This is a genomic window from Enterococcus infantis, from assembly GCF_049166715.1.
GTDB lineage: Bacteria > Bacillota > Bacilli > Lactobacillales > Enterococcaceae > Enterococcus_C > Enterococcus_C leclercqii.
This window is the reverse complement of sequence record NZ_JBMHFB010000001.1, coordinates 288,357-519,042: the sequence shown is the minus strand read 5'-3', so window position 1 is coordinate 519,042 and position 230,686 is coordinate 288,357. Positions and strand designations below refer to the sequence as shown.

Genomic DNA, 230,686 nt, shown 5'->3' with positions numbered 1-230,686 from the left:
ATGAAGGTCTGTAAAGTAAAAGGGACAACCGTGATAGGCAACGTGATGACAAATTGAGATAGGATCCCAATGATGGCGGCAAAAACGGCAGCCAATATTTGTTCTCGTAATGAAATGCGCATAATAATTCCTTCTTTCGTAAACTCTTATTTTTATTTTGGTTAACGTCTGTATGGTAGAATTATATCGTTTGGTTAACTGTATGTAAACAATAAGTTTACGAATGTGCAAAAAAGAGAAGCCCCTGGATATTTCTCAACGGGATTGAACTATCTTAATTTGCATATAAAGTGATTTTAATCGTCTATTTTAGATTTTTCTGATATCATTTTATTAAATGTTGGTATTTTTTACGTTGAAATTTCATTTAATGGCTATTGGTTGAAGCGGATAATTGTAGTTAGTGATTTGGGAGGGATTGGGTGCTGTTAATGATGTACCGGGTGATTCTAGTGATGAATTTAGCGGTCAGTACAGGTTTTACTTTCGGTGATGCCCAGGCAGACTTTTTTGGATTGTACCCCTGGGCTTATTATTTGAAGCTGTTTTTACTGCCTTTCTTTTTACTCCTCCTGTTGTTGAATACGATTCGGCATCGGACCTTAACCAGTCGCTTTTTATTTGCGGCGGCCTACTGTGTGGCCTGTCTCTTGTCCACTGAAATTATGGTTCATCCAGAACGGTATCCGGATTTTTTTCTTGGAGAAGGCGGCGTTCAGATTGGATGTTATATCGCTGAAGTCATTTTGGCGGCCGTCCTTTTGAAGAATGAATTTCATACGGAGTTTGCGCTGACGCCGGCTATCAAAAAACAGACTTCCGGTAAACTACCGGTTGAAATCGATAAAAAATAAAGATCCAGTGCTTTTGCGAGTGGCTTGCGACCATTGCGAAATCACTGGATCTTTCATTTTTGGACTACAGGTGTCTGATTACTGAGCGGTGATAATGTCGGTCAGGAGTTGACCGAATTCACCAGTGGAAACTTCTGTTGCATCAGTCATGGAATGGGCAAAGTCAGCAGTGACCTTTTTGGCTGTCAGGGCTTCTTCGATTGCGGATTCTATCAATTGGGCAGCTTTTGTCCAACCCAGATACGTCAACATCATGCTTGCTGATAGCAGCAGTGAACAAGGGTTGGCCTTTCCTTGACCGGCAATGTCCGGGGCGGTGCCGTGAGTTGCTTCAAAAATGGCGTGACCGGTTTGGTAATTGATGTTGGCACCTGGGGCGATCCCAATGCCCCCCACTTGAGCGGCCAACGCGTCGGAAATGTAGTCGCCGTTTAGATTGCAGGTAGCAATTACATCGTATTTTTCTGGATACAGCAGGATTTGCTGCAACATATTGTCGGCGATGACGTCATTGATGATGATTTTTCCGGCAACTTTGGCATCTGCTAAAGCTTGGTCGGCGACTGCCTGACCTTTCTCGGCAACCAGTATATGGTAGTCATGCATAGTGAAAGTCTGCTGTGCATAAGCACTCTCAGCCAACTCATAGCCCCACTTTTTGAAGCCCCCTTCAGTAAACTTCATGATATTGCCTTTATGGACTAAGGTCACAGTGGAACGGTCGTTTGCCAAGGCGTAATCAATCGCAGCACCAACCAAACGCTGGCTGCCTTCTTTTGAGATGGGTTTGATCCCGATAGCGCTCGTTTTTGGGAAACGAATCTTTTTGACAGCAAATTGCTCTTGCAACATTTGGATGAGTTGATTGACCTCTGGGCTATCCTTTTCAAATTCGATACCGGCATAGACGTCTTCAGTGTTTTCACGGAAAATCACCATATCGGTTTTTTCAGGTTCCTTTAAAGGGGAGGGAACGCCGGTAAAATAACGTACGGGACGGACACAGGCGAATAAATCTAAATCTTGGCGCAAAGCAACATTCAAGGAACGAATGCCGCCGCCAATGGGTGTGGTCAATGGCCCTTTTAGCGCTACTTTGGCTTCTGTGATGGCAGCTAATGTTTCTTTTGGTAACCAAGCACCGGTTTCTTTGAAGGCTTTTTCTCCGGCCAGCACTTCCCGCCACTGGATTTTTTTCTCCCCTTGATAGGCTTTGGCTACTGCGGCGTCGATGACTGCTTGTGAGGCTTCCCAGATTTCAGGGCCGATACCATCGCCGGCGATAAAAGGAATTGTCGGCTGCTTTGGAACTAAGAGTGTTTCGTTTTGAATCGTAATATAAGTCAAATGGGCTCCTCCGTTCAGGAAAGTAGTGTAAGGAAAGGACTTGCTGCAGATCTTTCGGCAAGTCCTTTCGTGTCATGCTTCGATAGAGCTGTGGGCATTGCTAAGCTGCTGATTTAAGCGCCAAATTTTTTCCGAATGACCATCGGCAGGATTCCTTGGTTTTTCCAGTAGCGGATATCTGCCGGTGCATCAAAACGCAGCTTGGCTTGAAAATCTTTGCGGGTACCATCTGGGCCAGTCGCTGTCACAGCTACGAATTGCCCGACTTGTGGGTCTTCCGGCAGGTGGATGTCGAAGGTTTCAGCGCCGGTCAGCCCCAACGTTTCAGCAGTTTCTCCAGGGAGATATTGCAGTGGAATGATTCCCATCATGGCCAAGTTTGAGCGATGAATTCGCTCGAAGCTTTCAGCTAAGACAGCTTTGACACCTAAAAGTTGAGTGCCTTTTGCCGCCCAGTCGCGAGAAGAACCCATGCCGTAGTCTTTACCTGCCAAAACAATGGCGCTCTTACCAGCGGCCTGGTAGCGCATCGCCGCGTCAAAAATCGACAAGGTTTCGCCGGTAGGGTGGTATTTGGTAACTCCGCCGGAAGAACCGGGAACCAGTTGGTTTTGCAGGCGAATATTGGCGAAGGTTCCCCGCATCATAATGTCATGATTGCCTCGGCGGGAACCATAAGAGTTGAAATCCTTTGGTGCGACTCCCCGCTCTTTCAAAAAACGACCGGCAGGCGAGTCAATGGCGATATTTCCTGCCGGAGAGATGTGATCAGTTGTCACTGAATCTGCTAATTTTGCCAGCACAGTCAAGCCTTCCAACGCCCCTTGTTTCGGAAGCTCACGGGTCAATCCGGTAAAGAAAGGCGGATTGGCAATATAGGTAGAGGCCTCGTCCCAGCCAAAGCAAGCCCCGGTAGTTGTTTCAATTTCATTCCAACGCTGATTGGCATCAAAGACGTGGGCATAAGTTTCTTTATAAGCTTCAGGACCTACATAGCGGTCGATCACAGCGTTAACTTCGTCAGCAGTCGGCCAGAGATCTTGTAAATAGACCTTGCTGCCGTCTTTAGCCACCCCAATTACGTCTCTGGTCAGATCAGTCAAGATACTTCCGGCCAAAGCATAAGCAACAACCAACGGCGGCGAAGCCAAGTAATTGGCCTTGATTAAAGGATGAATGCGCCCTTCAAAGTTGCGGTTTCCGGAAAGCACAGAAGCCACCAGCAGATTTTCCTTTTCAATCGCTTCGGTGATTGGATCTGCCAATGGTCCGGAGTTACCGATACAAGTAGTGCAGCCGTAGCCGACATTGTAAAAGCCTAATTTTTCCATATAGGGCAAAAGGCCGCTGTCTTCCAGATAAGTCGTCACAATCCGCGAGCCTGGGGACAATGAGGTTTTGACGTAGGCAGGAACTTTTAAGCCTTTTTCAACAGCTTTTTTGGCCAATAAACCAGCGCTGATCATGACGAAAGGGTTGCTGGTGTTGGTACAGCTGGTGATGGCCGCTAGTGCGATGTCTCCAGTCTTAATCTGATCAGGATAAGTCAGATCAGGATTTTTTGCTTGCCAGAGGATGTCCGCCTTTTTGGAAAATTCCGTTTCCGGTAAACAAAAGCCTTTTGGACCCACCGGCGCGGTAACGGATGCGGTGAAATCCTCTGGAACGTTGGCTAAGGAAATACGATCTTGTGGACGTTTTGGGCCAGCCAATGCCGGGAGCACGGTGGCAAGATCCAGTTGAATCACCTTTGTATAGGTAGGAATTTGCTGGGCGTCGTAAAACAAGCCGTTCGCTTTGGTATAGGCGGCGACGGTTTCGATGAGTTGGGGGTCACGGCCGGTGATGCGCAGGTAGTTCAGTGTTTCTTCATCAATGGGACAAAAGCCACAAGTCGCACCATATTCAGGAGCCATATTGGCAATCGTTGCTCGATCAGACAAGCTCAATTTTTGGTAACCGGTGCCGAAGTACTCCACAAATTTACCCACGACTTTTTCTTGCCGCAAAAGCTCCGTCACTGCCAATGCCAGATCGGTGGCAGTCGTACCCGTGGGTAGTTCCCCAAGAAATTCAACCCCGATGACTTCGGGCGTTGGGAAATAAGAAGCTTCACCTAAAATTGCTGCTTCGGCTTCGATGCCGCCAACCCCCCAGCCGAGAACCCCCAGACCATTGATCATAGTGGTGTGGGAATCAGTCCCTTGCAGCGTGTCGGGAAAGATGACTGTTTCACCGGTAGCTGCTACTTTTTTAGTGAGAATCACATTGGAAAGTTTTTCGATATTTACTTGGTGAATGATGCCGGTTTCTGGCGGGACGACTTCAAAATCATTGAAGGACTGTTGAGCCCACTTCAAAAACTGATAGCGCTCGTGATTGCGCTCAAATTCACGCTGCGTATTGAAAGCCAATGCGCCCGGATTACCAGAGCAATCCACTTGGACGGAATGATCCACCACCAATGTTACCGGAATCTCCGGATTGATTGCTTCAGCGGTTCCACCCAAAGAAACCATGGCATCCCGCATAGCCGCTAGATCCACCACGGCAGGAACCCCGGTAAAGTCTTGCAAAATCACCCGTGCCGGTTTGAAGGGAACGACACCCGTGGGCGCTTGCGCTTGCCAATTGGCCAATTCGCTGATGATCTCGTCAGTAATTTCTTCGTCTCTATTACGAGCGACAGACTCAAGAAGTACCCGAATAGAATAAGGTAAAGCGTTCAAATCGGCAGAAAAATCGGCGCTGACCTGTTTCAAATCACAGTAAAGTAAATCGGTTGCAGCTAATGTATTTTGCCATTTCATGAGCGTAGACTCCTTTCATTGTTGGCAGAGGGAGAATCTATGAAAGAAAGCTTCCATAGAAAAGTTACTATTCTTTCAAGGATCATTTTTTGACACCTGCAGTCGTGCCGCAAAATATCGAACAATCCGTGCCCCAAAGCCAAACTCCCCAAATATGTCAGTTGGAATAATTATACATTCTCGTTGTATAAAAGTAAATAGTCAAAATATTATTTCTTTTCAGTAAAAATGGTGATATAATTACCAGTAATACAATTCGCTAACAGAATAAAAGTTGTTTTGGATAAAGAGGGGTGTTTTACGTGAGCTTGATGGAAAAAAATCTGCTGGACTACCCGAGTCTGGCTGCACGATGTGAAGAAGTTGATTGGATAGATGTGAATAATTATACAAAATATAACGTCAAGCGAGGACTGCGCGACAGCAATGGTAAGGGCGTTCTCGCTGGTTTAACAACAATCTCAACAATCTATCCCCAAAAAATCGTCGATGGTAAACCAATCCCTGGTGTAGGAGAATTGCGGTATCGCGGCATTGACATCAACGAGCTGGTGAAGGGATTTGTTGGAGAAGGCCGTTTTGGTTTTGAAGAAGTTGCATTTTTACTCCTTTTTGGTGAGCTGCCAACGCCGGCAGAATTAGCTGACTTTCGCAAGCTATTAGCGGAGAAACGTACGCTTCCTACCAATTTTGTGCGAGACGTGATTATGAAGGCGCCATCAGCTGACATTATGAATAATCTTTCCCGTAGTCTTTTGACATTGGCATGTTACGATGACCGACGGGATGATGTGAGCATTGAAAACGTCCTGGAACAGAGCTTGATGCTGGTTGCCGTTTTTCCGATGTTGGCCGTCTATGCTTACCATGCCTACAATCATTATGAGATGGACGAAAGTATGTACATTCACCGACCTGATCCTTCCTTGAGTACCGCAGAAGCCATCTTGACCATGTTGCGCCCAGACAAGAGCTACACCAAACAAGAAGCTCAAACATTGGATATGTCCTTAGTTCTCCATATGGAACACGGCGGCGGGAACAATTCGACCTTTACCACTCGAGTTGTGACTTCCAGTGGAACCGATACGTATTCTACAATCAGTGCCGCACTAGGTTCGTTGAAAGGACCTAAACACGGTGGGGCCAACATCAAAGTCACCCAGATGATGGAAGATTTGAAAGCCAACGTAACGGATACGACAGATGAGACTCAAGTGCGACAATATCTGGAAGACATTCTGGATAAAAAGGCTTTTGATGGCAAAGGTCTGATTTATGGCATGGGCCACGCTGTGTATAGTGACAATGATCCGCGGGCAGCAATCTTTAAAGCCTATGTCTCCAAATTAGCTGAGGAAAAAGGGCCGGAAGAACAAGCGGAGTTCCAGCTATACACACTAGTAGAAGAGCTGGCACCGAAGATTATCGGTGAAAAGCGCAAGATCTTCAAAGGAGTTAGCGCCAATATCGACTTTTTCAGCGGCTTTGTTTATGCGATGCTGGGATTGCCTCGTGAATTGTATACCCCCATGTTCGCCATCGCCCGTATCGTGGGTTGGTCGGCCCACCGAATTGAGGAATTGATCAACACACAAAAAATTATTCGACCGGCGTATATGGAAGTTTCTGACGATCGAGAGTATGTCGCTTTGGGAGAACGAACAGACAGTTGTGATGAAGCCTCTTGTGCCGGATAAGCTTCTTAAAAAGCGATTACCAATCCAAAAAAGTCTGCCGCAGTGAATCAATTGCGACAGGCTTTTTTTATAAGAGTTAGCGTCACTGGCAGCTGCACCAAGTTACAGGTTGGATTCTTTGTATTGTTCGTCTGACTTCGATACAATTCAGAAAAAGGCTTCTTTTTCCGAAAATTGGTTTGGAAGAGAAGGTATCGTAGTCAGAAAGGTGGAAATAATATGACAATCTATGATTTTAAAGTAAAAGATGCAAAAGGGAACGAAGTCGAGCTGTCGGATTACAAAGACAAGGTGCTGCTAGTAGTGAATACAGCGACTGGCTGCGGCTTTACACCACAATACGAAGGGCTGGAAAAACTCTACCGTGACTATCAGAAGCTGGGGTTTGAAATCTTGGACTTCCCCTGCAATCAATTCGGTCATCAAGCCCCTGGAACCAACGAAGAAATCCAGGAATTTTGTCAACTAAAATACCAAACCAGCTTTAAAACATTCGCTAAAATTGATGTCAATGGCGAAAATGCCAGCCCTTTGTATCGCTTTTTGAAGGGCGAAAAAGGGGGCATCATCGGCAGTGCCATTAAATGGAACTTCACGAAGTTCTTAGTAGACAAAGACGGCAATGTAGTCGATCGGTTCGCCCCACAAAAAACGCCGGAAGATTTGCGTCCGGCGATTGAAGCGCTACTGGAAAAGTAGTTTAACGACTGGCAATTTCAGTCTGCCTTTTGCTGGAAAATAGTCAGCGCTTTGGTAATTGCAAATGCTAAAATGGTATACTGGAGTAAAGGAAATGGGGGAGACAAATGATGACAGAGAAAAAGTGGCGGCGTTTGTTTATAAGTCTGGCGATAGGGTTGGTGCTGATTTTGATACTAGCCGTGGGAAATCAAGTAACTGGACACGGGGATTCCAACAAGGCAGTCTTCATTTCGGCGTTTGTCGCCAGCGGGTTGCTCAACTGGTACCTAATCAAAGAACTGCGGATTAAGAGGTAGGCGGTAAAGTAGCAAGCACGAAGGAGTGGTGCTTCGCTAAACAAGACCAGCATGCAGACTACTCACCGAGCTTGGTGGGTAGTCTTTTTGAATGTGGAGTGGATTATATATTAATCAGGAACTAAGACAATTAAAATAAACTAACAATCTATAGATATAAATAACATGCCTGCTTATAAATGCTTTTGAAGCAGGCATATTTATATTTCGGAACTTCTTGCAAGAAGAGGTCTTTTAAAATCCGTAGCTAAGGACATCGCCTGCCTAGAGTACGCTAGCTTTTTATACTATTTTTTAGTTTGCCTGGAAAAAGCCAAAAAAAATAATAGTATAAACAACATGATGGCTTTTCCGACTGTCAGACCAGACCGATAAATTTGAATAATTGTACCGGTTGTAAAGCAGATTAAGAAGAATAAGTAAAAAGCATCGTTCGCATTTTTGGGCTTGTATTTAAGAATATAGTTCAGCAATTTAATCACCTCGTTAGACTAGGGCAACTCTCAATTCAAACCTGTCACTAAATTCATTCATTTTAGCCAGACTTCAGGCGAGTCCTTTAATAGGTGAGACAATACCTGATGTAGTTGAAAAATAGTTGGGGTCAAACTAGAAGTCGCTTGAATCATTTCCGAAATATTGAGGGCGCATAGAAAATTGTTAGTCTTTTATTAATAGGGTTAGCGTTAAAGGTAGGTTTGCTAGTGCGAATTCTAGCATAGTTTCAATGGGTTCTGATAGTGTTTACTGTCCTCAATACAGTAAGTGGGAATATCGATACGTTTTTACAGCCGAACAGGCAGGAAAGAAGTGTAAATGTGAGGGGAATCTTCGTGTTGAAATTGAGACTAACTACCTATAAGCAGGTTGATGAAAATATATCTTAGAACACAGTGAAGGACTCTCTACCTTATAATCAAGTGATTATTTGGAATCGTGTTTAAGGTATTTTCTAAGGTAGTTTCGCCTTAATTAGATCTATGAGAAACAAAAAAAGCCCAAACCCTTGATATACAAGAGCTTAGGCTTAGTGTGATGAGATTACATTAATTTGTTGTAGAATTCAACGATGAATGATTCGTCTACATCTGGAGTCATTTCGTCGCGTTCTGGCAAGCGAGTCAGTGAACCTTCCAGTTTTTCGTCGTCGAAGCTTACGAACGCTGGGCGGCCGATTGTTGCTTCGATTGCTTCTTTGATGATGATCAAGTTTTTAGATTTTTCGCGAACGGAGATCACTTGACCCACTTCAACGTGGTATGAAGGGATATCAACGCGTTTGCCGTCTACTAAGATATGACCGTGGTTAACCAATTGACGAGCTTGACGACGAGTAGTTGCCAAACCAAGACGGTAAACCATGTTGTCCAAACGTTGTTCCAACAAGACCATGAAGTTAACACCGTGTTTACCTTCTTTGATCTTGCTTGCTTTTACAAACAAGTTACGGAATTGACGTTCGTTCAAACCGAACATATGACGCAGTTTTTGTTTTTCAGTTAATTGCAAGCCGTATTCAGATTTTTTGCCACGGCTGTTTGGTCCGTGTTGACCTGGTGGGAATGGGCGACGTGCCAATTCTTTACCAGTGCCGGACAGAGATACGCCCAAGCGGCGAGATTGTTTCCAAGATGGTCCAGTATAACGAGACATTTAAGATTCCTCCAAGTAATTTAGTTGGAGTAAAATAATCCGATGAAAAATTCATATCCGTGCAGTTCATTCTTCAACGTTCACCTTTTCGCAGCCGCGGGTACTGGTTGAACTGAACAAGTCAGCGATGAACTGGTGACGAGCTATTACTTTTCTGCTGCATTATTTTACACAAAGAGTAGTATACGACAACAAAGGGGTGTCCGTCAAGTTGGCGATAGCGAAAAGGGCAACGTCATTTCATATTTTCAAGTGCCAGTTTCTGAAGAACTTGACGACTATTGCGGGCTTCAATTAGTCGAAAGTTGTCTTGTGATTCTGCCAGTATGCTAGCGACGTTTTTTCCTTGTTTTGCAGGGAAATGCCAAATGTATGTTAAAAATTCTAGATCCAACACATCCGGATTGGCGCCGGGAGCTGTTTTTCCGCGAAAGGTAAGGTAGCGTTTGATGACTCGATAGATGGCAGTTAGGCGGGAGACTTTCAGGTAAATGACCAAATCAGCCCGCTGCAGTCGTTGCGCTAACAAGGAGTCGTAGTTGCCGTCAATCAGCCAGGATTCTTCGGCCAAGATGGGAATCAACTTTTCTTGCAGTTGCGAAATTGTAATCGTCGTTTTGTCATCTTGCCAAAAGAGTTGGTCTAAGCGAATCAGAGGCAGCTGCCAGCGCTGGGCTAATTTTGTCGCCAAGGTTGACTTGCCAGCTCCCGGAGAACCGATGATCAGAACCCGTTGATAATGATGAGACATGGAATCAGCCTGCTTTCTTTCATTTTATATAGTGTAAAGGTGAAGCGATTAAGAAGAGAACTTTTCCAGTTTAAAGAATTCAGCTGCCAATCGGGTAAGAAAGACTTAAGACTTTCATAACAATTGTCACAGGGAAAAAGGGGTTGATGAATGAGAAATGATGAAGGAGAGCCTTTTGGTTATCGGATTTTGTAAAAGTTGTCGGTGATTGTTCCTTTCAGAAAAAGGATGACAATTGTTGCGTGTTTTCATTCATTTTCAAAAATCACTTTACAAAACAAGGATCCCTCATTACAATAATGAAGTATTATGGACTTTTTTTGGATTGCAGTTGAATACATATCAAAAGGAGAAGAGAGAAGATGAATCCGGTATCACCATTATTTGAAAAAATCGATACGTCCATCGAAAAGAAGGTCGACCTGATCCAAGGTAGTTATCTTCGTTATGCTGTGCGGGCAATGCTGGCCTGCTTGTTTTTGACGTTGGGCACGGCTGTGGCTTTTGCAATTGCGATGAAAGGGGAGCACATCACTCCCGGATTAGGTAAAATGCTCTATGCCTTCATGTTCAGCTGGTCGCTGGTCATGATTTTGTATCTGAATGCTGAGTTGGGCACTTCCAACATGCTTTATATGACAGTTGGTGTCTATCGCAAACGGTTGAGTGTTCCGTTGGCTGCGAAGATTTTGTTTACCTGTATTCTCTTCAACCTGATTGGCGGGGTACTTTTTGCTGCCTTGGTGGCACAAACGACACCTTTCCAAGGCTTGGAGCCGGATAACTTCTTCTTTACTTCTATTCAGGCAAAATTAGCCAAATCGACATTGCAAATCCTAGTAGAAGGGATGTTTGCCAATATCGTCGTTAACACCGCTGTTTTGGTGTCCATGCGGATGAAAGACGATGCTGGTAAAGTAGCGGCAATCATCTTTATCATCTTTATTTTCGCTTTTCTTGGTTACGAACACGTTATCGCCAACTTCCCAGCTTTCACATTGGCGTTTATTGCCTCTGGTGGTTCTTTGGACGGAATGACGGTTGCCAGTGTCCTCCACAATCTGTTCTTTGCACTGATTGGTAACTATATTGGTGGTGGCTTGGTCATGGGCTTGGGCTACGCTTGGCTCAACAATTCAAAATCAACATATGTAGATTAATCAAAGTAAGCGGCGGTGGGTCATCGTCGCTTCTTTTTCGTATTGAAGAGGGATGAAAAAATGACAGAAGAGTGGCAGCGTTTTTTACCTTTTGAGCCGGAACAAGCAGCGGCGATGGCGGCTTATATGAAAAATCGCTTTCCTTTTTGCGGCGTGCAGGCTCCAGAACGGCGGCGCTTGGCTCGACCGTTATTACAGGCTTCTCGCCAGTGGGAGTTTGACCAATTGCAGCGAGGCATCGAGTATTTTTATGGGCAACCGGAGCGGGAGTACCATTATATTGCTATTGAATTGGCAGAAAAAAACAGCGGGCGCCTGACACGTCAGGAGTTGCAGGAGCTGTTGCCATTGGTGGCACAAAATCAATGGTGGGACAGTATCGACACCTGGCGCAAAGTATACGGCGACTGGTGCAGCCGACACTTAGAAGAACTGCCGGAAATCTGGAATTGGTTTTTTGATCACCAAGATTTTTGGCTGCGGCGTATCGGCATCACCTTGCAATTGAAGTTCAAAGGGCAAACAGACACGCATTTATTGACACGAGCAGTGGAAGCTGACCTGGCTACGGAGGAATTTTTTATCCAAAAGGCAATCGGTTGGGCGCTGCGGGAATACAGTAAAACAGATGCCCAATGGGTCGTAGATTTTATTGCAGCCCACCCGCAAATGAGCAGTCTGGCCCGCCGTGAAGCCGGCAAGCACTTGCTGTAATGGGTGAAGCAGCTGTGTTTTACGATGCTGACGACTTTGAATAAGTAGGATTTTACCGGTGGCGGTGGTCATCGGATTTCACAATAAAAAATGAGAGAAAGCGAGTTATCACGACAACCATGAGACGCAAACTGATCGCATTTGACATTGACGGAACGTTACTAGGAACAGACAAGAAACCTTTGAAGAGCACCATCAAGGCTTTACGAGAGTTAAAAAAGGCCGGCCATCTGGTGACGATTGCTACGGGACGCAGCCGATTTTTGGCACGGGAAATTATCCGTGAACTGGATTTTGAAAATTATATCGTCTGCAACGGCTCGGCGGCCTTTTTGAACCACAATCAGATTTTTAAGCAGCTGTTGGATCAAACAGAGCTGGATCGGCTGGTTTTGGAAGCCAATGAAGCGGGCATCGATACGGCATTCATCGAAATGGATCGGGCTCGCCGAATGACTTCTAACAACGTAGGAACGATGGCTTCAGCGATGATGTCTTTTGGAGCGGATTTGCCAGAATTGGATGACCAATTTCCGGAAGAACAGGAAATCTATCAGGCGCTGGCTTTCTTCACGGAAAGCTACGATCAGCAGTTTGCTACGGCGTTTCCCCGTTTCCGTTTTGTTCGCTGGCACGAAAACTGTGTGGATGTGCTGCCGCAAAATGGTTCAAAGGCTGCAACAATCCAATTTTTAGCAGAGCGGGTGGGGATTCCACCTCAGGATATCATTGCTTTTGGTGATGGGAACAACGACATCGAAATGCTGAGTCAGGCTGGTGTCGGCGTGGCTATGGGAAATGCGACGCCGCAGGTTCAGCAATGGGCGGACTTGGTGACGGATGATTGTGACAGTGACGGGATCTGGAAAGCACTGAAAGTATTGAAATTAGTATAATAAAAATGGTCCGCTGCTTTCTATTTGAAATCGGCGGATTTTTCTTTGACCCCATTGCTTTACATGGTATCTTTTAACAAGAAGGCCCCTGTGAAAGCAAGAATTTGCGGCAGGGAAGAGGAGGTAAAAAAATGAAAATTGCATTGATTGCCCATGACCGAAAAAAAGATTTGATGGTTCAGATGACCACAGCCTACAAGGAAATTCTGACGGAACATCAGTTGTACGCTACCGGAACTACTGGACTACGGATTCAGGAAGAAACTGGGTTACCGGTTCATCGCTACAAATCCGGCCCACTGGGAGGTGACCAGCAGATTGGGGCGATGATTTCTGAAGATGACCTGGATATGGTGATTTTTTTGCGAGATCCTTTGGCCGCACAGCCCCATGAGCCGGACGTGACAGCGTTGATTCGCTTGTGTGATGTCTATGAAATTCCACTGGCTACCAATATCGGCACTGCTGAAATTTTGATTCGTGGCCTGCAAGCGGGGTTTGCAGATTTCCGTGAGATTGTCCATGAAATGGAGCATAAACCGTTATCTTTTTAAAAAAATATCAGGGCTGTGAGATCAGTCATTGCTAAGTGATAAATGCCGAAGAATTCATTAAGTAAGAAAGTGCTAACAGCTGATTGCGACAATTATGCGCCAGAATCCGCAGCAGAAACCTGACCTTACGGATAAGAAAAGTCAGCCTTCGAAATGTTTAACGGTGAAAAGCCAAGGTGCTTCTGTTTTTTTATGGAAATGACTTGGCTTTTGCAGCTCCCTTTTGGTATTGGCTGCTTCAGAAGGCGGTGACAGGGAGACGGCGAAGTTGCTGTAAGGGATGTCTCTTAGTCGAACTTATATTTCAGATCAAGAGCCTAGGACCCGACAGGCTTTTTTTTATGCAAAAAAACGTCTATAATAGGAAAAGACAGTTTTAAGAGAGAAGGAAAAAGTGTGCGGTTATTGTTTATCGGAGATGTAGTGGGTTCATTGGGTAGGGAAACGGTGACAGAGTATCTGCCTCGTTTGAAAAAGAAATATCGGCCGCAAGTGACTATTTTAAATGGCGAAAATGCAGCCAGTGGTCGGGGAATCACCGGTAAAATCTACAAGAAGTTCTTGCAAGATGGTGTCGATGTGGTGACGATGGGAAACCATACGTGGGACAACCGCGATATTTTTGAGTTCATCGATGACGCCAAAAAAATGGTTCGCCCCGCGAATTTTCCTGAAGGCACACCGGGTCAAGGAATGGTGTTCGTCAAAGTGAATGCCATTGAGCTGGCGGTAATCAATCTGCAAGCGCGGGCCTTTATGGCTGATTTGGACGATCCTTTCCGCAAAGCCGAAGCCTTGGTGGCCGAAGCACGGGCACGGACGCCCTTCATTTTCGTTGATTTTCACGGCGAAACTACCAGTGAAAAACAAGCGATGGGATGGTTTTTGGATGGTCAAGTGTCAGCAGTCGTCGGGACACACACCCATGTACAGACCAACGATGCTCGCATTTTGCCGCAAGGAACGGCTTACCTTTCTGATGCCGGGATGACTGGTCCATATGATGGTATCTTGGGGATGAAACGCGAGGCGGTTTTGGAGAAGTTCTGGACAGCGCTACCTCAGCGTTTTGAAGTAGTAGAAAAAGGACGCAGCATCATGTGTGGCTGTGTTATTGATATTGATGAAAAGACGGGCCGTGCCAAAATGATTGAGACGATCCAGATTTCTGAGGATCGGCCGTTTACGGAGTAGTGACCATGAAAGACTTATTGGAACAAGATCAAGACGTGAGGCAGGCGGTTGAGGAGTTGAGCCGGCTGCTTTCAGATTTGCCTCAAGTAAAAGAATTTCAGGCGTTGTCTGAAAAAGTCGCCGCCAATGAAAAATTGACTCGGCTGGAAGAAGCCATTAAAGCAGCGCAAAAAGACGCGGTGCAATTCGAATATTACGGCAAGCCGCAAGCCAAGCAAGCCGCCTTATCCGAAGCCGACCGATTGACAGCAGAGTACGACAGTCTGCCGCTGGTGATTGCTTATCGAGAGAAACTGTTGGAAGTCAACGATCTTCTGCAGTACGTGACAGACGGGATTCAAAGAGGGGTGGAGACACTTCTGGAGTCAGAACCAAAGAAGGATATAGACAAGTGATTATGGTTTAACAGGAGGAAAGGCTCGAATGAAGCTCTCAAAACAAGTGATACTTGATGAAAGCTATTGAGTAAGTCGCCCTGTAGGACCTTATCTTTAGGTAACTGCCCAACGTAATCATCACCGTCTATTTCAACAATGTTATCGCCACGATTTGGTGGAACCACTAATCATCGTAGAAAATGCCGAACGCAGTAAATTTATCACATATCTATCAGTTGTTAGTTTAGAAAGGAACACAATCATGCCTCAAAAAACCAAGCACACCCCTATGATGGAACAATACCTCAACATCAAATCCCAGTATCAGGATGCTTTTTTGTTCTACCGTCTGGGGGATTTCTATGAGATGTTTTACGAGGATGCCATCAAAGCTTCTCAGATTCTAGAATTGACGTTGACCAGCCGCAACCGCAATGCTGACGATCCGATTCCGATGTGTGGGGTGCCTTATCATGCGGCACAAGGGTACATTGATACGCTGATTGAGCAAGGCTACAAGGTAGCAATCTGTGAACAGGTAGAAGATCCGAAAACGGCTAAAGGAATGGTAAAACGGGAAGTGGTCCAACTGGTGACACCAGGGACAGTGATGGATTCAAAAGGACTTTCCGCCAAAGAAAACAACTTTTTGACGGCAGTAGGCTATGATCAAAAGCGCTACGGATTTGCTTATGCTGATCTTAGTACCGGTGAATTCAAAACGGCACTCTTAGAAGATGAAGATGCCATCATCAATGAATGTTCCGCGTTGCAGACCAAAGAAATCGTCTTTGTTTCTGACGTGCCGGACACTGTTAAAACAGCCTTAAAAGAACGTTTAGGACTCGTCTTTTCAAAGCAGGAAGAGCTGTTAGAGACAGCGGAATGTCAATTTTTGACTAGCGAACTCAACGATGCACTGGAAAAAGAAGTAGCAGGAAAACTGTTGAGTTATCTGTCGATTACGCAAAAGCGCAGCTTGGGACATATTCAAAAGGCGGAAGAATATCAGCCAGATCACTTTTTGAAGATGGACCATTACTCCAAATTTAACCTGGAATTGGCCCGCTCGATTCGTACGGGGAAAAAACAAGGGACGCTTCTGTGGTTATTAGACGAAACGAAGACCGCTATGGGGGGCCGTCTGCTGAAACAGTGGCTGGATCGGCCATTGATCCAGGAAAAACAGATTGTCGCTCGACAAGAGATGGTTCAGTCCTTACTAGATAGTTATTTTGAGCGAATGGATCTGCAAGAAACACTGACTAAGGTTTATGACCTGGAACGTTTGGCAGGACGGGTAGCTTTTGGCAATGTCAATGGCCGAGATTTGTTGCAGCTAAAGACCTCACTTATGCAGGTTCCTCAAATTCGAAAATTATTGGAAGGTATCAATCAAGGACAATGGAATCAGCTGCTGCTTGCGATTGAACCTTTAGAAGATCTGGTAGCATTGATCGAAGCTGCCATCAGTGAAGATGCACCGCTTGCTGTCACCGAGGGCAACGTCATCAAAGACGGTTTCAATTCCCAACTGGATCAATACCGTAGTGCCATGAGAAATGGGAAGCAATGGTTGGCCGAGCTGGAAGCCTCCGAGCGGGCAGCAACAGGAATCAAAACATTGAAAGTCGGCTTTAACCGAGTCTTTGGCTACTATATTGAAGTCACCAAAGCCAACTTGGCCAATCTGGAAGAAGGGCGCTATGAGCGTAAACAGACTTTGGCTAATGCGGAGCGTTTCATCACCCCTGAGTTAAAAGAGCTGGAAACACAGATCTTGGAAGCAGAAGAAAAATCCGTCGACTTGGAGTACCAACTGTTTTTAGCTGTAAGAGAAGAGGTCAAAGCTGCAATCGACCGGTTGCAAAAGCTGGCGAAGTCTCTCAGTGCAGTGGATGTTTTGCAGAGCTTTGCGACGATTTCCGAGCGCTACCAGTACGTTCGTCCAGTATTAAATAAAAACCGCAACTTGAAGATTGTCGAAGGTCGCCATCCAGTGGTGGAAAAAGTGTTGGGTCATCAAGAATATATCCCCAACTCCATAACGATGGATCCCAAAACCTTGATTTTATTGATTACTGGGCCTAATATGTCCGGGAAAAGCACGTATATGCGGCAACTGGCATTGACTGTAATCATGGCACAGATGGGCTGTTTTGTCCCGGCACAAGCAGCAGAGATGCCGGTTTTCGATCGTATCTTTACTCGAATTGGGGCCAGTGATGATCTGATTGCCGGTCAGTCGACTTTCATGGTGGAAATGATGGAAGCCAATCAGGCGCTGCGTCATGCAACACCGGACAGTCTGGTGTTGTTTGACGAGCTGGGACGGGGAACCGCGACGTATGATGGCATGGCTTTGGCACAGTCCATCATCGAGTATATTCACGATAATGTGAAGGCTAAGACGCTGTTTTCTACCCATTACCACGAATTGACGGTGTTGGATGAGGCTTTGCCGAAGTTGCGCAACGTGCATGTAGGAGCAGTAGAAAAAGATGGTGAAGTCGTATTTCTTCACAAGATGATGGAAGGGCCGGCCGACAAGAGTTACGGTATCCACGTAGCCAAAATTGCAGGCTTGCCGACGCCGCTATTGGAACGAGCAGCGACTATCTTAAAAGCGCTGGAGGCCGAACCGAAAACGCTGGAAAGCAATGAATTCCGCTCTGTCTCAGAGGATGATCCCCAGCAGATGTCTTTGTTCAGTGAAGTTTCGACAGAAGAGCTTTCTGTGATTGAAGCGCTGAAGAAGATTGATCTTTTGGATACAACGCCGCGAGACGCGCTGAATATTTTATATGATCTGCAAAAGCGGATCTGAGGATTGTTTGTTTTGGGGAATGAGGTACAATCGGCCCCACTCCCCTGATTATTTTTGAAAAGGAAGGCATCCATATGGGAAAGATCCAAGAACTATCGGAACGCTTAGCCAACCAAATTGCGGCTGGTGAAGTGGTGGAACGACCTGCCTCGGTAGTCAAAGAGCTGATAGAAAATGCTATTGATGCAGGGGCGGATCAAATCGATATTTTCATTGAAGAAGCCGGTCTGCGAAAAATCCAAATTACCGATAATGGTGAAGGAATTGCAGATGATGACGTGGAAAATGCCTTCAAGCGTCATGCAACCAGTAAAATCCATAACAGAGACGACCTGTTTCGCATTCGGACTTTGGGGTTTCGTGGGGAAGCACTGCCAAGTATCGCCTCAGTTTCTCAAGTCACGTTGGAGACGGCAGTCGCTGGGACTACTCAAGGAACGCTGCTGCGGCTTAAAGGTGGAAAAGTTGAAGCCCATGAGCCAGCTCCTCTGCGTCAGGGCACGAAGATTACAGTAGAAAACTTGTTCTTCAATACCCCGGCTCGGCTGAAATACGTCAAGACATTACAAACGGAGTTGGCCAATATCGGGGACATCGTTAATCGCTTGGCACTGAGCCATCCGAAAATCGCTTTTCGTCTTGTCCACGAAGGCAATAAGATGCTCGCTACGGCCGGCAATGGTGATTTACGGCAGACGATTGCCGGTATCTTTGGCTTGGCAACCGCCAAGAAAATGTTACCCATCCAGGCAGAGGATCTGGATTTCAAAATCAGCGGCTTTGTCTCACTGCCAGAAGTTACCCGGGCCAGCCGCAACTACCTTTCCACCATCATCAACGGCCGTTACATCAAAAACTATGCCCTGAACAAAGCAATTGTCAATGGCTACGGCTCTAAGCTAATGATTGGCCGCTTTCCGATTGCCGTCATCGAGATCAGCATGGATCCTTTGTTAGTAGATGTCAATGTTCACCCGACAAAACAAGAAGTTCGCCTTTCAAAAGAAAAGGAACTGACGGGACTGTTGTCCAAAGCGATTGAGGATGCGCTGCGGGAAGAAAACCTGATTCCAAATGCTGCCGACAATCTGGGGTTCAAAAAGAAACTGCCCCGTCAAGCGCCTGAAGAACGGCCGGAACAATTGGCCATGTATCTACCAAATGCTGACGGCGGCATCGGGGCTAAAACGGGTTTGGCTTTTGATGCCCGAACCGGCAGTTTCTATGTGCGGGAGACTTCTCCACAACCTGTGGATGGATCTGTGGACAACAGTGTGGAAAAGACTGGGGATAACCCAAATTTCTCTTCACAAACCAACGAGAAGGCGGCGGATGATTTCGATGTCATTCCCGTAGAAACAAAGGATTTTGTGGATAATTCGCATGTGAAAGAACCATCATTGCCAGCTTTTGATAGTTATCCACAGGAAACCGCTGCTGAAAAGGAAAATTATTGTGAAGCGGAAGAAAAAGCCCATCCAGAGTTTGATTTTGGGAAAAAAGATGGCGAAAAGATGTTGGAACGGGCTCTTCAAGAAGAAGAAAAGCCCCATAAAGAACGTTTTCCACAGTTGGAGTATTTTGGGCAGATGCACGGGACCTATCTTTTTGCACAGAGTCAAGAAGGGTTGTACATCATTGATCAGCACGCCGCACAGGAGCGAATCAAATACGAATATTTCCGTGAGAAAATCGGGGAAGTATCAGAGGATTTACAGGAGTTATTAGTACCGATTGTGTTGGATTATCCAAACAGCGACGCCTTAAAGCTGAAGGAAAAGCTGGAGCTATTGCAGGAAGTGGGTATTCATCTGGAAGAATTTGGTGCCAACAGCTTCATTGTTCGAGCGCATCCTACTTGGTATCCTGCTGGGGAAGAAGAAAGCATCATTCGAGAAATGATTGATATGTTGCTGACTACCGGCTCGGTCAGTGTGAAAAAGTTCCGGGAAGCCACCGCCATTATGATGAGCTGCAAGCGGTCCATCAAGGCCAATCATTATTTAAATGAGCTGCAGGCACGGGTGCTGTTAGAGGATCTTGCCAAATGCGAAAATCCTTTCAACTGTCCCCATGGCCGCCCCGTATTGATTCAATTTACCAACAGCGATATGGAAAAAATGTTCAAGCGAATTCAAGATCCTCACCGTACCAAAGACAGTATTTGATGAAGTAAGCTGACAAAGAGACAAGAAATAAAGCGGGCGGATTCAGCTCAAAAAAAGGAGAATCAACGATGGCAATCATTTTAGCTTCCCAATCGCCACGGCGCAAAGAATTATTGGCACATCTGATTGCTGATTTCAAAGTGGAACCAGCAGACGTAGATGAGACTGTTCACGAAGGCGATCAACCGGAAGAGTATGTCATGAGTATGGCGAAAGCCAAGGCAAAAAAAGTGGCAGAGGCTCATCCCGATGATTTGGTGATTGCTTGTGACACGATTGTAGTAAACCATGGCCAGATTTTGGGAAAACCCTCGGATCGAGAGGATGCTTATCGCATGCTGGCGGGAATGAGCGGCGGCATGCATCATGTCTATACAGCTGTCGTAATCAGAAGGGGACATCGAATCGCTCAGGCCCTTGTTCCGGCAAAAGTGCTGTTTTTTGAGCTGACTGAAGCAGAAATCAATGATTACTTGGATAGCGGGGAATACACAGATAAAGCCGGTGCTTACGGTATTCAAGGCCGAGCGGGACTCTTCGTCAAAAAAGTCGACGGCGATTATTACAGTATTGTCGGCTTTCCGGTAGGTGTCGTCAACCAGATGCTAAAACAGTTTAACTAAGCGCAGTGCTGCAGATTGTTGGCTTTTGCCCACTGGTGAAATTCGTTCTATTTTGATAAGGTAAAACGATAGGACTGTTTATGAAAGGACTTCAGGTGCTTTCATAAACAGTCTTTTTCAACTTTTTTCACTGTTTGAAACAGTTGCCAATAGGAAAGCCGCTGTGAGGATGCTGTGCTTATTTTTCTGTTGAGATGTTGGGTATTTTAGTGCCAAGCAGAGAATGTGCTACTGGAGGATAGACCTCGTATAATGAACTCAGAAAGGTCGTGAGTACATGAAGGATAAAGAAGAATTGCGGCAACGTTTGACACCGGAAGAATTTGCCGTGACCCAGGAAAATGCCACAGAGGCTCCTTTTACCGGTAAATACGATGATTTTTACGAAAAAGGGATTTATGTGGATGTTGTTAGTGGGGAGCCATTGTTTGCCTCAGCGGATAAATATGATGCAGGCTGTGGTTGGCCGGCCTTCACTAAACCAATTTCCCGCAAAGACATCCAAGAAAAAGCTGATTTCTCCCATGGCATGCATCGGGTAGAAGTTCGCAGCAAGGCAGCTGATTCTCATTTGGGACATGTCTTTTCAGACGGACCGGCTGATCAAGGGGGATTGCGCTATTGTATCAATTCTGCCGCTTTGCGTTTTGTGCCACTGGCTGAGATGAAAGCTGCTGGCTATGACGAGTACCGCAACTTGGTAGAGTAGGAAAAATTTAGCCGCTCAAAAAAGCAGTGTCCAATGGTGGACGCTGTTTTTTTAGTGAAGGAGAAACAGAATGAAGTGTGGCTAGGTAACGGCGGATAACTAGGTAAGCTTGACAGGTATCATCGGAATCGGAAACCAACGACGATTTGGTAGCCAATCAGAATTTGTGGTACAATATGGGGAACGTATGTACAGGAAGGAACGTCTATGTTTGAGTATATTATCGGTCGGCTAGTGGAAATCACACCGGCATATATTGTTTTAGAAAATAACGGAATTGGCTATCAAATTGCTATGGGTAATCCCTATCGCCTCAGCAGTAAGCTGGAAGAAGAGGTCAAGATTTACGTTCAGCAAGTGATTCGAGATGATGCCCATCTTCTCTACGGGTTTCGCCGCCCAGAAGAGAAATTACTCTTTTTACGCTTAATCAGCGTATCAGGGATTGGTCCTAAAAGTGGTCTGGCAATTATGGCAAATGAAGACCACACCGGCATGGTTCATGCCATCGAGTCTGGCAATGTCAATTACTTGGTGAAGTTTCCAGGAGTCGGTAAGAAGACGGCCCAGCAGATGATTTTGGACCTACAAGGAAAATTGGGTGAGTTCGCCGGTGAAGAGATGATGGTGGCAGGTGTGATGCTGCCTCGGGGAACGGAACCCGCCGATACCCCAATGGCTGAAGCATTGGCGGCATTGGAAGCGTTGGGTTATTCTGCCAAAGAAGTTAAACGAGTGGAAAAAGAATTGCAAAGCCAGCCGAAAGCCACCACTGACGAGTATTTGCGGGAAGCATTGAAGCTGATGATGAAATAACGAGAGACGTTGTATAAACTGTTATCTATTGAAAGGGGACCCTTATGACAGAAGAGCGGATCCTGTCGCCGGAAAACGCTGACGACAATGAACTTAATCTTGAAAAATCGTTGCGGCCCCAATACTTGGCCCAGTATATCGGCCAAGACAAGGCAAAAAATGAACTGACCATTTACATTGAAGCTGCCAAAAACCGAGAAGAAGCCTTAGACCATGTACTTTTATATGGGCCACCAGGTTTAGGGAAAACGACGATGGCAATGGTGATTGCCAACGAAATGCAGGTGGATATCCGCACGACAAGTGGTCCGGCAATCGAAAAACCTGGTGATTTGGTGGCAATCCTCAATGAGCTGCAACCGGGAGATGTGCTGTTTATCGACGAGATTCATCGCTTGCCGCGAGTAGCAGAAGAAATGTTGTATTCGGCGATGGAGGATTTTTATGTGGACATCATGGTGGGGACCGGCCCTACTGCCCATCCGGTTCATTTTCCGCTGCCGCCTTTTACACTGGTGGGGGCAACGACACGGGCGGGGATGCTATCCGCTCCTTTAAGGGATCGTTTTGGCATCGTGAGCCACCTGGAGTATTACGGTGACAAGGATTTACAGGAGATTGTTTTGCGTTCTGCTGATATTTTCAAAACTGAAATCGTAGAAGACGGGGCGCTGGAAATTGCGCGGCGCTCTCGTGGTACCCCGCGGATTGCCAATCGTCTATTAAAGCGGGTGCGGGATTTTGCTCAAGTTCGTTCTGATGGCGTGATTGATGGGCAGATTGCCGACCAAGCGCTAAAAATGCTGCAAGTGGATCAGGCGGGACTGGATTATGTGGACCAAAAGCTGATTCGCACGATGATCGAGCTATATGGTGGCGGACCGGTGGGCTTGTCCACGCTATCGGTAAATATTAGTGAAGAAACCGAAACTGTAGAGGATATGTACGAACCCTACTTGATCCAAAAGGGCTTTTTAAAACGAACGCCCCGCGGACGGATTGCCACGCAACTGGCATATGATCATTTTGGCTATCCTTACAGTCAAAGCTGACAAAACAAATCAATCAAATTCGAGGTGAAACCCATGGCAGAAGCAGGTCGAACAAAATCTGAGATTGCCAATGCATTTTTGACATTGGCGCAAACCAAGCCTGTCAACAAGATCTCTGTTCAGGAAATCGCCCATCAAGCAGGCATCAATCGACAGACCTTTTACTATCATTTTTCCGACAAAAGTGAGTTGCTGCGATGGTTTTATCAAGTCGATTCTCTCTGCTATTTGACGGCAGATGAACTCAGCCTGGAAAACTGGGAAGAGCAGGCCCGTAAAATGCTTGAAGCGATGAAAAATAAGGGCAGTTTTTATCAGGAAACAGTTGAAGCGCAACGGGACACCTTGACAGAAGAATTTGACAAGATACTAATCCGTCTTTTTCGCAAGCTCTTTGAAGACGTGGATCAAGAGGAGCTGTTATCTGACAGCGACAAAGAATTTTACAGCCGCTTTTTTACACACGGCTGCAGCGGAGTATTACTGGGCTGGATTCGTGGCGGGTACCAAGAAACGCCACTTGAAATCGCCACCCAATTGTTCCGGTTGGCTAAAGATATTGAATTCTTCGGGTCACGATTGTATCAGCAGGAAATGGAGGAATGAGTCCATGACAGTCAAGGTATTGTTCGTCTGTTTAGGCAACATCTGCCGTTCTCCAATGGCTGAAGGGCTGATGCGGCAATACGCTGACCGACATGGTCTGGAGCTGTTGGTTGACTCAGCTGCCACCAGTCGTTGGGAAGTTGGCAACCCGCCTCACCTTGGCACACAAAAGGTTTTGCGAGAAGCCGGTGTTGATTTCAGTCAGATGCGTGGGCGACAAATTACTAGTACTGATTTTTATAATTTTGATTTTATTATCGCTATGGATCATGACAATCTGGAGGATTTAAAGGCACTGGCTCCCACAGATGCAAAGGCAGTAATCGCAACTTATATGAGTGTCGTCCCAAAAATGCAGACACAACCGATTCCCGATCCCTGGTATACCGGTGATTTTGAAGAGACTCACCGCTTGATTGAGGCAGGACTGCCGTTTTGGGTCAAACGTTTTCAAAAGGCAGCGAAGTAGTTGCAGCTTTTCAAACAGATAATTATCAAAATATCTAAAAAATAAGTTGTTGAATGGCTAAAAATCGGATAAACTAACGAAAAAGGACGGTGGCAAATGGCCGATATTGAAGAGGAGCGTGGGCAGGTGAAGGAGAAAAAGAATCGACTGGCTCCTTTAGGGGAATTTTTTCTCAACACTTCCAATGCGTTATGGCACGGCCTTTTGAATGAACCGGATCAAAAGACACAACAAGATCGCATCTCAGAAGAAATGATCGAAAAACTACAGGTTGCCGCCGAAGAAAAAAGTATCGTTGTTCTCTTGGTGGAAAAGGCTTATGATCCCGCCCATTATGAGACCATCACTGGTTGGATCTCTTCAAAGGAAATCAATGGTCCGCTGATTCCGGTTAAACTACCGGCAGAATCAGCACCGATCCAGATGGTCCCTTTGGAACGGGTGAGGAAGATCAGCATTTTGGCTAAAAACGGTGTGAAGATCAGTGTCACCCGCGGTTAGTCTACGAAACCTTGTGTAAGTGCCGACAATCGTTCTGTTATCACCATCAAAAGCGAATACTTTCAAATGTGTTCAACAATGAAAAGACAAGTAACCTCTGGCACGTTGCCGTTAACGAACCGAAGTTACTTGTCTTTTGTGCGTGAAAATTTTTTATCAAGTGAACTGAGCGTCCTTCACTGTTTTCTTGGTATATTAGTTTGGACTGTTCAGGTGGTAATGAGGAGCTCAAGCTTTAAAAAAAGAGAAAGCCCGTCGATGGTCAGTCGACGGGCGGAGGAGAAAAATGAAAAAGTGTTAGGGTTGTTTGTTGGTATGTCTATATATTACCGAGAAGATTTGAAGAAACTATGATGGAAATGTTCAAAAAAGTCGAGGAAATCACTAAGGAAATCTTATTGTTCATTTGTAGCGCCTGCAGGTGTAAAAGAACAATATAGATAAGCCAAACAATGCTGGAAAGCAAAAAGAGGCCCGTCGATGGTCGGTCGACGGGCGGAGGAGAAAAATGAAAAAGTGTTAGGGTTGTTTGTTGGTATGTATATAATATAACCGGAAAATGTGAAGGAAATATGATTCAAATCATGTGAAAGTGTAAAGAATTCCTACGAAAGTATAAAGAGCTGGTGAGGCAGTTGTTTACGCGAGTATGAAGAGAAGCTGAAATAGCCGATATGAGAAACCAGTACAAAAAAACACCCACCAGTTGGAGGCTGGCGGGCTAAGGAGTTAAAAATGAAAAAGTGTTAGTTAGGGTTGTTTGTTGGTATACCTGTATAATAGACTACAAATGTGAATAATTTGTGAAAAACATTACTTAAGTTTTTAATTATTTTTAAAGCCGACTAATCAGCAGGAATCTGGGATTTTTGCTGATTAGTCGGCCTTTTAAGTAACACTTAGTTCAAGTCAAGAGAAGCTTCGGAAAAGGTATCGCCATGTTCCAAATCACCGTATTGGTAGCCTCGTTGGAACCAAGCCACCCGCTGAGATGAAGTGCCATGGGTGAAACTGTCGGGAACAACATACCCTTGGGCTTGTTTTTGCAATGTATCATCACCGATTTGATTGGCGGCGTAAATGGCTTCCTCAATATCACCAGCTTCCAAGATAGGCTTGCCGTTGTAGGTTTCGTTTGCCAAATACTTTGCAAAACAGCCTGCCAAATAGTCAGCTTGCAACTCGAGGCGAACGCTGTATTGATTGTATTCTTTTTCTGAAACACGCTGGCGAATGCGCGCCATCTGGTCGGAAATCCCCAACTCATATTGCACATGATGACCAACTTCGTGGGCGATTACATAGGCCATCGCAAAATCACCGGTGGCGCCGAAATTTTGCGCCAACTCCTCTTGAAAACTTAAATCGAGATAGACTTTTTGATCACCGGGACAATAGAAGGGACCAACAGCAGAATTGGCGGTTCCACAAGCTGAGCTGACACTGCCACTGTACAGGACTAAAGTTGGGTCTTGATAGGATTTGTCATAATCATCAAAGGTCTGATTCCAGTAATCCTCCAGGTGGGCAAAAACAACAGCAGCAAATTCCTTTTGCTCATCCGTTCCAGTCACCCGTTCAGTGGAGGGAGTTTGCTCAGTAAGCCTGCCATCTTCTGTACCATTCAGGAGAGAACCTAAATCACCGCCGGAAAAGACCAGGGACAAAATGACTAGCAAAATTAACCCGAGCCCGCCGCCACCAACTGCACCACCAGGAAACCTTGAGGGGCCACCGGAGCCACCGCTACCGGCAGATGCTCCCCGGCGGTCCTCTACATTTGAACTTTGACGTTCACCTTTCCAACGCATCCTTTGTCCCCCTTCTCTTTAGCGATTTTTCTCGGTAAAAAGCTTTCTGAGACGTTTGTATAGTGCCACCATTTGGGCTTCGTCTCCGGCGTGATCCCACAAAAATACTTCTTGATTGGGAAAACGCTTCTTCAGTAACAGCGAAGAGCTGATAGTTAAATCGTACTCGGTGCTCTTGTTGCTGTCAAAAGGTTCGGCTTGTACAAAGCGCAAATCTGACAAATAGCGGTAGAGATTTTTGACCAATAAGTAGTTATGTTCTAAAGCGACACCCACTTTGACTTTATCCGCATCTTTGGCCCAATCAAAATAAGGGATTAAGACCTGAGTAAATGAACGGGCCAGCAGCTGAATGGTGGTAGCATTGACAAAGCCGCTGAATTCGCTGCGTTGGCCAGCGTTAGTAAACCAGGCCTCGCTTTTTTCTTCAATCTGTTTCAAATTACGGACGCTCTCTCCAGGACTGGTTACCATCTGCTGAATTGTTGGATATGGATGGTGCAGTACATAATAGCCAAAACTGATATTGATCAGATTTCCCAAAATCATCGGATGATCCAGAATTTCAGGATTTTCAGAAAAGAATTCTTGTTTGGCAAAGGCCAAGTATTCCTTAGCCAGCAGATAAACAGAATTCGGCCGATCAGCAAAGTCGTAGTAGTCATTGTCTCTCATTAAAAAATCATAGGCTTTGTCGTATTTTACGAAGTTGTCTTTTTTGATGCGCATGTAAAAAATGGCAGCGAAGAATTTTAGTTCGTGACGACCCACATAGGTGCGAGACAGTGGGAAATAAGCAGAAAAACCTTCAACTAAGTCGTCTGCAATTTTTTCATCCATGGCAAAAGGCCATTCGATTCCGCGAACTCCCAGCCATACAATATTGAACAGTGCCAAGCGGGCGACCCGTTCATCTCCTACCAGGCCGGCTTCTGTATAAGTAAAGCGCAGGCCAAATTGTTTCAGGTACCGTTTTAGTTTGTCAATCTTACGGGAGACAGTCGAGCGGCTGGAGAAGAATTTGACACAGAAGTCATCGATTGTCGGTTTCTCTTCATTCAAAAAGTAGAGGATGAATTGAAATGGAACGGAAGACTGCAACAGCTGGTAGCGATATTCGTCGATGGTGCAGGAAAGATTTTGAGAATCAATTTTACCGGCCCCCACTAAAATTGACTGATGGTCAGGGTTCATAGCAGCCATTTCTTTATCGATTTCTGTCAAATCGATGACGGTCTGTTGGTAATTCAGATCCATGTCAGTAGCAATTTGGGCGATGGGGTAAGCAGCACTTCCCAGAAACATGATTTTTTTAAACAGTTTGAACTTCAGCAACGTGGATGAATCCATCAATAATTCTTCGTATAACATAAAAAAATACCCTCCATTCGATTACTCTCTGGCCACATTGTAATCATTTTTCTATAAATTGTCAGTTGAAAACAGAATTTTGACAAAAAGAGACAGCCCTCAATATGCTGATTTAACGCATAAAGAACGGCTGTCGTCATATTTTAGGTCGGTTTTTCGAAAAAAATGACAATTAAATTTTTTTATTTTTTGACCATTTTAGCGAAATCGGTAAACAAGGCCACGGCGACGGTGAGCAGTCGCCGTAAAAGGGATTAATCACGGGAAGGTTTCACTACAAACGTCCAGATGATTCCCACCACAAAACCGATACCAGCCGGCAGAACCCAACCCATGCCAATATCAAATAAAGGCAAGAAGCGAGCGGCGGTTTCAATAATGGTATCAACTGCTGTTGTATTCCGCAAGGCAGCAGGCGCAGCATTGAGACCATCACAGACAGCGGCAATCAACGTAAAGTAGGTGGTCATACGATAGACCCCCGCCCGATGTTTAAACAACGGACTCAGCAAGGCTAAGAGAATCAGGGTGATTGCCAACGGATAGATGAACATCAGAACCGGGGTGGAAAATTCGATGATTCGCGTCAATCCTACATTGGCAAATAGGCAAGGCAGGATGCTGGCAATCGCAACAAAGAGCTGGTAGCTGCGCTCGGGAAACAGCTCCACGAAGGTTTCCGCAAAGGCGCTGATCAATCCGATGGCAGTCTTCAGACAGGCGATAATCACGATCAAAGCTAATAAAATGCTGCCGCCAGTCCCCAAATAATAGCGAGCGATTTGAGCCAGTGCAACCCCACCGTTTTCGCTGATGGGAAATTTGCCGAGACTCATTGCCCCCATATAAGAGAGCAAGGTGTAGATGATTCCCATCAAAACAATGCTGACAGAACCGGATTTTATGGTATCCATGGCGATGGCGCTGGGCTTAGTGACTCCCATATTTTTGATGGTAGTGACAATGATAATTCCAAAAGCCAATGAAGCCAGCGCATCCAGCGTATTGTACCCCTGCGTGAAGCCGGTGATAAAGGTATCTTGCTGATAGGCCGGTTGGATAGCGGCTTGAGAAACGGTACCCAGCGGTTTGAAAAAGGCAAAAGCCAGCAAGATCCCCAGCAATATCAAAAAGACCGGATTCAGAAATTTCCCGACATAAGCCAATAGCTTTGTCGGTTTACGAGATAAGCCCCATGCACATAAAAAGAAGGCGAAGCTGAACAGTGCTAGCCACAGGGGATGATCTTCTTGGGGTAAAAAGGGTGCTAAGCCGATTTCAAAGGACGTGGTCGCCAGCCGTGGCAAGGCAAAAAAAGGACCAATCACCAGATAAAGCAGAATGGTAAAAATAAAAGCATAGGATTTGTTCACCCGAGTCGCCAGGTCATACAAACCATTGCTGCGGGAAACACCGATTGCGACGACGCCGAGAAACGGCAGGCCAATTCCTGTGACGAGAAAGCCGAGGTTGGCCATGAAAATATTGCTGCCAGCTTCTTGACCCATATGAACTGGGAAAATTAGATTTCCGGCACCGAAAAATAAGCCGAAGAGCATCGAACCGATAAATAAGTAGTCTTTGAATTGTAATTTCTTTTCCATAGTGTTTTCTCCTGAGATCGTAGAATACAGGTATAAAAATAACAGAAAATTTAAACAAATACAACGATTTTCGAAGGGAGGGCAGCGATTTTGTCGGTAAGACAGCGATAAGTCTGCCTGCTTACGACGAGGAAACACAAAAACACCGCAAAAATCGTGAGACGGATGATTTTGCGGTGCCTGTTTTTAGTTGGTGAAATGACTGCATTTGGAAAAAAAGTTAATGGTGATGATCTGTCTCCATATCTGCCCCTCTGAGAAGGCCCAGAGCATGGGGGAGCTGATCCAACAGGTATTCAAGGGATTCACGAACTGCTTTGGGGCTCCCGGGCAGATTGATAATCAGCGTTTGGTTGCGAATCACACTGACACCACGGCTGAGCATCCCTCGTTTAGTAATCTGCAGACTGTTGTAACGCAATGCTTCGGCAATTCCCGGCACGAGGCGCTGAGCGATACTCAAGGTTGCTTCGGGCATTTGATCACGAGGGGCCAGGCCGGTACCGCCAGTAGTGAGGATGAGATCAACAGCAAATCGATCAGCTAAACTGGCCATTTCTGCTGCTAAAACGGCTTGATCATCGGGCAAAATATTTTGATAAGTGACGGAAAACTCTGGCGCAGCGGCTAAGATTTCAACGATAGCGGGCCCGCTGAGATCAGGCCGACTGCCAGCTGCACTGCGGTCACTGGCGGTCAAGACGGCGACGCGATAAGGATTAGTCATGATTCTTGCCTCCTGGAAAAATTGTCTTGTGGATCACTTTGCAACAGTTGAACAGCGGCTGTTGGCACATGGAGAACACCTGAAAAAGCAGTGCGCTTTTTCTCCTTTGGTAATTTCCACCACAGGGGTACTTCACCATCATTTGGCTGGCAGAGGATTCGCCATTCAAAAGGAGTCTCGGTTTGATCCAAAATCTTAGCTTTAAAGCAGTTTTCAGCATTTAAATCAAAAGCTTCTTCAAAAAAATGGGCACGAATACCGACATAGCGAATAGCCGATGTCACGGGTTGGGGAACAGTCAAGGAAAAATCCCAATCCAGAGCCAGTAAATGGTGGTCGTCTAATCGTTCCACGCGGGAAAAATTTTTGCAGCCGGTAAGCTTAGAAGTAGCTAAATAGCGGGGATGATCAAAAATCTGTTTGAGCTTGCCATGTTCGATGCTGCGCCCGCGATTTAAGATTACCAAGTCCTCACACAGACGATATGCTTCGTTGCGGTTGTGGGTCACGAGGATTGCTTCACCTGGGTAATCCTGCAGGAAAGACTTCATCTCCAGTTCGACTTTTTCTTTCAAAAAGGTATCCAGTGCTGAAAAAGGCTCATCTAGTAATAGAATTTCGGGATCAGAAGCCAGTAAGCGCGCCAGTGCCACCCGCTGCTGTTGCCCGCCAGACAACTGCTCACCATATTGTTCTGCAATCTCCGTCAATTCAAATTTGTGCAGCAGTGCCTCGACTCGCTGCCGGTCTTTTTTCTGCAACACGCAAGCAATATTTTGGCGTACGGTGAAGTTGGGAAATAACGCATAGTTTTGGAATAGATAACCCACCCGCCGTTTTTGGGGTGGCAGATTGATTTTTTTCTGCTTATCAAAAAGGGTACGGCCATTGACCCGAATGTAACCTTCGTCAGGTGTTTCAATACCAGCAATGCATTTTAAAATCATGCTTTTTCCGGATCCGGATGCCCCTAAAAGCGCTGTCTGCTGAGAAACAGAAGTGAAAGAAAAATCCAGCGTGTATTCTTTGAGTTTTTTCTTGATGGCAATCTCAATCGTCATCCTCGCACCCCCTTTCCAGAGCGTTTAGTAAAGTAGTTCATAAGAACCACCACAACAAATGAGAAGACAACGATAATCGCTACTTCCCGATAGGCATCCTCCATCCGTCCGGCAGCAACCGCTGAGTAGATGGACAATGGCAAGGTTCGGGTCTTACCGGCGATATTCCCGGCAATCATGGCAGTGGCACCGAACTCTCCCAGTCCGCGGGCAAAGGCCAAAATACCTCCTGACAAGATTCCCGGAGCCGCTAAAGGCAATTGAACGCGAAAGAAGATGTACCACTCGGATAGTCCCAAAGTTCGTCCGGCATCGAGATAATCTCTGTCTACTTGCTCCAACGCGCCACGAGCAGAGCGGTACATCAAAGGAAATGAAACCACGGTAGCCGCTAAGACAGTAGCTCCCCAAGAAAAAGCAATCTTCCATGAAAAAAAGTCCAGAAAAAAGCGGCCAACGGGACGATTGACTCCGAAAATGTACAGCAAAAAGAAGCCGGCAACAGTTGGCGGCAAGACCAGGGGCAATGTCAACAGACCGTCAAAAATCATGCGGACACCGGGGCGTTTGATGGAATTGACTCCTTTGGCTGCCAAAAGACCCAGAAAAAAGGTAAGAATCCCGGCGACAGCCGCCGTTTTCATGGATAAAAGCAGTGGTGACATATCCGAACCTCCCGTTACAATAAGCCGCCGCAGCCAAGCTCGGCGATGTCTTCTTTGGTCACTGTGATATCTGCCATGATCCGAGGTAAAATCAAATCAAAAACAGTCTGCGGTGCAAAAATCACGGCGCCAGGCAACCCCATAATCGCCGCACCGGTTTTGCCGTAAGCCAGTGCAAACATCGCTCCCGGTAAAACCGGTGTTCCATAAGAGACCAGCTGTGCTGCTGCGTCTTTGATGGCACCTGGTGTCAAATCATCGGCATCTACGCTCATTCCGCCAGTGCACAAGATGATATCGGCACCGGCAGCTTCGGCGTCTTTGATGGCTGCCACAATCGCTGCTTTTTGGTCATCGACAAGCTTATGGAAGATGATTTCAGTGGGGAAGTCAGCCAATTTCTGCCGTAAAACAGGTTCAAATCCGTCTTTAATTCGACCGGAAAAGACTTCACTACCGGTAGTGACGATGGCGACTTTTTTCGGGGTGAAAGGATGCAACGTCAATAGCGGAGGTTGACTGCCAACTGCAGCTGTCAGAGCAGTCATCTGCGCTTCTTCAATGTACAGGGGAATCACCCGCATGCCGGCAGCTGTCTCACCTGCGTGTAATCGAGAAAAATCAGCTTTCGTGGCAATCATCATCGCACCGAAGCGGTTGACTTGAAACAGTCGTTTACGATCGACGGTTAATAAGCCCTCCTTTTGGGCAACGGCTTCAATCTTCCCTTCTTTAATCTCGCTGGGTGCCAGATAATCGTTTGCACACAAGGCATACAACAGGCGGGCAGCCTCTTCTTCATGAAGCATCCCCGGCTGTGCTTCTTCGACATAAAGATGGACTTTTCCCATGGACAGCAAGACCGGAATATCTTCTTTGGTTACCAGGTGTCCTTTGCGAAAACGGGGGCCTTTTTTTTCGCCGGGAATGATTTGGGTCAGATCCTGGCACAGCCGGGAGCCAACCGCGTCTTCAACGTTTACGATTTTCACTTTTATCATCTGCTTTCCTGTTTTGCGCCCATTAAATCATCGATCTAAAGGACAGTTTTCTTCTTTTAAGAGTAGCACGTTATCTAAAAAAAAGACAGCGCTTCCTTATAAAAAATCTGGTTAACTGAAAAAATGTCAGGTGCAGGAAAAGTCCCAATTTGGCTGAATAAAAAACGCTGATACAGCTAGTAAAAAGGAGGCTGAGAACGAGTGGAACGAATCGCCGCTGTGGTGAAATCTAATTGATTTTGCTAAACTGTGTTACAAAGTCATATTGGGAAACACCCCCGCCGAATTGATCAAAAAGGAGCGATCCGCTGATGCACCACAATCTACTTTTTTCTATCAATGATAATTTTTCTACGCAACTGGTGACGACCCTGTATTCTATCCGTGAAAATTCTTCGTTTTCTGAGCTGTCCGTCTACGTGATGCAGCAGCAGCCGTTGAAACAAAACGACAAAATCGCTGAAGCTTGTCATCAACTGGGGATAAACTATCATCCGGTAGTGGTGGGCCCTCAGTTATTTAAGGACAGCCCCACGACGGATCGTTACCCGGAAACCATTTATTATCGTCTGCTGGCTCAAGAATTTTTGCCGGCGGAGTTGGAACGAATCTTGTATCTGGATGCGGATATTTTGTGTATCAATGATCTGCGGCCGCTGTTGGAGCTAAAGATGGGGGAGGCACCTTATGCGGCAGCTAGCCATTCTCAACTGACGGAAATGGCGAATGTCATCAATAAGGTGCGACTACAAAACTATGAAGCGGAAAGCTACTTTAATTCCGGTGTGTTGCTGATGAATCTACCCCAGATTCGCCCTTTGGTTTCACGGCAGGCCATCTTTGAATTCATCGAAAAGAATCGTTTTCAGCTGTTTTTGCCAGATCAGGACGTGTTGAACGGATTGTACGGCGAGCGGATTTTACCCTTGCCAGATCAGCTGTATAATTTTGATGTCCGCAAAAAGATGGTGTATGAGACGATCAGTCGGGGACAATGGGATCTGGATTGGGTTGTCGCTCATACGGTATTGTTGCATTTTTGTGGTCGAGATAAGCCGTGGCAGTCGGATTACAGTGGCCGCTTCGGTGCACTGTACAAACACTACCAACATCGCAGCCCAAAATAGCTTTTACGAGTGAAAAGCTCAAAAAATGCGAATATTTTTCGAAAATTCTGCGAAAACCTTATGGAAGCTATTTACAAGGGAACCTCGTCATGATATAACCCTCAAAAAGGAAACAAAGAGGTGGACAGCTTATGGAAAAATCAGAGCTGCAAAAAGGGATTACTTACGAGGCAAAAGTAGTAGGGGGCACAGCCAAGGAAAAGGTCAAGATTGTGACCATCCTGGAGAAGACCTGCACAGTAGAGCTGGAGGCAAGTGGCGAGATTGCATTAGCAAAAATTTGCGATATCAGTGACTGCTGACAATTGGCGTGAAAAAGCAATTGATGAAAATTGAATAGCAATAGCAGACAAAGGGTCTGTGACAATAGTTGAGTCACCGTCCTGTGAAGCGAACAATACCAAACGTGAGCCACAATGAAAAGAGAAGTCACTTCCATTAAAAATAGTGGAAGTGACTTCTCTTTTCATTTCGTTGTTAAAAATTTCAAAGGCTCACTAATCTTTTTTAGCGGCTATTTTGAGTAAAAGCGGCTTAGGGTTTGATATAAGCATACCCTCGATGCTGGAGTTTGACGAGATCCAAGACACCGGCAGGAACAATTTCAACATTTGCCGGTAAATCTTCCGGGGAAATTCCAAAAGCCTGCATGGCATTGTGGCAGGCGTGAAACTCCACTTGATCTTCTCCTAGCAAGGCGGCATTGGCTGGATCTAAATAACCTTTGATGGCCGCACCATTTACTAAAAGGATAATTTTGATGTTTTCAGCGGCGGCTCTTAAATTGCGGATATTTTTACCGGCTTCGGACCATTTGTTTTCTTCATCGACATGAAAAACGACTTTCATAGGCTCACTCCTCTTAATAGAGCTGCTCAAAAATAGATGAGTAGCAGTTTATCAGTAATCTTTTTCGGTAAATTCGGTGTTACGGTATTTGCCATCGTCTCCGAAAAAATGGTTGTAGCGTTGCTTGAATTTTCGGAAACAGAAGACGACAGCGATTTTGACGAGGCTATAGATAGGAATCCCGAAGACCACACCGACAAAACCCAGCAGATCTCCCATCACCAACAAGACCACCAAAATGGTGATTGGATGAATCTTCAAACGATCCCCTAGTACACGAGGGACTACCAAATCGCCGTGGAGCAGCTGAACAGCAAACCAGACGATGACGAATTTAATCAGCATAAATCCGGAATCCTGAAAAGCGACAAATAGTGCCGGAATAAAAGCCACAAAGGCCCCGATATAAGGAACGATATTCAAGATTCCAGCGGCTAAAGCAATCACTGTAGCAAAAGGTAGGCCAATCAAAAGGAAACAAATCCAATAGATTACGCCTAACAAGATTGAGGCGATGACTTGCCCTTTTAGGAAGGCGCCAATCTGCTGATCAGCGGTTTTGATTAGTTCATGAGTATCTCGGCGAAATCGTGGGGGCACGATATTCATGACGTTGCGGTAAAACTTATTGGGACTCTTGATTAAAAAGAAGGCGATGATCGGCCCAGTGAACAGTGTTACGCCTACCGTGGAAATAGTAGAAAAAATATTTCCCAAACTTTTAGCGCCGTCTTGCCAGTTGTCACTGATAAAGCCAAAAAGGTTGTCAGTGATGGAATCCAACGAATCCATTAGCTGCTGAAACTGGTCTGCCAAAGGAGTATTGTTAATAAAACTCTCCAAGCTGTTTTGAAAACCTTTGGCATACTCCGGTAGTTTGTCCACCAAATCCAGAGTCTGTTGTTGAATCACTGGAAATAGCTGGAAGCCGCCAAAGACCAGTAATCCGACGAGCAGGATATAGGTTACTGCCAGGCTGATGGTACGAGGCACCCCTTTTTCAGCTGCAAAGTCCACTACCGGTCGCAGCATATAATATAAAATCATGGCAAATACTACAGGTGGCAGTGCAGTCCCAATAATTACAGCCAGCGGACGGAAAATAAAGGAAACTTCCCGCAGCAAGAGAATAGTGATGGCTGTCAATGAGATCAGACCCAAGACAAAATAGGACGTTTTACCGCCGAAAAAAGCGATTAGTCGGTTCGATCCTCTTTCTTTCATATGATCCTTCCTTTCGGTAAAGCGATAGCTAATCGTTGTTAGTTACACGTAAGCGACTGAAAAGCAGTCTTTATACCAGTATAACGAAAGAAAAAAATCAGCACAAACCTAAGCGCTGCAAAAGGCAGAAGAGAGCTATTACTTGCAAGAAGAGTCCGTCAAATATTTCACTGGGTGTTTTGCAATACTTTAATGAGCATACCAGTCAGTGCTTGAGCTGGCACCGGCGAGCCATCTTCTAACCATTGGAGGATGGTTCCGATAGTCCCTTTGACAAAGTAAGCAAAATAATACTCCAAAAGCTGCGGATCTTCTTCTTGAAAGCGTTGACGGAATTCACTGATGGCTAAATCATGGACCTCATTGAAAGTGATAGCCAAAAGGCGACTGTCCTGATAGTCTTTCAAAATCAGCCGACCGACCACGGCATTTTCCTGTAAGACTTCGATGAAACGATTGAGCCAGGCTTCAAGATGATCTTTGGGCCGCATTGCCAAAATTGGTAAAATCTTATCCAAGAGATCTTGTTCGATTTGTGAAAAGAGGTCAGCGGGATCACGAAAATGTTGGTAAAAGGTCCCGCGGTTAATGTCTGCCTGTTGACAAATCTCTGTGACGGTAATCTTCGAAGGGTCTTTTTCTGCTAAGAGCTGGAGAAAGCTGTCTTTGATCGCTTGGCGTGTATAACGTGTGCGGCGATTATTTTTAGTACCGGCCATGTAGAAGCCTCCTATCAAGTATAAATGAGAGGGAAAAGATGAATGGTTGAACAATTTCCTAAAAAGTGTTGGTTTTATGACACAAGAAAAATAATTGCATATTGCCGCTGTTTTTCGAATTCATTATACTGACAGTGTGATATGTTTTCAACAGCGTGTTGAAAGAATGGAGGAAACAACGTGGCATTCATCGAAGTAAAACATGAATACAAACGCTATCAGATGGGGGAAACTGAAATCCTAGCCAACAATGATATGAGTTTTGAAGTTGCAAAAGGAGAGTTGGCAGTAATATTGGGGCCTAGTGGAGCTGGCAAGTCTACGGTTTTGAACATACTTGGCGGTATGGACAAACCCTCAGAAGGAGAAATTATCGTTGACGGTGTCCATATCGAACACATGAGTGACAAACAATTGACGGCTTATCGCCGCAAAGATGTCGGTTTTGTCTTTCAATTTTACAATTTGGTTCCTAATCTGACAGCCAAAGAAAATGTCGAGTTGGCAACGGCAGTGGCACCCGACGCTTTGCCGGTGGATGAGGTGCTAGATCAAGTGGGATTAGGTGAACGCAAGCAGAATTTTCCGGCACAATTGTCTGGCGGAGAGCAACAGCGAGTGGCGATTGCGCGAGCGTTAGCCAAAAATCCTAAACTTTTGTTGTGCGATGAACCGACTGGGGCGTTGGATTTTGAGACTGGTAAGCAAGTCTTGAAACTTTTGCAAAATGCCAGTCGCAAACAAGGCCAGACAGTTTTAATTATCACCCACAACTCGGCGTTAGCACCAATGGCTGATCGGGTGATCCGAATCAACGATGCCCGTGTGCGCTCGATGACAGTCAACCCGCAGCCGATATCAGTAGATGAGATCGTTTGGTAAGCTTTTAGTTACCGAATATTTTTTGTAACGCGGCGACTGAAATTGCCGTCATGGGAAAGGAAGTACAATGAAAACTAATTTGTATCTCAAAACAGTATGGCGGGACATCCGGAATTCCTTTGGTCGTTTTGCTGCCATCGTGATTATCATTTTTATGAGTGTTCTTTTATTTGTCGGAATCAAATCAATCGGCCCCGACCTGAATCGCACCGCAGACCAGCTGATAAAAACACAAAAGGTATCGGATCTTCAGGTGGTTTCGACTGGCGGCTTGACTGAAAATGATCTAGAAGCTGTTACAGCCGTGGCGGGAGTTACTGCCGAGTTGGGCCAACGACTGCCGATACATGAAGAAAAGCAGCAGCTAAATCTCCAGGTTTATTCCTATGCCGGTACCGATGGGCAAAATCACCCCATCATCACTAAGGGCCGTTTGCCAAAAGCAGCTGACGAGATCTTGATTGATCGGGTATTAGCAGACCGCTATCCACTGGAGACGACAATTACCTTGAAAGATGAGCAGCTAAAGAACACTACCTTTACAGTCGTAGGCTTCGCGGATTCCCCTATCTATGTGGATGATCGGGAACGAGGCGTCACCAATATCGGCGACGGCCAGGTGAGCGGCTTTGCTTACGTGCCCCAAGCAGCTTTCAAAAATGAGAACTATAGCATTTTGTATGTTTCTTTTAACGAGTTGGCAAAGCTTGCTCCTACTTCTGAAACCTATAAAGAAGACTTAGCTAAAGAAGAAGCTAAGGTGGAGCAGGCGCTGGCTGCACGAAAAGCGCCCCGCTTGAAAGAAATTAAAACGCTGGCTGAGGAAAAATTGGCCCCAGAAGCCAAAAAGTTAGCCGAGGCACAGCAAAAGTTGCAAGACGGACAAGCGCAACTGGATCAAGCAAAAGCGGAGACTGCAGCTGCTCGTCAGCAATTGGAGGCCACTAAAACGCAGTTGCAAGCTGCTGAAGCTATCGGTCAAGGAAATCCTGCCGCAGAGCAACAGTTAGCAGGAACCGAGAAAAATTTGTCAGCCGCCGAGGCGCAGTTAAAAGAAAAGCAACAAGAACTAGATGACAATCAGGAAAAAATCAAAAAAGGGCAACAGGAACTGGATCAAGCCCAGCAGGAAATCGATGAACTGAAAGAACCCAACTATCTGCTTACTGAAAGACAGGACAATCCTGGTTTCAATGAGTTTCAAAGTTTGGCTGTGCGAATCGATGCTATCGCTAATGTCTTTCCGGTGTTCTTTTTTCTGATTGCAATCTTGATTATCTTTACCTCCATGACCCGTATGATTGAAGAAAATCGCCGGGAAATCGGTACCTTGAAAGCGTTGGGCTATCGCAATGGCGAGATTGCTTCAAAGTATCTTCTTTATGCCTTTGCGGCGACTGTGATTGGCGTGGTACTAGGTGTAGTGGCAGGAAAAAATCTGTTGCCGCGGATTGTCTTTGATATGCTCAGTGATCAATATATCTATCAAAGCTATGCAAACGAATATTTTGTCCTGCCGATTTTGATTGCAGTGGCGGCAGCAGCTTTTTCAACATTGGTTTCTTCAGCGGTGGTATTGATCAAAGACTTGCGGGAAAAACCTACCACCTTGTTGAATGCCAGAGCACCACGTTCAGGACAGCGGGTGTTGTTAGAAAAGGTGAAACCCATTTGGAACCGCCTGAATTTCAATCAGAAAGTTGCTTATCGCAATATTTTCCGCTATAAAGCTCGCGGCTTGTTGACAGTTTGCGGTATCGCCGGTTGTGCCGGTCTGATGGTGGCGGGTTTTGGCTTGCGGGATTCGATTCCGGCACCGACAGCGATTCAGTTCAGCCAGTTGGTCCATTATGATGGTGTTGTTTCGCTGGATGAAGACCTCAATCACGATGAAACTGACTCCGTGGCGCAATTATTGACACAGCAATCAGAAATTACAGAGACATTCCGGCTTGAAACACAGCAGGTGACCTTCAAAAAAGCCGGTGTCACTAAGCAAAGTGCGACATTGAATGTAATTAATCCTTCTGAAAAGCAGTTGACAGATTTCGTAACTTTGCAATCAGGAAAAAATCAGCTACTGAAACTGACGGATACCGGGGCACTGGTAAGCCGGCAATTGGCCAAGCTCTTTGATGTCAAAAAAGGCGATACCTTGAGGATGACTAATGCTGCCGGTGAAAACTATTCGCTGAAGGTGGCGGGAATCTTTGACAATTATCTGGGGCACAGTCTCTATTTGACCCCAACCTATTATCAACAGGTCACCGGAGAAACCTCGCAGGACAATGCGTATTGGATCACTACTAAAGATTTATCGAGTAAAAAACGTCAAGCCTTAGCCAAGACACTATACAAGTCAGAGGACATTTTGAATGTGACCTATATGGCAGATCAACTGAAAAAGCAGGATTCCATGACGGAAAGTATCGGCCCTATCGTCTTTATTTTCATTTTGTTGTCAGCAGTGTTGGCCTTTGTGGTTTTGTACAATCTCACAAATATCAATATCAGCGAGCGACAGCGGGAGATGGCGACCATCAAAGTGCTGGGCTTTTACGATGGTGAGGTGACCATGTATCTCTTGCGGGAAACGGTGGTATTTACCGTGATTGGTATTCTTTTAGGCTTTGGCGTGGGTCGTCTGTTGACTTGGTTTATATTGACGATGGCGTCTTCGGATACGATTGTCTTCCCAATGGTGATTCACTGGCAAGGCTATGCAGTTTCGGCGGCCTTAACCATCCTCTTTACCGGAATTGTAACGGTGGTGACTCACTTCAAGTTAAAACATATCCACATGATTGAAGCGTTGAAATCCAACGAATAATCCGGCAAAAGACAGCGGTGAAAAATAGAGTCTGGGCTGTTCTGAGAGAGTCAGCTTCATATAGTTGTTGCGTCTCAGCTTTAGTTTTTGTTTACTGGGTGGGCTTTTACACAGGAGCTGTCCGCTGTGCTAAAATGGAAAGAAAATGGCAGCAGGAGAAGCTGGCCACAGATCCATGTCAGGGGTGAGTAGATGACAAAGTCGAGATTAGAAGCTTTTACAGATGGTGTCGTGGCCATCGTAATCACTGTGTTGGTGTTGGAAGTTCGCTTTCCCACAGAGCCTACGTTGTCTTCAATCTACGCTTTAAAGGATGTCCTGACAGCCTACATCGTCAGCTTCATCTTTGTGGCAGTCATTTGGGTCACTCATCACCGCTTGTTCCGGATGACAGAGAAGGTCAATGACAAGGTTATATGGGCGAATATTTTTTGGCTGTTCTGGTTGACGCTTTGTCCGGCGGCGACACAATGGGTAGGACAAAATCCTGGTGAATTCTGGCCGGAATTGTTGTATGTGGTGGTGTATACCATGTGGAGTCTTTCTTTTGGCATATTGACGCGCCAAGTGATTGCAGCAAACGATCCGACTTCTCGGGTCAATCAGGTCTTAAAAGGCGACAGACGCAGCCAATTATCCATGATTATCAATCTGGTACTAATCGCTGGTGTCTTTTTTGTCCCACAGGTCGGACTATTTGGCCGCTTTTTAGTCTCCGCTTTGTGGGTACCTTCCTATGAGGCAGCCGGAAAACTCCAACGAACTGTCTTTGGAAAGTAGTTGCCGGCAAGGATTGCCCCTTATCCGTAGAAAGAAAAGTCTGTGTTTGAAATTTTTAGCAATAAAGGGGCCGTGACAATAATTGAGTCACCCTCCTGCGAACCGAACACTACCAAACGCGAGCCGCAATGAAAAGAGAAGTCACTTCCATTAAAAATAGTGGAGGTGACTTCTCTTTATACGTATGGTATTGTTCTCTCTTCGGACTAAAACATGAATAGGGTCACAAATTTTCCTCATCCGTATACTTTTTACTAATTATGGTTAAACATCTGCTGTTTAGCACTTGGAAATTACTTGTGTCATCCTTCCTTTTTGCTTGTGATTCACGTTTGGTAGTATTTGCTTTGCAGGAGAATTGTCAGCTTCCTTTTTGCTTTCGCTGAAATTTTAGATAGTAGATTCCTCGTAAAAGTAAAAACCAAACTGGAGTAACCAAAGCCGCCAGTCGAGTTTCGGGAGTATACAGTAACACACCGGAAACAAACAGCAAAAAGGCGAAGATCAGATAGTTGCTCAGCGGATAAAAAGGCATCTTGAAGGCATGGCTTTGCTTGCCGCGAATGCTGCGGCGATATTTTAAGTGGGTGTAAGTTAAGATCCCCCAGACAAACAAAAAGCAGGTGGTAGCAATACTCGTTACCACGGTGAAGACTTGACTAGGCATTACGAAATTCATAATTACGGCACTGAAAATCACCAATGCGGAAAAAAAGATGGCGTTGGCCGGGACTTGGTGTTTCGTCAGTTTAACGAAGGGCTTCGGAGCACTGCCTTCTTGGGCCAGCGAACGAATCATGCGTCCAGTACTGTAGATGGCACTATTACAAGCAGAAGCTGCAGCACTGAGGACGACAATATTAATGACAGTCGCAGCGACAGTGATGCCAATTTCAGAAAAGACTTCCACGAAGGGACTTTCACTGGTGCCTAGACTATTCCATGGATAGATAGCCATAATTACAAAGAGGGAGCCAAGGTAAAACAAGATGATTCGAATCGGAATATTGTTGATGGCTTCTGGCAAGACCTTTTCCGGATCTTTGGTTTCCCCAGCCACCAGACCCACCAGCTCAATCCCTACAAAGGCAAAGGTTACCATCTGAAAGGATTGTAAAAAGCCCTTGAGACCTTTAGGAAACCAGCCGCCGTGAGACCAGATATTGGCAAGTTTTACCGGACCGGCTGAGGTGGGATAATGGGTGAAAATCATATAAGCGCCAATACCGATTAGCGCCAGAATTGCCACCACTTTAATCAAAGCAAACCAGAACTCCAACTCACCAAACAAAGAAACGGCAATAAGATTCAGCGCCACTAAAATCAACAGCGCGCAGATTTCCGGCAACCACTGGGGGATGTTAGGAAACCAGTAGCGAACATACAGTCCGGTGGCAGTCAAATCCGCCATCGCAATGGCAATCCAGCAAAACCAATACGTCCAGCCAGTTATAAAAGCCCATTTTTTACCGAGATATTCGGCTACGAAATCCAAAAAAGAATGGTTATTCGTGTTGGAAAGCAACAGTTCCCCTAATGCTCGCATAATCAAAAAGCAGATGCCGCCGGTAATCATATAAGCAAACAAAATGGAAGGACCCGTCTGCTGGATGGACTTTCCCGATCCGAGAAATAACCCGGTACCAATGGCGCCACCGATGGAAATCAGTTGGACGTGACGATTTTTAAGACTGCGGGAAAGCTCCTGCTCTTGCTGTGCCATGAAAATTCCTCCTGGAAAAGCTGCTCTGTCGAAACTTCGATACTGAAGATAGCGAGACTGGGGACAATAGTTATTACGAACGAGACCAAAGTCGCTGATTTATAATCGTTAGGACAGAAACGAATTTTTTCAATAATGGGTCATTTTACCTCGATTCATGAAAATTTTCAATAGTGTCTTTACAATCCGTGAAAAAACCGCCTCCGCAAACAGTGTAAAAAACACTGTAGCGAAGGCGGTATTCCTGTTTGTAAAAATGTTATTCTTCTTTTTCCAATACCCGCTGAAGGAATTCTTTTGTGCGGGCCTCTTTGGGGTTACCAAAAATGTCTTCAGGGGTTCCTTCTTCAGCAATGACTCCTTGATCCATAAAGATGACACGATCGGAGACGTCTCGGGCAAAGGCCATTTCATGAGTTACGATAACCATGGTTAGACCAGTATGGGCCAAGCTTTTCATGGTTTTCAACACTTCTCCTACCATCTCTGGATCAAGGGCTGAGGTAGGTTCGTCAAAAAGCATGACATCTGGATTCATGGACAAAGCACGAGCAATCGCTACCCGTTGTTTTTGACCGCCGGAAAGCTGGGCTGGCATCGCTTTTTGATAGCTGGCCATTCCGACTTTTTCCAGATTGGCAACGGCTGTTTTCGTAGCTTCAGCTCGGCCACGCTTCAAAACGGTAACCTGACCGGTAATACAGTTTTCCAGCACATTCAGGTTGTTGAAGAGATTGAAAGATTGGAAGACCATTCCCAGATGGGTGCGGTATTTTGTCAGGCTATAGCCTTTTTGCAATACATCTTGACCCTGATAATGGATTTCGCCGCTGGTAGGGGTCTCCAAGAGGTTGATACAGCGCAACAGGGTAGATTTCCCTGATCCGGAAGAACCGATGATACTGACCACTTCACCTTTGTTGACGGTAAAGTCGATATCTTTCAAGACTTCGTTGTCCCCGAAGCTTTTTTTCAAGTGTTTGATTTCAATAATGGATTCTGTCATGGTCTTCTCCTATTCTTCCAGTTCATTCTGAATGGTGGCAGTATCGGTTTTTTCATAAGAGGATGGGCCGTCAATTTTGGTTTCAATCAAGCGCAGTGTTCGGGAAACAGCCAATGTCATAACCAGATATATTAGACCAATGATGGTAAAGGTTTGGAAATACTGATAGTTAGTGCCGGCTGCCGAATTTCCTTGGAAGAAGAGATCGGCTACCGAAATCACGCTCAATACGGCGGTATCTTTGATGTTAATGACGAATTCATTACCAGTCGCTGGCAGGATATTGCGCAAGACTTGAGGCAATACGATTTTTTTCATGGTTTGTCCATGGGTCATCCCGATAGCTTGCGCCGCTTCAAACTGTCCTTGGTCAACCGCATAGATCCCACCGCGGACGATTTCAGACATATAGGCACCGGTGTTGACAGAAACGATCAGCAGCGCGGCAAAAGTTCGATCTAGGTTGATCCCGAAAGCCATACCCAAGCCATAGAAGATAACCATCGCTTGTACCATCATAGGCGTTCCACGAAAGACTTCGATGTAGACGGTCAATAGGCCATTGAAAAGTTTTTGGAAAAAGCGACCCGCCAAGCTGGCAGCTTTCGGCAATGTCCGGTAAACCCCAATCAATAGGCCAATTCCCATCCCGATGACTGTTGAGGTCAATGCAATGAATAAAGTTAGTCCAGCGCCTCGTAAAAAGAGACCGCCATAATTTTTCCAGATGTTTTTGAAATCAGTGAGAAGACCAGGCTTTTCTTGAGCAGTCGCTTCTTTATCTGCAGCGATTGGCTGCTCTTTGATTGCTTGATCCATCAGTTTCAAACGCTGGTCTTGAGAAATACCAGCCAAAATTTCATTGACCTTGGCGATATTAGGATCACCTTTGCGCATCCCGATAGCTACCTGGACATCTTCCGGATTGGTTTTGAAGCCTTTGCCCTCAGCGAATTCTACCATTTTGTACTGGTTGCTGGCAGTTTCAGCAGTAACTCCTTCTGGACGTTCACTGACATAGCCGTCGATATCGCCGGACAATAGGGAAGCGCGCATTTGTGAGAATCCTTTTGCGGCCTGTCGTTTTTCAACTCCGGGAATCTGATCAATCACTGTGTAGTGGAAAGTAGACTGTTGTGCGGTGATTTTAGCACCCTTAAAGTCTGCTAAGGAGGTGGCATCGGCGTATTTGCTGTTAGCACGGGTCACGATGACCAAGTCGGACTCGTAATAAGGATCGGTAAAGTCGATTTCTTTTTTACGTTCAGCGGTGGGGGACATCCCGGCGATCACCGCGTCGAGATTGTTAGACTGCAGTGCGACTGGCAGAGCGTCCCATTCAGTTTTGACAATGACCAGCTTTTTGCCTAGGCCTTCAGCAACCTTTTTGGCAATCTGAACATCGTATCCACCGGCCCAACTCGATTTGTCGATGGGAACCGCTCCGTGGGCATCGGTGGTTTGGGTCCAGTTGAAAGGGGCGTAGCCGGCTTCCATTCCTACGCGAAATTCGTCATTTGGAGTTGTTTCATCGGCGTAGGCTTGGGGTACCAAGCCAATCAGCGATAACAACAAAGTCAACAAGGTGATCAGGGCAGCTCTTTTTTTCATAATTCTCTCCTTTTGAGATAGTGGACTTATTGGGAACACAGTGTCTTTCAAAAACAAAAAACAGCCGTCCCTATGCTTAGGAACGGCTGTGAACAAGCAATATTGTTTACGAACCTCTCACAAAACATAGCGCACCTTGGCAATAGCCAAGACAGTCTGCAAATTGTTCATTTGCAGCCCAACGGATAAGGAGCAGCATCTCCTTTGCCGTTTCGGCGAAAGCCCCTAGGCCCGCTTCGTCGCAATGCTCTGCTCGACGGGGTTAATGGCGTTCGCAACCTCTACATGGTGAAGTCATTCTCTCGATTTTAGTGGTGTACTTTAATAATTATAGATAGGAGTTTAAAGGATAGCCAGCGGATTGTCAATGGATAAGGGTGATTTTTCAGAAAATCAAATGGCAGCTTTCAGCAGAGAAGGGCTATCCTCCCAGGCAATCCGCCAGGTGAAGTTGGCGAAATACCAACAAAAAAAGATCGACACGTCATGAGACGCGCCAATCTTTTTGTTAGGCGATCTTTTCTTTTGGCTCGCGGCCTAAAACGGCTTGTACCAGTGTCAAAGCAACCAGTACGCCCAAAATCACGTAGATTAGGCTTGAGTATTGAGTGATGCCCCAACCCCATGTGCGGTAGACTGCCAAAGTGATAGCCAAAACGATAGCAGCGATCACATTGAAGAAAGCAAAGGCCCACAGGTTTCCGTTTTCTTTCTTAGCCAGATAAAAGACTGAAAAGAAGACGCTCAACGCCAACCAGGCGATACAAACAAGAATAATGCCCCAGTAAATGATAAATGGTACCATGGATTTTCACCTCGCAATAATTGTGTGCTGCAGACAGAAGACTTTTCCAGTGACACGGATGGGCATCGGCGATACAGCTGTTGCTTTTTAGTGTGCACTTTCTCACAATCAGGACTACAGCCACTGATTCCATCTGCCATTTTAGCATGTTTTTTTTGTGCTGTCATGAAATGAAGGTTTTCTAGCAGAAAAAAAAGAAAAATATTTGACGGTGAAAAAAGATTAAGCTAACTTTAAGAAGATAATCGGTTAAATTTTTAGGAAATGGATGTGTTGGGAATGTGGTTTGCGTCTGCACTGATCACGATTTTGGCTTGGGGGACAGCCGATCTCTTCTATAAAAAAGGAAATAACGCCGCTGACCCTCACAGTGCCATGAAAACTACTATCATGGTAGGGCTGGTTATGGGGCTGCATGCAGTGTTATATTATGGCGTCTATGAAGGCATCAATTACGATTGGAAAAATCTGATCGTCTATTTGCCGGTTTCGGCGATGTATATTTTGTCGATGGCGATTGGCTACTTTGGGTTACGCTATATCGAAGTCTCCATTTCCTCGCCAATCAGTAATTCTTCGGGCGCTGTGACGGCACTTTTGGGCTTTATGATTATGGGCAACTCATTGAATGGCTTACAGTTTTTAGCAATCAGCATGATCTTGATTGGTATTTTGTTGCTGTCCATCTTTGAAAAAGAAGCCGATGATGCCGAACTAGCCGCGGAAGGGGTCCAAGTTGATCCGAAGTACCGTTTTGGAGCTATCGCCATTTTGTTTCCCATTTTGTACATGATCATTGATGGTATGGGGACCTTTTTAGACAGCTATTATCTAGAGTACAAAAAGATCCTTCCAGAAGACCAAGCCAATATGAGTTATGAACTGACTTTCTTGCTTGTGGCATTGCTGCTATGGGGGTACTTGGCACTGATCAAAAAAGAAAAATTCGCAGTCTTTGAAGAGCGGGACAAAGGTCTGGCAGCCATCTTTGAGACGCTGGGTCAATTCTTTTATATCGGTGCGATTTCCAGCAAAGAAGCGGTCATCACTGCGCCACTGATCTCTGCTTACGCCATTGTTTCAGTCTTGTTGGGAAGAATTTTTTTGAAGGAACGGTTGAGAGCCAAACACTATCTAGTGATTGCCGCCATCATGATTGGGATTGCTATCCTGGGCTTTTATGACGGTTAAAAAAGCAAAAATCCGGGTCGCCGGTCATCCAAAGGTCGCTGGTTTCAGCGAATAGAAGATGACGGCATCCGGATTTTTTTCTCGTATTAGCTGAAACACGCCCCTAGTGCTGTCCGTTGCGCAATTAAAGTGTCAAAGGCGTGCTAGTTCTAGTTAATGTCAGCAGAATCTGAACTTCTTGAAGGACAGGGGATAGTAGATTGTTTGCGATAGTAAAATAGCAGGCCATAAGCTGCTGCCATAGTCAAAAACTCTGTGATAGGCAAACTGCTCCAGACCCCGGTCATGCCGGCTAAACGACTTGCTATCAGCAAGATTGGAATAATCAGCAGATACCCTCGCAATAAAGCGATGGTAAAGGCTTGTTTGGCTTTGCCCACAGCTGAAAAAAAGATAGACAGCAGAATATTACTGCTGGAAGCAAAGAAAGCCAGAAAATAGATTGAAATGCCAGTGACTGCTAAATTAGTCAAGACAGGATCGTTGTCACTATTGAAAAAGCCGGTGATTGGGTATTTGAAGATGATTAATAGTGTATAGAGAATAGCGGCTAATCCCAAACTGACTTTAAGTCCAAATTTCAAATAATCATCGACTGCTTTTTGATCACCTCTACCGGCAGCCCGACTAATCAGCGGCTGCACCCCTTGAGCTACCCCGGTGAACATCGCTAAGCCCACTAGGACGATATTGGCCAGAACTCCATAGGCGGCAACTGCGACATCACCTCGCAGTGACAACAATACCTGGTTGAAGATTAAGATGCTGACGCCGGTACTCATTTCTGTCAAAAAAGAAGACAGCCCCAGTTGAACGGAGCGGCTGATAGTTTCCAGGCGAGGAATCGCTAAGGACAATGTCAGTTTTCGCTGCGGTTTCTTACGGTGAAGACTCAGGATAGCTAAACTTAAAACGGGCGATAAAACGGTGGCCAATGCTGCGCCAGCCATCCCCATATCCATTGGAAAGACGAAAATATAATCAAAAATGATGTTGAAAAGGCTGGAAGCGAGCATGGCCATCATTGCCAGCTGTGGGTTGCTGTCATTGCGGACAAAGGCCAGAACCAGATTGTTCAAAATGAAAAACGGTGCCATAATCAGGATGAAACGCAGATACATAACCGTCAAATCCAACGTTGCCGCGCTGGCTCCCAAAGCAGTAGCAATCGGATTCACAAAGAAAATGCCCAATAGCGTAAACCCGCCGCCGAGAATCAGTGCGGTGACGATCAACTGAGAAAAGTAATTATTTTTGCCAGCCTGCAAGCTGAATAAGGTGGCACCACCCATACCTAAAAGTAGCCCCAGGCCGTTCAAAAGATTGAACAATGGCAAGGCAATATTTAGTGCGGTCAGTCCCAAATTACCGACGCCGTTTGCAATAAACAGGGTATCGGCCAAGATGTAGACGGACAAAGCTAATGTACTAAGGACACTTCTGGTAACGTAACTTCTGACTTCTTTCATAAAAACTCCCTCTCTTTTGGCTTTGCAATAGCCGCTTAAAATTGCGAATGACGCATAAAAAGGAACGGTGCGTCATCCTCCTCATGGCCTATCAGATGACGTCCGTTCCCGACTGCAAGTCGGCAAAACCCGGCGATTTTGCATATATTCAATTCCGCAAACAGCCAGCAAATGGTACATTTACGGCGATTTTCGGTAAAATTTCATGATTCTCAGACATTTTAGCACCGGATTTTTTCAAAGGCAATGAAGATGGGCAGATTCTCATTGCTTTTTGACAAAGTACTCATTGAGGTCATTGCCGTCGATAGGAGATCTAAATAAGTGATCGGCCAATAATAAAAAAACAAGCAGCTGCCACTTTCTTTCAGTGGCAGCTGCTTGTCTTGCGCGATTGGTAGTATTCAATTCATTTTTTGAAGCTCGATTATAGTACTTTGCGCAAAAAGTCTTGGGTTCGAGGATTCTTGGGCGCGCCGAAGATCTCTTCCGGGGTTCCTTGTTCTTGAATAATTCCTTGATCCATGAAAATCACTCGATCGGCAACTTCTCGGGCAAAGCCCATTTCGTGGGTGACAACTACCATGGTCATGCCTTTTTCTGCCAAGGCTTGCATAACTGCCAGCACTTCGCCGACCATTTCCGGATCCAAGGCAGAAGTCGGTTCGTCAAATAGCATAACGTCAGGATTCATAGCCAATGCACGGGCAATCGCTACCCGTTGTTGTTGCCCGCCGGAAAGACTGGCAGGGTAAGCCGCAGCTTTATCAGCCAAACCTACTTGTTGCAACAAGGCCAGTGCGGCACCGTTTGCTTCTTCAGCAGATTCTTTTTTGACTTTCACAGGGCTGATGGTCAAATTCTCTAAGACGGTCATGTGAGGAAAGAGGTTGAAGCTTTGGAAAACCATGCCCATTTTCTGACGTAATTGGTCAATCTGAACCCCTTTAGCCAAAATATTTTGGCCTTCAAATTCAATCACTCCGCTGGTGGGTTGCTCCAATAAGTTCAGACAACGGAGAAAAGTAGATTTCCCACTGCCGGAAGGGCCGATGATTACTACGACTTCACCGGCAGCTACCTGTAGATCAATCCCTTTTAATACTTCGTTTTCATCATATGCTTTATGCAGGTCTTTGACATCAATCATTGGCCATTCTCCTTTCAGCTACACCTAAGAGACGGGAAATTGTAAAGGTTAAAACAAAATAGATTAGTGAGACAATCACGTAAGGAATAAACGGTTTGAAACTAGCCCCTTGTACCACACCGGTTTGGAAGATCAATTCGGAAACCCCAATGACGGAAACGACTGAGGATTCTTTGATGACAGTCACGAACTCGTTGCCCAAAGCAGGCAGGATATTTTTGATAGCTTGCGGGAAGATGATAAAGCGCATCGCTTGTGCCTGATTCATCCCTAAAGAACGGGCCGCTTCTAGTTGACCTTTATTGACAGCGTTGATTCCGGCACGAATAATTTCGGCTACATAGGCCCCACTATTCAGCGCCAGCGCGATACAACCGGCAGCCAGCTTGGACATGTCAAAGCCTAAGACACCAGTCCCAAAATAAACGATAAAGATTTGCACCAAAAGTGGAGTGCCGCGAACATATTCAATATAAATAGTAGCAAGCAGCTTCACAAGCTTGCTTTTAGACAGCTTCATTAATGCCAAGATTGCGCCAAGGACAGCACCAAACAAAACGCCGATAAAGGCTAGAAAGACAGTATAACCTGCTCCGGAAATATAATAGGGCAAGTATTTTTTCAAAAAGCCCTGGTCGCCTTCTCCCAGCATCAATTCATTGGCTTCCTTCTGATAGCCTTCTAGCAAGTTCTGGGCTTTAATATCCGCGATAGAAGCGTTGATTTTTTCCAAAAGATAAGGGGCATTCTTAGCAACCGCGGCAGCCATTTCTTTACTGCCGTCTTTGAAGTGCACTTGATCTGCGACAGCGAGGCTCTTGTTGACTTGGGCATAGGCGTCAGCTACGGGCCCTTCGATAATGACAGCGTCAATTTTTTCATTGGTCAAGTTGGTAATCAAATCGGGTACTTTTTGTAAGGATGTGATATCGGAGTTTGGCAGTTCAGCTTTTGCCAGTGTCTCCTGGTCACTTTGTTTTTGGACACCGACAGCGACACCATTCAAGACGTCCAATGAAGTAAATTTGTCGGCATCCGCTTTTCTGACCACGACTTTTTGTGTGACGGTCATGTAGCCATCAGTGAAATTGACTTCTTTTTCCCGCTCGGGTGTCGGATTCATTCCGGAAATAACTATGTCGATTTTCCCAGTCTGTAAAGCACCTAATAGCGCGTCAAAGCCCAGTTCTTCGACTTTTAGTTTAACACCTAAGTCTTCGGCAATTTTTCCGGCGATAGCGACGTCAAAGCCGACTACTTTGTCTTCGCCGTCTACCGTTGCGTGAAATTCGAAGGGGGCATAGTCGGCAGAGAGTCCCACCACCAACTCACCGCTTTGCTGAATCCGCTGGTAGATGGGATCGGTGGTTTCTTCGGCATGAACAGGGGTCTGAAACGCGAACAAACTCAGTAAGAGTCCCAGTACCGGGATGAGCAGCAGTGGTTTCAACTGTTTTTTCATAAGCATAAATAAATTCCTTTCTTGCAGCAAAGAGGAGCAACTCTTTGCGAATATACATAATTTTATTTTTTTTGTATAAAAATTCACTCGAACGTGCTAAATAGTATCATATAATTATTAAAAAGAAAAGGGGATGCCCGCAATTTTTTCGTGAATCAGCAAGAAGGCTCGCTGATTGGAGGCTTGGTAATCCACAGCCAAAACGGGTATACTGAATCTGCGAGGTGAAGAGTCATGACATTGACCGCTAAACAGGCAGCAGACAAGATTCGTGATGCCCAAAAAGTTACATTTTTGACGGGGGCAGGAGTCTCAACATCGTCTGGAATTCCAGATTACCGCTCGTTGCAGGGAGTCTATCAAGGAATCGAAGCGCCGGAATATCTGTTGAGTAGAGAATGTATGACAGCAGAACCGGAAAAATTCTACAACTTTATCAACTGCCTCTATCATCCCACGGCAATGCCCAATGTGATTCATGAAAAAATCGTTGCCTTAGAACAGCAGTCGAACCGAATCGTTTGGACAGTGTCACAAAATATTGACGGTCTCCATGCCAAAGCCGGCAGTCGTCAGCTGGTGAATTTTCATGGATCGCTATACGAATGCAGTTGTCGCCGATGTGGCAGTTTGGTACCTTGGCAGGACTATCTGAAAAGTGATCGACATCAGGGCTGTGGCGGGCAATTGCGACCAGATATTGTGTTGTATGGCGAAGGTTTTACTGATGAAGTGTTAGATCGCAGTATCCGAGCTGTCAGACAAGCCGACTTGCTGGTGGTGGTTGGCACCACTTTTCAAGTCCATCCTTTTTGTGATTTGATCCGCTACGCCAGTGTAGGGGCGCAGATTATCGCCATCAATCAGACACCGGTGTCTATGCCCGCTGAATTTGAGATGGTACAATGTTTGGGAGAAGATGTTTTTGCTTTGATTTAAATGAACGACGCAGAAATTGACGGGCAACTTGCAGAAATGCTCGTAAAAATGCCATTGGAGGGAACTATGAGAACTGAAAAAGAAAAGATGATTGCCGGTGAACTGTATTTTTCAGCAGATCCGGAATTGATTGCCGACCGCAAAGAGGCCCGAATCCGCATGAGTCAAATCAACGAAGAAGCAGACGGCCGAATGCGCAGTGTATTGTTAGCTGAAACTTTTGGGGCATCAGATGGCAAACCTTACCTTGAGCCCAATGTCCGCTTTGACTATGGTTATAATATTTTTGTAGGCAAGAACTTTTATGCCAATTTTGACTGCACGTTTTTGGATGTCTGTCCCATCGAATTTGGCGACAACTGTATGTTGGGACCTGGCTGTCAGGTATTGACGCCTACCCATCCGCTGCATCCGGTGAAGCGCAACAGCGGCCTAGAAGGTGGCAAGCCTATCAAAATTGGCGACAATGCTTGGTTTGGCGGCAATGTCACTATTCTTCCCGGGGTAACGTTAGGTGACAATGTCGTCGTTGCTGCTGGGGCAGTGGTTACCAAATCTTTTGGTGACAATGTTGTACTGGGAGGTAATCCGGCTCGCATCATCAAAGCCATCGATTTAGATGATAGACAAGCGGACCAGAGTGAGGCCTCCGCTGACCCATTAGCAAAACCGCGGAAAAAAATCGACGAAATCGACAAAGAACTGACACGATTGTTGGAAGCGCGAATGACCGCTGTTAGTGACGTTGTGCGGATCAAAAAAGAGCAGGATATTTCTGTATTAGATACGAGTCGCGAGACAGCGGTGATTGATGGCATCCGCAGTCAGGTTCAAAATAAAGCCTATGAAGATGCCATCGCAACAGTCTTTGCCGATATCATGAAACGTTCTCGGGAGTTCCAAGCCGATCAATTGAAAAAATAGACCACTGCTTGATTGCCGAAGCACTCGGTAGTGACTGTATGGTCATTTTATTATCCGCAATCAGGAGGGAATTATGATGATAGAAGGAACAAAACGCCGCCAAGAAATTTTGCAGCGCTTGCAGTCGACGGAAAAACCAATCAGTGCGAGTCGCTTTGCTCAAGAGTTAGGAGTTAGTCGCCAAATCATTGTCGGTGATGTAGCCTTGCTGCGAGCTGCCGGCGAAGAAGTCATCGCTACTGCTCGAGGCTACAAACTGAATCAGGCGGAAGACCATCTGGGTTATACGAAAAAAATTGCCGTGCAACACGATGCCTCCAAAACGCAAGAAGAGCTGGAGACGATTGTAGCTAACGGTGGAGAAATAATAGACGTGATTGTCGAACACGAACTCTACGGAGAGTTGACCGGCGGCTTGCATATAAAAACGCCTAAAGACGTCACCGCATTTATGGAAGCTTACCGCAAATCCAATGTCGGCTTGTTGTCTGATCTTACCAATGGCATTCACCTGCACACCATTCGTTATCAAAATGACGCCGACCTTGAAAAAATCACCCAAGCATTAGCCGCTAAGGGAATCTTATACCAACAGTAATTGATTTTTCCTATGACACAGAGCAACATCTTAGACAAATAAACAGCGACAGCTCCCTCATGTCTTGAGAGTAGCTGTCGCTGTTTTTTTTCTTGAGTTTACCTAGCAGTGGTCAGATTGCTGCCTTTTTTGAGGTTGCTAGGATAGAAATCGTAGCTGAAAATTACTCGATAACTAAAACGCCTTCTTTAAGTGCAAAAGGATTGGCTTCGTTAATATGATCATAGAACATGACACCATTCAAGTGATCAATCTCATGTTGCACAACGATGGCCTCGTAATTTTTCAACCGGACCTTTTGTTTTTTGCCGGCTGCATCATAATAAGTCACAGTCACTCGCGCGTGGCGGACGACATAACCAGGAACTTCTCGGTCGACGGACAGACAGCCTTCTCCTTCACCTAGACAAGCATCTTGTACAGAATGGCTGAGAATTTTGGGATTGTACATGACAGCACTCAAAATCGGCTCTGGTTTTTCTGGGTCAGCAGAAGGAACATGCACTGCAATAATTCGTTTTGAAATGTCTAATTGTGGCGCCGCCAGACCGACACCGCCCCGCAGTTGCATTTCTTCAGCTTTTACAGGGTCTTGACTGTTCTTCAAAAATTCCAACATGTCTTCGCCTAATTTAATATCTTCGTCACCGAGCGGGAAGCTGACTTCAGCAGCAACTTGACGCAGTGTGGGGTTTCCTTCGCGGATGATGTCATCCATCGTGATCATAATGTCTTCACCTCAGTTAATGTTTTCATTTTCATAGTTTACCACAAAAAAATGAGTGATGGCGGGATTCCTGCGCATTCTTTAAGGGCCTTTAAAAGATGATGAGCAAAAAAAACACATCCTACCATAAAAACACAAACAGATCTTCGCGGCAGCAGCAGGGAGTTGTCGTATAATGGCAACAACTAAATGAAAACGCATTCTGTTGCGGAGATGTGGCAGAGCTTTTGAAAAAACTGGAATGGAGCAGATACAAATGACAAGTCATGAGAAAAAATTAGTCGCAGTAGATATCGGCGGTACCGGTGTAAAAACCGGCCTGTTGACAGAAACGGGAACAAATCTGGCTAGTGGTCATTTTCCCACGCCGCGTCATGATTATCGCTTGATGACGGAGATGTTGATGAACCACATTGATGAAAACTATGCCACGGGCTTTGATGGGGTTGCGATCAGCAGTACGGGACTGGTGGATCCTGGGACACAGGAAATCGGCATGAGTTCGCCGATTTATGAACCATTCGGCAAAGAACTGGTACGTCAGCTGCAAGCCCGTTATCGAGTGCCTGTCAGTGCAGAAAACGACGGGAATTGTGCTCTTTTGGCAGAAAAATGGCAAGGGGCAGGTCAAGATTGCCATGATCTGGCAATGATTGTTTTAGGGACTTCTGTTGGCGGGGCTGTAATGATAGAGGAAAAGCTGGTTCGGGGTTCCCACTTGTTGGGGGGCGAATTTGGCTACATGTTGATGCCGGTTAAGCAAGGGGCCAAACGTTGGGAAATCTGGAGTATCACTGGTGCCACCCGAAGCTTGGTATTGGATACAGCTTTGAAAAAAGGTGTAGACCCTGCTGATTTAGATGGTCGTCAAGTGACTGAACTTTTGGCCGCGAACGACAAAGAAGCTCAAGAAGCAGTCGCCGATTTTATCGAACAATTGGCGGTGGGCTGTTACAATCTGCAATATGTGCTGGATCCACAAAAAATACTGATTGGCGGTGGTATCTCCAAAGCTGACTTTTTATTGCCAATGCTGCAGGAAAAAATTGCGGAAATCTCAAGCCATATCCCCAGCAACGTGCTTTTGCCGGAGATTGCTATCTGTCGCTTTGGCAATGAATCCAATCTTTTGGGGGCAGTTTATGATTGGCGTAACAAATTCGGTTGCGGGCAAGTTGTTGCTATTAACGACGAGCATCAGTTATAAAATATGGGTTGATTTTAGAATAAGAAAGACAGGAAAGTCCCAAAAAGCGACTTTCTTTCTTTTTTACGATAAATATCACTGGCGTTCTGTTATTCGCTTTCAATGCCTTAAAATATCCTAAAAATTCCCTTAGTAATGTTCTTTTAATATCGAAATAACCTAAATTATGTGTTAAGTTTACAATCGGACACATCGTGACAAGCCAGTGATGGACAGTTGTTACGATATGTATTTTTTTCAAAGATTGTGGGAAGCGTTTTATTTCTTGCTCGTTACATAGTTGTTTGGAGCAGCAGGTAACTTTGTCCGCTGCAAAGAAAAGATGGAGGAGAAAATGAAAAAAATCATTGGTCAGATTAAGCAAGCCTGTTTTTCAGGGTTAGGTCGTTCGGTAGGTTCTTACTTACTCGTCTTTTTAGTACCTTTTTTGATTGTTTCAGGTATCTGGTTTAAAACTTCAAAAGACAGCATCAATCAGCAACTGGAATTGTCAGCACGAAATCACTTGTTGCAGTTGCAGTCTTCTTTTGAGAATAACTTGATGCAGCTAAATGATCTTTCCCACCAAATTCCCCATGATAACAAGTTGTCACTGAAAATGATTAGTCATCCTTATTATACACTGGAAGGACAGCAATCTTTGCGAAAGAACCGACTAGAAGGTAGTATCGTGGATGAAGTATTCCTAATGTACTATGAAAAGCCGGATATGCTTTTTTCTACAAGCGGGTGGTTGAACACTGAGTTGCTTTTGAAGTCTTCCGGCAAGAATAATTTTAGTGCTGGAGAGATTGCGCAGCTTTTGACTACTGATGTACCAAAGTTAATTAATCTAGAAGACGAATACACAGAGAGTCATAATCGAATGTACTATCTGGTACCATTACAAAACGCTGACCAAGTATCCTACGGGACGGCAGTTTATGCTATCAAGGAATCAAGTATCCAGAAACTTTTGGATCAGTCTTCTTATGGTGAAGAAAGTACGAATTATTTGGTCAATGAACAAAATCAGGTGTTGTCCAGCACCGGCAATCGCGAGTTGCTCAGCTACATGAATAATCCTGACAATGTTGCACAAGCAAAACAGGAGAAAACCTTAACTATTAGTGGGCATCGCTTTATGACGCAGCAATTGGAGAATACTGGCCTGGGACTTTCCTACATTGGGGTGGTCAATCCAGATAAGGCACTGGCGACTATCAATCGAGTGCAGCAAAAATTTCTTTACTTTATTTTAGGAACACTTCTTTTGGGCAGTGTTCTGGTCTTTGTATTGGGCCGATACAATTATCGTCCGATTCAACGCTTGGAACAACTGATGGAAGAATACGATGATGAAAATGCGGAAACGCATGTGTCTGGTGAGCGGTCGGGCATCCAAGTTCACGAACGGGTTTCGCGCTTTTTAAATGAGAACAAAGAACTCCATGAAGAAATCCAACGCCAAACGCCACACGCCAGAGAGCAAGTCTTACGTAAATTAATCGGTGGTCGGATCAAAGATGAAGAACAACTGGTGGTCTTGCTGGATTCCGTACATGTGCAGTTGAAGGGGAAATACTACTTCACGATGACCATCAGTACGAGAGAAAAAGGCCTCAATGAGTTCTCCCAACAGCATGACGTTTTGATGGAATATCTGCAAATGGTTCGAGGCACCGGTTTTGTAGGCTATGCTACCGAAGTGTTGTCTACTCAAGTTATCGCAATTTTGGTAGCTTATGAAGAAGAAACCGAAATGAAACGGATCTCCGAAGCTCTTTACAATGACATTTTTGATCTGGTGGGTTTGCGGCCAACAATCGCTGCAGGTAATCCTGTCAAACATTTAGCAGAAATCAATCGTTCATTTATTGAAAGTTTGGCGGCATTGGAGCACTCCTTTACAATGAAAGAACAAGCCATCGTCTACTATGACGAGTTGAAAGAAGAGCCGGTTACCGGAGGAATTTCATACCCTGATTCCCAAAAGATGAAATTGATCCAGAGTTTGACACAAGGCGATTTTGATGTTGCTGGTGAAACCATTCATCGTTTGATAGAAAATGGCTTGAATCAGCAGCTTACTGCGGGTGCGCAAAAGATTTACGGCTTTTATCTGCTAAATATTCTCACGAAGTTTGCCTCTGATATTCAGAGCTGTCCCGCATTGACCACGGCGGAAGAAGCGGCCGATTTCCACAGTTTGTATGATCTGGAACCGCAACTTTTAGAAATTGCCAAAGTGTTGTGTGCGTTGGTACAATCCAAACCGCAAAACCAGGAATCGCAGTTGAAACAGGAATTGTTTGCCTTCATTCAGGACAATTATGCCTCGTCGCAACTCTCGCTGGAAATGGTGGCTGAAGAGTTTCAACTGTCGGTATCTTATCTCAGTCGTTTTATCAAAAAAGAAAGCGGCATGACTTTCTCCAAATATATCCAAGAACTGCGGATGGAAAAAATCAAGCAAGCTTTGATTGATTCAGATCGACCAATCAAAGACATCATTCGAGAAGCAGGGTATTATGATGTGTCCAACTATACCCGCAAATTCCGCACCCTTGTAGGGGTTACTCCCGGACAGTTCCGCACGTTAAACAAATAGTAAAAAAGTTATTTAGTGATCAAAAAGAAAGCAAAGTAGACAAGGCAGTGACAATAGTTGAGTCATCGTCCTCTGACGCAAACAATATGAAAGATGAACCGCAAAAGACAAGTTACTTCCATTAAAAATAGTGGAAGTGACTTGTTTTTTCATTGTTAAACCTTTCAAGGGCGGATTCACTTTTATCGGTCCGAATATTCCTTTTGCCGATTTAGATACAAGGATTGTCGCAATTAGTTATTAATAGATAGTTTCTTATCTAAGTGATGTGAGCGTCGCCTGTTTTTTGTGGCAGAGTTTGAAAAACGGTGCGACTGTTCATGACAAAGAAATGCTACACTGGAAAAAGTGATCCCTGCACCAAAGCGGGGCGGTTTGCTGCTAGTTTTTTGATTGGGGGCAGTATCCACACAGCCGGGGTAGGCTACATAGTGGTGTATCATCGAGGAGGGCAACAGCTCACCGTCAGAAGAAAAAACCACACATTGTAGTGAATGCGCTGTCATTGTAGGATGAAAAAGCAAGTTAGATAAAGTAACAAGTTAAATGAGCTAGTAAGGAGTGAACATGAATTGATAACAATGAATGAAAAAGGCCTGATCGTGACTTATGACGAGCAGTTGGCCGAAAGCGCAAAACGATTTTTGAATTTTTGTGAAGAGATACCGGGAGCGACAGCAAGTCTGCCGCAAATTACACTGAGGCTGGATGTCGATTTGGCAGGTGATTTTGAAATTCATCAACAAGATCAGCAGGTCACGATTACCGGTCGTGACGAGAGCCAAGTGTTTTATGGTGCTGCCAAGGCACTGCAAGGGCAGTTGCTTCAACAGCCGGTCAGCGGTCTGTTTTACGGTGGAATCCAAGAGCGTTGCTTTATGATCGATATGGGACGTAAGTTTTTTTCATTAGCGAGTTTAAAACAGCTGGTTCGTAGCTTGGCTTTGTTCCAATTTACGCATCTGCAACTGCATTTTTCCGAGAATGAAGGATTTCGGATTGAATCTGAAGCCCATCCAGAAGTGGTATCACCAGAATTTCTGACAAAAGCCGAAGTTCGCGAACTGATTGCATATGCCAACCGTCATTTTATCCAAGTGATTCCAGATTTCGACAGCCCAGGACATTTGAAGCAGATTTTGAAGAATTATCCTCAGTTCCAATTGACGACCATTGATGAAGAAGGTAATTTCACCAAAGATGCAAAAGCGTTGGATTTGTTGAATCCAGAAGCTGTAGAGTTGGTTCGGGACTTTTACCGAGAGTACGGGGAGCTGTTTTCTGAAAGCTGTTACTTCCATATCGGTGCCGATGAATTTGTTGATTTCGACCAAATTGACAAATATCCGACACTGGCGGCCTATGCCAAAGAAAAATTTGGCGAAGAAGCAAGCGGAATCGAGGTCTTTATCGAATACGTCAATCAGACCATCGACTTTGTACGTCAACTGGGCTTTATTCCACGGGTTTGGAACGATGGCTTTTTCCGACTCAATCGGCAGGAAAAACTGTCATTGTCCCCTGATTGTGAAGTCTCTTATTGGACCCGTTGGAATCAAAATATGGCGCCAGTGGAAACCTTCTTTGAAAAAGGCTACAACGTCATCAACCACAACGACAATTTCTTCTATTTTGTACTAGGAGAAGCAGCTAGCTACACCTACCCGACATATGAAAAAATCGCCGAAGACTTTACTTTGACCACTTATGCTAACAATCAAGTGGTAGAGGCGGCTTATCTGGCTCAGACGCCAGCTATCGCATTGGCGGTTTGGTCTGATATTCCTGATGCACTCACAGAAAAGCAAGTGATTGAAGCGGTCTTTTGGTTGCAAGCGGCATTGAGCCAAAAAGTTTATCGGCAAGAGTTGTTGGCAAAGGCAGACTTCCAATCACTGTTTACAGCATGGCAAAATACTAAAAAGACGGAGGCAACAAAATGAAACCCATCAACGAACAAGAATTAAGAGCAATGATCTGTGATGTCTGTAACAAAATGTGGCAGCTGGGCTGGGTGGCGGCTAATGACGGTAACGTGTCAGCTAAATTGGATGACAATACGATTATCTGCACCCCAACAGGCATCTCTAAAAGCTTTATCACTGCCGATAAGCTTATCAAAATTGACTTAAAAGGCAATGTTTTAGAAGCACAAGCAGACTACAAGCCTTCTTCTGAAATCAAAATGCATTTGCGCTGTTATGAAGAACGTGACGATGTACAAGCCGTTGTTCACGCACATCCACCGGTAGCCACTGGTTTTGCTTTGGCCCACATCCCTTTGGATAATTATTCTTTGATCGAAAGTTCATTGACCATCGGGGCTGTTCCGATCACGCCGTTTGGAATGCCTTCCACTGAAGAAGTGCCGAATGCCATCACGCCATATCTGAATGAACACGATGTCGTTTTGTTGGAAAATCACGGGGCTTTAGCGATGGGTTCAGACATCGTGACGGCTTATTACCGGATGGAGTCACTGGAATTGTGTGCTAAGACCCAATACTATGCCCGCACATTGTTGAACACGCAGGCAGAACCGGAAATTTCTGCTGACCGGATGGGGGATTTGATTGCTATGCGGGAACGCTACGGCATCACAGGCCGCCATCCCGGCTACAAAAAATACAATACCGAGGAGACTCGTTATGAACAACCGCAAACCTCAAGCCCTGCTGGCGTTTGATTTAGGCGCTTCCAGCGGTCGTGGGATCATCGGCCGCTTTCAAACAGGTCAACTGACTATGGCCGAAATCCATCGGTTTGACAATCGCCCCATCACAGAAAATGGCCACCTGTGTTGGGATCTGCCGACACTAGTGACGCAGATTAAACTGGGAATCAAAAAAGCCTCGGAATCTTATGAGCTGCTCAGTATTGCCATTGATACTTGGGGAGTGGATTACGGTTTGCTGGATCATCAGGGGCAGCTGTTGCGGTTACCTGTCCACTACCGAGATTCCTCTAGTCAACAAAGTTATGAGAAGCTGCAGGATACTTTTGACGCTGAAAAATTATTTGCGGCCACCGGCAATCAGGTGATGGCAATCAATTCACTGTTTCGATTGGCCTGCGAAGAGTCAAAAGAACAAGCGGCACAGCTGCTGTTGATGCCGGACTTACTCGGCTATTTGTTGACTGGAAAGGTGCTGGGAGAAAAGACGATTGCTTCTACCACGCAACTCCTAGATCCAATCACCGGTGACTGGCACCAAGCGCTGGCAGCTCAATTTGGTATCAGGGAAAGTCTGTTGCCGAATCTGGGGCAGGCGGGAGATTTTGTCGGTGTGTTGCAAGACCCTGAGCTTCCCGAAATTCCTGTCTACAAAAGCTACGGCCACGATACCGCTTGCGCTGTTGCCAGTGTACCGACTGCTAAAGAAGACTTTTTATTTATTTCTTTAGGTACGTGGGCTTTGGCGGGAACTGAAACCGCAGCACCTGTTTTAGAGCCAGCCGCGCAACAGCTGGGCTTTTCCAATGAAGGAGGCCGACCTGGCCGCAATCGTTTCCTGAAAAACCTCACGGGACTTTGGCTAATCCAAGAATTGCAACGTTCTTTGGAACAGACAGGGACACACATGAGTTTTCAAGAGATGATGGAATTGGCCCGATCATCTGCGGATACGGTCTTAATCGATACGCAGCAACCTCAGCTGGCTCAACCTGAGCACATGTTAGAAAAATTAACGAAACTGATGCAGGCAAAAGGGTGTCTTCAGCCGACTGTTGGTGAAGTCATCCGCTGTGTCTATCGCAGCTTGGCGACAGCCTTTGCTCAGACTTTTGCAGAAATCCATCGTTTGACAGGGAAAACATACGAAGAAATCCACGTTATCGGTGGCGGTGCCAGAGCAGATTTTCTTTGCCAATGTATCGCTGAAACCTGCCACAAACCGGTCATCGCCGGACCAGTAGAAGCAACGGCCATGGGCAATCTCGCCGCCCAAGGCATTGGCTTGGGCTACTTGACCTCCATTCACGCTTTTCGCCGGCAATTGACGGCACTGCCGGAGCTGAAGTGTTATCAGCCGACAAGAGTACAAGTGTATTGACCAACAATTGAAAAGAGGAAATCATATGAACAATCCGAAAATCGGGATTCGTCCGACGATCGACGGCCGTCGCCGCGGAGTACGGGAATCACTGGAAACACAAACTATGAATATGGCCCAAAGTGTCAAAGAATTTTTGGAAGGCAGCCTGTGTTATCCAAATGGTGAAGCGGTTGCCTGTGTCATTGCCGACTCAACCATCGGCGGGGTTAAAGAATCATTAGATTGCCAGCAAAAATTTCGACAAGAAAACGTCGGTCTCACCATTACTGTGACTCCTTGCTGGTGTTATGGGACTGAAACCATGGACATGGATCCGACACTGCCTCACGCGGTATGGGGATTCAATGGCACGGAACGTCCGGGTGCGGTATATCTGGCAGCTGTTTTGGCAGGGTATGCTCAAAAAGGGATCCCGGCTTTTGGCATCTACGGTCGCGACGTCCAAAATTCTGACGATACTGCCATCCCCAAAGATGTGCAAGAAAAACTGTTGACCTTTGCCAAGTCCGGATTGGCGGCAGCTCAGATGAAAAATACCGCCTATCTTTCAATGGGCTCAGTTTCGATGGGAATCGCTGGTTCAGTTGTCAAAGATGATTTCTTCCAAGAATACTTGGGCATGCGCAATGAATATATTGATATGTCAGAGTTCACTCGCCGTATTGAAGAAGAAATCTATGACAAAGAAGAATACCAACAGGCTTTGGCTTGGGTCAAAGAAAACTGTCAAGAAGGGTCTGACAACAATCCTGAAGGCAACAAGTGGGAAAAAGACGAGTTGGCGCAGCAATGGGAATTTGTTGTGAAAATGGCCCTCATCGCCCGCGACTTGATGATTGGGAATCCTCGCTTGGCGGAATTGGGCTTTGGGGAAGAAGCGCAAGGGCATAGCGCCTCAGTGGCTGGTTTCCAAGGACAACGGCAGTGGACCGACCATTTCCCAAATGGGGATTTCTTGGAAACATTCCTGAACTCCAGTTTCGACTGGAATGGTCCTCGCAGGCCGTATATCATGGCGACAGAAAACGACAGCTTGAACGGCGTGACGATGCTTTTCAACTACCTGCTGACCAATACAGCACAGATTTTTGCCGATGTACGGACATACTGGTCACCGGATTCAGTTGAAAGAGTGACGGGTTACCGCCTTTCTGGAGCAGCTGAAGACGGCTTGCTGCATTTAATCAATTCCGGTTCTGCCTGCCTGGATGGTACTGGCCAGCAATCAATCGATGGCAAGCCTGTCATCAAACCTTACTGGGAAGTAACCGATGAGGAACGTCAGCACATGTTGGAAAGCACCCAATTTCGCCCAGCTACGAAAGAATATTTCCGAGGCGGCGGTTTTTCTACCAACTACCTCACCCGTGGCGGAATGCCGATGACGATGGCTCGTTTGAATCTGGTGAAAGGTCTCGGCCCGGTTTTGCAGATTGCAGAAGGCTACTCGGTAGAACTGCCGGCAGATGTCCACGAAAAATTAGACGACCGGACAGATCCAACTTGGCCGACTACTTGGTTTGCACCGGTAATCACCGGAGAAGGCGCATTTACAGATACCTATACGGTGATGAATAATTGGGGGGCCAACCACGGTGCTATCAGTTATGGACACATCGGTCATGAGCTGATTGCGCTAGCCAGCATCCTGCGTATTCCTGTCAATATGCACAACGTAGCTGAGGAACGGATTTTCCGTCCAAAAGCTTGGGGACTTTTTGGTACAGCTGACACAGAAGGCGCAGACTACCGAGCTTGTCAAGCATACGGACCATTGTACAAATAAATGGATCGTCTTAAAAAAGACACTACAGGCTGAAAAGCTTGTTTAAATTTAAAATAGCAGCGCTGATTTGTCGTTCACTAGATAAGTCAGTGCTGCTTTTTTTATTTTGTGAAATTTAGTTGACGAGAGCTTGAATTCGTTTTACAATTTTAAAGGAGTACGAATTCGGATTGTTCTTTGCTGTGAGAGAGGACAGCCGGCAATAAATGATCCGTGCTGGTTAAAAAAATTAGCGGATTCAATGCAGAAAAAGTTGAGGTGGACAAGATGGAGGAGCTGCAGGAACAAATACGGCGCCTAGTGTTGGCGGTAAACGTAATCGACGGAGTCTACTCGAAGCAGTGTAAAGCAATTGGCATCAAAGAAAATACTCTGACGTTACTTTACGCACTCGATGATGGGGCCGCATATTCCCAAAAAGAGCTCAGCGAAAAATGGTTAATCCCCAAGACTACTTTGAATACTATCGTCAAAGAATGTGTGGCAAAAGGCTATCTCCGCTTGGAACCGGCGGCGCACAACAATGAAAAGACGCTGCGCTTAACAAAGCGTGGCCGACAATATGCCCAAGAAGTCCTAGCCCCGGTTTATCAGACTGAGCAGCGGGCATTGGCCAAGACATTGACCGAATTTTCGCCGGAGTTCATTACTGCTTTGGAAGCATTTACTGATACCCTGCAAAAAGAAAATGAAACCTTCAAAGGCAAGAGCCGACATCTGTAGCGACGAAAAAACAGCCACAGATCGATGGCTATTTTCAATGGTCCAGTGACCATTTATTTATTTTTTGGAGGAATACACATGTTAAAAAACATTAACCCCCGCTCACTGATACTAGTGCTGTTGGGAAGTATGGTATTGTCTTTTGGATTGTTCAATATTCACTCGTTTAGCGGCGTGACAGAAGGCGGCGGCTTAGGTTTGACGCTGTTGTTGGATCATTGGTTTCACATTTCGCCGGCAGTTTCCGGCTTTGTCTTCAACATGGCATGTTACGCCGCAGGGTGGCGTATCTTAGGACGGGTGTTTATCGTCTATTCGATCTTAGCGTCGGTAGGCTTTTCTTTGAGTTACAGTTGGTTTGAGAGCATGGGACCTTTGTGGCCGCATATCGGAGAAACCCCGCTGTTCGCAGCAATTTTGGGGGCATTGTTCGTAGGCGTGGGTTGTGGCTTGTGCGTGCGAGCTGGCGGAGCACCCGGAGGAGATGATGCGATGGCCATGAGTCTCGCCAAACTTTTAAAAGTAAAAATCCAATGGGCGTATCTGGCCAGTGATTTAATGGTCCTTTTATTGTCCATGAGTTACATTCCGCTGAATCGCATCGGCTTTTCACTGCTGACGGTGCTTTTGTCTGGCCAACTCATCGGAATCGTTCAAGAATTCAAGCTGCCGCGCTGGCTCCGAGGAACTAAAGGTTCTGCAATCAATTCTTGAGTGAAATCGTAATTCTGCCGTCACCTCGTTGTGACGGTTTTTTGTCTTGAAAAGGACCGATGATAAGTTGACAGACCTTGTCATGTTTTCCGTGCTAGACTATAAGTATAACGACGCTGGCAGGTTTATAACGGCACAAACTGCCGGTAGCCTGCACCATAAGGAGGAGAACAAATGGCCAAGCCGAAGACGAAAGAGCAGCTGCTCACAGCAGGAAATGAAACTTTTGCACAACTGCAAGAATTGATTGGGAAAATGTCAGTCCCAGAACAAACCGCAACCTTTCTATTTGAAGATCGGGACAAAAATTTGCGGGACGTCTTGATTCACTTGTATGAATGGCATCAGATGATGTTGGAATGGTATGAGGTCGGCTGTCTGAACCAGGGCACACCTCAGACGCCTGCCCAGGAATATAAGTGGAACCAGCTGCCACTGCTAAATCATGAAATCTGGCTAAAATACCAAGCAACTTCGCTGGCTGCGGCTAAAGAGCTGCTTTTAGGAAGCCATCGAAAAGTCATGGCGATAATAGAAGAGCTCAGCGACGAAGAACTTTTTGAAAAAGGGTATTATCCCTGGACGAAGACGACGAATCTGGCGGCCTATTTCATCCCTAATACGTCTGGACATTACAACTGGGCCATGACCAAACTGAAGAAGCATTTACGGGGATATCGAGGGGTTTCTCGACTGTAAAAAAATCTCTATGCGGCAGCTGGTGTAAAAGATATATTCTGTGTGGGCTGTGATGTGACTTGGCAAGTCGGGAGTAAGGAGTATTTTTATCAGCAGTTGGATCGGCTTTTTCTGGGTATGGAGGAAAGATATAGCCATGCTTTCAAATTGTGCTCTGGTTGCTATGATTGTCGCAGTTTGTAAGATTTAGAGCTGACTACTTTGCTTCATGCACATTGTGAAATCTCTGGAGAAGTGAAATTTTTTTTGTGATGAAAAGACGAGCAGTTTCGATTAGAAAACCGAAATTGCTCGTCTTTTACATATGGTTTATCAGTCTTTTAATAGAATCTCTACCACGGGAACTAGAACAGCCGGTTTTTCAATCGGCAGTGTGATGACGATATCTTCTGGGGCAATCACTGCTTCAGTAGAGGTGATGACCTCTTCGGGATCAAAGCCGCGATACTGGATTTCTGAGCCGTCGTTTAACAGGCGAATGAATTTCACTTTATCAGCAATTCCTTTTAAATGTAAGTTGCGGTAAGGATAAGAGAAAATGTGCAGGTACAGTTTATTGCCCCGCTGGGTGTAACGACAATCAGCCGGAGCTTCGTAATCGCCACAGTAACCGGCGCCAAGAATGGCTTCTTTATGCAGACGCATCCACTCGCCAATTTCGCGAGTCCGTTCCAAAGTCTTGGTATCGATCTCTCCACGAGGATTCGGCCCGATATTCATCAAAAAGTTACCATTTTTGGCGACAGTGTCGATGAGCATCTTCAAAAGCATCTCGCTGGATTTCCATTCAAGATTGTCTCGATCATAGCCCCAAGTGCCATACATGGTTTGACAAGCTTCCCATAAAACTGGTTTGCCGTCTTTTTCAAAAGGTTTATCCGGTTGGAACTGTTCGGGGGTCGTCACCCCGTGGCCTAAATCCAAGCGATCATTGATGAGCATGTCGGGTTGCAGGCGCAAGCAGAGCTGCTCCAGTCGCTGGCTGTCCCAATCTTTGGCACCTTTGCCCACAGACCAGCCCCAGTCTCTATGAGCGTAGGAGAAGTCAAACCACATGTAATCAATCTTGCCATAGTTGGTTAGAAGCTCTTCCACTTGTCCGGCCAAATAGTCCTGATATTTTTTTAAATCCCGCGTCTGATTGCTCTCACGATAGCTGGCAACCTCGCGCTGGGGATGCAGGCCATCGACTGGGAAATCTGGATGCTTCCAGTCAATCAATGAGTGGTACAAACCAATTTTGATGCCAGCTTTCCGCATTGCCGGCAACAGCTCTGCTAAAAGGTCACGCCCAAAAGTGGTATTGGTAATCTTGAAATCAGTTAGTTGAGAATCCCATAATGCAAAGCCTTCATGATGTTTTGTAGTGAAGACCATGTATTGGACGCCGCATTGCTTCAGCTCGGCGGCCCAGACATCGGCATCGAAGAGATCAGGATTAAAGTTTTCAAAGTATTTTTCAGCATAGACTTCAGGATCAATTTGTTCGGTGGTCATTAGCCATTCGTGGCGAGAGGCCACACTGAAAAGACCGAAGTGGATAAACATCCCGAAGCGATCTTTGATGAACCAACTAGGGTCCGGGTAATAGTCAGGCCAATTGGCAAAAGTTGTCATGATTGTATACACTCCTTGTCGCTTTACTGCAGTTTAGGGCAGGTTAGCCAACTTAACAGCAGATTAGTCGATGAATTCAGTATTGGTCATATTGGTTTCTTTGATTTTCCATGTGCCGTCTTCTTTAATAAAGGTATGATGCGCTTGTGTGAGATGGTTGCGATACTTTTGCTTGCCGCGATTGACAGTTTTCTGCTGCGCTTCCACCAACATGGAAGCTTGTTCTTGTTTGACTACTTTGAAACTTTCTAGCTCATGAGAAAGATCGTATTCCGCAAAAAAATCATCCATTTCTTTTTGTGTCGCCTGCCGCGCAGAGGCTACCAAGGTATCGACGTAAGCGGTGGTATCTTCGTTGTTGGCGGCAGCTAAATTGGCTTTAAGCACTTCCAGGCAGGCAGTTGCTTCTGCTTTATTGTTAACCTCACCGGTAATTTCGACGGTTGTTTTCTCAGTGGTGGGTTCAATGACAGCTTCTGCTGGACCTTTACTGTTGTAGTTGATGTAAAGCAGGATACCAGCCAGTAAGACTGCTGCCAAACCAAAGCGCAGTAAAAATGATTTCAATTTCATAGGAATCTTCCTTTCTTTTAATCAGGACCCATTTTAGCTAGAATGGTTTTTTCAATATAGTAGTTTTCTGCTCCGAATGAATATCAGACGTCTGAGAGTTTGCTGGCAGAATAGATGCCGTGGAACAAGTTGCGTCCCACCATATCGTCTCCCAGCAGCCAAGGACCTTCAAATACTAGTCGAGGCGCTTCCAATTCCGGCAGCTCATTCAAAGCACCTTTTAGGTATTGATCCAAACGCCACGCTGAGGTTTCACTACGTTTGATTAAACCACCATAGCGCAGCTCCAAAATCTCCCAGCCAAAGGGTTTATTCCACTGGAACCAAACTTCACGATGGCGTTCATGGAGCATTTCTAAGGCTGGTTTGAGCCGGTGGATGTCTTCTAAAACGGCTGCTAGGCTGTCACGGTCATGGGCCTGATAGGCAGTCCAGGCTTTTTTACCAAGAGCGGCCTTATGGGACAAAACTTCAGCCAGTTGCTGATAAAAAGCAAAGAGGGGATAAGTCACCGCTGTTGGCTGAACCGTAGCCAGCTCTTGTGCCAACTGTTGGTACCAGTCTTCCAAATCATATTGGTTCAGTGTGCCATCGTAAATGCCAAAGAGTAAGTCTTCATAAAGAGCTAACTTACTGACATTAGAGCCGCCGGGATTGTCTTTAGCGACACCAGGGGTCTGATCAAAGCGATCCAACAACAAGAAATCTGCTGCCGGCTGCCCATGAAACATTTCAAAACGTTCGCTGATGAGGCCGAGTGTGGGCGCATCTCCATATTGCTCCTCTGCAAACTGCTGCAGCCCTAAAAGTGCTGCAATATGCGGAGTTTCCTGACCGTCATCCCCCCACAAGGTCGCATAAACTTCCCGAACACCTTCTTTTTTAGCTGCCGCTAAACCTGCAGCAGTCGTAGCAAGGGACTTGCCATAATTTGGAGCCAAGCCGTTCCAAGTCCAAACCCCGCCGGCAAAAATAATTGGCCGTTGCAGCTTCTTGTGGTTGGCAAAACTGGAAATATACTGTTTTTCGTCATGGTGGTAATAATCCCAATACACCATATCGACATTTGGCATATCGTCGATCAGATTTTGGGGGAATTCCACTTCGGGATCGTAATAATCTCCGGACTTGGTGCCGATTCTAAAGAACATATCACTCCACATCATTGCCTTCATACCGTATTTTTCACACAGAGGTACGACTCGATTCAAGTGTTTGGTCATGATGGAAAAGCGATTTTCTAATCCGTGTTTACCTAAATAATGCCCCAAGCCCAGATCGTGAGCCTCATCCATTCCGATATGAATCTGTCGAGATCGGAAACAACTGGAAACCGAACGAATCATTGCTTCGATAAAGGTATAAGTTTTCTCCTCATCGACTAGTAAAATATCGTGGGTATCTTTCATACCGATAGCAAAGTTCCAGCGAAGCGGTGTCCGCAAATGTCCCAACGTCTGGATGGAAGGAATCAATTCAACTCCTAGCTCATCCGCAAAATCATCCAATTCTCGCATTTCCTGCTGGCTGTAACGCCCCCGCATATGACCGAAGTAGGGATATTCCGGAATCTCATAGGTATCTTCCATATAAAGCATCACACTGTTGAGGCCCATTTTGGCGGACAAAGTGATGTATTCTTTCATAGCAGCTACTGTCAAAACCGCGTTTCGAGAGAGGTCAATCATCGGACCGATCTTGTCGAAGCGAGGTGTTTCTTCGCAACTGAAAACAGGCTCTTGTTTTTGGCGAGCTTGCCACAAAGTCAATGCACGGAAAAGCTGAGGCTTGCTGCCATAGGTAATGACAGTTTTTTCCGGAGTGGTCGCGATACGAATCCGGTCGCCTTTTTGCAGCTCGATCATTTGTCCCCCTGATTCAATAGTAAAACCTAATTGTCGGCTGACAACAGCAAGAAATTCTTCCAGCGGTTCTTGAGTGATAAATTCGATTTGCATAAAACCCTTCCTTTTTCTTAGTAATCGGTTACAATGTTCAGTATACGGCTCATTATGGGAAAAGAAAGGGCTGTCACGAAACTACACAACGGCTGAGAAAAACACATACTCCCCCGCTGAAAGATACAGCATCAGCCTCAGTTCCACACATTGAAGCGTTTGCATAATTCGTTAAACTAAAAGTAAAGAAAAAATCCAACGAGGTGCAAATTTATGGAAAATCAGCAATGGGTGACAGAGGCTTTAGCAAAAGTTCAAGAGAAAATGACGGTGGTAAATAAACGCAACTTAGGCAAGATTCCTTATTCAGCCACAGACGGTGCTTACGATGATTTATCGGAAAGTTTTGTTGCCTGGTGGACCAACGGCTTTTTTGCCGGCAGTCTTTGGCAGATGTATCAGTATGCTAATGAAGAAGCTTATCGCGAAAATGCCGAGAAGATCGAAGAACTGTTGGACAATGCGCTGGAAGAGTACATGGGGCTGCATCATGATGTTGGGTTTATGTGGTTGCACACCGCCGTGGCCGATTATCGAATCACGGGCAATCAGCGCTCCCGAGAACGGGGCTTGCATGCAGCGAGTCTACTGTTGTCTCGCTTCAATCTGGCTGGCCGCTTTTTGTCAGCATGGAATTGCAACGTTCCCGGATGGGCAATTATTGATAGTTTGATGAATATCCCGATTCTTTATTGGGCAACAAAAGAGCTGAAAGATCCCCGCTTCAAACAAGTAGCGATGGCTCATGCTGATACTTTAGACCGTTATTTGATCAGAGAAGATGGCTCTGCGGGGCACATTGCCAGTTTTGATCCGGAAAGTGGCGAATTTTTGGAAATGGTCACAGGTCAGGGGTTCTCGCCGGATTCTGCATGGACGCGAGGACAAAGCTGGGGGATTTATGGCTTTGCCTTGAGTGCGCGGCACACAGGGGAAAAACGCTACCTGGATACTGCCAAGAAACTAGCCAATTATTTTATCGGCAATGTCGCCCAAACCGGCTATGTTTCGCTGATTGATTTTCGAGCACCGCTAGGGACTACGAAATTGGACACTTCGGCTACCGCCTGTGCTGCGTGTGGGTTGTTGGAGATTGCCGATCAGTTGACTGGTATGGAAGCCGAGTATTATCGCCAAGCTGCAGAAAAAATGATACAGGCGCTATTGGCGGAACACTGTGATTGGGATCCGACAACAGACGGTATCTTGCAGCATTCCAGCCATTCTTATCATCAGGAGAAAGAAACAGAGATTCATCTGGTTTATGGGGACTATTTCTTGATTGAAGGCCTGTTGCGTTTGATCAAAAAAGATTGCCATTTATGGTAAAAGGAGAGTAACACATGTCAATTACAAATCGAATTGGATTCTATCAAAATCGTCAGCAGCTGGAAAGTTGTTTACAAGCACCTCAGTTTACTGAAAGTTGGCAAGAAAAGCTGCGACTGGCAGATGCACTTTTGCAAGATACGATTTTCTATGATCAAGAGTGGGACATGGAGCGGGAGTTTCGACCGGTAACGTTTGAAGACGGTCGTTTCGACTGGAACCACGAGCCTTTTGGGGATCCTGAATGGACGTATATGCTCAATCGCCATCGTTTCTTTGTGTTGTTGATGGAAGTCTATCTTTTTACTGGCGACCGCCGCTATGTCGATAAGCTGCTGGCTCTGTGGGAAGACTGGATTCAGCGGGAAACGTTGATAGAAGACCACTTGTGGACTGGTTGGCGAACCATTGAAACAGGTATTCGCTTGAAAAACTGGGTCAAGACGTTAAACCTGTTGGAGCTGTGTCCGGAAATTGAGCTTTCAGAGGCTTTGACCCAACAGATTGCAATATCCATGAATCAGCAGACTGACTACTTGTGCCAGGAAAAATTGATCAATATGTCCATGATTTCTAATTGGAAAGTCTTGGAACAAAACGGGGTTTGGCTAGCCTGTGCTCTTTATCCTGAATGGATTGAAAACGTGGAAGAAAAACTGGCCATCGCTGAAAATGTCCTGACTGTTTCAGCAGAGCTGCAGGTTGTACCAGACGGATTTCATTGGGAGCAGTCCTTTATGTACCACCACGAAGTCTGGATTGGCTTGGCGGAGATGCAACAAATTGCACAGCGTAATCAACTGCTGGTACCGCCGGCAATCACGGATGCACTGGTCCGCATGACGAGTGCCTCGGTGGCTATGACTCGTCCAGATCGCAGCCAATCTCCTTATGGGGACAGTGATGTAGAAGACATGCGGCCAATTTTGCAGTGGATGGCATTGGTAACCGGTGACCCGCAAGCCAACTGGGTGGCAGGCCGCGAATTGTTTTTGAGCACGCTTTTTGATTATGGAGAAAGTGCCATTGACCGTTTGCCTCAATTGGATGCTTTGCGACCACTCGCGTTAGATCAGAACTTTGAAGACAGTGGCTTGTTGTTCATGCGGGACTCGTGGGATAAGGAGGCGAGCTGGACGTTGATTAAAAATGGTTCACAAGGCGGAGGTCACGGCCACAGCGACAATCTGCATTTTGAAGTGTTCCACCGGGAATCGCTTTTGTGTGATAACGGTCGCTTTACCTATGTGGAAGGCAGTCCTGACCGCAAAGCCTTCAAGAATGCTTCTGCTCACAACACAATTCTGGTAGACGGCGAAGAATTCACCAAACAATCCGGCTCTTGGGGATACGAAGGAACAGCACCAGCGCTGCCAAATTACCTGCGCAGCAAAAACGGATATGCGTATGCGGAATGCAGCCACACCGGCTATTTTCGTTATGGAAAAAATGTCCTGCTCACCCGTAAAATCTTGCACATAAAACCAGGAATCTGGATTGTAGCAGACGAGGCGATCACAAATGAAGACCATGAATACACCCAGTTCTTTAATTTTCCTAAAGCGGGGCGCTTAACAGCTACTGAAGATCATGGAGTCTATGAAGGAGATGAGAGTCGCCTGCATATCTATCCGTTAAGCGGACAGAAATTGACTGTTACTAATAGCGAGTATTCTCCCCACTACAATGAGCGATTGACCAGTGAAAAAATTCAGTTGACTACTCAGGGCAAAGGCCGCAGTGTGATGATAACCGTTCTGGCATTGGAACAAACAGCAATCACACGAGTGACGGTTTCTTCTTCTGGAAAAGAGTTGCCACAAGAAGATGCGACGGCTTTGAAACTGGAAAATCAGCAAGGCAGCTACACCATCTTGTTTAATCACTTTGAAGATGCGACAATCATGAGCCGTAAAGCGGATAAATTAGACGGTCAGTTTGTTTATGGCCGAGTTGTAGTAGTGGAAAACCAGCAAGTGACACTGTTACGAAATTAAGAGAGTCACAACAGTTCAATCACTATTTTCCAAAGCAAACACTACCAAAGATGAGATCCAAGCAAAAGCCAAGTCACTTCCATTGAAAAACAGTGGAAGTGGCTTTTTTCATGGTTAAAAATTTCAAAGACTGGTGAACCTTTATTGGCAGGAGCAGCCATTCAAATTGCTAAAAATGTGGTCTTTAGTAGAGGAACTATAAGAAAAACAGCGTGTTGAAGGCGTTTGCATATCCGTGTTACTTTTACACATTGTGGATTTTTGTCGGGTATTTTACAGTGGAAGAGTAGACAATACGGACAGATAATTTTGCTTTTTGATGGGCGGATTTTTCAGTGAGCATCCGCAGAAAGTAAAATAGTTTGGCAGGGTGAAATCAAAGGAGACGACTATGAAGATTCAAACACGCGAGGATCTAAACACGTATTTTCATCAGCTATATGATCCGGTAAAAAAATACCGGCAGATGGGCAATGGGCGCTTAAATCTAGGGACCTCGGTCACTCATTATTCAAAAGATCAAGCCCAGACCGAGGGTTTTTTGCGCATGTTATGGGCAGTAGGACCGATGGCAGGTAGCGCAAGCCTTGATTTGGAGGAGTTTAAGTACTTTATGGAGGGAATCTGCCACAGTACCGACCCTGGTGATCCCGCTTTTTGGGGAGAAGTCCATGATCTGGATCAGATGATTGTGGAGATGGCGGCATTGGCGGTAACGTTGATCGAGACAAAAGCAATCTTTTGGGAGCAATTGTCAACTGCTGAACAAAAAAGAGTATATACCTGGTTGGATCAAATCAACCACGTAGCTGTCCATCACAATAATTGGCGCTTTTTCCGCATTCTGGTAAATGTTGCTTTTTGCCGTTTGGGACAACCCTTTTCTAAAAAGCAACTGACTGAGGATCTGGCGGTAATCGAATCTTTTTATGTAGGTGAAGGCTGGTATGTTGATGGTAATCCCCGTCAGCAAGATTACTACATTGCTTGGGCATTTCATTATTACGGATTGTTGTACGCCCATTACATGAAAACTGAAGATCCTGAGACTTGTGAGAAATTCATTGAGCGAGCCAAAAAATTCGCTGAAGACTTTGTTTATTGGTTCTCTCATGAAGGGGGCGCAGTGGCTTTTGGGCGCAGTCTGACCTATCGTTTTGCGCAAGGGGCATTCTGGGCAGCCGCTGCTTTTACAGGTATCGAAGTGTTGCCGATGGCGCAGGTTAAGTATTTATTGTTGCAGCACTTTGATTATTGGTCAAAACAAGCAATTCAAAAAAGTGATGGCATCTTGAGTATCGGGTACGGGTATGAAAACTTTTATATGTCGGAACGTTACAATGGACCGGGATCGCCATACTGGTGTTTCAAATCATTTATTGTGTTGGGGCTGGAGGCGACAGCTGATTTTTGGCAGTTAGTTCCCCAATCGCCTGAGCGAACATCTCGCAGATTCATCCCAGCGGCTAACATGTTGGTGACCAATACCGCAAACAAAAATGTTCAACTCTACCCCACTGGCCAATGGGCAATGTTGGGGCATGCTGCTGAAAAATACAGTAAACTAGTCTATTCCGAAAAATTTGGTTACAGCGTTTCTCGAGGAAATCGGGGATTAGCAGAAGGCGCCTTTGATAATTGTTTGGCAGTAGCAGAAAAAAATGATCCTCATTTTATCAGTAAAGAGGAAACATTATCTAGTGTAGTCACTGAAAAAATGACGAAACAAAGCTGGTCACCGCTGCCAAAAACTAAAATCGTGACCACAGTTGTTCCCTTTGGAGAATGGCATGTGCGGATTCATGAGATTACTACGGAACGAGAGCTGGAAGTAGCCGATGGTGGGTTTTCCAATCTGACTTTCAACAGCCATCCCAAAGATTATGTGATTGACTCGCTAACCTCAGGCAAAGCGTTTACCAGTGAAATCGGAACGACGGCAACTGTGATGTTGGCAGGGTATCGCGGGGTCGAGGCAGTTTTTGCCGAACCTAATACCAATCTGTTGTTTCCCAACTCCCTATTTCTGACCGCTCGCCAGACAGTAACAGCAGGTACACATTTACTGATTAGTGGGCACTATGGGGGAGAAACTGCTCCTAATGAACTGCCACTTCTCTCATCAGAGGAAACAGGACAGCTGATAATTCGTTGCGGAAACCAACACTATCGACACCAGTTTGAAAAAGATAAGATAAAAGTTTAAAAGTCCCGCAGCGTTAATGAATATTCTTTAAAGCAATTCTGAATTAAAAAACCTGCAAATAAAGTCCGCTGTTGTCATGTTGACAAGAAAGACGACTTTATTTGCAGGTTTTTTTGCGATTATGATCAAGAGACTTAGAAAGGATTACTCTTTGCTTTGTGCCAAGTTGTTCTTTTCAATCTTGCGCATGGCTTGTAAAGAAAACCAGCTGATAGGAAAGAGAAACAGTGGAATCAGTGCTACCAAAATCAAGACGGGAAAGAAAGTCGATAACGCCGTCACAAGCACGATACCAATCACCATTGCCAATGTTTCTACAAAGCTTGAGATGACGATAAAAAAGGATTGTTTAAAGTAGTTAACGGTTTTCAACTCGTAACGTAAAAATGCTGGAAATAAGAACAAGCCCACCAGCAGTGCAAAAACGAAAAAGAGTAGCAGTGCCAAATGAGCAACTTGATTTTTCAGCAGTTGACCGGCTACCCGTACGTCAATCCATAAGACAGCCAGCACCGCGCTTTCAATGTAGCCGAGAATGTTTGTTTGTTTGAAGTTGCGGTTGAATTGCTGATTAAACCAAGGAAACAGCCGTGGTGGCAGCTCATTTTTTTCAAAGAGTAAAAAGAAAGCTTGAATCACCGTTGCAGTCGCCGGGAAAAGGCCAAAAATCAGACCGCCTTTCAACGTGCCAAAGAGCCAGAAAAATTGGAGCTTGATCAGATTTATCAAAAATTCACCAAAAGAATACGTGACTTTTACCATGCCGTTTTGTTTTTTCTCCATTAAAAGAACCTCCATCAATTTGTAATGTTTCATGGAATCGATAGTTGAATGATAACACTTACAATTGTGAAATTCTAGCGGTCTACGGATACTACACACCGGTATTTAATTTCACACATAGGAGTATATAAATAGCCATATATTAACGATTTTAATAGCTGAATGTGCAAAAATACCGAATTTTAGTATCCGCTTACACAGGGGCGGTATTTCTACATATTGTGAACCGAAGAAAGAAAATTTAAAGTGAAGATACGAAATACGAAAGGGGTTACATACAAATGACTGTTATTCGCGGTGATATCGAGACGGCAAAAAATGTCGATATCATAGATGAAACCAGCTACCCTGAAACCGAGATGCTAAAAGAGCGTCTGGAATGGTTTCAAGATCTGAAACTGGGTGTGATCTTCCACTATGGGCTATATGCCGAAGCGGGGATCGTTGAGTCTTGGCAACTGTCTGAAAAAGACGAGTGGGCTCGAGAAGGACGTTCTTGGCGGGAGGATATCAAAGATCTGAAATTGGACTATTGGAATCTGATTTCTAAATTTAATCCAACCCAACTGGATACCAAAAAATGGGCACAAATCTGTAAAGATGCCGGCTTCAAATATTGCATCTTCACCACTAAGCATCATGACGGCTTCAATATGTACAATACGATGGAGTCGGAATACAAAGTCAATGGTAAACTCAGCCCTTGCAAAACAGATATTTTAAAAGAAGTATTTGATGCTTTCCGGGAAGCAGGACTAGCAACTGGGGCTTATTATTCGAAAGCTGACTGGTACTCACCATTTTATTGGTTGGATGACGAGACCGTCAAAGGACGGGGAGCCAGCTACGACACGGCAGAACATCCCGAAATCTGGGAGCGCTACAAACAGTTTGTTCACAATCAAATTTACGAAATTACTCACAATTATGGCAATGTTGATCTGCTTTGGCTGGATGCAGGTTGGTGTGGGCAAGGACGAGAAGATCTGGATATGGACCGTTTGGCAGAAATCGCTCGTGAAGAAAACCCTGAGCTAATTGTAGTTGATCGAATGATGGGGGGGCGGCACGAGAACTATGTCACTCCTGAACGGAAGATTCCTGAGCTGCACGAAATTCCTAAAAAACCGTGGGAATCTAATATTCCTATTGGGAATGACTGGGGCTACGTGCCGACAGACACTTTCAAGAGTAGTCAAGAACTGCTGGAGACATTTGTCGATGTGGTGTCCAAAGGCGGTAACTTGATTCTGGGCGTCGGGCCAACACCAGAAGGAACTTTCACAGAAGAGGAGACAGCAATTTTGTCGGATATCGGCAGCTGGCTTCAAGTTTATGGTGAGGGGATTTACGAAACACGAGCGCAGGCCAAAGAACGAAATGCCGGTTGGAAACTGACCTTCAATAAAGATGGCAACACCCACTATGCGTTTCGCTCCATCCAGAGTCGTGAAGAAGTGGTGTACTTGCAGGACATCGAAGCAAAAATAACAGATGAACTGACAGATATGGCTACTGGCAGACGGCTAAAAGTACACGAATCAGAAGCAGGAAACTATGTGAAAATGGCTGATTTGTCCCTGCCAAACGTTGGTATGATAGGAATTAAGGTTATCACACATCAATAAAGAATCACACATTGCAGAGAAAACGGATACATGACATGATAGTGCATGTGAGGTATGCGCTTTCAAAAGAAAACATGAAGGAGGAATAAAAATGGAATTGTCATCTAAAACAGTCCATTCCGGGACACGCCCGAAAACACGTTGGGAAAAGACAAAGATTAAAATTTTCCGTGGACGTCAGTTATATCTTTTCGTACTACCAGCATTACTTGTAACTTTAATCTTCTCATACATTCCAATGTATGGAGTAATCATTGCGTTTAAGGACTTTATTCCATCGTTAGGCATCTGGGGCAGCCCTTGGGTCGGCTTCAAACATTTTCAACGCTTCTTTGATTCTTATTATTTTTGGGACCTGATCAAAAATACTCTAGGAATTAGTATTTACTCGCTGATCGTTGGTTTTCCGTTGCCAATCATTTTGGCTCTGGCGTTAAATGAGTTGAAAGATGGTCGTTTCAAAAAATTCACGCAAACTGTGACTTATGCACCAAACTTCATTTCTGTTGTAGTTGTCTGCGGGATGGTCATCGCGTTTTTGACACCTTCTACCGGTATTATCAACCACTTGCTTGATTTCCTCGGCTTTGAACGCATTGCCTTTATGACAGATCCGAAATGGTTCAAGACCGTGTATGTTCTTTCCGGTGTTTGGCAAGGAACAGGTTGGGGCTCAGTTATCTACTTGGCAGCCTTGTCTGGTGTCGATACCCAGTTGCATGAAGCAGCTACTGTTGATGGGGCCACTCGCCTGCAACGAATCTGGTACATCAATATCCCGACAATCATTCCAACGATGGTCATTTTGTTGATCATGAACGTGGGTAGCTTGATGTCCATGGGTTATGAAAAGATTCTCTTGATGCAAAATGCACTGAATATGGATTCTTCCAATGTGATTGCTACCTTTGTTTATAAGCAGGGTCTCTTGGATGCACAATACAGCTATGCTTCTGCGGTAGGACTCTTTAATGCTGCGATCAATGCCTTCTTGTTGATTGCCGTTAATAAGATTTCCCGTAAAGTCAGCGAAACCAGTTTATGGTAAGAAAGGAGACGAACCGAAAATGAACGTAAAAACAATCAAACCATCAAAAACCGATCGGATCTTTATGGGCTTTGTCTACCTTTTTGTCGCATTGGCTCTGATCTTGGTTTTATATCCGTTGATCTATGTGATCAGCGCATCAATTTCCAGTCCGACTGCCGTAAACTCCGGTGAGATGTGGCTGTTGCCAAAAGATGTTACTTGGGAAGGCTACAAGACAATCCTGGGATATGATACGATTTGGCAGGGTTACCGCAATACAATCTTCTATACAGCTTTAGGAACCTTCATCAATTTGGCTTTCACGTTGCCTTGTGCGTATGCGATGGGGCGTCCAGAATTTTTTGGTCGCAACGTGTTTATGAAATTCTTGATGGTACCAATGTTTATCGGTGGCGGATTGATTCCCAGCTACTTGTTAATCAAAAACCTGGGTATGATTGATACTGTTTGGGCGATTACAATTCCAGGCGCTGTTTCTGTCTATAACATCGCCATCACACGGACATTCTTCCAAAGTACGATTCCACGGGAAATGGAAGAAGCCGCCCTTATTGATGGATGTACCGATATTCAAATGTTCTTTAAAATCATCTTGCCATTGTCGATGCCGATCATTGCCGTCATGGGCCTGTTCTGCGGTGTCGGTCACTGGAATAGCTACTTCAGTGCATTGATCTACTTTACTGATAAATCCATGTATCCATTGCAATTGGTTTTGCGGGAAATCTTGGTCAATTCCGATATGGCAAAAGGTGGCACGGAAATGAGTGCCGCGGCAGCAGAAGTTGCCTACAGCAAACAGCAGTTGGCAGCTGTTATCAAATATGGTGTCATGATCGTGTCCACCTTGCCGATCATCATCGTATATCCATTCTTACAGCGTTACTTTGTTAAAGGCGTTATGGTTGGTTCTTTGAAGGGCTGATCAAGAAAATATTTATTACACGAAAGAGAGAGGGAAAAGAATGAAAAAGAAATATGTAGCGATTGCATCACTTTTGTTGGCAACATCCTTACTGACTGCTTGTGGTGGCGATACTGGCAAAGCAGACACCAAATCTGATGTCAAAGTTGAAAAGACTGGCATGCCGATTGTCAAAGACACCATCAAAATGACCATGATGGCACCAGGTCTCGGTAAAACCGAATGGGATGATTTGGCTTCTGCTAAAGCATTGGAAGAATTGACCAACATTGATTTTGACTACATCACACCTCCTGATAGTGATTTCCAAACCAAATTAAACTTGGCTTTTGCTTCCGATGAATTGCCAGATGTGATTTTTGGTGCCGGTAGCAAATTGAGTAACTCACAACAAGCAGACTACGGTTCACAAGGCCGTCTGATTGCCTTAGAAGATCTGATTGACGAATACGCACCAAATCTGAAAGCTATTTTAGACGAACACCCAGAATTCAGAAAATCAATCACTGCACCAGATGGACATATCTACTCACTGCCTCGTCTGTACCCAGAAGAAACTTCCAGCCCGCTGTACATCTCACCACTTTGGTATAACGGCGACTGGATGGAAAAATTGGGCGTGAAGGAATTGCCTAAAACAACTGATGAACTATATGATTTGTTAGTTCGTTTCAAAAATGAAGATCCAAACGGCAACGGCAAGCAAGACGAAATTCCATTGTCTGATGGGAATAAATTATTGATTATCCGTACTTGGTTGATGCCGGCATTTGGTATGAAGTCTCAAGGAATTGAAGAAGTTGACGGTAAAGTACGCTTTGCAGCTGCATCTGACAACTACAAAGAATACCTGGAATTCCTGCACAAATGTTACGAAGAAGGTCTCTTGGATAAGGAAGTCTTCTCTCAATCTTCTGACCAATATCAAGGGAACACAGAAACAAATAAAGTCGGCTTGTTCGGCGCTTATGCTTCCTACATGTCAACTGGTAAAAACCCTGAAGATGCTTTGACTGATCCAATGTTCATGCAATTGACATCTGATGTTCAAGAAACACCTTTGGCACCAGGACATCCACGTGTTACCACTGGTGTATTTGCCATCACTAACAAGTGTGCCTCTCCAGAAGCTGCAATGCGTTGGGCAGACTACTTGTACACTGAAGAAGGCAATGCCCTTATGAGCCAAGGTCCTGAAGGCGCATGGTGGGAATATGCTGAAAACTCTGAAGGCGAAAAAGTCCGCGTCTACAAAGGCGAAGACAAACAAAAAATGGAAGAAGACCGCGGGAAAGTCGGTATGGACTACGGCTTAGTAACACCAGGGATTTCCGTTGATAACACAGATGATCCAGTTCGTGCCAATGCAGACGATCCAACAATCAGCGTTTGGAACGAATTCCAATCAAAAGAAAAAGATGAAAAAGTAATGCCTTATACTGAAGTACCATTCCCAATCGTTTATATGACTAAAGATGAAGTAGATAAGATTGCTGAAAACTCTACAGATATCTTAACTTATGTTGAACAAATGGAAGCGAAATTCATCACTGGCGTTGAAAGCTTGGATAAATATGATGACTACGTGAAAACATTGAAGGGCATGGGCTTGGACGACTACGTGAAAGTTTACCAAGGTGCTTATGATCGCTGGGCTTCAGCTGAATAAGCTTACTAAGCACAACCACGTTTAACAAAAAGCAGATATTCATTATCTGGCTGCATCACGGAGACAATAAAACAGGAGGAACCCACCGATTTGCTCGGGGGCTCCTCCTGTTTTTTTGTTTTTGTGATATAAAAGCAAAAGGACAAGTGTCGCGTCTAATTGCCAAACTGTAAATCGCTGACTTTCAGAAACTGGCGGGCGGTACTGGCAATGCCGCCAATCAAGACAGCCTGCTCTGCCAGCCGAGTATTGCGGATTTTTACTTGCTGGGCAAACCGGCTGTTGATTCCTTGTTGGACCTCAGCTATCAGCCAAGGCAATTTGCGGTACACAGAGCTGTTAATTACCACCAACTCTGGATCTTGCAGCATCACCAAATTATTGATCCCAATAGCCAGTAAACGGGCTTTTTCCTTTAATAAAGGAGCGAGAAGCTCGGGGTGTTGCTGCCAAGCTGCGGCTAGTTGCTCTGAATTGTTGATCTCGCCAGCGACTAAAGCCGTGGCTTCCCGATAGATTACTGTATTGGAGACATATTGTTCCAAGCAGCCATGGTTGCCGCAGGGACAAGGGGTTCCGCCGGGGTAAAGAATCGTGTGTCCAATTTCTCCAATCTGACCATGGGCACCGGTATCTAGCTGACCATTGACTACGACGCCGGCACCGACACCGCTGTGGACGCTGATACTGATTAGGTTATCCGAGGCTGAAGCATAGGTGTATTCTCCTAAGGCGGCTAAATTGGCTTCATTTTGTAAAATCACTGGAAAGCCTAACTGCTCTTCCAGCAGGGGTGCAAGAGGCAGCCGCGTCAAATCGTAATAAGGTGCAAAGCCAATCTGCTGCTCATGAACCAAACCATGGACGGCCACTGTCATACCCACGATGCCATGGCGAGTCTGGGGCAGGTGTTGTTTCACTTCAGCAACGATAGCTAAAATCAAAGGGACCGCATTTTCGCTGGTTACCTTCTGGCGTTTTCTTTCCACTGTGGCGATGACCTCGCCGTCCGGATAGCTGAGAAGACCTTCTGCATAGTTTGCTCCTAGATCGACAGCAATTACCACCCCGCAATGAGGAGCAAAGGTCAAAAGAATCGGTTTGCGCCCGCCAGCTTGAGAGGCGTCTCCGATTCCGGTTTCCGTAATCAGTCCATCATCCAGCAACTGCTTAGTAATGGCGGAAACTGAAGCTTTATTCAGGCCGACACGATTTGCCAGATCCGCACGAGAAATTTGTTTCTTGGTAATAATTTCTTGCAGAATACGTGCTTCATTATGTTCACGAATTGTGTATTTAGTAGAGATCACAGGATCCAACTCCTTTTTTGACAATAGTCAAGCAGCTTTATTCTACCCGAAAAGAAAGAGTTTTGCCGCCAAATCGACTGTTGCTGTTAGAAAAAAAATATTTTTTTGAAACCGCTTGACATTCATCGGGATTCTTCGTAAGATTGTCTTGTAAGTTAGTTTATCGTACAAACGAACTAAAAGCAATCAAAATCTGCGCAAGAAAAAAAGGCGCTTTTTAAAACAAGGAGGATCCACCATGACCACTTATTTTCCAAATGTTGACAAGATCCAATACGAAGGCAAGCTGACAGCCAATCCATTTGCCTTCCGCCATTACAATGCTGACGAAATCGTAATGGGCAAATCTATGAAGGAGCATCTGCGCTTTGCAGTAGCTTACTGGCATACCATGACACAAGACGGCTCCGATCCTTTCGGCAACCCGACCAACATCCGTACTTGGGAAGCGGAGACGCCAATGGCAACTGCGAAAAATCGGGTGGAAGCTTTCTTTGAAATTCTGACCAAACTAGGTGTTGAATACTTCTGCTTCCACGACATTGATATCGCGCCAGAAGGGGATTCGTTGGAGGAGTTTTTTGCCAATATCGATGAAATCACAGATCTGATTAAAGAAAAGATGGATGCAACCGGCATCAAATTGTTGTGGAATACTGCCAATATGTTCTCTGATCCACGTTTCAACAATGGGGCGGCTTCCTCTAATAACGCGGAAGTTTTTGCCTATGCAGCCGCTCAAGTCAAAAAAGGATTGGATGTTTCTAAAAAGCTCGGCGGTCAAAACTATGTTTTCTGGGGCGGTCGTGAAGGCTATGAGTCTCTGTTGAATACGGATATGAAATTCGAACAAGACAACATCGCTCGCCTCTTCAAAATGGCGATTGCCTATGGTGAAAAGATTGGTCACAAACCACAATTCCTCATTGAGCCTAAACCAAAAGAGCCTTCTAAACATCAATACGATTTCGATGCGGCAACTACAATGGCTTTCATTCAAAAATACGGTTTAGAAGGCGATTTCAAATTGAACTTGGAAGCCAACCATGCGACTTTGGCGGGTCATACATTTGAACACGAATTGAACGTTGCTCGTTGCTACGATGCCCTGGGTTCCATTGACGCTAACCAAGGGGATACGCTTTTGGGCTGGGACACGGATGAATTTCCAACCAATATCTATGACACGACATTGGCGATGTACGAAATCTTGGAAAACGGCGGCATCGCTCCAGGCGGGATCAACTTTGATTCAAAAGTTCGTCGTTCTTCTTTTGAAATGGACGATCTGCTGCTGGCTCATATCGCCGGAATGGACACCTTTGCCCGGGGCTTGAAAGCTGCTGCGGCTCTGAAAGAAGAGCGGTTCTTCGATGAGTTGAAGGAAAAACGTTACGCTACCTATCAAGAAGGAATCGGCGCCAAAATTGTTGCCGACAAAGAAGATTTGGAAACATTGACAGACTATGCCTTGCAGCATGACGATGTCAAATTGGAATCTAGTCATCTGGAAATGGTGAAATCTCGTCTGAACGATTACTTGGTGTAAAATTTTAAGTCAAGCATACAAGTGAAGCCGGTGCTTAGTTGCGCCGGCTTTTGTAAATTTATCAGCGGCAAAGAAAGCCAGTGCAGCCTGATTGCTGCTAATCACAATGGAGGAAAAAAGATGAGTTATGTATTGGGAATTGATCTGGGCACCAGTTCGCTGAAAGGGCTGCTCATGAATAAAGCCGGTGAAGTAATTGGGCAGGCCAGCAGTGATTACCCATTGCTGCATCCGGCGCCGGGTTTTTCTGAGCAGAATCCGCAGGAATGGCTGACAGCTTGTGAAGGAGTTTTTGCTCAGCTGAAAGAACAGGTGGCAGATTTCACTACAAAACTAGCCGGAATCAGTATCTCCGGTCAGATGCATAGTCTGGTTTTGCTGGATGAAAGAGACGATGTCTTGCGTCCGGCAATCTTGTGGAACGATGTTCGAACCACCAGCCAATGTCGTGAAATTATGTCGCGTTTTGGCGATGAACTGCTGCAAGTGACGAAAAATATCGCTTTGGAAGGCTTCACACTGCCAAAAATTTTATGGGTTCAGGAAGAAGAACCAGAAATCTGGCAACAGGTAAAAAAAATCTTATTACCTAAGGACTATCTGGGATTTTGGCTCACAGGCACTAAACACATGGATTATTCCGATGCGGCAGGAACCCTGATGTTGGATATAGCAGCTGGTCAATGGGCCCAGCCGATATTGGATGAGTTTGCAATTCCTGCGACATACCTGCCGGAATTGATTGATTCTACCGGCGAAATCGGGGAAATACGAAAAGAACTGGCAGAGGCGTTTGGATTTGTTGGCCCAGTGAAAATTTTTGCCGGTGCTGCAGACAATGCCTGTGGAGCAGTGGGTGCCGGAATTTTAGATGACAGCGTGGGTATGGCCAGCATTGGGACTTCCGGGGTCTTTTTGTCATTGGAAAACGCGGCAGATAACGAATATGGCGGCAAACTTCATCTTTTCAACCACGCCGCAGCCGGTAAGTATTATGCAATGGGCGTGACCTTAGCAGCCGGCCACAGCTTCAGTTGGTTCAAAGATACTTTTGCACCAACGCAAGATTTTTCCGAACTGCTGACAGGTGTCGGAGAAATTGCGGCAGGTTCTGGCGGATTGCTGTTTACCCCTTATATCGTGGGGGAACGGACACCTCACGTGGACAGCCAAATCCGAGGCAGCTTTATCGGCATGGATACGACGCATACGCTGACTCATTTTGCACGGGCTGTCTTGGAGGGAATCACTTTTTCCCTGAAGGACTCGCAGGTGTTGATGGAAGACGTGGCGCAAAAGCGTTTCAAGAAGATCGTCTCGATAGGCGGCGGTGCGAAAAATCCTGATTGGTTGCAGATTCAGGCGGATATTTTTGATGCGGAAATTGTTACACTGACAGCCGAACAAGGGCCTGGTTTGGGAGCTGCTATGTTGGCAGCCGTGGGACTGGGCTGGTTTTCTGATCTTCAAAGCGCCAGTGAGGTATTTGTGTCTTACCAAAAAGGGGCCGTGCCGAAATCGGAGAATGTGGCGAAGTATGCAAAATTGTACCGCAGCTATCGAAAAGTCTATCCCGCAACGAAAGAACTCTGCCATGAGCTGGCGGAATTTCGCTGAGTGAAGGCTAAAACCGTCAGTTGTCGATTACAATTTGAAAGCAATGCTCGCTTTGTCGAAATGAACAACTCATTAGTTTTTGTGGTATTTTGCGAAAAAGCGCGAATGTGCTATAATAGTTGATACGCGAAAGATATTATTATTCACAGAAATGTCGAAGTCACTTTTTATGAAATTTGATCCAACTGGCGCAGCTTAAGGGCTGCAAGGGCGTGTTAGAGGTTATGGGAACACGCTGTTTAAATGAGAAATACTTGAAGTTTCAGTAATAGTCTGATCCAACTTAAAAAATAAGAATATTGAGTAGTTAGATGGCCTTCTTCCTTTTGGGAGAGGGCCATCGTCAATTTAAGGTGTACTACGCTATTTGCAGATAAAAAAGACTCCTTCACCCACATCCAAATGAAAACAATTAAAGAAACAAATGAACCGGTTCAAAAATATTGCAAAAACTATTGCATTTCTTGAAATCGTTTGCTATTATCCTTTTGAACCGGTTCAAAAAATATGGAAATGAGGAGCAATACTATGAAATTCGTAGACAAACTGTCTGAGAAATTATTGCCAATTGTGTCAAAAATCAACAATCAACGACATCTGCTGGCAATCCGTGATGCCTTTATCATCACGATGCCTCTGGTAATGGCGGCATCATTTATGGTCTTATTGAATGCTTTAATTTTTTCCAACGCGGCTGTTCAAAAAATCGTTGACTTGAGCTTTTTGTCAGAATTAGCAGTAATTGTCAACAACGGAACAATGAGTATCTTGGCGATCATCGTCTGCTACAACATTGGTGTCAATTTGGCTAATCACTACATCAAGTCAAAAGCCATTGATGACCCGGCGTTCAATGCAGTTCATGCCGGTGTCTTAAGTTTGGCGACCATGTTTATTTTGATGCCGGCAAACACCTCTGTGACTTTGGCAGACGGTACGTTGGCAGAAGTTAGTGGTGTTTTTCCGCAAGCCTTGACTTCCAGTTCGGGTCTGGCAACTGCAATGATCTGTGCCTTGTTGAGTACAGAGCTGTTTGTCCGTTTGGCGAAGTTTAAAAAATTGAAGATCAAAATGCCTGACGGAGTGCCGCCGGCTGTTGCGACTTCTTTTAACTCGTTGGTACCAGAAGTGTTGGTAATTTTAGTATTTGGGATTTTCGTCTTTGTATTGAACAAAACTACCGGACTGAATGTACCGGATTTGATCAATTTGGCGATTCAAACACCGTTGAAAGGTTTTGTCTTGTCGGTACCGGGGATGCTGTTTATCCAATTTTTCTCAGATTTTTTGTGGGTTTTCGGGATGCATGGTTCCAGCATTTTGGCACCAATCAAGCAAGCACCAATGCTGCAATCCATTGAAGAAAATATGACGGCTTTCCAAAATCACCAAGCGATTCCCAACATCATCACCGAACCTTTTGCTAATGCTTTTGGTTTGATCGGTGGCGGGGGCTGTATCTTGCCGCTGGTCATTGCCATTTTGTGGGTGTCGCGCCGCCGTGACCAACGACAGATTGCTAAAATGGGGCTGACGACCTGTTTGTTTAACATTACTGAACCCGTGATGTTTGGGCTGCCAGTAGTGATGAACCCGATCTTTATGATTCCTTGTGCCATCATTCCTTCCATCAATTTAATCATTGCCTATTTTGCAACAAGTGTCGGACTGGTGGGCAAAACCGTGGCAGCTGCACCGTGGATCACACCGCCAGTGATTCAATCTATAATCGCCACCGGTGGGAACCTGATGGCGGGAGTTCTGACGATTTTACTGATTGTTTTAGATGTCTTTTTATTCTTACCTTTTGTGATGGCTTCAAATAAAGCAGCCCAGCTGAGAGGAGACGATTTGATTGGCTGATTACCCTTATCAAAATTCTGACTTAACGATCCGCCAACGGGTCTCAGACTTGTTGAGCCGCATGACCGTGGCCGAAAAAGTCGGTCAGGTAAACCAGCATCTCTATGGCTGGGAGTGTTATGAAAAACAGGCTGACGGCAGTGTTCAGCTGACTGAAAAATTCAAAGAACATGTCAGCTGGGGTGGTGGCCTGGGTGCACTTTACGGGTTGTTTCGTGCCGATCCCTGGTCAAAAGTCGGATTTGATAACGGGATCGCCCCGGAAGCTAGTTGGCAGCTAGTAAATCAGGTTCAAGCCTATGTAATGAGTCAGTCTCGTTGGCAAATTCCGGCACTGATTGTTGAAGAATGTCCTCATGGGCACCAAGGGCTGGGGGGCGTTTCTTATCCGACAAATCTCGGGCGCGGCAATACCTTCAACACGGAATTGATTGAGGCTTCCAGTCGTTTGATGGCACGGGAACTTGCGGCTAAAGGCGTCCATTTAGCGCTAGTCTCGACGCTGGATTTGGCAAAAGATCCCAGATGGGGACGCTCAGAAGAATGTTTTGGAGAAGACCCGATTTTGGCTGCCAAGATGAGCGAAGCGGTGGTTGCCGGATTTCAGGGACAACTGATTAATGAAACCAAGCCGTTTCTAGATCAGACGACAAAAGAAATTGCGAAAACACCTGAACAGATGGGTGTTGTGCTAAAACATTGTATCGCTCAAGGCGAGGCACTTGGGGGGCACAATTCCGGGACAGTGACAATCAGTGGCCGTGAATTTAATGACGTTTATCTGCCGCTTTTAAAGAGCACTCGCAATGCGGTGGGTGTGATGGCTGCTTACAATGATGTTGACGGCGTTCCTTGTCATATTAACGGCGAACTTTTCCGAAAGACGATGCGGGAACAGCTGGGATACCAAGGTTTAGTCATGGCTGACGGGGTAGCGCTGGATCGGTTGGGAGATGTTTTTTCTACAAAGATTGAAGGTGCGAGTGCCGCATTAAAAGCTGGTATCGACTTGAGTTTGTGGGACCAGACTTACCTGGAAATTGCGGATAGTATCACAGCCGGTATCGCTTCTGAAGCTGACCTGGATGAAGCCTGTGGACGCGTTTTGGCGACTAAATTTCTGCTGGGGCTGTTTGAGCAGCCTTTTGTGACAGACCCTAAAGACCGTTTTGCTGAATTGCTTTTAGAATCACAAGAGCTGAATCTGCAAGTGGCAGAAGAATCGTTGACACTGGTGAAAAATGACGGGATTTTACCACTTTCCAAAGCAAAGAAAAAGATTGCAGTTATCGGACCTAGTGGGGATAGTCTGTACCAGCTTTTGGGAGATTACACTGCCCCCCAAGAAGCGACAATGAATGACAAGACGATTTATCGACAGCTGAAGTCAGTGTTCTCCGATTCAGAAGTGGTTTATGCAGAAGGCTGTGAAGTGCGTAACCCAGAAGGTCAGGAAGAAAAAATCAGTGCAGCCGTCGCTTTGGCTGCAACTGCCGATGTGATCGTATTGGTACTAGGCGGCTCTAGCGCTCGCAATTTCGATATGGAATTTTTGAGCAACGGGGCAGTTTCTTCCAAAGGCATCAATATGGATTCTGGCGAAAACGTCGATGTTGCTTCTTTAACACTGGGAGGCAAGCAATTGGATCTGCTTGCAGCTCTCGCCCAACTGGACAAGCCGATTGTTTCAGTCATTATCCAAGGGCGGCCCTATGATCTACGCGAAGTACATGCTGCATCACGAGCTGTTTTAATCGGTTGGTTCCCAGGCCAACAAGGTGGAGCGGCTATTGCAAGAACCCTGGCAGGAAGCAATAATCCCAGTGGTCGTCTAGGAGTAAGCTATCCGCTGAATTCCCAACAATTGCCGGTTTATTATTATCAAAGGGCAGCTTCAAAACAAGACGATTACTATGACGAATCCGGTGCGCCACTGCATGAATTCGGTTATGGGCTGAGCTATACGGAATTTACGTACGACAACTTGCAAGTTACGGCAGATTCTGACACAATAACAGTGAGTGTGACAGTGAGAAATAATGGCCGCTGTGCTGGTAAAGAAAGTGTCTTGTTGTTTGTCCGCCTTCTAGGTGGCTCAGTGATTCAACGACACAAGCTGTTGAAAGATTTTGTCAAAGTTCAGCTGGAACCGGGGCAAGAACAGGAAATCACGCTGCTTTTGACTACAGAGCAGCTAAGCTTCACTGATCTTGATCGGGCAGTCAAAGCGGCGGCTGGTTGCAAGGTAATGGTGGGAAATCTGTCACAAGAGATCTATTTCAAAAAATAATAATCCCTTGCGATATGGCGGTCGGCAGTTTGTCGGCCGCCTTGTCGAGGCTTAAGAGCGGGTGCTGATGCTTGTTTTGAGCCGCAGAAGAAAGGAACCTACGTTATGTCATCCATCCGTGAAGTTGCCAAATTGGCAGGCGTCTCAGTGGGCAGTGTTTCGCGTTATCTCAATGGGCAGCAGTTAAAGGCTGCAAACATGGAGAAAATTGCTGCTGCTATCGAAGCGCTGGACTATAAGGAAAATATCATCGCCAAAGGGCTGAAAAATAATCGCAGTTTTTCGGTGGGGCTCTTGATGAATAGCATCTCCAGTCAGTTTGGTGCAGAGACAGTCAGCGCAATTGAAGGCGTCATGGAAGAAAACGGCTACTCCATTCTTTTGAGCGGGTTCAAAGGCGATGTTTCCATGGTAGATAAAAAGTTGGACTACTTGATGCAGCATGCTGTGGATGGGTTAATCGTATTTATGTCAGAACAGGATTGGGATGGCATGGAGCGCTTGGCGGAGTTGGATATTCCAGTTTTGATGATCAATAGTCCAGCACAAATCGCCGGCGTGGATCGTATCCAGGTAGAAGATTATAAGAGTGTTGAAACAGTAGTGGCCCACTTTGCTATTGCTGGACACCGTCGAATTGGTATCTTAGCCGCACCGCAAAATGATTTCGTGGCTCGAGAACGTCTGGCCGGTGCCGAAGATGCGGCTGCCGCCTATCCGCAAGTTCAGCTAGTGACAGCTATTGGGGATTACTCCCGTTCCAGCGGATATAACGGGGCAAAAGAACTTTTGTCACAAGGAATTACGGCCTTGTTGGTGACCAACTACAATATGGCAATGGGCGCTTTGGAGTACTTGCAGGCTAGCGGTGATCCGCGGGGGAGCCAGTTGTTGTTGGCGCACTATGACTATACTAGTGAGATGGCAGAACTCAGAAATGACCGAATCATCATCAAAGCACCTACCAAAAAGATTGGCCAATTGTCTGCTGAACGGTTGCTGCTGCGCATGAATGACACGTCTTTAACAGAGTCGGCGAGCCTTTCAGTGGCAAATGATATTTTTGGTATCCCTGATAAATAAGTTGCAGCTTGGGAAGCAAAGGACGCTTTTGTTTATCGGTATGGTCGAGTTTTATAACAAGCAGTAAAAACATATTCGATCTTGGGAAACGGGCTGTCAAAAAACGAAAATTAATAGTAAAATGGCAATGTAAACCGTATCCGTAAAATTTTTCACGAAGCGTCGACAGCCGGTTAAAAAAACAGGTTCGCTAAGATATTTGCAAAAGACCTGTTTTGTTGCAAGAAGCACCGGATATGGAAGAAGCGCAGCAATATCATATGCGAGGTCGTCGGCAAGATTCGTTGCAGGACATTATCTAAGGAGGAACAGACATGTATCAATTTCCAAAAGGTTTCTTGTGGGGAGCAGCAACTAGTGCCCCTCAATCAGAAGGCGCAGCAGCTAAAGACGGCAAAAGCCCTTCAACGTGGGATAAATGGTTCGAAATGGAGCCGGAACTCTTCTACGATCAAGTAGGACCGGAAAATACCTCTAACGTTTACGAAATGTATAAAGAAGAAGTTGCCAACATGAAGGCAATGAACTTGAATTCTTACCGGACATCAATTGCCTGGACGCGTCTTTTGCCAGATGGTAAAACATTGAATCCTAAAGCGGTTGCTTTTTATCGCTCTTACTTTCAAGAAATGGTCGACAATGGTGTTGAGCCTATTATCAACTTGTTCCATTTCGATATGCCTTGGTGGCTGATGGAAAAAGGCGGCTGGGAAGCACGGGAATCTGTGGATGCTTTTGCTTATTATGCAAGTGTGGCATTTGAGCAGTTTGGTGATATCGTTAAAAAATGGGCGACATTCAATGAGCCACTGGTTCATATCGAATGCGGTTATTACGGAGACGCTCACTGGCCAAAAGTTCACGATTTCAAACGGGCGTTGCAAGTCGGCTACCATACCATGTTGGCCCATGCCAAAGCAGTAGCTGAATTCCGTAAATCAAAATACAACGACGGCAAGATTTCTATCATTTTGAACTTGTCGCCAGTTTATCCTAAGAGTGATTCACCTGAAGATCTGGAAGCAGCGAAATGGGCAGATCATATCTATATCCGCAGCTTCTTGGATTGCGCGGTGAACGGGGCTTTCTCTGATGAATTTGTCAACATGTTGAAAGAAGCTGACTTGGCACCTGTGACAGAAGCTGGGGATAAAGAAATTTTCTTGAACAATACCGTTGACTTTGTGGGTTGCAATTACTATCAACCACTGCGAGTTCAAGCTGTACCGGCAGACCAAAAAGTATGGCCAATCAGCGAACCTCGGGATCTCTTTAGAGGCTACGACTGGCCGGAAAAACGCATCAATCCTCACCGTGGCTGGGAAATCTATCCACGAGGCATCTATGATATCGCAATGCGCCTAAAAGACAGCTACAAAGATATTCCATGGTATATTTCTGAAAACGGCATGGGTGTTTCTGAAGAAGAGCGCTTTGAAAATGGTGACGGGATTATTGAAGATGACTATCGTATCGAATTTATCGAAGATCATCTGGAAGAGTTGCACCGGGCAATTGAAGAAGGTTCCCCTTGCTTTGGCTACCACCTGTGGACCTTTGCTGACTGCTGGAGCTGGCTGAATGCTTATAAAAACCGTTATGGCTACTATCGAGTAGATCTGAAGGATAACTTCAAGCGGACACCGAAAAAATCCAGCTTCTGGATGGCTGATGTCATTGAGCATAATGGTTTTGATCGGGAACATGTATAACCTTTTTGCAGCTTGGCAAAAAGAACAGATTTGAAAATTGGACACTGTTTCGAAAACGAGGCCTGGCTGCAAGGGTCTGTTTTCGAAACGGTGTTTTTTTGAGGCGTTGTAGCGGGCTGAAGGAAAAAGCATAGGGGATGCGCCGGCTGCCAGCAGTGACAAAAGTAAAAAAACAAAGAGCAGTCAAAAGTTACACATCCCCGGAAGGCTAGCCACTATTGAAAGCGTTTGATAAATAAACTATTATACAGAGGTCTTTTTAAAAGATGGATGGAAAGGAGCAGGAAATCATGAAACATATTCAAATTTTGATCAAGCCGGCTTCTTCTTTATGCAATTTGCGTTGCAGTTATTGTTTTTATGCGGATATCAGCTCCATGCGGCAAGTACGTTCTTTTGGACGGATGAAGCCAGAGGTCACGGGGAAACTGATTGAGAATGTTTTTGCAGATTTGGAAGACGGAGACCGCTTGACCATCGGCTTTCAAGGGGGAGAACCTACCTTGGCCGGCTTGAAGTATTTTAAAAATTTTACTAGCTTGGTGAAAGCACAGTCTAAAAAAGTAATCGTATCCTATGCAATCCAAACCAATGGAACCAAGATCGATGAAGAATGGTGCCGCTTTTTAAAAGAAGAGGATTTTCTAGTGGGGCTTTCGATCGACGGCGGGCTTGAGTTTCATGATCGTCATCGTCCAGATGCTGCCGGCAGAGGGACCTATGGGCGGGTTTTGGCTGCCAAAAAGCTGTTTGATCGTTACGAGATCGAATACAACATACTCTGTGTACTGACGCAGGAGATGACAGAAAATGCTCCTTTGGTTTGGGAGTTTATCCAACAAGAGGCGATTTCCTTTATCCAATTTATTCCTTGTTTGGCAGAACTAGGAGAAGAGGAAAATGAATTTGCGGTAACACCAAGAGGGTTTGCTGCTTTTTATGGTGAACTTTTCACTCTCTGGCAGCAAGGAATGCAGCAGGGACAGTGCGTTTCTGTGAAACTCTTTGACGATATTACAAATCTGCTGGTAAATGGTGTTGTAGGTTCCTGTGGAATGCTGGGCCGCTGCCAGATGCAGTATGTAATCGAAGCCAATGGAAATGTGTATCCTTGTGATTTTTATGTGCTGGATGAGATGTGCGTCGGCAATATCACTCAACAGACGTTGCGGGAGTTGTTTGAACAGCCTTTGACGCAGCGTTTTATCTGTGACAAACGAGACTATCGGACTTGTGCGGGGTGCGAATTTTACAAGATGTGTCGTGGCGGCTGCAAACGTATGAAAGATGCCTGCTATGTCGGAGCTGAAGATGATGGCTATTGCGGCTATCGGGAAGTTTTGAAACAAGTCTTGCAGCCATTATTAGCGATGGCAGCCCCTCCTGTCCATTAATGTGTGAACCGTTTTTAAAGGGGTACCCCTGAAAAATAATGAATGATTGAGAGAAAGAAGGAAATAATGATGAAACTGCAGTATTTTGGGACCGCCGCCGCAGAAGGCGTACCGGCGCTGTACTGTGAATGTCCCCTGTGTCAAAAGGCAAAAGCAAACGGTGGTAAAGATATTCGGACACGTTCCCAATCCCTCGTGGATGATCGCTTATTGATTGATCTGCCAGGAGATACCTATGCCCATTATTTGAAGTACGGGTTTGATTTGTCCAACATTGGTCATCTGTTGGTCACTCACAGCCATTCAGATCATTTTTATGCTGAAGAGCTGGTTTTGCGCCTGAGCGGCTATGTACCACAAGTCCCGCAGACATTGAATGTTTACGGCAATCAACGGGTTTATGATTTCATGAAGCGGGTGTTTGACTTAGAAGGCTACTGGGAGAAAGACCGCATTGATTTTCATCTGGTGACACCGTTTGAGTCCTTCCCTGTGTTGGATTATGAAGTGACACCGCTGGCGGCAGATCATGATCAGCGAGAAACCTGTCTGATGTATGACATCACGGATGGCAATCGTCGCCTGCTTTACGCCCACGATACCGGAGAGTTTCCACAAGAAACATGGGACTATCTGGAAACTGAGCGGCCCTTTTATCATTACGTGTCCATCGACTGTAACCATCAAGCTGACAACAGCGTTCGCAATCACCAGGGCTTTCCCAATAATTTAAAAACACGGGAGCGGTTGTTGGCTTTGGGAATTGTCGATGAAAAAACCGAGTTTGTCTGCAACCACTTTTCTCACAATAGTAAACTGACTCATCAGGAGATGCTGGATCTGGTTACCCCTCATGGATTCGATGTCGCTTATGATGGTCTGATCAAGGAGTTTTAATGGATGACTAATCTGCAAAAATTTATCAGAAAAGAAGGCCCGGCATTGGCAAAAGTCACGTTGGGAACGGCATTGTTGGGGTTTGCCTATGCACAATGGATGAAGCCCAATGCCATCATCAACGGCGGGGTTACCAGCTTGTCGATGATTGCCAATGAATTCACTGGCTGGTCGTTGCTGTGGTTCACCAATGGCATCACTTTACTATTGTTGATTTTGAGCGGCATTTTTTTAGGGCGGGGCAACTTGCTGCGCTCGGTGTATTCCAGTATCTGCTACAACATCTTTTTCAGTTTGTTTTACTTGGCGCCGATTACAGCTCAATTCAATCTGCCGCTGGATTTTCTTTTCGCCAGTTTGTTTATCGCTGCCGGCTATGCCTTGTGTCTGTCTTCAGATACCTCCACAGTCGGACTAGATGTGGTGGCGCTAATTGTTCATAAGTACCGCCCACGATTGGGTGTATCCGTAGTTTTAAAATGGCTGAATTGGAGTGTTCTGGTCTTGGGACTGTTTGCTTATAATTGGCAGGCAGTTGTGATTGGCGTCTTGTTCAGTTACGTGAATAGCTTGCTGTTAGGTCTATTCTTGCGAGAAGCAGACAATCCATTGGAACGTTGGTGGGGTCGTTTTCAATCAGGCGCTTTTCACCTAAGCAATAATAAATAATTTATTTCCCACATATTTGGCAAACAGATTACTGGGACAAAATGAGTTGGAGGAAAAGTCATGCAAATCAACACTATAAAAGCCGGCAATCGGACATTGGCGTGTGCCAAAGCGTTCAATCGGATTTGGCAGCGTTTTTACGACGAGGAACTACTCGTCTCTTCTGAAAAAGGGGAACTGCAGCTGTCAATTGCTCCTGAGTCTCCTAAAAGCAGCATCGAGGTGTTGGCAGACGGCACTGTCAAAATTACCGCTCCCGATGAAAAAGAATTGTTTAAGAGCAGCATGATTTTTCTACAAGAAGATGTTAGCGACAAGCTGCAAATCGGCAAAACCGAGATTGCTACCAGTACACAGGAAAAACTGTTGATGGTAGATATCGGACGCAAATACTTTTCATTGGCAGCTTTGAAAGAACTGGTTGATCTGTTGGCACTCTTTAATTTCGATCAGCTGCAGCTGCATTTTTCAGAGAATGAAGGGTTTCGGATTGAATCTGAGCAATACCCGTGGCTGGCTTCCAAGGAACACTTGAGTAAAGGGGAGGTACGGGAGCTGATCCAGTATGCCCATGCCAAATATATTGAAATTATTCCCGACCTCGATACGCCAGGTCATCTGATGCATGCCTTGGCGGACAAGCCTGAATGGCGTCTGGACAAGCGCATGGCAGATGGCAGTATCCAAAAAGATCCCAAGGCATTGGATATTTTAAATCCGGAAGCAGTTGCTTTTATTCATTCCCTTTACCGAGAATACGGCGAGCTATTTTGTGATTGTCGTTATTTCCATATTGGGGCTGACGAATTCATTCCTTTTGACCAGCTTCACGATTACCCTACTTTGGAAAAATATGCGGCTGAAAAATATGGTTCAGCAGCTAGCGGGATTGAGGTCTTTATCGAATACGTCAATGAGACTATCGAATATGTGCGACAGTTGGGTTTTGTGCCACTGGTTTGGAATGACGGCTTTTATCGAGTGAATCGAACAGAAGGACTGCATCTTTCAAAAGACTGCGTGGTCAGCTACTGGACACGTTGGGATCGTAATATGGCACCGGTGGAAATTTTCTTGGAGCAAGGCTATACAGTAATCAATCACAATGACAATTATTTCTATTATGTTTTGGGGGAACACGCTTCTTATGATTATCCGACTTATGAAAAAATCATGGCGGATTGGCGCCCAGTGAATTTCCCGCAAAAACAAGTAATTCAACCGCAGCAGCTGAAACAATCAGCCGCCAATGCGATTGCGATTTGGAGTAACGTTGCCGCAGCCAAGAGTGAAAAAGAAGTCAACGAAGATATCTTCTACATTGCGGCAGCTTTGATGCAAAAAGCCGACGAGCGTACTCTTGGTGACAAAGAGACAATCACTAAGCTTTATGATAAATTTTTCAACTGACAATCTGATACAGAAGGAAGCTGACAATCGATATGAAGAAAAACGTTCTGTTTTTGCTGGCAGATGACCAGCGTTTTGATACAATCCACGCGCTGGGAAATGACGAAATCCAAACACCAAACCTGGATCGTTTAGTCGAAAACGGGGTAGCATTTGAGAATGCCTATATCCCCGGCGGAACCTCGGGAGCGGTTTGCATGCCTTCACGAGCGATGATGCACACCTCCAAGCACTTGTTTGAGCTGCAAGATTTAGGAGCGGTGATTCCAGATGAGCATGCCATTTTAGGAGAAGAGCTACAAAAAAATGATTATCAAACTGTCGGCATCGGCAAATGGCACAATGGTATCAAAGGGTACGGCCGGGCTTTTACCGATGGCGGAGAGATCTTTTTTGGCGGGATGTGGGACCACTGGAATGTACCGGTGAATGAATTTGATATTCATAAAGAATACCAAGATTGGAAAACCTTCACGCAAGATCCGTTTTCCACCAACCACACGATTCAAATGCCTGCCGATCACGTAACGATGGGCAAGCATTCCACGGATCTATTTGCCGATAAAATTATCGAAAAAATTCATGAAACAGCTGCTAATGATAAACCTTTCTTCATGTTCGGGGCTTTTTTGGCACCTCATGATCCAAGAACAATGCCTAAAGAATATCAAAACATGTATGATGCTGAAAACATCACTTTGCCGGAAAACTTCCTGCCAGAACATCCTTTTGAATTTGACGTGAAGCGAGAGCGAGACGAAAGCTTGGAAGTCTACCCGCGGCCGGCCGCAAAAGTCAAACAACATATCGCTGACTATTATGCCATGATTAGCCACATTGATGCGCGCATCGGCACGATTTTAGATGCACTGGAAGCCACCGGACAATTAGAGGATACCTTGATTATCTTCAGTGGGGACAATGGTCTTTCTATTGGGCAACACGGGCTAATGGGCAAACAAAATCTGTATGAACACAGTATTCATGTGCCCCTGATTATGTCTGGGCCTGGTTTGCCAAAAGGAAAACGAATCACTGAGCGGGCACTGCTATTGGACATCATGCCGACGATCTTGGAATATACAGAAACACCAATTCCTGAAGGGCTATTTGGTCATAGCCTGTTGCCGGTTATTACGGAAAATGCCGGCGGGCGAGACACTATTTTCCTCAGCTTTACAGAAAAAATCCGTGGCCTGCTGCAAGGAAACTACAAACTGATTGAGTATGCGACTGATTTTGGACGCTACACGCAGCTGTTTGATTTGAAAACAGATCCTAAAGAAATGGATAATTTGGCTGAAAAACCAGAGTACGCTGAAAAATTGGCGGATATGCGGGCAGCCCTACTGGAACAAGCAGGCCAATTAGGGGACTTCGAATTTTCTCAAGGAAAAGCATACTGGCAAAAACGAGAGGAGTTAGAGGCAAAATGACCAAGCAACCAAATATTCTTTTCATTCTGACTGATCAGCAGCGAAAAGACACGTTATCAGCTTACGGGAATTTGCCCGTTGAAACACCAAATCTCGATGCGCTGGCTGACAGCAGTTTGACCTTTGACAATGCCTATGCTGTTTGTCCAATCTGCACACCGGCCCGAGCTTCAATGCAGACGGGACTGTATCCGATGCATCACGGCATGTTGACGAATTCTTACAACTACGGCACGATGGTTCAAGAATTGCCGGACACACCGGAGCTTTTGAGTCGCCGCTTGCAAACGGCAGGGTATCAGATTGGCTACACCGGCAAGTGGCATTTGGGTACCGGTGCCGAGGCTGTTCGTAACGATGGGTATATCCAGCAATACATGGGGGATATCCATTTTGCCGAATTGGCATTAGATGCCCGTTCGGTTCCTACGACAGTTGGCTACCAGGGGGATGATTTTCCTGGACATGGTTTTGGCGGCTATATCTATGATGAGTTGAAGGAATATGTTGCCAGTTTGGGCAAAGAAACCAAGATTGAACACATCATTTCCGGCAACTATACGTCCCATCAAGCAGGAGAGATTACTTCGGGCTTGGATACGACCATTGAGCATTTTTTGGTGGAACGCACGAAAAAATGGCTGACAGAGTTCAAGGAGCAGGAGGAGCCCTGGTATTTCCAATTGAATTTCTGGGGGCCACATGAGCCTTACTATGCACCGACGGAGTTTTTGGACCGTTACCGTGACATGCCAATTGAACCGTGGTCAAATTACGCCGGCGACAGCGACAATAAGCCGCGAATCCACGACGTCAAACGAGCCAACAACACGGATTGGGAAGAATTTGTTCCTTACATCCGGCATTATTATGCCAATATGAGCCACATTGATTATCAAATTGGTCGTTTGATCGAATTTTTGAAAGAACAAGATTTGTATGATAATACCCTCATCATTTTCAGCTCAGATCACGGGGAATCGCTAGGCATCCACAATGGTTTGTGTGACAAGGCAATCTTTATGTATGAAGAAATCACCAGTGTGCCGCTATTGCTTAAATTACCGGCGCCAGAAACTGCAGGAACCGCTGAACATCAGCAACCGCAACGGATTGCTGAGTTTGTTCAGACTTGTGATTTGTATTCTACGATTTTGAATGCCGCTGGACTACCGGAAGAAACGGTTTCCCGCGACGGGCGTTCACTGCTGCCGCTGATTAAAGAAGGAGCAGTAGCTACCAAGTGGCGGGACTGTGTCGTAACGGAATGTTCCGGGATTGGCGCGGTCTTATTCTCGCAACGAGCTTTACGCTGGCAAAATTGGAAATACGTCTTCAATGCCGGCGATATTGACGAATTGTACGATTTGGCGGCAGACCCTGGAGAATTGCAAAATTTGATTGATGACATTGATCAAAAAGATACATTGGAAGCATTGCGCCAAAAGTTGGAAGATTGGATGGAAGACCATCGTGACAATCTGATTTTTGAGTATCGCTACCTGCGTCGCCGTTGATTAGTAAACCGTTGCCGGAAATTGGGCAACGGTTTTTACTTGGCGAGAAGTAGGAGTTTGCGGTAGTCTGGAAATAAGGTCAGTAAAGCAGGAGGTAGGGAATGGACCAGCAGATCAGCAGCTTTTTTGATGGGATCTTCAAGGAGATCGTGGCGAATATTAAAGATCCTTCTGAATTTACTGGAAAACTAGCAATGACGTTGATCTTGGCAGTTTTCTGGTTTATCTGCGAGAGGTTGGTCAGTCATCTGGCACTTAAGCAGATGAAAGATATCAAAGCACTAAATGTATTTTTTAGCATTAGTCGCTTTTTGTTGCGACTACTGTTTGTTATAGGAGTCACTTGGATTTGGCTGAATGCACTGGATGCTTTGCTGATTTTGGTGCTGGTGGGGGCAATTTTTCTTGGCTTGTCGGTCAAAGGTTTGATTAGCAATATCGTCGGTTGGCTTTTAATCATAAATCGACACCATTTTCGGGTCTATGACCGCATTGAAATCGACGACCTGAAAGGAGAAGTCTTATCGGTAAATCCGCTTTTTTTTACTCTAATGGAGTTGGGGAACTGGTATACTGCCGAAGCCCCCACTGGGCGTACCGTTAAATTTCCAAACAATATCATTTTGTCGAAAAAAGTGACCAATTATAATGAGCTGACCCCTTTTGTCTGGAAAGAGATTGGCTATCTTGTCACCTTTACCAGCGATTGGCAAAAGGCACATCAAATCATGTTACAAGTGACCGAAGAATATTATGAGGAGTTTCAGCGAACTTATTTCGCCGATCCACGTCAACGAGAAAAGTTTGAGATACAATTCCAACTGTTTGACGGTGAGCCAAGTCCGCAAAAAATCATCGATGTTCAGGAACAAGGAGTGGCATTGAAGATTCGCTATCCTGTTTGCTACACAGAGGGAACCAAAGTTGCCACCCAGCTCCATGAAAAAATTTTGACGGCTTTTGCTGCTGAACGTGATATTGAAATGGCCGGTAACCGCCTATATATCTCAAGTGAAGACTAATTATGGTTTCTACCTCCTCATCGCAGGAGGTTTTTTTGTTTTAAAAGAACGGTTTTGGGGTCTGATTTTTTGGTACATGATAATTATTTCGAGAAAAAGATTAGATAATAAAGAAAATATGACTAGTGTTCTACGTGATTTATATTGCAAGGTATCGTATATTTATTTTGAAGAGATAAAGCGTTTTCTCTTCTTCTAATAAACTATTTGAAGCCGCTGAAGCTAGGAAGGTTTTTTGAAATAGTTATTTAATTATAGAATGTTTGTTTTTTTAATTCCCTGTTTCAGCAATAGATGTGGAGGTGGATAGTAAATAAGTTAGTTTCAAAAGGACCAAGGAAAGATACATCGTAACAAGGTGCGGGGACAGCACTGAAAAAAACACAAGGAGTGAAGTTATGGCAACAATCGATTTGGACAAACTGACGACAGAACGCAGAAATGAAGCCACGTTTGGATTGGATGAAATGTCAGTGGCAGAAGCCTGCCGCAAAATGAACTGGGAAGATCAACGAGTAGCGCTAGCGGTCAATGAAGCGCTGCCAGCTATTCAATGGGTCATTGAAGAAACAATCAAGGCCTTTAATAAAGGCGGCCGCTTAATCTATATGGGTGCAGGAACTAGCGGACGTTTAGGCGTGTTAGATGCTGCTGAATGTGTACCGACTTTTGGTGTCGAACCAGAAATGGTAGTGGGGTTAATTGCCGGTGGAAAATCTGCAATGACTGTGGCTGTTGAAGGGGCTGAAGACTCCTACGAATTGGGACAACAAGACTTAAAAGATCTGCAGCTGAATGCCAATGATTTGGTGGTGGGCATCGCTGCTAGCGGCAGAACGCCGTATGTAATCGGGGGACTGAATTATGCCAATCAAATAGGCGCAGCGACAGCGACAATTTCCTGTAATACAGATGCTGAAATTTCCAAACACGCGCATTTTCCTATCGAAGTTGATTGTGGCGCTGAATTTTTGACAGGTTCAACTCGGCTGAAATCTGGTTCGGCGCAAAAGCTGATTTTGAACATGATCTCAACTATTTCGATGATTGGGATTGGCAAAGTTTACAACAATTTGATGGTAGATGTAAAAGCTACCAATGAGAAGCTGGTGGAACGCAGCAAGCGGATCATCATGCAAGCAACAGAGGCAGACTATGAAACCGCAGCCCGCTATTTTGAAGCAGCAGATCAAAATGTGAAATTGGCGATTGTGATGCTGCTGACAAATTGTGAAAAAGAAACGGCAGCAGCTAAACTGACAGCAGCAGGCGGATTCGTGAAAAAAACCTTAGTAGGCGACTCGATTACAGAAGCAATCATATAAGAGGAGTGAAAGCATGGCGAAAAACGAACTAACAATCGAACAGCTGGCTCAAGAAATCTACCAAGGAGCTGGCGGCATGGCAAACGTGGAGTCGGTAAACCATTGCATGACTCGTGTACGGATGTCCATTAAAAATCATGAGAAGGTCAATAAAGAATATTTGCAAAAAATTCCCGGTGTTTTAGGAGTTGTCGATGACCAGCAGCTGCAGGTGATTATCGGTCCTGGAAAAGTAAATAAGGTTGCTAAAGCAATGGCAGCCCAAGCCGGAGTCGCTTTGGGAGAAGCCATTGTTGTCGGTGATAGTGCTAGCGGCAAAGAAGCGCTGAATGCTAAAGCTGCTGAAATGAAGGCCGCTCAAAAAGCCAAACAAAAACAGTCACCGCTAAAAGCATTGCTAAAAGACATCTCTAATATTTTTGTACCGATGATTCCAGCCTTTGTTGGGGCGGGGCTAGTAGCGGGGATTGGCTCGATTATTGCCAATAATATCACGGCCGGTAATTTAGATGCAGCAACGTGGCAGCAATTTGTGGACTTATCGAATATTTTGAAAAATGGAATGTTCTCCTTTTTAGTGATTTATACTGGAGTGAACGCAGCGCAAGTCTTTGGAGCCACTCCGACATTAGGGGGAGTAATTGGGGGTGTCGTGACCTTGACCGGTATGCGTCCGGATGCGCCACTGACCAACTTATTCACAGGACAACCACTGGCAGCGCAACAAGGTGGAATCCTCGGTGTCATCTTTGCAGTTTGGCTGTTGGCGCAGATTGAGAAACGACTGCATGAAGTGGTGCCAGAAGCGGTGGACATCATTGTGACGCCGACATTGTGTCTGTTAGCAGTGGGACTAGCTGAGATCTTCTTCATTATGCCCCTTGCAGGATTTATCTCCAACGCACTAGTGGGTTCAATCAATTGGGTATTGGGAGTTGGCGGTGCCTTTGCCGGCTTTGTTCTGGGCGCAAGTTTCTTGCCGATGGTGATGTTCGGCTTGCATCAAATTTTAACGCCAATCCATGCGCAGATGATCGAAGCGACGGGTTCTACCCAACTGTTACCGATTTTAGCAATGGCTGGTGCCGGACAAGTGGGTGCCGCATTCGCATTGTGGATTCGTCTGCGTAAAAATAAAGAGTTGACCGAGATGATTAAAGGGGCATTACCGGTAGGAATCTTGGGAATCGGTGAACCATTAATCTATGGTGTGACACTGCCGCTGGGACGTCCCTTCATCACTGCCTGTATCGGTGGCGGGATTGGCGGTGCAATCATTGGCGGATTGGGCAATGTTGGGGCAACGGCTATTGGGCCTTCCGGTGTAGCATTAATTCCGCTGATTGGTGGCGGCCAATGGTGGGGTTACGTGTTGGGTCTTTTAGGTGCCTATGCCGGCGGGTTTGCGGCAACGCTGGCTTTTGGAATTCCAAAAGAATCGCTGGAAGCAGAACAGCAAGAACAAGCAGTAGTGACAACCGCTATTTCCGGTACAGCCGCATTTCATAGTGTGGCTAACGGAATCATCAAACCAGTCACCGAGTGCAGCGATCAGGTATTTGCTGACAAGATGATGGGAGACGGTTACCTGATAATCCCAGAAGACGGGCGAATCTATGCGCCGGTGCGGGGCGTTGTTTCTAACATTTTCCCGACAAAGCATGCAATCGGAATCACCACAGAGAATGGGTTGGAAGTTCTGTTGCATATGGGACTCGATACAGTGGAATTAGCAGGAGAGCCCTTTGACCTGCAAGTAGCACAAGGACAAAGCGTCACCCCCGATACCTTGCTTGCCAAAGTTGATTTGGAGCTGATCCGCTCCAAGGGGAAAGCCACTGATATTTTGGTGCTGGTGACCAATATGGAAAAAGCCAGTCACAAAGGTTTGCACCGCAGCGGTCGTCACGATGCGAAGCAACCGGTGATGGTGTTTGAGACAGAATAAAATAAAAACCGCACCAAACTTCCGCTTTTTTGACGGAGGTTCGGTGCGGTTTTACTGTGTGTAGCTTCGAGCTCGAAGCTTATCACGGTAAGTTTACTGCCATTATTCAGCGATTTTGTTGTAAGAAATTACGATACCAGTGAAAGCTGTCTTTTTTATAGCGAGCGTAAGAGCCATTTCCGACATTATCAGCATCTACATAAATAACACCATAGCGTTTATCCATTTCACAGCTGCCGGCGGATACGATGTCGATGATTCCCCAAGCCATGTACGCGCGCAGGTCGACACCTTCTGCCGCAGCTTGCTTGATAGCAGCGAAATGCTTGGCAAAATAGTCGATACGGTAGTCATCATGGATTTTTCCATCAGCAGTCAGCTGGTCGTGGGCGCCAAAACCATTTTCCGAAATAATCACCGGTTTGTTATAACGATCATAGACTTTATGCAGGGTGGTCTGTAACCCGGTTGGATCAATCTGCCAGCCCCAATCACTAGCTTTCAGGTAAGGATTTTTGTGAGTCGCTACCAAGTTGCCTGCTTGTTGCTGCCCACTTTCCTCTGTAGTTACAATGCTAGAAGAATAATAAGAAAAAGAAACGAAATCACAAGTGTAGGCCGCTAATAGTTCCAAATCTTCCGCCGTTTCAGCCAGATCAACTTGATGTTGAGCAAAAAAACGTTTCATATAATAAGGGTAGTAGCCTTTTGACAAGACATCCATGCAGAACCATTGATTGATCTGCTCGTCCAAAACCAACTTCAGATTATCCTCTGGCTTAGGTGTCAATGGATAGTAACAGAAACAGGCGATCATACTGCCAAATTGTCCTTTGATGCCCAATTGGCGCCCTAGTTGGATTGTCTTTGCGCTGGCGACAAACTGGTGATGGAGGGCGCGGAAAATCTGGTTATAATCGTAACTGCCATCTTCTTTTCGCAACACCCCTAACCCATTGAAGGGGCTGAAATAACCGGCGTTGATTTCATTGAAAGGTAACCAATAATCCACTAGATCACCCCAGTGCTCCAGTACTGTACGGGCAAAACGTAAGTAGTGCAGGATGGTTTTTCGATTTGTCCATCCACCTTGAGACAAGACCAACTCGACTGGCAGTGCGTAGTGATTCATCGTCACAAAAATTTTGATTCCTGCACGGTTCAGGCGGCGAAAAATATGGTCATAATAGGCAATGCCTTCAGGATCCGGTGTTTCTTCGGTGCCAGTTGGAAAGAGGCGGCTCCAACTGATAGATAACCGGTAAATCTGTAATCCCAGTTCTTCCAATAAGTCCAAGTCTTCATCGGTGTGTTCGATTCCTTGGGCGCCTCGACGAAACGGATAGTTACTGTCGTTATCTGGTGTCAAAGCAGATAACACGTTGTCTCTTGTCAATAAACGAGTGGCAGTGGTTGCCACGCTGGTTCGTGGCAAGTAAGGACGCACATCTTGTGTATCCAAGCCTTTACGAGTCCCCCAGCCTTCATATTGACTGGCTGAGGTGGCCCCGCCCCATAAGATATTCTGCATGATTGTTCCCCTCTCTTTTTAAGTATCAATGTTGGCAATATCTTCAAGCCGTAAAAAAGTTTCACTATTACGTGGCGCAGCCTGAAATAAAAAGAGACTGCTGATTCGGTAAGGTATCCCCTTTATATGTATCAATTATAGAGTTATAGAAATAAAAAATCAATTTTATATTTTTACTATTGAAATTTCATTTCATGAAAGCTATAATAGCACTGTAAATGAAAGCGAACCCAAAAAGGGGCGCCTTCGTACAAATCAAACCGGTCAAATTTGTTATCGATAGGGCCGGTCCAACCAAGAGGAGGAAGAAACATGATTAAAAAGATAACGGATTTCGTGGAGCTGCATCTTGCAGGGCCTATGGAAAAACTTGGGAGACAACGTCACTTACGAGCGATCCGAGATGGGATCGTTGCTACTTTGCCATTGATTATTGTCAGTTCATTCTTTATGATCGTTGCATTCCCGCCAATCCCACAAGACTGGGGTTTGTATAAGTTTTTGTCGGCCAATGCTACGACAATCTTGTTGCCTTATCGCATGACCATGTACATCATGAGTCTGTATGCGGCCTTTGGTATCGGTCACAGCTTGGCCCGCTCTTATAAACTGGATGCACTTTCTGGTGGGATCTTAGCTACGATTGCCTTTTTGCTGACGTTTACTCCCGTAAATATCCCAGCAGAAGCAGCGGATGCCGCAGGTGTTTCAGGATTTGTTCTGCCGATGACTTACCTTGGCGGTGGTGGGATGTTTGTTTGTATCATCACTGCGATTTTAGCGGTAGAAATTTTCCGTTTGACAGACAAATCCAAGTTTAAAATCACAATGCCAGAACAGGTTCCACCGTCAGTTGCCCGTTCCTTTGAAGCCCTAACACCAACAATCGTCGTAATCTTAGGTATGGCGACCATCACTTATTTCTTGAAATTTGACTGGCATACCTTTATTGCCAAACTGATTTCTCCAGTAGTCACTGCTGCTGACTCACTGCCTTCTGTCTTGTTGCTGGTATTCTTGATTACCTTCTTCTGGAGCTTCGGGATCCACGGTGTGTCCATTATCGGCTCGATTGCTCGTCCCTTGTGGTTGCAGTTATTAGAAGGCAACACTACCGCTTTGGCAGATGGCAAGGCATTACCAAATATTGCCGCTGAGCCTTTCTTCCAATGGTTTATCTGGGTTGGAGGATCAGGTTGTACGATTGGTTTAGCAATTTTACTGGCGTTTTACTGTAAATCACAATATGCTTCTAAGCTGGGCAAGACTGCATTGGTTCCGTCAATCTTTAATATCAATGAACCTATCATCTTCGGTACACCGATTGTATTGAATCCGGTTTTGATTATTCCATTTATTGTGGCACCAATGATTTCAGCAACGATTGCTTGGTTCTGTACGCAAGCGGGCTTAGTCAATAAAGTAACGGTAACTGCACCTTGGACATTGCCTGGGCCGATTGGTGCATACCTGGCTTGTGGAGGTGACTGGCGAGCAGCTGTTCTGAATGTATTGCTGATCATCTTATCAGTCATCATTTACTTCCCATTTGTGGTAATGTATGACAAAGAGCAATTAGAAAAAGAAAAAGGCGAGATCCCGGCTTAAAAGGTGATCCGTAGCAGCCGGAGACAGCGAGTGCTGTTTTCCGGCTTTTTTTAAAGAAAGAGGTATGTCATGGAACTATTGCTGAAATTCGCATTTGTATTTGCCGGTCTGGCAGTCATCTTGGCCGCCTATTTTGCTGTAGATAAATTCGCTAAAACCGTATTTGCTCGCTGGCATTGGCGGTGGGCACTGGTGGCGCTGTTGGTAATTTTTATTCCTTATGCAATCCCGGGGACGCCTTTTTGGGCACTTTGGCTTAGCTATGGATTGTGCCTGTTTTTTGGGGTGGTCTTTTTTGAACAAAATCGCCGTAAAAAGCAGCAGCGGGAACAAAGAACGACGCAGTCCACTAATGGAGGTTCCAAATGACGGCTTTTATTTTAAGTGGCGATTGCGGCGGGACCAAGTCTACTTTTGTTACTTTGGATGAAGAGACAGGTAGCCTTAGAAAAACGGTGACACTGGGACCAGCTAATGTAATTGCTGATCCTGTTGGGAGCATCGAAGTTATCAAGTCAGGGGTATTGAGGTTGCTGGCAGAAGAAAACCAGCCTTGTGCCGGTATCGTCCTGGGAATTGCCGGTCTGGCAACTGCGGGGATTCAAGAGGCACTAAGCCGAGAATTAGCGGTAGTTGATGGGCCGATTTACCTAATTGATGATGCCTTGTTAGCATTGTATGGCAAACTGGCGGGAAAAGACGGTGTTCTCTTGATCGCAGGAACTGGTTCGATTGCCTACGCCCGCTATCAAGGAAGTTTTACTCGGGCAGGCGGCTTTGGACATCTTTTAGGGGATGAAGGCAGCGGTTATTGGATTGGAAAGCAGGGCTTTTTGCAGGTCTGTAAAGCTGCCGATTCTCCACATAAATTCTTTGGGTTGGCAAATGAGCTGATGGTAAAAGAAAATAGTGCAGACCCTTATGAGGTAATCCGTAAGTTTTACACCTTGAGTAAAGCAGAAATTGCGGCCTACGCTCCTCTTGTAGCAAATTCAGCCACTGCAGAAGCAGAGGCGATTTTGCGCCAAGCAGCAGAATACTTGGTGCAGCTGGTTTTAAATTTGCAAGAAAAGGCGGGTCTTCCAGAGGGATTGCCGTTGGTGTTTTCAGGTTCGGTGTTAACAAAAAATCCCGTTGTGAGACAAAGAGTGGCAGAATTATTAGGTACAACTTTTGATACGTTACCAGTCACAGAAGAGGGTATCTTGCAAGGGGCGTTTCATTATTTTAATGAACAGAAGCTAAAAAAGACGGACTCTGGCAAAAAGGATTTGAAATAGTTTTTGTAAAAACATCGATAAAGATGGAAAGGAAGTCATAGGATGGTATTGGCAGTAGGAATCATGAGTGGCACATCGTTAGACGGGATTGACACCGCATTGGTAGAGATTGACGGCGTTTTGGAAAATATGACAGTAACATTGGTGGATTTTGCTACCATGGATTATCCAGAAGGACTGTTACAAGAGATAAGACGCGGCTTGGAGTCGCAACAGTTGTCTATGCAGCAGGTTTCAAATCTGAATTTTCGCTTGGCTGAGGCCTATAAGGAAGCTGTTTGCCAACTCTGTCAGAAAAACGGAGTAGTACCTGCTGACTTAGCCTATGTTGCTTCTCATGGACAAACGATGTTTCATCAACCAGTGACAGAAGGCGTGTATGGGCCTTCGACACTGCAACTAGGGGATGCAGCGATATTGGCACAGGGCTTAGGCTGCCGGGTTGTCTCAAATTTTCGTGAAGCGGATTTGGCTGTGGGTGGACAAGGGGCACCGATTGTTCCTTTTGCTGATTTTTATTGCTACAGATCTGCCGATAAAGATCGCATCTTGCAAAATATCGGTGGCATTGGCAATTTGACTTGGATCAAAAAAGGCGGAAAGCTGTCTGATTTAGTCGCTTTTGATACTGGTCCCGGCAATATGGTCATCAACGAGCTGACTCGTCATTTTTACAATGAAGCCTACGATCACAATGGCGCCCATGCAGCTCGTGGTCAGGTGAAAGTATCGTTGGTAGAGAAATGGTTGAAACTGCCGTATTTTAGCCTACCCTATCCTAAAACGACTGGTCGAGAGCTTTTTGGAAAGCCGTTTGTGGATCAAATTCTACAAGAAACAGCTGATATTTCCCCAGAAGATGTGATTGCTTCTGCTACGATGCTGACAGCACAATCAATCACAAAAGCAGCTGCCCAGTTGACAAAAAATTCCTGTGAACTAATCGTAGCCGGCGGAGGGGCCTACAATCCGGTTTTGATGGAGATGATCCGGCAAACCGCTTCGAAAAATATGAATGTGTTGACTCAAGAGGAGTTAGGCTTTTCATCAGATGCCAAAGAAGCTGTGGCAATGGTCATCTTGGCCCAACATACCCTGCACCGATTGCCAAACAATGTTCCGAGTGCTACCGGTGCCACCAGAGAAGTAATTTTGGGACGCATCACAGAAATTTGATGACAGAGGTCAGTTGTACGAAAAAATACCAAACGCCAACTATCCCGCCCAGTATTCTCAGCTGAAAGAAGCTGAGGGTGAGTAGCTAGTTTTCGTTTGGTATTCAGCAGTAGTGCAAGATGGAAGCAGCCGACAAAATTTTTAAGTAATTAAAATGTTTGGGCCAATTCACGAGCATTGGCAGAAGCCGCAGACAGGATCATTTCCGCTTGTTCGGGATGATGATCGATGCCTTCGATGAACAGTTGATCCACTTCTTCAATGCCGACAAACTGCAACACTTGTTTGACATACTGAGAAGAAAAGTCTTTGCCGTTGAAGGTTCCGCCGTTGGACTGGATGTGGAGGGCTTTTTTACCCAATGCCATACCTACAGAACCATTTTCGGTGTAACGGAAGGTTTTTCCTGCTACACAGATGGTATCAAACCAGGATTTCAGCCGGCTAGGGATATTCAAGTTCCAAAGCGCATTGGTGATTACGACTTTATCGGCAGCCAAAAATTGTTGCGTCGCCTGATCAAAAGCTGTCAATTTTTCTTGTTGGCTTTCTGACAAGGATTGGAAAGCATCACCTTGTCGCAGTTGCTGCCAGGCCAGCAAAATTTCACCGTCGATTTCAGGAATAGTCTGTTCATAAAGATCGACGCAAGTTATCGTATCTTGGGGATTTGCCCGTTGATAATCTTCCAAAAATTCTTCAAAAATACGGACAGAACGGGAAGATTCTCTGGTCATTGGGTGGGCTTTGATTGCTAAGAGTTGGCTCATGTTCAGTCTCCTTTATGGTTACATATGAATCTGGCAATCATCTTAAAATAACTACTTAAATATGACAAGATTTGTGCTTGTCTACTTTTTCACTTGTTTGTGAAATGTAAATTCATATAAAAGTTTAAAATAAAGAAATTTCGTTGCGAAGAAGTTGCTTTTTTTGTATCATAAATTAAGAAGCTGAAAAAAGCAGAGACTGCGATGAATAATAGGAGGTCCACGATGAAAGCAATCGACTTGGACAAATTAACCACTGAAAGACGCAACAATGACACCTTTGATTTGGATCAAATGACTGTCGCTGAAGCATTGGGAAAAATGAATCGAGAAGACCATAAAGTAGCAGAAGCTGTAAAAAAACAACTACCTGCTATTCAGCCGGTGATTGAAGCCGCTGTTGCTGCCTTTGAAAAAGGAGGACGCCTTATTTATATAGGAGCTGGAACCAGTGGGCGGCTGGGTGTATTGGATGCCGCCGAATGTGTGCCAACATTTGGTGTTGATCCAGGACTAGTCATTGGCTTGATTGCTGGTGGACAAGAAGCGATGACAGTTGCCGTTGAAGGGGCAGAAGATGATCCCGACTTAGGCAAAACTGACCTGCAGAAACTCGCGTTGACTGCAAAAGATCTGGTAATCGGAATTGCTGCCAGCGGTCGAACACCGTATGTCATCGGTGGTTTGGATTATGCCACTCAAATCGGCGCGACCACTGCGTCAATCGCTTGCAATCCAGAAGCTGAGATTTCACAGCACGCCACTTTTCCTGTGGAGGTAGACTGTGGGCCGGAATTTCTTACCGGATCGACACGACTGAAGGCTGGCAGTGCACAAAAGATGATCCTGAACATGATCTCTACAATCGCTATGATTGGAATTGGAAAAGTATACAATAATTTGATGGTAGACGTGCGACCAACGAATGAAAAACTAGTCGAACGCAGCAAGCGAATCATCATGGAAGCTACTGATGCAGACTACGACACAGCGGCTATTTATTTTGAAGCAGCTGATAAAAACGTCAAACTGGCTATCGTTATGCTTTTGACGGGAGCACCAAAAGCAGAAGCAAAACGCCGCCTGCAAGCAGCAAAAGGTTTTGTGCGCAAAGCGACGGAAAACGAGGAAGGGTAGGCAAAAAGCTGCCCAGTAAGTAAGTAAAAAAGCCGCGGCAACCGATTTTACGAGTTGCTGTGGCTTTTTTATTGAAACTATTTTTCATGGGGTGAATTCTACAAGTACGTTTCTCGATAGTCCTGCACACTTTGATAAGAGCGGTGGATCCGTTGGGCATTTTTTTGATCTTTGCCGATGTAGATATAAAACAATAAATCAATGGCCAAAAGATGAGCAATGATTGAGTTGGTGGCGGCACTGCGCAAATCGGATTCCTTGCCGCGGGAAACTTGCAGCGAGACGTCACCTAATTTACTAAGCGGATTGTGACCCAAGCGAGTCAGGGTGATGACTGGGATGCCCAGTTTCTTTGCAGTTTCCCCCAAATGTAAGATTTCGGGAGTAACACCAGTGTTGGAAATCAACCAGAGTAAGGAGTTGTCGCCGGCATTTACCAACTGGGGCAAAAGAGCGTTGTAGTCGTTTTCCACCGTCACGGGCTTTCCTAATCGACTCCACTTCTGGCGGATATCGACAGCCACCAACTCGGAAGCACCGACGCCGGCTACAAATAAGCGTTCTTTGCTGCGTATCAGCTGAATTGCCGCTAGTAATTCTTCTTCTTGCAGGATGTCAGATGTTTCCTTCACGGTAACCTGGGCATTGCGGGAAAACAATCGTTTCAGCTCATCAACAGAAGCTTCTGGATCCAAATCGGCGTAGCCTTTCCCGAGAGCGGGTTGTTGGTTGTCGACTGAAAGCTGCATTTTGAAGTCGGCCAAGCTTTGAAAACCAACTTTTTTCGCAAAACGAACCACGGTGGGGGCACTAATCTTAGCTGCTTGTCCCAACTGTTCAGCAGTCATTGAAGGAACTTTGTCTGCGTGGGTTTTGATGTATGCAAACAGACTAGCCTCTGCCGTGGAAAGTTCACCTCGCATGCTTTCAATGCGACTCAAGACACTCATGTATGTTCTCCCTTTCAAAAACAAGAAATTTTTAAGAAATCCGATCCCTTTGCTGCCAATCCTTTGGGCAACAAGATCACCTACAGTATAACATATTCAAAGCTTTTTCCACCGCCGCTAAATGCCCTGATTCTATTGAAAAACACTTGCCTTTTCGGTAGGTTTCCGGTAAAGTATTAGCTGTGTGCAGAACACACCAACTGCTGCTTGGTTTGACGATTCACCAACGTGATACTCAGCTGCAGGGGACAAACAGAGAAAGAGGTGAAAAAAATGGCAATTTCAAAAGAACGCAAAAACGAAATCATCAAACAATTCGCACGTTCTGAAGGAGATACTGGTTCTCCAGAAGTTCAAATCGCTGTTTTGACTGAAGAGATCAACGAACTGAATGCGCATATCCGTGTTCACAAGAAAGATCACCACTCACAACGTGGTTTGATGAAGAAAGTCGGTCACCGTCGTAACTTGTTGGCATACTTGCGTAACAAAGACGTGGCTCGCTACCGCGAATTGATCCAAGCTTTGGGATTACGTCGTTAATTATGAGAAGAGCGGGGTTCACATTGAATCTCGCTCTTCTTTGTATGGTTTAACAGGCCAAAAGCAGTAAGGTGAAGCTGCAAACGGCCACATCACAGCCTGTGACAGGCGGTGTATTCAACTACTAACCAAAGAAAAGCAGTCAATCCCTGCGAGAGACAAAAAACTCCGGGAACAAGGGCTGAGATTCGCTGTTTTTCTTTGTTTAGTAGCGAAGGCCCGCTAGTCACAGAGAAACGGAGCATAAGATGACGAAACAAGTATTTGAAACGACCTGGGGCGGACGCCCGCTGAAAGTTGAAATCGGCCAAATGGCAAAACAAGCCAATGGCGCAGTTTTGGTTCGTTACGGCGACACTGTCGTATTGAGTGCGGCAGTCGCCTCAAAAGAAGCCAAAGACTTTGACTTCTTCCCTTTGACGATCAACTATGAAGAAAAAATGTATGCTGTCGGTAAGATTCCTGGTGGCTTCATCAAACGAGAAGGCCGTCCATCCACTGATGCGACATTGACTGCTCGTCTGATTGACCGCCCAATCCGCCCAATGTTTGCGGAAGGTTTCCGTAATGAAGTCCAAGTCACTAACATTGTTATGAGCGTGGAACAAGATTGTTCACCAGCGATGGCAGCAATGTTGGGTTCTTCATTGGCATTGTCGATTTCTGACATTCCATTTGACGGGCCAATTGCAGGTGTCGAAGTGGGTCGGGTCAATGGCGAATACGTCTTGAACCCAACTGTTGCCCAAAGTGAAGAAACAGATATCGACTTGACAGTAGCTGGAACCAAACACGCCATCAACATGGTGGAATCCGGCGCGAAAGAAGTTTCTGAAGATGATATGCTAGGCGCATTGCTCTTTGGTTTTGATGCGATCAAAGAACTGGTTGCCTTCCAAGAAGAAATCGTTGCTGCTGTTGGCAAACCCAAGATGGAAATCAAGTTGTTGCAAGTCGATGCAGACTTGAAAAAAGACGTCTATGACCAATATTACTCTGTTATGAAAACAGCCGTCATGACTGAAGAAAAACTTGCTCGTGAAGACGAGATTGAAAAGGTTAAAGAGATTGTTAAAGAGGTTTACGGCGAAAAATTTGCTGAAGATGAAAACAGTGACCAGATTGCCAAAGAGCTGAAACAAATTGCTGAAGATCTGGAAAAAGATGTGGTTCGGGAACTGATCACTATCGACAAAATCCGCCCTGATGGCCGTAAATTGGATGAAATCCGTCCGTTGGCTTCAGAAGTTGGCTTACTGCCACGGGTACACGGTTCCGGCTTGTTCACACGGGGACAAACACAGGCTTTGTCAGCTTGTACATTGGCGCCTTTGGGTGAACACCAGATTATTGACGGGTTGGGTGTGGAAGATTCCAAACGATTCATCCACCACTACAACTTCCCACAATTTTCTGTTGGGTCTACCGGTCGTGCCGGCTCTCCCGGACGTCGTGAAATCGGGCATGGTGCCTTGGGTGAACGGGCATTGTTCCAAGTCATCCCGGATGAAACTGAATTTCCTTACACCATTCGTCTGGTAGCAGAAGTCTTGGAATCAAATGGTTCTTCTTCACAAGCGTCAATCTGTGCTGGTACGTTAGCATTGATGGATGCCGGTGTACCAATCAAAGCGCCAGTCGCCGGGATTGCGATGGGCCTGGTTTCTGATGGGGAAAACTACACCATCTTGACAGATATCCAAGGGCTGGAAGATCACTTGGGCGACATGGACTTTAAAGTAGCTGGTACCCGCGATGGGATCACTGCGTTGCAAATGGACATCAAGATTCAAGGAATCACTGAACAGATTTTGACAGAAGCTTTGGCACAAGCTAAAAAAGCTCGTTTTGAAATCTTGGAACAGTTGCAATCTACATTGGCAGAACCTCGTAAAGAGTTGAGCCCTTACGCACCGAAGATTGAAATGATCCAAATCGACCCTGAGAAGATCAAAGTCGTGATCGGTAAAGGCGGCGAAACTATCAATGGAATCATTGATGAAACTGGCGTGAAGATTGACATCGATCAAGAGGGTAAAGTTTCCATCGCTTCATCTGATGCTGAAGCAATTCAAAAAGCAATCAAGATCATCGAAGAACTCACAAAAGAAATCAAAGTCGGCGAAGTTTACTTAGGTAAAGTTGTCCGGATTGAAAAATTTGGCGCCTTTGTCAACTTGACCAAAGGCAAAGATGGCTTGGTTCATATTTCCCAATTGGCCAACGAACGGGTTAACAAAGTCGAAGATGTTGTAAAATTGGGCGATGAAGTCTTGGTGAAAGTGACTGAGATTGATCGTCAAGGTCGAATCAACTTGTCACGCAAAGTCTTGTTGAAAGATGACACACAAGAAGCACCGAAAGCTTAAATGAGAAACGAGACTGGGACAATCCTCCAGTCGCCGGCCTCCAAAGCTTACACTACCCAATATGAGCCTCAAAAAGCCAAGTCACTTCCATTAAAAATAGTGGAAGCGACTTGGCTTTTTATTGTTCGGCCAAGATAGGCGCTTTTCTCGTGCTACGAATCGGTATTATCCCCCTTTGCTTTTAGGGTAAAAAGGTTTTGGGGAAAACGATTGCTGCGAAATAGAGTACATTTTCAGTGAGGTGAAGAAAATGTATGAACTGCTTTTGGAAAAGGAAGAGAGATTGTTTTTTGCATTGTATCAACAGTTGAAACGGCAGAACTACAGCAACATAGATGACCTTTGCCTACATTTAGGCGTGACGGCGCCGACACTTTTACAAGGTGTGCGCAATTTTCAAATCAAGGGCTATCATTTGAAGTTGGGCATGGATATCGTCAAAGACGGCCGACGCTTATATTTACTGACTCGAAGGGAGTTTAGTGAACGGCGGCTGTTCACCTGCCTATTAGAAAAGAGTATCGGACTGGAATTGTTGCTGGAAATGTGGCGTCATCCCAGCTGCAGCGCTCCAGAACTGGCGAAAAAGACCTACCATAGCTGCCAGACTGTCCGACGGCGGTTACGAGGGCTGGAGGCGTTGTTAGCGTGTTATAATCTGCGCATCGTTTTAGAAAAACGCCCCATGTTGCAAGGTGCCGAGGCTCAGATTCGCTTTTTTTACCTGCATGTACATATTTTGTTAGAAGAACCCCTTTATCGCAGCGAGGTAAGCGAAGTTTGGGGGCGAATTGTTTCATTATCAGAAGAGCGACTCGCACGGCGATTTCGAGTGAAGAAGGCCTGGTTCAATCGCCAATACGTCAATAAAACGTTAGGCTTGGCGGATTATTGTCTGAATGAGCGAGGGTATCGCTTTTTGTGGCAACAGCTATTAGGGTTGGAGCCTATCTGGCTAAAGGAACCATTTTGTGAAGTACTCAGTCAGTATTTCAAATTTGATGATAAGCTGGCTAAAAAGCAAGCGGGGATCAGTAGGGATCTCTATCGTTTGCATTTGATGGCACATCTTTTTCATGGTGATCTAACCGTTTCCTTTACCCGCGAGCAGGTCTTGGATACAGCGGCAAAACGATTGGAGCGATTGTTTCGTGACAAACTCCCGGGTTATCCACAATTGTTGGCTAAGCATCCGGAGCTGCCGCTATGTTATGAGATGATCTTACGACGGTACCGATTGGAAGAAGCGGAGTCTCCGCTGACGATTGTGATTTAAGAATAAGCAAAAAGCCACAGAGCTGTGTCGAATCGTGGGCATCTTGCACAGCTCTTTTTATTTGCAGTAACAGAAAATAACTACTGGTTGTTCAAGACTTTTTTTGGCAGGTAAGGTAGAATAATAAGTATAACAAGTGACAGTCTAAGTGTAACCGTTACCAAAGGAGGGAGTGCCATGGGATTGTTCCAACGGCTGTTCGGTAAAAAGAACACGATGCCGGAAATTTCAGAAGAACAGCCTTCAGTTCTCAAGCAACCAGTGATTGAAGAGGAATTGTCTGGTTGGGTGGAAGTTCCATTTTATGTGGATGCCCCCGACGTGGAAAAAGAGCTGGTGACAGTGATCGCTACAGCGATTGCTGCCGGCGATCAATCGACTAGTGAATTTCGAGTGAAAAAGATTCAAGCAAAGAATCCGGAGGCGCAACTGGTCAGTCTGATTGCTGCGGGAATTGCTGCCGGAGACCAACCGGAAACAAGATTAGCTGTGAAAAAAATTTATAAACGACCGTAGATGGGGGAGACACATATGTTACGAAAATTTAAAATCACGATTGATGGAAAAGAATACCTGGTTGAGATGGAAGAAATCGGTGGCGTACCACAACCTACAGCACCGGCACCCGCAACAGCACCTGTAGCGCCGGCACAACCGGCCCCTGCTGCTGAAGCAACACCCGCGCCGACGCCCGCGCCAGCTGCTGGTGGGACGGATGATGCCATGGGAGCACCGATGCCAGGAACGCTGTTGAAGATTTTGGTAAATGTAGGGGACAGTGTCAAAGAAAATCAGCCGGTGATGATTTTGGAAGCAATGAAGATGGAAAACGAAATCGTTGCCCCACATGATGGCACCGTGACTGGCATTCATGTCAGCCAGGGAGATATAGTCAATCCCGGACAGCCACTGCTGACTATTTCATAGAAAAGGGGCACTCGCGATGACAAAAACGATACGATTTATGGAGACAGTCTTACGAGACGGCCAGCAGAGTCAGATCGCTACTCGGATGCCCACCAGTGACATGCTGCCGATTTTGAAGACGATGGATGAAGCAGGCTTTTATGCGCTGGAAATGTGGGGGGGCGCCACCTTTGATTCCTGCCTGCGCTTTTTGAATGAGGACCCGTGGGAACGTCTACGCAAGATTCGTTCTGAAATCAAAAATGCCAAGCTGCAAATGCTGCTGCGAGGCCAGAATTTATTGGGTTACAAAAATTATGCTGATGATGTGGTACGGGAATTTGTGACTAAATCAATCGCAAACGGCATTGATGTGGTTCGAGTCTTTGATGCATTGAACGACACGCGTAATTTGCGGACTTCCGTTGAAGCCTGTAAGGAAGCGGGAGGCCATTGCCAGACCGCAATTTGTTACACCACCAGTGATTTTCACACAGTGGATTATTTCGTAAAATTGACCAAGGAGATGGCTGCGTTAGGTGCAGATTCTATCTGTATCAAAGACATGGCTGGCGTGCTGACCCCAGAAACGGGATTTGAGTTAGTGAGCCGCATCAAAGAGGCAGTGGATCTGCCACTACAGGTGCATACCCATGCCACTGCCGGAATCAGCGAAATGACCTATCTGAAATGTGTCGAAGCCGGTGCGGACATCATTGATACCTGTATCTCTTCTTTTTCCGGTGGAACCAGTCAGCCGGCAACAGAGTCGGTGGCTATCGCATTGGAGGGAATGGGGTTTGTTACTGGATTAAAGCAAGACAAGCTGGAGACGATTGCAGATCATTTCGACCCAGTACGGGATCGTTTTCGAAAAGAAGGACTGTTGAATCCTAAAGTCAAAGACACGGAGCCAAAGTCTTTGGTGTATCAAGTGCCTGGCGGTATGTTGTCCAATCTCTTGAGCCAGCTGACAGAACAAGGCAATGCTGACAAATATGAACAAGTTTTAAAAGAAGTGCCGAAAGTTCGGGCGGATCTAGGCTATCCGCCACTGGTCACCCCCTTGTCGCAAATGGTAGGGACTCAGGCACTGATGAATGTGTTGTCTGGTGAGCGCTATAAATTGATACCAAAAGAAATCAAAGACTACGTGAAAGGCTTGTACGGCAAACCACCGGTAGCCATTGCGCCGGAGATGGTCAAAAAGATTATCGGGGATGAGCCTGTCCAAACTCTGCGTCCTGCTGATCTTCTACCGCCTGAAATGCCAGGCTTTGAAGCGGCGATAAAAAAATACGCCCGCTCCACTGAAGATGTTTTGAGCTATGCGGTATTCCCACAACAAGCCAAAGACTTTCTTGGCCGTCGGGAAGATCCATTTTACGATGTGCCAGTGCAACAGGTGGCTGTCCATTTAGAAATCTGAAAGCCAAAGAGAATGTGACATAAGTAATTTCCAAGTGCTAAACAGCGGCTGTTTAACCACAATTAATAAAAAGTATACGGATGAGGAAAAAATTGTGACGATCTTGATGTCTTAGTCCGTAGAGAGAACATTACCATACGTGTCAAGAGAAAAAAGTGAATTAGGCTGACTTCCCTTGATGAAATCAAGGGAAGTCAGCCTTTGAAATTTTTAGCAATGAAAAGCCGATTATCTTCCAATGATTCTAATGGAAGATAATCGGCTTTTGCTTGCGGCTCACGTTTGGTAGTATTCGGTTCGTAGGACGGTGGCTCAACTATTGCCACATTTCCTTTTGGATAGTCCGCTTCAACAGATTAATTGGTTTCACTTGGTAGTAAGATTGTTTGCCGGCTACCATCATCATAGGCATAGACTTCTTTGGGAAGATCGGCAGAATAAGGGAATGGCAAATCTATAGCCATTTCTACTTCACTGTCTTCTTGAGAAAAGTGCATCGTGACCTGACCGTTATTGTCAATCAAATCAAAGGTAATCAAATTATTCAATGGGATCACACCTTTTAGATCCAGATCAATAATCACCCAGATACTGTCGATGAGTTCACCCGGCATACTGGAGACGATGCCCACGGAGGCATAACGGCTACGGTGACTGTCAAAAACTTCGTACATAAAAAAAACCTCCCGGATATGATGAAGAGCTGAACGTGGCGCAGGCCCTTTCTCGCTCTTGCAACATCTTTAAATTCACACTTATTAAAAGAAAGCAGGGTTTCTACCAATATGATACTTGAAACCTGCTAAAATGGGAAAGAAATTGTCTTGTTGTTTAAAAATGTACAAAATCATCGCAGGACAAAGCTTTAGCTAGGCTACTTTCCGTCTTCTGATAAATGCTTACGACAATACAGATAAAAAAGCAGGCCAACGACTGTTCCTGATAACTGAAGGGCAGCCACTCCATCAAAACGCCGCTCCACGATTAGACGATAACCCAGCAACAATAAAAAAGCGACTATTAAAATTAAACTAATGCTGATCCAAAAATTCCAAAACTTTTTCATAAAAGCTCCTCCTCAACCTAAGAAACGACACCTGCCAGAAACTTTTCTTTATTTAAGTGTAACCTGTCAGTATGTATCTACAAAGAGATAAATATCGTTATGATTGAAGGCTTTCCTCTCAGCGACGACGTTTTTTTAGGGGACCTTTGATAGGAAAAAATGGGCTTTTCTTGGAAGGATGATTAAATTGGCGACAAGCCAAAATAGGCGACCAGCTTGAGAATTTTCTCAAAAAAGTATCTTCGTAAAAAAAGCCTGCGTCGAAAGGGATTCGACGCAGGACCTGTTTATTGATTTAATTGGTTGCAGAAAAGTTATTCGGTTTCTTTTTCACCGATTACTTCTGGTTGTGGACTTTCACCGGCTTCATCATCTGCTGGTTCTTCAGCTTGTGGTTCCATAATGGCAACGATTTGTTCTTCACCGTCTGTTACGATGGTGTAGTCGGCAGCTTTTGGCAGATCAGCTACTGTCAATGAGTCACCAATTTCCAAATTGGTGATGTCTACTTCTACCCGTTCAGGCAGTTTGTCTGGTGTAGCGGATACCACGACGCTGTACAGGTTTTGGGCAACGACACCGCCGGATTTGGCACCGACAGATTCACCCACCAGCAGAACTTCTGCTTCTACTTCGGTTTCTTCTGTCATGTTTACAGACAAGAATTCTACGTGAGTCAACGCACGAGTAAAGGTATCTGCTTGGGTTTGTTTGATCAGTGTATTGACTTTTTTACCGTCAACATTCATAGTGATTACGGTATTGGCACCATGTTCCCGCAGGATTTTTTCCAAATCAGCTGCTGAAACGGCTATTGGTGTACTTTCTACTTGGTAGCCATTGATAATGGCAGGAACTTTTCCTTCATGACGCAATTGATTGCGTAGGAAACGGGGACGTACGGGTCTCTTTTCAACTGTTAATGATACTGACATAACTAAATTCCTCCTAAATTTGTTTGCCACAGGGGCATTCATTTTTAAAAGCAAATCTCGTTACTCTGCACATCTCAGTGGTGCGTACAAAAAGTACACAAAAAAGGTAGTTGAGGACACAACTACCCAGCTTAAAGTCAAGTTCAACTTCGCCACCAGGCATAACACTGTGTGAGCAAGATGTATTTACTTTACTAATTAACCTTAGGACGATTTTTCAATTAAGTCAAGGAAAGTGCTGTCGGCGCTTTTCAATAATCAAAAATATCAGTGCTTTTTTTCGCAGAGAAAAGCTCTGTCAGCGTGGTCAGCACAGGCTGCAATCCAGATAAGAAGAGGGGAAAAAAATGCGTTTGGACAAATTGATCGAAGCGGAACTGAAAACCAGCCGCAAGACATTAAAGCGACTTTTTTTAACTGGACAAGTGCGAATTGATGGTCAACGAGAACTTCAAGAAAACCGCAACGTGGATTCTCGACTTCATGAGATTGAGGTTGCCGGTCGTCAATTAGTGACCAATGATGTCTATTTTTTGATGAACAAACCGGCAGGAGTCGTCACTGCCAACCGCGATGGCGAACATCAGACAGTGGTGGATTTATTGAATGCTGCTGATCGCCTGGCAGGAATTTATGCTGTTGGTCGGCTGGATCGTGATACCGAAGGACTGTTATTGCTGACCAATAATGGCCAGCTGGGTTTTGAGCTACTGCATCCTTCGCGGAAGGTGAGTAAAACTTACGAAGCAGTCGTGAACGCAAAAGTGACTGAAACCGATGTAGCAGCCTTTGCCAAAGGGATTGTCTTTGACGGTGGTGAAGTCTGCAAGCCGGCGGAACTGAAACCGCTGTGCTATGATGAGAAAAGAGGCTGCAGCCGTGTCCAGCTGACTATCACCGAGGGCAAATTTCATCAAGTGAAGAAGATGTTTTTAGCTTGCGGTAAAAAAGTCATCTATTTACAGCGAAGGAACATGGGGCCGTTGCAGCTGCCCAAAGAGTTGCAAACAGGCAGCTACCGCGAACTTTCTGAAGCAGAACTTCAAAAGTTAAAGCCTTATTTTAGATAAGAAGAGAGTGAACAAGATGAATTATCGTAATCTGCTGTTTGACGTGGACGATACCCTGTTGGATTTTAAAGCAGCGGAAGACCAGGCATTGAAGCAGCTTTTCGCAGAGACGGGAGTTGATTGGTCTCAAGATTTAAAAGAACGTTACCAGGCAGTGAATCATCAACTGTGGCAGGAATTTGAACAAGGACAGCTTTCTCGAGACGAGGTGACCGGCGGACGTTTTGGGCGCTTTTTTGCCACCCTCGACCGAGAAGTAGACAGTCAGGCAATGGATCGCCAGTACCGCTACTATTTAGCTCAAGGCAGCCAACTGTTGGAAAATAGTAAGGAAATCGTTGCTGACTTAGCAAAAAAAGCGGATTTGTACGTAGTAACCAACGGTGTCTCTGAGACACAGTATAGCCGTTTGCGGGCAGCTGGACTCTTGCCTTATTTTAAAGATATTTTTGTTTCTGAAGATACTGGCTATCAAAAACCGATGCGGGAGTATTTTGACTTTGTTTTTAAACGAATCCCTAATTTTGAAAAGCAACAGACTTTGATTATCGGTGATTCATTGACCTCTGATATCAAAGGCGGACAGACGTCGGGCATTGATACTGTGTGGCTCAATCCACACGCACAGCCGTTATTGCCGATGATTCGACCAACCTATGAGATTCGCCACTTGCAGGAACTTTATCAAATCTTATCTTGATTGCTTGCTGCAGGCCCTTGTTGACGACGTTTTCTTGTAAAAGTTCTGTTTCTTTCATGGAAAAACATAGCTTTTTCCCGGCTTTTTATTATAATGTTACGTAGCCTATAATTAAAAAGGAGAAACCACATGCCAGAAACCAAACCCATCCTAATCGGGGTCACCGGCGGCTCCGGGAGCGGTAAGACCAGCGTCAGCCGAGCAATCTTCAACAACTTTCCTGATCATTCCATCATGATGCTTGAACAGGATTCTTATTACAAAGACCAATCAGAGCTCAGTTTTGAGGAGCGGCTGAACACGAACTACGACCATCCTTTTGCCTTTGACACCGATCTGTTGATCGCCCATATTGAAAAACTGATGAGTTATGAAGCGATTGAAAAGCCGGTTTACGATTATGTGGCTCATACCCGTTCGACGGCGACAATCTTGCAAGAGCCCAAAGAAGTCATTATCTTAGAAGGGATTTTGATTTTGGAAGACGAGCGCCTGCGAGATTTGATGGATATTAAGATCTACGTCGATACTGACGATGATATTCGGATTATTCGTCGTATCAAACGAGACATGGAGGAACGAGGCCGCACACTGGATTCGGTCATTGACCAATACTTGTCAGTAGTCAAACCCATGTACCACCAGTTCATCGAGCCGACTAAGCGCTACGCCGATATCATCGTACCGGAAGGCGGCGAAAATCACGTCGCCATTGATCTAATCGCGACAAAGGTTGGAACTTTTTTGAATCATGACTAATCAAGATTAAATTCAGGCGTTGTAAGGAGTTGAAACACTCTTTACAACGCTTTTTTGTAAAATTTCGAAAGCGTTTTTAAAATTTGTTGATAGTATATACCGAATAGTATATACTGAATTTCAAAAGATGAACAAGGAAGGTAACTATGGATAAAGGTGTAGGGCGCAAGTTGTTGGTGGCGCTAGCGTATAGTGTGATCTCGTCAGTGGGCTTGAATATGTTCTGGCTGCCGGGAAACATCTACGCAAATGGGATTACTGGCTTGTCACAACTCTTGGTTCAAGTGCTGGAAGATCAGCTGGGGATTCAATTGACGATTCCGGCGCTGGTATTGGTGTTCAATTTGCCATTATTAGCTATCGCCTGGCAAAAAATTGATCGGAAGTTTACCTTGTACACGGTTTTTGCTGTAGTGGTGACGTCCTTTGTAATGAAGCTGGTACCGGTAATTTCTTTGACTACTGATCCGGTAATTTGTGCGGTATTTGGCGGGGTGCTCCACGGATTTTCAGTGGGGCTGACTTTGAACAGCGACTTTTCTACTGGCGGTTTGGACATTATTGGTATTTTGGTGAAAAAGGCAACGGGTCGAAGTATCGGCAGTTTTTTTATTGCCTTTAACGTGACCTTGCAGTTTTTTGCAGGATTGCTGTATGGGTGGCAATTTGCCTTTTACAGTGCTGCCGCCGTTTTTATCAGCGGACGGGTGGTAGATTATGTGAATGCCAAGCAAAAACGGGTCCAGCTGATGATCGTAACAGAGCATTCCCAGCAGGTAGCCGGCTCGTTGCAAGCGAGCTTGACGCGGGGAATTACGATTATCAATGATGTGGAGGGTGCCTTCGATCATCAAGAGAAAAAGTTGTTGATGATGGTGGTTTCACAGCGGGAGCTCAAAAAAGTCAAAGAGACGATCCATCAGGCAGACCAGCAGGCGTTTATTTCAGTGGCTTCTGGGGTGAGCACGAATCGGGTCTTTTATGAGTGGTAAATGGATACAAAAAAGAAAGGGTGAGGCAAATGAAGAAGTTAACAGCCTTTCAACAAGTAGCGGCAGAATTGCGAGAGAAAATCAATAGCGGAAAGTACCAGCCGGGGCAAAAGCTGCCGTCAGAATACGAATTGGCGGAAATCTTTCAAGTGAGTCGTTTGACAGTACGCAAAGCAGTAGCGGCTTTGATTGATGAGCATCTATTGGCAAAAGAACCCGGTAGAGGCACCTACGTGATGCGGCCAAGTAAGATTTCCAGTGGCTCAGGGGGCTTGCAAGGGTTTACTGAAAAGGCATTAGAAGAAGGTCGTGAGCCCCGGACAAAAGTTTTGAGCTGCGAGTTGGCAACAAGGATTCCTGAAAAGGTGACTGCTTTTTTTGGTGAAGAAAGAGCCAACAATCACTTGGAACCGCTGCTGCATCTCAGCCGTCTTCGATTTTTAGAAAATGAACCGATGACAGTGGAAGATTTATACTTGCCACAGCGCTATTTACCAGTTGTGTCTGATGAATTATTAGAAGGTTCTTTGTTTCGTGAGTTGGAAAAACAAGTGGAGATTGGCTACTCTCATCAAGAGGTAGAAGCAGTTTTGGCAGATGAGCAGTTGGCCCAGTTGCTGCATTTGCCTGAGGGGGCGCCACTGTTGTTGGTTCATTCCCTCACGTATTCACCAGACGGACGACCAATTTTGTATGATACGTCGTTTTATCGTGCAGACAAATATACCTTTCGAAATACATTGCAGAGGAAGCGGTACCGATGAGAAATTATAAAGAACTGACAGAAAAAAATTGGCCGGAATTTCTCGGTGTTTTAAAACAAATGATGCAGATTGCCAGCGTGAAAGGTGAGCCAGCACCGGGAGCACCTTTTGGCAAAGAGCCTCGTCGGGGAATGGACCTGGCAATGGCATTAGGGCAGAGCTGGGGCTTTGAAACTGGAGTTGTAAACAACGCGGTAGGCTATGTCCAATGGTCGGGAAAAAACTCGGCTGACAGGCATCAGAAAAAAGCGGTAGCAGCCAACGACGAACTAGATAGAGAATATATTGGAATCGTTGGGCATCTGGATGTGGTGCCGGCAGGGGAAGATTGGCATTTTCCACCCTTTGATCTGACGGAAAGCGACGAGGTACTTTATGGTCGTGGCATTCTTGACAATAAAGGGCCGATCATGAGCTGCTTTTACGGAATGAAGGTACTTAAAGACGACGGTTTTGTGCCGGATAAAACACTGCGGATTTTATTTGGTACCGACGAAGAGAGTGGAATGTCAGACATTCCTTTGTATCTGGAGCAAGAAGCACCGCCAGTATTTGGCTTCACCCCCGACTGCAAATACCCAGTCGTCTATGGGGAGCGGGGCGTGGTAGGAGTGACGATTACCACAGATTTTGAAGCAGCCGAATTGGCCGAATTGTCAGAAGTAGTAGGGGAGCAAAACCGGGCCAGCGTACCTGATCAACTATCAGTGACATTGACCGGTACTGGAGAAACAATCCAAGTCAATGGCAAGTGCTCCCCCAGCAATGCACCGGAACTAGGTGAAAATGCAATTACCCTTTTGGCAGGCAAGCTATCGACGTGTGAAGCATTGTCCACTCGGTTACGGGCTTACTTTAGTTGGTTGTACGATAGTTTTCATGAAAAACATTACGGTGAAGGGATCAATCTGGCGTTGGCAGATGCAGATTCTGGAAAGCTGATTTTGACACCGGTCACTTTTCAAAAGCTCAATGACACGCAATTGGCATTGTCCCTGTCCTTTCGTTATCCGGTGACGGTAACGGAAGCAGAAGTGATAAGCGGTATGCAACAGGCACTGTTTGAGGGGGCGCATTTAGCAGTGACTCGCAGTATGCCGGGGATCATGAAGGACAAAGAAGGGCCGGAAATTCGCAAGTTGACAGCCATCTATGAAGCAGCAACCGGTGCAGATGGCACGCCAGTAACGACTACCGGTGGGACCTATGCCCGCAAGATGCCCAATATCATTGCCTTTGGTCCATCATTTCCGGGGCAAAAAGGAATCGCCCACAACAAAGATGAATACATGGCAGTGGCGGATCTCAAAAAAAATATGGAAATTTACATGGCAGCAATCGAAGCTTTGACCAGAAACGACTAATCTGTGCCAGAAAGCTACAGTAAGAAATGGGTGCTGATTGTCAAAATTAGAGGTTTTGGCGGCTATGGAGAAATCATCAGATAAGCAAATAGATACTTTAAATCGAACAGAAACGAGGAAACAATCATGTGGGGAATTATTGCAACGTGGCGGATGGCTCACGACGGTGTTTTGGCAGCAAAAAAAATGCTGGAGGCGGAGGCTTTTGCCGGAGATGCGATGGAAACGGCCATCAAATCAGTCGAGGATTATCCGTTTTATAAATCAGTCGGCTATGGCGGACTGCCAAATGAAAACGGCGTATTGGAAATGGATGCAGCCTATATGGACGGCGACACGTTTGCTATCGGTGCTGTAGCGGGAATTACAGACGTAGCCAATCCTATTTCAGTAGCACGAAAATTGAGCCATGACAAATTTAACAGCTTTCGCGTCGGTGACGGAGCTACTCAATATGCGATGTTGGAAGGCTTTGAGCGAAAAAACATGTTAACGGAGCGGGCCAAAAAAATCTGGGAAAAGCGCTGTGAAGAAATCGCTAAGACCAATCTGAGTCCTTATGACGGCCACGATACAGTGGGAATGGTCTGTTTGGACAAGCAGGCACGAATGACGGCGGGAACTTCCAGTTCGGGCTTGTTCATGAAGAAAAAAGGACGAGTTGGAGATTCGCCGTTGTCGGGTTCGGGATTTTATGTGGATGCCGAAGTAGGTGGCGCGGCGGCTACCGGTTTGGGAGAAGACTTGATGAAGGGCTGTCTTTCTTATGAAATCGTCCGCTTGATGGCGGCGGGCCTGACGCCACAGCAAGCGTGTGACAAAGCGGTCTACGAGTTTGCGGATACTTTGACTAGACGCTATGGTAAGGCGGGGGCTTTTTCGCTGGTGGCAATGAACAATGAAGGAGCCTGGGGAGTAGCAACCAATGTAGAATTCACCTTCAGCGTGGCAGTAAAAGACGGAACCTGTGGTATATTTATGGCCAATCCGGGACCAGATCATACCACTTTGATCCAACCAATCACACAGGAGTGGCTGGATGCTTATGAAAAACGGATCAAAGCGCCGGTATAATCTTTTAAAGCGGCTAAAAACAACTGACTCATTGCTAAAGGAGCCCATACAGTAGCTTTTTGGTGAGAAGCAAGGATTGCCAGAATTAATTCGTGAAAAGATTGACAACTGCTGATTTCCTGTTATGATAAACAACATGCGATGAGCCGAAAAGTCGGCTTGATGCCGACGATTCAACCATAGCCGCAATGAGGTTCGCACCTCACCTGCCGGATTTGCAGGGTGGCTGAAGTGAAGGTAGTGGACGACCGACACTTCTATCACCGTTATGGTGGTATTGGACAAAGCGAGCAGCCTTTGGGTTGCTCGCTTTTTTTGACTTCTGTTCGGGACGGTCTCTTTGCTCTTTGATGGAAGGCCCTGTTATACTGAAAAAAACTGAGCTGCTGTTTTATGAAAGTCAGAGCAGTTGGTAAATTTCACGGAGGTGATCCAGATGATCCGTTACGGCATCATCAGTACTGCACAAGTCGTCCCTCGTTTTGTCGCCGGGGTCAAAGAAAGTCAAACAGGGACGGTGGTAGCCATCGCTTCCAGAGGTATTGAAAAAGCGCAGCAAGCCGCAGAAAAACTAGGGATTCCCCAAGCCTATGGCAGTTATGAAGAGCTGTATGCTGACCCTGCTGTTGATATCGTCTATATTGCGACTTACAACAAGGGCCATTATGACGCTGCCAAACAAGCCCTCATCGCCGGTAAGCCGGTGTTGTTGGAAAAGCCCTTCACTTTGAGTGCCGCAGAAGCAAAAGAGCTTTTTGAGTTGGCACAACAGCGGGGACTATTTCTGATGGAAGCCCAAAAGTCCCTATTTTTGCCAGTGACACAGGCGGTTCGACAAGCTCTTCGCGAAGGGCGCATTGGCGCAGTAAAGAAAGTGGCTTCGGTTACGTCTTATCCGCATATCGACCACATCACCTGGTTCCATGATCTTTCAGCCGGTGGCGGGGCACTCCATAGTTCTGGCAGCTATCCGCTACAGTATATGCAATACATCACTGATCGGAAAATTTCCGCAATCAGTGGCAATGCCATTTTGCCGGCAGGTGAAAGTGATCTGCAGACAGAGCTTTCACTAAAGCTGGCGCAAGATGTGCTGGCGGATATTTTTTTGACAGTGGAATTGGATCTGCCTAGCGGGATGACAGTGTACGGGACGAAAGGCGAGATTCATATTCCCAATTTTTGGAAGACCGATACCGCAACAATTCATACGGCCGCCGGAGAAGAAGTCTTATCTTTCCCTTATCAAAGTGAGTTTGTCTATGAAATCACTCATGTGAATGAGTGCCTAGAAAAAGGATTGATTGAAAGTCCGGTAATGACTCATCAGCTGACGCTTGATACGGTAGAAAAAGTAGCCCGTCTCTATCAGCAGTGGCAACAATAAATTGACTATGCTGGAACAAAAAAACGTCTAGTCATCGTCCCCAGAAGCAAACAATAGCAAACGTGAGACTTCAAAAGCCAAGTCGCCTCCACTAAAAAACAGTGGAAGCGCCTTGGCTTTTCCTTTTTCTCTTATTTCGTAGGGAAATGCGCCTGCTACGAACTCTGGCACAACTCCTTTTAGGAATTAGTGACAAAGTGGTCTTTTTGATTGCCGGCAAAAGCTATTTGATTGGCAATTTGATACGGAAGCTCACTCCTTGGGGCTGCCAATCGTGAACGGTGATTTTTCCTTTATGAGCGGTAACAATCTGTTTAGCAATCGCCAGACCCAGACCGTAGCCGCCGGTTTCTTTGCCGCGGGCTGGATCGGTTCGGTGAAAACGTTCGAAGATTTGCTTTTTCTCATCATCCGGGATTGAAGGGCCGGAATTTTTGACTTCCAAAAGCCAGTTATCACCACCAGAGATTTCAGATTGCAAGACGATTCTATCACCGGCCACCGTGTATTTTAGGGCATTGTCCAATAAGATCACCAGCAGTTGATGGATCTTGCCTTCATCGGCTGTTACTGGGACTTTGGCAAAATTTTCCACCAGTAAGTGTTTGTCTTCCAGTTGGGCAATTTCTTCAAAGGGTTTGATTAATTCATGAATGAAAGTTTCCGGCGAGAAAGACTGTTTATCCAGTGTTTCCTCATTGGCATCGCTGCGGGCAATGGTCAAAAGGTCGGTGGTCAAGCCGTTCAGTCGGCGGGTTTCGTTCAGCGCTTGGGCGATGCTTTCAGATTCTTCCAAAATGGTGCGATTTGGCTTGGTGAATAAGCGCTGTAGGGAGTTCTGAATGATGGTCAAGGGTGTTCGCAGCTCATGGGAGGCATTTTCGACGAATTCTTGCTGCTTTTGCCAAGCAGCCAAAACGGGTTTCATGTTCTGTTTGGAGATGAAATAACTGATGGCAATAGACAATAACCAAAAGACCACCATACATAAAATCAGGATTGTGCGAAAAGTACTCATCGATTCGGCGATTTGATCGGTATTTTCCAGAAACTGAACATAAGCCACATCGTCGTGGTCGGCATCTGGTAAGGAAATTGTTATTGAGTGGAAAGTCAACTTGGCCCCAGAGTTCTCGTTGCTGGCAACCTTGATTTCAGTGACAGCATTCAATTTTTCAGTATCCAATTTCAGATTTTGCAGCTCATTGAAGCGGGCACCTAAAACGTCTTTATTCAATACTTTGCCGTCTGCAGACCACAAGACAACTTGAGAGTTGAAACGGTTGTTGGGGCCATTCCCCGATTGAGATTGGGGTGGTCGGGGCATGGTGGTGCCGGGATCTAAAAAAGGGTTGTCTTCTTGATACCGGTCAATTTCAATTTTGATTCGATCAGCATTTTCCGCCATTTGCTTTAAAGATTCATCTGTCTGTCGATAAGCAGAGCTTTGCAGAAGCTGCAAGATGATAAAACCTAATGCCAAGAAGATCGCCGCAAATGCTGCAACATTCAGTAAAAAGAAGTGCAACCGTTGTTTTCGTGACAGTTCATTAGTCAAAAGTGTTCCTCCTCTGATAGGTAGGCTGCAACAAGGACCGAAGGGAAAATTTCATCAAGACACGCGAGTTCGCTGTTACGTGAGACTTTCTAAAATATAGCCGACATTGCGCAGTGTTTTGAACTGCTTGTCCACTCCGCTGGGCTTTAAGTGCTTGCGCAGATGGCTCATATAGACTTCGACAACAGTCAGCGTGGTCTCGGAATCAAAGCCCCAGATTCGGTCAAAAATCTGTTCTTTGGTGATGATGACATCTTTGTTTTGAATGAAGTAGACCAAAAGCTCAAATTCCTTTCCCTGAATGGGCAGTGGTTCATTTTGCCAGGTCACTTCGTTTTTGGATAAATTGCAGGTGAGGGGACCAAAGGCTAAGGTGTTTTCTTCGTACAAGCCCAATGAACGTTTCAGTAAAGCTTTGACTCGCAACGTCAATTCTTCTCGATAAAAGGGTTTGGTGAGATAGTCATCGGCCCCTTTTTGAAAGCCGGTCACCTTGTCTTCCAGTCCATCTTTGGCAGTCAGGATCAAAACAGGTGTCTGGATATTTTGCCCCCGCAGTTCTGCCAAAACTTGGTAGCCATTTTTTTCCGGCAGCATCAAATCTAACAAAATCAGATCATATACACCGGTTTCCGCCTCATATAAACCTTCCTCACCGTCATAAGCTTGGGTGATTTCACCGATGGGAGCCAAGATTTCCTTGATGTCCTCAGAAAGGGTTCGCTCATCTTCCACTACTAATAGTTTGATCATCCTTTTCACCTCGTTTTGCGGTCCCAGAGATCGCCGCTTCTGTTCTGAATCCATTTTACCATTGTTGCCATAAGAACAGCTTAAATGGCTGTTGGCATATTTTTTTGAAGTTAAGTGACGCTTAAGAAAGGCTTATTAAAGTCGTCGGTATCAAAGAGACGCAGGTTTGTGTTAGCTGATGTTATCTTGATGGCTGTTAACAGCAACAGGATGGCTTAAAAAATTTTTTTATGATTTAAGCTAGGCTTAAGTCGCAGAAAATAAAATGATGCTACTAAAGTCAGATAGCGGTGTCACTAAGCGGGGATGTCGACTTGACTGTAAAGGAGAAATGATTATGAACTTTATCAAACGGGCTTTGCAGAGCTTATGGGCCAAAAAAGGCCGCAGCCTGATCTTAATTGGTGTTTTTTCGGCAATTTTGATCTTTGTTTTAGCAGGGTTGACCATCCGCAGTGCGGCTGATTCTGCGACTGATAATGCCAAAAAGAGCGTTGGTGCGACAGTCACCTTGAGCGCCAATCGACAAAATATGTTCAATCGCGACCAAGACAGTGACAGTAGTGAAGATTCGCGGCCAGATCCCAGCAGTTTTCAGATGACGCCGGTAAATCTTGCAGATGCTGAGAAGATTGCCGCACTATCAGGTGTGAAATCTTATTCTTTTGAAGTCAGCACGTCTGCTTCCAAAGGTGACGACATCGAGCCTATCTCCAGTGAAGATGAAGACGACAGTACCGAAGCCTCTGACGATTCCCAAGAAAGCCAACAAATGGGCGGCTTTGGCGGCATGGGGATGGGTGGCGGCAATATGGGGGGCATGGAGATGGGAGACTTCCAAATCACCGGTGTCTCTTCCAGTGCCGACTACAGCTCGTTTTCTGGTGGCACAGCCAAAATGACCGATGGGGAAGCGTTGACCGCAGAAGATGAAGGAACCGATAACGTGTTAGTGGAATCAGCGTTGGCAGAAGCCAATGACTTGTCAGTCGGCGATACGTTCACTTTGAAAGATGCAGATGACAAAGACGTCAAAGTAACCATCAAAGGAATTTATGAAACATCTGATGCCGGGACATCAATGGGAATGATGTTCAACTTTATGAATCCTGCCAATACGATTTTCTCTTCTTACACATTGGCAAATACGTTGAAAGGCGAGGACGCTGATACTGAAACGATTGATTCCGCAGTGTACAACCTGTCAGACCCCAATAAAATGGATTCTTTTGTAGCAGCTGCCGAAAAATTGATTGATACCGATTCCTTCAGCTTGCAAACCAATGACCAAATGTATCAACAAATGTTGTCACCTTTGAACAATGTATCCAGCTTTGCTAAAAATATCATCATCTTAGTGGCGGCTGCCGGAGTTATTATTTTGACATTGATCGTCATGATGTTAATCCGTGAGCGGAAATATGAAATTGGCGTGCTCTTGTCTCTTGGGGAGGCGCGCAGCAAAGTCGTTTTACAATTTTTCACTGAAGTGGTAGTCTGCATGATTTTTGCCCTGGGAATTGCCTCCGCTAGTGGGAACTTAGTAGGGAATGCTGTGGGTCAGCAATTGCTGGATCAACAGACGGAGACTACTACTGCTGATGCCGCCCAACAAGGACCTGGCGGTGGCGAAATGCCAAGTGACGGAGAACGTCCAGCAGGTGGCATGGGTATGGCTGGAGGCAGAGGCGGGGGCATGAACTTTGCCAATGCCTTTAGCCAGACAGAAGAAATCAAAGACTTGGATATTACCGTTTCAGCACAGCAAATTGCCGCTTTGGCGGGAATCGGTATCGGCATCAGCCTAATCTCCATCTTGCTGTCCTCAGCGGGGATCTTACGGTTGAATCCGAAGAAAATCCTGATTTCCTGAGTTTCTGGTTCCCATTGTTGCGTTGACACTGATTCTAAAAAGGAAATGAGGAAGTAACATGACATTAACCACCAAAAATTTGGGCTATTGGTACGGGCCAGAAGCGCCTTTGTTCCAACATATCAATCTGACTTTTGAGCCCGGAAAAATTTATGCCATTTTGGGGTCCAGCGGTTCGGGAAAAACGACTTTTCTGTCTTTGATCGCCGGGCTGGATACGCCAAAAGAAGGAGACATCGAGTATAACGACGCTTCCTTGAAAAAAATCGGGTTACGGGAATATCGCCGCAAAGATGTGTCAATCGTTTTTCAGGCCTACAACTTGCTGCCGTATATGTCGGCACTGGACAATGTCATTTGTGCGATGAAAATTGCCGGTACCCAACAAGCGGATCCTAAAGCTTATGCCTTGGGAAATCTAGAAAAATTAGGGCTCACAGCAGACCTGGCTAAAAAGAAAGTCACTCAGCTTTCCGGTGGACAGCAACAAAGGGTCGCCATCGCTCGGGCCCTGTGCTGTGATCACGAGTTGATTGTAGCGGATGAACCTACTGGAAATCTGGATACAGCGACTTCCGCAGACATCGTGAAGCTGTTTCAAGAAATCGCTCATGAACAGAAAAAATGCATTATCTTGGTCACTCACGAACAAGATGTTGCTGATGCCTGTGACGTAGTTTATGAATTGAAAGATAAAGATTTCCAGATTCGTGCTTCTTGAGAGAGCAAGACCAGGGAAAAGCGGTGAAAATCGCTAGTTAAATCACAAAACCGGTTTGAACAGAGCTTACTAAACAGGCGCTGTTCAAACCGATTTTTTTGGCTTGAAAGAAAGTATCTGACTTGAGAGACAAGCAGGTTGTGCAACTCGCAGCAGTTCTAGCGGCAATTGCTATTTAGACTGGGGCTTACCAGTGAGGCCTTTTTTTAAGTAGAAACAGAAAGCAGAGTGGAAATGTCCGGCTGCAGATTTTTCTGCTAAAATAAAAGACAGCAATTACTTAAAGACAGAATGGGGAAAAACTATGCGATTTATTATCGACGGGGATGGTTCACCGGTGAAAAATGAGGTCATCCAACTGGCGCAAAAATTCCAACTGCCAGTGGTGATCGTCACCAGTGTCGATCATTTCACCAATAAAGAGTATCCGCCTCACGTCAGTTTTATCTACGTGGACAAAGGAGCAGATCGGGCAGATTACCGCATTGTTAAAGAAATCCAACGCGAAGATTGGGTAATTACGCAAGATTACGGACTGGCTTCTTTGGTACTGGGTAAGCAGGCGCGGGTTTTTCACCACAGCGGGAAAGAATATACCGCCGCCAATATAGATGAGCTGCTGACCCAACGATTTATGGGAGCCCAGCTGCGAAAAGCCGGGAAACGCACCAAAGGACCCAAACCTTTTACCCTCCAGGATCGGGTACATTTTACTGAAGTGATGACTGAAAATTTGAAAAAAGCAAAAGCAAATAACTAGCAATCAACGCTGTAACGAGTCTTTTTCAAGTAGATGAAAGTGAAGGACATGGGCTTTTCTCGATACAATCACGAGTAGTCAGCAATTGAAAATTTTGAATTTGAAAAGACGACTACCTGCCATTAAAATGACTGGCAGATAGTCGTTTTTTGGTGTCTCACGTTTGGTATTGTTCGCTTCACAGGACAGTGAACTCAACCATTGTCATCGCCCCTTTTGGTGTCTGAGGTTTAGTATTATTTGCTTTGAAAGGATGACACGCCACTGTCACCGTCGTTTTTTAAGCAGTTACGGCGGTTTTTTTCATGACTTTTACGATACAATCTTGGGGACAGACGGCGATACATTCGCCACAATCGGTGCATTTAGCAAAATCAATGACGGCGACATTGTTCTCAATCGTGATAGCATCAGTGGGACAGGCTTTGACACAGCGGTTGCAAGTGATACAGCCAACTTCGCAAATCTTCCGAACGCTACCTCCTCTATCAAGGTTGAGACAAGCAACTGCTGGTGCACCGGTGATCGGCTTCATGCTGATTAGCTGTTTGGGACAAACGGCAATACATTGCAGACAGCCGACACATTTCAAGGGATCAACTTCAGCCACGCCGTCTACCACATGGATCGCATCATAGGCGCAGGCTGTCACACAATCACCAAAGCCCATACAGCCGTATTGACAGGATTGCTGTCCACCAAAGATTTGATTGGCCGCATAACAAGTGGCAGCTCCTTGATAAGTCATTTTCTGGCTTGTCAGACCGCACCGACCATTACAGGCAACAAAGGCAGCGGTGGGACGCAGTTCTGCTGCTTCGACGCCCAAAAGGCTGCTGATCTGCTGTCGCACCTCAGCTCCTCCGGGGGCACACAGATTGGCCTCCGCTGTGCCGGCTGCAAGTGCCTTGGCATAGCCATCACAACCTGAAAAACCGCAGGCGCCGCAATTGATTCCGGGAAGAAGATTGCGAACCGCAGCTTCTTTTTCATTAACCGGGACTTGAAAAATAATGGTAGCAATCGATAAACCGACACCGGCAATCAGTCCCAGACCGGAGACGATGGCAACGGGAATCAGGATACTTTCAAACATGCTTCAAGCTCCTTTCTATTTGAACAAGCCTTCTGCCAAGCCGGCGAAGCCCAGAAACGACATGGAAACGATAGCAGCGGCGATAAGGGTGATCGGCATTCCTTGCAGGGCTTCGGGAATATCGGCAGTTTCTAAGCGCTGGCGCACGCCGGCAAAGAGAACCATTGCCAATAAAAAGCCCAGACCAGCTGCTAAGGCATTGATGAGACTTTGTCCGTAGCTGTAATCCTTGGTGAAGTTCAAAATGGTCACTCCGAGAACAGCACAGTTGGTGGTGATTAGCGGCAGATAGATTCCTAAAGCATTGTATAAGGGTGGCAGGTATTTTTTGATGATGACTTCTACTAATTGAACCAAAGCGGCAATTGTCAAGATGAAGACGATGGTCTGCAGATAGTCTAAGCCCAGCGGAACCAAAACCCAGGCGTACAGTGGATAGGTCACCAATGTCGCCAAGAACATGACGAAAGTCACAGCCACCGACATTCCCACAGCGGTGTCCAGTTTTTTAGAAACCCCGAGAAATGGGCAGATTCCTAAAAATTGTGACAAGACAAAGTTATCGGTCAAAATTCCGGCAACTAAAATGGTAATCATCATTTGCATGGTGCGTCACCCTCCTTTTTGGCGGCCGGTTCTTCGATTAGCCCGCAAGCATCCGCGATGGGACAAGCACTGCAATCAGGTTCAGCTGCTGGACGATTACTGAGGCGATTGACCAGCATCACCAACATTCCAAAGACGAAAAAGCCGCCAGGAGGCAGTAAAAAGATGGTCATTGGCGTCACGAAATTGGGAGTGATGCTAAAGCCTAGAAAAGTTCCGGCACCGAGGAGTTCCCGAATGCCGCCCATGCACAAAAGAGCTAACGTAAAACCAATGCCCATGCCCAAACCGTCAGCGGCTGAACGCAGCACGGGATTGTCTTTGGCAAAAGCTTCGGCTCGCCCGAGGATGATACAGTTGACCACAATCAAAGGTAAGTAGATTCCCAAAGTAGCATCGAGAGCCGGCGCTTTGGCTTTGATAATCAGTTGAACCACGGTTACAAAGCCGGCAATAATCGTGATAAAGGCGGGAATTCGAACCTTATCGGGAATGATATTGCGCAAGGCAGAGATGACGATGTTGGACCCAATTAAAACGACTGTCGCAGCGATTCCCATACCTAATCCATTCATGGCACTGGTGGTGACAGCCAGTGTCGGACAAGTTCCCAGCATCAGCCGCAGCACTGGATTTTCTTTGATAATTCCTTTTGAAAAAACCGTAGAAAGTTTTTCTTTTTCCATGGTCACTTATCCTCCTTTGCAAAAGCGTCGTACAGTGCCAATGCTTTAGTCACCGCAGCTGCTACAGCATTGGAAGATCTGGTGGCACCAGTCACGGCCTGAATTTCATCAGCTGCGGTCGGTGTATTTTTTGTGACGGCCGGTGCAGCAGTAATCTCCCGAAATTGTTCCGTAAAGTCTTTGCGGGTGACATTTTGACCAAGTCCCGGTGTTTCTTGTGAGGCATCTAAAATCTCGATACCCGCCACCTGACCAGTAGCGGTGATTGCCGTCATCACAGAAACATCGCTACCGTAGCCGTAAGCTGCCGTGACAGCGATATAGCCAGTTACTTTTTGAGCAGTCAGTGCTTGATAAAACTGCCCTTGTTCATCATTTTCTTTTGTCAGCAGTTGATAATCCTCGGCTTTCAACAGTTTGGACATAGTCTTTCGCTGCTGTTCTTGTTCTTGCTGGAGGATTTCATCAGAAAAGGCATAGCGGGTTCCTGCCACAGCACCGGTCACTACCAGACAGATGACTACCAGACACAAGGTGGCACTCAAGATACTTTTGATAGTCTTCATGAGTGACTCACCTCCTTTTTGGTTCCGAAAGCTTTGGGAATCGTGTAGCGATCTATCAGGGGCGTGATGATGTTCATCAATAAGATGGCATAAGAAACGCCCTCTGGTAAGGCCGCGTAAAAGCGAATCAAAACAGTAATCAATCCGCAACCAAACGCATAGATTGCCTGACCGACAGCAGTGGTAGGGGACGTGGTGTAATCAGTGGCCATAAAGACTGCCCCTAAGAGCAGCCCACCGGACATCATTTGAGACAGAGGGTCACCTCCTAAAAATAAGGAAAGAACGCCAACTGTTCCAATAAAAATCAGCGGAATGGTCGGTGTAATGATACGGCGATACAACAGGTAACCAGAGCCCAAAAGCAGCGCCAGTGCTGAAGTTTCCCCTAGACTGCCAGAACGCATCCCAAGAAACATATCCAATAATGATGGCAGTGGGCCGCCAGTTTGCAGCGCTTGAAAATAGCTGGCAGAGGTTACGACATCTTCGCCATGATGCAAATAATAAAAGGGAGAATTCCAGACGCTCATCGCAGAAGAAAAAGACATCAGCAATACGATGCGAGCCGTAATAGCAGGGTTGACGAAGTTTTGTCCAAGCCCGCCAAAGCATTCTTTAACGATGACGATAGCGACGAATCCGCCAATCGCAGCCATCCATAGGGGAATCGATACGGGCAGATTCAATGCCAAAAGAACCCCGGTAATCACTGCAGTCAGATCATAAATGGAATAAGTGCGTTTCAAAAATCGTCGGAATAAGAATTCACTCAGCACACAGCTGGTCACACAGGTCAAAATTACTAACAGCGAACGAGGACCAAAGATTACAGTGGCCGCGAGTACTGCCGGGACTAATGCCAAAAGCACATCTCTCATGATGGTGACACTAGAAGCACCGCTGTGAAGATGAGGAGATGAGGTGACGATAAGTTTTTCTTCGGTCATTTTTCGGCCTCCTTGACGATGACTTTGCCTTCTCGCATGTATTGCACGAGGCGGCGATTGGAGGGGCAAACGAAGGAACAACAACCACATTCCATACATGCAGTTACTTGAAGTTTTTGCAATGATTCGCTGTCCTGATTTTTAAGAGAGCGCTCGATTTCCAATGGCAAAAGATTCATCGGACAGGCACGGGAACAACGACCACAACGGATACAGGCCATTTCTTGCGGTTGTGTGGCCGAGGCTGCGGATAGACAGGTGATCGCATTGGTCTGCTTAGTAATTGGCAACCCCAGATCGAACTGGGCAATTCCCATCATGGGTCCACCCAAAATCAGTTTGGCGTTAGTTTCTTCTTTTAATCCGCCACAAAAGGCCAAGACGTCACTAATTGGCGTTCCCACCGGCACGAGCAGATTTTGCGGCTGGCGGATATTGTCACCTGAGACAGTGACCCGTTTGGTAATCAGGGGGAGCCCGGTATTCAAATAATGTTGAAGCAGTGAAACCGTCGAAATGTTCAAGATCAAACAGCCCACTGCTGCGGGTAAAGCGCCGGGTGGAACTTTACGGCCGGTGCAACCGTAGACCAACATCTTTTCTGCTCCTTGAGGATAACGAGAAGGCAGCGTCATAACTTGAATTTTCTGGGCAATTTCGGGGTCGGGATGCCGCTTGAGAGCCTCAGCCAATGCAGTAATTGCCTGGGGTTTATTGTCTTCTATGCCAATGATGCCCTTGGAAATTGCCAGTTGCGTCATAATAGTTAGCATTCCGGCGATGATCCGATCGGTGGCTTCCATGGCTTCACGGTAATCGGAGGTGATGTAGGGTTCACATTCGGCACCGTTAATTACTAAGGTATCCAGCGGCTCTTTAGCAGCCAATTTGACATGAAGCGGAAAGCCGGCACCACCGATTCCCACCAAACCACTGGCACGAGCAGCTTGCAATAAGTCGTTTTTACTTTGGATGAGAATCGGAGCGGGCTCTTGAAACAAAGTGAATTCCCCATCATTTTCAAGATGCAGTGCGTCAATCATCTGCCCGTTTGCCAAAAGAATGGGTTTAATGCTCTTTATTTTTCCAGAGACCGGCGCATGAAGCGGGGCAGACACGTAAGCATCGGCGTCTGCTAGTAGCTGACCAACTTTTACTGTCTCTTTGGCTTTGACTACCGGTCGCAAAGGGGCACCGATATGCTGTTGCAAAGGCAAAATCAGCAGCTTAGGAGCAGGCAGGGGTATCGTTGCTGATTCAGCGGTAGTTTTTTGATGCGGCACTAGAACACCGCCACAAAATTTTGCGATAGCTTGGGCTAACATAGGTTGTCGTCCCTTCATAAAAATGTATTTTAAAGCGCTGTCTTTATTATAGCTTTCCCATTTGTCAGGAACAACGAGCTTTGTGATGAAAAACGTGTGACTACCCCTTTACGATAGCGTACTAATAGTGATTTTACTGATAATTGAGAATCGTATTCAGTTGCCTTAAGAAACGGATTTTTTCACAGAGTGGAAACGAGATGTAAAAAAACAACCCTTTCCAGGCTGGGAAGGGTTGTTTTTAATCAGTTATTTTATTTTGAAAAAGCAAAGAGTGATTCAGGCTATTTTTTGCGCCATTGTCGCCATAAGTGTCGTGCCACGATTAACAGGATGACGGCTAAGGCGACGATATATCCGAAAATCCCCAAACTGTCGGCGAAAACTGCTCCCCGAGCCGGCTCGGCGCTGACCAGTAGCGAAGAGCCGATAATCACAGCTGCCAAGATGAGACCAACCATCAACCGATTGACCATTGCTTCAATCCGACCCAGCAGATGCTCTTGTTCTTTGAAGCTCAAAGTCAAATGGGTCTTGCCGCGAGTGAAGGTCTCCAATGCCTGCAGTGAACGGTCCGGTAATTTAGGCAGACTTTTCCCGCTTTTAATCAGATCAAGGCCCAATCGTTTGGCGGTTTCTGTCACATCAATCTGTTGTAAATAATATTTTTGCGCATAGGGCTGAGTGACTTCCATTAAAGAAAGCTCTGGATCCAACTCCTCAATGACCCCTTCTAACGTGCTGAAGGCTTTAATCAGCATGGTAATCTCGTGAACCATCTGCAGATTATTTTGGTGGCAAATCTGGATGACTTCCCCCAAAACTCGTTGCAAGTCGATATCTTTGATGGCTAAATTGTAGTAGCGATCCAAAAAAACACCTAACTCAGCATAAAAGCGTTCCTCATCAAAAGGGCCTTCCACTTTGCAAAGCCGGAGGACCGCATCCCCCAACTGCTGGGCGTCTTGTGTGTACAAAGCCAATAAGGCGTCGATTAACCGAGAACGTAGCTGATCTGGCAACTCTCCCATCATCCCAAAATCCAGATAGATAATCTGAAAAGGCGGCAGAGAAGTTGGATCCTGCCATTTCAAATGATAATCCACTCCCGCAAAGACGCCGGCGCGCTCTTTGTTGCGAAAAGCCGGTGCCTGAGTCGTAGTTTTTGCCGGAACATGATGAAAAAAGACATTGCCTGGATGCGGGTCGGCGTGGAAAAAGCCATCTTCAAATACTTGTTTCATAAAACTTTCCACCAGCAGCATACCCAGTTCTTTTTTCAACTCTTTAACACTCGTATCGCCAAAAGCAATCTGCTGCGGGTCAGCCTCCAATAGATAGCGCAAACTGCGACCTTCCATAAATTCTAAAATAAGCACCCGGCTCGTACAATATTCTGCATAAACCTTTGGCACCTTCACTTGCTGCCAACCGTTATTCAGCTGATAGAAGCGTTTGGCATAGGCTGCTTCTTTGGTGAAATCAGTTTCGTCATCCAACGAACGACGGACTTCTGCCAAAACACTTTTGACATCTACCACGTTAGATTCCGGAACATAGCGGATCAGGGGAATCGCCTTTTCAAAAAGGGCAAGATCGACATGGATGTCCGCCACGATTCCCGGATGTTGAACTTTAACTACAACTTTTTGTCCCCCCTTGAGGATGGCTAAATGTGCTTGACCGATAGAAGCCGAGGCAAAGGCCGTCTCCTGAAATTCCTCGAAGATTACATCAAGGGGCAACTCCCATTCTTGCTCCAATAATACTTTTACTTTGCTGAAATCATCAGACTTTACATTGTCTTGCAGTGATTTAAAGGCTTGAATATACTCCGGTGATAAAATATCTGTACGTACGGATAAAAGCTGCCCGATTTTGATGAAGGTGGGGCCCAATTCTTCAAAAGCGTCCCGGACCGCCTGAGGATTCGTCTGCTTGGATAGATTTTGCAGGACCTTGTATTTATGAAAGACTGCGATAATCTCTTTTAAACGTTGTGGTTTGGTTTTTGTTTGATCGGTTCCTGTCATAAGACTTCCTCATTTCTTGGTGGGGAGTGAGTCGCCAATCCAGACCAGATGCTCCTGGATCAACCGGCGCTTAGAAGACTGCCAACGCTTCACGGCTTGTTACTTCAATAGTAGAAGATATCGCTGATAATAACAAGTAATCCCTATCTGACGCGGGTTTTGCCACCTCATAAATTAATTTGTCGCTCTTTAGGCTTTATGCTAAAATGTGGAAGAGTTAAAAGATGGGACTTCACAAAGATTGACAGCAGCAGTGGCTTTCACTGAGCTGACCAACTTTGAGCATAAGCCGAAATGAAATGCGGTGTAGCACAGGGCTTACATCAGCCTTCAGATCGACTGAAATGGGAGGAATATTTTTTGAAAATCGTATTGCTATACGGAGGGCGCAGCGCGGAACATGACGTTTCTATTTTGTCGGCGTATTCCGTCCTACAAGCAGTGTATTATCACTATTATCAAGTGCAATTGCTGTATATCACAAGAAGCGGCGACTGGATCAAAGGACCGCTACTGACGGAAGCACCAAAATCAGAAGAAGTCTTGCATCTGAGCTGGGGGGCAGACGTAAAAGATCCTACGGGGGAACAGATTCAGCCTTCTGCTATCAAAGAAGATGACGCGATTGTTTTTCCGCTTTTGCACGGACCAAATGGGGAAGACGGCACTATTCAGGGCTTTTTGGAAACCATTGATATGCCTTACGTGGGCACCGGTGTATTGACTAGTGCATGTGGCATGGACAAGATTATGACGAAGTATGTCCTGCAAGCAGGCGGCATCCCGCAAGTGCCTTATGTCCCAGTGTTGAAAAATCAATGGAAAGAAAATCCTAAACAGATTTTTGAACAGTGCGAAGGAACCTTGTTGTACCCAATGTTTGTGAAACCTGCCAACATGGGCTCCAGCGTAGGAATTTCCAAAGCTGAGAACCGCGAAGAACTACAAAATGCGCTGCATGAAGCGTATAAATATGACACCCGTGCTATCGTAGAACAAGGAATCGAAGCCCGTGAGATCGAAGTAGCAATCTTAGGTAATGAAGACGTTCGGACGACTGTTCCCGGGGAGATTGTCAAAGATGTGGCATTTTATGATTACAATTCTAAATATATCGACAACAAAATTGTGATGCAGATTCCAGCAGAGATTCCAGAAGATGTGCAACTAAAAGCGCAAGAATATGCCAAAAATGCGTATACAATGTTAGGCGGCAGCGGATTGTCTCGTTGTGATTTCTTCCTGACTAATAAAAATGAGCTTTTCTTAAATGAATTGAACACGATGCCAGGCTTTACTCAATTTTCGATGTATCCTTCTCTGTGGGACAAAATGGGTCTGAAATATGGTGATCTAATCGAAGAATTGATTCAACTTGGTCTAAACCGCTATGCACAGCGCCACGAGTTTTTGACAGAAGTTAATTGAAATAACGGATAAGATCCAAGAACACAAGACAAAGCAACACAACAGCGATCACTTCTAAGGGATAACTGGCGAAATTTTCAATAGATGAACAAGAAAATGGCTGTTAGCAAATAGTCGCAACAGGCCAATGAAAAAAAGTCACTTCCGCTGGTTTTTAATGGAAGTGACTTTTTTGTTTGTGGCTCATCCTTGCTGTGGCTTGCTTTGGAGGAGGGGACTAGACAATTGTCGCAACTCCTTTTAATATACCCGCTTTCCAGAAACAGGATGATAAAGTGCTGTGTGGTGAGCAGCGATTTTCCTGCTGGATAGAAAATCAACTGAATCTATGGTACTATTCAGAAAAAATGATCAGGTTATCAAAGAAATACCTGTCGCTGGTCAGAAAGGAGGAAACGGATGCCTACGATGAATGACGTTGCCAAATTGGCAGGTGTATCACGAGGAACAGTCTCAAACTATATCAATGGCGTCAAAATCAAGGAAGAATCTCAAGTGAAGATTCAAAATGCAATCAATCAACTGAATTATATCCCGAACACAAATGCGCGTCAGTTAAAAACCAGTCGATCAGATATCGTGGTGTTTATCTTACCCACCACTAGAACGCCTTTTTTTGGAGAATTGACTTACGAAATGCAACAAGCCTTACAAAGAGCAGAATATAAAATGATTCTCTGCAATTCAAATAATGATATTCAGCAAGAAATCGAATATATTCACATGGGACAGATGCAAAAGGTGGCGGGAATTATCACCATGTCTTACAGTGATTTGTCGCAACAGCACTTGGAAAACCTGCCGATTGTTTCGATTGAAAATAAGATTTCCAAGCGTATTCCTTGTGTTTCTTCAGACAATTATCAAGGGGGAGTGTTGGCAGCAGAAAAGCTCATTTCTTCAGGAGCGAAGAACTTGTTATTAATCACTAGAACTACGACTCATACCGAAGCCAGCTATGGGCAGCGCAGCAGGGGCTTTATTGATTGTTGTCGAAAACACGGACTGGAATGTGAAGTTTTTTGGGGTGAGCATCATGAGGAGACGTTTTATCCAGCCTTGGCAACGTACTTGAAGGAATCTGGGGAAGTCGAGACAGTTGACGGAATTTTTGCGGTGGCGGATCAGTACGCGGATTTTGCTATGGAGTTATTAACAAAGGCCGGGCGTCGCGTGCCAAAAGATCTCCAGATTATCGGTTTCGACGGGAGTAAGATGTATCCCGAGCAAGAAGAATTTATCTCCACAATTCGTCAGCCGGTGGCACTAATGGCAGAAACTTGTGTCAGCATTCTAGAAGAGCTGTTGAATAAAGAAGGGCCCGCACCTGCTGAAGAAATCGTATTGCCGGTAAAATTTATTCCCGGTGGGACGAGCATATGAAACCGTTTAAAAAAATACTTGTCATAGTGGACAGGATGAGTTATACTCTACTCAACACTTGGTTGGAACGTTCCAAATCAGGAGCGTTCTTTTTTTAAACTATATTTGGAACGTTCCAAAAAGGAGGAGTTACGTTGAAAAAATTTGTTATCGCCTCTCATGGCAAGATGGCAAAGGGAATTAAAAGCACCTTGGAGTTGTTTGTAGGAACCGAGATAGATGTGACTTATATGTCAGCCTATATGGAGGATGAGCCGGCAATTGAAGAGCAGATCAGTGAGTTCTTTTCAAGGTTAGAGTCAGTAGATCAAGCGGTAATCTTTACGGATTTATTTGGAGGCAGCGTCAATCAAAAGTTGACATTAGCTGCTGCGGATAGAAAAAATGTGTTCCTGATTGCCGGATTCAACTTGCCGCTTATTATTGAAATTATTTTTGGTGCAGAGGTTTATACCAAAGAAAACCTCGAAGGCTTCATTACCGGGGCCAGACAAGCAATGCAGTTGGTAGAAAATCTAAGCACGGTGGATCAAGAAGAAGGTAATCAGCTGGCAGCAGAGGACAGAGAAGCACAAGCAGCAAGTGATGAGAGCATTAAAAATAGTTCCGGAATGAAAGCGGTACAAACTGAAAATGTACCCACATTGTCACACACTGAACTGGCTCCTTTAGAAACAACTTTGCGGGTAGATGAACGATTGATCCATGGCCAAATTGCTATGGTATGGTCTCGAGCACTGAATCTGCATGGAATTATTGTTGCCAACGATGAAGCAGCAGCAGATCAAACCCAACAGATGGCCTTAAAAATGGCTGTTCCCTCGGGGGTAAAAGTGCTGATTCGCTCACTAGACAACGTTGCTGAAATCCTGCAAGATCCTAGAATCCATCAAACTCGTGTGCTGGTCTTAGTTAAAACGGTCACCGATGCGTTGAGACTCGCAGAAAAAGTACCTAACCTGAAGTACTTAAATATCGGCAATGTGGGGAAATTAGTGACAGAAGAAAAGCAAACGCTGACACAGTTTGTTATGCTGTCAGCTAAAGAAATGGCTAGTTTGAAAAAGCTGGCTACCCTCTATCCTGAAGCAGCGTTGCAAAACCTGCCTTCGGATAAAAAAGTGTTGGCAACAGAGTTTCTTTGATTCATACCATGTTGGGTTTGACGTAGAGAGAAAAGCGCGCAGCTGACAAATTTATTTTTGCTGCGAAAGCTTGTGAGGAGGAAAAAGAATGTTTTATGAAGCACTTGTTACAGCCTTAGTGGTCTTTTTCACAGTAGGGGGACAGGAATTATTAGGCTTTACCATGATTGGTCGGCCCATCGTCATAGGTCCCTTGCTCGGTCTTTTGCTAGGAGATATACAGACCGGACTTTTAATTGGTGCGGCACTGGAAACCGTCTTTATGGGAGTCATCAATATTGGGGGTGCCAGTTCGGCAGAGCCTGGTTTGGCAACAGCCCTGGCGACGGTTTTTGCCATCAATATGGGTGCCGGTGTTGAAGTAGCCATTCCTATTGCCATTCCTTTGGGGGTCATTGGCTTACAAATCAAAACATTATTGTATGTTGGTGTAGTAGGACCATTTGCGGCAACCTTTGATCGCTACGCAGAAGAAGGCAGAGAAAAGGGAATCAGACGACTTCATTTTGGCTTGTGGGGACTGCAGTGGGCGCTGTATTCATTGATTCCTTTCTTTGCAGTTTTGGTAGGGTCAAAGGCCACACAACGCGTCTTGGAAATGATTCCGGAAAACTTGCTTAACGGGCTCAGTATTGCTGGTAATCTACTGCCGGCAGTGGGGATGGCCATGCTGTTAAAAATGATGTGGGAAAATAAAATTGCTGTGTATTTCTTCTTAGGATTTTTACTGGTAGCGTACTTGAAGATTCCTTTGATTGCTGTGGCGGCCTTTGCGGTCATTATTGCACTGGTGATTGTAAGTCGTGACTTGGATATTCGGCACCTGAAGGAAACCTTCAAACACACTTCTAAGCAGCAGTCGATTAGCGAAAGTACCTCTGTTGACCCTGAACTAGACGATTTTTTGAAATAGGAGGCTGACATGGAAAAGACAGCGAACAACTTATCAGGAAAAGAAAAGAAATTATTGCGGCAGCTCTATTGGCGTTCCTTTACGCTTTATTCTGCGGTAACGCCATCTAAACAAGGTGCGTCTGGGGTTTCTTATGCGATGCAACCGTTCTTGGATGAATTTTACCCCGTAGCAGAAGAACGTTGTCAAGCGATGGTGAGACAGATGGCCTACTTCAATACGAACGTGGCGATGTACCCTTTTATTTTGGGAATTACGGCATCGATGGAAAAAGAAAATCATTTGAAGACAGATTTCAATGTCGATTCAATCAATGCGGTAAAAACGAGTTTAATGGGGCCACTGGCAGGCATTGGTGATTCAGTTTTTTGGGGAGTTTTGCGAACCATTGCAGCAGGAGTCGCAGTGAGTCTTGCGCAATCTGGTAATGTCTTAGCACCGATTGTCTTTTTACTGCTTTTCAACATACCGGTGCAGTTTCTGCGTTGGCAAGGGGGAAAGTTGGGCTACACACTGGGATCTACTTACATTTCCAGTCTCTATGAAAACGGCATGATCAATATTCTGACAAAGGCAGCAGGTGTTGTCGGTTTGATGATGGTCGGGGCGATGAGTTCTCAGATGGTGAAGCTGGATATCAAATGGAACATGATGATGGATGGCGAAGTTGTAATGAAGACGCAAGAAATGCTGGATCAAATCTTTGTCGGCATTTTGCCTCTAAGTGTTACCTTAGTTTGCTTCTATCTCTTGAAAAAGAAAAATGTCTCAATCAATGTGCTGATTGTGGGGCTAATTTTGCTGGGGATTTTGTTATCTGTAACAGGGATTGCTTGAGAAAGTTTGTTTTAGAACAATGTAAACTCGGATATTACGGGAAGGATGTACAGTATGCGCAACGAATGGTGGAAAGATGCCGTTATTTATCAAATCTATCCAAAAAGTTTCAAGGATGCCAATGGTGACGGGATTGGGGACTTGGCAGGGATCCAAGAAAAATTGCCTTATCTTAAAGAGCTGGGAGTAGATGCTCTTTGGTTGAGTCCGGTTTATCTGTCACCTCAAGTCGATAATGGTTATGACATCAGTGATTATTATCAGATTGATCCAATGTTTGGCACCAATGAAGATATGGTACAGCTCATTCGTGAGGCACATAAATTAGACCTGAAAATTATCATGGATTTTGTGGCCAATCATACGTCAGATCAATGCCAGTGGTTTCAAGAAAGCCGTAAATCAAAGGAAAATCCTTATAGTGATTTTTATATTTGGCAAGACGGAAAAGCAGATGGGTCAGAACCGAATAATTGGGGATCAAGTTTTGGCGGATCTGCTTGGACCTGGGATGATTCTCGACAGCAGTACTATCTTCACTATTATGCCAAAGAGCAGCCGGATCTAAATTGGGAAAATCCGCGAGTTCGACAGGCCATTTATGACATGATGATTTATTGGAAAAACCTGGGCGTCGATGGTTGGCGCTTGGATGTCATTACTTCAATCTCAAAGGACTGGGACTTTCCTGATAATCCCCGCCCCTTTGCAAAAAATAATCAGCACAACGGGCCCCGGATGCATGAATTTATTCACGAGATGAATCAAAAGGTGTTAACCCCATTTGATATGATGAGTGTGGGGGAAGCGCCAGCCTCTGGAGCAGAAGATGCCCATCTGCTGGTCGATCCCAAACGACAAGAATTGGACATGGTTTTTACCTTCCAACACATGCACATCGATCGTAAAAAAGGAGACGTCAATGATCGTTGGGCATTACAAGCACCTGATTTTATCCAATTAAAACAGATCATGAGTCAGTGGCAAAAAGAACTCGAAGGAAGAGGCTGGAATGCCCTCTACTTTGAAAATCACGACCGTGCGCGAATCGTTTCCAGATGGGGCGATGATGACGTTTATCGTTATGAGTCAGCTACTGCTTTTGCTACAATCCTCCACGGAATGAAAGGAACACCCTTTGTCTATCAAGGAGAAGAAATCGGGATGACAAATCCGAAATTTCCCCTTGCTGATTATATCGATGTGGAATTGAAAGGAAATTTCCAACATTATGTTGAACAACAACAGACTTTGACAGCCGAGGAATTTTTGGCAGCTGTCCATAAGGTGAGTCGCGACAATGCCCGCACGCCGATGCCTTGGAACGATTCAGCCAATGGCGGCTTTTCCACGGGGGCTCCTTGGTTTCAACTCAATCCAAATTATCCGGATATTAATGTTTTGGCCGATCAAAAAGCTCAAAAATCAGTTTTCCATTATTACCAAAAATTGATTCGTCTTCGTCATGAAGAAGCAATTTTGAAAGAAGGCAGCTACCGTCTGTTACTGCCGGAACATCCGACGATTTTTGCTTATGAGCGCAGCCTTCAAGGAAAAAAATGGTTGGTGGTGGCAAATTTATCCGATTCACCGCAAGAGTTACAGGCTCTTTTGCCGTTAGCTGCGGGGGAAATCCGACTCAGTAATTATCAAGATTCGTTAGCTCAAAGTCGATTGAGACCTTATGAAAGCTTCATCTATGAGAGTGGTACCAAGACTGAGAAACTCTAATTTTGTACAGGTTGAAAAGACACTCCCGCAAGAGATGACATTTTTCGCAACAGCTCGTCTCCGTAAGTTATGGGAGGGTTAGAAAAGAATTCAAAAATAAATAATTGTGACCACAATTCCACCAAACGCATGAAGGAACGAGCAATCGTTAAATTCATGCGTTTTTTGTAAATAGCGTTAGTTAGTTGGGACTCTCGGTGGAACCACAGTTTTCAAAACGAAAAGTGCAGTTCCGATACCCAAAATCCCCATCAAAGCTGGAGTAGCATGACTGAATAAATAGAGTTGACCACCGAGAAGCGGTCCAGCGACTCGCGCCAGTGCTTGGATGCTTTGTGCGCCGCCTAGTAGTTGCCCTTGTTGCGCTTGGTTTGCGGATTTGGACAAAAGACCGTTGTAAGCAGGACCGAAAACAGCATCGCCAAAACTGAACAAAATCATGCCGACAATATAAAGCAGTGGGGATTTACCAGAAATAGAGAGCAGCAGCAACAGATAGCCGCTGATCTCTGACAGCATACCGAGTTTGGTAATCTGTTTGTCGTTAAGCACTCGGAGCAAAGATGGCATGACGAAGGTCTGAACGAGAATGTCCATGATTCCAATCATGGCAAACATCAGACCGATGACTGCCGGTTGCCAAGAAAAGCTATCCAAAGAAAGCTGTGCGAAAATTGCTTGTAGCGAACCATTGGGAAGCCAAAGGAGAAAACCCGCCAGTAATAATCTTTTGACATTCGGCAGTAAAAAAAGACCATGTAATTGGCTAAACGGATTCAAGTGGCTTAGGCGGATTGCAAAAGAGCGCTTAGCGGGTTCTAACGTCTCCGGCATAAAGAAGAAACCATAGACAGCGTTTAATAGACTGATGGCAGCACCGACAAAAAAAGGAACGCTATTGCCAAATGCTGCCAAAAATCCACCAATCACCGGCCCTAAAGCAGTACCGATTCCAACGACGGCACTGATCCAACCAAAGTAGCGGGTTCGCTGCTGGGGAGGTGTGATATCAGCAAAATAGGCAAAAAGAGCAGCGATTTCGCCACCAGTCAAGCCATCAATGACGCGGCCGATAAAAAGCAGCCAGAGGGAGCCGCCGATGCCGAAAATCACATAACCGACAGCTGCCCCCACTAAGCTAAGCAGCAGTACCGGTTTGCGTCCAAAACGGTCGCTGAGGGCACCTAAAACTGGTGCGGCCACAAACAGCGCTGCCGCATATGCCGCGGCCAGTAAAGTGACCACAGTAGCTTGGTGAGAAGTTGAAACGTAGGGGGCTACCATAAAAGGCAAGACTGGAGTAACGATGGTCAAACCCAGTCCCGTTAGAAAAACGGAAATGAAGCCGAAGATTACAGCGTGAGGATTAAGTGTTGCTTTATTCATGAAAAGACTCCTTTATTTGCGAAGATTATTTGAAAACGAGAAGACAAGTGTTCAGCTGGTTAGCTCTGGACGGAATTTTATTTTTGTTTCCTGGTTAACAAAATGGAGTCTACACTGTTTTTGTTTCTTCGTCAACAAAAACAATATATAAAAAAACCTCCAAAAATGGAGGCTGCCAAAGTGAGGTGTCACGAATCTTTCAACATGTGTTTCAAATGTTCCCGATAGCGGCCAATAAAACGAAAAACCGTATCGAACTCTTCATCTGTCATATTTGCAAAGGCCGCAGCGTCGCGTTGGGCGAATTCTTCATGCAGTTTTTGATGGCGGCGATTGAGGGTATCCCCAGCTGCGGTCAGGCGAAAGTAAATTTCCTTCTTGTTTTCCGGCGATTGATAATTTTCAATCAACCCTTTTTCGATCATCTTTTTAGTGAGCTTGCTGATGGCGCCACGAGTCATATAGCTGGCAGCTGCTAGTTTGGTAACGTTAGGATTAGGAATCCGTGCAATTTTTTCAATCAGATCGATCTCATTGAGCTTATAGCCTTGCAGCTCCTTTTCCATAGCCGGACGATTGATCCAGACCAGCTCGTTTGTCAAATCTGTCAATTGTGCCATCAGTTGTTGCTGACGTTTCATAGTAGCTCGCTCCTTAAAATCGCTATCGTTTTTCCAGAAAGTATCTTCAATGACACCAGTATAGCATTTTTTGCTTTCCAATCAACAACATGGGCACAAGGAGAAGTGGCGGACAGGCATGGTTGTGGTACAATCGAAAATGAAAAAGACAGCAAGTTTGAGAGGTTAAACTTATGAAATTAACGATTAAAGAAGTGGCAGCGCTGTTCGGTGCTGATCATATTACTGATGAAACAGTCATCAATCAAGTCGAATTTGACAGTCGCAAAGTACAGGCAGGAGATTTGTTCGTTCCCTTGGCTGGGGTGCGAGATGGCCATGATTTTATTGATGCCGCTGCTAAAAATGGGGCAGTGGCAGCTTTTTGGAGTCGCGATAGCCAAGAGCTGCCCGCAGGTGTCACAAAGATTCCGGTGGCAGATCCGCTTGCGGCAATGCAGCAGCTGGCAGTTTACTACAAGAAAAAATTGGCGCCAAAGACGGTTGCCATCACCGGTAGCAACGGCAAAACCACGACTAAAGATTTGACAGCAGCCGTTTTGTCACAACAATTCATTACGTATAAAACCCAAGGCAACTACAACAACAATATTGGCATGCCCTACACAATTTTGCATATGCCGGATGATTGCCAGCTGTTGGTATTGGAGATGGGGATGGATCATGCCGGTGAACTCACTGAATTGTCGGTAATGGGACAGCCGGATGCAGCGGCCATCACTATTATCGGAGAGGCTCATATCGAAAACTTGGGCTCGCGGGCTGGAATCGCAGCGGCAAAAATGGAAATCGTACAGGGACTAGCAACAAAAGGACTACTGCTGGTGCCAGCAGATGAGCCGTTATTGTTGCCGCTACTGGCAGGATTGTCTCAACAGGTGACAACATTTGGTATTCAACAAGGAGACATTTCAGCAACCGTGATTGCAGAAAGTAAAGAACGGACAGTGTTTGAAGTTGCTGGCAAGACCTTCGAAATTCCAGTGATCGGTGCGTATAATGTTAAAAATGCTCTGATTGCCTATGGATTTGGCAAGCATTTTGGATTGAGTGATAGCCAGATTGCCCAAGGATTGGCGACAGTTCAGCTGACCAAAAATCGGACGCAATGGCTGACCGCTAAAAACGGCGCCCAAGTTTTGAGCGATGTCTACAATGCCAACCCAACCGCGATGGCATTGGTTTTAGATACTTTCGGTAAACTACAGACCTCCGACGGCCGCAAGCTGGCTGTGCTGGCTGATATGCTGGAACTGGGTCCGGACTCTCGCCAAATGCACGCCGCCATGGCAGCGCATATTGATGATAGCTACGATACTGTCTTTTTATACGGGACTGAGATGACAGCTCTTTTAAATGCGCTGACTGAAAAAGATGCCGATTTGACTGTGTATCACTTCGACAAGCCCAATAAAAGCGCCTTGATTCAAATGATAAAAGCGGAGTTAGGCCCTGCTGACAGTATTCTTTTGAAAGGAAGCAATGGCATGGGGCTGTCCGAAGTCGTCGAGGCATTGACAGAAGAGTAGTCAGCAGCCTTGAATCACAATTTTCAAGAGCTGAAAACAGTCGCAACTTCATTCACGGAAAGCTGCGACTGTTATTGTGTTGTGAGGTGGGGACTTGTTGAAGTGTGACAAGTCCTTTTAGCTGTGGAAAAGAAAGCCTTGGGAGGTGGCTAGATGCGAATTGATATCTGTGGGTCAGTGGGCAGCGGCAAAACGACGCTGGCCCGGAAATTATCAGAAGAGTATCAGATTCCTTTGTGTGAAAAAGACGAGATTGTTTGGAGACGAGAAGCTGATGGGGACCACAAACGGGCACCAAAAGAACGGGATCAGCTATTTAATGAATTTTTGACACAACGCCACTGGATCACAGAAGGCACACCGCGAAAGATTTTGAGAGAGAGCTTTCAGCAGGCAGACCTGATTATTTTCCTCGAAACGCCGGTAGCTATCCGTCTAAAACGACTCTTCTTGCGATGGTATCAACAGCGCCGGGAAAAGAAAACTTTGGGACAAGCGCCAACTTGGAAGATGTTATGGGCTTATCTCAAATGGACCCGCAATTATCCAAGAGATCGGCGAATATTACTGGAGTGGCTGGCACAACAAGGATTGCAAGAGCGCATCGTCATGGTGAAAAACAGCCAAGCAGCCCAACAACTGATCGAAAAAAAACTTCTTTGAAACGCCGCTTTTGTGAAAGCGGGAAATCAAGGAAGGTTTTTTTATAGCGATTAATAAGGCGGAATTGAAAAACTAACTTGGAAAGTATATAGGCGTTTGTGAACTTCTAAGTCCTTTCTCAAACGCGGTTGTTTGTCATTGCTACTGCCTCTGTTTGATAAAAACGGACCGTGAAAGAAGCGCCACCTTTTTGGACATTTTTAGCGGTAAGACTACCATTTTGTTGACTGATGATCATTCTAGAAAGTGCGAGACCAATTCCGAAGCTAGCGTCATGATGCCGTTTTCCTTGATAAAATCGATCAAACAGAAAAGGAAGATCTTCTTGGGAAATTCCAGGACCGCTGTCAGTAATTGTAATCTCTGAATAAATTGGATTTTTTTGACAGGTGATGGCTATCTGTCCTTTTTCAGGGGTATGCTCTAAAGCGTTTTTTAACAGGTTACTCAGCGCTTCCACCGTCCAAGTGGGATCTACTAAAAGGGTATCTTCTAAGTTACCGTGAATTGCCAGAGAAATATCTGCTAATTCCAGTGGGATTGCAAAGGCTTCAACTGTTAGATGAATCAGCTGTCCCGCTGTTAACTGTACCGGATGATAGACGACCGAACCAGCCTCTAGCTTGGCGATTTTCAATAGTTCAGTAACGAGAATGTCAACTCGTTTTAAAAGCTGTTCTTGTTCTCGAATGATGTGGCGATATTCAGCGTCTGCTAATTCAGGAGTTCGCAGCTGTTCTGTGAGTAAAAAGAGGGTTGTCAATGGTGTTCGGACTTGATGTGCGACGTCTGTCAATGAATTTGCCAGATGATTTTTTTCTTTTTCCAAAGAGGCGGATTGCTCACGTAAGCGATTGGTCATTTTTTCAATTTGATTAGTAAGTATGGCCAATTCTCCTTCTTCTTGAGCCACTACTAAGGATTCTTCTCCATGAAGAATACGGTCGACTTTTTCAGTGACAACTGCAATCTGGTGGTATTGTTGAAATTGAGAAAAGGCAGCACACCCACCAATCAATACGCCTCCACACAAAAATCCTAAAGCCCCAGCTAAAGAAAAAAGGCTAATCAAGATTCCTCCTGTAAGTAGGATTAAGCCCATTGAAAACAGGTTCTGACGAAAAAGTCGATTTCGCAAAAAGAGCATGATTTAGACCTCCAGACGATAACCTAGTCCGCGTATTGTTTTAATTTTTGTAGGGTGTTGTGGGTCTTTTTCGATTTTCTCTCGGAGACGCTTAATATAGACTGTTAATGTATTGTCATTGACGAAATCCCCGGCAACATCCCAAATTTCCTGAAAGAGACGCTCTCTAGTGAGTACTTGACCTGCGTGATTTAAAAATACCAATAGCAGTCGATACTCCAGTGCAGATAAGAAGACCTCATTTCCATCGCGAGTGACCAGACCTTTTACTGTGTCAATGCTAAGATCCTCGATGATATACGTAGCTTGTGCTTCTCCTCGACGACGCAACACATTTTTGATGCGGGACAAGAGTTCTAATGGGCGAAAAGGTTTAACAATATAGTCATCGCCACCTAGATCAAAGCCGGTGACGATACTCGCTTCATCATCCATTGCTGTTAAAAAAATGAAGGGGATATCCAATGCTTTTGCCTGGGAGCTGATTCCATATCCCGATCCATCCGGAAGATTGAGGTCAATCAACAGCAGGTTTGGGTAGATGCTAGAAGGCTTTAGTCTATTTAGGGCATCTTTTCGAGTATGGACTGTTTCACATTCAAATCCATGCTGTAACAGTAATAGCTGCAGCTTTTCAGCGATAGCTTTCTCGTCTTCAATAATTAGGATTCTGGTCATAAGCAGTCCTCATTTCTAGCGGGATGATTACGGTCATTATACGTTAGACCACAAATGATAGCAAAGAGAGTAATATGCTAAATTATGTGAAAATCAGCGGGAGTAGGACATATTTTGAAAAGACATCAGAAAAACTCGTAGAACTTATCCACGAGTTTTATCTGGCAAAGGGATTATTTTTATTGGCTTCGTAAACCGGCGATGATGTTTTTCTTTTGGAGCTTGTGTACAGCATAAATCATAGTGACAAATACGATGATGAAAACGAGGAGAATGCTAATGGCAATTGCCTGCCAGGGTACCAGAAAGGCTTGCTCCACTCCGGAAGTCATAAATTTATAGATGATGAAATTTATAACCATAGCGACTGGTAGACCCCATAGCAAGGCTTTGGTGCCATATAAGAGACATTCAAAGCACATCATTTTATAGATTGCTCGTGGTCCCATGCCGACAGATTCCAGCATAGCAAGCTCTCTTTTTCTGAGATTGATGTTCGTAGCAATTGTATTGAAAACATTTGCGACAGCAATTAGTGCAATGATACTAATAAAACTGTAAACAAAAATTTTAGTAGCAGTCAGCATATTGCGATTTGTTCGGTCTCTTTGAACATTGTTGACGACATTTCCGTCTATACTAGGATAGGCTTGCAATATCCTACGCATCGAACGTTCAACTGTGGTCGAATCATCACTCAGGATCTTATAGTTGAAAATTGTCGTATCGTTGCCAGAATGGAAGGCTTCAGGAATACTCTCCTTTAATCTTTCAAATTGGGAAAAAGGTAGATAGACGTACAGTTCATTTTTATTTGGTGTGTGAAACATCGCGGGTTCTTTTTCAGTGTAGGTACTTAGTTGTAAGTGTGTATTCAAAACAGTACGCTTTTCATCAATGAAACCTGTCAAAGCCAATGTTAGCGGAGTTGTACTTTTCAACAAGTCATAGCTGACAATCTTTTTTTGATCAGACTCATAATATGAAAGATGTGAGTTTGCGATGCCGACAAAAGAATCATTCTGGTAAAAATCAGCAGTAGGTACGCCGAGTTGCTGGCTCCATGAGTTAAATGTAGTATCATCCAGTCCTAAAATGGCTATCATTTGCATTGGATTCTTCTGTGATTTTTCATCAGTAGAATCATTTTTTTCGCGAAGGCTTCTTTCAGATAGCGAGCCTTCAGGAAATTCTGCCATGACATAGCTACTTGCTTGCCAACCTTGGCTTTTGATCTGGGGAATCTGATCAAATTCTTTGAAAATTTCCAAAATACTCTGGGAATCTCCACGAAAAGCAGTAAAACTCAAATCGGATTCTTCAATAGGAGAAGCAGTTTGAATACTATTTTCGACATACATCACCAGTGAAGAGGTACCGATGAATAAAACAATCGAAACAAAGAGCGAGATGATAGTGGAGCGGTATGCTTTGCGATTGCGTTTGAAATTTTTGATTGCTAATACACTTGAAAAGCCAAAAATCTTTGTTGTTAACCAACTTGTTCTAATCTTCTTGCTCTCAAAGTGTATCTGATCATTCTGACGAATAACTGTGATTGCTGAAGCGCGTAACGCCCTTCTTGCGGGTAGCCAAGCCGATAACAAAATGGTAATAAAGCCTACAATTGCCGCCACTATCAGCACTTGCCAACTAGTAACAATCGGCAGCTTGCTTACGACCGCTAATAATTCTGGTTCATTCATTTGTCTCAAGAGAATCAAAAAGCCGGAACGACCAATGTAGACTAGCGACAAACCGCTAATGAGACCAAGGGGGATTGCAATTCCCCCTATCACTAAGCCTTCAAATAAAACTGAATAGCACAGTTGTTTTTTTGTAGCTCCTACTGAAGACAAGATACCGAATTGCTGCAGACGTTCATTAATCGACATGGAAAAAGCATTGTGAATCAATAAGACAGAACCCAGCGAAATCAATAGGATGAAAACTGCTGCAGTACCTGTCAGCATCAAATTAGTATAATTGTTCTGAGTTTCAGCACCGTTTCCTTGTAGTTGCGAGACAGTTGAGTTTAATTGAACAACGACATCCTCCAGCTCTTTTCCAGAATGCTGTTTTTTGAATTCCTGCCATTGACCGGGATCTTTTAAGCGTAGATATAGAGAACTGGGATGGCTATATTTGAGGGGTTCCGCAGTGGTATAAAATTTGTAAACACGGCCCCAAGTCTCTGTGTCTTGTGACGGCTGATAAATTCCTGAGATACGATAATTGGCTTCAAGAGTTGGTTTGAATTCAGCCAAATATTCTTCTATGGAAGAGTCAGAATGGTATGTTTCGAAATTAGTAACAAGAGGCAGGCTTAGTTGGCTGCCAATTTTCAACTTTTTGCCGGTTTGTTCTATGAAATCGGTGGAAACTAATAATTCATGGTCATTCACAGGTAAGTTGCCCTCCAATTTTCCGAAGGGCAGTTTTTTGAACCCTAAAGATTCTACTCCGATAAGTTGGCCGAATGAAGGAACATCCGAGTTATCCATATACTGCTTAGGTAGTGTAGTCAAGGCAAATATATCTGTGAGATAGGACTCGGCCACTTGTTTGTCATTGCGGATCTCTTGCTCTTTTTTTTCCTCTGTTCTGGTTTTGAACTGATAAACCAGTGTGTAGTCTCCGTCAGCTGCAATTGCATCGTTTAACAGTAGTTGGTGAAAAGATGCCGCTAACGTAGTAACCAAAGTAACGAGTGCAACAGACAAAACAACTCCGATAATGGTTACCAACGTACGGGTTTTATTTTTCTTCAGATAGGCAAAAGATACCCTGTTCAAAATGTTCATGGGCGCAGTACCTCATCTCTTATGAGGCGACCGTCCTCGATTTGCAGAATTCGATCTGCCTGTAAGGAGATATTTTCATCGTGGGTGATTACCAACATGGTTTGGTTGTATTCTTTATTTGAACGTCGCAGAAGAGACATGATTTCTTGAGAGTTGGTACTATCGAGGTTACCAGTAGGTTCGTCTGCCAATAAAAGAGCGGGGGCATTCATCAAAGCGCGACCAATGGAAACCCGCTGTTGCTGTCCGCCAGAAAGTTGATTAGGGAGATGACTCTGTCTACTTTCCAAACCTAGTATGCTAAGGAGCTGGGAAAGTCGTTTTTGATTCACTTTCCGGCTGTCGAGCAAGACAGGCAGTGTAATATTTTCTACTACAGATAATACTGGTATTAGATTGAAAAATTGATAAATCAGCCCAACTTCTCTTCGGCGAAAAATCGCTAACTGCTCGAGATTTTGGGAATAGACGTCTGTATCTCCTACATAGACTTTGCCGGAAGAGGGAGTATCAACTCCTCCGATAATATGCATCAATGTAGATTTACCAGAACCCGAGGGACCAATAATCGCTACAAATTCACCTTTTTCAATGGTAAATGAAACATCCGTTAGGGCATTTATCATATTTTCTCCTGTTCCATATTGTTTACTGAGGTTTTCTACCTTCAGGATAGCCATCGTGACCACTCCTTTTATTGTTTGTTTTATCATAACGTAATTTGTGCTTTGGAAAATGACTGCTGTGTGACAGATGTGTCATTTTCCAATCATGTCTGATCTGCCGTATCATTTCCCACCTCGTCTAAATTCCTTTACTATAGAAGAAAACAGTGAACGGAGGTACGAAATTATGCATTGGGCCTATGAAGCAGCCACAAAATTGATGGAAAAACATCCCGAGCAAGTCATTACCTGTGCGTCAGGAGTTAGTCCGTCCGGTTATGTTCATGTGGGAAATTTTCGCGAGATTGCCACCACGTATTTTGTCACCAAAGCATTAAAGGATCTAGGAGGGGATGCACGATTTATTTTGTCATGGGACGATTATGATCGTTTACGCAAGATTCCCGCAAATGTAGCCGGTGTGTCAGAGCATGAAATCGGACTGCCCTATACCAAAGTGCCGGGACCTGAAAAAGCTGAAGCTGGGGTATCTTATGGTGCCTATTTTGAGGGATTGTTCATTGAAGATTTGGCTAAGTTGGGAATAAAACCGGAATATATTTATGAAACGCACCAATATGAAAGTGGGGCTTACGATCAGCAGCTGAAAAAAGCACTGTCTCACCGCCATGAAATTTATGACATCCTAGCCCGTTTTCGTACCGAAGCGGCGGATGAAAAAGAGCGGGAAAACTATTATCCTATCTCTTTATACTGCGATACTTGCGGCCATGACAGTACCAGTATCACGGATTACGACGAAACGACCGGGACCCTTAGCTATACTTGCAAATTTGGACATCAGGGACAACAACAGATTGGTGCCGGTCAAAAAGTCAAATTGCATTGGAAAATAGATTGGCCGATGCGTTGGCAGTATGAACAAGTTGCCTTTGAACCTGGAGGCAAAGACCATTCTTCCAAAAATGGTAGTTTTGATGTGGCTTCGGCTGTTGTACGAGAAATTTTTGGTGGGCAGCCGCCGCTTTATGAGCCCTATGATTTTGTAAATATCAAAGGGCAAACAAAAAAGATGTCCTCTTCTGCCGGCAATATCATCACGCTATCTGAACTTTTGCAGATCTACACGCCGGAATTAGTCTTCTATTTATATGCCAAATACCTGCCAAAAGCTCAGTTTGATCTGGGACTGGATGAAGATGTGTTAAGAAATTATGCTGAGTTTGAACGGAAGGTAAGTGGCATAAAAGAAAAAACCGAAACCGATGAAACGATTCTTCAGATGGTGAAGCTGACTGGTGCCGATTTGCAGGAATGCTATCCGGCATTTGGTCATGTGGTCAGCATTCTTTCACTTACCGGCAATGATCAAGAGCTGACAGCAAAACTGTTGCGAAAAGAGCAGGAGTATTCAGATGAGGCTTTGCAGCATATCTTACCTCGGGCCGCTTACTGGATCGAAAATGATGCCCAAAGCCGATTGTTGAAAGTCCGAGAGACGCCGGATGCAACTGTTTATGGACAATTGGCGCCGGTGGTCAAAGAACAGGTGGCGCGTTTACGAAAATTACTGTTGGAGCAGCCGCAGTTAAAAGATCAGGAATTGATGCAGGCCGTTTATGATTTGACTCCGGCGGTCGCTAAAGCAGAAAAACGGCAGGAACAGCGGGAACTTTTCAAAGGAATCTATCAATTGACGATTGGACAAGACAGCGGACCCCGAATTCCACTGCTGGTAGAAGTAGTGGGACGAGAACAAATGGCGGCTTTATTGGATTTTTGATAATTGAAATTGCCTTTTTACACTGAGGAGAAAAGTAGAAAATTGGTGAGTTTCAATTTAGAATTGAAAACTTGCTGAAAATTTCATTCTGTGGTACAATACTCAAATGCCGAAAAGAAGAACCAGTTGGAAGAAATCTCATCCACGAAATTGACTTGTAGTCTGGCCCCAGGAAATTTTACCTGTTGAGCCTTTTACGTAGAGACTGGGAGACAAGTGCAAGACTGACTTGAAGCCCAGTCTTTTTGCGGATAAAAAGCGACCAAAGGGCTTTGCTGTCCTTTGGTTGAACTTTTTCTAAATGCCTTCGTGAAGCGGTTTTCGGCGACAAAGCAGAAAAGAGAAATGACAGGGACCATTTCTTTTTGACTGTGGGAGAAAACGTGCATCTGAGGTCAGCCTGTTGTTACCGGCACGATCTCAAAGCCAAACCAACGCTTCAATCAACAAGAACGTCGTGCCGGGAAACTCGGCGAAGAAACGACGAATAGGAGGATACTTTTTGAAATTCAACGAACTAAACTTATCACCAGAACTGTTAAAAGCAGTGGAACGCTCAGGCTTTGAAGAAGCAACCCCAATCCAAGCAGAAACAATCCCGTTGGCACTGGAAGGCCGCGATGTGATTGGCCAAGCACAAACCGGTACTGGCAAAACAGCTGCTTTCGGACTGCCAATGTTGGAAAAAATCGACACCAGCCGTCATGAATTGCAAGGGCTGGTTATTGCACCAACTCGTGAATTGGCAATCCAAACACAAGAAGAATTGTACCGTTTGGGTCGTGACAAACGAATCAAAGTTCAAGCTGTTTATGGTGGAGCTGACATTGGCCGCCAAATCCGTGGCTTGAAAGATCGTCCCCACATTGTAGTTGGGACTCCTGGCCGGATGTTGGACCATATCAACCGCCACACCTTGAAACTCGGTACCGTTGGGACATTGGTCTTGGACGAAGCCGACGAAATGCTGAACATGGGCTTTTTGGAAGACATTGAAACCATTATTGCCCAAGTCCCTGATACTCGCCAAACATTATTGTTTTCAGCAACGATGCCACCAGCGATTAAAAATATCGGCGTCAAATTTATGAAAAATCCAGAACATGTACAGATCAAAGCGAAAGAAATGACAGCAGATTTGATCGATCAATACTATGTACGTGCGAAAGATTTCGAAAAATTCGATATCATGACTCGCCTGTTGGATGTCCAAACACCGGAATTGGCTATCGTCTTCGGTCGGACCAAACGCCGTGTTGATGAATTGTCACGAGGCCTGGAATTGCGAGGCTACAAAGCAGAAGGAATCCATGGCGACTTGTCACAGCAAAAACGGATGAGCGTGTTGAAATCCTTTAAAGAAGGTCGCTTGGACATCTTGGTAGCCACTGACGTTGCGGCGCGGGGCTTGGATATTTCCGGCGTGACCCACGTTTACAACTATGATATCCCACAAGATCCTGAAAGCTATGTTCACCGTATCGGCCGTACGGGTCGGGCGGGCAAAGGCGGCATGTCGGTAACCTTTGTTACACCAAATGAGATGAGTTACCTGCACGTCATCGAAAACCTCACCAAAAAACGCATGACAGCATTGCGTCCGCCAACCGAAAAAGAAGCCTTCAAAGGTGCTTTAGGTGCGGCAGTAGAGCAGATCGAAGCTGGTTTGCAGGAAAACGGTTTGGAAAAATATGCCCAAACAGCGGAACAACTTTTGGAAGGCTACGAACCAGAAACGCTGGTTGCTTTATTGCTGAAGACGATGGCAAAAGATCCGGCTGATCAAGTACCAGTTAAAATCACGCCAGAACGTCCGTTGCCATCCGGTAAAAAAGGTGGCGGCTACAATAAGAACAATCGTCGTGGCAACGGTGGCGGCAATAACCGCAATCGTAAAGACGGTGGCAGTTACCGTGGCGGCAAGAGCAAAGGCAGCTACAACAAGGATAAAAACTACAGCGGCGACCGTCGAAAAAACGACCGTCGTGACAATGACCACAACTCAGGCGGTAAAAAACGCGGATTTGTGATTCGTACAAACAACGACTAATAGTTTTAGCTACGAGCAGCAGACTTCGGTTTGCTGCTCGTTTTTATTTAAACAAATCAGCTATCCGGGATTCAGATTGGTGAAACGTCGATGCGCTCTTTTTTTAATTGGCAGAGAGAATGTTTCAAACAATCAGTATGCCTCAGCTGTTTTTTTGCTAAACTATCACTGGGCAAACCAATAGTCAGGACCGGAGTTGTTTTTTTTCTCGTGACAAAACTGTTAGGCAAGTGTTGTAACGATTGATTCTATAAAAGCTTCGTTATTTACTAGCGAGTTTCTTTAAAGTAGATTACTGAAATAGCAAGATTAGTGAATCCTCTGCTTTTCAATTGATGAAGTATTCTTGTAATAAATGTTCAAAAAAGGAGTAAGATTTTATTTAAAAAAAGTGTGCTTTTTCAGGTAGTCGATGTTTTTTTATGGTTTTTGCAGTGTTTTTTGGTAGAATAAGACTAACTCGGAGGCTGTGGCTGACTGCAGATAAGGTAGAAGGATACAGTTATCTGAAAGGACGATATTTTTTATTGAGTCCTCAGATTTGCAAGCAACGGATTTATCTTTAAGGAGAGGGGCGGAAAAAGCCAACATGATCAGAGGAATCGGGATTGATGCAGTTGATCTGGAACGGGTTAAAGAAATCATCGCCAAGAAACCACGGTTTGCTCAGCGAGTCCTGACCTTAAAGGAATTAACGTTATTTGAAAATCTGCCTTTAAAACGGCAGATAGAGTTTTTAGCGGGTCGCTATGCTTGTAAAGAAGCTTTTTCCAAAGCGTGGGGGACTGGGATTGGTAAAGTCACTTTTCAGGACTTAGAAATTTTGACAGATAAATTGGGTGCACCCTATTTCAGTCTTTCGCCTCATAAGGGAAAGACCTTCGTCAGTATTACCCATACAGATACCCTTGCATTTGCACAAGTATTACTGGAAGAATAAGTTGTTTTCAAATTGAGAGATTGTAGCGGGCGTGGTATACTTAAACGTCGTGCTTCGGTTGACAATGGCTGTTTAGCAGTTATCGTCAGTCATTACTCTCAGCATTTTAGTGAAAGAAGGAACGACCGTGGTTGAATCGCTTCATCGTCCGACCCGGATCATCGTACATAATGATGCCATCCGACAAAATATCAAACAAGAAATCGATCGTATGCCAGCAGGCCGAGAATTATTCGCAGTGGTTAAGGCGAATGGCTATGGTCATGGGGCTGTGGCAACTGCAAAAGCAGCGTTGACAGGAGGTGCTCACGGATTTTGCGTAGCGACTGTCGACGAAGGAATCGAATTGCGTGAAGCCGGCTTCACTGAACCAATCTTGATTTTAGGTGTGGTGGATGTGGTGGACCTGCCTTTAGTAGCAGAGCTGCAGCTGGCCTTTCCGGTAGCTAGCCAACAGTGGTTGCAAAAGGCGCGGGCGTACCTGTCAGAAGTTCAAGTAGCGACACCGCTTTTGGTTCATCTTAAAGTAGATAGCGGCATGGGTAGAATTGGCTTTCGCAGCAGTGAAGCAGTCTTGGCGGCATTAGCAGAAATCAACGAGGAACCCCAGATGGTTTTTGAAGGGATATTCACTCATTTTGCGACTGCTGATGAAGTAGACACGGGGTATTATGATGAACAAAATCGCCGTTTCAATAAAATCTTGCAACAACTACCTTGTCAACCGCGGTATGTTCATGTATCCAATAGTGCCACCGCTTTGTGGCATGACCAACCGGTAGGCAATATGATTCGTTTTGGTGTGGCAATGTATGGTTTGAATCCTTCTGGGCATACCTTGCCGGGAGCTTATCCGTTACGGCCCGCTTTGGAATTGGTTTCTCGTCTGGTACAGGTCAAGCATTTGGCAGCTGGTGAAGGAATCGGTTATGGGGAAACGTATATCACAGAAACGGATGAATGGATCGGTACAGTTCCTATCGGTTACGCGGATGGTTGGATCCGCAAGATGCAAGGGTTTAAAGTTCTGGTAGAAGGACAATTTTGTGAAATCGTCGGCCGGGTTTGCATGGATCAAATCATGATTCGGCTGCCCAAGGAATTTTCAGAAGGAACTACAGTCACGCTGATTGGTAAAAACGGTAGTCAAGAGATTACATTGCAGGATGTGGCAGACCAACAGGAGACAATTCATTATGAAGTGGCCTGTTTGTTGAGTGGCCGCATTCCAAGAGAATATACAGATTAGGAAGAGGTAAACTATGGTGAAACGCGGAGATATTTATTTCGCTGATCTTTCGCCGGTGATCGGATCTGAACAAGGCGGCGTGCGGCCGGTCTTGGTGATTCAAAATGATCGCGGCAATCATTTTTCCCCCACAGTGATTATTGCAGCAATCACAGCCAAGATGGCAAAGCCTAAATTGCCAACCCATGTGGGAATCAAAGCTTCCGAGACCGGAATCTCCCGAGATTCCGTGATCTTGTTGGAACAGATCCGGACAATCGACAAAAGTCGCCTGAAAGAAAAGGTCTGCCATTTGGAAAGCAAAAAGATGGGTCAAGTGGATCGTGCCTTACGGATTAGTGTTGGGGTAGTAGATCTGGCCGAAACGGTGGGAGTCAGCTGAAAAAGCTAGTTACATACAATGATAAGAGTTCGATCTTTGTGAATCGTCTGTGAGGCGATCTGCTGATCGGGCTCTTTTTGGTTTTGCGAGTATGTTTTTCCGGATAAAGATCGCTAACATGCGCGCTTTGACTTTCTTAGAAAAAATAAGAGCTGAAAAACGCTATTCGCTGCGGCGCAAGGGCAGGTTGGACTTTTTTACGAGGGATCATTCTTAAAAAAACGGACTTTTTCTTGCGAGACGTCCTTTTGGCTGGTATTAAATCAAGTAAAAAATACCCTTGACGAAGTTTTCACAATTCGCTATTTTTAATTTGAGAACACCTGCTATTTGAAAAAATAGTTGCTAAAAAAATGGTGCAAGTCTGATGAGTTTTCTCGTAATTGTGTTAAAATCATATTAGTGATATTAAAAGGCGGTGAGAATATGCGGCATTTGCTGAGTAAAACTGTTTTACGACGTCTGACGCTGATTGAGGCATTGGCACGGTTGAACACTTGGGTACCAGTGGAACAACTGGTGCAATTGCTGAACTGTACGGATAAAACCCTGATGAAAGATGTTGAGACGATCAATGACGAATGGGAAGAGTACCTGCAGCTTGATTTTTCCAAGCGACGCGGGTTGTCGGTACGAGCTGGCTTGACCAATAAGATTAAAAATGTCTATCAAATCGTGTTACAGGAATCGAGTGAGTTTCAGTTTCTGGAGCGCATCTTTTTTGAGCCGGACAAAGACGCTGACTATTGGATCAATGAATTGTTTATCAGTGAAACCTCTTTTTATCGAATGGTCCGTCAAATCACCCGCTCTTTGAAGACTTACGGATTGAAATTGGAGCGCAAGCCCTTTTGTGTAACAGCAGAAGATGAACGCTGGGTGCGATTGTTTTATCAAAGCTATTTTGAAGAAGCGTATGGCGGGAGTCTTTGGCCGTTTACCATTTCAGAAAAGGACTTGTACTGCTATGTGATGCGCAGCTCGACAGACTTTGATGTGGTGCAAGATGACCGAGAGTTGATTCAGCATGCCTGTCTATTGATGATTACTTGTATCCGGGCCAACCAGGGCTTTATTTTGGATCGCAAAATCTATGACGAGCCCGATGATGTCATTGATCAAGTGATTCAGATGTCTGAAGCATACATGACTTCATTATTGAAGAAAACGGAATACGGACTGACGGATAGCTGGTATCGGGAGATTAGTCGCGGGGTGTTTTATGAGTTTTATAATTGGGACAACCCACAGCAAGAAGTCAGGATTCAAACGGCTGTCGATAAATTTTTGGATAAGTTGGTCAGTGGTGTCAACTATCGTTTGCCAGAAGAAGATCGCAAAAAGATCAGTCAGCGGATGATGCACTGGTATCTGTCTTATGCGATTTATCCCTATGATCGCGTGGTCTTACGAAATGAAAGCGAATCCTCGGCTCGTAATATTCGCCGATTGTATCCGATTTTCAGTAAACTGGTGGAAGTCAATCTTAAAGAAATCGAGAACGATTGCAATTTTCCATGGGCTCAAATCAGAGAAGATGATATTTTATGTCTATTGTTGAAGGATTGGTCCAGTCTACCGCAACAATTGGAAAGTCTCAGACGACAAGTCACTGTATTAATCATCAGTGACCGTGGCCTCAAGCACAGTCACATGCTTAGAGAAATCATCAAAGGCCAGATGCTGGATAAAGTTGTCGTGGATATTTTCAAGAGCTCGGTCTTATTTATCACCCCGACAGAATTGGAATGTTTTCATGATTATGATATAGTGGTGGCAAATAATCCGATACCCGATTATCAAGATGAAAATCTATTGTTGGTGGATAATTTCATGTCAGAAGGAGACTGGAATTTACTGCACCAACGGGTCATTCGTAAGCAAAAGCAAATTTCTGACGACTATATTCATGACTTGGATATTAACCGATTGAAAAGTGGCCGCGAAATCTATCCACAACGAAAAAAAGCTGCGAATTTTGCGACCTTTGTCATGGAAGAAGACCAGCCGACAGAAGGCTTTTTCGATATGTGAGTTGTTTGCGAATAAATGGGTAGCGACAGAAAAGAGGCAATATCATGACCAATGACCAATGGCAGTTGATTAAGGACAATTTTTCCGACCAGCGAGAATATATCGACGGCTACTATTATCGATTGCGGCACTTAGCAGACCAACAATACGAGTTGGCTTTGATCCATGGCGGCGTTTGTGGGGAAAATATTTATCATCCCCGCTTGAAACTGCGAGAAGACGACGGGATGTTAGTTCCAATCAGCCTGTTTGATAATTACAATCATCCGGTGACAAACTTGGAGTATCAGGATGCACCGGAAAAGTTGACGGACAGTATGCAAAACTTGATTCAACAGTTTCTGCAGGCCAAAGAACTGAGTTAATACCAAGCGATGCGGTGAGCTGAAAGGCACACCGCATTTTTTGCAGTGCTGACGAATTGACAACACGACGATTGCTAAGGGTGAATGGCGGATGGCATTTTTCAGAGCGGGTCTTCATTTTTTACCAAGAGATGTTGGAGCAAAACTGTAAGAGAAAGGATAAGACTAAATGTTGAAAATGATTGTATTTGATATGGATGGCTTGTTAGTGGATAGTGAGGCGCTTTATAAAGCCGGCTGGCTAAAAGTGGCTGCCGCTCATAATATACCGCTAACTGCGGCAGACTTGGCAGGTTGGAGCGGTCAAAGCTTACAGGTGACAACCGAAAAATTGATTGCGCTGATGGGATCAGCCCAAGTGGTGGAACAGCTGCGCAAAGAACGAGAAATTTTTATCAGCCAACAACTAGCAGCAGGCAAGGTTCAGCTAAAGCCTTATGGGAAAGAAGTTCTGACAGCTGCCCGCCAACAGGGATTGATTTTGGCGTTGGCGACGTCCACATTTAGAAAACGAGGGGAAGCCTTTTTACAGGCATTGGGGATAGCTGATTTTTTTGATTACGTGACCTTTGGAGATCAGGTGACACGGATGAAGCCAGATCCGGAAATCTATTTGACTTCGTTGGCAAAAGCGGGGCTGCGAGCTGAGGAAGCTATCGCAGCAGAAGATTCCATCGCGGGTGCCACTGCTGCTACCAAAGCCGGACTCCCAGTCGTCTTAGTGCCGGATCAGTCAGTCGACAGTCACTATACAGCTGCAGAAAAAGCTGACTTGAATATTTTACTAACAGGCACGAGTTTGAAGGTGCTGTTGGATTATTTGCAAAAAGATGCTGAAGGTAAGGAAGATTAGGCGGTGCGAGGTATCCTGGCAATCTTCACCAGAAATACTGCCAATCTCGTAGAAAGCGGCAGTGAAAGAAGCCGGCTGGTTTTTAGGAAAAACACCTGAATCTGCCTGCCTGTGATTGAAAGTACTTTGATCAATTTAGGCAGTCTTATCATTATCTTTTGAAGATTTTTCATGATAAATTTAAAGCAGAGATTAAGAAATTCGTTACTGGTCAGAAACGACTGTGAAAAGAGAACGCTTGCAAGCGTGACAGATTGTCATAAATGTCTAAAACCGCGAACCTTCACAGTTTCTTCCGTAGCCGGGAAACGTGTTTCATGCTAAAGTTTCTTAATGAAAAAAATGATGATGAAATTTGCGGGAACTGTTTACAGAGGAGACTCGCAACGACATATCGCTTAAAGGATGATCAGGATGCAGCATATTAAAAATGTTTTTCACTTATACAAATTGGACTGGAAGCGGATCTTTAAGAGCCCAATGGCGGCTTTTCTGATTGTGGCGCTGATGATTTTGCCGTCACTTTACGCTTGGTTTAATATCAAGGCGTTGTGGGATCCATACGGGAATACTGGAGAGTTGCCGATTGCCATTTATTCTGATGATGCTGGGGCTAAGTTCCAGGATACAAAGGTAGAGATTGGCGACCAGGTCCTAGACACACTCCATGACAACAAGCAGCTGGGATGGCGCTTTGTGGATTCAAAAAAGGAAGTGACAGAAGGGGTCAAGTCGGGTAAGTATTACGCGGGAATCTACTTACCAAAGGATTTTTCAGAAAATCTGCTGAGCTTTGCTTCTGGCACGATTAAAAAACCGAAAATCGAATATTACATCAATGAAAAAATCAATGCTATTGCTCCTAAAATCACTGACAAAGGGGCGAGTAGTCTGCAAGAGCAGATTTCGCAGAATTTCATCAAGACAGCTAGCGATACAGTTTTAAAAGTCATGAACGAGGTGGGCTATGACATTGATGCCAATCTGGTGAGTATCAACAAGGTCAAGACGCTGATCTTAGAGACAGATGAAAATGCCGATACTATCGAAAAATATGCCCAACAAATCGTGGAACTCAACGGCAAAATGCCGGAGATCAAGGAAAAGATTGCTAAAGCCGAGTCCTTCAGTGATTACTTGCCTCAAGTAGATGAAATGGGTAAAAAATTAGTGGCACTCAATGACCGAATGCCGGAGTTGGAAAAACAAGCCGCCGTGATTTTGACATTGCAGGAAAAGATTCCTGAGATTCAAAATGCCGGCAAGCAGTTGGCGCAAGTTGATGCGGATTTCGATACGATTGAAGAAACCATGAACAATGGGATTATCGAAGCCAAACAAGGTTTAGAAATCCTCAAGCAGGTTCAAGAAATTCTTCCGGATGTGAAGTCAATGGCAGCCAATGCCGATGACTTTGCCGGTCAGCTAAAAAATGCGGCGGGCAAATTGGAGGACACCTTGCCGACCGTTGCCCAAAACGCCAGCAGTATTTTGAGTGATCTGGTGTTGATTAACACTGAAGTCAGTGATCTGGCAAGTAAGATTGACACGGCTATCGCTGACAACCAGCTGACTCCTGAAGAAAAGACAGCTTTGTCTAATGTGCTGCAGGGAATGTCGGATCGCTTGAGTCAGCGGTTGAGCAACATCGATGCGCTGCAGCAATTTATTCAAGCCTTGCCCAACTATGCCAACAGTAGTTTGTTGCAAGATATCAACAACAAGCTGGAAAATGCCAAACCATTGATCAGTGGACTCAAAGAACGTGTTGATAATTTGAATACGGCCGTCAAGACCGGTTCTGTCGCAGATGTTCAACAAGCACTGGCAGCTGTTCAAGACGTCGCCAATAAATTGAACGGCATTTTAGGAACAATTGATGTCGACCAGATTGAGACAGAACTTGAGTCAGGACTGAGTAAAGTAATTGCAGTGATGACAGATGCCCAGAATGCAATCGGCAAAGCCCAACAGATTGACTTTGACAGTTTGTTGGCGGGAACTTCCAAGACGGTGGCTAATGCAATCACATTGCTGGAGAAATATCAGAAGGAACTACCGGCAATCAAGCAGGAAGTTCACGATGCTAACGAATTGTTGAATGGCCACATGAATGAAATTGTCGCCGGCATCAATGAAGGGGCAGACTTGTACAACAATGAACTGCCGCAACTGAAGGAAAAGCTCGCCTTAGCTGCTGATTTTGTGCAAAATGACTGGCCAACCATCGAAAAAGAAATCAAGAGTACCATGACGATGGTGGATGAAAAACTGCCAGAAGTGGAATCGGCATTAAAGATGGCCACCAATTTGATTGAAAACAATTGGCCAACATTAAAAGCGGGACTGCACAAAGCGGCTGAAGCCATCCGTAAAGGTGAAGAAAACGTCGATCTCGGGGAAATCATCAAGCTACTGAAATCTGACGCCAATGCGGAAAGCGACTTTTTGACTTCACCGGTGGAATTAGTTACTAACCAAATGTATCCTATCGCAAATAACGGCTCTGCCAGCACGCCTTTTTATACAGCGTTGTGTTTGTGGGTAGGTGCGCTGTTGCTTTCTAGTGTTGCGACTACGTCCTATCACTTGGAAGACGAAGACAAGAAAAAATTCAGCAAGCGAGAAACTTTTGTTGCACGGATGCTGACCTTCTTGACTGAAGGTGTCTTCCAAGCACTGGTGGTTGCATTAGGGAATATCTTCTTACTGAAAGTGGATGTGAAAGAGCCGGTTTATGCGGTGTTCTTTACGCTATTGGTAGGCTTGGCCTTTATGATGATCGTCTATGTGCTTTCGGCTCTCTTTGGCAATATCGGTAAAGGGATTGCCATCATCATTCTGGTGCTATCAATATCCGGCGGGGGTGGGAACTATCCGATTCAGGTCTCGGGCAAGTTCTTTCAAATGATCAACCCGCTACTGCCTTTCACTCATGCTGTGGATTTGTTGCGGGAAGCCGCCGGTGGAATCTACTGGCCAAATGCGATCCCGAATATTTGGATCATGGCGCTGCTTTTCGTAGGCTTTGGCGTAATTGGCGTGTTGGTTTATCCGAAGTTAGAAAAAATGACCAGTAAGCTGGATGGAATTTCAAAAGAAAGCCACTTCTTCCATTGATAAAATGGTAGGGGCTGTGACAATCCTTGAGTCACCGTCCTGTGAAGCGAACAACAATACCAAACGTGAGTACCCAAAAGCCAAGTCCCTTCCACTGTTTTTTAATGGAGGGGGCTTGGCTTTTCATTGTTAAAAATTTCAAACGCAGACTTTCCTTATATTATGGTGAACGGATTTTGACACAGAGAATGTCGCAACTGTTTTCTAACACAGACTGTCTTGTTTATACGATGAAACCTTCACTAGTTACCATTTAAAAATGCTTTTCGTCTAACGCCACTTTTTCTACAGGCGCTACTTCTTAGCTGCCAAAGCAAATCTGCTATACTGGTTTTAAGAAGATTTTTGGCGGAAACGTTGTGGGAGGTGTGCTGTGGAGACGTATGTTGCAAAGTTCAGAGGCGGGGGTACGAGCTGCCAAATTAGTGATAATAACGGTGAAATAGTCGCTATTTTCAAAAGAAAACCGGCGGCGTTGGTTTTAAATCGCGTGCTGCGAATCTTTGGTCGCCTGCCCAATACCAGCCGAATCACTTACTTGGACTCAAGGTTGGCTGGACAGCCCGCTACTTATCTGAAGCAGCAAGCTAGTGGCCCTTTCAGCCTTCAGCGCGGGACAACTGGCAGGGGACATCCGCCAGATTCCTGAGAGTCTCACTTTTCATTTGGAAGTCAGCTGGTTGCAGCGGCGCTTGACTGTTACTTGTGATCAAGACGCTGCGGAGTTTACTGTAAAAGAGGACAGAAAACAGGTGGCGAGCTTCGTTGTTCAATCTGGAAGCTGGGAGCCGGTATATGCGCTTTTTTGTTTTGAAGCAGAGCTGCTGCCGGCTATTTTGAGTATCTTGGTGGCTTGTCAGATGATTTTATACGGCTGAGGGTAACTTGCACCCCTTGTGTGATTGTTGGTGGCAAGTCTGACAGCTGGCAAGGGCAAGCCGTCTTTTTGCAGCGATTTTACATCATTGGTATGATAGGGGCAGCTGAGTAAACGAGCAGAAAATCGTTGACGAGCTGCTGAAGTTTTTAGCGAAAGGAAGAAAGAACATGACAACATCGGATATCCGTCTAATCATCAGTGATATCGACGGCACGATTTTAAATTCCCAACACCAGGTCTCAAAAAAATTGCAGGCGCTGATGCCATTGTTGCAAAAGCGAAAGATTCCCTTTGTCCTAACGTCGGCCCGCTCGCCGAAAGGAATGACTGCCATTGCCGATGAACTGACTCTCACGGCACCGCTAGCGGCTTATAACGGCGCCTATATTGTAGAGCAGACTAAAAAAGGCAGCTTCACCGAACTATTCAGCCGCCCTTTAGATTTTACCGAGGCCAATAAGGTAATTCAGCTGGCAGTTCATAGCTTTCCCGAGGTGGCGGTCAATATCTATTCAGCTGCCGAGTGGTTCGTCCCAACTATAAATAAATGGGTTCAACAAGAAGAAGCTATCACAGAAATGACGGCAAAAGAGGTCATTTTGCCAGATTTCTTGTCGAATCAACCGCCAATCCACAAGCTGCTGTTTATCGGCTCAGATGAAGACATCGCCGCATTGGACGCGGCTATCGGTCGCTTGGTTTTGATGGAATCTACCAAATATCGCTCTAAAAGCAATTACTTGGAATTCACTGATAAAACGGTGTCGAAGGAATTGGCATTGCGGGAGCTGGCAGATTATTATCAGGTGGCACCAAATGAAGTCATGGCTATTGGTGATCATGACAACGACCTCAGCATGATCGCGGCTGCCGGCTTTGGCGTCGCAATGGGCAATGCCAGTGAAGCTTGTAAGGAAAAGGCCAATCTGATTACAGTAGACAATGATCATGACGGAGCTGCGGAGGCAATTAGTGACGCATTACAGCTAGAGCTTTGATGCTTGCTGTTGTCTTAATGAAAGGGTAATCGATAGCCGTACTTTTTTGCGGCAATGAACAGTGTGAACTTTTCAGAGACATTGGCGAATAGTCAGAGTCAGCCGACTTTTTGGAGAAATAGAAATCACCGAGTGTACAGATTGTTACAGTTTGGTTGTGGCAATAAAAAATCATTGACTTTTAAGGTGGGTAAGCGTAGCATACTGTTTTGTTTGCAGAGATTTTTCAGAAAACAATTGATGCATAATTTGTTGAAATTGCGATCATCAGTATCGATAAATGAAATGCTGGTCGTTCGCACACATATTGGTGAAAAGGCAGAGGGATAAAAATTGAATTATTTAAAACGTTTGTTAGTGGGCCGTCCTTTGAAGTCGGCTGAAAATGATGAGCAGAAACTGAGCCGGTTTGCTGCATTGGCGCTGCTGTCTTCGGATGCGTTGTCTTCCATCGCATACGGGACCGAGCAGATCGTCGTGGTGCTGGTCACACTGTCGGCAGCTGCGATCTGGTATTCATTGCCAATCGCTGCGTTTGTCATCATTTTATTAGTGTCGTTGACGTTGTCTTATCGACAGATCATCCACGCCTATCCTCATGGGGGCGGGGCTTATGTCGTATCCAGTGAGAATCTCGGCAAGAATGCGGGCTTGATTGCCGGTGGGTCATTGTTGATTGATTATATGCTGACTGTCGCCGTTTCTGTATCGGCCGGCGCCGAGGCCATTACCTCAGCGATTCCGGCATTATTTGGCCATCAAGTGGCGATTAGTGTAGTGATTGTGCTTTTAATCATGATGATGAATCTACGAGGACTGCGGGAATCGGCGGGCTTTTTGATGGTTCCAGTTTACACGTTTGTTGCCGTCATCACGATTTTGATTGGTTACGGACTGTTTCAGATTGCCACCGGAGCGGCACCTTTTCATGCGACATCTGCGGTTGGGGCGGCGGTGCCGGGAATCAGTATCGCATTGATTCTGCGGGCGTTTTCTTCCGGTTCTTCTTCTTTGACCGGGGTGGAAGCTATCAGTAACGCTGTGCCGTTTTTCAAAAAGCCACGAGCTAAAAATGCCGCGTCGACATTGGCAATTATGGCAGCAATCTTAGGCTTCTTCTTTGTTGGAATTACCTTTTTGAACTATTGGTACGGAATTGTGCCGCAAACTGAAGTTACCGTTTTGTCTCAAATCGGGAAAGCCGTTTTCGGCCATGGCGTTATGTTTTATGTATTGCAATTTGCTACGGCTTTGATTTTGGCTGTGGCTGCCAACACAGGTTTCTCTGCCTTTCCAGTTTTGGCTTACAATCTGGCCAAAGATAAATTTATGCCCCATATGTATCAAGACCGCGGCGATCGCTTAGGCTACTCAAATGGGATCATCACTTTGGCTGCAGGTTCCATTATCCTGCTGTTCATTTTCCAAGGATCAACGGAACGTTTGATCCCACTGTATTCCATTGGCGTGTTTATTCCTTTTGCTTTGTCACAAACCGGGATGGTCATCCATTGGCGTAAGCGGGGCAAAGGCTGGTTGACAAAATCTATTGCCAATATTGTGGGAGCAGTTATCTCTTATGCCATCATCGCAATCTTGTTTGCTTTTCGTCTGGCAGATATCTGGCCTTTTTTCATCATCATGCCAGTCCTTTTGTACGTTTTTTATCAGATTCACAAGCATTACCAAAACGTAGCCGAACAACTGCGCTTAGAAGACGAAGTTGCTTTGCATACCTATGACGGCAACACTGTTATCGTCTTGGTGGGTAATGTCACGCGGGTAAATGTCGGTGCATTGAATTACGCGCAATCAATTGGTGATTATGTGGTAGCCATGCACGTCTCTACGGATGAGGATGTCGATAAAGAAAAAGAAATCGAAGCAGAATTTAAAGCGAATTTCCCCGATGTGCGCTTCTCGGTGGTTCATTCCAGTTACCGTTCGATTGAAAATCCCATCATTCGTTATGTAGATTTAGTGAGCAAAAATGCGCGGAAGCATAACTATACGACGACGGTAATCATTCCTCAGTTCGTGCCGAAGCATCGTTGGCAGAACATCCTTCACAACCAGACCAGTCTGCGTTTGCGGATGCGCTTGTCTTGGCGGGAAAAGATTGTTGTTGGGACCTACAGCTATCATCTGAAAAAATAGCACTTGTAAGGCGCTCTATCTGCGGAAACAATGTAAAAAAACGCTCGTCGATAACGGCTAAAAGCTGTTGTCGACGAGCGTTTTTGCTATACCTTAGTCTGAAGTTTTAGTGGCTGGATCTAGCTTGCGTTCAATGATTCCCAGTCCCCAGTCAGTGATGATAGCCATCAATGCAGTAGGTAACGCCCCTGCTAAAATGATGGAAGCACCGTCTGTGGCGTTGGTTCCGCGGATGATGATATCCCCGAGACCACCGGCACCGACAAAGGCTCCGATAGCGGTGATTCCGATGGCGACCACCAGTGCATTACGAATACCGGCCATAATGACCGAAACAGAAAGCGGCAGCTCAATCATGTACAGTCGCTGCCAAGCGGTCATGCCCATTCCTTTGCCGACATCAAGAATATTTTTGTCGACTTGATTCATGCCGGTGTAGGTGTTTTTGATGATTGGTAAAAGAGAATACAAGAACACCGTTACGATAACGACATTTACCCCTAACCCTAATCCAATCATCAAAATCGAAATCATTGCCAATGAAGGCACTGTCTGAATGATATTTGCCAGACGAATGACCCAGTCAGCGATTTTGTGGTGACGGCTGATCCAGATCCCTAAAGGAATCGCCACAATGGCCGCAAACAGCACTCCATAGATGGAAATTAGAAAATGTCGCAGGAACTGGCTGAAGACATAGCTGCCGTTTTCCTTGAAATAATAGAAGAACTGTTCGACCAAGTTCATATTTTGCAAGTCCATGTCCTCACTTCCCTTCCTCGAAATAGTTGTGTTTCGCCAAAAACTCTTGTGCTACCACTGTGGGTTCCACCAAGTTGTTGTCGGCTTCATAATTGAGTTTTTGCATCTCTTCAGTATCAATGGTTCCGGCTAATTTGGCGATGGCTTCTTTAACTTTGGGATCTTCTTTGGCTAGTTTGTCATCGATGATCGCCGCAGCATCGTAAGGCGGGAAGAAGTGCTTGTCGTCTTCCAGCATCACTAAATCATAACTGGCAATGCGGCCATCGGTGGAATAGCCCAATACGATATCCATTTTACCAGCAGAGACGGCGTCATAGACTAAGCCAATCTGCATCGGTAAGATTTTTTCAAAAGCAAAACCATATTCTTTTTTGAATCCGTCGTAACCGTCACCTTCTCTGGTAATCCAAGCAGTATCCACACCGGCTGTCAGTTCGCCAGCATGTTTTTGCAGGTCGCTAACGGTTTTTAAGCCATATTTTTCAGCTGTATCTTTACGAACCAGAAAAACATAGGTGTTGTCAAAGCCGTAAGAAGCCATGTAGGTCTGTTTGAAGCGGCTCTTGAATTCCTTTTTGACAATATCAAAGGCTTGCTTGGGATCTTTGACAGGATCCATGCCCAAAGTGGTGGTCAAGTCAGTACCGGTGTAGCGGGCGGCTGAAACTTGGGCGTCACCGTTCATCATCGCTTGATGGTTGATGGTGGTGGTCGCCAAGTTGTTGATGACTGTCGTATCTTTGTCTGTGTAATGTTCAATCATACCCGCCACCAGTGCCGCCAAAATCTGGGACTCTGAGGTGATGCCGCCGGTGATGGCTACGGTGTTGTCTGAAGAAGCACTGGCTAATCCCGGCAGTGAACAGCCGGCCAATGTCAAAAGTGAGACCAGTGTCAGCAATGCGGTATGGAATTTTCGTCTCATCATTTATTCAGCCTCCCTTACTGCTCGCGGGGTCAATTTGTTTTCCAGTTTGCCTAAAAGAAAATCAGCCAATAGTGCCAAGATCGTTACCGGAATGGTCCCGGCGAAAATCAACGGTGGCTGGTAGTTGTTCAAACCAGAGAAAATCAAATCTCCCAGGCCGCCAGCGCCAATATAAGAAGCCAATGTTGCCCAGGCGATGACGTAGACAGCCGCCAACCGAATCCCCGCCATGATTGTAGGCATCGCCAGTGGGAGTTCCACCATCCGAATAGATTCAAAATTCGTCATGCCCATTCCTTTGGCAACATCGCGATAGTTGGGATCTACGCCTTTCATACCGATAAAAGTGTTGCGCAAAATGGGTAAAAGCGAATAGATAAACAGGGCGATGACTGCCGGCAATTTCCCGACGCCGAAAAAGGGAATCATCAGTGCCAGCAATGCTAGTGACGGGACAGTTTGCAAAGCACTAGTAATAGAAATCACGATGCTGGCAGCTTTGGGTGTGCGGGTCAAAAGAATGCCTAACGGAACTGCAATCACAATGCCAAGTAATAGTGCAATTGCAGAGATATAGATGTGCTCAATTGATTTTGACAGAATCTGACTGCCGTATTCATTGAAAAAGTTCGTCATGAAACTCACGCCTCCTCTTTCGCAGATTCCACAGCCTCGCTAATGGTAGCTTCATCGCCCCAGAGTACGTCATATACGATGTCTACCAGGGATGCTCGAGTCAGAATACCAACGACTCGATTGCGATCATCTACCACAGGAACGTATTTTAGTCCGCGCTTTAAAATCCGCTGTAAGACATTGCGCAGTTGGGTTTTCTGATTAACATAAAAGACATTGGGATTCAAAATGTCGCCAACACTGGATGCTTTGCCGCGCATTTTATCCATTGTTTCCACGTCGATAAAACCTTTAAGAACATCATTGTCGTCAGTGACCAACAAGGTATCTACCCGTTTTTCCCGCATCAGTTTGATAGCATCTCGCAATGATTTGCCTGGGGTGATGGTGACCGCTTTATTCAACATAACTTCTCCCACGGTTGTGGTGTCAGGTTTAGCCTGCAACAGCCGTTCTTCCCCAATCAATTCTTCGACAAATTCATTGGCAGGATGATGGAGAATATTTTCTGGTGTATCAAATTGAATCACTTTGCCTTTGCTCATGATTACAATGCGGTTGGCCAGCTTTAAGGCTTCATCCATGTCATGAGTGACAAATACGATGGTCTTGCCCAAACGTTCTTGCAGATCTTTCACTAAATCTTGCAGTGAGTCACGAGTGATGGGATCCAAGGCTCCAAAAGGTTCGTCCATCAAAATGATGTCTTGATCTGCTGCCAAAGCTCGAACAACGCCAATCCGTTGCTGCTGTCCGCCAGAAAGTTCACTAGGATAACGATCTAACATTTCTCGGGGCAACTCCACGAGGTCAATCATCTTTTCCGCTGTTTCATTGCGGGTTTCTTCGTCGACTTTCAATAAACGCTGAACCAATGTGATATTTTCTCGGATGGTCATATGAGGAATCAGGCCGATATTTTGGATCACGTAACCAATTTTGCGGCGCAACTCAACCGGATTAAACTCCTGAATATCCTTGTCGTTGATTAAGATTTTGCCCTTTGTTGGTTCATTCATCCGGTTAATCATACGCATACAGGTAGTTTTTCCGGAGCCAGATGTTCCGATAAAGCAAATAAACTCCCCTTTATCAAAGGAAAGATTGACGTCTTCCACGGCAGTTTTGCCGCCTTTGTAGATTTTTGTGACGTGTTGAAATTCAATCATACTTTTTCACCCTCTATTTTCATTTTTTTCCTCGCAAAGCTACCGTCGTGATTTTCGACGGATAATGTACAGTTATGGACCGCCATTCTCGTTTTCACGTGGACCAGCAGGATGCAGGCGAGAATGTCGGTTCAAGTCAGGTTTCTTCCATAAAATGACAGCGGATTGTCTAAATTACGGCCGCTGTTTCTGCGAAGGGTCTCCCTTAAGTCTGGCAAAGTTCTGCAAAAAATTCAAACATCTTGATTTTATGTGAAAATGGCTTCTCATGAAAACTGGAAAAATTGTGCTTGCTATAACGGGATGGTTGATTTTTTCACAAACTTAAAAGTGAGACAAGACGAAGCTTGCGGGAAACTCGCCAACTAGACCGAGGAGGAAAGATAACAAGGGGTGCACATTAAAAAAAACTGAGAAGAACCTTTGATAAGGATTCTTCTCAGCTTGGAATGCTGATAAAAAATGAGGAAGTAACACCTTTTTAGCTTTAGTAGATAAAAATTTGACGCTTAAGACAGGCCACGAACTACAACAGCGGACAATGCCCATTGTCGTGATTTGTACAGGCAATCATCCCTCCTGTGGGTAGAGGTTTGCTTCGATTTCAGCCCGTTGATCTGCTAAAAACGGTGGCAAAGCAAAACTTTCACCCAATGATTCCAAAGGTTCATCAATAGTAAAACCTGGCGCCATTGTGGCAAATTCCATCCGATTGCCGCCAGGTTCTCGGATATACAGACTCTTGAAATAACCGCGGGAGATCATTTTCTCGATATTCCAACCTTGCGCTTTCGCTTTTTGGTGGAGGGCAGTCAGTGCCTCATCGTCGGAGACCGCAAAAGCGATATGATCGGCAGAGCCGCGACCCATGTGCATTTCTTCTGCAGTATCAGTCGGGAGGATATCCACAAAGTCGGTTTCGTTGAAATGAATGCGTCCTTGATCATCTGTCTGCCAGTCTAAAAGTTTTTCAAAAAATGCTGCTGTAGCTTGTGGATCTTTTACGTGGATTTCCGACGAATTCAAACCGAGGATCTGGTACCTACCGGGAATATCGTTTTTCGCCCAACGCGCTTGCGGCAAAGGACCATCAGAGACTTCTGTCAGAATCACTGTCACGTCATCAGGATCATTGAAGCGAATCTGTTTATCTGTGAGCTCCAGTTGTACGCCAACTTCTTGTAATCGGTCTTTCCAGAAGGTGAAACTGCCGGCAGGAATTTTTAATCCAATCGTAGCAATAAAGTGATCGTTGTCATAACGATGACCTAAATGAGGCACGACAAAAAAAGTCACTACAGTTCCGGGACTGCCGGTGTAATCCCCGTAATAATAGTGGAGCATACGATGATTTTCCTGGTTAACGGTATTTTTAACAAAGCGCAAGCCCAATGTTTTTGTATAAAAGGCGGCATTTTGCTGGCCGTCTTTTGTCAGCAATGAGATATGGTGAAAAGGTGTCATCATGAGAAGTCCTCCAATTGGTCAAATTTACTTACTAATGATAAGTATAAAGAGTTTCCACAGATTGTGCCAGAAAACTGCTTGCAGTCGAAACCCACGGCAAAACATGCTAAAATAGCCAAGACGAATCGTGGGGAAATGAGCACTTTTTTAGTTTCCCAATGAAAATAGAAGAAAAGAGTGAACTACATGAAGTTAACCACTGAAGATTTTGATTTTGAATTGCCAGAAGAGCTGATTGCCCAGACACCATTGAAAGATCGTTCGGCTTCCCGGTTGTTGGTGCTAGATCACAAGACTGGAAAAATTGAAGACCAGCACTTCCATGATATCATCCATCAGCTGAATCCCGGCGATGCGCTGGTCATGAATGACACCCGGGTGCTGCCAGCGCGTTTGTACGGCGAAAAACCGGAGACTGGCGGCCATCTAGAAGTGCTTTTGCTGAACAATATTGAAGGAGACACTTGGGAGACCTTGATCAAACCGGCAAAACGCGCAAAAGTCGGTACTGAAATCAGCTTTGGCGATGGCCGTTTGACAGCGGTAGTCAAAGAAGAACTGGAGCATGGTGGCCGGATTATTGATTTTCACTATGAAGGCATTTTCTTGGAAACTTTAGAATCTTTGGGAGAAATGCCGCTACCACCATACATCAAAGAACGCTTGGAAGATCCCGAACGCTATCAAACGGTTTACGCGAAAGAAAATGGTTCAGCTGCAGCTCCGACTGCAGGCCTCCACTTTACCAAAGAGCTGTTGGATGAGATTGCAGCAAAAGGTGTGAAGCTGGTCTATTTGACACTTCATGTGGGGTTAGGAACTTTTCGCCCAGTGAGTGTCGAGAATATTGCTGAACACCACATGCACAGTGAATTTTACCGCTTGACTCAAGAGGCAGCCGATCAGTTGAATGCGGTCAAAGCTGCTGGGGGTCGAATTGTTGCAGTGGGTACGACCTCGATTCGTACATTGGAGACCATCGGCACGAAATTCGCGGGGGAAATCAAAGCCGATAGCGGTTGGACGGATATTTTTATCACGCCAGGTTATCAGTTTAAAGTGGTGGATGCCTTTTCGACCAACTTCCATTTGCCAAAATCGACATTGGTGATGCTAGTCAGTGCCTTTGCCGGTCGGGAACAAGTCTTGGCAGCTTATCACCATGCAGTAAAAGAGAAGTACCGCTTCTTTTCTTTCGGTGATGCCATGTTCGTCAAGTGATTGCCAGACAATGTAAAAAAGATCAGAAAGAGCTACTGTAGTGAGTAGGCCCTTTCTGATCTTTTTCATAAGCATTATCGTTTTGAGACCAAAAAGTACGGCTTTTAGGACAAAAAGAGACCGGGCTCTCGAGGGCCCGGCCTTTATTTGATGGAAGGATTTGTCGGAAAGAGTTAGTTTGCAATTTATACATGCAAAGTAATAAATCTCTTGTCATAAACAAAAAACTTTGTTTTCACTACATTTTCTACGCTAAAATCATGTGGAACTATTTTGTTGTGTTAAATGTGTTACTGTTTGTTACGTATCTCTATTACTCTGATGTTGTACAAATGTGACAACCTGATGATACGCATTCACTATTTGTAAGTTTACCTCGCACATATAAATCTAGGTGAATCTTGTACTTCTAACAACTTTTTTACCTGTTTACTTTTACGCGATGCTTCTTCGAGATCTCCTTTCCGATAAATTCATCCCTTCCTTACACTCATAATATAGCATGCAATGTAATCGTTTACAAGTGATTTGCTTTAGTTTTTTGTACCTTTATTTCGAGTAGACCAATTTTATCGTAGCTTGCCGGTATCTAAAGGGTTTCAGAAGGGAAAACTGTGAAATAAAAGGTCTGTTGAAAAACTGCTGTGGAAAGTGGAGAGGAAAAAAGAGCAAGCAGCAGAAAATGGGCGGATAAACAATCATCAAATAGGAATAATTTGTGAAAAAATGGCAGATGCTTTGTAATAATAAAAAATATCATGTTATAGTAGAAAGGAAAAGGCAGCACTGGAATAATATAAGGAGGTATGTGCATGGAGTATTATAAAAAAACAATCCATGAAACAGAAGAGTTGATTTCTTCACAAATTGAAGTAGGATTATCGGCAATTGAGGCCAACAAACGCTTAGAAAAAAATGGCCCCAATCGCTTCGATGAGGAGAAGAAGGAGCCTTTAGCCAAAAAGGTTCTCCACAGCTTGACGGACTTTACCACTATCGTTTTATTGGTGGCAGCGGCCATCTCCTTTTATACTGCAGTCGCTACAGATCACGGTGATTATTTTGAAGGGCTGTTGATTATTGCAATCGTGATTATCAATTCGGTCTTAGCTATTGTTCAAGAAGGCAATGCTGAAAAAGCGCTCTCCGCTTTACAAGATATGAATAAGCAGACGGCGCTGGTGATTCGTGATGGCAAGCAAATAGAAGTCGATGCCGAAAAGCTGGTGGTGGGAGATCTGCTGGTTTTGGAAAACGGGTCGATGGTTACAGCCGATGCTCGGCTAACGCAAACTTCGCAAATGCGTGTTGAGGAGTCCGCGTTAACTGGGGAAAGTGAGCCGGTAGAAAAAGCGGCCGATTTTGTAGCCGACCAAAAGCTGCCTCTTGGGGATCAGGCAAACATGATCTTTAAAGGTTGCACGGTAGTTAACGGGCGTGGACGCGGTATTATAACTGCGACTGGGATGCAGACTGAGATGGGGAAGATTGCCGGATTATTGGGAGAAGGCGGTAGTCAAACTACACCATTACAAAAGCGCTTGGATCAACTGGGCAAGCGCATCAGCATTTTAGCTTTGGCAGCCGCAGCGGTGGTCTTTTTGCTAGGATATCTGCAAAATGAAGATATTTTGGAAATGTTTTTAACTTCAGTTTCCTTGGCGGTTGCTGCGGTGCCGGAAACCTTGACGGTGATTGTGACTTTGACATTGGCTTACGGCGTCCAGAAGATGGCCAAAAAGAATGCCATCATCCGACGTTTGCCAGCTGTTGAAACACTGGGGACGGCCAGTGTCATTTGTTCTGATAAGACAGGAACCTTGACTCAAAATAAGATGCGGGTACGGCGGGTCTGGACTCACGGAGACGTGGTGACAGATGTGGAAGACCAAATGACAGATGAAGCAATGGAAGTCCTGAAAATCGCGACATTGTGTACAGATGTGTTAGTGGATATTAACGAAGATGGAGAAAATGACTACAGCGGCAACCCTACAGAGGTGGCGATTGTACGAGCTTTTGAAGAAAATTACCATACTAAAAAAGAACTGGATGAGGAATATGTCCGTATCGGGGAATTACCTTTTGATTCCCAGCGTAAGATGATGACTACCCTCCATAAAAAAGGGAAAAAATACCTCTCTGTCACTAAGGGAGCTTTCGATGTATTGTTACCTCGCTTTCGTTTTGGAGATGTTGATCAGGCGGCAATCGTCAATGATCGTTTTGGTAAAAAAGCGCTGCGGGTTATCGCTGTCGGCTATCGCGTCTTTGATGAAGAACCCAGTGAGATGACTTCGGAGTTTTTAGAAAAAGACTTGCAGCTAATGGGTCTGATTGGAATGATTGATCCGCCACGACCGGAAAGTAAGGGCGCTATCGCGAAAGCCAAAAAAGCCGGTATCAAAACAGTAATGATTACCGGCGATCACGTCGTTACCGCCAGTGCCATCGCGAAAGAACTGGGGATTTTAAGCAATAAAAAGCAGGCCATCAGCGGCACCCAACTGCAGCAATTGACAGACGAGGAGTTAGATGGCAAAGTCAAAGATCTGCGAGTTTACGCTCGAGTGACCCCAGAAGATAAGATTCGCATCGTCAAAGCTTGGCAGCGAACAGGAGCAGTAGTAGCTATGACAGGAGACGGCGTCAATGATGCGCCGGCTTTGAATGCCAGCGATGTTGGGTGTGCTATGGGAATTACCGGGACGGATGTCGCCAAGGGTGCGGCGGATATTATTTTGACAGATGATAATTTTGCGACTATCGTGGATGCTGTCGCTCAAGGTCGAACGGTTTATCAAAACATTCGCAAGGCAATCAATTTTCTACTGAGTTGCAATGTCTCAGAAATCTTTATTGTTTTGATTGCCATGTTACTAGGCTGGGGAGCGCCATTCACGGCTGTCCAGCTGCTATTTGTCAATGTCGTGGCAGATGGACTTCCGGGCTTTGCCCTTGGTCGCGAGCCGGCAGAAGCAGGAATTATGGATCAGGAGCCAATTCCTTCAAATGAAGGCGTCTTTGCTAGAGGTCTGTGGCAGAAAATTGCTATTAATGCAACGAGCTTCACAGTTGTCGCCTTGTTTGGTTATTATATCGGTCGTTTTGTCGATAGCATCAGCCACTGGGTGCCTGCTTCTCCAGAAGTTGGACAAACGGTTGCTTTTCTAGTTTTGGCCTACTCGTCTATTTTACACGTCTTTAATGTCCGTAGTAGCCGCTCGATTTTCCAAGTAAAACTTGCCAGCAACAAGTCATTGTTTGAGATGGCAGTGCTGGCGGTAGTGATTACGACGGCAATCGCCTTGATTCCAACGACACAAGCCTTATTCAATCTGGTACACATCAGCCTGAATCATTGGATGCTGGTTGGAATCTTGTCCATTGTACCGATTTTCGTTAATGAGATGATTAAATTTCATTTTTCTGCAGATGAAGAAGAACCAAAAGAAGCGTAATAATCAAAAAGGATGGCGACAATCGTTGAATCATCCTCTAGAGTACACCTCATCAAACGTGAGCTAATAAAAGACAAGCCTCTTCCACCGTTTTTAGGGAAAGTGGCTTGTCTTTTCGTTAGTTATCACTGGAAAGGAGTGATGGGACAGCTTAATAACTATCTGCTTCGTTAGGCAGAGCATTGTAAAAGGCTGCCATTGTCGCTTTGTAATAGGGAATGAACCATAGCATACCGATAACAGTGATGCTGGCTAAAATGCCCCAACCGATAAAGCTTAGCTGCAAGACGAAGAGTTTCCATTTGTAGCCTTTCATCAAGTTGCGACTAGCCGTGATGCATTCCAACGCACCGGGTTTTTCACCAGTTCCTTCATAAATATCGTAGTAAACAAAATAGCTTTGAGAATAAGCAAATGATTTGATTACACCAGGAATGATAAAGAGGAGGGTCCATAGATAGCTGAAAATCGAGATCAACAGCATCGTTGCGATTAATCCCCAGATATAAGGGGAACGGAAACAGCGAAAGGCATCGATAACTTGATAAGGTTCATTTTTGCGGCCTCGGATAGCATCAAGAAACGTAAAATTCGTTCCAGAATCCAGCACTACCTGAAGTAGCCCAGCTAACAGTGAGATCAAAAATGTCTTGCCAAACTGTGCCGAAAGTGCCAAGACAAAGGCAGTATCAAGAGTATCGCTTTGAACGACAGAGTCCAGATAGTCAGAAGATAGCAGCGTACCCACCGTCACGGGGACGGTTAATATCATAATGATTGCGATGATGATCAGACCGGGTACCAGCGTCATTAGAATTGCGCCGCCCCAACGTCCAGCCAAGGCATTTTTAGCTTCTTGTTTCAATTCTTTTCGAGATTTTAATTGGTCATTCATAAAGTTTTCCCTCCCTAACACATTGCTGGCGACTGTTTGTAAGTCGCTAGATTGAGTATAGCAAATCCCAGTGCTTTTGACACTTGTATCGGAATTCGAATAACCTTAGTGATGATCCTTCTAAAAAAACAAGCACGCAGACTGTTGGAAATCAATTTCATATTTAAGACTGGGTTAGTCAAAGAAAACGAAAAGAGCCTGACAGGAAACACCTGCCAGGCTTTTTTAACGAAGTCAATCTAAGATGACTTCGTTGGGAAGATTGTTGTAGAAGGCGGCTTTTGTAGCTGAGATATATGGATTCAGCCACAGGTAGCCTAAGAAGAAAGGAATGGCTGCCAAGATGTACCAACCAATGAAACTTAGATCCAGTAAAAATAGTTCCATCTTGTGACCATCCATCAGCTTGCGACTGTAGGTGATACAGTCTAAAGCACGGGGCTGTTGGCCAGTTCGTTCCACGATATCATAATAGACATAGGTGGCTTGTGAGTAAGAATAGTATTTGACAAACATTGGAATCACAAGTAAAAGGGCCCACAGGCTTAGGAAGATTGCTGATAACAAAGTGATCAATAAGATACCTACAAAGAATTTGCCAGAAAAGGCTCGCAAGGCATTAGGCAAAGGTTCAATATCGTTGCGTTGCCCCCGCAAGAGTTCCAGATAGGTCCAATTAATCCCACTGGCAAATAATGCACCGATAATAGATCCGACGAGGCTACCACCGCTACTGCCAGTATTGCCGGATTGATCGGAAAGCGCATCACCCATTTGATTAGCAAAATTAGGCCAATCAAATTTTGAGGCAACGATAAAAACAGGAATTAATAATATCAGCAAGACGGCAATCTGAATAAGTGTCGGAATTAAGTTAAGTAGTACAGCTTTGCTCCAACGTCCAGCCAAAATAGATTTGGCTTCGTTTTTCAGTTCAGCTCTGGTTTTCATATGATTTGCTCCTTTCTAGTTTAAGTTAATTAATGTATGGACAAATATCTCCATACTGTATTATCAGTATAGCAGATTTGTCGAAAATTCCTGTTGCCGGGGCTTGAATGATAAATATTCATGAAAACTCGCGAAAATGCCAGCTTTCACAGGATTTATTAAGAAAACTTTTGTGCTATTTACTTTTTGTCAGTGAATCAGTATGATAGGTGAGTTGAAGAGCACTCACCGACAACAGTGTGGTCTGTTCGGTGGAAGACATATATGAAAGTAGGGTAAAAAATGCCGCAACCAGCCATTTCTTATCGTTTGATAAAAAAAGAAAAACATACCGGAGCACGTTTGGGAGAAATCATTACGCCTCATGGAACATTCCCGACACCGATGTTCATGCCGGTAGGAACGCTGGCAACAGTGAAGACTATGTCGCCGGAAGAACTTAAGGAGATGGGAGCAGGGATCATTCTCAGCAACACCTATCATCTGTGGTTGCGACCAGGAGAAGATCTGGTTGCCGAAGCCGGTGGACTGCACAAGTTCATGAACTGGGACCAGCCAATTTTAACCGATTCTGGCGGTTTCCAGGTCTTCTCGTTGGCAGACATGCGCAACATTGAAGAAGAGGGTGTCCACTTTAAAAATCACTTGAATGGTGCACCGTTGTTCTTGTCTCCGGAAAAGGCTATCGACATTCAAAATAAATTAGGCTCGGATATTATGATGAGCTTTGATGAGTGCCCGCCCTTTGATGAAAGCTACGACTATGTTAAAAAGTCAGTTGAGCGTACCAGTCGTTGGGCAGAACGAGGCTTGAAAGCTCACGCTAATCCGGATCGTCAAGGATTGTTTGGCATCATCCAGGGGGCAGGTTTCGAAGATCTTCGTAAACAAAGTGCCCGGGACTTAGTAGGCATGGATTTTCCTGGGTATTCTATCGGTGGGTTATCCGTAGGTGAGCCAAAATCCGAAATGAATCGGGTCTTGGAATTTACTACGCCGTTGATTCCAGAAAACAAACCCCGCTATCTGATGGGTGTAGGGGCAGCGGATTCATTGATTGACGGTGTCATTCGCGGTGTCGATATGTTCGACTGCGTATTGCCAACACGAATTGCTAGAAACGGGACCTGTATGACTTCACAAGGACGTTTAGTAGTAAAAAATGCGAAGTATGCCCATGATTTCCGGCCAATTGATGAAAAATGCGACTGCTATACTTGCCGTAATTACAGCCGCGCCTATATTCGTCATCTGATTAAATGTGATGAAACCTTTGGAATCCGTTTGACTTCTTATCATAACTTGTACTTTTTGTTGAATTTGATGAAGCAAGTGCGTCAAGCAATTATGGATGATAATCTTTTGGAATTCCGCCAAGCCTTCTTTGAAGAATACGGATTCAATAAAGAAAACGCCAAAAGTTTCTAAACTTCACACAAAAATCATAGTGAAAATGGCGAATCTTTGTTATAGTGTTTTTTGTACACTACAGCGGGAACCGGTTTCTTTAATACGGTTGGCTGTACTATGTAAACAATCAAAATTGAGGTGAAATATTTTATGGAATTACTGATCCCTATCGTCTTAGTGGGTGTGATGTGGTTTTTCATGTCACGTTCAACTAAGAAACAACAACAGGAACGTCAAAACACATTGAACGCAATGAAAGCCGGTGATGACGTGATTACGATTGGCGGACTGCACGGCGTGTTGTCAGAAGTCAACGACAAAACAGTTGTCTTGGACTGCGAAGGCATCTACCTGGAATTTGAGAAATCCGCTGTCAAAACAGTTAAACCCGGAACAACTGCTGTAACGGACACTGTTCAAACAGAAATCGTACCTGAAGCAACTGTTGAAAAGACAGAAGCTGCAGAAGAAGATATCACCGAAAACGACAAAGACTAATCCTGCCTTGTGCAGGATTTTTCTTTTAACTTTTAACTTTTAACTTTGAAGAGGAGTGTACAGATGCGACTGACAGACAGGTGGTATTTCGGCGGTGTTTTGAAGCGGAAAGCTATTGAATTCCACAAATCAGGCTATCCCCAAGTAACAACAGAAGAACTGTGGGCATACTGTCAGGAGTATCTCTGGCCAAAAAGACAAGCACTAACTCACAAGACGCAAAAAAGACTGCTGGCATTGATCACACCCCATGATTTTTTTGATTATCAACAGATTAAGATTCGGACTCATCAAAATAGTTTATCTGAATTAGGAGACCTTTCAGATCTATTTTGAGAAAACATGCGCAATCTTTTATAACGTAAAAAAAGTTAAAAAAAAAGCATTTACGCCGAAAAAGAGGTGTAAATGCTTTCTTTGTTTATCTGACAACCTTTTGAATTCCTTGATATAACGCCAAATTTCTGGTTTTTAAAAAAACTGTGAAAAAGTTCACACAAAACTATTTACAAGTCAGATTCTTTCGTGTATTATTCGGTGTGTGAAATAGTTAACAAAGAAAACACGGTCCACAATATAGGAGGATGACAATGGCTAAGACATTGGAAAAAGACGTAAAGACTGTAGATGTAGATACAGTAATCGACGAACTGGCGGCCAAAGCAAATGCAGCTGCAAAACAAATGGAAAACTTCACGCAAGAGCAAGTTGACCATATTGTTCACGAAATGGCAATGGCTGCGTTAGATCAACACATGCCTTTGGCGAAAATGGCAGTTGAAGAAACTGGTCGTGGAATCTACGAAGACAAAGCAATCAAAAACATGTACGCGTCTGAATATATCTGGAACTCTATCAAGCACGATAAAACAATCGGCGTAATCAACGAAGACAAACAAAAAGGTTTGATCGAAGTTGCTGGCCCTGTCGGTACTGTCTGTGCAGTAGTTCCTACTACTAACCCGACTTCTACCACAATCTTCAAAGCGATGATCTCACTGAAAACAGCAAACTCAGTAATCTTCTCTTTCCACCCATCAGCACAAGCTTGTTCTGTTGAAGCAGCTCGTATCGTTCGCGATGCAGCCATTGCAGCAGGGGCGCCTGAAAACTGTATTCAATGGATTGAAAAAGAAAATGCATCAATTGAAGCGACACAAAAATTGATGAACCACCCAGGTGTGGCAATCGTTTTGGCAACTGGTGGTCCTGGCATGGTAAAATCTGCTTACTCAACTGGTAAACCAGCGTTGGGTGTAGGTGCTGGTAACGTGCCGGCTTATATCGAAAAAACAGCAAAAATCAAACGTGCAGTCAACGACGTAATCGTTTCAAAAACTTTTGACAACGGTATGATTTGTGCTTCTGAACAAGGGGTTATCGTTGACCAAGAAATCTACGATGAAGTAAAAGCAGAATTCGAAGCACACCAATGTTATGTAGTGAAGAAATCTGAACTGCAAAAATTGGAAGATGCGGTAATGAACGAAGGCAAATACGCAGTTAATCCTGCAATCGTTGGTCATCCGGCAGTTGAAATTGCAAAATTGGCAGGCATCAAAGTTCCAGCAGGGACTAAAATGCTGATTGCTGAATTGGAAGGCGTGGGTGCTGATTACCCATTGTCTCGCGAAAAATTGTCTCCAGTCTTGGCAATGATGAAAGCTGAAAACCACGAACACGGTTTTGAATTGGCTCAAGGCATGCTGGAACTGGGCGGTTTGGGACATACAGCAGTAATCCACACAGAAGACGAAGACCTGCAATTGCAATACGGTTTGAAGATGAAAGCTTGTCGTGTATTGGTCAACACTCCTTCAGCTGAAGGTGGTATCGGGAATATCTACAACGAAATGATTCCTTCATTGACACTGGGCTGTGGGTCATACGGCCGCAACTCCGTATCGAAGAACGTATCAGCTATTAACCTGATCAATGTGAAGACTATCGCGAAACGGAGAAATAATATGCAATGGTTCAAATTACCTTCAAAAATTTACTTTGAAAAGAACTCTCTGTTGTACTTGGAAAAAATGGAAAATGTTGAACGGGTAATGATCGTTTGTGACCCGGGCATGGTGCAATTCGGTTATGCGGATACTGTACGTGAAGTTTTGGCTCGCCGCAAAAACGACGTGAAGATTGAAATCTTCTCAGATGTTGAACCAAACCCTTCAACTAACACTGTTTACGCTGGTACAAAAGTTATGGTTGATTTCCAACCAGATACAATCATCGCATTGGGTGGCGGTTCTGCAATGGATGCTGCCAAAGGGATGTGGATGTTCTATGAGCACCCAGATACTTCTTTCTTCGGCGCAAAACAAAAATTCTTGGATATCCGCAAACGGACTTACAAGATTGAAAAAGCAGTGAAAACACAATTTGTATGTATCCCTACAACGTCTGGTACCGGTTCTGAAGTAACACCGTTTGCCGTTATCACTGACAGCGAAACACATGTGAAATACCCATTGGCTGACTACGCCTTGACCCCAGATGTTGCCATCGTGGACCCTCAATTCGTATTGTCAGTACCGGCTTCTGTAACAGCAGACACTGGGATGGACGTCTTGACTCATGCTATCGAATCTTATGTATCTGTTATGGCCTCTGATTACACTCGTGGCCTGAGCCTGCAAGCAATCAAGCTGGTCTTCGACTACTTGGAAAAATCCGTGAAAGTCGGCGACATGGAATCTCGTGAAAAAATGCATAATGCATCAACAATGGCTGGGATGGCCTTTGCCAATGCTTTCTTGGGTATTTGTCACTCTATCGCTCACAAAATCGGTGGGGAATATGGTATCCCTCACGGACGGACCAATGCAATCTTGTTGCCGCATATCATCCGTTACAATGCGAAAGATCCTCAAAAACATGCGATGTTCCCTAAATATGACTTCTTCCGCGCAGACACTGACTACGCTGACATTGCGAAATTCTTGGGTCTGAAAGGTGAAACAACTGAAGAGTTGGTTGAAGCTTTGGCGACTGCTGTCTACGAATTGGGTAAAAAAGTTGGCATCGAAATGAGCATCAAAGCGCAAGGCGTAACGAAAGCAACATTGGATGCAACGGTAGATCGTATGGCTGAATTGGCTTACGAAGACCAATGTACAGGTGCCAATCCAAAAGAACCATTGATCTCTGAATTGAAAGGGATCATCATCGAAGCTTACAACGTGAAAGCGTAAGTTTCCTCTACAAAACTGAAATACGGTACTTCCAACCACCCCGCAGCTTCTTAGCAGCTGTGGGGTGGTTTTTTGCGTGTGACTGAAGAAATCTCGGCCTGAGAGTAAATACAAGTTTTAAAATGTGTGAATTATTATAAAATAGTGAGTTTAAAAATAGGTATTGTTCATTTTATCTGTTAAACTATGCTTGAGAAGCTGTGGAGGTGACGGAAAATGAAGGGCAAATGGCGTTGGCAGACTGGAGAGAGGCTAGCTGTATTTTTTACAGTCATTTTCTCATTATTAGTCCTGCCTTATATCAGTCAGCTGATGGATGCACCAACAGCTGTGGAGCATAAAATCGAAGGGACCCGAGCCCAGATTATGGTGACTAATGAAGCTTTGGCAGTTTTGCAATCTGACGGGGCTCCTGAATATGTCACAGAACGCTTAGAAAACGAGAAGCAACTATTGGAAAATCTGAAAAAGCAGCTGGAACATGGCTGGCATCGCTCAGCTGTGATGGAGGAAGCAGCCCTAGCTCAAAGTCATCTAATTGGACTGCGGACCACAAATCCTCACTCGCCAATGATTCAACAACAAGAGCTAAAAGTTGCGGAATTGGAGTATTTCGTTGAACACACAGGGACAAAGCGGATTGATATTACCTATGCAGATCGCTTGCCGCTGTTGAATTATTTAGCTAATATTTTCAATAAAATTCCTGGTGGCGTGTTCTTCTTAAGCTGTGGCTTGTTTATGGCCAACTGCTTTACCAAGGGACAGTTTAACGGGCAGTGGCGCCAATGGGAAAAACGGCAATTGTCACAGTGGGAGGGGAGTCTTCAGCGACGCCGCTTTAAAATGATCTTGATTTTGTGTTTGACGGTGATCGCCGCCGCATTTATGGCAGTCAGTTTGTTTGTTGTCATCAATGACGGTTTGGGTGCTTGGCAGTATCCACTGTTTTACCGAGACCATCAAGAAAAGATTCAGCAAATGAGTGTGTCAGCCTATCTGGGGCGATCAGGATTGTCGATTGTGATGGGGATTTTCTTTTTAGGGGCAGTTTCCAGTGTGTTGGTGCGCTTTACCCGTAACTTTTTGCTTCAGAGCGTGATCCTTTGTGGGCTTTTGCTACCGTCACTATTTCCGGAACTTCATGGGCTTTTAGATGTTCGCATTGCACAATTTCTGCCCATGAGCTACCTTGATTTGCCAAAGCTGATCCTGATGGAAAATCCGTGGAATAGCTCACTTGTCAGTTGGGAAAAAGGATTATTGGTATTTTTTGTATTGCTGGTTTTATTGCTGTTGTTGGCTAATTTTAAAGATCGACAGGAACAGCTTGTCTTTGCTCCTGCAAAAGAAAAGTTTAATCGTAAAACACTGCAATGAAAATAGCGTAAAAGACCTTTAGCGGTAAAAAATCAGTTTTGAGCAAGTTTAGAGAAATTTTACCCTGTGAAAAGGTTTTCGAAAAAAATGCTGCTGATGTGTTATGATAAGAACAGGAAAATTCAGAATGACCAAAGCAGCCGAAAAATTTATTGAAGACAGCTGTTTGGGTACGTATACAGGAGGTCATATCGTTGTCAGAATTAGCAGAAGCTATAGCGAGTTTGCACCAATCACAGGAAATTTTGAACCGTCTTGCTCGAGGCCTGGAAAAGGACCCGGTCTACGGACAGCTGGAATATCAAGAAAAGATAAATGATCTGCGGGATTATTCCAATGGGTTGTCCGTATGTACTTACTTGGAAGAACCTACGAATATAACGATTTTTGGTGATATCAGTTCGGCAGCGTTATTGCGAGAGCAAGTGGGCTTAATTGGCGCTGTGATTGCCCAGCTGAGTTCTGACGAAGGGAAAAAGACCGCTGCTGAAGCATATGGCTTAAACAATGCCGATATTCGGCGCATCACCATGAGCCTCCAGGGAATGATTGAGTTAAATAACTTATTGCGTCAAGAAGAAGATCTGGTGTTGGATGCTTCCAAAGTGACTGAAGCGCCAACAGCGCCAACGACAGCACCTGCCGAAGAGAAAAAAGGCTTTTTCAAAAAGTTGTTTGGTCGTTAGAACGAATAGAAAATACCCCTCTGCAATGAGCCTGTGCGCTCAAATTACTGAGGGGTCTTTTTTTATTCAGACTAGCTGTTGAAGCATGAAAATGTCCTCAGCGAAGACTGTACTTGCGGATGTCGATGTTGCGGTTGTGGCACCACTGCAATAGATTGCCAGAAAAAGTCACAGGAACATGCCGCAAGTCTTTGAGGTCTTTTTGGCCAGTGAGAGTCATTAACAGACGCAACTGTGCTTTCCACGCTTCGACTTGCTGAATACCCGCTTCAACGCCTTTTTTGCTGACAGTATGGAGAATCGTACCGGAGACTCCGCAAGCTCGGGCACCCAGAACCAGTGACTTATAAATATCATAGGCGTTGCGAATACCACCAGAAGCCAACAAATCGAAAATTTGGGGGACTTCTAAGGCTTCTACCAAAGATTCTGGCGTAGATTGGCCAAAGTCAGTCAGATAATCCAATTCATGTTCGTGGCGACGGGCATTTTCGATGCGAGTGAAGCTGGTGCCGCCACGACCGCTGACGTCAATGGCTGTGACGCCAATATTCACCAACTGTTGGATTGTCTCCCGGGTCATTCCAAAGCCGACTTCTTTCACGATTACCGGGACTTCGATGTGATTGACAATATCCTCTATATTGGTGAGCCAGCCACGAAAGTCCCGATCTCCTTCTGGCATTACCAACTCTTGAGGCACGTTGACGTGGACTTGCAGCGCATTCGCATCAAAGAGAGCCACGGCCCGCTGTGCATCGGGAACGCTGACACCGGCACCGATATTTGCCAGTAGATAGCCATCAGGGTAAGTTTCGCGCACAATCGTGAAGCTGTCGGCAGTGGCGGGGTCCTTTAAAGCAGCGCTGACAGAACCGGTAGCCATCATCAGGTCGCAGGCTTTGGCAACTTCGGCCAGCTTGCGGTTCAACTCGCGGGTTTTTTCGCTGCCACCGGTCATCGCATTAATGTAAAAAGGGGTGCTCAAGGTAGTATCCAAGACGTCGACGGTCAGATCGGTCTCTGCCACCGCCATTTCTGGAAAGCCGGTGTGTAATAGGCGGATCAAATCAAAGTCGTTGGGGCCGTCTTGGTAAAAGGCATTGGCCAAAGCGGCGTGTTGATCTTTGCGGTTCATAAGGCGGGACCTCCAGTCAGAATATTGTCTCACAAGTGAGACAGTGGGCGGGCTAAACGGAAGAAGCTGTCCGTCTTAGCGCCGGTATTGATTTGGGAGCAGTCCTGCTTTGAAACAAGTGCCAACAAATCAAAACTGAGCGGCTTTTTAATTCGACGGTGTGGTTGTGGTAGCCTGGAATTTTAGTATTGTGGATAGCTGTAAACGTGAAGCGGCAGCGGTGTAATTTCAGATGTCTCCCATGCGCTCATCAGAGGAAGAATCCCTGTTTTCTGGTCGACAATCACAATGCCGCAATCGCCGCCACCAGCACCAGAGGATTTGGCAGCTCCTTGGTAATGCTCTGCTAAGTCACACATGGTTTTCAGAGCGGGCGTCTCAATTACAACACCGGTGATCTTTGTCAGTTGGTTCAAAAGCGCCCGATTTTCAGTAATCTTTTCTTTGATCAAGGGCACCTTTTCTTCTTGAAAAGCGCGAATCAAGTCTTCAACACAGGTTCGACTGTCTGTTAGAAACTGCTGATAACGCTCAGCGCGATGTTCTTTTGACTCATGAACACGATCCACCAAATCGCTGGTGGAAGCCGGGCTGCCGGTCCAACCGATTAAAAGCCGCAGATTTTTGGGGACGGTCAAAGGTTTGATCATCAATGCTGGCCAATCCGCTTCCAAGAGGGCCGTCATGGTGAGATGGTCTTGGGCGGTTTTGACCCAGTTGGGATCAAAGGTGGAAAAGGCAATCCAACCACCGTAACAGCTTGCGGCGATATCTCCGCAAGAACCATTGCCCTGGACTTCCAGGTGAGCCAAAGCGGAGAGTTTAAAAATGGTCATGCGGTCCATCTCCAACTGATAAAAAGCATTCAGTGCTTTAACAGTGGCGACAGTCACTGCCCCACTGGAACCCAGACCGTACTTGCGGCCATTGGAGTTATCCAGTTCGCTAGTGACTTTCAAATCATAAAATGACAGGGAACGGCCCTGTTCTTGAGCATATTTTTCGGTTAAATGAATGGCAGCTAAAATGTAGTGGAACGGGTTTTCCCGCACATCCAGCACCAACTGATCATGACGACGCGTCCATTTGATAGGCAGCTCGCTGTATTGTTGGGATTGGATACTGCCACTGCCCGTCGCAGCTTTGACAGTGACTGTGATGAATTGATCCACCGCGACAATCACGGCTGGATGGCCGGGTTCAACGACGGCGTATTCACCAGCAATGAATAATTTTCCCGGTACTGAGATCTCAATCATGAAAAGAACTCCTTAGTTGTGAATTTGGCTGAAGTGAAGAAACCACGAACTGTTCCCAAACTGCGCGGGTTTAATCGAGTGCCCTTTTGATAAATGAAGTGGCAGCAAAGAGTCAACAGCATTGGTTTTAATCGTCGCCTACATAAGTGCTAGGAAACTAGCGCAGGCGTAGTTTTAAAAATATTGGATGCCAGGACCAGCGTGGGCCAAAATCAGTCGCTCTGGTGTAAAGATTTCGGCAAAAGCCGCTTTGATGAAAGCCTCGTCTTGGCGGCGACATAAAACTTTAACATTGGGACCGGCATCCATCGTGAAATAGCATTCGCTGCCGCGAGCCCGCAAACTGCGCACTAGATCCATAGCTACCAGACTTTGTGGTGACCAGTAAGTAAATGGTGGAACAGCTGCTAAAGTAGTAGCGTGCATCTTTAGGCCGTTAGCTTCAGTCGTCTCACCCAGAGTAGTGAAATCTTTTTGGGCGATGGCTGCTTTTAAAGTTGCCAAATCTTGGGGCGCACTTTGCAGCCAACCGGGATAAAAAGCGGAGGTCGCTACTGTTCGACGCATCCCGTCGCGGCTGGAGACATCTTTTTGCTTGTCATTAATCAAGACAAAAAGCATAGCCAAGTCGTCTTCGAAAGAATCAGAAGCGACAGGGTGCGCCAAGCTGGTTTGGTCATCTTCCCCTTGTTCCCACTCTACAAAGCCGCCGAAAATACTGCGGCAAGCTGAGCCGGAGCCCCGTCGAGCTAGGCGTGAGAGATCGCTGTCAGAAAGTTCTAAACCTAGTGCTGCGTTAGTGGCAGCTGCAAGCGCGGCCATACCACTAGCCGAAGAAGCTAGACCAGCTGCAGTGGGGACAAAATTGGTGCTTTTTACGGTTGCTCGCAGTTGTGTCCCCGCAGCTTCACGGGCGAGGTCTAGAAAGCGGCTGACTTTGGCAGTCGCCGCAGATTCTTGCAATTTGCCATCCAACACAAAAGTGTCAGCTTGCAGCTGGCTGCTGAAGCTGACGGAAGTTTCGGTGTAAAAGGCATCTAGTGTCAATGAGAGACTGTTGTTCATGGGTAAAATCAATTCTTCATTTTTCTTGCCCCAGTATTTGATCAGAGCAATATTGGTGTAAGCTCTGGCTTGTCCTTCGTGCATGGGTTTTGACTCCTCGTAAAATAATGTGGTAGCGGTACTTTAAAGAGAGACAGGAACCGCTGGTGTGTAACCAAGACGCTGAATCCAGGTGGCAGCTGCCCCGGCATTTTTCAGTTGATTGGCAATGATGGCGGCGTTGTGGGCATCTGTGGCTAAGGCAATCATACAACCGCCGCGGCCGCCGCCAGTCAGTTTGGCACCCAAGGCGTTGTTGCGGCGCGCCACCTGCACCAGTTGATCCAGCGTAGGATCACTGACAGAGAGACTTTGCAACAGAGTATGGGCTTCGTTCATCAATAGACCCAAATAACGGGCTTGGTTGGCTGAGATAGCTTCTTTGGCTTGGCGAGTGAGGTCACCCAATTGCTGAATCGCACGTTGCGCTTGCTGGGGATTTGTTGTCATCAAACTAGCAACATCTCGTACGGTATCCCGAGTCTTGCCTTTAACACCAGTATCGGCGACAATTAGACAGCCGTCCAGCTTTAATGGAAATGCATGGAAGGGTTTATCCCTTTCAAAGAGGATTGGCTCAGTGCCGCTGGTAGCCGCTGCATCAATGCCGCTGGGGTTACCGTGGGCGATTTTTTCAGATTGGTTCACGTAATGCAGCAGTCCCGCCGGCGTTTCTTCTACTTGTTGCCAGGCCAAAAAGGCTCGTGTCACCGCTACTGCCACAGCAGCGCTAGAGCCCATGCCTCGTTCGGCAGGGATTGTGCTGGTGATGGTACACAAAAGCGGTGGAGCAGCAAAGTCCTGCCGCAGCATATAAATTAGTTCTTTTAAATTATTCAGGCTCTGGGGGACTTGTGTCAAAGGCCCAGTGAAATAGGCAGAGTCCAAAAAATCCTCCTGTGAACGGCGGATTACTGCGGTTACCTGAGTAGCTGAAAAGGGCATTGCAATCGCCGGTTCTCCGTAAACGACCGCATGCTCTCCCATCAATATGATCTTGCCGCTTGCTTGACCAGTAGCGATCTCCTTCACGTTGGGCACCTCAATCATGATTATTTGCGGGAGGGTTACTCCCCAAGTCTGCTCGTCTTTTTGGAAACATGACAAAACTGTCATTTTCCTCGCTTCCCCATTCTACTAAATATTCCCTGATTCGTTAATAGTTTCAGAAAAAATGCTGAGATTTCCATTGTTTTCTTAAACAATTTTTGGGAAAGAGTGTTGCTTTTTGCTGATTTTGCCCCTTTAAAATGGATTATTTAGAGAGAATCTGTTACGAAAAAGCAGCCTATTCTTTGAGTTGACCATAAAAGCTTTTCTGCGTTATAGTGGTCCAAGTGACTTTTGCAAAGGGCACAATAAACAAAAGAATGAGAGTTGGAGGACGATGGCTGTGATCGTATTAGCAGGGACGATAGGTGCAGGCAAATCAAGTTTGACAGAGATGATCGCCAATCATCTGGACAGTGAAGCATTTTACGAATCGGTAGACAACAATGAGGTGCTGCCGCTATTTTATGCGGATCCCAACAAATATGCTTTTTTGCTGCAGATCTATTTTTTAAATAAACGTTTTGACAGTATTAAACAAGCCCTACAAAATGAAGACAACGTGTTGGATCGCTCAATTTATGAAGACTCTTTGTTGTTTCATCTGAATGCTGATTTGGGACGAGCAACTGAAACTGAGGTCAAAGTTTACGACGAGTTGTTGAGTAATATGTTGGAAGAGCTGCCTTATGCGGCTCATAAAAAGCACCCGGATCTTTTGGTGCACATCAAAGTTTCTTTTGAAACGATGCTTGCTCGTATTCAAAAGCGCAATCGGCCGTATGAGCAGCTGGATTATGATCCAACGTTGTACGATTACTATAAAGAATTGAACAGCCGTTATGATAACTGGTATCAAGCTTACGATCAGAGCCCGAAGATCCAGATTGACGGTGACGAGCTGAATTTCGTAGAAGATCCGGCTGCTGCCAAAGTGGTCCTGCAATTGATTGATGACAAGCTGGCAGAAGTGCGTAACTTGCATCCGGTGGGATAAAAAGTTGACCATTGTCTGAAAAAGGCAGTGGTCTTTTTTTGGTAGTAAAACTCAGGACTGTTATAATAAAATGAGATGCAGCAAAAGACCGCTTCTGTGGCTGGCTGCGATGTTTGCAGGAGGGGCAAGGAATGGAAAAAATCCGCAGTTTCAATGATGGAATTTCTAGTTGGGTGCAAGTAGACGGCCATGATGTCGCTTCAATTCGCCTGGTACAAGAACGCTATCAGATCTCTGATGAGATGCTGACTTACTCATTAGATAAAAACGAACGGGCTCGTGTGGAGTACGATACCGAGACAAAGGCATTTTTATTGATCTTCAATGTGCCTCATCGGGAGAAAGTTGAAAATCATTACGAAGCCAGTCCTATGACCTTCATCATCAAAGAAGGTCGGCTGTTCACATTTACGACGGCTCGGACGCAATATGTCCATGAGTTGATGGAAAGTCTGCTCCACAAAAATTCTCGCCAAAGTGAGTACAGCTTGTTGTTTCATACTTTATTTGTAATTAGTGATGCCTTCTTCCCACTGATTGAAGAGGTGAATAGCCAACGCAGCCGTTTAAATCAACGCCTGCGGGAGAAAACCACCAATAAAAATCTGATTGCCATGAGTGACTTGGAAATTGGGCTGGTCTATCTGGTGTCGGCTACTAAGCAAAATGCCGTTTTATTGCATCAGATCCAAGCGCAAAGTATTTATCATCGGCTGCAGGAAAATGAAAAAGAACAGTTGGAGGACGCACTGATTGAAGCCAAACAAGCAGTGGAGATGACACAACTGGCTTCTCAAGTGTTGGAACAGCTTTCCGGTGCCTACAACAATCTGTTGAACAACAACCTAAACGACACTATGAAATTTTTGACAGTCTGGTCATTATTATTAACCGTACCGACTATCGTCACCGGCTTTTTCGGGATGAATGTCCCACTTCCTTTTTCCAACTCAGTCTTTGGCTGGGCAATCGCCATGTTGATCAGCCTCATTTTAGCAGTGTGGATGCTAGTCGCAATGTGGCGGCGGATACGATGAACGATAAAAAAACAGTAGTTGACGCAAAGTTAGCTGCTGTTTTTTTGAATGCAGATAAAAGGCTGTTCTGTTGGTAACAAGAGTCTTTTTGTTGGCAACAAAACCTGCTGGGTAGTTGTGATGGCTACTAGTGTATTGTTCTGCTGTCAAGCGGTCCTGGCCTGCGGTGGCTAGTCTATAATCAATCCCAGCCCAGCAGCGATGATCAGTGCTTGTGTGGGTTCTACCGTCAAGCCGCGCAACTGATCGGCGGAAATACCGATTCGTTCAAAACGATTACTAACAAAGCTTAGCCCCTTGAGCTGTGTTCGCAGCCAACCGGTATCATGAAGGTCGTTTTCTGTCAGTTGCAGATTTTGCCAATCAATATCGTAAAATTCGGCGAAGCGCAGCCGATTGTTGGTAAATGCGACACTTTTCAGGTTGGTAGTTGCAAAAGATGCATAGTCCAAAAGACAATCGTCAAAGCGGACATCCCGCAGCCAGCTTTCAGAAAAGTTGGTACCGATGAGGCGGCATTGACGAAACTCCGCCTGATGGATGCTGGCGCCGAGGAGTTCGCTGTTGGAAAGATCACATTTTTCGAAAATAACGTTGGCTGCTTCAAAGCGCTCCAGGCGACTATTGGTCATTGTAATCTTCTCTAGACTAGATTGGCGGATAATCAGATTCTTAACGATGGATCGGCTTCGATTAGTCTCGAGAAATTTAAGATTTTCAAAAGTTTCTTCGTCTTGGGGCTGAAAATCTGCAAGTTCTGTTTCTTGAATTTGTGGTGGCAGAATCCGGGAGTTTTTCTTCATTTTAGACTGCTCCTTACCGTGAAATTTGTGAAAATACCTGTTGGAACCAGTCTATCATGAAAAGTCGCAAAGAGCCGAAGAAGTCCGACGACTCCTGATAAAAAGGTGTCTTTGTGTATTGGTTGAATGGTTAACCTGTATCAGTCTAGTTGTTCGTTTTTTCACTATCAAGAAAACAAGAATCACGCCCCGGTGACATGTTGTCTTGTGAAAGTAAATGGATGCCGGCCTTTCAAGGTTGTTGATAAATCCTGTAAGAATAGTGGTTTATAAAGAAACGCCGTTTATTTGATTTCTCGTCAGATTCACAAGCAAATTTGTCGCCTTTTGCACAATTCCTCGTTAGAATGAGAGCGAATTCAAATCTAAGGAGATGTATTACAATGACTAAAACTGTTATTATCGGTGCCAACCATGCTGGGATTGCGGCAGCCAATACCTTGTTAGACAATTTCAAAGATCAAGAAGTGGTGCTGATTGATCGCAACACCAACCTCAGCTATTTAGGCTGTGGCACAGCGCTGTGGGTTGGCCGCCAAATCGATGGGTACGAAGGCCTGTTTTATACGAATAAAGAAGCTTTTGAAGCAAAAGGCGCTAAGATTTTGATGGAAACTTCTGTGGATCGAGTGGACTTTGAAGGTAAAAAAGTTTATGGCGTTACCAAAGATGGTGAAAAAGTCGAAGAATCTTACGACAAGCTGGTTTTGGCGACTGGTTCTCGACCAATTTCCCCAAATGTCCCTGGACGTGATTTGGAAGGCATTCACTTTTTGAAACTTTTCCAAGAAGGCCAAGCCGTTGACCGTGAAATCTCAAAAGACAGTGTCAAAACGGTGGCAGTTATCGGTGCCGGATATATCGGTGTGGAAATCGCTGAAGCGGCAAAACGCCGCGGCAAAAACGTCTTGTTGTTTGATGCAGCTGGCCGCTCGCTGCCAAGCTACTACGATACCTGGTTTACCGACGACATGGACAAGAATTTGGCAGATCATGGAATCGACCTGCATTTCGGTGAATTGGTTCGTGAATACAAAGGAACTAATCGTGTAGAAGCGGTTGTTTCAGATGCCGGTGAGTATCCAGTAGACATGGTAATCAATGCTATCGGTTTTGGTCCAAATGCTGAACTGGGCAAAGACCACCTGGAGTTGTTTGCTAATGGTGCTTATCTGGTGGATCGGCACCAGCAAACCAGCGATCCAGCTGTCTACGCAGTAGGTGATTGTGCCACAATTTACTCCAACGCACTGCAAAAAACGACCTATATCGCTTTGGCTTCCAATGCTGTTCGTACTGGGATCGTCGCTGGCTACAACATCGGTGGCACACCAGTCGAATCAGAAGGTGTCCAAGGCTCAAATGGGATTTCAATCTTTGGCTTGAATTTGGTATCTACTGGTTTGTCAGTGGAAGCTGCCGAAAAAAATGGCCTAAAAGTGAAGTACACGGATCATGAAGCACTGCAACGCCCAGCCTTTATGGAAGACAATGCCAAAGTGAAGATTCGAATCGTCTATGAAGAAGACAGCCGCCGGATTGTAGGTGCGCAATTGTCCTCTACTGAAGACATTTCAATGGGGATTCACATGTTCTCATTGGCTATTGCTAAAGGGGTAACTATCGACGAATTGAAACTGTTGGATCTGTTCTTCTTACCGCATTTCAACGAACCTTACAACTACATTACAATGGCTGCTTTGAAGGCAGAATAACCAGTTTGAAACATATTTCAAGACAACGAGAATAAAACGAAGAGGAGACAAAATCTCTTCTAAATACTAAAAGGATTTCACACAGCATTCATTAGGAGGGGTGTGTGAAATCCTTTTTTGCCTTCAGGGAAAAGTGTCCCGTTCTTTTTTGATGTTGAAAACTGCTTTACTTGGGTTTAATTTAGGGGGAAATAAAGGTGTCTTTTGAAGGTATATCGTTGTGCGAGTGTCTTATGCAAATTGTCCAGGACCAAAGAGCTGCTTGAATTCGCATTTTTCAAAGGGCAGAGATTCGTTTCAGTAGTGGGTTAGCCATTGTTGTACAGAGCCGGTTTTTGTGAAATTGGCGAAATGAAAGATGTGCACAGTTTTTCGTAGTTTGCTGTTTTTAATGAAGCGGGGATTTTCAACAGAAGAAATTTAAAAAAGCGAAAACCCCGGTTGGTAAAACAGCAAGAACGCTTTTGGAACCTTACCTCCCTAAACATGGGCAAAAAATGACAAGTACATTCCAATCAAAGTATTTTTTTGTGGAATATTCAGAAAATTTAGAGAAAAGTGTTGACATTGCTTCCTGAGTCCGGTATTTTTGAACTATTAACTGACATAGGTGATGAAAAATGACAACATTCAAACAAACATTCGAATTGTTATTATTATAGCTGCGGACTCTTTCTGGTATAATTTTAGAAGAGTCCTATTCGCATTGCATAAAGGAGTAAACCTTTGTGGAGTGCTTTTTTTATACTTTTTTTCATCTAAATTCACAAATGATAAGTTAAAGGCTCATCTAAAATGAAATCTGTTGCGGGCTGTCGAAACTTTAGTATTTTTAAGACAAGGCGTCCATAACAATCAATCGCTAGGATCCATACAACAAAGTTTCAAATCGTTTTTCTTTGAAACTAGACAATGCCAACCACCACTGTAATCACCGAAAAAATATAAGGAGGATTCACACATGCGCAAAATTCAATTTTTTGATACGACGTTGCGAGACGGGGAACAGACTCCGGGTGTCAATTTCAATACGAAAGAAAAGGTTCAGATCGCTTTGCAATTGGAAAAATGGGGGATTGATACCATTGAAGCCGGCTTTCCTATTTCATCAGAGGGAGATTTCGAGGCTGTCCAAGCAATTGCCGGAGCTGCCAGTCGTATGACTGTTGCAGGGTTGGCACGTTGTCAGAAAAAAGACATTGATCGAGCATATGAAGCTTTGAAAGAGGCGAAATTTCCTCAGATTCATGTGTTTTTGGCAACGAGTGATGTGCATATGGAGTACAAGCTGAAAATGACCCCAGAAGAGGTATTAACCTCTATTAAAGAACACGTAACCTATGCTCGCGAACGTTTTGAAAAAGTCCAGTTTTCACCAGAAGATGCGACTCGAACCCGCAAAGAATTTTTGCTGAAAGCAGTGCAAACCGCGATTGATGCCGGTGCGACGATTATCAATATTCCTGACACGGTGGGCTATACCAACCCTACTGAATACGGACAACTATTTGCCTATCTTATCGAAAATATCAAAACAGAACAGGAAATTACCTTCTCTTCTCATTGTCATGATGATCTGGGAATGGCAACTGCCAATGCTTTGGCGGCTATCGAAAATGGCGCCAATCGCGTGGAAGGAACGGTCAATGGCATCGGCGAGCGAGCCGGGAATACAGCGCTGGAGGAAGTCGCAGTGGCACTGCATATTCGCCAAGATTACTATCAGGCAACCTCAGGGATATCTTTGAACGAGACAAAGCGAACTTCTGATATCGTTGCACGTCTATCCGGTGTGGCAGTTCCCCGCAACAAAGCGGTCATCGGGGCCAATGCTTTTGCACATGAATCGGGTATTCATCAAGACGGAGTTCTGAAAAATCCGGAAACTTATGAGATTATCACGCCACAGTTGGTGGGAGTCAAAAATAATTCACTGCCCTTGGGGAAACTTTCCGGACGCCACGCTTTTGTTACCAAGCTGGAAGAATTGGGGTATCAGCTTTCAGAAGAAGAAATCAAACCTGCTTTCAAACGGTTTAAAGATTTGGCGGATAAGAAAAAACAGATTACTGATCAGGATTTGATTGCATTGATGGCCGATGAGACTCGGGCAGAAGCTGATACTGCGCGCTTGACTGGTTTGCAGGTGCAGTATGTATCCGGTGGAAGGCAAGGAGCTATTGTATCCGTTGAGCAGCAAGGAGAATCCGGCGTCGCTTCGGCAATTGGTTCCGGATCGATTCAAGCCATCTATAATTCCATCGACCAGATTTTTGAACAACAGCCAAAATTGGTGAACTACGAGATTATGGCTTTGACAGCTGGCGAAGATGCTCAGGCGGAAGTTCACGTTTCCGTTGAGTGTCCCCAGACCCACAAACGGATCAATGGTATCGGGGTGGACTTTGATGTGTTAGAAGCTTCAGCAAAAGCTTATGTACAGGCGAGTTCGATTTTGAAAAAGGAGACTGAGGGATAAATGAAAAAGAAAATCACAGTATTGGCCGGTGACGGGATTGGCCCGGAGATTATGGCCGCAGGGATCGCTGTTTTGCAAGCTGCAGCTGAAAACAGCGAAACAGCGTTTGAATTTGTTGAAAAGCCATTTGGTGGTGCGGGAATTGAAGCCGCCGGGGTTGGTTTGCCGGAAGATACGCTGGCTGCTTGCCGCAACGCAGATGCAATCCTTTTGGGGGCAATCGGCGGACCGGCGGGATCTCCTTGGGAAAAAGCCAAGCAAACGCCAGAACAGGGCTTATTAGCGCTGCGGAAAGAATTAAATCTGTTTGCCAATATTCGCCCCATTGCCGTGCCGGATGCTTTGTTGCCCTTGTCGCCGGTCAAAGAGAGCATCGTGAAAGGAACAGACTTTATTGTTGTCCGAGAGTTGACCAGCGGGATTTATTTCGGAAAGCCGCGGGAATTACTGGCAACCGAAGCATACGATACCTGTCGTTACACGGAACCAGAGATTGAGCGAATTGCTCGTAAAGCGTTTGATATTGCCATGACTCGCCGCAAACAAGTGACATCTGTGGACAAAGCCAATGTCTTAGCTTCCAGTAAGCTGTGGCGTAAAACTGTGGAAAAAGTTGCTCTTGATTATCCGGAGGTTCAGCTGACCCATCAGTTAGTGGATTCTTGTGCAATGCGAATCGTGCAGCAGCCGACTGAATTTGATGTGATTGTAACAGAAAATCTTTTTGGGGATATTTTGAGTGATGAGGCTTCGGTTTTGCCGGGAACGTTAGGTGTTTTGCCCAGTGCCAGTCATTCAGAAGGCGGCGTTTCCTTGTATGAACCGATTCATGGATCAGCACCGGACATTGCCGGCAAAGATATTGCCAATCCGGCATCTATGATTTTGTCGGTGGTACTGATGCTGCGCCAAAGTTTTGGACTGGAGGAAATGGCTGATCGCATCGAAGCAGCAGTTTTTGACGTGATGAATGAAGGAATCGTGACCAGTGATTTAGGTGGAACAGCCACTACGACAGCCTTTACAGCAGCAGTGGTTGCCAAATTGAAATAGCAAAACAATCGCAAATACCGACACTGCAACATGAAAACCGACGAATAACTTAAAAAAAGGACCAGAATACGGGGGGATAAATGATGGGGAAGACGCTTTTTGATAAAGTCTGGGATCGCCATGTGATTAAGGGGAAAGAAGGAGATGCTCAGCTGCTTTATATCGATTTGATGCTGATTCATGAAGTGACCTCACCACAGGCTTTTGAAGGCTTGCGACAAGCAGGGCGCAAAGTTCGCCAGCCAGAAAAAATCTTTGGCACGATGGATCACAATGTACCAACTGTCGATATCCACAATATTTCAGATGTCATCGCTAAAAAACAAATCGACACGCTGCGAACCAACTGTGAAGAATTTGGCATCGAATTGTGTGATAACGGCTCAGAAGGGCAGGGAATCGTTCATATGGTGGGGCCGGAGATGGGTCTCAGCCAACCGGGTAAAACCATTGTTTGTGGCGATTCTCATACGGCGACACACGGAGCATTTGGTGCCTTGGCTTTTGGTATCGGAACAAGTGAGGTGGAACACGTTTTTGCCACGCAAACCATCTGGCAACGCAAACCAAAACGCATGGGCATCCAGATTAGTGGCGCTTTGCAACCGGGAGTTTATGCCAAAGATGTCATCTTGGCATTGATTGCTAATTATGGAACTGATTTTGGTGTCGGCTACGGTGTAGAATTTTTCGGCGATACCATCAGGGACATGTCTATGGATGAGCGCATGACGATCTGTAATATGGCTATTGAAGGTGGAGCCAAGATGGGGATGATTGCTCCGGATGAGAAGACGTTTGCCTATGTCACAGGCCGGCGTTTTGCTCCAACTGATATGGCAGCTGCAATGGCTGATTGGCGTACACTTTATACCGATGAAGATGCCGAATTTGACAAGATTTTGACATTGGATACCTCTAGTCTGGCACCTTTTGTGACTTGGGGGACAAATCCCGAGATGGGTGTTTCAGTTGAAGAAGGCTTCCCGGAGATTCAAGATCATAACGATGTGCTGGCTTATGAATACATGGACCTAAAACCAGGACAAAAACCAACGGAAATCCCAGTAGAATATGTATTCATCGGCTCTTGTACCAATGGTCGTCTTTCCGATTTGGAAGAAGCGGCGAAAATCATCGCCGGTAAACAAATTAAAGCGGGAGTGACAGGAATCGTCGTGCCAGGCTCGCGACCGGTAAAGCGGGCAGCCGAAGCAAAAGGCTTGGACGCTATCTTCAAAGCAGCTGGTTTTGAATGGCGGGAGCCGGGATGTTCCATGTGTCTCGGAATGAATCCTGATCGAGTACCGGAATACGTTCACTGTGCCTCGACTTCCAATCGGAACTTTGTGGGTCGCCAAGGGAAAAATGCTCGGACACACCTGTGTTCACCGGCTATGGCCGCCGCCGCCGCCCTGAATGGCACTTTTGTGGATGTTCGTAAAATCGTAAAGGAGGGTGTGTGATTATGGAGGCATTTACAGTTTACACTGGGACTACGGTGCCCTTTATGAATGATAATGTAGATACTGATCAGATTATCCCTAAAAGTTATCTGAAACGAGTGGATAAAAAAGGCTTTGGGGAATTTCTCTTCGATGATTGGCGCTACTTGGATGATCGCAGACCTAATCCAGAATTTGTCCTGAATTTTCCACAATATGAACAGGCGACCATCCTGATCTCTGGGGACAACTTTGGTTCAGGCTCATCTCGGGAACACGCAGCCTGGGCGCTGATGGATTACGGATTTAAAGCAGTTATCGCAGGCAGTTTCAGTGATATTTTCTATATGAATGCAACTAAAAACGGCTTGTTGCCAATTCAATTGCCGCAAGACGCTCGTAAGCAGCTGGCAGCGTTGCCGGCGGATGCAACGATTACCATCGATTTGCCAGCCCAAGAAGTACGTGCAGGGGCAACAACGTGGCCATTTGCTATTGATGCCAACTGGAAAAACAAATTGGTAAACGGCTTGGACGAAATTGGAATCACTTTGCAAGACCAAGCACTGATTACAGCCTATGAAGAAAAACAAGTACCGACATACTGGCGCTAAAGAATAATCAAAAAAACGGGCCTAAGGTGATGTACTTCGAAAAAATCTCATTTTTTTGGAGGCTTGCCTAAGCCTGTTTTTTTGCGCAGACTGAAATATTGGCGGGATTTTGTCAGCGGCAAAAATTACGGCTTGTAAAATCAAGGGCATTTAAAAGGGCAGATGTAGCTGTTTATTCTGATAGCAGACGTGATAAAATGGGGGAAATGTAAAGGAGGCTGAAGTGATGGAAATCCGTTTATTGACAGTCAAAGATGGCGCAGCAGTAAAGATACCCAATGAAGCTTTTGAATTATTCGGTCGGTTGATAGTGAGTCGCACAAACGACACTTGGACTCATCGAGAAGTGGTGTTTGACGAAACGACCCAGCAGACTTTTCCCGAAGAAAATTATCAAATTGAAGAATTATTGAGTAAAGGCTTTGTGGTGGGGGCTTTTGACGAAACGAGCTGTGTCGGCGTAGCTATTTTTGAAGACGATTGGCTAAAGTATGCGTATCTGTCTGATTTGAAAGTAGCGGCTAGTTATCGAGGCAAAGACATTGCTGGGCAGTTAATTGATTTTGGCTTGCAGGAAGCAAAGAAAAAAGGCTATCAGGGCATCTGGACCATCGGACAAGACAACAATCTGGGGGCATGCCGCTTCTATCTGAAAAGCGGGTTTGTCATCGGCGGACTGGATACTCAAATTTACAAGCATACAGCGCAAGAAGGCAAGGCGAATATTCATTTCTATTTGGAATAAGAAATGAGTCTGTGACGGGAACCTTAGTCCTCTGTTCCAAGGTTAGTCAGCATGTGAGAATTAACAACTAAAAAACAAGCTGCTTCCCTTTTTTAGTGAAAGCTGCTTGTTTTTTTTAACGCTTCGTATTTGTGGTAGGGTCAGCTTTGGTGGAGAGTGACACGACGATGGCGACCCGCCTGCTTTGCGGACATCCAGATACAGGCAGTTGAATTCGTAAGACTTACAGAAGGTGTTTTTCTAGCCAGTCGGCGACACCTTCTTGATCATTTGAAAGTGTCACCTGATCTGCTGCAGCTAAAGCAGCAGGGATTGCGTTGGCAACAGCAACCCCAGTGCCGGCCCATTCCAGTAAAGCCACATCATTTTGATCGTCGCCAAAAAAGACGATGTCAGCAGGCGTGATTACCAACATTTGTAGCAAACGAGTCATTCCGTGAAATTTGGAGGCATTGGCCGACAGAATACTAATGAAGTCCTCCCCAAAATAAGTAAAAACCCGTAGCCGTTTATCAGTCGCAAAGTGTGCCTGGTAGCCGGCAGGATCAGAGGTACGCAGCGTAAGCGTCAGAACAGGCGCGTTTAGATGTTCTTTCCAGCTGGCGGGCAACGGATCGTTTTTCAATTCACTCCAAAGATAATCCTTAATGCCACCGATGGAGCGAAGATGCAGCTCTTTTTGTAGCTGAGTTTCAGCCAATATTTCAAGTGTCAGCTGCAAAGGGAGGGCCTCGGTCCATAGAACATTGCGAGTGCTGCCTTCAAAAATTCCCGCACCATTACTACAAAGCAGATAATCCGCTGGCAAATCTTTCAAAAAAGGAGCAACATTCAAATAATGACGAGCTGAAGCAAAAACAATGGGGATTCCCTGCTTTTGGACAGCTTGCAATGTGCGAATTGTTCTGGGGCTCAGCTCTTTGCGACTATTTAGCAGCGTACGATCCAAATCGGCAACTACCAGTTTGATGGTCATAGGTTTTCCTCCGGGAATTATTTTCTTCATCATAGCAAAGGAGAGGAAGCTTCACAATGAAAGACAAAGACAGCTTTGCTTGGCTAGGAAGCGATATCGTTTTGGAGAGAGGAAAACTAGCACTTTGTTAGCCTCTGTAAATTTCCATGAAAAAAGCTTGACTTCTCTTTGCAAACCCCGTATACTGTAAAAGTTGAGAAATGAAGCAGAAGCACCCGCTTCTCGCCTGAGTGAGAACTCTCGCTGGGCAGATAGTTTCAGACTGACCTATTATGGTTTAGTGTGACAGGGGTGCGGGTTCGATTTTCGAACTCGTCTTTTTTTGTTTCAGAGCTCACGAATATACCTGGAGGTGAATGACCATAGCAAAGGATATGATGGTAAACGACGGCATTCGTGCACGTGAGTTGCGTTTGATCGACCAAAACGGTGAACAGCTGGGAGTAAAATCGAAAGCTGAAGCATTGGCAATCGCAGAACGTTCCAATTTGGATGTAGTTCTGGTAGCTCCTAATGCAAAACCACCTGTTGCGCGGATCATGGATTACGGGAAATACCGCTTCGAACAACAAAAGAAAGACCGGGAAGCCCGCAAAAAGCAAAAAGTCATCAACATCAAGGAAGTCCGCTTGAGCCCAACGATCGATGTCAATGATTTCAATACGAAATTGAAGAATGCACGTAAATTCCTTGAAAAAGGCGATAAAGTCAAAGCTTCTATCCGCTTCAAGGGTCGTGCCATTACCCATAAAGAGATTGGTCAGAAAGTTCTCGATCGCTTGGCAGAAGAAACTGCGGACCTGGCGACAGTCGAACAAAAACCGAAAATGGACGGCCGGAGCATGTTCTTGGTATTGGCACCTAAAGCTGATAGCAAATAACATCTGAAGCTGTACTTGCTGCACTTATATTTTGAGGATGCTGGCTCTGAGCAGGCAACTGCACAGACTGTATACGTGTTGAATGTAACGAAAACGAGTAATCGTCTTCGAAAGATTCGGCGCACTAACCAATAGTAGGAGGAAATCACAATGCCAAAACAAAAAACACACCGCGGTTTAGCAAAACGCGTAAAACGTACCGGTAAAGGCGGTTTGAAACGCTTCCGTGCGTTTACAAGTCACCGTTTCCACGGCAAGACCAAAAAACAACGTCGTCAACTGCGTAAAGCAAGCATGGTGTCAAAAGGCGATTACAAACGTATCCGTCAACAATTGTCACAAATGCGTTAAAATCGCATAACCCGTTAACACTAAATAATCGAACTATTCTAGGAGGAATACATCATGGCACGTGTCAAAGGTGGAACTGTAACTCGTAAACGTCGTAAAAAAGTCCTGAAACTGGCTAAAGGCTACTACGGTTCTAAACATACATTATTCAAAACAGCTAAAGAACAAGTAATGAATTCATACAACTACGCATACCGCGATCGTCGTCAGAAAAAACGCGACTTCCGCAAATTGTGGATTGCTCGTATCAACGCAGCAGCTCGTATGAATGGCTTGAGCTACTCAAAATTGATGCACGGCTTGAAATTGGCTGAAATCGACATCAACCGCAAAATGTTAGCTGACTTGGCAGTAAACGATGCTGCAGCATTTACAACATTGGCTGACCAAGCTAAAGATGCTTTGGCTAAATAAGCTTTGATTGATCAAAAACGTCTTGACTCATCACTGAGTTGAGACGTTTTTTTTATTTTTACATTTGAAAAACACCTGAAAAGCGGCGTAGCTGAATAAACCTGCAAATTCTCAATAAAATTTTTTAATCCTCTAAAAAAATACGCTATACTAGACTTATTAAGTGAAAAAATAGTGGGGTGTTGGGATGAAAGAGTATCATTACGTGTTATCGCTGTATCAAAAACATGAAAGGCAAAAATTCCACTTGGCAGGGATTGGACTTTTACTGCTGGTGGCGGCGGCTTTCTTGACATCATTGGATCTGGTAAGAATCAGTCCCATGATCTATTTTCTAGTGGCGCTGGGAGTCATGCTGGTTTATATCCGGCGTCATCGAATCGTCAGCAGTGACTATGAGCAGCTCCAGCAGTTTTTGACTCGGGAGCGGCCACAGCTTGCTAAAGACCCGGTCATGGTCTTTTTTATCGATTATCAGTTGAAAACATACTTTGAGACGGAGTCAGAAAATCTGTTGAGACGCCTGCGAAACAAAAACAAGGCTGATGATCAGCAGGCAGAAGAAGACTTGTTGCGGGTTATTGACGAGGTGGTTGCATATCGTGAGTATTTAACTGCCCATGATGACCTGGCAGAAGATTTGGAGTTGTCGCTGTCATGGTATCGAGCAACTGTTGAAAAACGCAAACAAGATCTGATTTAGGGGGGAAGAATGTGAAGGGGAAAATGAATAAGAAACTATTAGGAATTGTCTTGACCTTTGTCACCGCGGGGCTGGTTGCAACCGGGATGGACAGCAATGCTTACGATGAGGTTTACGCTCAGCAGGATCGACAAGAAACTGCCGTTCAAAAACTGCTAAAATCAGAGTTTGTGTCTGCAACCGATCAAAAGGAATTACAGCAGGCAGTCAAAGCAGTCAATCAAGCAGAAAAAAGCGCGAACCGTCGGACATTGCAAAAAAAGATTACGGCTGAACAAAACCTGCTGAAACAAGTGAAGACCAATGCGCAAAAAGCTGAGCAAAAAGCGGCTTCAAAAGAGTGGCAGCAGTTGGAACAAAGCCTAGGAACTATCGAAAAAAAGGGCACCAATCCTTTTACAGAACAAGCAGACATTGTTTCGTTGGATCAACTGCAGTCACAGCTGCAGACTCTTCAATCTTCTACTAAAGTTGCTCCAATTCGCAAGCTGTCAAAAAAAGTGGAACAACTTGCTTCGACGATGGCGGACAATCAGCAGCAAATGAAGATGCTGGCAGATGACCTTACCCAGACAAATGAAACGATTCAAAGCTTGTTGAAAAAGAAATACCTGTTGGCCGCAGATAAATCAGCATTAACATCAGAAGCACAGGCTAATCAGGAGTCATTGAAAAAAACCAATGATCTGCAGCTGCTTAGGGATCGTAAAACACAGAGCTTGGAGATGACAGCTTCAGTTTCTAAGCGAATTTCTGCTAGTGAGGCTGATTTCAAGGATCACCAAGGGGCAGCGGATAAATTATTGGCGGCTGTGTCGAAGTTATTGTCTGACGAACAGCTGGAAAAAGCTGAAAAGACCGGGCTTGTGGAAAAAGAGCAGCAATTGTCGGGCTTTTTGCAACTGAAAAGCTATCAGCCGGGGGATCTCAAAATAGGTCACCAACAATTACAGGAGGAATACGATACAATCCTCAAAGCTGTAAACAAGCGTAAAGCCGCAGCGGCCAAAGCAGCAGAAGAAAAGGCGGCAGCGGAAAAAGCAGCAGCAGAAAAAGCGGCCAAAGAAGCCGCTGCAGCCGAACAAAAAGCTCGTGAACAAGCTGCTGCACAAGAAGCTGCGGCTCAGCAAGCGGAAGCAGCAGAAAGTTCATCCACGCCGACCCCAAGTGTTTCCGGAGGCTGGTACCAAGCGCCGGCTGGGTTCAAATATTTGAAAGTAGAAAGCGGCAAAACCTATGGGCAGGTCAAAAATCCTGATAATTTTGTGTTAATCACGGCAGCAGAAGCCGCAAATTACACTCCCGGGCATGGCAACGGATCAGCAAAACAATAAAGTAGGAACTGTGACAAACTGCTACAATGCAAAAGCCGGTTATCTTCCACTAAAAGACTTGGAGGATAACCGCTTTTTATTTCTACTAATTTCACAGGAGCTAACTTGGTTTTATCAAGTAAAGAAAGTGCTGCTACTGTTCACTTTCGAAATGATTTGCAAGGGTGTTTTCTTTTCCTTAGAAAGTTTCTCGTGGCACAGTGCAGCTTATCTTCTTGCAATGTAGGTGCTTTTTAAAGAATAGTCTGCGAAAAAGCCGGTGGACTGTGAAAAGAAAAATCAGCGGAAAGAATGCAGGAAAACAACTTGTGCCCCTCGGAGATTTCCGCTATCATTTACATATCTGTAAAATGGTCCAGTCACAAAAAAGAATGATCAAATCCTTGATTCATAAACTGTTGTTGCTGGCTTCTAATTGATTAAAAGCAGGTGGTTTCAGAGCTGGTCTGCATAGGAAAATAGAAAAAGAATGGAAGACGATAATGGTTATCAAAAAGATAGATAAGACGTGGTGGATTCGGATTGGTCAGCTGGCGATGGTGGCAGTGATTGTGATTTGTGGAATCATCAGCATGCAGCCGGTAAAAGACGAAAAAAATACGACGGTTACTTTGGATCAGGGCAGGTTGAAATACACTGGGGATCTGGTCGAACGGCGTTTTAGTGGGCAGGGGATTTTGACTTTCCAGGATGGCAGTGTGTATACCGGCAGCTTCAAAGACGGCTATTTCAACGGCAAAGGAGATTTTAAAGCCAAAGACGGCTGGCATTATGTTGGGGATTTTAAGAAGGGAAAAGCCGAGGGTCAGGGAACTTTGACATTGGAGACGGGTTTGATTTATAAAGGGAAATTTGAAGATGGGGAGTATCAAGGAAAATGAGAATCAAGTGGTTTAGCGGTATTCGAGTAGCAGGTTTGATTATGGTGTTGCTGTATCATTTTTACATCACTCAGTTTTCCGGCGGTTTTGTAGGGGTTGATGTATTTTTCACATTTTCCGGCTTTTTAATCACGTCATTATTCATTGATGAATTGCAAAAAAAGGGCAGTTTAGATCTCATCGGGTTTTACAGTCGCCGTCTGGTGCGCATCTTTCCGCCACTTTTGCTGGCAGTATTGGTGACAATCCCGTTTACGTTTTTGGTGAGCTCTGATTACGTTGCTGATATTGGGCGCCAAATCGCAGCTGCCCTGGGATTTACAACTAATTATTTTGAGATTGCCAATGGCGGCAGTTACGAGACCTCCTTTTTCCCCCATCTGTTTTTGCATACCTGGTCGTTGGCTGTGGAGATGCATTTTTATCTGATTTGGGGTGCGTTGGTCTGGCTCATGAGCCGCAGCATTAGCCGCTCAAAAATTGATGAGCGACTGAAGGTGGTCCGCTTTAGGGCACTGATTTCTATGCTGTCGTTGGTGTTCTTTTTGATTAGCTTTTTGACGATGGCACTGCGCTCGCTGGGAATGACTGAATTTTCACCGATTTATTTTTCTAGTGTTTCCCACAGTTTTCCTTTTTTCATTGGGACTTTTTTAGCGACAGTGAGTGGTGTCAAAACGGTGCCGAAAAAATTCACGAATACTGTGTCTGCATGGTCTTTAAGAAAAACACTGATGGTCTTTTTCGGAGCGTTAGCCGTTTTACTCTTGTTGGGTCGCTTCTTGGATTTTAGTCAACGGATCACGTATCTGGTGGGCTTTTTGGCAGCTAGCTTGGTAACGGCGGTGATGATTTATGCCGCTCGTATTTTGCATGAGCAGACACCAAATATTGAGGAGCCGAAAGTTCTGACTTTTTTTGCCGATATCAGTTATGGCATTTATCTGTTTCACTGGCCGCTGTATACGATTTTCAACAATCGGATGGGCAACCACCTGGCCGTTTTGCTGACTGTGATTTGTTCAACTTTCTTTGCGGCAATTTCTTATTACATTTTTGAACCGCTGGTGGTAGGAAAGACACCGAAGTTTTTCCAACGAGAGATCAAGATCAACTGGCATCTGGTAGCTGTTCCGTTGGCGGCACTTTCCCTTTTGTTGGTAGGTTTGACGACAACGGTCGCAGCAACTGCTCCTCAGATGACGTCGTTGGAGAAAAATCTGTGGGCCAGCCACTTGCAACAAGATGAAGATGCCTTGCGAGATATGCGGGAAATGGTAGATCAGCAGGAAGCCACTGAATATCAGGTGAAAAAAGGGGTCAGCGTCATCGGAGACTCCGTCACCTTGGGGGTTCGTCAGGCAATCTTGGATCAGATCGGTGACAGTCGTGTCGATGCAGAAGGTGGACGGCGGATGGAGCAGGCCAATGAGGTCATGAAAAAACAGCAGCAGAAAAAACTGCTGCGAGAATACGTGATTATTGCCTGTGGAACCAACACCTTTGATGATTATGAAAAACGAACAGAAGAGCTGATTGCCGCACTGGAGCCCGGTCATAAATTGATCTTTGTCACGCCGTATGACGGACGAGCCGACGAGACCTGGGACTCTCAAAAGCTGGCAGAATACGAGCGAACATTGCCGGAAAAATATCCTTTTGTGATGATTGCCGACTGGAATAAACTAGCGCCACAGCACAAAGAAATTTTTGCTGAGTCAGATACCACCCATTTTGCCGGTAATCCTGAGGGAGAAAAAATCTATCTGGAGATGTTGCAAAAAGCCTTGACAGAAGCCAAGGATAAGCCGGCTAAAACGAATAAGGAATGAAAAAAACCTCTAGCGGCGTGTGAGCTGCTAGAGGCTTTTTTAAAGGAAGAAAACAGTTGGCGACAGTTGTTTAGCGGGCTGGAGCCGGAATTTTTAACAGTATCACTAATTAAAAAGCCCTCCAACGTCAAAGCGCTGAAGGGCGAGAATCGGGAAGACCGGATTTGAACCGACGACCCCTTACTCCCGAAGCAAGTGCTCTACCAAGCTGAGCTACTTCCCGAGGTCAATCACATTAGTAATATAGGACTAACTTTATTTTTTTTCAACTAAAAAGTTTCGGAAAATTTTCCTTTGAGCAATCTACTTTGGCGTCAGCTGCAAATCCACTAAAATGAAGGCAGATGACCTGTCCTGTGCAGGTTTGACTATACCAGGGCTCACAGAAAGGAACGTGGATGCCATGACCATTCATTTCACTGGCAGTATTGACGAAGACAAGACGGTTATCCAATTAGAAGAAAATCAAGGGCAGCTAACTTTACTGAAACCGGCGGCCGCCGCTCGAGAACAGCCGGCACGCACATCGATTTATCTCTATTTGAAGGAACGTCAGCCGCAGCTTGCAGCATTGGCACCTCTCAATAGCAAGACGATCAATGAAAATAAGGTTGACCAGACGTTGATTGTGACGCCCCCTTGGGAAATTGAAGGAGAAACGCTGTTGGCGGCTATGCTTGCAGCCTGGGCTGAAAATGGGCTGAAAGTTGCGACGATTACTGAGACTCCAGGCAAAGTACCTGCCAACCAACAAAATGTAGTCAATGATTTTCAGGGAAACGTCTTTCAATTGTTGGAAAATTTTGGCTATCCGATGGGAAAAGTCAAAAAGAAACCCGCTAAGGCACAACACCGCTGGAATAAACAAGTCTCCGAAATTCCCTTTTACATTAATTACAGTGATGCCACCGGGGAAGCAATCTGGCAGAAGCGCAATGAATTACTCCTAAAAAAAGGGGCGAAGCTCAAGATGGAAGTTCCTTTGAACAAAGATGGGTCCGTGGGCTATTCTGCACGATTTACCGAAAAGCTGCGAGATGATTATGCCGATAAAATCAATGGTGATACGACGACGGAAGATATTATCTTCAAGAGTGTCAACGAGTTAGGAATTTTTTTGTATTATGCTGGAACCAATGGCTGGCTAGTACTCAAAGACCAAAATGGCAAGACCATCGACGAATACACTGTGGTAAAATGAAAAGGATCACTTGTTGCAGGTTTTCATTTACCAATAAGAAAAGGATGATTCGATGGATTTTGCCAAACAAGATTTTGATTATTATGAGCGGACTGTGGGAAATATGTACCGCAGTTATTATACGAAACGGCTGGCATCTGCGGCAGTCGCACTGGCAATCATCGCCGGCTACAGTTGGCTTTCCCAAGACAATCTGCTATTAAATGGCATATTGGCGGCAGTTTTGATTGTTCTGATTGTTTATTTGCTAATGCAGCGGCAAAAATTTTCCGAAGTCTATCAGCAATGGCTAGAAAACAATCTGCCTCAAGCAGTCATCGTTGATGTGCAAGAAGATGAATATAGCTACAATATTTATCGCGAGGGTGAAAAAATCGCCCGAATCAATAAAAAGGCTGTGCGAAATTTACCCTCTGCCAATAAGCAGTACACGTTACTGGCAGGCTTTGATAAGAAATTTTTCTCGGCACAGCCGCTGGAGCTGTATTACTACGATATGCTGGAGCTGACCTATGAAGAAAAATTTCGTTTGAGCCGCGGGGGTTATAGCTCGATGCCGCGATTTTTGCGGCGCTTCACTTGGAGCAACCTGAAGGCTACCGGGGGCAATGCTTTGAGTTTCGTCTTAGGAAATCTCTTCTTCTTGTTTATTTTGTTCCGCTTGATTCGTTATGTCATCGCGCTGATTCGAATGGTGTTTTAAGCTGTCTATGTGAAAAAAGCAGCGACAGCAATCATTGCTAAGTGCTGGTAGTGAATAATTCGATAGATAGGGACAAAAAGAGGCCTATCAGAAAGCAGCTTTGACAATTGTCATTGCATTTTTTTGATGAATCAAGGGCAGCCAGTGTTTGCATTTTTAACAACAAAAAACAAGCAGCTTCCACAATTTTTAATGGAAGCTGCTTGTTTTGTCATGTCGTTGCCTCAGAATTTAGCTGCAAGTAGCTTGCTAAAGCTTTTTTCATAGAACGAAAAGCTATTTTCCAGTCGCATATTTTGCCGATTGCTCACCTGCTTGGCGACCGAAAATGATGATGTCGGCTACGGCATTTCCGCCGATACGGTTGTTTCCGTGAATCCCACCAGTGACTTCACCAGCAGCATACAAGGCCTTGATTGCTTTGTCGTCTTTACCGATGACTTGGGTTTCAGTATTGATTTTGACACCGCCCATTGTGTGGTGGATCCCAGGGGCAATAGCGATAGCGTAGTAAGGGGCTTTAGATAGATCGTGATCCATGGCAGTTGTCCGACCGAACTCAGCATCTTTCTTGTCGGCGACGGCTTTGTTCCAAGTGTCCAACGTTGCTTTTAAATCAGCTTCCGGCATGTCGATTTCTTTTGCCAATGCTTCGATGGTATCTGCAGATTTCACCAAGCCTTGTTTTTCATAGAAATCAATGGCCTTGACCCGTTCTTTGACACCAGCATCAAAGACCAGCCAAGCGGATTTTTCAGGGAGGGCAATGATTGCTGCAGAGACTTTATCACGAGTTTCCATTTCATTGAAGAAGCGTTTGCCTTGTTGGTCCACCAAAATGGCACCTTCACCTCGGACTGCTTCTGTGATCAACAGGGATTTTGATTGGTCGACGGTTGGGTGAATTTGGATTTGGTCCATATCCACTGTTTGTCCGCCTAATTCTTCGATCATTTTGATCCCATCGCCGGTAGAGCCTTCTTGGTTGGTAGTGACATACCCTTTTAGTTCAGGTTTGTATTGCTCTACCATCGCCATGTTGGCGCCAAATCCGCCAGTGGTGACAACTACTGCTTTGGCACTGATTGTTTTTTCTTTACCGTCGACTTTGACTTGAACGCCGTTGACAGCACCATCTTTTTCATTAATCTTCACGACGTCAGAGTTGACAAACAATGGGATTTCTTTTTCGTGAATGTTTCGCAGCAGACCGTCTACCAAATATTCACCGACAGCCGAGCCATCAGTTGGACGGTGGGTCCGTTTTTCGCTCATGCCGCCGGTAGTCGTCAAGTTATCTAACGTAATGCCCATAGAATCCAACCAGTCGATTGCTGCAGCAGAATGATCTACCAAATAGTGAAGTAGTGCCGGATCGTTGGTTCCGCCGCCGCCTTTTAAAGTTTCTTCATAGAATTTGTCGTTTGTGTCTTCGATTCCTTGATCTTTTTGGAACTTGGTTTCTGACGCGTTCATACCGGCAGAAGATTTTAAGGTGTTTCCGCCAGCAATCGGCATTTTTTCCAAAATTACCGGATTCGCGCCAGCTTCTTTAGCGGATAAAGCCGCTGCCATGCCTGCACCACCGGCACCGACGATCACGATGTCGTAGGTATCTTTCATTTCTGACGGATCGGTGTATTCCTGGGCAGAGGCACCTGATGTGGCATCAGTCGCTGCTGTAGAAGAATTTGCCGTCTGCTCTGTTTTAGCAGAAGAATCTTTGGCAGAGCTTGAAGCCGCGGAATCTTTTGACTGATCGGCACCACAGCCCGCCATCAGCAATAGAGCTGACAACATGATGATTTTCCCAAAAGCTTTTTTCATTTTTTTCCCTCCAATTGTTTTGTGTGAAAACTCACAAGTGCATTATAACAAAGGAGAGTTTGCTGTACCACTACAGCTGGACGACAAAAAGGCAAAAGCTGGACAGCGAAACTTTACACCACCAGCTGGTTAAAGGCTTTCAGAAAAATCAACAAAAATTTGATGGAAGGCAGGATGGGTCTTCTTTAAAGAAAGCAGCCGACCACTGTCTTTAGACAAAAAGCAGTGTTTACTGGCGCCAGTAGTCATCAGCTGATCGGTGGCAATATCACGAATCTCATAGGAAAAGTCTAGTCGTGTCCCCGTGTATTGAGTGATGCTTACTAATATTTTCACTTGATCCCCGTAGCGAATCATATTTTTGTACTGGCAATCGACAGCCAGTACGGGAATGATGATGCCGGCATTTTCGATGGCGTGGTAGGAAAGACCGAGATGTTCTAAAACATCGACGCGGGCTTCTTCAAACCAACGAATATAGTTGGAATGGTGGATGATACCCATCTGGTCTGTTTCATAATAGTGAGGCTTGCGAAGATAGCCAGGGTAAGTAGTTGTCATAGTTGGATTCCTCCTGTAAGAACGGATTAAGATTTTTTTCAGCTTATCATGAGCCGCCGCTCCCAGCAAACAAGGAGAAGGCTGCAAAATAGTTCCTAACTAAAAAAGCTGCTTGGTACCAAAATTTCGATACCAGGCAGCATGGATTTTATCATTTGAACCAGGCGTTAGAAACGAAACAGCTCATCGATGAGTTGATAGTCTTCATTAGATAAGTGGACATCCACAGCTTTGGCGTTATTTTCCACTTGTTCAGGACGTTTTGCTCCAGGAATCACAGCGGTTACGGACGGATTTTTCAGATACCAGGCCAAAACCAGTTGAGAAACTGTTGTGTCATTTCGATGAGCGATCACCTTTAGTTCATTAACTGTGGCTACGATTTTCTTGAAACGTTCCCCTTGAAAATCAGGATTGCTTGAACGGATATCCCCTTTGGCAAAAACAGTCTCTTCCGAATATTTACCAGTGAGTAAGCCGGAAGCTAATGGGAAATAAGGAACGAAGCTGATGTGATGTTTTTTTAGATAAGAGAAGAGCTCTTGCTCCGCCTCACGATGCAACAGGCTGTATTGATCTTCAACGATATCTACATAGCCTTCTGCATTGGCTTCTTTAATCTGGGCCAACGAAAAATTCGAGACACCAACGGCACGGATTTTTCCCGCTTCCTTCAATTCGTGAAGTGCAGCCACGGCTTCATTTTTTGGTGTTTGTTGATCGGGAAAATGAATATAAAAAATATCGATATAATCCGTTTGCAGGCGCTGTAAAGCATCTTCTACAGCATTTCTCAAAAATTCCGGGGAGTTGTCTTTTTGTCCTTCGTTACCTGGAACATGAGCGGCTTTGGTGGCGATGATGACGCGGGCCCGATCAAATTCTGCTTCCTGCAGCACTTCGCCAATCAATTCTTCAGAACGTCCCAACCCATAAGCATAGGCAGTATCCAAAAGAGTAATCCCGTTGCGCAAGGCTGTCCGAATGATTTCCTTGCCGACCTCATCGTCTAAGCCGGTAAACAAGTTGTGGCCACCCACAGCATTGGTTCCCAGACCTAAAGCAGAAGCATAGACTTGCGATTTTCCGATACGTACATCAGACATGATTGATTCCTCCGTTTCTTGATCACGCTTACTCGACAGCATTTGTCGAAGCCTTTGCGTGTAAGACCTAGCTGTCACTGCCAGTGACGGCAGCAAAGAATTTATTTGTTATTCTCTAGGAAATATCTGAGAATTTCAGTGAGCGTCAGATTACGAACTTTTGTCAGAAACACAGAAAACATCATCGCTTACTTCATCGTCTACTTGATGGATAAGTGCGCGTTCCAGCGTTGATTCCGGTGAAAAGAACGAATGCAGCTCTCAGCAGTTTCTCCAGAGACTTCCTAACTTCAAGTCTATTACAAAAGAGCAAAATCCGAAAATCATTCGCTTTATTTTTTGCCGCAGCTTTGTGAAAACGGCTTGACTTTTTTCATGTCTTCTAGTAGATTTGTTGTAATATTAACAATCTGTGATGGAAAGAGTAGACAGTTGTCCACTGTTCAGAGAGAGGGATCATGGCTGAGAGTCCCTTAGGTGCGGCTGTTGAAAGACATTCCGGAGATGAGCGCGTGCAAAGCCGCTCCGTCTTGAGTACGTTACACTCCAGAGGAAGATCTGCCTGTCTAAACTGACGGCCGGCCAAAAGCCGAAATGATCCTCGAAAACTAGGTGGTACCGCGTATGACTAGTCATCCGCCCTTGCGTCGCAAAGCGACACAAGGGCGGTTTTTTGCTGTTGAACAGTACTAGCCGAAAATTGACTATAATTAAGTCGTCAATATTTTAAACAAGCTGCAGCTTACTCTATAATTAAATTATTAAGATAAAACCATCAAAAGGAGTTTTGCGCTATGAATTACCAACGTCCAAAAGGCACCAATGATATTCTGCCGGGTGAATCCGAAAAATGGCAGTTTATTGAAGAAACTGCCCGCTTATTATTTCGTGACTATCAATACCAGGAAATCCGCACGCCAATTTTTGAACACTATGAAGTGATTTCCCGCAGTGTCGGGGATACGACGGATATCGTATCCAAAGAGATGTATGACTTTTACGACAAAGGGGACCGCCATGTGACACTGCGTCCGGAGGGAACAGCGCCAATCGTGCGGGCCTATGTGGAAAACAAACTCTTTGGTCCAGAGTTTCCAAAGCCTTACAAAATGTTTTACACAGGGCCGATGTTTCGCTATGAACGTCCGCAAAAAGGCCGTTTGCGCCAGTTCCATCAAATTGGCGTAGAAGCTTTTGGCTCTGCCAATCCAGCCACAGATGTGGAATCGATGGCAATGGCGCTAGACTTTTTCAAACAGCTGGGAATCCGGCAAGTTCGTTTGGTAATCAACTCATTGGGAGACAAAGAAACTCGGGCAGCTTATCGTCAAGCGCTGATCGATTATCTGGAACCTCATACAGCCGAGCTCAGTGAAGATTCTCAACGCCGGCTCCATGAAAATCCATTGCGGGTTTTGGATTCAAAAGACAAACGGGACAAACAATTTGTCGCTGATGCACCATCGATTTTGGATTACCTTAGTGAAACTGCCCGCACTCATTTTGACGCTGTCCAAACGATGCTGGATGCGCTGGGGATTCCTTATGAAGTCGACAGCAACATGGTTCGAGGACTGGATTATTACACCCACACCATTTTTGAAATCATGAGCGAAGCACCAGGTATGGGAGCACAAGCGACAATCTGTGCCGGTGGACGTTACGATCATCTGGTGGAAGAATTAGGTGGCGAGGCGACGCCGGCTTTCGGATTTGCCATGGGAATTGAACGCGTACTGCTGACTTTGGAATCAGAAGAAGTGCTGCTGCCAGCGTTGAATGAGTTGGATGCGTACGTGGTCAGCTTAGGCGATGAAACTAATGTGGAAGCGCTGAAAGTCGTACAAGCCATCCGCAACTTTGGTTTTTCGGCTGATCGGGATGTAATGGGACGCAAAGCCAAAGCGCAGTTCAAGTCTGCGGATAAAGCCGGTGCTAAGCTGGTATTGACCATTGGCGGCAACGAGTTGGAACAAGGAATCATCAATGTCAAAGGAATGGCCAATCGTCAGGAAAAAGCTTTTTCTTTGGCTGATATCTATGAACGCTTTGATGAAGTCTATGACGAAATGACTACAGTAATGTTCGAAGATTGAGTAGAACATTCTGGTTAACTACGGCAGGCCAGCAATCTGGCTGGTCTGCTTAAAACTGAAAAATGGGGGAGAAAAAAATGGCAAAACGTACTGTATATTGTGGTCTGGTATCTGAAGCACAACTGGATCAGACGGTTACATTGAAAGGTTGGGTTCAAAAACGCCGCGACTTGGGGGGCGTAATCTTTATCGACTTGCGAGACCGGGAAGGAATCGTTCAAGTGGTTTTCAATCCGGAACGAGACAAAGCCGCTTGGGAGATTGCAGATAAATGCCGTAGCGAATTTGTGATTGAAGTGACCGGAACTGTAGAACATCGCGCACCAGAAGCAATTAACCCGAAAATGACCACTGGTGCGTTTGAAGTAATGGCGACAGACATCACAATCTTGAACCGCTCAAAGACACCACCGTTTGCCATTGAAGACGATCAAACCATCAGTGATGAAGTTCGTTTGAAATACCGGGCATTGGATTTGCGGCGGCCAAAAATGACCCGAAATCTGATTACTCGCCACAAAACAACGCATGCCATTCGGGAATATTTGGACGGCTTGGGCTTCTTGGATATTGAGACACCTTACTTAGGCAAGTCCACACCTGAAGGAGCACGGGATTATCTGGTTCCTTCCCGAGTACACGCGGGGCATTTCTACGCATTGCCACAATCGCCACAGCTCTTTAAGCAGTTGTTGATGACAGCAGGGTTTGACCGCTATTACCAAGTGGCTCGTTGCTTCCGTGATGAAGACTTGCGGGGAGACCGACAGCCGGAATTCACCCAGATTGACATGGAAATGGCCTTTTTAGATATGGATGAGATCCAAGAAATCACAGAAGGCATGATTGCTAAGGTTATGAAGGATGTCAAAGGGCTGGAAGTAACGCTGCCTTTTCCACGCATGACTTATGACGATGCGATGGCGCGGTATGGTTCTGATAAACCGGATACTCGTTTTGATATGGAATTGATTGATATTTCAGAAGTCGTCAAAGATGTGGATTTCAAAGTCTTCCAAATGGCACTGGATCACGGTGGTGTCGTCAAAGCGCTAAATGCCAAGGGTGCTGCGGACAAGTATTCTCGTAAAGACATGGACAACTTGGGCAAATACGTCAGCCAATTTGGCGCCAAAGGACTGGCTTGGCTGAAAGTGGAAGCAGATGGTCTGAAAGGGCCAATCGCTAAATTCTTCGGTGAAAAAGAGGCTGAAATCATTGCTGCTACCAATGCAGAAGTCGGTGACTTGCTGATGTTTGGTGCGGACAACTATGGCGTAGTCTCTGCTGCGTTGGGAGCTATTCGCTCTCGTTTAGGCAAAGAACTGGGCTTGATCGACGAAAGCAAGTTCAACTTCTTGTGGATCACAGACTGGCCACAATTTGAATACAGCGAAGAAGAAGGACGCTATGTTTCTGCTCACCATCCTTTCACTATGCCGAAAGCCGAAGATGTGGAGTTGTTGGCAACTGCACCGGAAAAAGTATATGCAGACGCTTATGACATTGTCTTGAATGGGTATGAGTTAGGTGGCGGCTCCTTGCGTATTTACACGCGTGAACTGCAAGAGCAGATGTTCCGCACCTTAGGCTTTTCCGATGAAGCCATGGTTGAACAATTCGGCTTCTTGCTGGATGCGTTAGACTACGGTTTCCCACCATTGGGAGGAATTGCTCTTGGTCTTGATCGCTTCGTGATGCTTTTAGCCGGCGAAGACAATATCCGTGAAGTAATTGCCTTTCCTAAAAACGGGAAAGCCGCAGATCCAATGACGGAAGCACCAAGCACCGTATCACCATTGCAGTTGTTTGAACTGAATCTCAATGTGACGAATGTCGAAGAATAATCGCAAAGTCAGGATCTGTGACAATAGTTGAGTCACCGTCCTGCGAACCGAACAATACAAAACGTGAGCCCTCAAAAGCCGACGATCTTCCATTGATTTTAATGGAAGATCGTCGGCTTTTCATTGCTAAAGATTTCAAGGGCTGCCTAACCTTGATTTCATCAAGCTAAGTCAGCCTGATTCACTTCTCTTAACACGTATGGTCATGTTCTCTCTTCGGACTAAGACATAAAGGTGCTCACAAATTTTCCTCGTCCGTATACTGTTTATTAATTGTGGTTAAACATCTGCTATTTAGCACTTGGAAATTACTTGTGCCACATTCCTGTTTTTATCAGGAAATGTGAAGACTTTCAAACAACAGCTTCACATAAATTTTTAGGTAGGCTGTCGGGCTTGGCAACGCGTCTTTTCAGACTGGAAAGCGGGATTGGTTTATAATCAGAAAAAGGAATATTTACAAGGCCAGCTGTGGTGAAGCTTCTTTTTTCTTACCTTTTATAAAGAATCCAGCTTCTTCTTTTGTTTTTTTACCTTTCCCCGTATAATGTAACTGACTCTGCGCTGGAAGATCGTCCGAAAAAGCGAGCGGGCTGTTTTTTTGCATGGATGCAAATGTACTTGAAATGAGGAATCCATCTATTATGGAGAAGCTGTTCAAATTGATGCCCCACCCGGATTATGCCCAGAAATTTTCTTTTTCGGTGGTTTACGCATTGCTGGCATCTATCGGCGTGAATTTTTTCTATCAACCGGGGCAAATTTATTCTTCGGGGATTACTGGTATCGCCCAGATTCTGACCACGTTGTCGAAGGATCTGATCGGTGTTTATGTACCAGTATCAGCCACGCTATTGTTGTTAAATTTACCATTGTTTTTATTGGGCTGGTTCAAAATCGGCCATAAATTTACGATTTTTACCGGAATCACGGTTGTGCTGACGTCTGTTTTCATGCAGATTATTCCGGACGAAACCTTGACTACCGATCCGATTATCTGTGCGATTTTCGGTGGTGCCATCATGGGAGCGGGGATTGGCTACGCATTAAAAAACGGCCTGTCTTCTGGTGGCTTGGATTTTGTCAGCATCGCCATCCGTAAAAAAACCGGCAATACTATCGGGTCCATCTCTATCACCTTTAACCTCTTTATCATGCTGGCGGCAGGCTTACTGTTTGGCTGGCAGTATGCTTTATACAGTGCCATCGCCATTTTTGTTTCCGGAAAGGTGACGGATGCCGTTTATACGAAGCAAAAGAAGATGCAGGTGACTATTATCACCCGGCACCCGGAGAAAGTTATCCACACGATTCAGAAAAAAATGCGCCGCGGCATCACCATTATCAATGAGGCTGAAGGTGCTTATAAACACGATAAGCAAACGGTTCTGCTGACTGTAGTGACCCGCTATGAACTGCCGCTTTTAAGAGCAGCGATGGGTGAAGCGGACAAAAAAGCTTTTGTTAGTATCGCCGACAATGTCCAGATCTTGGGGCATTTTTACGAAGAAGAATTCTAAGCTGCCAAAAGGGAACCAGCCACAAACAGTTAGATTTTGCGTCATGACAAGTACTGACAAATCAGGCAATCGACGAGGGGGAAACATTACAGCTGCCCTATCTTTTAGCCGGCGTTCTTTTGAACGACTAATCAAAACAGAAAAGTTGGAATACGACCATGGAAACGAAACGATTGAAAAAAAGCCGCTACATTTCCGGTTTGGACGGAGTCCGCACACTAGCGGTTCTCGGAGTTATTTTTTATCATCTGCTACCTGATAAAATGCGGGGTGGCTATTTGGGGGTGCCAGTATTTTTCGCCATCTCCGGCTATCTGATTACCGATCATTTACGATTGGAGTGGGAAGAAAAGGGAAAGATTTCACTGAAGGCGTTCTTTGGAAGGCGTCTGAAGCGATTGTATCCGCCGATGCTGTTCTTCTTAGTAGTGACGACTGCCTATATCACCTTGTTCCAGCGGAATCTTTTGAACAATTTGAAAGGTGTCGTGACCTCGGCACTGTTGTATGTCAATAACTGGTGGCAGATCAACCAGGGAATGAGTTATTTTGAACGCTTCACCAACGAATCGCCCTTCACTCATATCTGGTATCTCTCGGTGGAATTCCAAAACTATCTGATCTGGCCAATCCTATTTGTTCTCCTGATGACCTTTGTCAAAAATCGCAAGAAGATTTTTCTGGTGGTCTTTGCCGGCGCGTTGCTTTCAGCTGTTTTGATGGCAGTGGACTTTGTGCCGGGGGCTGATCCGACACGGGTTTATTATGGCACCGATACCCGAATCTTTTCCATCTGGTTGGGAAGTGCGATGGCTTTCTTGTGGCCAAGCACGCACCTGCGGCCTAAGATTCCGCAACAGGCCAAGCGGGTATTGAATACGGTGGGGCTTGTATCGCTGGCGTTGTTGCTTGTCTCCTTTTTTATAGTTGATGCTCATTATACCTTCGTCTATCGTGGCGGCATGTTTCTCATCAGCTTAATTGCAGTCTTTTTGATTATGATTGTGGTTCATCCCGGCGCCAGC

At 45.2% G+C, this 230,686-nt stretch carries 196 protein-coding genes, 1 tRNA gene, 1 riboswitch and 1 other annotated feature (2 of these 199 only partly in view); of the genes, 131 read left to right on the top strand and 66 right to left on the bottom strand.

From position 1 onward, the window contains the following. Positions 1-122: the beginning of a biotin transporter BioY gene (locus ACOMA8_RS02275; RefSeq protein WP_161898623.1), read on the bottom strand. It extends 430 nt beyond the left edge of the window; 122 of the gene's 552 nt are visible here — the first part of the coding sequence; the start codon lies at positions 120-122; the stop codon falls past the left edge of the window. Positions 123-422: 300 nt separating this feature from the next. Here ACOMA8_RS02275 and ACOMA8_RS02270 point away from each other — a divergent pair, with 300 nt between their 5' ends. Continuing rightward, positions 423-854 carry a hypothetical protein gene (locus ACOMA8_RS02270; protein WP_161898622.1) on the top strand — a complete coding sequence of 144 codons (432 nt, stop codon included), beginning with the start codon at positions 423-425 and terminating at the stop codon, positions 852-854. A gap of 78 nt (positions 855-932) precedes the next feature. On the opposite strand, the gene icd is transcribed toward ACOMA8_RS02270, so the two are convergent. Further along, positions 933-2,201: an NADP-dependent isocitrate dehydrogenase gene (gene icd, locus ACOMA8_RS02265; protein ID WP_421368147.1), complete on the bottom strand. Its 1,269-nt coding sequence runs from the start codon at positions 2,199-2,201 to the stop codon at positions 933-935. Positions 2,202-2,314: 113 nt separating this feature from the next. Further along, positions 2,315-5,011, bottom strand: coding sequence for an aconitate hydratase AcnA (gene acnA, locus ACOMA8_RS02260; RefSeq protein WP_421368144.1), 2,697 nt, complete (start codon positions 5,009-5,011; stop codon positions 2,315-2,317). Between the two features lie 311 nt (positions 5,012-5,322). Here acnA and ACOMA8_RS02255 point away from each other — a divergent pair, with 311 nt between their 5' ends. The 3 genes from ACOMA8_RS02255 (at position 5,323) to ACOMA8_RS02245 (ending at position 7,702) form a co-directional block, all read left to right on the top strand. Beyond that, positions 5,323-6,711, top strand: a complete 1,389-nt coding sequence (locus ACOMA8_RS02255; protein ID WP_421368252.1) for a citrate/2-methylcitrate synthase — start codon at positions 5,323-5,325, stop codon at positions 6,709-6,711. Positions 6,712-6,930: 219 nt separating this feature from the next. Continuing rightward, entirely contained in the window at positions 6,931-7,410 is a 480-nt protein-coding gene (locus tag ACOMA8_RS02250; RefSeq protein WP_161898619.1) for a glutathione peroxidase, read from the top strand. 94 nt (positions 7,411-7,504) lie between these two features. Continuing rightward, positions 7,505-7,702: a hypothetical protein gene (locus ACOMA8_RS02245; RefSeq protein WP_421368141.1), complete on the top strand. Its 198-nt coding sequence runs from the start codon at positions 7,505-7,507 to the stop codon at positions 7,700-7,702. Between the two features lie 1,048 nt (positions 7,703-8,750). Here ACOMA8_RS02245 and rpsD read toward each other — a convergent pair. Beyond that, the gene (gene rpsD / locus ACOMA8_RS02240; protein ID WP_161898617.1) at positions 8,751-9,362 is read right to left on the bottom strand and encodes a 30S ribosomal protein S4; all 612 of its coding nucleotides are present in this window, start codon (positions 9,360-9,362) and stop codon (positions 8,751-8,753) included. Between the two features lie 235 nt (positions 9,363-9,597). Then, positions 9,598-10,113 carry a P-loop NTPase family protein gene (locus ACOMA8_RS02235; RefSeq protein ID WP_421368138.1) on the bottom strand — a complete coding sequence of 172 codons (516 nt, stop codon included), beginning with the start codon at positions 10,111-10,113 and terminating at the stop codon, positions 9,598-9,600. 362 nt (positions 10,114-10,475) lie between these two features. Between ACOMA8_RS02235 and ACOMA8_RS02230 the strand changes: the two genes are divergently transcribed. The 15 genes from ACOMA8_RS02230 to ACOMA8_RS02160 all read left to right on the top strand — a co-directional run bounded on the left by ACOMA8_RS02230 (position 10,476) and on the right by ACOMA8_RS02160 (position 24,779). After that, positions 10,476-11,273 (top strand): formate/nitrite transporter family protein, encoded by a 798-nt coding sequence (locus tag ACOMA8_RS02230; protein WP_161898615.1) that lies wholly within the window; start codon positions 10,476-10,478, stop codon positions 11,271-11,273. 60 nt (positions 11,274-11,333) lie between these two features. After that, entirely contained in the window at positions 11,334-11,987 is a 654-nt protein-coding gene (locus tag ACOMA8_RS02225; RefSeq protein ID WP_421368134.1) for a DNA alkylation repair protein, read from the top strand. Between the two features lie 119 nt (positions 11,988-12,106). Then, positions 12,107-12,883 (top strand): HAD family hydrolase, encoded by a 777-nt coding sequence (locus tag ACOMA8_RS02220; protein ID WP_161898613.1) that lies wholly within the window; start codon positions 12,107-12,109, stop codon positions 12,881-12,883. A gap of 131 nt (positions 12,884-13,014) precedes the next feature. After that, the gene (mgsA, locus tag ACOMA8_RS02215; RefSeq protein ID WP_421368131.1) at positions 13,015-13,437 is read left to right on the top strand and encodes a methylglyoxal synthase; all 423 of its coding nucleotides are present in this window, start codon (positions 13,015-13,017) and stop codon (positions 13,435-13,437) included. 396 nt (positions 13,438-13,833) lie between these two features. After that, positions 13,834-14,631: a TIGR00282 family metallophosphoesterase gene (locus tag ACOMA8_RS02210; RefSeq protein WP_421368129.1), complete on the top strand. Its 798-nt coding sequence runs from the start codon at positions 13,834-13,836 to the stop codon at positions 14,629-14,631. 5 nt (positions 14,632-14,636) lie between these two features. Then, positions 14,637-15,026 carry a YlbF family regulator gene (locus ACOMA8_RS02205; protein WP_421368126.1) on the top strand — a complete coding sequence of 130 codons (390 nt, stop codon included), beginning with the start codon at positions 14,637-14,639 and terminating at the stop codon, positions 15,024-15,026. Positions 15,027-15,270: 244 nt separating this feature from the next. Then, positions 15,271-17,835: a DNA mismatch repair protein MutS gene (gene mutS, locus ACOMA8_RS02200; protein WP_421368123.1), complete on the top strand. Its 2,565-nt coding sequence runs from the start codon at positions 15,271-15,273 to the stop codon at positions 17,833-17,835. A gap of 74 nt (positions 17,836-17,909) precedes the next feature. Then, positions 17,910-20,003, top strand: a complete 2,094-nt coding sequence (gene mutL / locus ACOMA8_RS02195) for a DNA mismatch repair endonuclease MutL (RefSeq protein WP_421368120.1) — start codon at positions 17,910-17,912, stop codon at positions 20,001-20,003. A gap of 68 nt (positions 20,004-20,071) precedes the next feature. Beyond that, the gene (locus tag ACOMA8_RS02190; RefSeq protein WP_161898607.1) at positions 20,072-20,626 is read left to right on the top strand and encodes a Maf family protein; all 555 of its coding nucleotides are present in this window, start codon (positions 20,072-20,074) and stop codon (positions 20,624-20,626) included. A gap of 277 nt (positions 20,627-20,903) precedes the next feature. After that, the gene (gene msrB / locus ACOMA8_RS02185; protein WP_421368117.1) at positions 20,904-21,335 is read left to right on the top strand and encodes a peptide-methionine (R)-S-oxide reductase MsrB; all 432 of its coding nucleotides are present in this window, start codon (positions 20,904-20,906) and stop codon (positions 21,333-21,335) included. Positions 21,336-21,542: 207 nt separating this feature from the next. After that, on the top strand, positions 21,543-22,151 hold the full coding sequence (gene ruvA, locus ACOMA8_RS02180; protein WP_421368114.1) for a Holliday junction branch migration protein RuvA: 609 nt from the start codon (positions 21,543-21,545) through the stop codon (positions 22,149-22,151). A 44-nt stretch (positions 22,152-22,195) separates the two neighbouring features. Then, on the top strand, positions 22,196-23,203 hold the full coding sequence (gene ruvB / locus ACOMA8_RS02175) for a Holliday junction branch migration DNA helicase RuvB (protein WP_161898604.1): 1,008 nt from the start codon (positions 22,196-22,198) through the stop codon (positions 23,201-23,203). A gap of 33 nt (positions 23,204-23,236) precedes the next feature. Next, positions 23,237-23,809, top strand: a complete 573-nt coding sequence (locus ACOMA8_RS02170; RefSeq protein WP_161898603.1) for a TetR/AcrR family transcriptional regulator C-terminal domain-containing protein — start codon at positions 23,237-23,239, stop codon at positions 23,807-23,809. A gap of 4 nt (positions 23,810-23,813) precedes the next feature. Then, entirely contained in the window at positions 23,814-24,278 is a 465-nt protein-coding gene (locus tag ACOMA8_RS02165) for a low molecular weight protein-tyrosine-phosphatase (protein WP_421368111.1), read from the top strand. 96 nt (positions 24,279-24,374) lie between these two features. Further along, positions 24,375-24,779 (top strand): hypothetical protein, encoded by a 405-nt coding sequence (locus ACOMA8_RS02160; RefSeq protein WP_161898601.1) that lies wholly within the window; start codon positions 24,375-24,377, stop codon positions 24,777-24,779. Positions 24,780-25,678: 899 nt separating this feature from the next. Here ACOMA8_RS02160 and ypfJ read toward each other — a convergent pair. The 7 genes from ypfJ to ACOMA8_RS02125 form a co-directional block, all read right to left on the bottom strand. After that, positions 25,679-26,590: a KPN_02809 family neutral zinc metallopeptidase gene (gene ypfJ / locus ACOMA8_RS02155; RefSeq protein ID WP_161898600.1), complete on the bottom strand. Its 912-nt coding sequence runs from the start codon at positions 26,588-26,590 to the stop codon at positions 25,679-25,681. An 18-nt stretch (positions 26,591-26,608) separates the two neighbouring features. Further along, positions 26,609-27,961, bottom strand: coding sequence for a helix-turn-helix domain-containing protein (locus ACOMA8_RS02150; protein WP_421368106.1), 1,353 nt, complete (start codon positions 27,959-27,961; stop codon positions 26,609-26,611). 254 nt (positions 27,962-28,215) lie between these two features. After that, positions 28,216-29,565 carry a branched-chain amino acid transport system II carrier protein gene (brnQ, locus tag ACOMA8_RS02145; protein ID WP_421368103.1) on the bottom strand — a complete coding sequence of 450 codons (1,350 nt, stop codon included), beginning with the start codon at positions 29,563-29,565 and terminating at the stop codon, positions 28,216-28,218. A 220-nt stretch (positions 29,566-29,785) separates the two neighbouring features. Continuing rightward, positions 29,786-30,292 carry a MogA/MoaB family molybdenum cofactor biosynthesis protein gene (locus tag ACOMA8_RS02140; protein WP_421368100.1) on the bottom strand — a complete coding sequence of 169 codons (507 nt, stop codon included), beginning with the start codon at positions 30,290-30,292 and terminating at the stop codon, positions 29,786-29,788. Beyond that, positions 30,289-31,353: a sulfate/molybdate ABC transporter ATP-binding protein gene (locus tag ACOMA8_RS02135; protein WP_421368097.1), complete on the bottom strand. Its 1,065-nt coding sequence runs from the start codon at positions 31,351-31,353 to the stop codon at positions 30,289-30,291. Before ACOMA8_RS02135 ends, ACOMA8_RS02140 begins: the two co-directional genes overlap by 4 nt. Next, positions 31,350-32,018 (bottom strand): molybdate ABC transporter permease subunit, encoded by a 669-nt coding sequence (modB, locus tag ACOMA8_RS02130; protein ID WP_421368094.1) that lies wholly within the window; start codon positions 32,016-32,018, stop codon positions 31,350-31,352. The genes ACOMA8_RS02135 and modB overlap by 4 nt, the downstream gene beginning before the upstream one ends. Before the next feature lie 14 nt (positions 32,019-32,032). After that, positions 32,033-33,019: a molybdopterin-binding protein gene (locus tag ACOMA8_RS02125; protein ID WP_237580397.1), complete on the bottom strand. Its 987-nt coding sequence runs from the start codon at positions 33,017-33,019 to the stop codon at positions 32,033-32,035. 311 nt (positions 33,020-33,330) lie between these two features. Here ACOMA8_RS02125 and ACOMA8_RS02120 point away from each other — a divergent pair, with 311 nt between their 5' ends. Then, entirely contained in the window at positions 33,331-34,146 is an 816-nt protein-coding gene (locus ACOMA8_RS02120) for a glycosyltransferase family 8 protein (protein WP_421368090.1), read from the top strand. A 131-nt stretch (positions 34,147-34,277) separates the two neighbouring features. Continuing rightward, positions 34,278-34,448: a hypothetical protein gene (locus ACOMA8_RS02115; RefSeq protein ID WP_161898594.1), complete on the top strand. Its 171-nt coding sequence runs from the start codon at positions 34,278-34,280 to the stop codon at positions 34,446-34,448. Between the two features lie 232 nt (positions 34,449-34,680). Here ACOMA8_RS02115 and ACOMA8_RS02110 read toward each other — a convergent pair whose 3' ends face one another. The 3 genes from ACOMA8_RS02110 to ACOMA8_RS02100 all read right to left on the bottom strand — a co-directional run bounded on the left by ACOMA8_RS02110 (position 34,681) and on the right by ACOMA8_RS02100 (position 36,938). Then, positions 34,681-34,995: a DsrE family protein gene (locus ACOMA8_RS02110; RefSeq protein ID WP_421368087.1), complete on the bottom strand. Its 315-nt coding sequence runs from the start codon at positions 34,993-34,995 to the stop codon at positions 34,681-34,683. 51 nt (positions 34,996-35,046) lie between these two features. After that, entirely contained in the window at positions 35,047-36,219 is a 1,173-nt protein-coding gene (locus ACOMA8_RS02105; protein WP_421368085.1) for an AI-2E family transporter, read from the bottom strand. Positions 36,220-36,386: 167 nt separating this feature from the next. Then, positions 36,387-36,938, bottom strand: coding sequence for a TetR/AcrR family transcriptional regulator (locus tag ACOMA8_RS02100; protein WP_421368082.1), 552 nt, complete (start codon positions 36,936-36,938; stop codon positions 36,387-36,389). Positions 36,939-37,118: 180 nt separating this feature from the next. Between ACOMA8_RS02100 and ACOMA8_RS02095 the strand changes: the two genes are divergently transcribed. From ACOMA8_RS02095 to ACOMA8_RS02085, 3 genes are all read left to right on the top strand, one after another. Beyond that, positions 37,119-37,820: an ABC transporter ATP-binding protein gene (locus ACOMA8_RS02095; RefSeq protein WP_421368078.1), complete on the top strand. Its 702-nt coding sequence runs from the start codon at positions 37,119-37,121 to the stop codon at positions 37,818-37,820. Positions 37,821-37,887: 67 nt separating this feature from the next. Next, positions 37,888-40,650, top strand: a complete 2,763-nt coding sequence (locus tag ACOMA8_RS02090; protein ID WP_421368076.1) for an ABC transporter permease — start codon at positions 37,888-37,890, stop codon at positions 40,648-40,650. Positions 40,651-40,842: 192 nt separating this feature from the next. Beyond that, entirely contained in the window at positions 40,843-41,430 is a 588-nt protein-coding gene (locus tag ACOMA8_RS02085) for a TMEM175 family protein (RefSeq protein ID WP_421368073.1), read from the top strand. Positions 41,431-41,791: 361 nt separating this feature from the next. Here ACOMA8_RS02085 and ACOMA8_RS02080 read toward each other — a convergent pair whose 3' ends face one another. The 4 genes from ACOMA8_RS02080 to ACOMA8_RS02065 all read right to left on the bottom strand — a co-directional run bounded on the left by ACOMA8_RS02080 (position 41,792) and on the right by ACOMA8_RS02065 (position 46,575). Next, positions 41,792-43,153: an amino acid permease gene (locus ACOMA8_RS02080; protein ID WP_161898588.1), complete on the bottom strand. Its 1,362-nt coding sequence runs from the start codon at positions 43,151-43,153 to the stop codon at positions 41,792-41,794. Between the two features lie 259 nt (positions 43,154-43,412). Then, complete coding sequence (locus ACOMA8_RS02075) at positions 43,413-44,159, bottom strand: amino acid ABC transporter ATP-binding protein (RefSeq protein WP_421368071.1); 747 nt, start codon at positions 44,157-44,159, stop codon at positions 43,413-43,415. A gap of 9 nt (positions 44,160-44,168) precedes the next feature. Next, on the bottom strand, positions 44,169-45,770 hold the full coding sequence (locus ACOMA8_RS02070) for an ABC transporter permease subunit (protein WP_421368068.1): 1,602 nt from the start codon (positions 45,768-45,770) through the stop codon (positions 44,169-44,171). A 119-nt stretch (positions 45,771-45,889) separates the two neighbouring features. Beyond that, positions 45,890-46,062: riboswitch (Lysine riboswitch) on the bottom strand. Positions 46,063-46,278: 216 nt separating this feature from the next. Beyond that, a complete protein-coding gene (locus tag ACOMA8_RS02065) occupies positions 46,279-46,575 on the bottom strand; it encodes a hypothetical protein (protein ID WP_161898585.1) in 297 nt (98 codons plus the stop codon). Positions 46,576-46,854: 279 nt separating this feature from the next. Between ACOMA8_RS02065 and ACOMA8_RS02060 the strand changes: the two genes are divergently transcribed. Next, positions 46,855-47,766: an EamA family transporter gene (locus ACOMA8_RS02060; RefSeq protein ID WP_421368064.1), complete on the top strand. Its 912-nt coding sequence runs from the start codon at positions 46,855-46,857 to the stop codon at positions 47,764-47,766. Positions 47,767-47,915: 149 nt separating this feature from the next. On the opposite strand, the gene ACOMA8_RS02055 is transcribed toward ACOMA8_RS02060, so the two are convergent. From ACOMA8_RS02055 to ACOMA8_RS02045, 3 genes are all read right to left on the bottom strand, one after another. Continuing rightward, positions 47,916-49,235 (bottom strand): MATE family efflux transporter, encoded by a 1,320-nt coding sequence (locus tag ACOMA8_RS02055; RefSeq protein ID WP_421368062.1) that lies wholly within the window; start codon positions 49,233-49,235, stop codon positions 47,916-47,918. 427 nt (positions 49,236-49,662) lie between these two features. Beyond that, a complete protein-coding gene (locus ACOMA8_RS02050) occupies positions 49,663-50,385 on the bottom strand; it encodes an amino acid ABC transporter ATP-binding protein (RefSeq protein WP_161898582.1) in 723 nt (240 codons plus the stop codon). Then, entirely contained in the window at positions 50,378-51,847 is a 1,470-nt protein-coding gene (locus ACOMA8_RS02045; RefSeq protein ID WP_421368251.1) for an ABC transporter substrate-binding protein/permease, read from the bottom strand. The genes ACOMA8_RS02050 and ACOMA8_RS02045 overlap by 8 nt, the downstream gene beginning before the upstream one ends. Before the next feature lie 234 nt (positions 51,848-52,081). Between ACOMA8_RS02045 and ACOMA8_RS02040 the strand changes: the two genes are divergently transcribed. From ACOMA8_RS02040 to ACOMA8_RS02030, 3 genes are all read left to right on the top strand, one after another. Beyond that, complete coding sequence (locus ACOMA8_RS02040) at positions 52,082-52,786, top strand: NAD-dependent protein deacylase (protein ID WP_421368058.1); 705 nt, start codon at positions 52,082-52,084, stop codon at positions 52,784-52,786. Between the two features lie 66 nt (positions 52,787-52,852). Further along, positions 52,853-53,710 (top strand): chorismate mutase, encoded by an 858-nt coding sequence (locus ACOMA8_RS02035; protein WP_421368055.1) that lies wholly within the window; start codon positions 52,853-52,855, stop codon positions 53,708-53,710. Between the two features lie 76 nt (positions 53,711-53,786). Then, entirely contained in the window at positions 53,787-54,308 is a 522-nt protein-coding gene (locus tag ACOMA8_RS02030) for a transcription repressor NadR (RefSeq protein WP_421368248.1), read from the top strand. Positions 54,309-54,471: 163 nt separating this feature from the next. Here ACOMA8_RS02030 and def read toward each other — a convergent pair whose 3' ends face one another. Then, positions 54,472-55,035 carry a peptide deformylase gene (def, locus tag ACOMA8_RS02025; protein WP_161898578.1) on the bottom strand — a complete coding sequence of 188 codons (564 nt, stop codon included), beginning with the start codon at positions 55,033-55,035 and terminating at the stop codon, positions 54,472-54,474. A gap of 256 nt (positions 55,036-55,291) precedes the next feature. Here def and ACOMA8_RS02020 point away from each other — a divergent pair, with 256 nt between their 5' ends. The 10 genes from ACOMA8_RS02020 to ACOMA8_RS01975 all read left to right on the top strand — a co-directional run bounded on the left by ACOMA8_RS02020 (position 55,292) and on the right by ACOMA8_RS01975 (position 66,812). Continuing rightward, complete coding sequence (locus ACOMA8_RS02020; protein WP_421368052.1) at positions 55,292-56,242, top strand: ROK family protein; 951 nt, start codon at positions 55,292-55,294, stop codon at positions 56,240-56,242. A 334-nt stretch (positions 56,243-56,576) separates the two neighbouring features. Next, the gene (locus ACOMA8_RS02015; protein ID WP_421368049.1) at positions 56,577-58,832 is read left to right on the top strand and encodes a helix-turn-helix domain-containing protein; all 2,256 of its coding nucleotides are present in this window, start codon (positions 56,577-56,579) and stop codon (positions 58,830-58,832) included. 320 nt (positions 58,833-59,152) lie between these two features. Beyond that, positions 59,153-59,323, top strand: a complete 171-nt coding sequence (locus ACOMA8_RS02010) for a hypothetical protein (RefSeq protein WP_421368046.1) — start codon at positions 59,153-59,155, stop codon at positions 59,321-59,323. Positions 59,324-59,413: 90 nt separating this feature from the next. Beyond that, positions 59,414-60,775 carry a family 20 glycosylhydrolase gene (locus tag ACOMA8_RS02005; protein ID WP_161898789.1) on the top strand — a complete coding sequence of 454 codons (1,362 nt, stop codon included), beginning with the start codon at positions 59,414-59,416 and terminating at the stop codon, positions 60,773-60,775. Continuing rightward, positions 60,772-61,518 (top strand): class II aldolase/adducin family protein, encoded by a 747-nt coding sequence (locus ACOMA8_RS02000; protein ID WP_421368043.1) that lies wholly within the window; start codon positions 60,772-60,774, stop codon positions 61,516-61,518. The genes ACOMA8_RS02005 and ACOMA8_RS02000 overlap by 4 nt, the downstream gene beginning before the upstream one ends. After that, positions 61,481-62,887, top strand: a complete 1,407-nt coding sequence (locus ACOMA8_RS01995; RefSeq protein WP_421368040.1) for a rhamnulokinase — start codon at positions 61,481-61,483, stop codon at positions 62,885-62,887. The genes ACOMA8_RS02000 and ACOMA8_RS01995 overlap by 38 nt, the downstream gene beginning before the upstream one ends. A 25-nt stretch (positions 62,888-62,912) precedes the next feature. Continuing rightward, on the top strand, positions 62,913-64,676 hold the full coding sequence (locus tag ACOMA8_RS01990; RefSeq protein ID WP_421368037.1) for an L-fucose isomerase: 1,764 nt from the start codon (positions 62,913-62,915) through the stop codon (positions 64,674-64,676). Between the two features lie 267 nt (positions 64,677-64,943). After that, entirely contained in the window at positions 64,944-65,399 is a 456-nt protein-coding gene (locus ACOMA8_RS01985; RefSeq protein ID WP_421368034.1) for a MarR family winged helix-turn-helix transcriptional regulator, read from the top strand. A 78-nt stretch (positions 65,400-65,477) separates the two neighbouring features. Beyond that, entirely contained in the window at positions 65,478-66,113 is a 636-nt protein-coding gene (locus ACOMA8_RS01980) for a DUF6198 family protein (RefSeq protein ID WP_421368031.1), read from the top strand. 174 nt (positions 66,114-66,287) lie between these two features. Further along, a complete protein-coding gene (locus ACOMA8_RS01975; protein WP_421368028.1) occupies positions 66,288-66,812 on the top strand; it encodes a ClbS/DfsB family four-helix bundle protein in 525 nt (174 codons plus the stop codon). A gap of 312 nt (positions 66,813-67,124) precedes the next feature. On the opposite strand, the gene ACOMA8_RS01970 is transcribed toward ACOMA8_RS01975, so the two are convergent. The 3 genes from ACOMA8_RS01970 to ACOMA8_RS01960 form a co-directional block, all read right to left on the bottom strand. Next, positions 67,125-68,429 carry an alpha-L-fucosidase gene (locus ACOMA8_RS01970; protein WP_161898569.1) on the bottom strand — a complete coding sequence of 435 codons (1,305 nt, stop codon included), beginning with the start codon at positions 68,427-68,429 and terminating at the stop codon, positions 67,125-67,127. Positions 68,430-68,492: 63 nt separating this feature from the next. Further along, entirely contained in the window at positions 68,493-69,002 is a 510-nt protein-coding gene (locus ACOMA8_RS01965) for a hypothetical protein (protein WP_421368025.1), read from the bottom strand. An 83-nt stretch (positions 69,003-69,085) separates the two neighbouring features. Continuing rightward, on the bottom strand, positions 69,086-70,960 hold the full coding sequence (locus ACOMA8_RS01960; protein ID WP_421368022.1) for a beta-N-acetylhexosaminidase: 1,875 nt from the start codon (positions 70,958-70,960) through the stop codon (positions 69,086-69,088). Between the two features lie 213 nt (positions 70,961-71,173). On the opposite strand from ACOMA8_RS01960, the gene ACOMA8_RS01955 reads away from it, so the two are divergent. The 3 genes from ACOMA8_RS01955 (at position 71,174) to ACOMA8_RS01945 (ending at position 76,492) form a co-directional block, all read left to right on the top strand. Continuing rightward, a complete protein-coding gene (locus ACOMA8_RS01955; protein WP_161898567.1) occupies positions 71,174-72,289 on the top strand; it encodes a glycoside hydrolase family 88 protein in 1,116 nt (371 codons plus the stop codon). A gap of 14 nt (positions 72,290-72,303) precedes the next feature. Continuing rightward, complete coding sequence (locus tag ACOMA8_RS01950) at positions 72,304-74,286, top strand: heparinase II/III family protein (RefSeq protein ID WP_421368018.1); 1,983 nt, start codon at positions 72,304-72,306, stop codon at positions 74,284-74,286. A 391-nt stretch (positions 74,287-74,677) separates the two neighbouring features. Next, on the top strand, positions 74,678-76,492 hold the full coding sequence (locus tag ACOMA8_RS01945) for a DUF2264 domain-containing protein (RefSeq protein ID WP_421368015.1): 1,815 nt from the start codon (positions 74,678-74,680) through the stop codon (positions 76,490-76,492). Between the two features lie 144 nt (positions 76,493-76,636). On the opposite strand, the gene ACOMA8_RS01940 is transcribed toward ACOMA8_RS01945, so the two are convergent. After that, complete coding sequence (locus ACOMA8_RS01940; RefSeq protein ID WP_421368012.1) at positions 76,637-77,275, bottom strand: YesL family protein; 639 nt, start codon at positions 77,273-77,275, stop codon at positions 76,637-76,639. A gap of 281 nt (positions 77,276-77,556) precedes the next feature. Here ACOMA8_RS01940 and ACOMA8_RS01935 point away from each other — a divergent pair, with 281 nt between their 5' ends. From ACOMA8_RS01935 to ACOMA8_RS01920, 4 genes are all read left to right on the top strand, one after another. After that, complete coding sequence (locus ACOMA8_RS01935) at positions 77,557-78,903, top strand: alpha-L-fucosidase (protein WP_421368009.1); 1,347 nt, start codon at positions 77,557-77,559, stop codon at positions 78,901-78,903. A 91-nt stretch (positions 78,904-78,994) separates the two neighbouring features. Then, on the top strand, positions 78,995-79,951 hold the full coding sequence (locus ACOMA8_RS01930; RefSeq protein ID WP_161898562.1) for an ABC transporter permease: 957 nt from the start codon (positions 78,995-78,997) through the stop codon (positions 79,949-79,951). A gap of 19 nt (positions 79,952-79,970) precedes the next feature. Then, complete coding sequence (locus tag ACOMA8_RS01925) at positions 79,971-80,879, top strand: carbohydrate ABC transporter permease (RefSeq protein ID WP_161898561.1); 909 nt, start codon at positions 79,971-79,973, stop codon at positions 80,877-80,879. 40 nt (positions 80,880-80,919) lie between these two features. Next, on the top strand, positions 80,920-82,548 hold the full coding sequence (locus tag ACOMA8_RS01920; RefSeq protein WP_161898560.1) for an extracellular solute-binding protein: 1,629 nt from the start codon (positions 80,920-80,922) through the stop codon (positions 82,546-82,548). A gap of 155 nt (positions 82,549-82,703) precedes the next feature. On the opposite strand, the gene ACOMA8_RS01915 is transcribed toward ACOMA8_RS01920, so the two are convergent. Continuing rightward, positions 82,704-83,858: an ROK family transcriptional regulator gene (locus tag ACOMA8_RS01915; RefSeq protein WP_421368003.1), complete on the bottom strand. Its 1,155-nt coding sequence runs from the start codon at positions 83,856-83,858 to the stop codon at positions 82,704-82,706. Between the two features lie 238 nt (positions 83,859-84,096). Between ACOMA8_RS01915 and xylA the strand changes: the two genes are divergently transcribed. The 15 genes from xylA (at position 84,097) to ACOMA8_RS01840 (ending at position 105,590) form a co-directional block, all read left to right on the top strand. Further along, on the top strand, positions 84,097-85,407 hold the full coding sequence (gene xylA, locus ACOMA8_RS01910; protein WP_421368000.1) for a xylose isomerase: 1,311 nt from the start codon (positions 84,097-84,099) through the stop codon (positions 85,405-85,407). Between the two features lie 120 nt (positions 85,408-85,527). Continuing rightward, positions 85,528-87,024, top strand: coding sequence for a xylulokinase (gene xylB, locus ACOMA8_RS01905; protein WP_421367997.1), 1,497 nt, complete (start codon positions 85,528-85,530; stop codon positions 87,022-87,024). 528 nt (positions 87,025-87,552) lie between these two features. Then, on the top strand, positions 87,553-88,887 hold the full coding sequence (locus tag ACOMA8_RS01900) for a PTS sugar transporter subunit IIC (protein WP_161898556.1): 1,335 nt from the start codon (positions 87,553-87,555) through the stop codon (positions 88,885-88,887). Continuing rightward, the gene (locus ACOMA8_RS01895; RefSeq protein ID WP_421367994.1) at positions 88,880-91,177 is read left to right on the top strand and encodes a glycoside hydrolase family 3 N-terminal domain-containing protein; all 2,298 of its coding nucleotides are present in this window, start codon (positions 88,880-88,882) and stop codon (positions 91,175-91,177) included. The genes ACOMA8_RS01900 and ACOMA8_RS01895 overlap by 8 nt, the downstream gene beginning before the upstream one ends. A 105-nt stretch (positions 91,178-91,282) precedes the next feature. After that, a complete protein-coding gene (locus ACOMA8_RS01890; RefSeq protein ID WP_421367991.1) occupies positions 91,283-92,260 on the top strand; it encodes a LacI family DNA-binding transcriptional regulator in 978 nt (325 codons plus the stop codon). 314 nt (positions 92,261-92,574) lie between these two features. Beyond that, positions 92,575-93,972, top strand: coding sequence for a glycoside hydrolase family 1 protein (locus ACOMA8_RS01885; protein WP_161898553.1), 1,398 nt, complete (start codon positions 92,575-92,577; stop codon positions 93,970-93,972). A gap of 290 nt (positions 93,973-94,262) precedes the next feature. Next, complete coding sequence (locus ACOMA8_RS01880) at positions 94,263-95,366, top strand: radical SAM protein (protein ID WP_421367986.1); 1,104 nt, start codon at positions 94,263-94,265, stop codon at positions 95,364-95,366. A 66-nt stretch (positions 95,367-95,432) separates the two neighbouring features. Continuing rightward, positions 95,433-96,263, top strand: a complete 831-nt coding sequence (locus tag ACOMA8_RS01875; protein WP_421367983.1) for an MBL fold metallo-hydrolase — start codon at positions 95,433-95,435, stop codon at positions 96,261-96,263. A 3-nt stretch (positions 96,264-96,266) separates the two neighbouring features. Beyond that, positions 96,267-96,932: a YitT family protein gene (locus ACOMA8_RS01870; protein ID WP_161898550.1), complete on the top strand. Its 666-nt coding sequence runs from the start codon at positions 96,267-96,269 to the stop codon at positions 96,930-96,932. Positions 96,933-96,992: 60 nt separating this feature from the next. Continuing rightward, the gene (locus ACOMA8_RS01865) at positions 96,993-98,342 is read left to right on the top strand and encodes a family 20 glycosylhydrolase (protein ID WP_421367980.1); all 1,350 of its coding nucleotides are present in this window, start codon (positions 96,993-96,995) and stop codon (positions 98,340-98,342) included. A 32-nt stretch (positions 98,343-98,374) separates the two neighbouring features. Beyond that, positions 98,375-99,778, top strand: a complete 1,404-nt coding sequence (locus tag ACOMA8_RS01860; RefSeq protein WP_421367977.1) for a sulfatase family protein — start codon at positions 98,375-98,377, stop codon at positions 99,776-99,778. Continuing rightward, on the top strand, positions 99,775-101,295 hold the full coding sequence (locus ACOMA8_RS01855; protein ID WP_421367974.1) for a sulfatase family protein: 1,521 nt from the start codon (positions 99,775-99,777) through the stop codon (positions 101,293-101,295). Before ACOMA8_RS01860 ends, ACOMA8_RS01855 begins: the two co-directional genes overlap by 4 nt. A 101-nt stretch (positions 101,296-101,396) precedes the next feature. Further along, positions 101,397-102,317 carry a mechanosensitive ion channel family protein gene (locus ACOMA8_RS01850; protein WP_421367971.1) on the top strand — a complete coding sequence of 307 codons (921 nt, stop codon included), beginning with the start codon at positions 101,397-101,399 and terminating at the stop codon, positions 102,315-102,317. Positions 102,318-102,715: 398 nt separating this feature from the next. Next, positions 102,716-103,642 (top strand): N-acetylmuramic acid 6-phosphate etherase, encoded by a 927-nt coding sequence (gene murQ, locus ACOMA8_RS01845; protein ID WP_421367968.1) that lies wholly within the window; start codon positions 102,716-102,718, stop codon positions 103,640-103,642. A 13-nt stretch (positions 103,643-103,655) separates the two neighbouring features. After that, positions 103,656-105,590 (top strand): glucose PTS transporter subunit IIA, encoded by a 1,935-nt coding sequence (locus ACOMA8_RS01840; RefSeq protein WP_421367965.1) that lies wholly within the window; start codon positions 103,656-103,658, stop codon positions 105,588-105,590. A 106-nt stretch (positions 105,591-105,696) separates the two neighbouring features. Here the strand turns inward: ACOMA8_RS01840 and ACOMA8_RS01835 are convergent, their stop codons facing one another. After that, complete coding sequence (locus tag ACOMA8_RS01835) at positions 105,697-107,121, bottom strand: glycoside hydrolase family 1 protein (protein WP_421367962.1); 1,425 nt, start codon at positions 107,119-107,121, stop codon at positions 105,697-105,699. A 312-nt stretch (positions 107,122-107,433) separates the two neighbouring features. On the opposite strand from ACOMA8_RS01835, the gene ACOMA8_RS01830 reads away from it, so the two are divergent. The 4 genes from ACOMA8_RS01830 to ACOMA8_RS01815 all read left to right on the top strand — a co-directional run bounded on the left by ACOMA8_RS01830 (position 107,434) and on the right by ACOMA8_RS01815 (position 111,185). After that, entirely contained in the window at positions 107,434-108,729 is a 1,296-nt protein-coding gene (locus tag ACOMA8_RS01830) for a PTS sugar transporter subunit IIC (RefSeq protein WP_161898542.1), read from the top strand. A gap of 69 nt (positions 108,730-108,798) precedes the next feature. Then, positions 108,799-109,098, top strand: coding sequence for a hypothetical protein (locus ACOMA8_RS01825; protein WP_421367959.1), 300 nt, complete (start codon positions 108,799-108,801; stop codon positions 109,096-109,098). Next, the gene (locus ACOMA8_RS01820; RefSeq protein WP_421367956.1) at positions 109,095-110,009 is read left to right on the top strand and encodes an N-acetylglucosamine kinase; all 915 of its coding nucleotides are present in this window, start codon (positions 109,095-109,097) and stop codon (positions 110,007-110,009) included. The genes ACOMA8_RS01825 and ACOMA8_RS01820 overlap by 4 nt, the downstream gene beginning before the upstream one ends. A gap of 42 nt (positions 110,010-110,051) precedes the next feature. Continuing rightward, positions 110,052-111,185, top strand: a complete 1,134-nt coding sequence (locus ACOMA8_RS01815) for an anhydro-N-acetylmuramic acid kinase (protein ID WP_421367953.1) — start codon at positions 110,052-110,054, stop codon at positions 111,183-111,185. A 149-nt stretch (positions 111,186-111,334) separates the two neighbouring features. Here ACOMA8_RS01815 and ACOMA8_RS01810 read toward each other — a convergent pair whose 3' ends face one another. Continuing rightward, complete coding sequence (locus ACOMA8_RS01810; RefSeq protein WP_161898538.1) at positions 111,335-111,955, bottom strand: FMN-dependent NADH-azoreductase; 621 nt, start codon at positions 111,953-111,955, stop codon at positions 111,335-111,337. A 225-nt stretch (positions 111,956-112,180) separates the two neighbouring features. On the opposite strand from ACOMA8_RS01810, the gene murQ (ACOMA8_RS01805) reads away from it, so the two are divergent. Then, entirely contained in the window at positions 112,181-113,092 is a 912-nt protein-coding gene (murQ, locus tag ACOMA8_RS01805; protein WP_421367949.1) for an N-acetylmuramic acid 6-phosphate etherase, read from the top strand. Between the two features lie 98 nt (positions 113,093-113,190). On the opposite strand, the gene ACOMA8_RS01800 is transcribed toward murQ (ACOMA8_RS01805), so the two are convergent. Then, positions 113,191-114,042 (bottom strand): MurR/RpiR family transcriptional regulator, encoded by an 852-nt coding sequence (locus ACOMA8_RS01800; RefSeq protein ID WP_421367946.1) that lies wholly within the window; start codon positions 114,040-114,042, stop codon positions 113,191-113,193. Positions 114,043-114,315: 273 nt separating this feature from the next. On the opposite strand from ACOMA8_RS01800, the gene rpsO reads away from it, so the two are divergent. From rpsO to ACOMA8_RS01770, 6 genes are all read left to right on the top strand, one after another. Next, the gene (gene rpsO / locus ACOMA8_RS01795) at positions 114,316-114,585 is read left to right on the top strand and encodes a 30S ribosomal protein S15 (protein WP_161898535.1); all 270 of its coding nucleotides are present in this window, start codon (positions 114,316-114,318) and stop codon (positions 114,583-114,585) included. Positions 114,586-114,833: 248 nt separating this feature from the next. Continuing rightward, positions 114,834-116,954 carry a polyribonucleotide nucleotidyltransferase gene (gene pnp / locus ACOMA8_RS01790; protein WP_161898534.1) on the top strand — a complete coding sequence of 707 codons (2,121 nt, stop codon included), beginning with the start codon at positions 114,834-114,836 and terminating at the stop codon, positions 116,952-116,954. 250 nt (positions 116,955-117,204) lie between these two features. Further along, complete coding sequence (locus tag ACOMA8_RS01785) at positions 117,205-118,230, top strand: helix-turn-helix domain-containing protein (RefSeq protein ID WP_421367941.1); 1,026 nt, start codon at positions 117,205-117,207, stop codon at positions 118,228-118,230. A 177-nt stretch (positions 118,231-118,407) separates the two neighbouring features. Beyond that, a complete protein-coding gene (locus ACOMA8_RS01780) occupies positions 118,408-118,746 on the top strand; it encodes a hypothetical protein (protein WP_237580394.1) in 339 nt (112 codons plus the stop codon). Positions 118,747-118,761: 15 nt separating this feature from the next. Next, positions 118,762-119,157, top strand: coding sequence for an acetyl-CoA carboxylase biotin carboxyl carrier protein subunit (locus tag ACOMA8_RS01775; RefSeq protein ID WP_421367937.1), 396 nt, complete (start codon positions 118,762-118,764; stop codon positions 119,155-119,157). 16 nt (positions 119,158-119,173) lie between these two features. Next, complete coding sequence (locus tag ACOMA8_RS01770) at positions 119,174-120,565, top strand: oxaloacetate decarboxylase subunit alpha (protein WP_421367934.1); 1,392 nt, start codon at positions 119,174-119,176, stop codon at positions 120,563-120,565. Positions 120,566-120,921: 356 nt separating this feature from the next. Here ACOMA8_RS01770 and ACOMA8_RS01765 read toward each other — a convergent pair whose 3' ends face one another. From ACOMA8_RS01765 to ACOMA8_RS01755, 3 genes are all read right to left on the bottom strand, one after another. Beyond that, positions 120,922-121,239 carry a DUF960 domain-containing protein gene (locus ACOMA8_RS01765; protein WP_161898530.1) on the bottom strand — a complete coding sequence of 106 codons (318 nt, stop codon included), beginning with the start codon at positions 121,237-121,239 and terminating at the stop codon, positions 120,922-120,924. Between the two features lie 200 nt (positions 121,240-121,439). Then, positions 121,440-121,631, bottom strand: a complete 192-nt coding sequence (locus ACOMA8_RS01760) for a hypothetical protein (RefSeq protein ID WP_161898529.1) — start codon at positions 121,629-121,631, stop codon at positions 121,440-121,442. Positions 121,632-121,945: 314 nt separating this feature from the next. Continuing rightward, positions 121,946-122,566: a 50S ribosomal protein L25/general stress protein Ctc gene (locus tag ACOMA8_RS01755; RefSeq protein ID WP_421367930.1), complete on the bottom strand. Its 621-nt coding sequence runs from the start codon at positions 122,564-122,566 to the stop codon at positions 121,946-121,948. 347 nt (positions 122,567-122,913) lie between these two features. On the opposite strand from ACOMA8_RS01755, the gene ACOMA8_RS01750 reads away from it, so the two are divergent. The 8 genes from ACOMA8_RS01750 (at position 122,914) to ACOMA8_RS01715 (ending at position 130,676) form a co-directional block, all read left to right on the top strand. After that, complete coding sequence (locus ACOMA8_RS01750) at positions 122,914-123,636, top strand: 16S rRNA pseudouridine(516) synthase (protein ID WP_421367927.1); 723 nt, start codon at positions 122,914-122,916, stop codon at positions 123,634-123,636. Positions 123,637-123,652: 16 nt separating this feature from the next. Further along, positions 123,653-124,336: a YjjG family noncanonical pyrimidine nucleotidase gene (locus ACOMA8_RS01745; RefSeq protein ID WP_161898526.1), complete on the top strand. Its 684-nt coding sequence runs from the start codon at positions 123,653-123,655 to the stop codon at positions 124,334-124,336. A gap of 129 nt (positions 124,337-124,465) precedes the next feature. Beyond that, the gene (udk, locus tag ACOMA8_RS01740) at positions 124,466-125,095 is read left to right on the top strand and encodes a uridine kinase (RefSeq protein ID WP_161898525.1); all 630 of its coding nucleotides are present in this window, start codon (positions 124,466-124,468) and stop codon (positions 125,093-125,095) included. A 146-nt stretch (positions 125,096-125,241) separates the two neighbouring features. Beyond that, positions 125,242-126,087: a YitT family protein gene (locus ACOMA8_RS01735; RefSeq protein ID WP_421367922.1), complete on the top strand. Its 846-nt coding sequence runs from the start codon at positions 125,242-125,244 to the stop codon at positions 126,085-126,087. Positions 126,088-126,116: 29 nt separating this feature from the next. Then, the gene (locus ACOMA8_RS01730; protein ID WP_421367919.1) at positions 126,117-126,851 is read left to right on the top strand and encodes a GntR family transcriptional regulator, LSA1692 subfamily; all 735 of its coding nucleotides are present in this window, start codon (positions 126,117-126,119) and stop codon (positions 126,849-126,851) included. Continuing rightward, positions 126,848-128,215: a Sapep family Mn(2+)-dependent dipeptidase gene (locus ACOMA8_RS01725; RefSeq protein WP_421367916.1), complete on the top strand. Its 1,368-nt coding sequence runs from the start codon at positions 126,848-126,850 to the stop codon at positions 128,213-128,215. The genes ACOMA8_RS01730 and ACOMA8_RS01725 overlap by 4 nt, the downstream gene beginning before the upstream one ends. Positions 128,216-128,341: 126 nt before the next feature. Then, the gene (locus ACOMA8_RS01720) at positions 128,342-129,289 is read left to right on the top strand and encodes a glycosylasparaginase (RefSeq protein WP_421367913.1); all 948 of its coding nucleotides are present in this window, start codon (positions 128,342-128,344) and stop codon (positions 129,287-129,289) included. 436 nt (positions 129,290-129,725) lie between these two features. Further along, positions 129,726-130,676, top strand: a complete 951-nt coding sequence (locus ACOMA8_RS01715; RefSeq protein ID WP_421367910.1) for a Gfo/Idh/MocA family protein — start codon at positions 129,726-129,728, stop codon at positions 130,674-130,676. Between the two features lie 223 nt (positions 130,677-130,899). Here the strand turns inward: ACOMA8_RS01715 and ACOMA8_RS01710 are convergent, their stop codons facing one another. Both ACOMA8_RS01710 and ACOMA8_RS01705 read right to left on the bottom strand, forming a co-directional pair. Then, a complete protein-coding gene (locus ACOMA8_RS01710; RefSeq protein ID WP_421367907.1) occupies positions 130,900-132,234 on the bottom strand; it encodes a sensor histidine kinase in 1,335 nt (444 codons plus the stop codon). 75 nt (positions 132,235-132,309) lie between these two features. Continuing rightward, entirely contained in the window at positions 132,310-132,987 is a 678-nt protein-coding gene (locus ACOMA8_RS01705) for a response regulator transcription factor (RefSeq protein ID WP_161898518.1), read from the bottom strand. A 337-nt stretch (positions 132,988-133,324) separates the two neighbouring features. On the opposite strand from ACOMA8_RS01705, the gene ACOMA8_RS01700 reads away from it, so the two are divergent. The 3 genes from ACOMA8_RS01700 (at position 133,325) to ACOMA8_RS01690 (ending at position 136,341) form a co-directional block, all read left to right on the top strand. Further along, on the top strand, positions 133,325-134,860 hold the full coding sequence (locus ACOMA8_RS01700) for an ABC transporter permease (RefSeq protein WP_421367903.1): 1,536 nt from the start codon (positions 133,325-133,327) through the stop codon (positions 134,858-134,860). A gap of 58 nt (positions 134,861-134,918) precedes the next feature. Next, a complete protein-coding gene (locus ACOMA8_RS01695) occupies positions 134,919-135,581 on the top strand; it encodes an ABC transporter ATP-binding protein (protein WP_421367900.1) in 663 nt (220 codons plus the stop codon). Between the two features lie 304 nt (positions 135,582-135,885). Further along, on the top strand, positions 135,886-136,341 hold the full coding sequence (locus ACOMA8_RS01690; RefSeq protein WP_421367898.1) for a YaiI/YqxD family protein: 456 nt from the start codon (positions 135,886-135,888) through the stop codon (positions 136,339-136,341). A 280-nt stretch (positions 136,342-136,621) separates the two neighbouring features. Here the strand turns inward: ACOMA8_RS01690 and ACOMA8_RS01685 are convergent, their stop codons facing one another. The 7 genes from ACOMA8_RS01685 to ACOMA8_RS01655 all read right to left on the bottom strand — a co-directional run bounded on the left by ACOMA8_RS01685 (position 136,622) and on the right by ACOMA8_RS01655 (position 143,603). Further along, a complete protein-coding gene (locus ACOMA8_RS01685; RefSeq protein ID WP_421367895.1) occupies positions 136,622-137,437 on the bottom strand; it encodes an RnfABCDGE type electron transport complex subunit B in 816 nt (271 codons plus the stop codon). A gap of 15 nt (positions 137,438-137,452) precedes the next feature. Beyond that, positions 137,453-138,043 carry an electron transport complex protein RnfA gene (locus ACOMA8_RS01680; protein WP_161898513.1) on the bottom strand — a complete coding sequence of 197 codons (591 nt, stop codon included), beginning with the start codon at positions 138,041-138,043 and terminating at the stop codon, positions 137,453-137,455. Next, positions 138,034-138,729: an electron transport complex subunit RsxE gene (gene rsxE, locus ACOMA8_RS01675; protein ID WP_421367892.1), complete on the bottom strand. Its 696-nt coding sequence runs from the start codon at positions 138,727-138,729 to the stop codon at positions 138,034-138,036. The genes ACOMA8_RS01680 and rsxE overlap by 10 nt, the downstream gene beginning before the upstream one ends. 2 nt (positions 138,730-138,731) lie before the next feature. Beyond that, complete coding sequence (locus ACOMA8_RS01670) at positions 138,732-139,295, bottom strand: RnfABCDGE type electron transport complex subunit G (protein WP_421367889.1); 564 nt, start codon at positions 139,293-139,295, stop codon at positions 138,732-138,734. After that, on the bottom strand, positions 139,292-140,245 hold the full coding sequence (locus ACOMA8_RS01665) for an RnfABCDGE type electron transport complex subunit D (protein ID WP_421367887.1): 954 nt from the start codon (positions 140,243-140,245) through the stop codon (positions 139,292-139,294). Before ACOMA8_RS01665 ends, ACOMA8_RS01670 begins: the two co-directional genes overlap by 4 nt. Then, entirely contained in the window at positions 140,242-141,570 is a 1,329-nt protein-coding gene (gene rsxC / locus ACOMA8_RS01660) for an electron transport complex subunit RsxC (RefSeq protein WP_421367885.1), read from the bottom strand. Before rsxC ends, ACOMA8_RS01665 begins: the two co-directional genes overlap by 4 nt. A gap of 284 nt (positions 141,571-141,854) precedes the next feature. Further along, positions 141,855-143,603 (bottom strand): ABC1 kinase family protein, encoded by a 1,749-nt coding sequence (locus tag ACOMA8_RS01655; protein WP_421367882.1) that lies wholly within the window; start codon positions 143,601-143,603, stop codon positions 141,855-141,857. A 360-nt stretch (positions 143,604-143,963) separates the two neighbouring features. Here ACOMA8_RS01655 and ACOMA8_RS01650 point away from each other — a divergent pair, with 360 nt between their 5' ends. From ACOMA8_RS01650 to ACOMA8_RS01625, 6 genes are all read left to right on the top strand, one after another. Continuing rightward, complete coding sequence (locus tag ACOMA8_RS01650) at positions 143,964-145,031, top strand: D-alanine--D-alanine ligase (protein ID WP_421367880.1); 1,068 nt, start codon at positions 143,964-143,966, stop codon at positions 145,029-145,031. A 399-nt stretch (positions 145,032-145,430) separates the two neighbouring features. Beyond that, a complete protein-coding gene (locus ACOMA8_RS01645; RefSeq protein WP_421367878.1) occupies positions 145,431-146,414 on the top strand; it encodes a LacI family DNA-binding transcriptional regulator in 984 nt (327 codons plus the stop codon). Positions 146,415-146,548: 134 nt separating this feature from the next. Beyond that, the gene (locus ACOMA8_RS01640) at positions 146,549-147,559 is read left to right on the top strand and encodes a PTS sugar transporter subunit IIAB (protein ID WP_421367876.1); all 1,011 of its coding nucleotides are present in this window, start codon (positions 146,549-146,551) and stop codon (positions 147,557-147,559) included. Between the two features lie 88 nt (positions 147,560-147,647). After that, a complete protein-coding gene (locus tag ACOMA8_RS01635) occupies positions 147,648-148,472 on the top strand; it encodes a PTS mannose/fructose/sorbose/N-acetylgalactosamine transporter subunit IIC (protein WP_161898504.1) in 825 nt (274 codons plus the stop codon). Positions 148,473-148,481: 9 nt separating this feature from the next. Further along, complete coding sequence (locus ACOMA8_RS01630; RefSeq protein WP_421367874.1) at positions 148,482-149,309, top strand: PTS system mannose/fructose/sorbose family transporter subunit IID; 828 nt, start codon at positions 148,482-148,484, stop codon at positions 149,307-149,309. A gap of 54 nt (positions 149,310-149,363) precedes the next feature. Next, a complete protein-coding gene (locus tag ACOMA8_RS01625) occupies positions 149,364-151,040 on the top strand; it encodes a glycoside hydrolase family 13 protein (RefSeq protein WP_421367871.1) in 1,677 nt (558 codons plus the stop codon). A 177-nt stretch (positions 151,041-151,217) separates the two neighbouring features. Here ACOMA8_RS01625 and ACOMA8_RS01620 read toward each other — a convergent pair whose 3' ends face one another. Next, entirely contained in the window at positions 151,218-152,426 is a 1,209-nt protein-coding gene (locus ACOMA8_RS01620) for an MFS transporter (RefSeq protein ID WP_421367869.1), read from the bottom strand. Between the two features lie 188 nt (positions 152,427-152,614). Beyond that, positions 152,615-153,067, bottom strand: a complete 453-nt coding sequence (locus ACOMA8_RS01615) for a MarR family transcriptional regulator (RefSeq protein ID WP_421367866.1) — start codon at positions 153,065-153,067, stop codon at positions 152,615-152,617. A 173-nt stretch (positions 153,068-153,240) separates the two neighbouring features. On the opposite strand from ACOMA8_RS01615, the gene ACOMA8_RS01610 reads away from it, so the two are divergent. Together ACOMA8_RS01610 and ACOMA8_RS01605 are read left to right on the top strand one after the other, a co-directional pair. Next, the gene (locus ACOMA8_RS01610; RefSeq protein ID WP_421367864.1) at positions 153,241-154,596 is read left to right on the top strand and encodes a UDP-N-acetylmuramoyl-tripeptide--D-alanyl-D-alanine ligase; all 1,356 of its coding nucleotides are present in this window, start codon (positions 153,241-153,243) and stop codon (positions 154,594-154,596) included. Positions 154,597-154,749: 153 nt separating this feature from the next. Then, positions 154,750-155,259, top strand: coding sequence for an AAA family ATPase (locus ACOMA8_RS01605; protein ID WP_421367861.1), 510 nt, complete (start codon positions 154,750-154,752; stop codon positions 155,257-155,259). 118 nt (positions 155,260-155,377) lie between these two features. On the opposite strand, the gene ACOMA8_RS01600 is transcribed toward ACOMA8_RS01605, so the two are convergent. From ACOMA8_RS01600 to ACOMA8_RS01585, 4 genes are all read right to left on the bottom strand, one after another. Then, positions 155,378-156,406, bottom strand: coding sequence for a sensor histidine kinase (locus tag ACOMA8_RS01600; RefSeq protein WP_421367858.1), 1,029 nt, complete (start codon positions 156,404-156,406; stop codon positions 155,378-155,380). 3 nt (positions 156,407-156,409) lie between these two features. Then, a complete protein-coding gene (locus tag ACOMA8_RS01595; protein ID WP_161898496.1) occupies positions 156,410-157,084 on the bottom strand; it encodes a response regulator transcription factor in 675 nt (224 codons plus the stop codon). Positions 157,085-157,263: 179 nt separating this feature from the next. Then, entirely contained in the window at positions 157,264-159,888 is a 2,625-nt protein-coding gene (locus ACOMA8_RS01590; RefSeq protein ID WP_421367854.1) for an ABC transporter permease, read from the bottom strand. Then, positions 159,885-160,568 (bottom strand): ABC transporter ATP-binding protein, encoded by a 684-nt coding sequence (locus tag ACOMA8_RS01585; RefSeq protein WP_421367851.1) that lies wholly within the window; start codon positions 160,566-160,568, stop codon positions 159,885-159,887. The genes ACOMA8_RS01590 and ACOMA8_RS01585 overlap by 4 nt, the downstream gene beginning before the upstream one ends. Positions 160,569-160,740: 172 nt before the next feature. Here ACOMA8_RS01585 and lysS point away from each other — a divergent pair, with 172 nt between their 5' ends. The 12 genes from lysS to ACOMA8_RS01525 all read left to right on the top strand — a co-directional run bounded on the left by lysS (position 160,741) and on the right by ACOMA8_RS01525 (position 177,325). After that, entirely contained in the window at positions 160,741-162,297 is a 1,557-nt protein-coding gene (gene lysS / locus ACOMA8_RS01580) for a lysine--tRNA ligase (RefSeq protein WP_421367849.1), read from the top strand. Positions 162,298-162,799: 502 nt separating this feature from the next. After that, positions 162,800-164,347, top strand: coding sequence for a degradosome RNA helicase CshA (gene cshA, locus ACOMA8_RS01575; protein WP_161898492.1), 1,548 nt, complete (start codon positions 162,800-162,802; stop codon positions 164,345-164,347). A gap of 589 nt (positions 164,348-164,936) precedes the next feature. Next, the gene (acpS, locus tag ACOMA8_RS01570; RefSeq protein ID WP_161898491.1) at positions 164,937-165,287 is read left to right on the top strand and encodes a holo-ACP synthase; all 351 of its coding nucleotides are present in this window, start codon (positions 164,937-164,939) and stop codon (positions 165,285-165,287) included. Between the two features lie 127 nt (positions 165,288-165,414). Beyond that, positions 165,415-166,536 (top strand): alanine racemase, encoded by a 1,122-nt coding sequence (gene alr, locus ACOMA8_RS01565; protein WP_421367846.1) that lies wholly within the window; start codon positions 165,415-165,417, stop codon positions 166,534-166,536. 13 nt (positions 166,537-166,549) lie between these two features. Beyond that, a complete protein-coding gene (locus ACOMA8_RS01560) occupies positions 166,550-166,918 on the top strand; it encodes a type II toxin-antitoxin system PemK/MazF family toxin (protein WP_161898489.1) in 369 nt (122 codons plus the stop codon). Positions 166,919-167,344: 426 nt separating this feature from the next. Continuing rightward, positions 167,345-168,952 (top strand): AcpB/EbpR/MafR family transcriptional regulator, encoded by a 1,608-nt coding sequence (locus ACOMA8_RS01555; protein ID WP_161898488.1) that lies wholly within the window; start codon positions 167,345-167,347, stop codon positions 168,950-168,952. Positions 168,953-168,996: 44 nt separating this feature from the next. Continuing rightward, positions 168,997-169,317 (top strand): hypothetical protein, encoded by a 321-nt coding sequence (locus ACOMA8_RS01550; RefSeq protein WP_161898487.1) that lies wholly within the window; start codon positions 168,997-168,999, stop codon positions 169,315-169,317. 169 nt (positions 169,318-169,486) lie between these two features. Then, on the top strand, positions 169,487-170,170 hold the full coding sequence (locus ACOMA8_RS01545) for an HAD family hydrolase (protein ID WP_421367842.1): 684 nt from the start codon (positions 169,487-169,489) through the stop codon (positions 170,168-170,170). 414 nt (positions 170,171-170,584) lie between these two features. Further along, a complete protein-coding gene (locus tag ACOMA8_RS01540) occupies positions 170,585-173,290 on the top strand; it encodes a YhgE/Pip family protein (RefSeq protein WP_421367839.1) in 2,706 nt (901 codons plus the stop codon). A gap of 590 nt (positions 173,291-173,880) precedes the next feature. After that, the gene (locus tag ACOMA8_RS01535; RefSeq protein ID WP_421367836.1) at positions 173,881-174,168 is read left to right on the top strand and encodes a hypothetical protein; all 288 of its coding nucleotides are present in this window, start codon (positions 173,881-173,883) and stop codon (positions 174,166-174,168) included. Between the two features lie 169 nt (positions 174,169-174,337). Further along, positions 174,338-175,168 carry a Cof-type HAD-IIB family hydrolase gene (locus ACOMA8_RS01530; protein ID WP_421367833.1) on the top strand — a complete coding sequence of 277 codons (831 nt, stop codon included), beginning with the start codon at positions 174,338-174,340 and terminating at the stop codon, positions 175,166-175,168. A 333-nt stretch (positions 175,169-175,501) separates the two neighbouring features. Next, on the top strand, positions 175,502-177,325 hold the full coding sequence (locus tag ACOMA8_RS01525; RefSeq protein WP_421367830.1) for an APC family permease: 1,824 nt from the start codon (positions 175,502-175,504) through the stop codon (positions 177,323-177,325). A 93-nt stretch (positions 177,326-177,418) separates the two neighbouring features. Here ACOMA8_RS01525 and ACOMA8_RS01520 read toward each other — a convergent pair whose 3' ends face one another. The 5 genes from ACOMA8_RS01520 to ACOMA8_RS01500 all read right to left on the bottom strand — a co-directional run bounded on the left by ACOMA8_RS01520 (position 177,419) and on the right by ACOMA8_RS01500 (position 182,290). Then, on the bottom strand, positions 177,419-178,087 hold the full coding sequence (locus ACOMA8_RS01520; RefSeq protein ID WP_161898481.1) for an ABC transporter permease: 669 nt from the start codon (positions 178,085-178,087) through the stop codon (positions 177,419-177,421). Positions 178,088-178,091: 4 nt separating this feature from the next. Continuing rightward, the gene (locus ACOMA8_RS01515; RefSeq protein ID WP_161898480.1) at positions 178,092-179,018 is read right to left on the bottom strand and encodes an osmoprotectant ABC transporter substrate-binding protein; all 927 of its coding nucleotides are present in this window, start codon (positions 179,016-179,018) and stop codon (positions 178,092-178,094) included. Beyond that, on the bottom strand, positions 179,019-179,654 hold the full coding sequence (locus tag ACOMA8_RS01510; RefSeq protein WP_161898479.1) for an ABC transporter permease: 636 nt from the start codon (positions 179,652-179,654) through the stop codon (positions 179,019-179,021). It abuts the gene before it with no gap. 5 nt (positions 179,655-179,659) lie between these two features. Further along, positions 179,660-180,823, bottom strand: a complete 1,164-nt coding sequence (locus tag ACOMA8_RS01505; RefSeq protein WP_161898478.1) for a betaine/proline/choline family ABC transporter ATP-binding protein — start codon at positions 180,821-180,823, stop codon at positions 179,660-179,662. 570 nt (positions 180,824-181,393) lie between these two features. Next, positions 181,394-182,290, bottom strand: coding sequence for a VOC family protein (locus ACOMA8_RS01500; RefSeq protein ID WP_421367825.1), 897 nt, complete (start codon positions 182,288-182,290; stop codon positions 181,394-181,396). Between the two features lie 186 nt (positions 182,291-182,476). Here ACOMA8_RS01500 and queA point away from each other — a divergent pair, with 186 nt between their 5' ends. Beyond that, a complete protein-coding gene (gene queA / locus ACOMA8_RS01495; RefSeq protein ID WP_161898477.1) occupies positions 182,477-183,511 on the top strand; it encodes a tRNA preQ1(34) S-adenosylmethionine ribosyltransferase-isomerase QueA in 1,035 nt (344 codons plus the stop codon). A gap of 812 nt (positions 183,512-184,323) precedes the next feature. Next, positions 184,324-186,972, top strand: a complete 2,649-nt coding sequence (locus tag ACOMA8_RS01490; protein ID WP_161898476.1) for a cation-translocating P-type ATPase — start codon at positions 184,324-184,326, stop codon at positions 186,970-186,972. Positions 186,973-187,123: 151 nt separating this feature from the next. On the opposite strand, the gene ACOMA8_RS01485 is transcribed toward ACOMA8_RS01490, so the two are convergent. Together ACOMA8_RS01485 and ACOMA8_RS01480 are read right to left on the bottom strand one after the other, a co-directional pair. Next, positions 187,124-187,867, bottom strand: coding sequence for a DUF975 family protein (locus ACOMA8_RS01485; RefSeq protein ID WP_161898475.1), 744 nt, complete (start codon positions 187,865-187,867; stop codon positions 187,124-187,126). A 234-nt stretch (positions 187,868-188,101) separates the two neighbouring features. Next, entirely contained in the window at positions 188,102-188,818 is a 717-nt protein-coding gene (locus ACOMA8_RS01480) for a DUF975 family protein (protein WP_161898474.1), read from the bottom strand. A gap of 282 nt (positions 188,819-189,100) precedes the next feature. Here ACOMA8_RS01480 and tgt point away from each other — a divergent pair, with 282 nt between their 5' ends. The 6 genes from tgt to ACOMA8_RS01450 all read left to right on the top strand — a co-directional run bounded on the left by tgt (position 189,101) and on the right by ACOMA8_RS01450 (position 195,989). Further along, a complete protein-coding gene (gene tgt, locus ACOMA8_RS01475; protein ID WP_421367820.1) occupies positions 189,101-190,246 on the top strand; it encodes a tRNA guanosine(34) transglycosylase Tgt in 1,146 nt (381 codons plus the stop codon). Positions 190,247-190,378: 132 nt separating this feature from the next. Further along, complete coding sequence (yajC, locus tag ACOMA8_RS01470) at positions 190,379-190,726, top strand: preprotein translocase subunit YajC (RefSeq protein ID WP_161898472.1); 348 nt, start codon at positions 190,379-190,381, stop codon at positions 190,724-190,726. Positions 190,727-190,789: 63 nt separating this feature from the next. Further along, on the top strand, positions 190,790-191,062 hold the full coding sequence (locus tag ACOMA8_RS01465) for a post-transcriptional regulator (RefSeq protein ID WP_421367817.1): 273 nt from the start codon (positions 190,790-190,792) through the stop codon (positions 191,060-191,062). Between the two features lie 254 nt (positions 191,063-191,316). Continuing rightward, the gene (adhE, locus tag ACOMA8_RS01460; protein ID WP_161898470.1) at positions 191,317-193,923 is read left to right on the top strand and encodes a bifunctional acetaldehyde-CoA/alcohol dehydrogenase; all 2,607 of its coding nucleotides are present in this window, start codon (positions 191,317-191,319) and stop codon (positions 193,921-193,923) included. 216 nt (positions 193,924-194,139) lie between these two features. Beyond that, positions 194,140-195,303 (top strand): hypothetical protein, encoded by a 1,164-nt coding sequence (locus ACOMA8_RS01455; RefSeq protein WP_421367814.1) that lies wholly within the window; start codon positions 194,140-194,142, stop codon positions 195,301-195,303. 194 nt (positions 195,304-195,497) lie between these two features. After that, complete coding sequence (locus ACOMA8_RS01450) at positions 195,498-195,989, top strand: hypothetical protein (RefSeq protein ID WP_421367811.1); 492 nt, start codon at positions 195,498-195,500, stop codon at positions 195,987-195,989. Positions 195,990-196,086: 97 nt separating this feature from the next. On the opposite strand, the gene fni is transcribed toward ACOMA8_RS01450, so the two are convergent. The 4 genes from fni to mvk all read right to left on the bottom strand — a co-directional run bounded on the left by fni (position 196,087) and on the right by mvk (position 200,540). Beyond that, the gene (fni, locus tag ACOMA8_RS01445; RefSeq protein ID WP_421367809.1) at positions 196,087-197,127 is read right to left on the bottom strand and encodes a type 2 isopentenyl-diphosphate Delta-isomerase; all 1,041 of its coding nucleotides are present in this window, start codon (positions 197,125-197,127) and stop codon (positions 196,087-196,089) included. Positions 197,128-197,309: 182 nt separating this feature from the next. After that, positions 197,310-198,386, bottom strand: coding sequence for a phosphomevalonate kinase (locus ACOMA8_RS01440; protein WP_161898045.1), 1,077 nt, complete (start codon positions 198,384-198,386; stop codon positions 197,310-197,312). 174 nt (positions 198,387-198,560) lie between these two features. Next, positions 198,561-199,535 (bottom strand): diphosphomevalonate decarboxylase, encoded by a 975-nt coding sequence (gene mvaD / locus ACOMA8_RS01435; protein ID WP_421367807.1) that lies wholly within the window; start codon positions 199,533-199,535, stop codon positions 198,561-198,563. 39 nt (positions 199,536-199,574) lie between these two features. Beyond that, positions 199,575-200,540: a mevalonate kinase gene (gene mvk, locus ACOMA8_RS01430; protein ID WP_421368245.1), complete on the bottom strand. Its 966-nt coding sequence runs from the start codon at positions 200,538-200,540 to the stop codon at positions 199,575-199,577. 337 nt (positions 200,541-200,877) lie between these two features. Between mvk and ACOMA8_RS01425 the strand changes: the two genes are divergently transcribed. Then, positions 200,878-201,537 carry a deoxynucleoside kinase gene (locus ACOMA8_RS01425; RefSeq protein ID WP_421367805.1) on the top strand — a complete coding sequence of 220 codons (660 nt, stop codon included), beginning with the start codon at positions 200,878-200,880 and terminating at the stop codon, positions 201,535-201,537. A 131-nt stretch (positions 201,538-201,668) separates the two neighbouring features. Further along, entirely contained in the window at positions 201,669-202,574 is a 906-nt protein-coding gene (locus ACOMA8_RS01420) for a magnesium transporter CorA family protein (RefSeq protein ID WP_161898048.1), read from the top strand. A 170-nt stretch (positions 202,575-202,744) separates the two neighbouring features. Here ACOMA8_RS01420 and ACOMA8_RS01415 read toward each other — a convergent pair whose 3' ends face one another. Beyond that, complete coding sequence (locus ACOMA8_RS01415) at positions 202,745-203,377, bottom strand: pentapeptide repeat-containing protein (protein WP_161898049.1); 633 nt, start codon at positions 203,375-203,377, stop codon at positions 202,745-202,747. Positions 203,378-203,760: 383 nt separating this feature from the next. Between ACOMA8_RS01415 and nox the strand changes: the two genes are divergently transcribed. The 6 genes from nox to ACOMA8_RS01385 all read left to right on the top strand — a co-directional run bounded on the left by nox (position 203,761) and on the right by ACOMA8_RS01385 (position 211,428). Further along, complete coding sequence (gene nox / locus ACOMA8_RS01410) at positions 203,761-205,092, top strand: H2O-forming NADH oxidase (RefSeq protein WP_161898050.1); 1,332 nt, start codon at positions 203,761-203,763, stop codon at positions 205,090-205,092. A 961-nt stretch (positions 205,093-206,053) separates the two neighbouring features. After that, positions 206,054-207,571 (top strand): 2-isopropylmalate synthase, encoded by a 1,518-nt coding sequence (locus ACOMA8_RS01405; protein WP_421367801.1) that lies wholly within the window; start codon positions 206,054-206,056, stop codon positions 207,569-207,571. After that, on the top strand, positions 207,572-208,624 hold the full coding sequence (gene leuB, locus ACOMA8_RS01400) for a 3-isopropylmalate dehydrogenase (RefSeq protein WP_161898052.1): 1,053 nt from the start codon (positions 207,572-207,574) through the stop codon (positions 208,622-208,624). 83 nt (positions 208,625-208,707) lie between these two features. Beyond that, positions 208,708-210,090 carry a 3-isopropylmalate dehydratase large subunit gene (leuC, locus tag ACOMA8_RS01395; RefSeq protein WP_421367798.1) on the top strand — a complete coding sequence of 461 codons (1,383 nt, stop codon included), beginning with the start codon at positions 208,708-208,710 and terminating at the stop codon, positions 210,088-210,090. Between the two features lie 2 nt (positions 210,091-210,092). Beyond that, positions 210,093-210,683: a 3-isopropylmalate dehydratase small subunit gene (leuD, locus tag ACOMA8_RS01390; RefSeq protein WP_421367796.1), complete on the top strand. Its 591-nt coding sequence runs from the start codon at positions 210,093-210,095 to the stop codon at positions 210,681-210,683. Positions 210,684-210,909: 226 nt separating this feature from the next. Beyond that, the gene (locus ACOMA8_RS01385) at positions 210,910-211,428 is read left to right on the top strand and encodes a GNAT family N-acetyltransferase (RefSeq protein WP_421367794.1); all 519 of its coding nucleotides are present in this window, start codon (positions 210,910-210,912) and stop codon (positions 211,426-211,428) included. 223 nt (positions 211,429-211,651) lie between these two features. On the opposite strand, the gene ACOMA8_RS01380 is transcribed toward ACOMA8_RS01385, so the two are convergent. Further along, the gene (locus tag ACOMA8_RS01380; protein ID WP_421367791.1) at positions 211,652-212,404 is read right to left on the bottom strand and encodes an HAD family hydrolase; all 753 of its coding nucleotides are present in this window, start codon (positions 212,402-212,404) and stop codon (positions 211,652-211,654) included. A 197-nt stretch (positions 212,405-212,601) separates the two neighbouring features. Further along, positions 212,602-212,734: a sequence feature (ribosomal protein L20 leader region), on the top strand. 26 nt (positions 212,735-212,760) lie between these two features. Between ACOMA8_RS01380 and infC the strand changes: the two genes are divergently transcribed. From infC to ACOMA8_RS01345, 7 genes are all read left to right on the top strand, one after another. Further along, positions 212,761-213,285 carry a translation initiation factor IF-3 gene (infC, locus tag ACOMA8_RS01375; protein WP_161898057.1) on the top strand — a complete coding sequence of 175 codons (525 nt, stop codon included), beginning with the start codon at positions 212,761-212,763 and terminating at the stop codon, positions 213,283-213,285. A gap of 150 nt (positions 213,286-213,435) precedes the next feature. Next, complete coding sequence (rpmI, locus tag ACOMA8_RS01370) at positions 213,436-213,636, top strand: 50S ribosomal protein L35 (protein ID WP_161870371.1); 201 nt, start codon at positions 213,436-213,438, stop codon at positions 213,634-213,636. A gap of 54 nt (positions 213,637-213,690) precedes the next feature. Then, the gene (gene rplT / locus ACOMA8_RS01365) at positions 213,691-214,050 is read left to right on the top strand and encodes a 50S ribosomal protein L20 (protein WP_161898058.1); all 360 of its coding nucleotides are present in this window, start codon (positions 213,691-213,693) and stop codon (positions 214,048-214,050) included. Positions 214,051-214,237: 187 nt separating this feature from the next. Beyond that, positions 214,238-214,753, top strand: a complete 516-nt coding sequence (locus ACOMA8_RS01360; RefSeq protein ID WP_161898059.1) for a hypothetical protein — start codon at positions 214,238-214,240, stop codon at positions 214,751-214,753. 11 nt (positions 214,754-214,764) lie between these two features. Continuing rightward, a complete protein-coding gene (locus ACOMA8_RS01355) occupies positions 214,765-216,087 on the top strand; it encodes a coiled-coil domain-containing protein (RefSeq protein WP_421367785.1) in 1,323 nt (440 codons plus the stop codon). Between the two features lie 482 nt (positions 216,088-216,569). After that, positions 216,570-216,968: an MORN repeat-containing protein gene (locus tag ACOMA8_RS01350; protein WP_161898061.1), complete on the top strand. Its 399-nt coding sequence runs from the start codon at positions 216,570-216,572 to the stop codon at positions 216,966-216,968. After that, a complete protein-coding gene (locus tag ACOMA8_RS01345) occupies positions 216,965-218,800 on the top strand; it encodes an acyltransferase family protein (RefSeq protein ID WP_421367781.1) in 1,836 nt (611 codons plus the stop codon). The genes ACOMA8_RS01350 and ACOMA8_RS01345 overlap by 4 nt, the downstream gene beginning before the upstream one ends. A 149-nt stretch (positions 218,801-218,949) precedes the next feature. Here the strand turns inward: ACOMA8_RS01345 and ACOMA8_RS01340 are convergent. After that, a tRNA-Pro gene (locus ACOMA8_RS01340) sits at positions 218,950-219,023 on the bottom strand. A gap of 180 nt (positions 219,024-219,203) precedes the next feature. Here ACOMA8_RS01340 and ACOMA8_RS01335 point away from each other — a divergent pair. Together ACOMA8_RS01335 and ACOMA8_RS01330 are read left to right on the top strand one after the other, a co-directional pair. Further along, positions 219,204-220,001: a DUF4357 domain-containing protein gene (locus ACOMA8_RS01335; protein ID WP_161898063.1), complete on the top strand. Its 798-nt coding sequence runs from the start codon at positions 219,204-219,206 to the stop codon at positions 219,999-220,001. 52 nt (positions 220,002-220,053) lie between these two features. Next, a complete protein-coding gene (locus tag ACOMA8_RS01330; protein ID WP_421367778.1) occupies positions 220,054-220,704 on the top strand; it encodes a hypothetical protein in 651 nt (216 codons plus the stop codon). 276 nt (positions 220,705-220,980) lie between these two features. Here ACOMA8_RS01330 and ACOMA8_RS01325 read toward each other — a convergent pair whose 3' ends face one another. The 3 genes from ACOMA8_RS01325 to ACOMA8_RS01315 all read right to left on the bottom strand — a co-directional run bounded on the left by ACOMA8_RS01325 (position 220,981) and on the right by ACOMA8_RS01315 (position 224,198). After that, positions 220,981-222,531 (bottom strand): flavocytochrome c, encoded by a 1,551-nt coding sequence (locus ACOMA8_RS01325; protein WP_421367775.1) that lies wholly within the window; start codon positions 222,529-222,531, stop codon positions 220,981-220,983. Between the two features lie 129 nt (positions 222,532-222,660). Beyond that, positions 222,661-223,092, bottom strand: a complete 432-nt coding sequence (locus ACOMA8_RS01320; protein WP_161898066.1) for an acyl-CoA thioesterase — start codon at positions 223,090-223,092, stop codon at positions 222,661-222,663. A gap of 167 nt (positions 223,093-223,259) precedes the next feature. Continuing rightward, positions 223,260-224,198: an aldo/keto reductase gene (locus ACOMA8_RS01315; protein WP_421367771.1), complete on the bottom strand. Its 939-nt coding sequence runs from the start codon at positions 224,196-224,198 to the stop codon at positions 223,260-223,262. A 794-nt stretch (positions 224,199-224,992) separates the two neighbouring features. Between ACOMA8_RS01315 and hisS the strand changes: the two genes are divergently transcribed. The 4 genes from hisS to ACOMA8_RS01295 form a co-directional block, all read left to right on the top strand. Beyond that, positions 224,993-226,294: a histidine--tRNA ligase gene (gene hisS, locus ACOMA8_RS01310; RefSeq protein ID WP_161898068.1), complete on the top strand. Its 1,302-nt coding sequence runs from the start codon at positions 224,993-224,995 to the stop codon at positions 226,292-226,294. A 77-nt stretch (positions 226,295-226,371) separates the two neighbouring features. Beyond that, a complete protein-coding gene (aspS, locus tag ACOMA8_RS01305; protein WP_421367768.1) occupies positions 226,372-228,141 on the top strand; it encodes an aspartate--tRNA ligase in 1,770 nt (589 codons plus the stop codon). A gap of 644 nt (positions 228,142-228,785) precedes the next feature. Beyond that, entirely contained in the window at positions 228,786-229,661 is an 876-nt protein-coding gene (locus ACOMA8_RS01300; protein ID WP_161898070.1) for a YitT family protein, read from the top strand. A 158-nt stretch (positions 229,662-229,819) separates the two neighbouring features. Continuing rightward, a protein-coding gene (locus ACOMA8_RS01295; protein WP_421367765.1) for an acyltransferase family protein crosses the window boundary here: on the top strand, positions 229,820-230,686 show its start. It continues 1,050 nt past the right edge of the window; only the first 867 of its 1,917 coding nucleotides appear in the window; the start codon lies at positions 229,820-229,822; its stop codon lies off the right edge, out of view.

Coding starts and splice junctions, on each gene's coding strand:
- ACOMA8_RS01505 (WP_161898478.1), bottom strand. CDS start 180,823: ATGATTGAATTTCAACACGTCACAAAAATCTACAAAGGCGGCAAAACT.
- ACOMA8_RS01545 (WP_421367842.1), top strand. CDS start 169,487: ATGTTGAAAATGATTGTATTTGATATGGATGGCTTGTTAGTGGATAGT.
- hisS (WP_161898068.1), top strand. CDS start 224,993: ATGAATTACCAACGTCCAAAAGGCACCAATGATATTCTGCCGGGTGAA.
- adhE (WP_161898470.1), top strand. CDS start 191,317: ATGGCTAAGACATTGGAAAAAGACGTAAAGACTGTAGATGTAGATACA.
- ACOMA8_RS01785 (WP_421367941.1), top strand. CDS start 117,205: ATGTATGAACTGCTTTTGGAAAAGGAAGAGAGATTGTTTTTTGCATTG.
- ACOMA8_RS01765 (WP_161898530.1), bottom strand. CDS start 121,239: ATGTACGAAGTTTTTGACAGTCACCGTAGCCGTTATGCCTCCGTGGGC.
- ACOMA8_RS01670 (WP_421367889.1), bottom strand. CDS start 139,295: ATGAAGACTATCAAAAGTATCTTGAGTGCCACCTTGTGTCTGGTAGTC.
- ACOMA8_RS02010 (WP_421368046.1), top strand. CDS start 59,153: ATGACAAAGAAATGCTACACTGGAAAAAGTGATCCCTGCACCAAAGCG.
- brnQ (WP_421368103.1), bottom strand. CDS start 29,565: ATGGAAAAGAAATTACAATTCAAAGACTACTTATTTATCGGTTCGATG.
- ACOMA8_RS01995 (WP_421368040.1), top strand. CDS start 61,481: ATGAACAACCGCAAACCTCAAGCCCTGCTGGCGTTTGATTTAGGCGCT.
- queA (WP_161898477.1), top strand. CDS start 182,477: ATGAAGTTAACCACTGAAGATTTTGATTTTGAATTGCCAGAAGAGCTG.
- ACOMA8_RS01950 (WP_421368018.1), top strand. CDS start 72,304: ATGTCAATTACAAATCGAATTGGATTCTATCAAAATCGTCAGCAGCTG.
- ACOMA8_RS02205 (WP_421368126.1), top strand. CDS start 14,637: ATGAAAGACTTATTGGAACAAGATCAAGACGTGAGGCAGGCGGTTGAG.
- mgsA (WP_421368131.1), top strand. CDS start 13,015: ATGAAAATTGCATTGATTGCCCATGACCGAAAAAAAGATTTGATGGTT.
- ruvB (WP_161898604.1), top strand. CDS start 22,196: ATGACAGAAGAGCGGATCCTGTCGCCGGAAAACGCTGACGACAATGAA.
- ACOMA8_RS02235 (WP_421368138.1), bottom strand. CDS start 10,113: ATGTCTCATCATTATCAACGGGTTCTGATCATCGGTTCTCCGGGAGCT.
- ACOMA8_RS01540 (WP_421367839.1), top strand. CDS start 170,585: ATGCAGCATATTAAAAATGTTTTTCACTTATACAAATTGGACTGGAAG.
- ACOMA8_RS02065 (WP_161898585.1), bottom strand. CDS start 46,575: ATGGTACCATTTATCATTTACTGGGGCATTATTCTTGTTTGTATCGCC.
- ACOMA8_RS01585 (WP_421367851.1), bottom strand. CDS start 160,568: ATGGCTATCCTGAAGGTAGAAAACCTCAGTAAACAATATGGAACAGGA.
- ACOMA8_RS02140 (WP_421368100.1), bottom strand. CDS start 30,292: ATGACTAATCCTTATCGCGTCGCCGTCTTGACCGCCAGTGACCGCAGT.
- ACOMA8_RS01900 (WP_161898556.1), top strand. CDS start 87,553: ATGAAATTCGTAGACAAACTGTCTGAGAAATTATTGCCAATTGTGTCA.
- murQ (WP_421367968.1), top strand. CDS start 102,716: ATGGCAACAATCGATTTGGACAAACTGACGACAGAACGCAGAAATGAA.
- ACOMA8_RS02050 (WP_161898582.1), bottom strand. CDS start 50,385: ATGATTGATGTCAAAGACCTGCATAAAGCATATGATGAAAACGAAGTA.
- ACOMA8_RS01920 (WP_161898560.1), top strand. CDS start 80,920: ATGAAAAAGAAATATGTAGCGATTGCATCACTTTTGTTGGCAACATCC.
- ACOMA8_RS01860 (WP_421367977.1), top strand. CDS start 98,375: ATGAAGAAAAACGTTCTGTTTTTGCTGGCAGATGACCAGCGTTTTGAT.
- ACOMA8_RS01835 (WP_421367962.1), bottom strand. CDS start 107,121: ATGCAGAATATCTTATGGGGCGGGGCCACCTCAGCCAGTCAATATGAA.
- ACOMA8_RS01825 (WP_421367959.1), top strand. CDS start 108,799: ATGGAACTATTGCTGAAATTCGCATTTGTATTTGCCGGTCTGGCAGTC.
- ACOMA8_RS01990 (WP_421368037.1), top strand. CDS start 62,913: ATGAACAATCCGAAAATCGGGATTCGTCCGACGATCGACGGCCGTCGC.
- ACOMA8_RS01745 (WP_161898526.1), top strand. CDS start 123,653: ATGAATTATCGTAATCTGCTGTTTGACGTGGACGATACCCTGTTGGAT.
- ACOMA8_RS01315 (WP_421367771.1), bottom strand. CDS start 224,198: ATGTCTGATGTACGTATCGGAAAATCGCAAGTCTATGCTTCTGCTTTA.
- ACOMA8_RS02020 (WP_421368052.1), top strand. CDS start 55,292: ATGACAAGTCATGAGAAAAAATTAGTCGCAGTAGATATCGGCGGTACC.
- ACOMA8_RS02040 (WP_421368058.1), top strand. CDS start 52,082: ATGACATTGACCGCTAAACAGGCAGCAGACAAGATTCGTGATGCCCAA.
- ACOMA8_RS01405 (WP_421367801.1), top strand. CDS start 206,054: ATGCGCAAAATTCAATTTTTTGATACGACGTTGCGAGACGGGGAACAG.
- ACOMA8_RS01330 (WP_421367778.1), top strand. CDS start 220,054: ATGGATTTTGCCAAACAAGATTTTGATTATTATGAGCGGACTGTGGGA.
- fni (WP_421367809.1), bottom strand. CDS start 197,127: ATGAACCGCAAAGATCAACACGCCGCTTTGGCCAATGCCTTTTACCAA.
- ACOMA8_RS02120 (WP_421368090.1), top strand. CDS start 33,331: ATGCACCACAATCTACTTTTTTCTATCAATGATAATTTTTCTACGCAA.
- ACOMA8_RS01415 (WP_161898049.1), bottom strand. CDS start 203,377: ATGAAGAAAAACTCCCGGATTCTGCCACCACAAATTCAAGAAACAGAA.
- acnA (WP_421368144.1), bottom strand. CDS start 5,011: ATGAAATGGCAAAATACATTAGCTGCAACCGATTTACTTTACTGTGAT.
- ACOMA8_RS01680 (WP_161898513.1), bottom strand. CDS start 138,043: ATGCAAATGATGATTACCATTTTAGTTGCCGGAATTTTGACCGATAAC.
- ACOMA8_RS01980 (WP_421368031.1), top strand. CDS start 65,478: ATGTTAAAAAACATTAACCCCCGCTCACTGATACTAGTGCTGTTGGGA.
- ACOMA8_RS01865 (WP_421367980.1), top strand. CDS start 96,993: ATGCAAATCAACACTATAAAAGCCGGCAATCGGACATTGGCGTGTGCC.
- ACOMA8_RS01705 (WP_161898518.1), bottom strand. CDS start 132,987: ATGATCAAACTATTAGTAGTGGAAGATGAGCGAACCCTTTCTGAGGAC.
- ACOMA8_RS01770 (WP_421367934.1), top strand. CDS start 119,174: ATGACAAAAACGATACGATTTATGGAGACAGTCTTACGAGACGGCCAG.
- ACOMA8_RS01345 (WP_421367781.1), top strand. CDS start 216,965: ATGAGAATCAAGTGGTTTAGCGGTATTCGAGTAGCAGGTTTGATTATG.
- ACOMA8_RS01730 (WP_421367919.1), top strand. CDS start 126,117: ATGAAGAAGTTAACAGCCTTTCAACAAGTAGCGGCAGAATTGCGAGAG.
- ACOMA8_RS02125 (WP_237580397.1), bottom strand. CDS start 33,019: ATGATAAAAGTGAAAATCGTAAACGTTGAAGACGCGGTTGGCTCCCGG.
- ACOMA8_RS01685 (WP_421367895.1), bottom strand. CDS start 137,437: ATGTTTGAAAGTATCCTGATTCCCGTTGCCATCGTCTCCGGTCTGGGA.
- ACOMA8_RS02055 (WP_421368062.1), bottom strand. CDS start 49,235: ATGAAAGAAGTCAGAAGTTACGTTACCAGAAGTGTCCTTAGTACATTA.
- ACOMA8_RS01775 (WP_421367937.1), top strand. CDS start 118,762: ATGTTACGAAAATTTAAAATCACGATTGATGGAAAAGAATACCTGGTT.
- rplT (WP_161898058.1), top strand. CDS start 213,691: ATGGCACGTGTCAAAGGTGGAACTGTAACTCGTAAACGTCGTAAAAAA.
- ACOMA8_RS01715 (WP_421367910.1), top strand. CDS start 129,726: ATGATCCGTTACGGCATCATCAGTACTGCACAAGTCGTCCCTCGTTTT.
- ACOMA8_RS01550 (WP_161898487.1), top strand. CDS start 168,997: ATGACCAATGACCAATGGCAGTTGATTAAGGACAATTTTTCCGACCAG.
- ACOMA8_RS01515 (WP_161898480.1), bottom strand. CDS start 179,018: ATGATGAGACGAAAATTCCATACCGCATTGCTGACACTGGTCTCACTT.
- lysS (WP_421367849.1), top strand. CDS start 160,741: ATGCATTGGGCCTATGAAGCAGCCACAAAATTGATGGAAAAACATCCC.
- ACOMA8_RS01800 (WP_421367946.1), bottom strand. CDS start 114,042: ATGAGTGTCTTGAGTCGCATTGAAAGCATGCGAGGTGAACTTTCCACG.
- ACOMA8_RS02160 (WP_161898601.1), top strand. CDS start 24,375: ATGGCCGATATTGAAGAGGAGCGTGGGCAGGTGAAGGAGAAAAAGAAT.
- ACOMA8_RS01815 (WP_421367953.1), top strand. CDS start 110,052: ATGGTATTGGCAGTAGGAATCATGAGTGGCACATCGTTAGACGGGATT.
- ACOMA8_RS02100 (WP_421368082.1), bottom strand. CDS start 36,938: ATGGCCGGTACTAAAAATAATCGCCGCACACGTTATACACGCCAAGCG.
- leuD (WP_421367796.1), top strand. CDS start 210,093: ATGGAGGCATTTACAGTTTACACTGGGACTACGGTGCCCTTTATGAAT.
- ACOMA8_RS01490 (WP_161898476.1), top strand. CDS start 184,324: ATGGAGTATTATAAAAAAACAATCCATGAAACAGAAGAGTTGATTTCT.
- ACOMA8_RS01335 (WP_161898063.1), top strand. CDS start 219,204: ATGACCATTCATTTCACTGGCAGTATTGACGAAGACAAGACGGTTATC.
- ACOMA8_RS01630 (WP_421367874.1), top strand. CDS start 148,482: ATGGAAAAGACAGCGAACAACTTATCAGGAAAAGAAAAGAAATTATTG.
- ACOMA8_RS02015 (WP_421368049.1), top strand. CDS start 56,577: ATGAAAAAAATCATTGGTCAGATTAAGCAAGCCTGTTTTTCAGGGTTA.
- ACOMA8_RS01780 (WP_237580394.1), top strand. CDS start 118,408: ATGGGATTGTTCCAACGGCTGTTCGGTAAAAAGAACACGATGCCGGAA.
- xylA (WP_421368000.1), top strand. CDS start 84,097: ATGACCACTTATTTTCCAAATGTTGACAAGATCCAATACGAAGGCAAG.
- ACOMA8_RS01385 (WP_421367794.1), top strand. CDS start 210,910: ATGGAAATCCGTTTATTGACAGTCAAAGATGGCGCAGCAGTAAAGATA.
- ACOMA8_RS01855 (WP_421367974.1), top strand. CDS start 99,775: ATGACCAAGCAACCAAATATTCTTTTCATTCTGACTGATCAGCAGCGA.
- ACOMA8_RS01750 (WP_421367927.1), top strand. CDS start 122,914: ATGCGTTTGGACAAATTGATCGAAGCGGAACTGAAAACCAGCCGCAAG.
- ACOMA8_RS01380 (WP_421367791.1), bottom strand. CDS start 212,404: ATGACCATCAAACTGGTAGTTGCCGATTTGGATCGTACGCTGCTAAAT.
- infC (WP_161898057.1), top strand. CDS start 212,761: ATGACCATAGCAAAGGATATGATGGTAAACGACGGCATTCGTGCACGT.
- ACOMA8_RS02225 (WP_421368134.1), top strand. CDS start 11,334: ATGACAGAAGAGTGGCAGCGTTTTTTACCTTTTGAGCCGGAACAAGCA.
- udk (WP_161898525.1), top strand. CDS start 124,466: ATGCCAGAAACCAAACCCATCCTAATCGGGGTCACCGGCGGCTCCGGG.
- ACOMA8_RS02250 (WP_161898619.1), top strand. CDS start 6,931: ATGACAATCTATGATTTTAAAGTAAAAGATGCAAAAGGGAACGAAGTC.
- ACOMA8_RS01820 (WP_421367956.1), top strand. CDS start 109,095: ATGACGGCTTTTATTTTAAGTGGCGATTGCGGCGGGACCAAGTCTACT.
- ACOMA8_RS01510 (WP_161898479.1), bottom strand. CDS start 179,654: ATGACGAACTTTTTCAATGAATACGGCAGTCAGATTCTGTCAAAATCA.
- ACOMA8_RS01530 (WP_421367833.1), top strand. CDS start 174,338: ATGACAACATCGGATATCCGTCTAATCATCAGTGATATCGACGGCACG.
- ACOMA8_RS01360 (WP_161898059.1), top strand. CDS start 214,238: ATGAAAGAGTATCATTACGTGTTATCGCTGTATCAAAAACATGAAAGG.
- ACOMA8_RS01975 (WP_421368028.1), top strand. CDS start 66,288: ATGGCCAAGCCGAAGACGAAAGAGCAGCTGCTCACAGCAGGAAATGAA.
- ACOMA8_RS02000 (WP_421368043.1), top strand. CDS start 60,772: ATGAAACCCATCAACGAACAAGAATTAAGAGCAATGATCTGTGATGTC.
- ACOMA8_RS01420 (WP_161898048.1), top strand. CDS start 201,669: ATGGAAAAAATCCGCAGTTTCAATGATGGAATTTCTAGTTGGGTGCAA.
- rsxC (WP_421367885.1), bottom strand. CDS start 141,570: ATGTTAGCCCAAGCTATCGCAAAATTTTGTGGCGGTGTTCTAGTGCCG.
- ACOMA8_RS01885 (WP_161898553.1), top strand. CDS start 92,575: ATGTATCAATTTCCAAAAGGTTTCTTGTGGGGAGCAGCAACTAGTGCC.
- ACOMA8_RS01700 (WP_421367903.1), top strand. CDS start 133,325: ATGAACTTTATCAAACGGGCTTTGCAGAGCTTATGGGCCAAAAAAGGC.
- ACOMA8_RS01655 (WP_421367882.1), bottom strand. CDS start 143,603: ATGACAGGAACCGATCAAACAAAAACCAAACCACAACGTTTAAAAGAG.
- ACOMA8_RS01690 (WP_421367898.1), top strand. CDS start 135,886: ATGCGATTTATTATCGACGGGGATGGTTCACCGGTGAAAAATGAGGTC.
- ACOMA8_RS01610 (WP_421367864.1), top strand. CDS start 153,241: ATGAAATTAACGATTAAAGAAGTGGCAGCGCTGTTCGGTGCTGATCAT.
- tgt (WP_421367820.1), top strand. CDS start 189,101: ATGCCGCAACCAGCCATTTCTTATCGTTTGATAAAAAAAGAAAAACAT.
- rpsO (WP_161898535.1), top strand. CDS start 114,316: ATGGCAATTTCAAAAGAACGCAAAAACGAAATCATCAAACAATTCGCA.
- ACOMA8_RS01735 (WP_421367922.1), top strand. CDS start 125,242: ATGGATAAAGGTGTAGGGCGCAAGTTGTTGGTGGCGCTAGCGTATAGT.
- ACOMA8_RS01560 (WP_161898489.1), top strand. CDS start 166,550: ATGGTGAAACGCGGAGATATTTATTTCGCTGATCTTTCGCCGGTGATC.
- ACOMA8_RS02245 (WP_421368141.1), top strand. CDS start 7,505: ATGGGGGAGACAAATGATGACAGAGAAAAAGTGGCGGCGTTTGTTTAT.
- ACOMA8_RS01760 (WP_161898529.1), bottom strand. CDS start 121,631: ATGAAAAAGTTTTGGAATTTTTGGATCAGCATTAGTTTAATTTTAATA.
- ACOMA8_RS01960 (WP_421368022.1), bottom strand. CDS start 70,960: ATGCAAATCGAATTTATCACTCAAGAACCGCTGGAAGAATTTCTTGCT.
- ACOMA8_RS02220 (WP_161898613.1), top strand. CDS start 12,107: ATGAGACGCAAACTGATCGCATTTGACATTGACGGAACGTTACTAGGA.
- ACOMA8_RS01600 (WP_421367858.1), bottom strand. CDS start 156,406: ATGCTCTTTTTGCGAAATCGACTTTTTCGTCAGAACCTGTTTTCAATG.
- ACOMA8_RS01320 (WP_161898066.1), bottom strand. CDS start 223,092: ATGACAACTACTTACCCTGGCTATCTTCGCAAGCCTCACTATTATGAA.
- ACOMA8_RS01695 (WP_421367900.1), top strand. CDS start 134,919: ATGACATTAACCACCAAAAATTTGGGCTATTGGTACGGGCCAGAAGCG.
- ACOMA8_RS02150 (WP_421368106.1), bottom strand. CDS start 27,961: ATGTTATACGAAGAATTATTGATGGATTCATCCACGTTGCTGAAGTTC.
- ACOMA8_RS02115 (WP_161898594.1), top strand. CDS start 34,278: ATGGAAAAATCAGAGCTGCAAAAAGGGATTACTTACGAGGCAAAAGTA.
- rpsD (WP_161898617.1), bottom strand. CDS start 9,362: ATGTCTCGTTATACTGGACCATCTTGGAAACAATCTCGCCGCTTGGGC.
- leuC (WP_421367798.1), top strand. CDS start 208,708: ATGGGGAAGACGCTTTTTGATAAAGTCTGGGATCGCCATGTGATTAAG.
- ACOMA8_RS01755 (WP_421367930.1), bottom strand. CDS start 122,566: ATGTCAGTATCATTAACAGTTGAAAAGAGACCCGTACGTCCCCGTTTC.
- murQ (WP_421367949.1), top strand. CDS start 112,181: ATGAAAGCAATCGACTTGGACAAATTAACCACTGAAAGACGCAACAAT.
- ACOMA8_RS01590 (WP_421367854.1), bottom strand. CDS start 159,888: ATGAACATTTTGAACAGGGTATCTTTTGCCTATCTGAAGAAAAATAAA.
- yajC (WP_161898472.1), top strand. CDS start 190,379: ATGGAATTACTGATCCCTATCGTCTTAGTGGGTGTGATGTGGTTTTTC.
- ACOMA8_RS01850 (WP_421367971.1), top strand. CDS start 101,397: ATGGACCAGCAGATCAGCAGCTTTTTTGATGGGATCTTCAAGGAGATC.
- ACOMA8_RS01350 (WP_161898061.1), top strand. CDS start 216,570: ATGGTTATCAAAAAGATAGATAAGACGTGGTGGATTCGGATTGGTCAG.
- ACOMA8_RS01810 (WP_161898538.1), bottom strand. CDS start 111,955: ATGAGCCAACTCTTAGCAATCAAAGCCCACCCAATGACCAGAGAATCT.
- acpS (WP_161898491.1), top strand. CDS start 164,937: ATGATCAGAGGAATCGGGATTGATGCAGTTGATCTGGAACGGGTTAAA.
- ACOMA8_RS01890 (WP_421367991.1), top strand. CDS start 91,283: ATGTCATCCATCCGTGAAGTTGCCAAATTGGCAGGCGTCTCAGTGGGC.
- ACOMA8_RS01480 (WP_161898474.1), bottom strand. CDS start 188,818: ATGAAAACCAGAGCTGAACTGAAAAACGAAGCCAAATCTATTTTGGCT.
- ACOMA8_RS01620 (WP_421367869.1), bottom strand. CDS start 152,426: ATGAATAAAGCAACACTTAATCCTCACGCTGTAATCTTCGGCTTCATT.
- pnp (WP_161898534.1), top strand. CDS start 114,834: ATGACGAAACAAGTATTTGAAACGACCTGGGGCGGACGCCCGCTGAAA.
- mutL (WP_421368120.1), top strand. CDS start 17,910: ATGGGAAAGATCCAAGAACTATCGGAACGCTTAGCCAACCAAATTGCG.
- ACOMA8_RS01605 (WP_421367861.1), top strand. CDS start 154,750: ATGCGAATTGATATCTGTGGGTCAGTGGGCAGCGGCAAAACGACGCTG.
- ACOMA8_RS02075 (WP_421368071.1), bottom strand. CDS start 44,159: ATGACAGAATCCATTATTGAAATCAAACACTTGAAAAAAAGCTTCGGG.
- ACOMA8_RS01970 (WP_161898569.1), bottom strand. CDS start 68,429: ATGACAACTTTTGCCAATTGGCCTGACTATTACCCGGACCCTAGTTGG.
- ACOMA8_RS01500 (WP_421367825.1), bottom strand. CDS start 182,290: ATGATGACACCTTTTCACCATATCTCATTGCTGACAAAAGACGGCCAG.
- ACOMA8_RS01720 (WP_421367913.1), top strand. CDS start 128,342: ATGTGGGGAATTATTGCAACGTGGCGGATGGCTCACGACGGTGTTTTG.
- ACOMA8_RS02190 (WP_161898607.1), top strand. CDS start 20,072: ATGGCAATCATTTTAGCTTCCCAATCGCCACGGCGCAAAGAATTATTG.
- ACOMA8_RS02070 (WP_421368068.1), bottom strand. CDS start 45,770: ATGAAAAAAAGAGCTGCCCTGATCACCTTGTTGACTTTGTTGTTATCG.
- ACOMA8_RS01325 (WP_421367775.1), bottom strand. CDS start 222,531: ATGAAAAAAGCTTTTGGGAAAATCATCATGTTGTCAGCTCTATTGCTG.
- ACOMA8_RS01880 (WP_421367986.1), top strand. CDS start 94,263: ATGAAACATATTCAAATTTTGATCAAGCCGGCTTCTTCTTTATGCAAT.
- ACOMA8_RS02105 (WP_421368085.1), bottom strand. CDS start 36,219: ATGAAAGAAAGAGGATCGAACCGACTAATCGCTTTTTTCGGCGGTAAA.
- ACOMA8_RS01945 (WP_421368015.1), top strand. CDS start 74,678: ATGAAGATTCAAACACGCGAGGATCTAAACACGTATTTTCATCAGCTA.
- ACOMA8_RS01520 (WP_161898481.1), bottom strand. CDS start 178,087: ATGGACTTGCAAAATATGAACTTGGTCGAACAGTTCTTCTATTATTTC.
- ACOMA8_RS01870 (WP_161898550.1), top strand. CDS start 96,267: ATGACTAATCTGCAAAAATTTATCAGAAAAGAAGGCCCGGCATTGGCA.
- ACOMA8_RS01455 (WP_421367814.1), top strand. CDS start 194,140: ATGAAGGGCAAATGGCGTTGGCAGACTGGAGAGAGGCTAGCTGTATTT.
- ACOMA8_RS01595 (WP_161898496.1), bottom strand. CDS start 157,084: ATGACCAGAATCCTAATTATTGAAGACGAGAAAGCTATCGCTGAAAAG.
- ACOMA8_RS02110 (WP_421368087.1), bottom strand. CDS start 34,995: ATGAAAGTCGTTTTTCATGTCGATGAAGAAAACAAATGGTCCGAAGCC.
- ACOMA8_RS02060 (WP_421368064.1), top strand. CDS start 46,855: ATGTGGTTTGCGTCTGCACTGATCACGATTTTGGCTTGGGGGACAGCC.
- xylB (WP_421367997.1), top strand. CDS start 85,528: ATGAGTTATGTATTGGGAATTGATCTGGGCACCAGTTCGCTGAAAGGG.
- aspS (WP_421367768.1), top strand. CDS start 226,372: ATGGCAAAACGTACTGTATATTGTGGTCTGGTATCTGAAGCACAACTG.
- ACOMA8_RS02080 (WP_161898588.1), bottom strand. CDS start 43,153: ATGGCACAGCAAGAGCAGGAGCTTTCCCGCAGTCTTAAAAATCGTCAC.
- ACOMA8_RS02030 (WP_421368248.1), top strand. CDS start 53,787: ATGATAGAAGGAACAAAACGCCGCCAAGAAATTTTGCAGCGCTTGCAG.
- ACOMA8_RS02255 (WP_421368252.1), top strand. CDS start 5,323: ATGGAAAAAAATCTGCTGGACTACCCGAGTCTGGCTGCACGATGTGAA.
- ACOMA8_RS01955 (WP_161898567.1), top strand. CDS start 71,174: ATGGAAAATCAGCAATGGGTGACAGAGGCTTTAGCAAAAGTTCAAGAG.
- ACOMA8_RS02170 (WP_161898603.1), top strand. CDS start 23,237: ATGGCAGAAGCAGGTCGAACAAAATCTGAGATTGCCAATGCATTTTTG.
- ruvA (WP_421368114.1), top strand. CDS start 21,543: ATGTTTGAGTATATTATCGGTCGGCTAGTGGAAATCACACCGGCATAT.
- ACOMA8_RS02005 (WP_161898789.1), top strand. CDS start 59,414: ATGAATGAAAAAGGCCTGATCGTGACTTATGACGAGCAGTTGGCCGAA.
- def (WP_161898578.1), bottom strand. CDS start 55,035: ATGATCACGATGGATGACATCATCCGCGAAGGAAACCCCACACTGCGT.
- msrB (WP_421368117.1), top strand. CDS start 20,904: ATGAAGGATAAAGAAGAATTGCGGCAACGTTTGACACCGGAAGAATTT.
- ACOMA8_RS01645 (WP_421367878.1), top strand. CDS start 145,431: ATGCCTACGATGAATGACGTTGCCAAATTGGCAGGTGTATCACGAGGA.
- ACOMA8_RS01300 (WP_161898070.1), top strand. CDS start 228,786: ATGGAGAAGCTGTTCAAATTGATGCCCCACCCGGATTATGCCCAGAAA.
- ACOMA8_RS01625 (WP_421367871.1), top strand. CDS start 149,364: ATGCGCAACGAATGGTGGAAAGATGCCGTTATTTATCAAATCTATCCA.
- mvaD (WP_421367807.1), bottom strand. CDS start 199,535: ATGCACGAAGGACAAGCCAGAGCTTACACCAATATTGCTCTGATCAAA.
- ACOMA8_RS02230 (WP_161898615.1), top strand. CDS start 10,476: ATGAATCCGGTATCACCATTATTTGAAAAAATCGATACGTCCATCGAA.
- ACOMA8_RS01925 (WP_161898561.1), top strand. CDS start 79,971: ATGAACGTAAAAACAATCAAACCATCAAAAACCGATCGGATCTTTATG.
- ACOMA8_RS01930 (WP_161898562.1), top strand. CDS start 78,995: ATGGAATTGTCATCTAAAACAGTCCATTCCGGGACACGCCCGAAAACA.
- ACOMA8_RS01440 (WP_161898045.1), bottom strand. CDS start 198,386: ATGATTGAGATCTCAGTACCGGGAAAATTATTCATTGCTGGTGAATAC.
- ACOMA8_RS01425 (WP_421367805.1), top strand. CDS start 200,878: ATGGCTGTGATCGTATTAGCAGGGACGATAGGTGCAGGCAAATCAAGT.
- ACOMA8_RS01935 (WP_421368009.1), top strand. CDS start 77,557: ATGACTGTTATTCGCGGTGATATCGAGACGGCAAAAAATGTCGATATC.
- ACOMA8_RS01665 (WP_421367887.1), bottom strand. CDS start 140,245: ATGACCGAAGAAAAACTTATCGTCACCTCATCTCCTCATCTTCACAGC.
- leuB (WP_161898052.1), top strand. CDS start 207,572: ATGAAAAAGAAAATCACAGTATTGGCCGGTGACGGGATTGGCCCGGAG.
- ACOMA8_RS01940 (WP_421368012.1), bottom strand. CDS start 77,275: ATGGAGAAAAAACAAAACGGCATGGTAAAAGTCACGTATTCTTTTGGT.
- ACOMA8_RS02090 (WP_421368076.1), top strand. CDS start 37,888: ATGAAAACTAATTTGTATCTCAAAACAGTATGGCGGGACATCCGGAAT.
- modB (WP_421368094.1), bottom strand. CDS start 32,018: ATGTCACCACTGCTTTTATCCATGAAAACGGCGGCTGTCGCCGGGATT.
- ACOMA8_RS01840 (WP_421367965.1), top strand. CDS start 103,656: ATGGCGAAAAACGAACTAACAATCGAACAGCTGGCTCAAGAAATCTAC.
- ypfJ (WP_161898600.1), bottom strand. CDS start 26,590: ATGCGTTGGAAAGGTGAACGTCAAAGTTCAAATGTAGAGGACCGCCGG.
- mvk (WP_421368245.1), bottom strand. CDS start 200,540: ATGATTGAGGTGCCCAACGTGAAGGAGATCGCTACTGGTCAAGCAAGC.
- ACOMA8_RS01985 (WP_421368034.1), top strand. CDS start 64,944: ATGGAGGAGCTGCAGGAACAAATACGGCGCCTAGTGTTGGCGGTAAAC.
- ACOMA8_RS01965 (WP_421368025.1), bottom strand. CDS start 69,002: ATGAAATTGAAATCATTTTTACTGCGCTTTGGTTTGGCAGCAGTCTTA.
- ACOMA8_RS01555 (WP_161898488.1), top strand. CDS start 167,345: ATGCGGCATTTGCTGAGTAAAACTGTTTTACGACGTCTGACGCTGATT.
- rsxE (WP_421367892.1), bottom strand. CDS start 138,729: ATGGAAAAAGAAAAACTTTCTACGGTTTTTTCAAAAGGAATTATCAAA.
- ACOMA8_RS02045 (WP_421368251.1), bottom strand. CDS start 51,847: ATGAAAAAACAGTTGAAACCACTGCTGCTCATCCCGGTACTGGGACTC.
- ACOMA8_RS02085 (WP_421368073.1), top strand. CDS start 40,843: ATGACAAAGTCGAGATTAGAAGCTTTTACAGATGGTGTCGTGGCCATC.
- ACOMA8_RS01615 (WP_421367866.1), bottom strand. CDS start 153,067: ATGAAACGTCAGCAACAACTGATGGCACAATTGACAGATTTGACAAAC.
- ACOMA8_RS01875 (WP_421367983.1), top strand. CDS start 95,433: ATGATGAAACTGCAGTATTTTGGGACCGCCGCCGCAGAAGGCGTACCG.
- ACOMA8_RS02135 (WP_421368097.1), bottom strand. CDS start 31,353: ATGACGATTGAGATTGCCATCAAGAAAAAACTCAAAGAATACACGCTG.
- ACOMA8_RS01830 (WP_161898542.1), top strand. CDS start 107,434: ATGATTAAAAAGATAACGGATTTCGTGGAGCTGCATCTTGCAGGGCCT.
- ACOMA8_RS01485 (WP_161898475.1), bottom strand. CDS start 187,867: ATGAATGACCAATTAAAATCTCGAAAAGAATTGAAACAAGAAGCTAAA.
- rpmI (WP_161870371.1), top strand. CDS start 213,436: ATGCCAAAACAAAAAACACACCGCGGTTTAGCAAAACGCGTAAAACGT.
- ACOMA8_RS02165 (WP_421368111.1), top strand. CDS start 23,814: ATGACAGTCAAGGTATTGTTCGTCTGTTTAGGCAACATCTGCCGTTCT.
- ACOMA8_RS01725 (WP_421367916.1), top strand. CDS start 126,848: ATGAGAAATTATAAAGAACTGACAGAAAAAAATTGGCCGGAATTTCTC.
- ACOMA8_RS02035 (WP_421368055.1), top strand. CDS start 52,853: ATGAGAACTGAAAAAGAAAAGATGATTGCCGGTGAACTGTATTTTTCA.
- ACOMA8_RS01465 (WP_421367817.1), top strand. CDS start 190,790: ATGCGACTGACAGACAGGTGGTATTTCGGCGGTGTTTTGAAGCGGAAA.
- ACOMA8_RS01635 (WP_161898504.1), top strand. CDS start 147,648: ATGTTTTATGAAGCACTTGTTACAGCCTTAGTGGTCTTTTTCACAGTA.
- mutS (WP_421368123.1), top strand. CDS start 15,271: ATGCCTCAAAAAACCAAGCACACCCCTATGATGGAACAATACCTCAAC.
- nox (WP_161898050.1), top strand. CDS start 203,761: ATGACTAAAACTGTTATTATCGGTGCCAACCATGCTGGGATTGCGGCA.